This is a genomic window from Maridesulfovibrio sp. (assembly GCF_963678865.1).
In the GTDB taxonomy this organism is placed as follows: Bacteria; Desulfobacterota; Desulfovibrionia; order Desulfovibrionales; family Desulfovibrionaceae; genus Maridesulfovibrio.
In genome coordinates, this window is sequence record NZ_OY787459.1 from 556,200 (window position 1) to 786,885 (window position 230,686).

Consider the following 230,686-nt stretch of genomic DNA (forward strand, 5'->3'; position numbering starts at 1 on the left):
CCTCCTCCAACCATACCACCAATGCCTATGGCTATTGCGCCGTAAAGCCCTATAGAGCCATTTTGATTATCTTTCATATTCATATTTATTAATTACAGGATAAGAAAAAGCAATGTTAGACCATAACTAGAGACGTTTGTTTAATTATAAAAATAATCAGCCAAAGCGTAGGACTGATGAAAACGAAGTCAAAGCTTGTACTATTTTTACAAAAAGAAGTATAAACAGACATTATCTGCTCAACATATGATTATCCCGGAGAGACCCACTTATCCCTGACCTAGCAATTATATAATATACAAGACAAAAGCTCCCCAACTCAGAATTAAGTTGGGGAGCTTTTTTATCAGCAGATTCAGTTGAATATTATGCCGTCTGCTCAATAGGCTTTTTGGCTACGAAGAGAGCCCCGGCAGTAACTATTGTTCCGACGATGATAGCTATAGTGTACGGAATCAGACCGGTAACTGCGTTAGGGATAGGTAGAACGAAAATCCCGCCATGAGGAACCATAAGGGTGCACTTCATGGTCATGGATATGGCTCCTGTCACAGCAGAACCGAGCATGATGCATGGGATTACCCGGAATGGGTCACGCGCAGCAAATGGGATCGCGCCTTCAGTAATGAAAGAGATACCCAGAACGAAAGCAGCCTTACTCGCTTCATGCTCATCTTCGGTAAAGCGATTTTTGAACAGGCTTGCTGCCAAGGCCAAACCCAGCGGGGGAGTCATACCCGCAGCCATCACTGCAGCCATGGGGCCGTAAATCTTTGCGGAAAGCAGACCTACTGCAAAAGTGTATGCAGCCTTGTTTACCGGGCCACCCATATCGAAGGCCATCATTGCTCCAAGCAGCAACCCGAGGGCCAAAGCACTCGTTCCCTGCATGGACTGCAACCACTCGGACAAAGATGTTAAAGCGATCTTTACCGGCGGACCAATTACATAAATCATGAGCAAGCCGACTACAAGGGTAGATAAAAATGGCAGAATCAATACAGGCTTGAGTCCTTGCAGATTTTGGGGGAGCTTGATCTTATCGTTCAGAAACTTGGTAAGATACCCGGCAATGAACCCGGCAACGATACCGCCAAGGAATCCGGCACCTACATTGGTGGCAAGCAGCCCGCCGACCAGACCGGGAGTGATACCGGGTCTCTGGGCTATGGAATACGCAATATATGCACCGAGCACAGGAACAAACAGGGAAAACGCCCCTGCTCCACCGATCTGCATAAGAGCCCAGCCGAGGGTTCCTTGCTTGTCTCCAGCGTAAATACCACCGAAGGCAAAGGCCAGCGCAATAAGCAGCCCCCCGGCAACAACGACCGGAAGCATGTAGGAAACACCTGTCATAAGATGGCGATATGGCCCGGTCCGGGCTGCGGATCGCTCTTTCTTCAAGTCCTCAACCTGTCCGGCAAGATCCTGATGAACTACAGGAACAGCGGCTAACGCTGACTTGATGACCTGCTCACCTTCCCTGAGAGCAGCCTTGGTTCCGGTCTCATAAAGCGGCTTACCGGCAAAACGCTTGGGATCAACAAATGCATCAGCTGCAATTACAACTGCATCGGCGCGGGCGATATCTTCTTCCGTGAGAACATTTTTGGCACCCACTGAACCCTGAGTTTCAATCTTGACTTCATAACCGAGACCCTCGGCAGCCTTACGCAATGCTTCTGCAGCCATAAAAGTATGGGCAATGCCAGTCGGGCAGGAAGTAACTCCGACAATGTATTTACTTCCACCATCGGAAGCAGAAGACACTTCCTGTGCGCTGAATTCCTCAGCCTCTTTCAAGGCATTTTCAATAATTGCCTTTGTCTTGCGAATAGCATCACTGGTAGAGACCGCATGCATGGGCTTACCCTGAAATCTGGCCGGGTCCACATGGATATCTGCGGCAATGATAACCACATCGGCCTCGTCAATGGCCTGCTGACTGAGGACATCCTTTGCGCCTTCTGCCCCTTGAGTTTCCACTTCCACACTATGTCCCATGCTGGCACCGACTTTCTTCAGGGCTTCGGCAGCCATAATGGTATGGGCCACGCCGGTAGGACACGCTGTTACAGCAACGATCTTTGACATAAAAGTTCTCCCTTACAAGTTTATCGCTTCAACAATTACCTGTTTTTCCAGTTCCTTAGCATCATCAAGCCTTTCCAGACTGGGACCTGCCTGAGCCACAGTAGCGGCAGACATGGATGTTGCAAGGCGCACCCGTTCCTTTAATGAAAGCCCGAACGCAACTCCCGCTACCAGACCGCCTATCATGGCATCACCTGCTCCCACAGTACTGACAGGCTCTATTTTCGGAGGCTTAGCTAAAAGTTCCTCTTCCCCGTCTGTGAACAAGGCTCCCCGCGCTCCAAGGGAAACAGCCACGTTGGTAATTCCGGCCCTGTTCATGCGTCGCATTTCATCAAGAATGTCCCGGCTATCCTTAAGCGGACGCCCGACCAACTCTGACAACTCATCATCATTAGGCTTGATCAACCAAGGACCGGCCTTGATCGCACTGACCAAGGCAGAACCGCTGGTATCAACAACGGCTTTTGCTCCTTTGCTCTTGATGATAGCGACCAGCCGCCCAACAACATCTGGAGAAACACCGGATGGAAGACTTCCGCCGATTACAACTATCAATGCTTCCTCTGCCAACTCTCCGACCTTACGCATCAATTCCTCAACATGCTCCTCATCCGGAGACAGGCCGGGAAAATTGATGTCCGTGGTTGATTCAGTACTTGGATCAAGGACTTTAATACCGATACGCGTTTCACCCGGAACACGGATAAAATCATCAACAAGCCCTTTTTCCGTGAATAACTTTTCAAATATACCGGCATTATCCTGCCCCAGAAATCCAGTCACAATTACCGGCAGATCAAACTTGCGCAGCAAAACGGCTATGTTTACGCCTTTGCCTGCCGCATCAGTCTGATACTGCGTGACCCTGTTAACCTTTCCGGCCGTGAAATCCGGAATCTTGCAGGCCAGATCAATGGCCGGATTCATAGTCACGGTAACAATATTTGTCTTTGTAGACATGTACTTCTCCACGTTAAGGCAGACTTAAAGCCCGCACTTCCTTACCGTTGCGGCAGGCTAATGCTTTCTGCGCCAGTTTACGGGCCGAATCCATGCTTATGGCTCGCATATGGGCCTTTACTGCGGCAATACTCGGTACAACCATGCTAAGTTCCTTAACGCCTAGACCAGCCAGAATGGCTGCTCCGAGCGGCTCCCCGGCCAATCCTCCGCATACGCCGGTCCATATTCCGGCCTCGTCTGAAGCTTTGACTACCTGCTCGATAAGACGCAGCACTGCCGGATGCAGGCTGTCCGCCTTGGCGGCCAGAGTCGGGTGAACACGGTCGATAGCCATGGTATACTGAGTAAGGTCGTTGGTACCGACAGAGAAAAAATCCACTTCTCTGGCGAATTCACGGGCCATAGCGGCAACAGACGGAACTTCGACCATAATTCCAATCTCCACAGGCTCGGCACCGACCTCAATACGGGCCTTCTCAGCAAGGCGTTTTGCCGCATCAAGATCTTCAAGTGTTGCGATCATGGGAAACATAATCCTGATTGGGCCGTACTTGGAAGCGCGATAGATAGCGCGAAGCTGGGTCAGGAACATTTCAGGTCTATTCAGGCAAAGACGGATTCCGCGTTCACCGAGAAACGGGTTGTCTTCCGGCGGCAGATCCAGATATGAAACAGCCTTGTCCCCACCGATATCAAGGGTACGGATAATGATAGGTAAGCCGTTGAGAGCTTCAACCATTGCCCTATAATTCTGATACTGTTCTTCCTCATCCGGGGGAGTATCCCGTTCCAGAAAAAGAAATTCGGTACGCATGAGACCTACACCCTCTCCGCCGGCATTAACGGCCTTCTCCGCCTCGCTGACCTTGCCGATGTTGGCAACAACCTCAACTCGTTCACCGTCCGTGGTTAAAGCAGGTTCGAACCGGGTCCGATATTCTTCATTACGCAATTCTTCCAGCCGGAGCTTCGTCTCGTTTGCAGTCTTGATATCCTCTTCACAAGGTTCAAGATAAAGGTTGCCGGAATCTCCATCTAGAATCGCGAGAGTGTCATTAGAGATTTCAAGCAGTCTGGGACCGGCTCCCACAATAGCCGGAATTCCGAGAGATCGGGCAATAATGGCAGAATGAGATGTCGGTCCGCCACTGGCTGTGCAGAAACCAAGTATGAAGGCAGGATTCAGTTGAGCGGTATCAGATGGAGTCAAATCTTCAGCGATGAGTATCACCGGGGATTCTGGAGTAAAAGGTTCATCCTGAACTATTCCGGCTAAATGCTTGAGCACCCGCCGTCCAACATCACGCAGATCCATTGCCCTTGCTGCAAGCAACTCATCGGAATGCTGCTCCATTACATGGACACGGTCTTCAATAACCTGACGCCATGCGTAGCCTGCGCTTTTACCCTTGCGGATCAGATCATGGGTTTCGGCCAACATTTCAGGATCATCGAGGAAAGCTTCATGTGCCTTGAAAATCGCCGCACGCGGTTCACCGGATTTGGCACGTACTTCTTCATAAAGATGATGCAGATTCTGTCGTGCAGCATTAATTGCGTGAGTCAATTCGTCTGATTCATGCTGCGGATCTTTTGCCAAAGCTTCAACCACAATACGCCGCTGAGTCAGCTGATGTACCGGCCCCGAAGCAAGACCTGGAGATGCAGTACATCCGGGAATTGTTTTCTTTACATTCACAGGAACCCAGCCATGCACGATTTGCTTATCTACAGCTTCCTCAGCCTCTTCACCGAGACCGGCATCCACTGCATCCTTCAACGCAGCCAAGGCAATTCCGGAATCAAAACCCTTAGCATGAATACGAATAGTCTTTCCGCCGGAAACACCGAGTTTGAGCAGGGAGGCAAGGCTTTTACCGTTGCCGGACCGACCATCAAACTCAACCTGAATTTCTGCATTGAACTGTTTGGCAATATCCACAAAAAAGGTTGCTGGACGCGCGTGCAAACCATGTTCGCCCATAATTGTTACATCAATAGATGAATCGAAATCAGTTACATCAAGAGTCGGAGCCGGCCGGGATTCAGTTTTGCATTCACCGCTAAGCACACTCACGATATCTGCAGCATCTCTGGTCACAACAAGACGGGCTACAGTCTCTTCATCATCAAGTACATGAGTCAGGTTGGTCAGAATCTCAATATGTTCGTCAGATTTGGCAGCAATGCCTATGACCAAATTTACAACTTCTCCGGGATTCCAGGCTACGCCTTCCGGGACCTGCAAAACAGCCACACCGGTCCTGATAATTTTATCCCTGTTTTCGGGCAGTCCATGCGGTATGGATATGCCGTTTCCAAGAAAAGTATTTGCAACGCCTTCCCTGCGTTTCATACTCTCAATATACTCAGGCTCAATATACCCCTGCCGCACCAAAATTTTGCCTACTTTTTCAATCGCTTCAATTTTACCTGAAGCTGTTGCTCCCAACTCAATGCTCGTCTGGTCAAAGCTGATCATGCCTGCCTCCTGTATCGATTCATACTTTTGAAATTTTTTTGTAATCGATTACAATCTGTTTCAAAAAAACTTGATCATTCCCGTTCTACCCAGCGGGTAAATATTTTGGTTTTATTATACATACAATTTTAATCTTGTAAATAGGTGGTGTTTTACAACGCCAAAACTCAAAAAGTATTTTTTAAATAGCCTGTTAGAAGGAAAATACTGTCTCTCGCCATTAAAAAAGTTGTAATTTTTTATGAAATCGATTACATTTTTATGTAACAAAAGAGGTAACACATGAGAATTAAAGACATTGCTGAAGCTGCAGGAGTTTCTACCGCTACTGTTTCGCGAGTTCTGGGAGGCAAACCCAATGTTCGGCAGGAAGTCCGAGAGAAAGTATTGAATATTGTAGCCAAAACCAATTACAGACCGGACAAGGCGGCTCAAAGGTTGCGCTCAAAAAAGTCCACTTACATTGGACTCATCGTTGCCGATATTCAAAGTCCTTTTTTTGCTTCGGTAGCAAGAGCTGTTGAGGATGTAGCTCAAAAGAACAATTACAGTGTTATCTTCTGCAACACGGATGAAAATCACGAAAAAGAACGTATGTACCTTGAAATGATGCAGAGTGAAAACGCTGCAGGAATTATCCTGGCCCCTACCTTGCGACTTTCCGACAACTTTGAACTGACGAGATATAACACCTCGCCCATAGTTGTTATCGACCGACAGGTTAATGGATATGCAGCAGACATGGTTCTTATAGATAACCATCAGGCTGCTGTGGAATTAACAAGGCATATGCTTGCGCACGGATACAAACACATTGCGGCTCTTTTCGGCGAAAACAGTGCCACAGGACAGCAGCGTAAGTCCGGATTCGAAGAGGCTGTACGGGAAGCGGGACTTGCAAAAGAAAACGTAATAACCAAGACCCTTCCGCCCACAGATCAGGCCGCCCATAAAGCTGTCACCGAATTATTGAATCTTGAGACTCCTCCTCAAGCTATCATCACCAGTAACGGCAGACTTGGAGCTGGAGCTTTCAGAGCCATAAGAGATAAAGAATTGCCGGTTCCTGAATCCGTGGCTTTTGCAAGCTTCGATGAATCAATCTGGACTTCCATGACCCGTCCCGCCATCACCGTAGTTGCGCAACCGACTTACGCCATTGGGCAGACCGCCTGTGAATTACTCCTTAAACGCATTGACGATCCTAAACGACCTACACGAAGAGTGGTTCTTGAAAGCAGACTGGTCGTAAGGCAATCCTGTGGCGGAAAAATATAAAGACAGCATTAAAAATACATTCCTACCGTTTATCCAGACGTCAGCAATGGGGACCGTACATATTCAGGACTAAGGAAATCCCCTTCTATAACTGATGAATGAACTATATCATTGGTCAGAATCTTCAGGTCCGCCTTACTTCTCAGATCATTCCCCTGCCACCTTTTTCCTCAATTCAGCGACTTCATAAGGCGAAAGAGCGTGATCAATCACAACTTTCCTGTTGTCATTGGTGTAGTAAAAAGCTCCCGGCCAAGGCGCAGCCAAGGCGCGTATCAGAAGGCTAATTTCTTCATCGCTCTGCGACCAGTTAATAAGTCCGTCATCAGGAGTGCGACTAGGCCACACGTGAGCTTTAGATTCATCCTGAGGGTATGAGGGAACTTTTCCTTGAAGAAGACTGGGGAGCCAAATATCCAAAAGATAAACTGAAGCATTCAGAATTTTGCCGAGTACGGAGAGCATGGTATCATTTGTTTCGATTACAACTTCGGCGGCATCAATGACCGGTCCCGTATCCACGCCTTTATCCACAAAATGCAGCGTCGCAGCAGTGCTCTTTTCACCGTTAATTATGGCCCATTGCAGGGTATTGGCACCCCGGTATTCCGGCAGCTTTCCGCCATGAAGATTCACCACTCCCATGGGAAAAAAATCAATCAATTCTTTCCATAATATTCGGCTATAGGAGCAAATAATCCCCAGTTGTGGGGACCCCAATTGTTCGAGAAATATCTGCCGTTCATTTTTGGGAGGATGAGGGATTGCATGGACGCCCGTAACGTGAAGCCACGGTTGGTTTTCATAACGTCTCGGGTCATACACGATAGTGTAGTTCTGAGGCCGGTGGCGAGTGTTTTCAATAACCCGTGCGCCAACTTCATCAACGAAAAATACGATCGACATCTAAAGACCTTCCATGTCCGTTGTAATCCGCATAATATCTTCTGAGCAGGAATCAACGCGTCGGCATTTGTATAAATAATTCAACAGCCTAATACTTACACTACAATATTACGAATCCGCTCTGGGGATCTTGATTATGAACCGAGTCCATTCACCTTCTTCAGACTGAACTTCCATACTGCCTTTATACAAATCAGTAACTATAAAGTAGGAAACAGACAGGCCAAGTCCAGTCCCCTGACCAACGGGCTTGGTGGTGAAGAAAGGTTCCAGTATTCGACGACGGATATGCTCCGGCATTCCGGGGCCATTATCTTCTATTTCGGTTACAACATAGTTTTCTTTTAAATATGCCCGAAGAATAAATTTCGGAACCTGATCCCCATAATCCTTCTCGGTCATGGCTTCAGCTCCATTTTTCAACAAATTGAGAAAGACCTGCTGCATCTCGTTACCATCACATTTAATATCAGGAAGGTTCGTTGAATATTGACGTGACACTTTAACTCTGCGGAAATCAAACTGACGCTGCATATCATAAAAATTAGTGGCTAGCCCGACAGCCTCATCCAGCAGGCATGTTACCTTGAACAGCCCTGCCCCTGAGGGTTCGCTCTTCCTACTGAATGTAAGCATATTACCGACAATATTGGCCGCTCTCTCGCTTCCATCTGTCATATTGTTGAGCATCCTCAAGATTCCACGCTTATCCAGATATTCATTTATAACTTCGATGGTTGTGCCGCATTCTTCAGCTAAGATTCGGTTTGTATCAAGATCTTTGGAAATCCGGTTGCTGATGTTTTGGGCTGACCCCATAACAACAGCCAACGGATTATTAATTTCGTGGGCCATACCAGCTGCCAGTCCGCCAATGGACATCATTTTTTCCGATTGGACCATCATTTGTTCCATCTGCACGCTTCTGGATTCATTATCTATGCGAACAATGACTTCTTTGGATATGTCTGGGTCCAACGGAAACGCTGTAATAGTTTCGTACCGGGCTTTCCCTGCTTGATGACGAAGAACCCTGCAAGCGCGTCGGGGAACCTGCTCATTACTGCTTTCCTTGATCATATCCACAAAAGGATCCAGCCAAGGGAATAACTCAGTCAAAATTTTACCCTGCGCATCATCCAGGGATGCGCCTGAGCATTCTTTACCGGTACTATTCAGCATGGTTACACGCACATCCTGATCCACACCCACCAGAATCGAAGGCATGGAATCAAGAACATTGGCTAGATATTTTCGCATACGGTTCAGCTCTGCTTCAGCTTTTTTACGCTCAGTAATGTCAACAACCGATCCTTCTATGACGGACTTCCCGTCATGATCAACTACTTGCCGGGCATTAACATTTAGCCATAATTTATGCCCATCTTTATGGTATATACGGACTTCACCTGAAACTTTACCGTCTTGCCAGATTATGCTGAGAAGCCTTTTTCGTTCATCAGGGTCAATGTAAATATTATTTGTAGTTCCCTTTAAAGCGGTTGTTAATTCATCTATTGAATCATAACCGAATAACGCCGCACAAGCCGGATTAGCGGTTAAAATCTCGCCATCAAAGGTTGTTTGGAAGATTCCTTCGATAGCATTATCAAAAATGGATCTGTATTTACGTTCCGAATAACTTAACTCCTCTCTGGTACGGCGCAATTTAATAAATGCGACGAAAAGCATGAACACCAACAAGGAAAGCAACGAAATTATAGCAACAGATATCCATATAAAAGACTGATATTTTCTATAAAAATAATGAGGTTGATTAATAATTACACTATCTTTGGGGATGTCTTCGCGAGAAACACCGTATTTTTCCATACCAAGCCAATTGAAGATGTAAGTATTGTTCACAGATTTTACTACCGGAATATTTTTAGGGCTTTCTCCACCTAAAACACGCCGCGCCAACTCCCCGATTACGCGACCATGTTTTCGACCGGAATCAAGAATCTTGCCTCCGATAACGTTATCCCAGAGATACCTGCGGGCAAGGCAGTAAACAGGCATGGATGAGTTTTCAGTAAGCCAGTTCCCTATTTTTTCAGATGCTAAATACTGACCATTCCGATCTGTGTAGTATGCTCCGAAAAGCACTACGGTTCCGGGTTTAAGAGAATTGATTTTGCCTTTCAATTCTTCCATGGAAAGATTCTCGTTGTGTACGAAACGGGCTTTATCTTCAAAAGGTTTTTGAGCACGCAAAATACTTTCGGCCCAGGCCCGTCCCGAAGGAAGATAGTCATTAATCACGAAGATTTCTTTCGTATCCGGAAAATGTTTAAATATTATTTCAATAGTTTCACGCAAGGACACTATTTCGGCAACACCAGTGAAATCATCTCTGTTTTCAATACTCTTGTCGGAAAAATTATTAACCCCGCCAAAAACAACCGGCACATTTTTAAATAGATCGTTTTTATGCTTCAAAAGCAGATCAAAGGCATTGTTATCTGTCGCTATAACCAAATTCAGATTTATATTGCGGTATTTCTCCTTATAGATATGCAATAACTTGTCATAATATTTTTGGCTTTGATGACGTTTAGTATCCATATATTCGGTATGGATAATTGTATCATCATAAGGAGGCCGCAGTAATTCTTCACGAATCCCCTTATCCAAGTTATCTACCCAAGCCATGCCGGGGTGATAGGAATGAAGGATCAGCACATGCTTGAAACCTTCGCTCTGTGCTGCAGCAGACAAAACCATGCACATCAGCAAAATAAATGTTAAACAAATATATAAACATAGAGATCTCATAGAGACTACTCTCTCCTGTATTTATTATAAAAACATCACCAATCGTCTCCATATAAACCTACTCACTTGTAGCTTACGTGCTTTTAGTATCTAAAGCAATTATAGCTTCTTATGGATAAGGTTCGTTACGCATATTTGCTAGTCCGGAAAACACCTTCAGGATCCACAACTACACCATACAGAAAACGCACTACAAAAGACGTTGTCAGCAACTTAACTACAAAAACCTCATAAAAAATCTTTTTGACATCAATCCGATTGTCTGATTTTATACAAAAAGAGAAAATCTCTTTCAAAACCAACTGCTATAAGATAATATAATGTCTTTTTTGCAAACAAGCCTTTGCCCTGCCTAAGGATCGAATTATGGAAAACTCGCTAGTTGATGTGTTGTGGATTTTGATTTGCGCAGCACTTGTTTTTTTGATGCAACCAGGCTTCATGTGCCTTGAATCCGGACTGACAAGATCCAAAAATTCCATCAACGTGGCTGCTAAAAATCTGGCGGACTTTGTTTTTTCCGCCTTAAGTTTCTGGGCAGTTGGTTATGGATTGATGTTTGGAGCTGAATATGCGGGTATAATAGGTACCGATTCTTTCATCCCTTCCATTGATTCTTCGGCTTACCTCACATCATTCTTCATTTTTCAGACCATGTTCTGCGGTACGGCTACAACCATTTTTTCCGGAGCAATAGCCGAGCGTATGTCTTTCGGGGCTTATCTTATTGTTGCAGAGATACTTTCAGTCCTGGTCTACCCGCTTTTCGGCAACTGGGCATGGAACGGCCTTGAAAACGGGGAGTTGCTGGGATGGCTGGGTTCCCGTGGCTTCATCGATTTTGCAGGTTCCACCGTTGTCCATTCCGTAGGCGGCTGGGTAGCTTTGGCCGCACTGTTGGTCGTAGGTCCACGCAGCGGAAGATTCACAGAGGACGGCAAGGTTAGGGAAATGAATCCTTCAAACCTGCCCATGTCCGTTCTCGGAACCCTGCTGCTCTGGTTTGGCTGGTTCGGTTTCAATGGCGGATCCACTTTGACTCTGGATGCATCGGTTCCACTGATCATCGCAAACACAACTCTGGCAGGAGTAGCCGGGGGCGCAACATGCACCCTTCTAGGCTGGTTTGACACCCGGATTCCCAAGGTCAACAATCTTATAAACGGTTCACTTGGCGGTCTGGTTGCCATTACCGCCAACTGCCATGTTGTTTCTGCTGCTGATGCTGTGGTCATAGGCGGACTGGCCGGCCCTCTCTGCATATGGCTGGAAAAGATGCTTGAAAAAGCAAAAATCGATGACGCAGTTGGAGCGGTCCCGGTACACCTAGGCTGTGGAATATGGGGAACACTGGCGGTCGCTTTCTTTGGCGATCCCAAGCTCATCGGGACAGGGCTGGGAATGTATGACCAGTTTATCATCCAGTTAACCGGAGTCTTCGCCGCTTTCGCCGTAGCCTTTCTACTTCCGTACATATTACTGACTATAATCAACCGTTTCCTACCGCTACGGGTCACTCCCGAGGAAGAGGAAGTCGGGCTTAACATTTCCGAACACGGTGCGCATACAGACCTGCTGGACCTTTTCCAGACCATGGAACAGCAGGCCCTGACCAAAGACCTATCCCTGAGAATTCCGGTAGAACCTTTCACCGAAGTCGGTAGGATCGCCACCTGTTACAATCAGGTCATGTCCGCACTTGAAGAAAACGTATCCAAAACCGAAGCAATAATTAATTCCGCCACAGACGGCATCCTGACTTTTTCCCGAGATTCGTTGAAACTGCTTCAAGCCAACCCGCGGGCAAGAGAGATGTTTGCGCTTCCCGGGGGCGGTGTACTTGAGGGATTACAATTCACTGACCTCGTAAATGCTGAAGGAATTCCTACGGAGACTTTGTTTTGTTCCCGATCGGTTGAACTGAGCGGCAACAGTGTTGGGGGTAACAAATTCCCGGTTGAAGCTGTTATAACGCCTGCTAAAGGCATGCCTTTCTATATTGCTATCATAAGAGATATCAGCGAGCGCAAGGATGCTGAGTACAAAATACGCACACAGCAGGCCTACTTTCAACAGCTATTCGAAAGCTCGCCGCAGGCAATTGTGCAGGTGAATACAAAAGGTATTATTCAGAATGTAAATAAAGGATTCGAGCAACTCTTCGGATTTGCCCGTGAAGAAGTCCTCGGAGCTTACAACCGAAGTGTCGTCGTCCCGGAGAACCTGCAGGCTGAAGCCAAGCAGTTCAGTGAATCAGTCATGACCGGACGCCTTGTTGACAGGGAGACAGTACGTCGACACAAGGACGGCAGACTGATTCCCATATCAGTCATCGGCTACCCCATCCATGTTGAGGATGAACTCAGCGGGATATATTATATTTACACAGACATTACCCAACGCAAAGCCTTTGAAGACCAGTTAGCTCATCAGGCATTCCACGACTCCCTGACCGGACTGCCGAACAGGGTCCTTTTTGCCGAACGCCTCTCAAGGGCATTGAAGCGCTCAAAGCGCCGCAAGCAATATCGTTTCGCAGCAATGATGCTCGATATGGACAGGTTCAAATGGATTAATGATACTCTGGGGCACCATGCAGGGGACGAATTTCTGATTGCCATCGCGGACCGTATCAGTTCATGCATACGGGAAGTGGATACAGTCGCGCGTCTCGGTGGTGATGAATTCGGGATAGTAATCGAAGAATTCTCCTCTTACCAGGAAGTTATCAAGATCGCCAAAAGGATTCAGCACTCACTGCAGCTTCCTCTTGAGTTGGCCGAAGGCAAAGTTACCTCCAGCGCAAGTATCGGTATTGTGCTTAAAAATGAAGACTATGATAATTCCGATGCGGTTATGCGCGACGCTGATATTGCCATGTACAGAGCCAAAGAAATGGGTCGTTCCAGATTCAAGGTATTCAACCAGAGAATGCATTCAAGACTTCTTGCTGAAGTTGAATTGGAAAAAGACCTGCGTCAAGCCATCCAAAATGAAGATCTTTCCCTTTACTATCAGCCCATTATGAACACATCAAACGGCCAGTTACGGGGATTTGAAGCCCTGCTGCGCTGGGATAGCCCAGAACGGGGAATGGTTTCTCCAGCAGAAATTATTCCGCTTGCAGAAGAGACGGGATTGATAGTGCCTCTTGGGCAGTGGATATTACGCGATGCATGTAAAAGCATGAAAAAATGGTTGCAAACCACCGGACTTGAAGATCTGACGGTCAACGTCAACCTGTCATTCAAACAATTCGGGCAGCCCAATTTCACTCAATTTGTCAAAAGCACTCTGGAACAGACAGGCCTTCCACCGGCCAATCTCAAGCTGGAATTGACTGAAAGCTGCCTGATGCAGAACCCTTCCGAAACCATGTCCAAGCTGACAACTCTGCGTGAGATGGGAGTTCAACTGGTCATAGATGATTTCGGAACAGGCTACTCATCATTAAGCTACCTGCAGCGTTTCCCCATTAACGGACTCAAAATAGACCGCTCGTTCATCTCCGGCGAGAATCAGGACCCGTCAAACAAGGAAATAGTCAGAACAATTATAGCCATGGCCAAAAGCCTCGGACTGGATGTTGTTGCAGAAGGCGTTGAAGAATCAAGTCAATTGAACATGCTTCAGGATATGTCTTGCGACGCAGTACAGGGATTCATGTTTTCACGTCCCGTAGAAGGATCAAAAGTGGAAAACTTTATCAACACGCATCGCTCCGACAAGTCTTGAATGAAAAACTACTTAGGGCTATAGTTCCGGTAATCATCAAAAATTTGAAATACTGCAAAGGAGACCGGATGCCCCTGTTCAACTGCAAGAAAAAAATTAAAATCTCGATAATATTTCTATTATTATCAGCCGTTCTGTGTATTTCATATCCGGCAAACGCAGCGAATACACCTAATTCTGAAACACTGTCCATCGCAGTTATTCCGGAAAGGGGCGATCTGGATTTCTGGCATCTGCTGAAAAAAGGAGCGATAAAGGCTGCCACTGATGATGGGAAAATCAAGATTCTCTGGGTTAATCCTGCAGGATACGGAAGCTTCAAAGAACAAAAGAAAAAACTTAAATGGTGCATGCAGCATCAGGTCGATGCGATTGTGATATCCCCTGTGCATGTCCTGAGGATGGCGGAACCATTAGAAGAGGTGATAGACTCAGGCATACCCGTCATCCAGATGGTCTCAAAGATATCCCGCAGCATCAAGACCGGATACGTGCATTCCGACAATTTCAAGGGAGGTGCGCTTGCTGCAGAATATCTGCAAAAGAAATTGAATAATTCAGGTTCAGTGGTGCTTGGATTATTCACTCAAGGCAACCTTCCTGTAAACGACCGGGTTAAAGGATTTAAGGATCAACTGGATAAAACTGATTCAAAATTGAAAATTGCTAAATCTATCTACGTCGGCAAGTCCTATGAAAAGGGAGCTTCAAAGATCCGCGTAGCCATGTATGGTAGTTCCGGCCCGAGAAAAAAACAAAAAATAAATGCCGTAGTGGGATTTAATGAAAGCAGCAGTGAGGTTCTGATTGAAACCCTCCAAAAGCTTGATAAGCTTAAAGGGTTGAATTTTGTTGCCTTCAATCCTGATCCGAATATGATCACTCAAATCGAGAATGATACTATTTCCGCAGGTGTCGCGCAGGACCCTTTTGAAATCGGAAGAATTGCTGTCACTCAGGCTGCAATGGCTGCCCGAGGTCAAAAAATACCCGCAAACACCAAAACTGGCGTCTACCTGATAACTAAAGACAATTTATCACAGCCGAAGATTCAGGAAATTCTCGGGTTAAAAAAACGTACCTACTAATTTCACCGGAGTCTCCCCATGAATGACCATCGCCATACTACCCCGGATGACATAACCGAAATCATCCGCCAGCTTGTAGCTCATTATGGACTCTGGCTGGCCGAGAGTGTCCACCAACTGGGTCTTGAGGCAGCACTGGATGCCGAAAAAGAAGCCGGGGATCGATTTTTTACTATCCTTTCCGGTAAATTGGGACGGGCACTGGGCATCCGTCCGCAAGATCTGCTTAAGAAAACGGATCAGGAAACCATGGACAAACTGGGTATGGCTCTGCGCTCGGCATGGCTGGCTGCTGATGGGGTCTGGTTTCAGGCCATCGAAGGTCAGGCCGACATAAATACAGCAAAACGGGTAAACGATACCTGCTGGTCCCGTTTTTCACCTCTTGAGGCCCGCCGGGCCAAAGCCGTTCTGGAACTGCCTGAACTCGGTGGCATATCGGCCTTGAAAGCAGCTTTAAAGGTACGCATGTATGCCCATCTCAACCGCTGGGAATTCATAGAAGAAACCGATAATTCAATAATTTTCTGGATGACTGATTGCAGGGTCCAGTCGGCCCGTAAACGTAAGGGGCTGCAGGATTACCCCTGCAAATCCGGCGGAATAACCGAATATACCGGATTCGCCCGGGAAATTGACCCCAGACTGCATTGTGAGTGCATCGGATGCCCCCCTGACGAACACCCGGAAGAGTGGGTATGTGCTTGGAAATTTACTATCAAAGAAGACTAGGTATACAAATTGAGTGCCTCCTGAACGAAAAATAGATCAGGAGGCATTTAATTATTTCATGGCTCGTTTTGATGCCTTAAGCGGGTTGATCATCTTGGATTTACCTGCGGTTACAGTTTTGATCCGATGTTTATTTTCTTCAAAAATATCAACTGTTGCAAAACCGTTTTCCTCAAGCAAATCCCATATCCCCTGTCGATCCACGCCATAACGGTTAACATCCGCCTGTTTTTTATCCACTCTGCTTTGCTCAGTGAGGTATAAGCCCTTACTGTCAATTGCGAGAAGTTTCTTCTCTCCATTGAGATCCACTTCCTGAATTACCATATCCGATGTGGTTCCGAACCTGTTTACTCCGTCAAGCATATGTTTCTCCAATTTGGAACAGCTAAAAATTTACTGAAAATGATTATCATGTTCATATAGTTCAAATGTGGTCCGAATGTCAATCTCCCCCTGATGACTACCGGACATAGCTGCCATAAATTGTTTAAACCCGGTCTTACTGCCAAGCACAGCACGTTTACCCTTTAAATATCCGGGTTTACTTCCGGTCAGAGGACATCCTTCAGTATCGTCCACAGTATTACCGATATGGATACGAACATATAATCTCCCCGGAACATCCTTGATTGTCCACAAATTACGCCCCTTGGATGGTGAGTACTCTAATTCCAACGGATAAAGACCTGCAGGAATACATGAAACTTTCATCATGTTATTTCTCCATGGTTCCTCAAGAGTCCAGCAAACAGCCTTACCATCTACAAGTAGCACGCCCAATGTAGCCTCCTCCCCATTTTCGACACGAACTAATTGTACTTTTTTCATACGCTACTTCCTTAAAATAATTTAAATTTTTAAAGACATAAGCCACGCAAACTATGCTCTAATGTATGAAAAAGTCGGACTTCAAAAAGATTGACAAGGTCCGAGGACAGAAACTCCGGAAAAAAACTCCCGGGATAAGTGCAGATGAAGCTTGCCTTGGATCAAAAAACAACAATCTAACCAATGAAAAACCGTCCTTCAATTCAGGACGGCTTTTCATTTTGACCCAATCTGCTGTCATTATGCCCACCAAAATATCGCAAGCCGTGCGAAGTTTTGCTGCCAATATGTAATAGGCTACTGCGTAAAGTATAAGAGGGAGTGGCAATCAACCAGGATGGTCCGGGCGAGTACCATCGGCATAGTAAAGTTTCGGAGACATGACTCCAGTCGAGTATATCCAAACACTTTCACCACAAGAAAATTCTACTTTTGGAAGGCACTAACTTGGGGGGGGGCAGCACTTCATACTGGATATCCAGCTCCATTTGTGTGCTCCCCTCGAAATATACATTTATAAAATTCAATTCAGGTGAATAACTACAAAGCAACACAAAAAATAAATTATCCCACTTGACACACAGAAACAGTTATAGCATTTATAGTTGTAATCACTTTTTTACGCTTAAGTTAGCACCAATCTATCGAAGGAGAGAGCCTTAATGCAAAAAAAACAGAGTATTTATTTATCACCACATTTAGCGGCACACATTCTAATTATTTTTATTCTAGTTTTCTCGTTTTCAAATTTATCACATGCAGCAGAGAAAGATACTACTGCAAAAAGCAACAGTTCAATTACGGAGCCTTGCCCTAAAAACCAGAAATGTGCACAAATATTTGTTGCACCTGCCTATAATTGCCAATGCACAATACCGTCGATGAATAAAACATTTACTGACAACATGCGAACAGCATTCAACAAAGTTGAAAATGGCACTTACGGACCCCAATATACTGTCACAGCACCAAAAACAGAATATGTATACTTACCTGCGGGTACGACTTGGAGAGTAAACACAGTTGATCTCTCTTTTAAAGATGAACCCTTTCCATGCATGATTAAAATTAAAGAAGACGGCAGCGGCTGGGAGTACGCGCAGGGCTGCTCTTCAACTTCCACCTCGGCAAACTGCACTGGATGCAAATACCTAACCACCCCCTCTCAAACAAACAGCGATGGCTATTCCATGCTCAACTCAGGCTGCCCTTGTGGTGGCAACACGGGAGTTGCAGGCTATGGACATGCCTACCTTCTGGATTACAAAAATTATAATTTCCTCTTCCGGGGTCCCAGACCTGTATTGCAAAAGAACGGCAAATGGGTATTTGACCAAAAAGGACTGCTGGCGACCCTGCAATCAAGGGCCAAATCCCAGCTGAACAGATCACTGCCGGACAAGTTCATTCTTGTGGACATCAGCCTGATCGACGACACAGGGGAAGGCCCACAGCTTAACGCGGAATATGCACCTTTTAAAGGGAACAGCACCGCTCTTGCAAAACATCAGTATTTTCCTTCCAATACTACCTTTGCCAAACTTTCCGGCAACGACATAAAAGGCCGTTTCATCTGGTGGCAGATGTTGACCAAACAAGCCGGGGGCGCATCAAAGAGTAATTTAGATGGACTGATAACCCAAATCAGCTCCATCATGAACAAAAAACATAGAATTCCTTATGTGCTATATTTCCACTGCAGTGCAGGAGAAGACAGAACCGGCGAAGTCGCTATTTCCTACCTGCTCAAACAAAGGATGTCGGATACCCCCGAAGCGGCCTATATATATGGAACAACCATTTACACTGATCCTGATAACAAAACCAAAGGACGCACAACACCGACAAATCCCATCCCAACTTATCTGGCTGGAGCCAATTGGTACTGCCAGCAGGACCCCAAAAGAGTTTGCAGCTTCACTGACCAGACCACAGTACCCGGCAAAAACTCGAACACCTGTGAATATCCATGGAGCAATAACAATTCCACAAAGCCTTGCATTTTTGCAGGCCAGAACTAACAAAGAAACCAGTCATTTAAAAAGTTGCCCCCTGAAGCCGTTGATGCGGCTTCAGGGGGCAACTTGCTGAGTCATTACATATTGATGAGACAAACAAAACAGCCCGGCATTTCATTATGAAATACCGGGCTTCCTAACTTCGTTTGACCTTAGCAGATTATTCCCACTCAACCCGCCTTACACGAGCGCTACCGCGTTCTACAGTGCGCGGGTACTTAACTGCAGGAGTGCCGAAAAGCATGGCATACCCCAGATCGTGACCTTCAGGAATGCCCAGCTTTGCTTTCATATCCGGGAAGATGGACTCTACCACCCGTTTAAGCAGGCCATTCCAGAGAGTACCGATTTTCATGGAGTGGGCCATCAGCTCAAAATAGGAAAGAAAAATCGTCATATCCCCTATCCGGCTGGGTACACTTTGCGGGGCGGAGACTATAATCAAATGGGGCGCATCGCGAAACAGTATATCCACCCCTTCCTCTTTCATCCTTTTACTAATCATTTTAAAGAGATCAACAAGATACGGAAAGTCAGAGACGCCTTTATCAATAGCAGAATCAAGACGGGAATGAACTTCTTTACTGAATTTTTTAATGGACTCAGGATCATCCATAAGGGTGATATGTACGCATCGCGAATTAACACCGGTAGGCGCATGCCACGCGACATCAAGCAGTTTCTGAATTCTTTCCGGCTCCAGCGGTTCCGGGTCATAAGACCGCACAGAACGGCGTCCCTTTATAAGAGTCGCGACCTCATCTTCGCCCGGCATATTGCCCTTAAGAGGTGTGCAGTCTTCAGGACTGTTGCCGAGAATGGAAATGGCCCCGGCAGGACAGACCGCCAGACAATGCTGACATTCAAAACACTTCTGCTCATCTTTAATTCTTGGATAGGTATCAAGTTCAATAAGGCCGAAAAAACAATCCTGAGCGCATAAACCGCACTGTACGCATAAGTCTTTATCTACAATAAAATTCTTCATATCCACTCCACATTTTTACAGATAATATTTATATGGCAGCATGAACGGCATCCGTAGATTTCATCGCTGAGAAAAGAATTGTCCGCGTATCAACCACAGCTATGCCCATGTCATTTTTAAAACAGACACCTTTCACCCAGCAACCTGTTATCTCAGCCATTACGAAAAATGTATAAAAAGATTAAACACTTAATCATCAATTACTTCATAAATTTCTTACCGACTTTAAATCCCTGCCCTACAGTCTTACCCATTCCTACATACTCACGGGTGGCCGGGGTAAAAACAAATGGATTCACCTTATCCATTACAGGCATACCTTTTTCATTGAGAACACTCTCATCCGCCTTGATGCCAAGGATCTCACCCACAAACTGCGTATGCAGTCCCAGCTCAAATGTTTCGACAACCTTGCATTCAAATACAAGCGGAAATTCTTCAACATAAGGAGCATCAACAACATCGGAGCGTACCGGGGTCAATCCGGTGACCGCAAATTTATCGGAATTTTTACCCGTGGCAATGCCAAAAAAGTCGGCCTCGGTAACATATTCGGCGGAAGGTATTGAAACGGTATAAGCTCCCCGTTCCATAATGGAGCCATAAGTATAAGTAGCTTTGCGCAGGGAAACGGTAATCATGGGGGGGACAGAACAGCAGATGCCTCCCCATGCAATAGTCATAACATTAGGTTTGTCATCTTTATCGTAACTGCCGACGCACCAGACCGGAGTAGGCATGGCAAGTGTGTTGGGTTTAATGGATTTCTTCATTTTTTATACTCCTGTTTTTTCAAGCATTGTCCAAAATTTAACTTCCGGTAAACTTTCGACTAATCCGACGATATCATCGTAAGTTTTACGAAGCAGTTCACTATCCATATGCATACGATAAGATGCCTCGGATGAAAAATGACCGTAAACCATGAACAAAGCAGGATCGTCCTTATCCTGGTGAAGATAGTATATAAGCAACCCTTCCTGTCCCGCACATCCGCCCACACTCTTTTCAAGTCTGGCCCGTAATTCATCCACGCAACCGGATTTAGCCTTGATACGCGCGGTCATAATAAAATTATCCTTACAAAACATCGTATTAACCTTTCTTATTCTCAAATATAATAAATGGACAAAAAAAGCAGCACAGAGCTCTCTCATGTCCATTTGTAAATATATAAATTCTTCCCCCAGAACACCTCCGCAGGAAAGATGAATATGAATCGGTAAAAGGTACTACATTTGTCGTAGGAAAAGGATAAAGAAAGCAGACCGGAATATATTCATTGCGCTAAAGCGATGCGATTCCCTCGCGCAAGGCATAAAGTGTTGCCTCTACGCGATTGGCCAGATGCAGCTTGGAAAGGATACTGGTCATATGGGTTCGCACAGTTGCTTCGCTGACAAACATTTCCTCGGCAATAAGTTTATTACTCTTACCTTTTGCGACCAGCTTGAGCGTGTCCAGTTCACGTGGTGTCAGAGGGTCCGGAGTGGGAGTGGCGGCATCTTCACCGGGCAGGGAAAGTTCAGAAAGAACCTTGCGTGCAATATCCGGGGCAAGGGAAGGTTCACCGCGAAACACCCGGCGGATGGCTTCCAGCAATTCATCCGGAGTGGAGTCCTTGAGCAGATACCCCATGGCTCCGGCCTTGATTGCCGGAAAAAGTTTGTCGTCAGTAGCAAAGCTGGTCAAGGCAATAATCCGCCCGGAAAGCTTGCGGTCACGTATCTCACGGATGGCCTGAATACCGTCCATTACCGGCATCAACATGTCCATAAGGATAACATCCGGTGAAAGCTCAGCGGCCTTTTCCACTGCTTCCTGACCGTTGGAGGCCTCGCCGACCACCTTTATATCATCAAAACTGCCCAGAAAACTACGCACGCCGATACGTACGATATCATGGTCGTCAACCAACAAAACCCTGATCAAATCACTCATCTCCGCCTCCGATTTCTTCTACGACTTTCACTGTCAGCACAGTACCTTTTCCGGGTTCACTGTTTATTTTGAGATCAGCATTGATACGCTCTGACCGTTCACGTATTCCGCGTAACCCCATACCGCCCGTAGGCAAAGCTGCCGGATCAAAACCTTGACCGTCATCAATAATCTGTAGAATTGTCTCGCCTTCGGCAAAATCAACCTGAACAGTAACGGATTCCGCCTTGGAGTGCTTGGTAGAATTATTCAAGGCCTCAATGGCGATACGGAAAAGCTCTTCCTCTACCCGCAAAGGCAGACGTCTTTCATCTCCTTCCACAAAAAGATCCGCTTCTAGGCCGGAACGGATTTCAACAGAATTCAAACGAGCCTGAATAGCCCCCACAAGACCTTCACTCTCCATCTCCGGAGGGTGCAGGTCGAAAATAAGGGAACGCATGTCGCGCATACCCTGCTGAGCCATGCCCTGCAAAGCTTTGAGCTGTTCGATTGCGGCCTTATCTTTGCCGGATTCAAGGGAACGCACGGCAGCATCGGAACAAAAAGTAATCGCATAAAGAGCCTGTGTAACAGAATCATGCAGCTCACGAGCCAGCCTCTGGCGCTCACCCTGTACAACCAGCTTTTCACTCTGCTCAAACATACGGCTGTTACGCAGGGCAAGAACCGCCTGCGCTGCGAACATTTCCATAATACGCTTGTCCGCGCGATCAAACCCGCCGCTCTTATTGGAAACCATGAGCAGCCCAAGCTTCTTATGACCTTCCAGCAAAGGAACAATTATGAGGGTGCGTATTTCATTGCTGCGCTCTGCTTCAGGTATTTCGCTTTGGGCATCACGTACGATTGTGGTTTCAGCTCTTTTAAAAACATTACCGTAAAAACTATTATCCACCGGATAGAAATCCATGGGACATCTGGGCGAACCGGAATAACAGACACAATGGAGTGAATCTCCCTCCAGAAGCATAAGAGCACTTCCCATCCCGTTTACAATCGTCCGGGCTTCATCGGCAATTAGACCGAGAACACTGCCGTTCTTGCCTTCAGGACTCTCAAGAAGGACATTCGCGACCCGGCGCAGACTTTCACTCTCCATAAGCTGGCGTTTGGTCTGACGTGCAGCAGCCGCACTCTCGATAGCTACAGCTACGGTATTCAGTATACCGCCTATAAGCTCAGTAGTAGCATCATCAAAAGTGAATCCGGGCTGATCGGAAGAAACGAGCGCCACGCCGACCATGCGTCCGCTATTGGTAATATGAAAAAGAGAGGCACTGCCGGAACGCACAGCAGCAGGAAGGATATCCGCAAAAGACCGGCTGGCTTTGTTCGAAGAACAGAACCCGTAACTCTTGCCGTCAACTCCGCTGAGGCTGTTGCCGGAGGGACAAAGGCGTAAGCCCTGCAAAGCACTTTGGCACTCCTTAGATCCATAGCCGAATCCGGCACAGGGAGCGAGACCGCCAGTCTCAGGATCAACCAGAAAAATAGTACAACACCCCTCACCTACAGTTCCGGCCAGAACCTCGGCCAGTCGGCTTAAAACCTCATCCGGGTCAAGGGCGCTGGTTACAGTTCGCGAAGCTTCCAGCAGCAACTTGTTGCGAACATGTTCGGCATTCAATCGGGACAGGAGCATACTGGAATAACGGTCCGTGGTAAGGCTGAGAACTTTACGGTAAAAAATCTCCAGCTCTTCCAGATACTCAAAATACTCAGCCTGATCTGTATAGAAATTCTGACCGGCAATAATACAAGCCTGCTTGCCGAGCATGGTTCCTTCAACCACGTCACGGATACCCACGCCCCGATCAAGCTTGATCGAAGCACAGCTTTTAAAATAATTTTCCAATGGAACAAGATCACCACGGGTAAAGCATTCAAAAATCATGGACGCTCCCCCCCCGGCTATGCGTTTACGCTCTTCAGAATTTATCGCTCCGTACCAGCGCGGCTGATACTCAAGCAGTAAAGCGGCATACATCCCTGAGACTGCATTTATATTTTCCAGCAGGTATGTGCCGATTTCTTTTAATTTTTCATTTTTCATATTATTATCCGAACCATTCAATAAAAAGTAAACTCACACTTGAATCTAATAAATTTTTTTAGCACACCCGAGACTGGATACGAATCAGACAAAAAGATGAACCCATTAATTGCAATTTCTTTTAAAATTAAATAATTACCTAAAACCTAAAGTAACACTTTAAAAAAGAAACCCTTCATGAAAAATAAAACTGTCCTGATAACCGGAGGCAATAAAGGAATCGGCCTTGAACTGACAGAGATGTTCATCGCGGACGGCGCAGATGTAATCGTTGCAGCCCGCGACTTCTCAAGCTTTAAGTTCAATGATCACCCGCAGGTACGCACAGAAGTCTTCGACTTTGCTAACGTGGCGGACATCCCGGATTTCATCAGCAGTCTGCCTGCAATAGATGTGTTGATCAACAATGCCGGGGTGATGTTCGCGACTCCGTATGATGAATACACAGCTGAGAGCGTGGATCAAATCCTCAAAATCAATATTGAGGCTCCGGTGACATTGATCACCGCAGTATCCAAATCCATGAAAGACCGAAAGTACGGACGTATTGTAAACAACGCATCTATAGCCGGTCAAATAGGACATCCCGACATCTGGTACGGGATAACCAAAGCCGGGGTCATCAACATGACCAAAAGCTTTGCCAAGCTCCTCGGACCGCATGGAATCGTAATCAATGCCGTTGCCCCCGGACCTATAGCAACAGACATGCTGCACACCATCCCCCAAGCCAGAAAGGATGCAATCAAGGCCGCCGTCTATACAGGTCGCTTCGGTAATCCGGAAGAAGTAGCCGCAGCCATGCACTGGCTGGCAACAGACTGCCCGGAATACATTAATGGAACCTGCATTGATATAAATAACGGCTCCTTTCCAAGATAAGCAAAAAAACGGGGAGATTTTTTAATCTCCCCGCATTGCTCCACCTAAATTCTGACCTTCATCAGCACCACTTCCGGTCTGGATGTTGTTCTGAGCGGCGGTCCCCAGGTGCCGACGCCGCAACTAATATAGTACTGGGTTTCTCCTTTTTGATACGTCCCGTACTCTTGCTCATAAAGCTTCTTCACAACCAGATTGAACGGAAAAAGCTGCCCGTTATGGGTATGTCCTGAGACCTGCAAAGCTACATTGTTCTGCTCAGCCTCATCAAGTCGATGCGGAGTATGGTCCATTAGAATAATAGGCAGGCTGTTTCCCTCAGGGATCACATTCTTCAGCGCAAACCGGGGGCCACCACTGCGCAGATTGGCAAAATCATTTCTCCCGACCAGCAAAAACTTATCATCCACAATGGAAGAACTGTCCCCCAAGACCTTAACACCCTGCTTTTCCAGCATACGCCGGGACCAACTGTTACCAAGGTAATATTCGTGATTTCCCAGCACCGCAAATTTGCCCAGTGGAGCCTTGATAAGTGCCAGCTCATCAGCAGCACCGCTCAATTCACTGTCATGGTCATCCAGAATATCCCCTACCATCAGCACAAGATCGGGATTCAGGGAATTGACCATGTTAACAATTGCCCCCACACGGTCACGGGTCATAAGCTTTCCGGCATGCAGGTCGGAAAACATGACAACCCGGAACTCTTTGGCTCCCTTAGCTCCTTTGGAAAGATCAAAAGCAACTTCCTTCACGACCGGAGAGGTTGCATTGATATACCCGCCAACAGTCATCGCAATGGATATCAGGCAAAGCACAGCAAAAATTTTCAGTCTCGGAACCCTGATCCCGTCACCGAGCAATTTTATGCCCCAGCGGATGGGTTCAAAGCACAGCCCTACCGGAACCATACAAGCAATGATAGCCGCCCAACTATAGCCAGCCCCCTGCATAAGAATCTTTACCAGATAGGGCAAAGATTCAGGGAAAAAAATAGTTACAGGAAGCACTAGGGTCATAACATCCGTTGAAAGCAGCACCCCGCGCTTGATCTTGGGATTATCAACCAGCAATCTACATATCCAAAGCCGGATATACAGGTAAAAAACAATATAAGTGATTGTTGCTCTTGTATAAAATGACATATTCAACCTGACCGGTTTGGTCTTTTAATATTAGACTGGCTGTACTTTATACTAAGGGCCGACGCCTGTAAAAACATCAGACCAAACTCGTAATAATCGCAATAAAAAAGGCTGCACCGGAATGATGCAGCCTTTGAAGATCAGCTATTCTCAAAAAAACTAGAATACGTCAGCCATATTATAAAGCTTACCGGGCTTCTGGTCTTTGAGCCAACGTGCTGCACGGAGAGCACCTTGTGCAAAGGTCTCACGGGAATGAGCGCGGTGGGTTACTTCAATACGTTCACCGGGTCCGAGAAAATAAGCAGTATGATCACCTACAACATCACCGCCGCGCACAGCCATTACACCAAGCTCATCCTTTGTTCTTGCGCCGACAATTCCGTCACGGGAATGCTTTTTAACTTCATCATAAACAAGACCGCGTGCTTCAGCCATGCATGCAGCGAGCTTAAGCGCGGTACCGCTGGGGGAATCCACCTTTTTATTATGATGGATTTCAGTCATTTCCATATCATAAGCAGGGCCGAGCATGCGCACCAGTTCAGGCAGAATCTTAAGCAAAACATTAACACCGACACTCATGTTCGGGGCAAGAAAGACAGGCACCTTCTTGGCGAATTCTTCCACCTGTGCCAGTTCTTCATTAGTCATGCCAGTAGTGCCTATAACGACCGGGTTGCCGGTTACAGCAGCTGTTTCCAGAAGTTTCAGGGTTGCTGCCGGGGAAGTAAAATCCACCACGACCGCACCGGGAACCTTAGTCAGCACTTCTGCGGCATCGGTGCCGCAAACACAGCCAAGAGAATCAAGACCTTCTTCGCAGCCGGAACGCTCCATGACTGCTGCAAGTTTAAGATCATCACTCTGCTGTACACAGCGAACCAGTGTGTCACCCATGCGGCCTTTCGCACCGATAATTACTACATCTGTCATATTAGCTCCTTGAAATTTGATGCGCTTCGCGCTTTTTATGTACGGATTATGTCTCCGGCGGTTGTGGAAGGGAAAACTCTTGCAAGAGTTTTCCCCTCCACAGACCCCATCCCCTTCAGAACCTTTTAGTTTGCTTCGCATATAGCACACTAAAATAATCTTCAATATATGAAAGGCAAAAACTTAAATAAAGAATTTAAGCCACCGGAGACATTAAATTTTGCGTTACTCAGCGTTCACTATATCCATAAACTCGACTTCAGTCATGATCTCAACGCCCTTTGCCTGAGCAGATTCAATCTTTTTGGATCCGACTTTACTGCCACAGACGAGAAAATCAGTCTTCCCGGAAACTGAAGTCTGGACTTTTGCGCCCAGACGTCTGGCCATGGCCTGCATGTCTTCACGGCTGCCCTGCTCCATCTTTCCGGTAAAAACTATACCCTTTCCGCTAATGGGACTTTCCAAACTTTCCGTATCGGCAACTAATGGAGTCCTGCGCAGGTTGAAGTCGAACTCCAGCATGTGCAGGATAGTTTCCTTGATCGCCGCGATTCCTTCGGTCACCGAATGACTGGTAATATCGCCAAAGCCGTGCAGCTCAATGAGTTGCTCTTGTTTAACGTTAACCACGTCCTCCAGTTTGAAATACCCGAGCAGCTTGCGGCTGTCCGCTTTACCCAGATCAGGGATACCGAATGCAGCCAGAAAACGCCAATCATCAGTTTCCTTGGTCTTACTGATATAAATGGCCTCCGCAAGATTCGCGGACTGAACCGGACCGAACCCCAACTTCTGAAAATCATCTTCCGCCATAGTGTAAACCGATTCAAGGGAATTATACCCGGCCTTGACCAGTTTGGAGATGGTTTTCTTGCCAAACCAGTCTGCATTGCCCAATGTCTTGAACCAGTACTCAAGCCGCTGTTCTACACGGGCCGGACAGCTGAAATCAGGACATTTCAGAAAATCATTCTGCCAGAAAAGTTCCGCGCCGCAGGAAGGACATTCAGCAGGCAACTCCACATCCTGTGCGGGCTTGATAACTTCTTCAAGCTTGGGAATAACTTCGCCGCTGCGGATAATCCGGATAGTAGCACCGATGCCGATGGACTGGTCACGCAACATCCCGGCATTATGGGCAGTAACATTACGGATAGTCGCGCCGGATACAGACACGGGCTTAACCTCCATAACCGGGGTTACCGCACCCATACGGCCAACCTGCCAACGAATTCCCTCAACTTCTGTTACCGCCGATTCGCCTTTCTTTTTAATTGCAATCTGCCAGCGGTAATGGTGGGCAGTGGCTCCAAGACGTTCCTGAAGCGCAGTGTCTGTCACCTCGGCAACCATGCCGTCCAAGGGATAATCAGTAGCCGCCCAGAGTTCGTCCGTAATTTCCCAGACCCGGCTGACCAATTCTGCTCCGTCCACCATTTTCTTCGGTAAAGTACTGTAAGGAACGAAACGCACAGCCTCATCCTGCAAAGCCTGCTTGGCAGCTTCATTCACCTTATCCGAAGTAATGATACCGACAACCATGTTGCGCGGATGCTCAAAGGAATCAGCAAGATGTTCAGTAAAATATTCCTGACTGCAGACAATTTCGCCCACACCCTGTGCCCGTCCGCCAACAGCGACCACACCCTTGGCAAAGGCACTGGAAATTTCATAGCCTACTTCACCGTTACCGCGGGTGGCAAAAACCTTACCGTCATCACGGGCAGCCAGACCATCCAGCTTCGGCGTAATCCGGTAGCTCACATTTTTGATGCCCATAGCTTTCGCTTCCTTTTCCACACGGGAAACAAACCGCTCAAGCTCTTCAGTGGTGTAAGCTTTCTCGGTAGATAGCATAGGCCTTGGGTGGCGCACCTCAACCTTTTCGCTGAAACTTTCAGGCTCTACATTGCTCAAAAACCGGTTTTCAGGATCAAGGTCACGCAGCTGCTCAGTCAACTCATCATAGCGGGCATCACTGATGGTAGGCATACCGCGACGGTAAGCTTCATTATGCTTCTCAAGAAGCGCAACTAACTCTTTAATTTCTTTGTTTTTACTTTTCACAGTTACTTATTATTTTGATGCGCTACGCGCTTTTATTGGTGAAGATGCCTCCGGCGGCTCTCCGAGAGCTTAACCACTTTTTGTAAAAAGGAGTTAAGAATCCCAAAAACTTTTGCTGAGACTTCGCCGTTTTTTATTCGAAGATCGTCATAGTAAGCCACTTGCAAAGCATACTAAATGGTTTTGAAGGGATGAGGTCTGGGGAAGGCATCCCTACAAAATTTTACTGATAGCGGAAAGGTCGGAAATTTTGCCTACGGTAAGCAGGGTATCCCCCGCTTCGATGACTTCTTTCGGTCCGGGATTAAAGACCATTTCACCGCTTCCTTTGCGGATGGCGATGATAATCAGATTGAAACGGGGACGAATCTTGGATTCAATCAGGTCCATGCCGACCAGCTCGGAAGAATCGGTAACGAAAAGCTCTTCCATCTGCAAGTCGATTTTACCGCGCATGGCAATATCCAAAAAGTTTGTGACTGTAGGCCGCAATACGGACTGGGCCATGCGTATTCCGCCGATTGTATGAGGCAACACAACCCGGTTTGCCCCGGCAAACTCAAGCCGGGAAATGCTGGTTGTGTCATTACCACGGGCAATAATATTCAAATTTACATTGGACTGACGGGCAATCAGAGTCACATATACATTGGCCGCTTCATCTGAAAGAGCGGCAATAAGAGTCTTGGCACTATCAATACCGGCCAGCTTTAGGGTTTCATCGCTGGTGGCATCGCCTTCGACACAGGCAATTCCGGCAATTTCCATCTGGGTGATAAGATCAGGATTGTTTTCAATAACAACCACATCCAATCCTTCATCCATGACTTCCCCGGTAACGATGGCACCGATACGCCCATAACCGCAGACAATAATATGATTCTTGAGTTTTCCGATTGTTTTCTGCATCCTGCGTCTCCCTAGAATTGTCTGCAACCGCCCTTCCACCAGCAACTGGGAAAAGGCACCGATCAAATATGCAAAACCACCCACACCGCCGAGGATCAGGAAGGACGTAAACAGCCTGCCGTCATCCGACAAAGGCAGAACTTCCATAAACCCCACAGTGGAAAGGGTGATCACAACCATGTAGAAGCTGTTTAAAAAATTCCAGCCCTCAAGCCACATGTAGCCGATAATGCCGCCGAAAAAAACAAGCGTCATGTAAATGAAACCGGCGATGAGTCCCCAGAACATTCCGAATTCCCGCCTCAAGCGGAGCAGCCTAACAAACAGGGATTTGGATTTCATTCCTGACAGTCCAAGTTGATAGTTAACCGGCAGAGATTATCCAAGACTGAGAATCTTCTCCCGCAAATTTTGAATCCGGTCACGCAACTCGGCAGCTTTTTCAAACTCAAGTTCTGCTGCATATTTACGCATATCCTTTTCAAGTTTGCGTACTTCTTTTTCCATTTTTGCAGGATCAAGTCCATACTCGGCCACGTCTTCAGCCGCGATTTTGACTTCGCTGCCCGACCAGTTGTCAGAATACAATGTTCCCAGCATATTATCCAGTGATTTAGCGATAGTCTGGGGCACGATGCCGTGCTCCTCGTTATGCTCAATCTGCTTGGCCCGGCGGCGGTAGGTCTCGTCAATAGCCGTGCGCATGGATTTGGTAACATTGTCCGCATAAAGGATAACCCTTCCTTCAGAGTTTCGGGCCGCACGCCCGAAGGTCTGAATCAATGAACGGGTGGAGCGCAGAAAGCCTTCCTTATCCGCATCAAGGATAGCAACAAGGGAAACTTCCGGGATATCAAGACCTTCACGCAAAAGGTTAATACCCACGAGGGCCACAAATTCCCCGGCGCGCAAAGACTGAATAATCGCCATGCGTTCCATGGTATCAATATCCGAGTGCAGATATTTGGCCTCCACACCCATCTGATTAAAATAATCGGTCAGGTCTTCAGCCATACGCTTGGTCAAAGTGGTGATCAATACCCGCTCACCACGCTTCTCACGTTCCTTGCATTCGGCCAGCAGATCGTCCATTTGCCCCTTGACCGGGCGAACTTCAATCTCGGGATCAAGCAATCCGGTGGGCCGAATAATCTGTTCGACCACCAGGCCTTGCGCCCGTTCCATTTCCCATGGCCCGGGAGTCGCGGAAACATAGACGGCCTGCCCTATTTTATCAAGAAATTCTTCAAAAGATAACGGCCTGTTATCCAGCGCAGAAGGCAGCCTGAAACCGAAGTTGACCAGCGTTGTTTTACGCGAACGGTCGCCATTATACATAGCACCCACCTGCGGAACGGCAATATGCGATTCATCCATAAACAGCAGAAAATCATCAGGAAAATAATGGATAAGAGTTGCCGGAGGCTCACCTTCCTTACGTCCATCCAAATGGCGGGAATAATTTTCAATTCCGTTGCAGTAACCGATTTCTTCGATCATCTCCAGATCATACATGGTGCGCTGCTCAATTCGCTGCGCCTCTATCAGCTTGTTATCTTTTTTGTACGCGGTCAAAGTTTCAGTCAGCTCATTGCGGATGTCCTCACGCGCACGCTCAAGGTTATCCTGATCCGATACAAAGTGACTGGCCGGATAAATTACCGTCTTGCGTCTTCGTCCTGTGACTTCACCGGTCAGGGGATCGGTCTCAAGGATGGAATCAATTTCATCACCGAAGAATTCAATACGCAGGGCCTGCTCTCGGCTGTAAGCAGGAATAATCTCAATTACATCGCCTCGCACCCGAAAAGTTCCGCGGTGAAAATCGTAATCGTTACGCTCGTACTGCACTTCCACCAGCCGGTCCATAAGCTTTTCCATGGACATTTCCTGTCCCTCTTCTACCGGGATGATCATCTTAGCGTAGAATTCAGGAGAGCCGAGACCGTAAATGCAGGAAACAGAAGCCACGATAATAACATCCCTGCGGGTCAGCAAAGCATGGGTGGCCGAATGCCGGAGTTTATCAATATCATCGTTAATGGATGAATCTTTTTCAATATAAGTATCTGAATGCGGCAGATAGGCTTCCGGCTGGTAGTAATCGTAATAGCTGACAAAATATTCAACCGCATTATGGGGGAACAACGCCTTGAATTCATTAAAAAGCTGGGCGGCCAGAGTTTTGTTGGGCGCCATCACCAATGTGGGGCGGTTCAACTCTTTAATCACGTTGGCCATGGCAAAAGTCTTACCCGTACCTGTTGCCCCGAGCAGGATCTGATCCCGCACACCGTGCCTGATATTTTCAACCAGTTGTTTCACCGCTTCAGGCTGGTCGCCTTTAAGCGTATAATCACTGACAAGCTCAAAATTGTTCGCCATTATACAGGGTTCCCGACTTGTGCTGTTAAATTAAAATAGTTATGTAAAAAAGATAAACAAGCTGACAAGCTAATTAAAACATTCATTTTGCGAGGTAGCAATGATTCCTATAATCCAGGTTGAAAATAGAGAAATCCCCAGTCCACGAGGATACGCTGTATCCATGGTAATCAAGAGTTTTAAAGGTCGTCGTGACGTTGAAGTGCATCTTTTCCGCCCCGAATGGGATGAAGCGGACGAAGCAGAAATTAAGTGGGATAATCTTTTCGGCAGCCCTGCCACCCTTGATGCCATTCCCAATGAAAAAAATGACCGCAAGATCATTCTTGAATCCTTCACTCTGGAAGAACGCGATCAGGTTGTTGAATATCTTAAGGAGCATTACTCTTCAAGGCTGGAATCCATCTTTTCCACCCCCATGGAATTTCCTGTTCCGGCCGGCCTGCCCCCGCTTTCATCCATAACCGAAGGCAAAGACATAGGACTGATCAAGTTTGAAAAGGTTCCACATTTCAACCTGTCTTTCGCCCTGCGCGGACTCTACAATCTTGGCGCTCATCGTCCGTTGGTTGAAACACGCGAGAATGATGACAACTAGCCTTGCTTCCAACTATATTTTTAATCAAACCGGTTGAAAAAGGGCAGCCCAATATGCTGCCGGGTTTGCCGACAAATATAAATATCAACACACCGTTGAGAAAGCGATTGATGCAAGGTACCCACAAAACCGCTGGAACGAGAGTAGTCAACCATACACAAGTGCCAGCGGTTTTCACAACAACGCCGCAAATGTGCTCCGGAGCTACCCGAACTGATTACTGATTTAGTTCTTCCGGCGCAACCTTTGCTTCCGGGCCAAAAACTTCACCTTGTTTCAACTGATATATTCTCAGGCATAAAGAAATATTTTCTCCGGGTGTGATGAATCACGTTTTGAATAAAATTTTCAAAGTAGATAAAATGAAAAAGCTGACAAATCTTGCAATAATCATATGCAGCCTGCTGGTGGGCTTTCTTCTCATAGATATTTTCTTCTTCAAATCCTTAATTTCGTTATTGCCATTAAACAGGATTGTTTACCTGGAAAGACCTATGCGGGTTTTAGCCTCCAGTTCCAAGGACAATCTGATCCCCAAAACTCCATACATGGCAATTGTCGGGGATTCCTACGCAAAAGGAAATGGGGATTGGTTTCTGGAAGTTGATAAGTCGGAACTTCCCCCGCCACCGTATCAGGCAGCCCACCTTCTGCATGAAATATTCAACGTAGATGTATTACCCATCGGAAGAGCCGGCGGTGATTTTTTACGGACCTACACATCTGATCTGCCCAACCAAATTGATTATATAAATAGTATGTGGCTCTACAGTATGCCTGAGCCGGATATGATATTATTTTATTATTATGCTGGGAATGACTTCGAAGACATTATACACAGAATGGGAAGAAATGCCTACGGAAGTTATGATAAAGACAAGCTGTATGATGAAAAATATTTTCAAGGCTGGATTGATAAATTTTCAGAGAATGATAGAACCTACTTCCCGTTGGTGAACTTTACTTCTGTTGCATACATCGGCAAAGTTACAGCAGACTACCTTGATAAGGCTAAAGATTCTGTTGTAGCTAACTTCGGGGACACAACGGCAGTACCGGATAAAGTAGACTGGTCAAAAGTAAATGTTGTTGAATTTAATGGTCACCCCACTCAGGTAGGGAAACCCATGCAAAATTTTTCATTAGGATTGACTGATGAGGAATTTAAATTCGGTTTCTACATGCTTGACCAGTCATTAGCCTATGTCTGTAAAAAATACCCTCACGCCAAGAAAGCCCTGGTATATATTCCTTCTATGATGGATTGTTATACCTTTGTCTCGCCGCTGGTAATGTCCGAAAAAACGGTTACTGCTGCCGAATGCCGTGAAAACGAGCTTTATATGGAAAAAGAAGTCGGCAACATCGCTGAAAAACATGGACTTCTCTATATAGACACCTCTCCCGGACTCCGCAAAGAAGCTAAAAAAGGGTTTCTGCATGGGCCCATGGATTTTGCTCACTTAAATAAGAAGGGCTACCATATCTTCGCTGACATTATTGCCCACAAACTTCTGCAGGCCGGATGGTTTACCAAGATGAACAAGGTGTCCTATCTGGACGAAAACAAATAAAATCAATTTCCGTAAGATTTAAAGAAGTTAGAACAAAAAAGCGGAGGATTTATGATGAATCCTCCGCTTTAATACATCCTAGCTTAAAATTTTTGTTATCATCTCATACTCCCCTTCCATAAACTCCCATCGACCTCGCAGGGCCGGAAATTCCAAGGACTCATCCAGTCTTTCCAGAAAGTATTCCCGGCTGACTTCTTCAGCACCAAGAGATTTGAGATGATCAGTGGGTTGCTGGCAATCCACAAAATGGAATTCGCGATTTTTCAACCATTGGACGATGTAAGAAAATCCTACCTTCGAGGCATCAGGCTCAAGAAAAAACATGGATTCACCGGAAAAAAACTTACCTAGCGAGACGCCATACAGGCCACCTGCAAGACGTCCCTCCCGGTTCCATACTTCCACGCTATGTGCAAAACCGAGTTTGTGCAGTTTAACATAAGCCTCAATCATTTCAGGCAAAATCCATGTCCCGGCCTGACCTGGACGAAATTTACGAGCACAGTTGGAAATTACATTTTCAAAAGCGCGATCAAAGGTAACCGTATATTCTTTTTTCCTGATCTTACGTCTGACCCGGCGGGAAATATGCAACTTATCAAATTTAAGTATCAAACGAGGATCAAGCGACCACCACAAAATTGGCGAACGTTCATCGTACCACGGAAAAATCCCCGAAGCATAAGCTGAAAGCAACCGCTCTGGACTTAAATCTCCACCAACCGCAAGCAGACCATCCGGCTCCGCTTCATCGGGGTGGGGAAAAATGGGGTCTTCTATCAGTCTGTAAACAACCATAATAATCCTTTGGTATTCGGGCTATCCTCTATAATAAACGATTATTATAATTTGGCAATAGAGTTTGACTTATTATATTGTGCCGCATTTTTATAATCTTCAAAAAAAGAAAAGGAGAAGCCCGAGATGCTTCTCCCTTTAAATTTAACTTATCAATTCAGCTAAGTAATTTTAATTCTTTCCAACCGGCTTAAACTTAAAGCTGAGTTCTTCCTCTTCGCCCTTGCCCTTGGTGCTAACCGTAACTGTTCCGCCCTTAACCAGTCTGCCGAAAAGAATTTCATCAGCAATTTCATCCTTGATGGAAGTCTGGATCAGACGGGCCATGGGTCGTGCTCCGTAAGCAGGATCGTGCCCCTTTTCTGCCAACCAGTGGCGTGCCTTCTTATCAACTTCGATGGAGACCCTGTTTTCCAGAAGCTGGTCATTAAGCTCCTTAATAAACTTAACGACAATGGTTTCCATGACATCAATTTCAAGATGGTTGAAGGGCACAATAGCGTCCAGCCTGTTACGGAATTCAGGACTGAAGATCTTTTCCACGGCCTTGAGGGCACGATCTTTGTCCACTCCGCCCACGCTGGCAGAGCCGAAACCGATTCCGCCTCTGGTCATCTCACGGGCCCCGGCGTTGGAAGTCATAAGCAGCAGAACATGTCTGAAATCTGCCTTACGGCCGTTATTATCGGTAAGGGTTGCATAATCCATTACCTGTAAAAGAATGTTGAAGACATCCTCGTGAGCCTTTTCAATTTCATCAAAAAGAATAACGCAATGAGGATTCTTGCGAACACCTTCGGTAAGCAGACCGCCCTGATCAAAACCGACATACCCCGGAGGCGCACCTATAAGACGGGCCACCGCGTGTTTCTCCATGTATTCACTCATGTCAAAACGCATGAAATGAACGCCCATGGTAGAAGCCAGCTGTCTGGCCAGTTCAGTCTTACCTACCCCGGTGGGACCGGTAAGCAGAAAAGAACCGGTAGGTCTGCCGACCTGCTTCATACCCGCACGGGAACGCAGAATAGCCCGGGTAATGATATCCACAGCCTCGTCCTGTCCGAACACAACAGACTTGAGATTAATATCCAGTTCCTGCAAACGGGAACGGTCGGACATTGTAATCTGTCGAGTGGGAATACGGGCCATCTTGGAGATAACCTTTTCCACATCGGAAACAACAATACGGTTATCCTTACGCTTACGCTGGCTGAGATTGTAAAAAGCCCCGGCTTCATCAATGACATCAATGGCCTTATCAGGCAGAAAACGTTCGTTTATATGCCTTGCAGAAAGCTCCGCAGCAGCCTTGATAGCCGAAGGAGCATAAAACACATTGTGATGTTCTTCGTAATAAGGCTTAAGCCCCTTGAGGATTTCTATGGTTTCCTCAACTGTTGGTTCACTTATGTCAATTTTCTGAAACCTGCGGGAAAGAGCACGGTCCTTTTCAAAATGATTCTTGTATTCTTCATAAGTGGTGGCACCAATACAACGGACTTCGCCGGAAGCTAGAAACGGTTTCAAAATATTGGATGCATCCATGGAACCGCCGCTTACCGCCCCGGCCCCAACGATGGTATGGATTTCATCGACAAAAAGGATTGCCCCTTCCTTGTGCTTAAGCTGGGCCAGCACTCCCTTGAGCCGGGATTCAAAATCACCGCGATACTTGGTTCCGGCCAACAGCGCTCCCATATCAAGAGCAAAGACATCAGTATTCTTAAAAGATGCCGGGACATTTTCTTTGGCAATGGCAAGGGCAAGCCCCTCGGCCATAGCAGTCTTGCCGACACCGGGATCACCGACAAAAATAGGGTTGTTCTTGCGTCTGCGGGAAAGGACCTGCAGAGTACGCTCAACCTCAAGATCACGTCCGATGAGCGGATCAATCTTACCGTCCCGCGCACGCTGTGTAAGGTTGGAAGTGAATTCTTCCAGCGGGGACTTCTTATCGTCCTTGCCGCCGGAGGGCTTACCTTCAGGGGAAGAGCTGCCAGCTCCGTGCCGGGGATTGGGGCTGATGTCCAATCCATCGGCCCATCCGCTTTCGCTCATGGAATGTGAAATATATTCAAGAATATCAAGGCGCGAAATATCATGGGTCTTGAGGAAATAGACCGCATAGGAATCCTCCTCCTCAAACATGGCAGCAATCACATCACCGACCTCGACCACATCCTTTCCGGCGGCTTTCTTCTGCCAGATAGCCCTTTGCAGAACGCGTCTTACGCCCAGAGTCTGAATGACTTCAGTGTCAACACCCGAGGGCAGGGGTTCAAGATTTTCATCAAAAAAACGTTCCAGCTGACTGCGGAGCCTGGAGAGCTCTGCCCCGCACCCGGCAAGGATGTCCGCTCCCATCTCCTCCTGAAGGACCGCATAAAGCAGATGTTCAAGAGTAAGGAATTCGTGATTTCTGAGCCTGACTTCGTTAACCGCAGAAGTCAATGCCTGTTCTAATGCCTTGCTGAGCATACTAGACCTCTTCGATTGTGCATTTCAGCGGGTAGCCTGCCTGCTGCGCAAGCTGCTTGACCATCTCAACGCGTGTTTCAGCAACTTCTGCCGTATAAACTCCACACACCCCGACTCCGTCATTATGGACCCTGAGCATTATCTGCGTGGATTCCTCTTCTGTTTTCCTGAAAACCTGCATAAGCACGGCTACAACGAATTCCATGGAAGTATAATCATCATTGTGCAGCAGCACCCTGAACTTCCTGGGTTCTTTAAGCTCGTCCTCAAGCAGTACATCCGACTCAAAATTTTCTTTATATTCAGCCATATTTCTTAGTTTTTAAATATTTTTATGTTTGACTATACTTAACAATAAGAACAATTTCCCCACCTGTCGAGGAAGAATTAATAATTTTTAAGCTGGGAAAACATTTAATCTCTATAAAACTGTCAGGTTAAAGCAATTTCTTAACTTCATCAGCACTGAAGACAAAATTTTCATCCTGCTCAAGTCCGGCTTCATTTCTGTAGTCTCGATTCAACTCATGGTATGTTTTTTTACTTGCATCTTCGGAGTTTAGTCCAAGCAGATCGGCACAAGCCAGAATTTTGTCTTCCATTCCCTCAATTTCAATAAACGGGCCAAAAGGAAGAAGATCAAGACAAATGTGGCAGTCCGCAAACTTCCACTCTTCCCTTATTTTTTCATAACAGAAGACCGGCTCATACCCCAAAACCTGTAAAGCCGCCACAGTCTCATCAAAATTCGAAACCTCGGTTTCATGCTCAATATAGACCTTGGCCTTGCCCGACACAGGATCAGCAGGAATACGCTTGACGGTCATAGTCACATTTTCCGCCTGCCGTACCCGTAACAATGCCGATCTTTTAAAAAGAGTACGTCCCGGATCATCAAGCACAATGTTACGTTCATAATGTCTGGTCAGGTGTTTACCACCCAACTTTTCCATAATCCTCCGTGCCTTGCCGTGATCAGCATTCAGGTATTTCAATTCTATTTCAAGGGCCATTTTACTTTTCTCTCTCAGCTTGAAGTGCTACAAACAAAAAATAAACAAACGTTACAGAAGGATATCATGCATAAATATTTATATATCGCTGCAGGCGGAGCTGCCGGAAGCCTCTGCCGTTATCTGGCCTCAGGTGTGGTTCAAAAAATGGTCGACTCATCCTTTCCGGCAGGGACATTTGCAGTCAACATGATCGGATGCCTTTTATTCGGGCTGGTAAACGGTATATTTGAGGATCGCCTCGGCTTTCCACCTGAGATGCGACTCCTGATCCTGACCGGATTCATGGGAGCCTTTACCACTTTTTCCACCTACATGTTCGAATCAGCCAGTCTGGTCAAATCCGGACAATGGGCCATGACAGCAATGAATATAGGCGGCCAAAGCATTCTTGGTTTTTTCTGCATTATAGGCGGACTGGCACTGGGCAGACTGATCGTTTCCTGATTTTTAAAAATTCTATTACACGGAGAAGCTGATATGACTTTAACCGAAAAGGCTGTAAGACTCAAAATTTTCACCGGTGAGGAAAATCGGCTCAAACACCGCCCCCTCTATGAAGTAATTGTTGAAGAAGCCCGCAAACAGGGACTCGTCGGAGCATCTGTCTACAGGGGGGTTATGGGTTACGGAGCAAACAGTCAGGTTCGCACCACTTCGATTCTAAGGCTTTCAGAAGACCTGCCATTAATCATCGAAATCATTGATAAACCAGAAAAAGTAGAAAAAATGATTGAGTTCCTGGCTGAAAACATGACAGAAGGACTGGTCACCTCCGAAGAGGTGAACGTAGTCATTCATAAACATAATGAAGGTGAAAAACAGTAAGAATCAGTCTCAGCGGTTGCAAAGACTGACAACCGCCCCCGGGATGTTCTTAAGTGGCATAACCTTATCCACCCCGCCAAGCTTGATTGCCTCCTGCGGCATGCCGAAGACTACGCAGGAGGCTTCATCCTGCGCTATGCAATGAGTTCCTACATCGTGCATTTCTTTCATGCCCTTTGCTCCGTCATCACCCATTCCGGTCATGATAACCGCAACTGCATTCTTTCCGGCACTTGCAGCACCGGACCGAAAAAGCACATCGACAGATGGCCTATGGCGGCTGACCAGCGGACCGTCTTTAATCTCCACATAATAGCGGGCTCCGGAACGCTTGAGGAGCATGTGTTTATTACCCGGTGCGATCAAAGCCTGCCCTCTTAACATACTGTCTCCGTCCTGTGCCTCTTTTACTGTTATCCGGCAAATTGTATTCAGTCTTGAAGCAAATGCAGCCGTAAATTTCTCCGGCATATGCTGAACAATAGCTATCCCCGGACAATCAAGGGGCATACTTTGCAGAAAACTCTGAATAGCCTCGGTCCCACCGGTGGAGGCACCCACAAGAACCACCTTTTCAGTGGTCTGCAAAGTAGTAGTTCTGGGACGGGACTTCGGCAGAACCGCATCCGCGGTAAGCTTGGGCTGAACTGTCATGGGCCGTGCTGAAAGTTTGCTCGGCTTGGTCATGGCCGCAGCCTTGACTACATCGCAAACCCTGATGCTTGATTCATCAAAAAACTTCTTGGTACCGATTTTCGGTTTGGTAATCACATCAATGGCCCCGTATTCAATCGCCTTCATATACGCGTCGGACCCCTGCTCAGTAAGGGTGGAACAGATAACCACCGGAATGGGGTGCTGCGTCATCAATTTGCGCAAAAAGGTCAACCCGTCCATTTTGGGCATTTCAATATCGAGAGTAATCACATCAGGGACAATCCGTTTCATGATTTCCGCAGCAGCGAAAGGATCACCGGCACTGCCAATAACTTCTATGGAAGAATCAGTAGAAAAAAGCTGCTGCAATGCCTGACGAACCAATGCAGAATCGTCTACAATCAAAACCTTTGTCTTCTTCATTACCTAAACCTTTTGATAAACAGTGGGAGCAATCTGCCTGACAGGAAGTTCCATCCCGGAAATGCTTTCGGAATGTCCGATGAACAGGTAACCGCCTTTGGACAATGTAGAACAAAATTTTTGAAACAACTTATATTGAGTCGCCCTATCAAAATATATGACAACATTACGACAAAAAATTATATCTTTTTGATCCTTGAAAGGAAAAGGCTCCATAAAATTAAGCCGTCTGAAATCAACTTTTTTACGTAATTCTGGAACCACACGGACAAGCGGCTTGTTCTTATCCTTGCTTTTGAGCAAATACTTTCTTTTCATGACCATAGGAACCACATCCACCTTACTCATGGGATATACGGCATTCATGGCCTTACGCAATATATCAGTGGAAATGTCTGTAGCCATCAACGAATATTTAAAATTTCGATTATTCTCCGTAAATTCCTCTAAAACCATACACAAAGTGTAAGGTTCTTCCCCGCTGGAACATCCGGCGGACCAGAGTTTTAACGGTCTTTTGTTACGCTGGCACAAATCAGGCAGGACAGTGCGGAGCAGGAGTTCAAAATGTTTCGGCTCCCGAAAAAAATCCGTGGTATTTGTGGTTACCACATCAATCAGCTGAGTCAGTTCCCTTTCAAATCCACCGGGGCTGAAAAGAAAATCACAATATTGCGAATGCTCAGACAAACCAAGAGCACGCAATCTTTTCTGGAGACGGGCTTCCAGCATGGTTTTCTTGGAAGGAGGCATCTTGATCCCGAATTCTTCTTTAATAAGCTTACTGAATTTCGCAAAATCAGCATCGCTCATTTTAGGAGTCAATCCGACCAAATTACTATCGGTCCCCTTTTTATTGTTTTTCAAAACCATCAGCCAGCCGCCTTTACTTCTGCCAATACAGTCCGGAAAAGTTTCGGAATATCAAGAATCAAGGCAAGGGTTCCATCTCCCTTGATGGTCGCGCCTGAAATACCCTCCACATCCCTGTAAACACGCCCGAGACTTTTAATTACGGTCTGATGCTCACCAATAACGGTATCCACCACAACCCCGATCCTGCTGCCGTCCAGTCCGGTAATAACTATCTGTTCAATAGGCGGAGAATCACCTTCCACCTCAAACCATTCACGGATTCTGATATACGGAACAATCTCCCCGCGCAGGTTCACAAACTGCTGACCGTTAGCCTCTTCTACATCCTTATTGGTTAACTCCACGCACTCTTCAACGAGAGAAAGCGGAATAACAAAATAATCATCACCCACCCTCACCTGCAGCCCGTCGATAATAGCAAGCGTCAAGGGCAGCCTGATGGTAATTACCGTACCTCTGCCCTCTTTACTGTTAATGTCAATGCTGCCGCGCAGGGTATCAATAGCACGCTTGACTACATCCATTCCTACCCCGCGCCCGGAAACATTAGTCACGCTTTTAGCCGTTGAAAATCCGGGCTCGAAAATAAGATTGAAAATTTCCTTATCAGAAAGATCCTGATCAGCAGATATAAGACCTTTCTCAACCGCTTTGCTCCTGATGGCCTCCTTGGACATGCCTTTGCCGTCGTCCTCAATAAGAATCATGACATCACCGCCGGAATGTTCAGCAGAAAGGGTAATGCTGCCCCTACGGGACTTGCCCTTTGCGCTGCGTGTCTCCGGATCTTCGATCCCATGGTCAATAGAATTGCGGAGCAGATGCACAAGAGGATCACCGAGCCTCTCAATCACAGTTTTATCCAGTTCGGTTTCAGCACCATTGGTATGCAGATCGATTTCTTTTCCCAGATCTTCTGACAGGTCACGCACCAACCTTCTGAACTTGCTGAAAGTAGTACCTATGGGCAGCATGCGTATTCCAAGGGTGCTGTCTCTTAGTTCATCAGAAAGACGCTCCAATTCCTCGGAAAGCGCAGTCAGGGAAGGGTCAGCTTTGGAACTGACTACCTGACTGATCTGGGCCTGAACAATAACCAACTCACCGACAAGATCCACAAGATAGTCCAATTTTTCGGCAGAAACCCTGATTGAAGACGCGGCATCAACCTTATTACGGGTCTTTCTGGAAGCGGTCTTAAATTCCTTGGCAGCATTCTGCTCGGCAAGGGCACTGTTAATCTTCTCTTTGCTGACCACACCTTTTTCGGCAAGCAATTCACCAAGCGGTTTCTGGTCTGCAAGCACGGCATCAATTGTTTCTGAAGGCACATCGCCCCTTTCCACAAGAATTTCGCCGAGCTTTTTCACGGGACACGCCTCGCCCGTCTTTATCATTTCATCAAGATCATCAGCATCATCAACAGCCCCAAAAAGATCTGCAAAATCCTCACGAGCCACTTCCCGGACATTCACTGAAACCGGGATATCAGTAAAAAAGAATATTTCCTCAACAGACATGGAATCGGCGTCACTCTCAAATACAATATCCCACCATGTCTCTTTCTCTTTATGAAGATTCTTGGAGCGAATATCCCCCAAACGTTCGAGTTCCTGCAATAATGAATCAAGACTCTCCTCTTCAACATCATTTCCCGCAGAAACCTTAATTATTATCTGGTACAGGCTCCTCAAAGGCAAATCTTCCGACTTGCCATCTTCCGGTGCATCTGCAGCTGGATCCAGCTCAGCTTCGGCGGTTGAAACATCGTCTTCGGCCTCCTCTTCACCAAGAGCACCTGCAGCAACATCCCTCAACCCATCCAATATTCCATTGCCAACACTTGAATCACCTTCCCCGGATGCAGATTCCAGCATGGAATAAATATGATCACGAGCAGAAAGGGACAAGGTAAGCAAAGGTTTAGATATGGGTAGTTCCCCGTTCCTGACCATATCAAATACGGTTTCCACCTCATGTGTAAATTCCGCAATGGCCTCAAAACCGAACATGGAACCGGACCCTTTGATTGTATGCAATGCCCTGAAAACACGATTTATTATATCCATATCATCAGGAACATCCTCAAGCTCAAGCAAGGAAGTCTCCAATTCACCCAGCAATTCGTACGCTTCTTCTTTGAATACTTGAGTTGTCATATCATCAGACATAAAAAAATCTCCAAGTCATTTGAATGAGCTGATAAACACTACTATTTTTAAACATTTAATCAATTTCAATCAAGAAGTATAATTATCAAACAGGTAAAAAAACAAAAAAAGACTCTTTGATATCAAAGAGCCTTGTATATTTTATATTTATAATCAAAAAAAGCTATCCGTAAATTGATTAAAGCTACAACTTCCTGCGCCGGGCAAGCATCCTAAGAGTCTTGCGTCTACGGTAACGGCGAATAAAGTAAAGTGCAATGAAATATGAAATTACAGCCAAGGGTAAGCCAAGCACAAATCCACCGAAGATAAGGATCGTCACACCCTGCCAGCCTATATCCATGAAATCTGAAACCTGCCACGCTGCCGGATCAAAAGCAATATCGATAGGCAGAAAGAAAGTCCCGATCTTGAATTGCACGTAGTAAAAAAGCAGCCAGTTGAAGGGATTTGATATCCAAGTGGCAATTGCAGCGGCAATCTTGCTGCTGCGGGTGATAAAAGCCATTACCACTGCGATAACTGTCTGCAGCGGCAATCCCGGGATAACCGGGAAACATCCCCCGAACACCCCGCAGGCGATCCCCATGGCAATAGTATGGGGCGAAGCATTAATTCGCATCACCTTGAGATAATACAATTTGAAAAGCCGTTTGAGCTTATCCGTCCTGCTGTGATTTCTCTGCATCAACTTCCCTTTGCTGATTATTTTTCACTTGTTCCCATCTCTGTACCGGATCAATCCAGAACATCGAAGCTATGGAATTTCATGGCAAAACCGGCTCTGCCCTGAGTAGCCGACCTGAGCTCGGTGGAAAACCCGAACATATTTCGCAGAGGCGACAAAGCCTGCACTATCTTCTGGCTGTTGCGGTCCAGCATATTTTCAATGCGTGCTCCTTTGGCACCCAGCAAACCGATAACATCGCCTACAAATTCTTCGGGAACAGAAACTTCCACGTCCATTATCGGTTCCATAAGCTTAGGCGATGAGGCAGCCAGAGCGGCCTTGAGAGCCCGACCCGCAGCCATATGGTAGCCGGGAACGCTGGAGTCACCGTCCCGTCGGCGCAATTCCAGAATGCGCACTTTCACATCCTGAACCGGAAAACCCTTTATCACTCCACTTTGCAGACCGTCATCAATCCCCTCTGCGACAGCATCCAGCCAATCAGAAGGCCACTCTTGCGAATCGATTTCGAAAACAATATCCCGGCCGGAACCACGCTCCTTAGGTTCAACCGCCAGGCGGACATATCCATAATGCTTATCCTCACCGAGAATTTTATCAAATTCTTCTTCAGCTTCAGCATTCCTGCCCGGAACTTCCTGATAAACAACCTGAGGTTTACCAGATCTGGGATCGAGTTTGTACTCCCGTCTCATACGGTCCAGAACAACTTCAAGATGAAGTTCTCCCATACCAGAAAGGAGAATCTGCCCGGTATCTTCATCCGTATTGAGAGCTAGAGTCGGGTCTTCCTGAAGATACTTATCAAGCACTTCTTCAAGTTTATCGGATTCATCCACATTACGCGGCTCAATGGCCATTGATATAACCGGCTTGTACATCTCGATCTGTTCCAGCACCAGCGGAGTTTCCGCAGTGGATAGAGTGTCTCCGGTGCGGGTATCCTTCAGGCCTGCAGCTCCGACAATATCACCGACCCCGGCCACATCAAGACGTTCCTTACGTCCGGCATGCATTTTAAAAAGACGGGCAACTCGCTCATCTTTTCCCTGCGTGAAGTTCTTTACCGTATCTCCGGCCTCGATTTTGCCGGAATAAATACGCATCAGTACCATTTTACGCCCTGAATCCATGACGACCTTGAAAGCAAGAGCCTGAAAAGGACCGCCTGCAACAGGTTCAACAACCTGCTCAACCCCGGTTTTAGGATTTATCCCACTAACTTTCGAAGCTTCCAGCGGGCTGGGTAAAAATTTTCCGACCCCGTCCATCAAAGGCTGTACACCCACATTTTTCAGCGCCGATCCTGCAAAAACCGGAACAAGCTTTAACCCAAGGGTTGCCTTGCGGATTATTTCATCAATGTATGACGGATCAATATCATCTTCCAGATAGCGTTCCATGAACTCGTCATCAACTTCTGAAAGCGTATCGCACATACGTTCCCGCCAAGGAGCGATAAATTCTTCATCCCGTTCATCCAGATCAAGCACATCAAATTCTTCACCATTGCTGTCCGGGTCAAAGACAAGCTTTTTCATGCGGATCACATCATAAACAGCACCGAATTCATCCCCGGAACCGTCAGGTATCTGCACGGGCAGGCTTTTTATCCCGAGTTTTGCGGACATGGCCTCAAGCACCGCTTCGAAATCTGCGCCAAGACGGTCCATTTTGTTGATGAATACCAGCTTGGGAACAGAGTAAGCCTCGCTCTGGCGCCAGACAGTTTCTGACTGCGGTTCAACTCCGCCGACAGCACAGAAGACTCCTACGGCCCCATCCAGTACACGTAGCGAGCGCTCCACTTCAATAGTGAAATCCACATGTCCGGGAGTATCGATAATGTTAATCGTTTTATCACCCCAGTAGCAGGTGGTCACTGCTGAAGTAATAGTGATGCCGCGCTCCTGCTCTTCAGGCATGTAATCCATGGTGGCCGTACCTTCGTGGACTTCTCCCAATCTGTGGATACGGCCTGAAAAATAAAGCATGCGCTCAGTCACCGTAGTTTTACCGGCATCAATATGAGCAATAATTCCAATATTTCGTATTTTTCCAATACCTTTTGCAGAAAAATCAGGCTTAACGTTCACGGACCACCTTCCCTTTCTAAAACTTATTCAGCAACAGCAAGAGCAACACATTCACGCTTGAAAAAAGAACTGTTAAAACCGTTCCACAACCAGCAGCCTTCCTGACCATGGGCCAAAACGATGTTAAAAGTCATCAGTGCTTCTCCAACAAGCTCGGCAGGAACTACAGCTGCATCAGCTTCACCTTCATCAAGAGAATCCTCATCCACTTCAACAAATTCGACATCAGGATGCACAAAAGCAAGCACATCCATATCCGGGAAATCCTCATTCTTGCAGACTGATATACTGGAAATTTCCGGTACACGCCAGTAACGCACACATGGTCCATTGAGCACGAAATCAGGATCTCCACGCAGGTCGAGAACTGCGCCATACGCACCGCCGTTCAGCAAAAAGCCCAGAAATTCTTCGATTTTATCCATGGGCAATTGAACCACGTCTTCCTGTCCTGCAAGTTCAAATCCGGCTAGCACAGGCTTTGAAATCTCCCCCTCACCGCAAAAAGCCACCAGCACCTGCTTTACCCCGGCAGTAAGAGCCGGGACAAGTGCGGCCAGAATGCGTACCGGGGAAACCGACCTTGCGTCTAGAAGGAGCACCGTCCATTCAAGCGGAGCTGTCGCGACTTCGGTTTCAAAGCCTCCGTTCCAAGTATTTACGTTCCATGTCTTTTGCGGTGTTTCCGGCGAATTCACGCTGTAAACCTGTGCGATGGTCTTTTTCAACCACGCACGCCGGGAAGGCGAGGTCGCTTCATATGCATCAGCAAAAACTTCATCTTCTATCTGATAAGTTTGCAACCATTCTGGAAATTCAAACATAGTCGATGCCTCCGGCAGCCAAAGAAACTTTCCCTAATAATCATTCGGACTATTAATAAATTTCTTCCATGGCGTCATTGTTAAGCATTAATCAACACACCAAAACAACTAAATAAAAGCCCGGCAGACATACGTCTGTCGGGCAGATTTTGCAATATTAAAAGACAAGCCTAGAGCCAGTCAACCAGTTCTTTCCAACTTCCCTGTAACTTTTCGCGTTCTTCCTGCGAAAGAGTCTTCTGGTACTCGTAATAAGACATTTCAGCCTGTTTCATGGCATATTTCTGAACTTCTGGCAGATCTTTAAAATTCCTGACCACATAGGCATAACGTTTCCATGCAGAACCGAATTTTTCAGAGCGCCAAAAAAAGTCCGCAATATACAATTCATGATCAGCCAAAGCCCGGCGGCATTTTACTATATATCCCTTCGATGCTTTGGCATACTCACTTTCAGAATAAGCTTCTTCAACCCTGTAAAAATATTCAAGGGCTTCCGTGATATTCGTTTGCGGTCTGTCAATTGAACTGAACAAATTAAAATTGCTCAACCCGATTTGAAACAGGACATACGGAATTTCTTCACTACCGGGATGCAATGCTGAAAATTCCTTATATGCTTCAGAGGCATCAAAATATTTTTTATCAAGAAAATAGGCGTCACCAAGACTTATCTCTGCTTTCAGAGTGTATGGGCTGAAAGGATAACGGTCTTTAAGCTTTGAAAAATACTCGGTTGCATCATAGTAATCCTTCTCTTTCATGGCTTCCACACCGGCCTCATAAAGTTCCTGTGCGGTATCCTCAGGTTTGGGAAGGAAGTAATAGTCAATAAGTCCACAACCTGAAAGGCTGATAAGAAGCAAAGAAGCTAAAACAAAAGAAAAAAATTTATTTCGCATTATTTATGTTCCAGATATGCATACGCGGCAGTAGCGGCCGTTGCGCCATCTCCCACTGCAGTGACAACCTGCCTGCATCTTTTTGAGCGGATGTCACCTGCTGCATATATTCCGGGAATACTTGATTCCATTTCGCAGGTTGTTTTTATAAATCCAAACTGGTCAAGTGCCAGCTCTTTCGGAAAAAAGCTACACACTGCGTCAAAACCGACAAAAATAAATACACCGTCCACGTCGAGAACAGAATACTCGCCGGAAACAACATTTTTGATCTCAACACCGACCACTTCCGTATCGCCGACAAACTTTGAAACAACTGAATTCATCACCGGTTCAATTACCGGGTTGGCCAGACATTTTTCCTGATAAACCATGTCCGCCCTGAATTCTTCCCTGCGATGCACAAGGTAAAGCTTCTTTACGAGTTTCGAAAGATAAACAGACTCCTCAAGCGCGGAATTTCCGCCACCGACAACAGCTACTACTTTGTCACGATAGAAATGCCCATCGCACAAAGCGCAGTAAGATATCCCGCGGCCAAGCAGTTTTTCCTCGTTGGGAACTTTTAATTTTCTGAAAGTCACACCGGATGTTATAATAACCACCTGGCATCTGACATGATCACCGCTGGCAACCACGACTTCATGATACTCTTCTCCCGGAAAAATCTGCAGGACTTCGTCATACACATGGTCATACTTGTAATGCTTTACATGCCTGTCCATCCTGTCTGCCAGCTCATACCCCTTGATTCCATCAGGAAATCCGGGGAAATTTTCCAATTCATCCGTCAAGAGCATCTGTCCACCATGGGACATCTTTTCGACAGCAAGAAAATTAACTCCTGCCCTCGCAAGATAAAGGGCGGCCGCCATTCCGGCAGGGCCGCCCCCGATTACAACGGCGTCATAAGACTTCATTCTTTACAAAGCCTTGCTGCTGATCATTTCCTTTATGCTGCTTTTGGAAACTGCACCTGTGGTCTGATCCACAACCTCGCCATCCTTAAAGAGAATGAGGGTCGGGATGGCACGGATACCGTACTTTCCTGGAGATGCGGGATTGTCATCAACATTCATCTTGCAAATTTTCACCTGACTGGAGAATTCTTCAGCAAGTTCATCAATCACGGGGCCCATTGCACGGCAGGGTCCACACCATGGAGCCCAGAAATCAACCAGAACAGGCTTATCACTATTAAGAACTTCTTCTTGAAAATTGGAATCGGTTACCTGCAAAGCCATGATTTTCTCCTTGTTACAGTATTCTAGTAGCTGTGCCATCCGGTAAAAACGACACATCAAATTGTCTTCTTCCGAGACACTCTCTTGAGAGTGTCATTCAATTTCAGAAATCTAATTACCGTTGCCTCAAGTGTCAAGACGAACAAACATCAGAGGGCGGCATTTACTTTTAGACAATACCCACCCTTAGCGGCAAAGGCAACACCCTGATCTCAAATTTAACCTTCACATATCCAATCGGACGGGACCACCCTTCCGCGCGCTATAGCTTCAAGATCCAGATCGTGCCTGCATCCGGCCTCTGCCATAAGATATCCGGCATAGGCAATCATAGCCCCATTGTCAGTGCAAAGATGCATGGAAGGCAGCACCAGCGGAATTGAAAACCCGGCAGCAACATCCGCCATAACAGAACGAACAACTGAATTGGCAGCAACTCCCCCGGCAACAATCAAGGACTTCACGCCCCTATTGCGCTCAAGAGCTCTTTTCACCTTCACTTCAAGTGTTCTACCGACAGTATAATTGAACGAAGCCAACATATTTTTTCGTTCATCCGCAAGGTCGGAATCCTCTTCACCGTCTTCCGGCACACCCATTACCTCAAGACGCAGATCGGAATGGTTATTGACATAGGTAGCCACAGCCGTCTTTAAACCGCTAAAACTGAAATCAAGATTGTCATTATTTACATATGGGACAGGAAAAAGTTTTTTATCAACAACGCCCTGCCTGCCAAGATCATCAACCAGCTTGCCTCCGGGATAGGGAAGATTCAAAGATTTTGCGGTCTTATCAAATGCTTCCCCTGCAGCGTCGTCAAGGGTCCTGCCTAGCAGAGTAAACTTCGTGGGACTTTCAATAAGATAAATATGGGTATGACCGCCGGAAACCAGCAATCCCAAGGAAGGGAATTGCAGTTCCTGTTCCAGACCTGCAGCAGTCAAATGTGCCCAGAGATGGTTCACACCGATGAGCTTGGCCCGGCTGGAAAGAACCAGTCCCTTGGCAAAGCTTATCCCCATGAGCAGACAGCCTTGCAATCCTGGCCCTCTGGCTACTGAGACGACATCAATATCATCGACAGTCAGATTCTGTTCTTTGAGCAGTTCACGAAAAAGAACTGGAAGCACACGTAAATGTTCACGAGACGCAATCTCAGGAACGACACCGCCAAAAACAGCATGCACGTCAACCTGTGAGGCAAGCTTCTCTGCGATCAGTTTGCCGTCGAGTACAAGGGCGAGTCCTGTTTCATCACATGAACTCTCAATACCGAGACAGAGCATTATCCGTCATGCTCCTCGTATATGGCACTTATTGTTTCCACTTCGTGACGTGAACCGATAAACAGCGGAACGCGCTGATGAAGATCATCCGGGACAATATCGAGTATCCGCTGAGTCCCATCGGTGGCCCGGCCACCGGCCTGCTCAATAAGCATGGCCATGGGCGAAGCTTCACACAGAAGCCTCAGCTTTCCTCGCGGTTTGGATGGATCACGATGATCCGCAGGATACATGAATACGCCGCCGTAGATAAGATTTCGGTGAAAATCAGCCACTAGAGAACCTATGTAGCGCAAACTGTATGGTTTACCATGAATGTTGTCTTTGGACTTGAAATGTCCGACAACCTTCTTTGTGGCTTCAGACCAGAAAGGCCAGTACCCTTCATTGACCGAATAGATTTTACCGCAGTCGGGAATTTTAATGTTCGGATGGGACAAAAGAAATTCACCAACGCCGGGGTCAAGAGTAAAGCCGTGCACACCATCCCCGGTAGTAAAAACCAGCATGGTGGACGAACCGTAAAGTATATACCCGGCGGCAACCTGCTCACAGCCTGCCTGCAGTACATCCGTGGATTGTACAGGAGTACCTAGCTTGCTCTTACGCCGGAAAATAGAAAAAATTGTCCCGATATTGACATTCACATCAATATTGGAAGAGCCATCCAGCGGATCAAAAATAATGATATAATTACCCTGAGGCAATCCATGAGGAATCTCAATAATATCAGCATTTTCTTCGGAAGCCATGGCACAAAGCACACCGGACCGGGCCATGCGGTGAATCAGAATACGGTTTGCGTATTCATCAAGCTTCTTTACTTCCTCGCCCTGAACATTAATCTCACCTGTAAAACCAAGAACATCAACCAGCCCGGCTTTGTTCACTTCCCTGGAAATAATTTTGGCGGAAAGAACCAGTTCATTAAACAGATGTGTAAACTGACCGGTGGCTCCGGGGATTTGTTTCTGGTGCAATAACAGGTGTTCTGTAACAGTGATCTGCTGGGTCATTTATCCTCCTTCGGAATGTCCCTGCTGCGCGATTTTCAGAAAGTAATAAGCTTTATACCAGATTTTTCAACTAAGACCTACATTTTTAAAAAAAGAGTATGCCATCGTCTTCATCCGCAGTGCTGACAGCTTTTGTCATGTAGACGATCTGAGTATCGCCCACGTAACGGGCAAGCCATACATAACGGGTACCATCGACGTTCACAACACCGTGTACATTATTATCAAGCAACTCGTCCCAGTCTATTTTAAGGAGAGCTTCCTTATTCAGCTCTTCGGCTCCGGTCCAAACGCCTCCCCCATCCGGCTGCATAATAATCAATTTTTTAGGATCAGGACAAAAATTGAGCAAAATACGGGGATCAAAATGAACAACGACAAGCCCCTTGAATTCAGCATCCTTGAAAAAGGGAGTTGCAAGATACATTTCAGGGCCGAACTCGGAATAACTTACAAACGACTTAAGATTAATTTCATTCCAATCTCCTTCATACTCGATAAGGGGACCGGGTTTAAAAGGCTTGATCTCTGCCTCGGGGAGCTTCACCAGAATACTGGCCTCATCATCTACAGTCAGAACCCCGCTGATCCAAGGGAAACGCATGAAAAGGAGTTTAAACCAATTTTCATCAGGATGTGAATCCACAGTGGAAAGAATTTCACAAAGAGACAGAATCTTTGCATCCACAGGGGTAAAAAGAAGAGCCAGCTTATTGTCGTCAGGATTCTGGATCCCGCCATGTTTAAGATTGATTTCCGGGTTGGGGTCAACAGTCTGCTGGGCATCATGCCAGACTTTACTGCCGTACTCACATCCGCTGACACAAAGCAGCAGCATTGAAAAAACAAAAAGCGCGACGGATCGCACCGAATTTTTAAATTCCATATTCATACCCGGCTCCGTGCTTAACCAGCACGAATCCTCATGTATATTATTAAGTTATAGCTATAAATAATAACCGAAAACAGAGATTTATTATCGGGAAGCCCGCGCTTCAAGACGTTCAGCAAGCAGTTCAAGAGTACCCATCAACTTGCTTTTGGCATGCCGAAAATAGGGATCCTTGCTTGCGTCATCACCGGCGACTTCATCTAATGGAGCATTGCTTATTTTGCTGGAAATATCAGCCATAAAAGACATCAGTTCATCTTTTTCTTCATCCGAAGCCTTGCAAAGCAAGTCGCGGTATATTTCAAGCGCACCTTCAAGATCACCTTGGGACGCCAGTACTTCAGCCATGGTCTTGGTTTTCAGGCTATCCATGACAACGGGACTTGTCAGATCCTCACCTGTGTCTCCATCAAAATCAACAAGAGCTGCAGCCTCAGTAATTTCATCGGCAAGCAAATCACTGCTTTCAGGCTCGGGACGGGAGAAAACACCTGTAGACTCGGCGGATTCAACTTTTTTCGCAGAAGAAACCCTATCAACAGCTCCTTCCGTCGAAATACCGGTCAACTGCTTGATTCCTTCGGCCATGACATCAGACCAGGAAACGGGAGAACCGTGCAACGCGGAGAATAAAAAGGCCATTGCCCCTGCAACATCGCTGTTGCCTTCTGAAACGGAAGCACCCCACATTTTCCAGAATGAAGGGTACGAAGAAAAGAGTCTTGTCAAAGGAGCAACCGCAGCTTTTGCTTCGGAATCCCTGTCGAGCTTGGCAAGGGTTTCCACCAGAAGCAGGCGTGCTTCAAGATAGTCAGGGTGGCGGTCAAGTCCCATCCGAAGAGTGGTCACAGCCTTTTCAAGACTGCCCATTTCCACATAAAGGCGGGCCAGAGGAAAAAATACTTTAGAGCTGGGCTCCAGAGCCAGAACTTCCTGATACCACTCAATCTTGCTTTGCATCTGCACCTGCTCCCTGAGTCTTTGTTTCCCCTGAGTCAGGGAAAATGTATAACACTTCGTTTTCCTTAACGTAATTCATCCTGCTGCGAATGATCTTCTCCTGATACGCACGATCTGTTTTCAATCTACGTATTTCCCTGCTGAGTTCAAGCGTGCGGTTATCTGCAGCATCAATCTTCATTTCCAGTTTTTTAACCTTCTCATCAAGGTCAAGATACCCAAAAAAACCTTGCTCACTTAATCCCAGACGAATCAACAATACAAGGTTGATAACAACCAGAACTCCCAGCAAAACTCTACGCCGCAGCATAAAAAAAGCCCCTACTGAAGCCTGGAAAACATTTTTCTGGAAGACTCAACCTGCCCCAGCGGGACCCTGAGTTCATGCAGAAAATTATCAGTGGCAGTCTCAATCCGCTCTACTTCGGCTTCACTTACCCTGATTTTTTCCATTTTACTCATAAAACCTTTAAGAACCTCAAGTTCTTCAATGAACTTGCGATTCAAATCAAGATTTTCAAGCTCCTGCTCCATTTCAATAATGGTCTCAAGACAATTATTTAGACGAAGCACAAGATTTTGTCGGTCATTGCCGTTCATTGATAGTCCTGTCAGTAAACTTTTTCTAATAAATTTTTATTATTCGCTAGTTAACCAGACTTTATGCAAATTGTACATATAATTAGCACCGGAAAATACGGTCAGGAACACTGCCACATAGAGAATCCACATCCCCAGCTGGTGCATATCTATTCCAAAATAGGGAAAATGCAGCAGCAAAGGTCCAAGAGCGAAACTCTGTACAACTGTCTTGAGTTTTCCGAATTTGTCCGCGGCAAGAACCAGTCCCATATCAACGGCAATGGCTCTCAGCCCGGTTACAGCCAATTCCCTGCAGACAATAACTACAGTAATCCATCCACTTACATACCCCATATAACTGAGCATGATCAGAGTTGAACAGATAAGCAGCTTATCCGCCAGCGGATCAAGAAATTTACCGAGATTGGTTACCTGATTGCTCCGCCGGGCAATGTACCCGTCAAAAAAGTCAGTCAGCGATGCCAGAAAAAAGACAAAGGCCGCCAGAAACATGGTCAGTTTATTCGGGTAGTAAAGAAGAGCAACGATTAACGGTACAGCCAGAATGCGTCCAAGAGTCAGGGAGTTGGCAAGATTGAACATAAAGAGTCCCGGGTCGAGAAATTCATTTAGTCAGAGCGGCAGCCCTGAAGCCTGATTAGCCTTTGCGAAATGCGGGGACCGTATAAGGCCCCCGCAGGAACTGTATGATTCTGTGCCGATGAAGACCGTATGTCAACCCGGCATTTGATTTACGCCTGAAAAAAGGCGATTTTTCCTTAAGTATGAGTACTGGAAGCAACTTCAAAGCTGCTTTCAGCTGCTTCAGCGATCTTGTCAGCAACTTTGCGGAAAGCAATTTTAGCAGGAGAATCTTCCTCAAGAAGAACCACCGGTTTGCCAAGGTCGCCGGCAACAACGGTTGTGGGATCGAGGGGAACTGCGCCGAGGAAAGGCAGGCTGTACTTGGCTGCAAGTTCTTCACCGCCACCTTTCTTGAAGAGATCGATACTCTCATGGCAATGGGGACAAATAAGTCCGCTCATATTTTCAACCACACCCATGATGTTAGCCTTGGCATACTGCAGAAAGTTAATTGCTTTCCTTACATCAGCAAGGGAAATTTCCTGCGGAGTAGTAACAACTACAGCAAGAGATTCGGGAATGGTTTTGAGCACGGTCATGGGCTCATCACCGGTCCCCGGAGGGGAATCGATCACGAGAAAATCAAGTTCGCCCCACTGAACATCAGAAATAAACTGTCTGATGGCGGAAGTTTTCATGGGACCGCGCCAGAGAACAGCCTGATCCGGGTCCTTGAGCAGGGATTCCATGGAAACCACGTGCAGGTTGTCGTTTACTTTCTTGGGAACCACAAGGTTACCGCGCTCAACATCAAGCTGCCCGGTAATTCCAAGCAGGTGGGGAACACTGGGGCCATGGATGTCCACATCAAGGATACCTACTTTGAACCCCTTATCAGCAAGGGCTGCAGCGATATTGACCGCCACAGAACTTTTACCTACGCCGCCCTTACCACTCATTACAAAAATCTTGTATTTGATCTTCTGCAGAGTTGAGGAAATCAACTCATTCTGCAACGCCTGGGCAGCACTAGTCTTTTTGTCACCGCCCTTCTGCGGAGCAGAAGAACAGGAACTGCATGATGAACTCATATCATTGCCTTTGTTGTATATTAAAAATACAGGGAACCGCTCCCCTGTCAACTTCAGCTGTCCTTGGCTGAAGATACCCATTCCAAGATAATCACTGCTGCGAATCCGGCAACCATCAGAAGCACGGCACCCGCAAATTCACCGTTGAAGGCAGGAGGAAGCACATTGGCCTCACTCAGCACGTGAACCTTTCCCCGTATCACTACGGAATCAAGAACCTCCTTCCAAGGCCATATTTTCCGCATGGCTCCAGCCATAAACCCGGTCAGCAGACTGACGGTTATTGCATGATGTTTTTCCAGCAGAAAATGAAGTACCCGTGAAAACAAAGAAATCCCGAAAGCGCAACCGCAGACAAAAGCTAAAAGGATGGCGCCGTTTTCAAGATTTGTAGGATTGCGGATAGCCCCGGTGATAAATTCATATTTACCAAGCAGCAAAAGGATAAATGCCCCGCTTATCCCCGGAAGAATCATTGCACAGATGGAAATCGAAGCGCAGATAAAAACAAACCAGAGGGTGTCCGGAGTGGTTACGGGAATCAGTCCCACAAGAAAAAAACTGAATACAGCACCGACAATCCCGAAAAAAAGATTTCTGAACGAAAAATCACCGACCCTTCTGCCGACTACCAGAATGGAAGCGGCAATCAGGCCGAAAAACAAGGACCAAACCTGCACCGGATGGGTTCCCAGCAGTGAATGGATAACCCGCGCCATCGAAACCATGGCCACAACAATACCCAGCAGCAGGGGGAGCAGGAACTTGAGATGAGCTTCGGCCACTGCCCCGTAAAAATTCAAACGCAGCAGGCTCTTGATGAATTTTCCGTTAAAAGAACGGATGGAATCAATAAGGTTGTCATAAATTCCGGTGATAAAAGCCATTGTTCCACCGGAAACACCGGGAATGATGTCAGCAACCCCCATACAGATACCCTTAAGTATAAGTACAAGGTAGTCACGGGTTGATTCGGGTCCCGGACCTTTTTTCCAAGCTTGCATAAAATTCATGATTACCTACCAGCCCTGCTTGCCAACCAGATCCACAAAGGCACACCCGCCCATGTCGGTGGTTTCAATTTTCCCATCTGTTTTGGTGACCAGCATAAGCCGCTGTACCCGTCTTTGTCCGCCCACCGGAATTACCATTATGCCCGGATCTGCAAGTTGATCGATGAGGTATTGCGGAATTTCCGGCCCCCCGGCAGTTACAATTATGCGATCATAAGGAGCATTCTCGGGCCATCCCATGGTGCCGTCATCCAGCTTGAGCTGAATGTTAAAATACCTCATATCGAAAAGTAATTTGCGGACAGTGATAAAAAGCTTGCGAATCCGCTCAATGGAAAAAACATCGGCCCCCATCTCAGCCAGAACTGCGGCCTGATATCCTGAACCGGTGCCGATCTCAAGCACCTTATGTCCCGGCTTAATCTTGAGCAATTCAGACATGGCGGCAACAATGTACGGTTGGGAAATAGTCTGGCCTTCACCAATCGGCAGAGCGCTGTCGGAATATGCGCGTGAAGCAAGGGCGTCCTGCACGAACAGGTGGCGCGGAACTTTACGCATGGCATCAAGAACATTTTTATCGACCACTCCCCGGGCCGCAATCTGTTCATCCACCATCTTCAATCTGGAACGCTTAGGATCTATACGCACTTATCCCCCATCAGGCATTCAACATGAAATACCTGAAAATAAATTTTGAACGATGAACATCTCCGGGCCGATCACCACCGCAGATTAATTCATTGTTTGCAGTTGAAAATCAGATTTTAGCGGTCAAGTCAACCTGAATGGCCCAAATTAAGCTTTAAACCTGTTTTTTCCACATACATCTTGACACTAAAGCAACATAAAGAGAGATTAAAGTAAGGACAAAAGGAGGACCACATGCTGAAAGTTGACGATCTTATGACTACGGAACTTTTCACCCTAAGCCAATCAGATAATTTAAAAATGGCAAGGTCACTCATGGACCTGCAGCGCATCAGACACATACCCATTGTGAATGATAAACGGGAATTTATCGGACTTGTTACCCACAGGGATATTCTGCGGGCCACTATTTCACAATTAGCGGACATTGATCCGGCAACTCAGGGCGAAATAGATTCCGGCATTCCTGTAGGGGAAATAATGCGTACTGACATCAAAACAGTATTAGCCGACACTTCCCTGAAAGAAGCAGCACTAATGTTGCTGGACCATAAATACGGTTGCTTTCCGGTGGTCAATGAAAATAATGGGTTAATCGGCATCCTGACTGAGGCTGACTTTCTAAAACTGACCATAAGTCTGATGGATGCATTGGAGCGAAACGACGATTAAAAAAAACCTCCTCCTGAAAGATACTCAGGCATGATGCCTTCAATATCTTTCGTGTAGTCAAAAAAAAAGGACTTGAGTTTTACGCTCAATTCCTTTTTTTTGAATGCTACCCTTAAAATTCCCGGTCCAGCAAAAGATGTGAAAAGTACCCGGTCACAAAAGCAACATAATAGGGCATCAATGTCGAAAGCGGCTGCCCGTAAACATAATATGGCAGAGCAAGCATAGGCATGGGCACCAGCAACATCGCCCACCATGTGTGGGTCCAGCCGCGATGTGCACTGACACCGGGTAGCATGGCAAGAACTCCAAGATAAGCAGCCCATTTAAATTTATCCAGATAGATCAAAGATAAGGACATTATAAGCATTGCAGAATAAAATATTCTTTTACCCTTTGAATCAGTATCGATATCCGGGAAAAGAGCACCTAACGCACAAATAACAAACAGCGAAACAACCTGCTCAGGATCAATGACATATAGCCCGATATTAACCAATCCCAAAAGCACCACTGTTCCGGCAACAACGGAACCACTGACATGAACCTTATATCCCGGCATTCTATAACTACTTATTTTTAATTGAAATAAACTTAAAGTAAAACATAAACTTTCTGTCCATGCATATATTTGAATACCGCCTCGCTGTCCATAATTTAGACCGCCTTGAATTACGGGGACGGATAATGACCAAACTATACGGACTTAATGAACTCTTTTAGGAGCAGCAAGCTGGATATATAAATAAAAAAAGCGCCATCCCTGTCCGGAATGGCGCTTAATTGTGATAAATGCAGAATCTCTACATGGATTCGTTTGCATCAAGCTCTTCGATCTGTTTGTCGATTTCCTTCTGCAATTTTTCGGGCAGGCCCATGATATCCACGTTGAGGAAGCCGCGTACAATGGTTGAGGTTGCTTCATCCTCATCCATACCGCGAGCCATGAGATATTCAATTTCTTCCTGTGCAATCTTGCCGACTGCGGCCTCGTGGGAAAGTTCCACGCCTTCCACTGTGCCTTCCAGTTCGGGAACAGCATGAATGCGTCCGCCGCCGAGAATGAGTCCCTGACACTCAATGTGGCCGCGTGCAGGAACAAAGTTACCCTGAATATGACCACGGGCAATGATAGTCCCACCGGTGGTGATGGTCCGGGAAATGGTTTCCGCCTTGGTGTTGGGTGCGTTCTGGATAATGCGGGTCCCGGTGTCGACATGAGAGCCTTCGGGAGCGACCAGAACAGAGTTGAAACGTGCAACCGCACCTTCGCCGTTCAGAAAAATAGTCGGGTAAGACTGGAGGTCTTTAACTTTTTTCATCAGCACATAGTTGTTGATGAGCGTTCCACCCTCTTCAACAACACCAACGGTGCGAGGACGCACGACAGTATTTTCACCCCAGTTATGAACCATGGTGAAGGTGAGCTTACCGCCCTTTTTAACATAAAATTCGGAAAGACCGAAATGTCCGCCTGAGAATTTATCATGGGCAGCAGCACAACCGGTAATAATGTGCAGCTCGGAATCTTCCTCAACAACCACGATATTATGGATGTTCTGCCCGGAGTTTTCAGCTTTGAGAAACAGACAGGACTGCACAGGCTTTTCAATCTTTGCGCCTTTTTTGGTACGCACAAAGTATCCGCCGTGCAGATTGTCTGCAGCGTTGCGGGTAAACTCGTCCTTGTCTTTGTCAATGAGATTGAAGTAGTAGTCCGGCAGGCCGTCATATTTATCAAGGGCCTTTTTAATGTCCATGACTTCAACATCTTTATCATTGCTACCGCAGTGTACGTTGGAGTGATCAACCTGCATAAAGGTGGCGCTGACATCCTTGGCGTCAACATCAACGCCTGCCATGATCAGCTGCTCTTTTTCTTCAGCTCCAATTGAAGAAAGATCTTCAATTACTGCGTGCTCCAGCCCTTCAAATTTAAAATCGTTCAGATCAATTTTTTTCATGATATTACTCCGTGGATTTACACTGCTAGTTCAGGCATTTCACGCATTCTTTGTATCCGTACTTGCGGATGTGCTCCAGAATGTCACGAGGTCTGGCTTCACAGCAGAGGTGTCCGTTAAAAAGGACCTGTCCACGGTCAGCGTTGATGTAATCCAGAATGTGCCCGGTATGAGTGATAATCAGGCCGCAGGTTTTTGTGCCCTGCTTCATCTTCTGCTCTTTCATGCTCAAATCAAGCTGGGGTTTGATTTCACCATCGAGCAGGGTACGGACCATTTTACCGATGAGATGCATATTTTCCAGGTCAACACCGGATTCCGGCTCATCGAAAAGCAGCAGGCCAGGATTCTGGGCCATAAGCTGGAGCAGTTCAGACCGCTTGATTTCACCGCCGGAAAAACCGGAGTTGATATCACGGTCAAGAAAATTGGTCATATTAACCCGCTGGGCCAGCATCTCAACATCCACGTCAGAGCCGTTGCCGCACATCTTAACCAGATGACGGGTTTTCAAACCGTGGATGGTCGGAGGACGCTGAAAGGACATACCGATGCCGAGTCTGGCACGCTCGTAGATGGGGGCATAGGTAATATCTTCATCTTTAAAAGTAATTTTACCCTGAGTAACTTCATAATTTGTGAAACCCATGAGAGTCATGAGCAGAGAAGTTTTACCGGAACCGTTAGGCCCGAACAGAATGAAGGTTTCCCCTTCCTTTATATGCAGGTTGAGGCCTTTGATAACCTCTTTATCGCCGATATTGACGTGCAAGTCTTCTATCTTAAGCATTGAAATTCCTCACTTTATAAGCAAAAAGCCAAAAATGGAGTTATTTAGTCGAATTAAGTACGCCTTGAAGAGCTAATAAAATTCACATTTCAAGTCCAGAATAAATAATGATTAATTTCACAATATCCCAAGCGTGCCAGACAAAACGTGCTATGAAAAATGGTAACTACTCAGCAAAAGTCAAGATGCAAAAAATAAAAACTCAAATTTCCTGACTACAACGATTTACTTCAAAGCTGATTATGACTAACTTGATAGCTCATTTTTTCAGGAGATATTTTTATGGCTAAAAAGAAAATGAATTCCCTTTCCGATCTGAAAGGGTTAAAATTCAAAGAAGATAAAAAAGAAGAACACGTTCCTAAAGCAGTGCGTAAGGCACTGGAAGCGGTCAAAAAAAAGCCCGCTCCAGTTAAATCACAGGAAAAGCAAGTTGAAGTTGATGATGATCAGGCTTTCATGGACGCCATGATCGGGGTGGAGCGAATCGACAAATCTACAGTAGCGCTCAAGAAGCCAAAACCAGCACCGGCTCCAAAACAATCCGAAGATGATGAAGGAAAAGAATATTTAAGCAGTCTGATTTCCGGTAAAATTGAATTTGAGCTGGAATATACCGACGAATTCATGTTCGGCTTTGTACGCGGTACGGATACCAAGGTTTTCCAGAAACTTAAGATGGGTGCTTTCAGCTACGAATCACATATCGACCTGCACGGTATGAATTCCGAACAGGCATTCGACAACCTGCTCTTTTTCATCCGTGAATCTTTCCTGCAGGGCAAGCGCTGTGTACTGGCCGTAACCGGACGCGGCAAAAACTCCCCCGGCGGACATTCGGTGCTCAAACGTGAAATCCAAGAATGGCTGACCCGCGACCCGTTCCGTCGAGTGGTACTGGCATTCTGCACTGCTCAGCCCAAGGACGGCGGAGCCGGAGCTGTCTACATCCTGCTGCGCAAACAGAAGAAAGTTCAGGGCAAAGTCAAATGGGATAAAGGCATTAACTGGGGCAAAGAATTTTAATTTCGAAAAATAGCCGAAGTCCTGTTAGGCTGAATTAAGGATTAAGGCTAGTTTTCAAAAAATGATTTTAAATCCCAAGAACTTAGATGCAGTTTCACCGGGTAATATTCTGAACAGGTGATTAAAAAGGGCTGTCTGTGGAAATTTATGATAATCCGGATAGAATTAAGCTGGCCTTTGGAATTCCATTTTTCAATATAGATTTCAATGAGCTGATGCATGCTGTTGGGGAAAAAGCCGGGGCCAAAGAAAAAACCATGATCTTTGCGCCCTCTTTCCCGTGGCTGCTGGATTATGCAAAAGCACCGCACCTCTGCCCTGATTATGCTGATTTTATTCTTGCAACAGATTCAGAATTAGTAAACCTCGCGAAAAAATCTGATATCAAGCTGAAAATGCCCTTGGAGTACTTTGAACTCCCGGAACAGATCGCCCGAATCTGCGCCCACTACGGCTACAGCCTGCTCCACATATCCGAAACAGCCCTGAAAACCGATATCCTTGTCAGGGATGGATTCGTGCCCCTTTCATGGGATTTATTCACCCATTTCAAGACTACAGGTGAACTGGATGACATCGATGTGCAATCAATCATCGGAAGTGCCAACAACCTGCGCCCGGACATCGTACTTATCTCGGCCCGACCGGATTCAATCTGCTGCTGTCTACCGAAAATCTATGAACATATGCATGACTGCGTTCTAATCTGCATCCCGCAGGACGTCGATAAAAACCGTATCGCAGATAAAGTTGACAACATAATCACCCCGTTAATGCTCCTGCGTGAAGAGATAGATTTACTGGATGAAATCAAACAGACCGCATCGCTCGCCCTGCAATCTTCAATCAGAACTGACGAAACCTGCATCCCGGCAAAAATTGAAATTTCTGGAACACTGGATGCAGGACTAATCCCGGACCTGCTCCGTACCGGAACCCGCATGCTGGATCGAAACTTCTCACCCGCTCTTGATTTATCCAATACTCACGCGGCATCCGTCAAAGGAATGGAAGCCCTTTGTTTCTTGGGCCGCAAATTCCATGAAGCCGGGAAGAAAATAACAATCAGCAAAATCTCACCGGCGCTGAGCAATAATATGCACCGCTCAGGTGCTATGTATTTCTTTGCTGATGTTCCGGGTATCCAGAGCAGATTCTAAACTGATAATTCCTACGAACGCAAAGTATCAACTACAGCATATTCACCGGATCAAGGTCCATTGTAATACGGATCTGTTTTTTATCTGGATTGCGGCGCAATATTTCTGCATAAAGTTCACGCGTTTTCAGCCAATCATCAGACTTGAGCAGACAATTGAACCGCTTGCGGCCGCGCAACTGAGCCAGAGGTGCAGGAACCGGCCCCATAGCCATAATACCTGCCTCCTTTGCTGCCTCACGGATATGGCTAAAAAACGGTGGGCAGAGATGCTCCCCTTCCCAACCCATGGGATGGCTGATACGAATCAAGGTTAATTTGGTAAATGGAGGATAGCGGAACCTGCGCCGTTTTTCGATTTCCTTCTCAAAAAAAGTTTTGTAATCAGCTGAAGTGACTGCTCCCCAGATAGGATTCTGGGGGTTACGGGTTTGAATGATGACCTCACCCGGCTTATCTCCCCGCCCTGCGCGTCCTGAGACCTGCACCAGCAACTGAAAAGTACGCTCTGCGGAACGATAGTCCGGCAGATTCAAACCGAGATCGCCCTCGGAAACAACTACCAGCGTCACGCCGGGGAAATTATGTCCCTTAGAGAGCATCTGAGTGCCTACCAGCACCTGTGCATCACCACGGGCAAAACTCTTCAGGATTTCATCCAGTCTTTCCTGTCTTCGTGTGGAATCGCGGTCCATGCGTAAAATTTTGGTTTCCGGTGGCAGAGCCTTGGCAACCTGCTCCTCAAGACGCTCAGTTCCTCCTCCCAGAGGCATGAGATTGCTGCCGCCGCAAGTGGCACAAGGCAAAGGGAAATGGTAGGCATTGCCGCAATAATGACATATGACCCGTTCCCGAGCCTTATGGTAGGTCATACTGACATTGCAATGCGGACACTTAAACGGTTCCTCACAATCAGTGCAATAAATAAGAGGTGAAAAACCGCGGCGGTTAAGCATGACTACCGCCTGTTCCCCTTTTTCCACTACTTCTTTCAAACGGGCTTCTGTTTCCGGTGCAAAGGGTTGTTCCGGATTTTTAATGTTACTGGTATCGACCACTTTTACCATCGGCAGAACTGATTTACCTACCCGTTTTTCCATGGAGATAACATCAAATGCACCCTGCTGTGCAGCATGGAAGGTCTTGATATCCGGAGTGGCCGAACCGAGCACTAAAAGGCTTCCGGTCATATGAGCCAGAACATAAGCAACCTCTTTGGCCTGATACGGCAGCCGCTCCTCCTGCTTATAAGATTCGTCGTGCTCCTCATCCACAATAATAAGACCGGGATTACGCACGGGAAGAAATAAAGCCGAGCGGGTCCCCACTATCAGTGCCGGACTTTCATCCTCGGCCAAGGCTCGAAAAATAGCTTCTTTACGTACCGGGGTCTGGTAGCCATGATAGAGGTATTTACGCGTTTCAGGAAACAACGGGCAGAGACCGTTCCACAAAGCATAAGCAAGTGCAATCTCCGGAACCAGTACTATAACAGACTTGCCCTGCTCCATGCATTTACGGGCTGCGGTCATGTAGACAAGGGTCTTGCCGCTTCCGGTTATGCCATGCAGCAATTTGACAACGCCCTTCGGTTCTTCGAGAGCGCAAAGCAATTCATTAATAGCCCCCTGCTGCTGCTCTGAAGGCACAAAATCCCATTTAGGTCCGGTAGCCACACATTTTTCAGCCGGATTGCGTTCTTCCTCAGGAGGAGGGCCTATTTTGACCAGTGAATCAGAATGAAGTTTCTTGATCACTCCGGTAGTCCAATCGCCCATGATATTTTTCAGAAAACCTTTCTCACGGGGACCGTTTTCAAAAAGAAACTCCAGAATCTGTAGCTGGCGGGCAGCATTAGGACGCACCGGCCACGGAGGATCGGAAGTAAGGCTGACGTATTCCTCTTTTTCAATGGAAGAAGGCAGGCTGACATTCATCCGCCTTTCGTTATAAATATGAACCAACTCCATTCTGCGCTCGGAAGACAGGCGGGCGATATCAAGGGCTTTCAGCCGGGCAGGAAAAGAACGGTCAGAGACCTTGAAAGATACTTTGGCGCTACGGAACCGTTTGGGAACAACATTTTCCAGCACCTTACCCAGAGGCTGCATCTGACGGGCACCGATATTGCGGTAAAGCTTGAAATGGTTTGAATTTAAAAGCGGTTCCCGCTCCAGAGGCCAGATTATGGATTTGAGTTCCACATTTTCCGGCGGAATTTCCACTGTTTCAATAAGAAAAGCCACCCGCACTGAACGTCCCAAAGGAACAAGCACCCGCTGCCCTTCCATCAATTCAGGAAGGTCGGCGGGTGCTTCGTATGTGTAAATTGAATATGGCGGGCTGGCGAGGCATGCCTGCCAGAGTCTAGTCATTACTATTCTTTACCCGGTTTGAGACATTTTTTCAGAAATTCATAAACCCTGCCACCGGGGATCCCGCATCCTTTGGCCTTTTTAATGGCTGCAGGAGCAAATTCCGCCGGGGAAAACTTCTTGCGAATACTCTTCCACTGTACCCTGAAATCAATTTTCTCATCGCCTAGCTTAATGATTCCGGTATGCGGAAGCATAAAACCGGCAAACTTTGAATAAGTGCCGAAAGTAATTTCGCATTGCGGACCTAAGACTATCTTAAGTGGTGCAAAATCTTCATTATTAAACCAGATCTGCGGAGAAGAATCATCTCCCTGCTCCGCACCGAACACGAAAGCCGGGGTATCTTCATAAAATCCGTAACTTCTTGTGGAGTTGGAAACACCTATAGACTTCCAGTCTGCAACAGGATCATCCGGGGTCCAGAACTGCAATACTGAAACCGGCATTTCCGCCCCGGAAGGACACTGGGCGATAGTCTTGAAATATTGTCCCACGGACTTGGCCTCTACAGTGGCATTGCCCCCGGACTCAATAAAAGTCTGCTGCCAGTGATCGTGCCCGCGTTTGATTATAAGACGGGTTCCCGGTTCCGAAGGAAAGGTCAATTCCGCTTCAAATGAAGTCAGTGAGCCATAGTTACGGTACATGGCATCATTAATTACCTCATCAGACGGAAAAAAAGCCCTTGCCGGACTGCTGAAAAACAGGCTCACGGCAAGGACTGAAAGTACTACATAACTATTTAAATTCTTTACGAACAAGACAAAAGCTCCCGCAATCTGGATACAATATCATCACGAAGCCCCTCATCCTGAAGGGCAAAATAAATATTTGCAGTAAGATAATCCACCCAATCCCCGGCGTCAAACCTTTGTCCACGAAGTTTAACCGCCAGAAGCTTATTATCCTGAGCAAGTCCCTGCAGAGCATCAGTGAGCTGAATTTCTCCACCCACGCCCGGCTCCAGACTTTCCAGATGATCAAAAATCTCAGGCAGAAGAACGTAACGCCCTACTATCGCCAACCGCGAAGGGGCCTGACCGATAGCAGGTTTTTCAACCAGTGAACGGACCCGGTACATACCCGGAGCAAATTCTTCACCTTGGATAATACCATAGCGGTTGACCTTATTTTCAGGAACTTCAATAACGCCGACAACAGCCATATTCTCAGTACGGGCAGCATCAATAAGCTGCTTGATGCCAGGCTCAAGCCCGAACATCAGGTCATCACCGACCATAACGGCAAAAGGATCATTCTTGCATACTTCTTTAGCGCAAAGCACTGCATGCCCGAGGCCGAGCTGTTTTTTCTGACGTACGGAAATAATATTTACCATTTCCGCAACTTTCCTGACTTCCGCTAGGGCCTCTGTCTTACCGCCGCGCTTCAACACGTCTTCAAGGGAAAGGTTGTAATCAAAGTGGTCTTCAATGATCTTCTTGTTCTGGTTATTAATAAAAATAACATCAGTCAGTCCGCTGGACATGGCCTCTTCCACCACATGCTGCACAACGGGTTTCTTGAAAATGGGCAGCATTTCCTTGGGAATGTTCTTGGTGGCAGGCAATGATCTTGTACCCCATCCAGCAACCGGAACAATAACTTTCTTGATGACCATTGATCATATCTCCTTGAAATATTGGGTGCTTCTGCAGCTATTAAACTAATTGTCAGCGCAAATGTTCTTCCAGAACTTTTGCAAGCTCGGAAGTATAAGAATCAACCTTGGAACTGTCTTCTGCTTCAACCATCACTCTGGCAACAGATTCAGTTCCTGAATAACGCAGTAGAACTCGCCCTTTTCCGGCCAATTCATGCTCAACCTGCTTAAGGGCTTCCTGCACAGCGGGAACCTCTTCAAAGGGCCTTTTCCGCTTAACGTGAACATTCTGTAATTTTTGCGGATAAAGTTCAAGCAATCCGGAAAGCTCGGAAAGCGGTCTGTTCTTCACACACAGTATACGCAATAACTGCAAGGCTGCAAGCAGCCCATCGCCTGTGGTGCTGAATTCTTTAAAAATAAGATGGCCGGACTGCTCTCCGCCCAGAATAGCTCCTTCACGGCGCATGGCTTCCACCACATAACGATCCCCGACCGGAGTACGCAACAGGGAACCGCCCTTTTCCTTCATAAAATTTTCAAGAGCCATGTTACTCATGACCGTGGCCACAAGCATGTTGCGGCTAAGCTTTTCCCGCTCCATAAGATCAGCGGCACACATGGCCATGATGACGTCTCCGTCAAGGACCTGCCCCTTCTCATCAACAACGATCAACCGGTCAGCATCACCATCAAGGGCCAGCCCGATGTCGGCATGCTCTTCCACTACCCTTTGCCCCAGAATTTCAGGATACAGGGATCCGCATTTGTCATTGATGTTCAGACCGTCGGGCTTGTTACCTATACGGACAACCTCCGCCCCGAGTTCCTCGAACATATGACCGAGGCTGTAGGCAGCTCCGTTGGCACAATCAAGAACAAGCCTGACTCCGTTCAAAGTCATATTCTGTGGAAAGCTGTATTTAAGATAAACGATGTAACGTCCGCGAGCGTCATCAATCTTGAATGCACGGCCCACTTTCTCTGCCTGCGGATAATCCCACTGAGTGTCCTGAGACATAACCATTTCTGCAATTTTATCTTCAACCTCATCAGGAAGCTTGTAGCCGCTGGCATCAAAAAACTTGATACCGTTATCCATGAACGGGTTGTGGGAAGCGGAAATAACAATGCCGAGATCTGCACGCATGTTACGTGTCAGAAAAGATACGGCCGGAGTCGGCATAGGCCCGACCTGAAAAACATCCATACCCATGGCACAAAGCCCGGAAGTAAGCGCAGACTCAAACACATATCCTGAAAGGCGGGTATCTTTACCGATAATCACTTTATGGCGCTGATTTCCGTTCCTGAAATATGAACCGGCTGCAAGGCCCATACGCAGGGCAACTTCAGCTGTCATTGGAAATATATTTACCTGACCGCGCAAGCCGTCAGTGCCGAACAAACGTTTATTCATCCATCTCTCCGAAAATATACAGACCGTTCATCAATGCGCATCCGGCGCCGGTCTTGATATAGTTACAGTTATTGCTTCAGGCTTTCTCTTTTGCACAGCACAACCTTTGGGCAGGCTAACTTCGTAAGGAACGACATTATCACCTTCTGGAATTGTCGTGCTCAAATCGATTGAAGCAGTAATCTCATCTCTGAATCCATTTTTCCTGAAAAAAGGCTTAGGTCCTTCTACAAGCAGCCTGACGTAATTCTGACTGGCGGTAAAGTCAATATCATCCGACCCCAAAATATAAAGAGGAACCTTGACCCACATCTTGCCGGAACGAACCGCAAAATCGAGATTAACACTAACCAGACCGGGGGTAGATTCCACAGTCTCCGGTAATTGCAGGGGAACTTCCCCACGCCAGAAACCGGGAGAATCAGTATCCAGCATAATCGGCTGGGTTTTGACCTGCGTAATCTTTTTCAGCACAGAAGCAGGACCGCGCAGGTCAACCTCTTCAGGTTCGGCAAATTTCTTCTTCAGGGTATAGTCACGGTGCAGGTCTCCTTCCCATACCGGGATAACACTGACCCTCTTTGTAACAAACATATCCATGACCAGATTAATATGTGAAGGGTTAATCTCAACAACCTCAAGCGCACTTCCCAGACCTAAATTTTCCGGAACAATGTTGACAGGGTTATTACCCACGACAAGATGTCCTGTATCCAGCGAATAAGCTATTTTTTTGGTATCAAGATTACGGATAAGACCTTTAGGACCGCGCAGACGCACGGAAACCTTACTGATCATCCCTTCGCGGATAATCATACCCTGCGGGGGATTGACTATCTCCAGCGGAAATTCCACCCATGTCTCAACAAGATCACGCCCGGTAACCAAATACCAGGTCAAAAGAGCCATCATGAGGGCCATTGCGGCTATTTTCCAGTGCTGTGTTTTCATACCATTAAGTCAATACGTTTTTGAGGACTCTTTTAAGCCTGACCATATCAAGGCTTGTAGTCAATTTACCACCGATTGCAGCAGAAATAGTACCGCGCTCCTCGGAAACAACAAGGGCAATGGCATCAGTCTCCTCGCTGATCCCAAGGGCTGCCCTGTGCCGGGTGCCGATGGAACTCTGGCGGGTAGGGACCTGTGCCAGCGGCAGAATACAGGAAGCAGCTACAATCTTGTTGGATTGAATAACCACCGCCCCGTCATGCAACGGAGTGTCCGGCCAGAAAATATTAACCAGCAGTTGCTTGCTGACCCGGCCATTTATTTCGATCCCTTTTTCAAGAATATCACCAAGGGGTACGTTCTTCTGAATAACCAGCAAGGCCCCGATTTTCTGACGGGCCATGGAATCCATGGCGGAGCAGATTTCATCGATCACCGCAATCTCGAAATCCTGTTTACGCCAGAAACGCCCTGCTCCCATCTGGGCCAGTCCTTTACGTATATCCCTCTGAAAAAGAACGATAATTACAAGGAAGATAGAACTTAAAAAATTCGTCAGCAACCAGTTCAGTGTATAGAGGCCGAAAACATCAGAAAGGTAGTAGACAAGCAGAACCAGCAAAAGTCCCCAGATTACCGCAGCAGCACGGGTTCCGCGCACCAGCAGGATGATGTAAAAATAGACAATAGCCACCAGACCTATGTCCAGCAGCTCTTTCCAGGAGATTTGAAAGCCCAGAAATTCAAACATCAATAATCCCCGCAGATCTCCTTTACTATCTTCAAAGTCTGGCTGGTCAGCCCAACCTCATGCACCCTATGGATGGGAACCCCGCGAGCTGCTAAAACAGCAGTGGCAGCCTGAGTCGCATTCTGCCGCTCATCCGATTCCAATCCCAACAATTTACCCCAAAGTGACTTGTTTGAAAGCCCCATATAAACCGGGAAACCCAATTCCATAAACCGATCAATTCGGCGCAGAATAGCCAGATTATGCTCTAGGGTTTTCCCAAAACCAATACCGGGATCAATCACTATATGACTTTCGGGTAAGCCTGACTTTATGAGTTTTTCAAGACTTTTTTCAAAAAAACTCAAAATATCTTCTATTACATTATCATAAGTCGGCGACAATTGCATCTGCTCCGGGCTACCCTGACTGTGCATGAGCACATAACCCGGCTTGAGGTCGGCTACTACCTCCAGCAAGGTTGGGTCCTGGGAAAATGCCGAGACATCATTCACAATTGCGGCCCCGGCCTCTATGGAAGCACGGGCCACCCCGCTTTTAACCGTATCAACAGAAACCACATAATCACGGCTCAATTCCTTGATTACCGGGATTACACGAGCCAGCTCGTCTTCCAAAGAAACGGGATCGGCAAATGGCCGTGTGCTCTCACCACCCACATCAAGAATATCCGCCCCCTGTTCAGCAAGCAGGCGGCCATGCTCAATAGCCTGCCGCGGATCATAGTTCTTTCCCCCGTCATAAAAGGAATCAGGGGTAACATTAACAATACCGGCAATAAAAAAAGGGGCAGGGCCTAACACCCTGCCCCCATTTATGGTCCAAGAATAATTACGGGACATAAATCCTGAATCCTTATTCGGAACTTTTTTTATCTTCAGAAGCTTCAGGCTCTTCAGCTTTGTCTTCTTTATCAGTCTCTGCAGGTTTATCTGAGAGCTTGAATTCATCTTCAGTATTTTCTGCCTGATCTGGAGTCTGCTCTTCAAAAGCAAACTCACCCTTTTCAGCCTCTTCGTCCTGCTCAGACTCGACAACAGGAGTGTAGCCGGGTTTGGAAGTTGAGCCGTACGCCCTCGAGGCAGAAGCAGGTTTTGAGGGAGTTACGGTTTCAAGAGGAGGAAGCTCGCCGCCGGTCATGAGTATATCGAGATCGTTGCCGTCGATAGTCTCACGCTCAAGCAGGGCTGCGGAAACAGCATGCAGAGACTTTTCATTATCGGAAAGGAGTCTGTTAGCGGTTTCGTAAGCGGTATCAATAATCCGTCTGACCTCGGAATCAATGAGGCGTGAAGTATCTTCACTGAAGTCCTTGTGCTGAACAAGTTCTTTGCCGAGGAAAACCTGATCCTGACTTTCACCGAAGGTCATGGGACCGAGTTTTTCGCTCATACCCCATTGGCAGACCATGGAACGGGCCATCTTGGTGGCGCGCTCAATATCATTGCTGGCCCCGGTGGTAACCTGATTGAGAATCAGTTCCTCAGCCACTCGCCCGCCGAGCAGCATAACCAGAGTATCTTCAAGATATGCTTTATTGTAATTATGGCGGTCATCCACGGGCAGCTGCTGGGTCACACCCAGAGCACGGCCACGGGGAATAATGGTAACCTTGTGAACAGGGTCGCAGTTCTCAAGCAGTTTAGCGATGAGAGCATGACCGGCTTCATGATAAGCAGTGGTCTTTTTATCCTCATCGGTAAGAATCAGGCTGCGGCGTTCGCGGCCCATGAGGACTTTATCTTTGGCTTCTTCGAAATCAGCCATTTTGACATAGTCCTGATTATTCTTAGCTGCATACAGAGCTGCCTCGTTAACGAGGTTTTCAAGGTCCGCACCGGAGAATCCGGGAGTACCGCGGGCTATGACATCAAGGTCAATTTCACCGGCAAGAGGAGTTTTACGGGTATGAACCTTGAGGATATGTGCACGGCCCTGAACATCCGGAGTAGGCACGACAACCTGTCTGTCAAAACGACCGGGACGCAGGAGCGCGGGATCGAGTACATCAGGTCTGTTGGTTGCCGCAATGAGGATTACCCCTTCGTTGGACTCAAAACCGTCCATTTCAACCAGCAACTGGTTCAAGGTCTGTTCACGCTCATCATGTCCGCCACCGAGACCAGCGCCACGCTGGCGCCCGACAGCATCAATTTCATCAATAAAGATAAGGCAGGGTGCATTTTTTTTACCCTGTGCGAAAAGGTCACGCACACGGGAAGCACCGACACCTACAAACATTTCAACAAAATCGGAACCGGAAATGGAAAAGAAAGGAACACCTGCTTCACCGGCAACTGCACGGGCAAGCAAAGTTTTACCGGTACCGGGGGGGCCCACCAGCAGCACACCTTTAGGGATTCGTCCGCCAAGACGGGTGAATTTTTTAGGCTCGCTAAGGAACTGAACAACCTCGGAAAGTTCATCCTTGGCTTCGTCAACTCCGGCAACATCATCAAAAGTTACGCGAGCTGTTTCTTCATTTATCATCCGCGCACGGGAACGCCCGAAAGACATGGCACCGCCACGGCCTCCACCGCCTCCCTGCATCTGACGCATGAAGAAAATCCATACCCCGACCAGAAGCAGCATGGGAAACCATGATATGAACAGGGTCATATACCATGGAGCCTCTTCTTCAGGCTCGGCCACAACTTCAATTTTGTTTTTGAGCAGATGTTGTACAAGGGCCGGATCATCGGGGTTATAAGTGACGAAACGTTTGTCACCAACCATTACCCCACTCATCTTCTGCCCCTGAATCTTTACTTGAAGGACTTCTCCTTCATCGACCCTGCTTAAAAAGTCGGTGTAGGAAAGTTTGAGCTGGGAAGTCTGCGGCTGATTGAACAAATTGAATAAAACAATCATTACCAGCATAATGGTTACCCAGACCAAGAGATTCTTGGCAAAACTATTCAAAGTCAATCTCCTTAGATATGCGTCCGGTCTGCCAGAGCCTGTCAATATGCGGCAAGCACCGGACTGTATTTACATTTTTTCTACAGTTTCAATCAGGTATTAATAAGACTAATTCGGGAAAAGGCAAGTCATATTCAAAAATATTATTATGCTTGCCCTTTGCCATCAAAATTGTTAGCCCTTTTTTCTTCAAAGCGGAAGTGTATCGTAACCGGTGTTGCGCCTGGACTTCAAATCCAGTGGACGGGTTAACCCTCGTCGGTAGGTTCGACTCCTATACACTTCCGCCATTTTATTTCAGCCTAAATCTATTTTTTTCTCAGCTCTCCGCCCAGAGAGACCTTTCGCAACAGAATCCAAATTTATTAAACTGTTATTTATTTTAGAAATGTCCGCCATCTATCAGTGGACGATAAAGATTTTCCTGCGATTCCATCCACAAAGAATAACCTTGGTCGGACTCTTCTACTTTATAAAAAAAATCTTCGAAATCGGCACCATTAGGCAGGTCAAACGAGATTGTACTGGTCATCATCGAATTTTTCCACTCCTTGGACTCCTCATCGTATTCACGACCCCAATTGATAATGTTACTCATGGTAACTTGAGTGGAATCTTTTACCTTTTCCATTTTATTAAAAACCAGAGGCCTCTTTTTATACAAAACGACATTTTCTTTGCTTTCAAATGCCTTGGGCAGCATTTCTTCATATATGCAATACAATTCCGGATCTTTGCTCATTTTTTGCGTCCCTTAAATATGTTACGACTACTATCCTCTCATTAATCCATCATCGCCTTCCCAGCAACCCCCATGACTGACAATAAAAAAACCGGAATCCGACAGTAAAACTATCAGATCCCGGCTTTTTAATTTTTTTTGCAGACTGAATCTAACTATCCAGCCAAGCCTTGAGTTCGCTGATCTGCGCGTCAACAGATTCCGGTCCGGTGCTACCGGGGGAAACCCTGCGTTTAACAGCCGCTTCGTAAGAAAGAACCTCATATACATCTTCTTCAATCTTATCAGAAAACTCTTTGAGTTCTTCAAGGCTCATATCTTCAAGGCCCCTGCTCAGCGCTTCTGCTCCGGCAACAGCTGAACCGGTGATATGATGCGCTTCGCGGAAAGGAATACCTTTACCCACGAGGTAATCAGCCAGTTCGGTCGCATTGAGGAAACCCTTTTTCAATGCAGCTTCCATGTTATCAGGATTGAAACCCATGGCATCCATCATATCAGCCATGATCACCACGGAAGCATGCACGGTCTTATCACAGTCAAAGAAAGGCTCTTTGTCTTCCTGCATATCACGGTTATAGGCAAGCGGGAGACCTTTACAAGTGGTCATCAGTGAGAAAAGATCTCCGTAGACGCGTCCGGTCTTGCCACGCATGAGTTCGCAGACATCGGGATTCTTTTTCTGGGGCATGATTGATGAGCCGGTGGAAAATTCATCCGGAAGCTTGATGAAACCGAAACAGGGGTTGGCCCAGATGATCATTTCCTCGCAGATGCGGCTCAGGTGGATCATGATCAAACTTCCGGCAAACATGGCTTCCATTACAAAGTCACGATCGGAAACAGCATCAAGGCTGTTGCGGAAAGTTCCTTCCATACCAAGATATTTAGCGGAGGCAGCAGGATTAAGCGGGTAGGTGGTTCCTGCCAGAGCGGCCGCACCAAGCGGGGAGACATTTGCTCTCCTGATGCAGTCGACGACCCTGCTGTGGTCGCGCTTGAACATCCATGCGTAAGCCAGCATGTGGTGTGCAAGGCTAACAGGCTGTGCAGGCTGCAAATGAGTATAACCGGGGAGCAGCACATCCCTGTTTGCATCAGCCTTGGCTGTGAAAGATGCGATCAGCTTTTCAAGGGCTGTTTTCCATGCATCCAAAGAGCGGAGCACGTGCAGACGGAAGTCAGTAGCGACCTGATCGTTACGGCTGCGCCCGGTATGCAGCTTACCGCCCACAGGTCCGACAATCTCGGTCAGCCTGCTTTCGATATTCATATGGAGATCTTCCATCTCCTTTTTCCATTCAAATTTACCGGATTCAATCTCTTCCAGCACCTGATCAAGGCCTTTGACCAGAGTTTCGGCTTCTTCGGCGGTCAATACGCCCTGCTCTGCCAGCATCTTGGCATGAGCCTGAGAGCCGGAAATATCTTCGCGATACAGGTTCTGGTCGTAGCTTACGGATTCAGTGTAATCTTCAACAGACTGCGCGGTCTTGGCTGCAAATCTGCCGCCCCATAATTTATTATCTGCCATTATGAGCCTCTTTCGCCTCCGGCGGCTGGGGAAGGGAAACTTTTGCAAAAGTTTCCCTTCCCCAGACCCCATCCCTTCAAAACCTTTTGATAGGGCTTCGCCACCGGGGTCATAAATTTATGTGGAGAAGTAAAATTCTTATACCCACGTTCAAGCAGTATTACTTTTATCAAAGAAAAAGCCTGTCGTCAGCGGTTGTGCCGGGAACAGGCTCAATATTTAAAACCCGGACGAACTCACGTCCGTCCGGGCAATTCAGAACGTTACTAATCTACGTCTTCGACGTCGCCTTCCTTGATCCATTCGGAGCCGGAAGAAGTTTTGCCTTTGAGACGCAGGCCCACCAGCTTGATAAAGCCTTCAGCATCTTTCTGGTTGTATACTTCGTCTTCTTCGAAGGTAGCGAGATCTTCACGATACAGGGAGTAAGGAGACTTACGGCCTTCGGGAATCGCGTTACCCTTGTAGAGTTTCAGTCTTACGGTACCGGTTATAGTCTTCTGGGTTTCGTCGATCATGGCCTGAAGTGCAACACGTTCAGGAGCGAACCAGAAACCGTTGTATATCATTTCAGCATACTTGGGGATCAGACTGTCACGCAGGTGCATGACTTCACGGTCCATGCAAAGGCCCTCGAGGTCACGATGAGCTATGTGCATGATAGTTCCACCGGGAGTTTCGTAAACGCCACGGGATTTCATACCCACGAAACGGTTTTCAACCATATCCACACGGCCGATACCGTGCTTGCCGCCCAGTTCGTTGAGTTTTTCAACCAAAGCTGCAGGAGAATACTTGGTGCCGTTAATTGCAACAGGATCACCCTTTTCGAAATCAATAGTGATGATTTCAGCTTCATCCGGTGCCTGCTCAACGGGACGGCAGTAACGATAAGACTCGGGGGAAGGAGCATTCCAGGGATCTTCCAGCTCTGCACCTTCAAAGCTTACGTGCAGCATGTTGGCATCCATGGACCAAGGCTTCTTGCGGGTGTTGGGAATTTCAATGTCGTTAGCTTCTGCGAACTTCATGAGGTCGGTACGGGACTTGAGATTCCATTCACGCCATGGAGCGATATGTTTAAGCTTGGGATTCATGCCCATGCCGCCGAGTTCAAAACGAACCTGATCGTTACCTTTACCGGTTGCACCGTGAGCAAGGGCCTGAGCACCTTCCATTTCGGCAATTTCAACCATTCTTTTAGCGATCAGGGGACGGGCAATGGAAGTTCCGAGGAGGTAGCGTCCTTCATAGATAGCTCCAGCGCGGAACGCAGGAAAAATAAAATCACGGGCGAATTCTTCACGAAGATCTTCAACAAAAGCTTTTGTCGCACCGGTCCTGAGGGCTTTTTCCTCAATACCGTCAAGTTCTTCGCCCTGACCGAGGTCAGCGGTAAGGGTGATAACTTCGCAGTTGTACTCCTGTTTAATCCATTTAAGGATAATAGAAGTATCCAGACCGCCGGAATATGCCAGTACTACTTTTTCAATTTTGCTCATTTTTATAAATCCTTCAAAAAATTATATTACTCAATAGTATGCATGTGCGGCACAGCCTGCACAGGTCCGAGCAGTTTTTCAACTGCATCGTAATCCACTTCAATACCGTTAACAGCCCATTCAAGAATGGCTTTCTGCATATGCAGTCTGTTTTCAGCCTGATCAAAAATAATTGATCTGGGTCCGTCCAGCACTTCAGCGGTTACTTCCTCGCCGCGGTGTGCAGGCAGGCAGTGCATAATCTTGCAATCAGGATCAGCATGCTCGAGAAGTTTTTCATTTACCTGATAATCTGCAAACGCAAGTTCGCGTTTCTTCTGCTCTTCTTCCTGTCCCATGGAAGCGAATACGTCGGTATTGACGTAATGCGCGCCCTTGACGGCTTCCGCCGGATCATAACTCAAATTGATCTTGGCGCCCATGGAAAGAGCACGGGAAAGAATGTCATGGTCAGGCTCATAACCTTTGGGGAATGCCATAGTCAGGTAGAACGGAAAATAAATGGCAGCATTGATCCATGAATGAGCCATATTGTTTCCGTCACCGACCCATGCAACATGCACGTTTTTAAGATCGGGAGTCCTTTCGTAGATAGTCAGCATGTCGCTCAGCACCTGACAGGGATGATAACGGTCTGTAAGGGCATTGATGACCGGAACTGAACCGCAATCAGCAAGAGTGCGCACTTTATCCTGACCGAAAGTACGAACAACAAGAGCATCCGCATACCGTGAAAGGACCTGCGCGGTATCTTCCAAAGGTTCGCTTCTGCCGAGCTGGGATTCTGCCGGGGTCATGAAAACGGAATGACCGCCGAGCTGCTCAATGGCAATATCAAACGAAACACGTGTACGGGTGGAAGCTTTCTCAAAAATCATGATAACGGTTTTCCCTTCAAGGGCGTTATTCCTGATTTTATTATCTTTGAGCTCTTTGGCGCGCAGCAGAAGCTGGCCCAGTTCTGAACGGGGAACATCATTGATTTTAAGAAGATGTCTGATCATCGTAAAACTCCAAATATATTTAAGGTGAGCCTTAACTGACAATGAAAAAAAGCAATCGGGAATTATTGCCTGTAAGACCCGCCATTGTAAACCATAAAGAATCATCATGGCCTAAAAAAAGGACCAAAAACGGGATTTACTCATGCGCAGCATATGGACAGCCCCGGACAGGACTATGCTGCAAAGAAACGGGCTGGCTTTAAATTATTGCCAACCCAAAGTTCGCTGTCGGAAAACAGGAGCCACGGATTCAACAGCTGTATCGGTAAGGGAATACATTTCCGGACCGTGATCATACCCCGCAAGGTGCAACATTGCATGCGCAAGAAGCCTTACAGTATGCTCTTCCGGCTGTTGACCGTAGAGCCTGGTTTCACGGACAAGTGTATCCACAGACAAAACTATCTCTCCTAAAAAATTATTTTTTTCCAGATCAGGAGCATCCGAAAAAGGAAAGCTGAGCACATTGGTCGGCCCCACGCACCCCAGAAATTCTTCGTTTACTTCTGCAATAGCGGCATCATTGACTATTTTAAGATCAAAGTCAAAACCTTCCACGCCAAGCACCTCAAGCAACATATCCGCCATATGCAGCAGTTCCCTCTTTGCAAGAGGGAAGTTAGCATCCGGGATACATTCAATGCTCAGATTTACGCCCATTATTTAGCGCCCTTGCACTCGTACGAGTCGTAGGCTTTTACAATCCGGGCAACCAGAGGATGACGGATAACATCAGATTCTTCAAACTTGATAAAACTGATCCCACGCACGTCATGCAGAATATTGATCGCATCAACCAGTCCGGAAGGATCACGGTTGGGCAGGTCAATCTGGGTTATATCCCCGGTAACCACAGCCTTCGAACCGAAACCGAGGCGGGTAATAAACATCTTCATCTGTTCCGGGGTAGTATTCTGGGCCTCATCAAGAATGACGAAAGCATTGGAAAGAGTCCGTCCGCGCATAAAAGCCAGCGGCGCAATTTCAATTATATTTTCCTCAATCATGTCCTGCACTTTCCCCATATCAAGCATATCGTACAGCGCATCATAGAGCGGGCGCATGTAGGGATTGACCTTATCAACAAGGTCACCGGGCAGAAAACCGAGTTTTTCCCCGGCCTCAACGGCAGGACGAGTCAGGATGATCCTGTTGACTTCCTTGCGCTGCAGGGCATAGACAGCCATAGCCACAGCAAGATAGGTTTTACCTGTCCCGGCAGGACCAACGGAAAAAACCATATCATTTTCACGTATTGCGGAAAAATAAGCCCGTTGGGTCAGAGTTCGCGGAGTCAAAGTCTTTTTCGGTGAAACCGCAAAGAGTTCGTCTCGGAAAATTTTAATCAGGTCGGCCTGTGGATCACGGCAGAGTATACGGTAGGCGGCCTCCACATCCTGCGGAAACACTTCCTTTCCGGACTTAAGCAATCTGTAAAGCTGGGTGAAAGACTTTGCCACCGGATCGATGAGCTCTTCGTTTTCAGCGATCAGCTGCAGGGAATTACCCCTACTCTCTATACGCACCCCGGACTGCCGTGAGATGAGATCAAGGTTGGAATTCTGGGCGCCGAACAGCACACTGGCCAGCCCAACATCATCAAACTCAAGTTTAACCCGAAACTTTTCTTTATCTGCCATTAATCATTTCCTGTTAATTTTTGGAGCATGGATACGGCAGGATTCAAGAATATGCAACTAATTAAGAGGTGACGCAAATCAGATACCTAAAAGATCGTCCACTGCGGCCAGAATAGCTTTGGCGTTAAACGGCTTGGTAAAAGTATATTTTACACCGAACATTTTTATCCAATCAAGAGAATCATAATTTGCGGAAGAGCTCCCGCCGGACACAGCGATAATCTTAACGTCCGGATTTTCCTTCATCAACTCGCGTACAGTCTGCACGCCTTCCTTTTCCGGCATAAAAATATCCGTGATAACCAGATCAATCAAATTGCTGTCATAGCCCTGTACAGCCTTAACTCCGTCTTCGGCTTCAGTAACAAGGTGCCCTTCTTTCTCCAGCATGGCTTTGAGGACCTGACGTGAAATGGGATCATCATCAACGACGAGAATCCGGGGCATATAAACTCTCCTTAACTTCCCAAAAAATTAATCAGACAATCTAAGACAGCAAACGCAAAAATTACAACGCAGCTGTCACGCTAGGATTTAACTGTTAAAAAAAAGATTTTCAAGACATTAAAGAAAAAAACTTAGTAACGTGCTTTGCGGCTTCCCTTAAAAATTTCATATTCCAAAAGACGGCATTCGATTTTGGCATTATAAAAAACCAGCCTTCTCGAGGCCTTCAAACCGATAAACTTCGCCAACTCAAGATTACCGGTAAAAATAAACCCCTTATACCCCTGACACTTAGCTTTAAAAAAGTCACCGATCGCAGTATATATTTTTTCAAGCTTGGTCCTGTTTCCAAGACGTTCACCGTACTCAGGGTTCATAATGATAACACCGCCACCGTCAGGGACTTCTGTGTCACGAAAATCGCAGACATCAAACTGGATATGGTGCTCCACACCAGCTGCACGGGCATTCTTTTTCGCCGCTTCAACAGCCTCCGGATCAAGGTCTGTAGCGATAATCTTACCCTCTATGGAATCACGCTCACGGTCCTCGGCATCAATACAAAGGTTATCCCAGTATTCCTGATTGTAACCGGGAATACGCATGAAAGCGTAATTATCACGCATCAATCCGGGAGCACCGTTCAAGGCTACAAGCGCAGCCTCAATAGCCAAAGTGCCGCTGCCGCACATGGGAGAAACAAAATTGCCACGACCGTACCATTTTGCAGCCCTGATCAGGGTTGCGGCCAGAGTCTCCTGCAAAGGTGCCTTATGCGGAAATTTACGGTAGCCCCGGCGGGAAAGAGGAACACCTGAAGTATCTAGATAAACAGTACATTCATCATCTTTCCAATGCAGAAAAACTACAATTCCGGACATATCAGGCCCGGAGGAAGGACGCCGGCCGCTCTTCTCGCGGATGCGGTCCACAATTGCATCCTTGACCTTGACGTTGGCAAAACGGGAATCATTTACGGTTTCAGTGCGCACAGACGAAGTCACTGTAAGATAACCGTCCGGTGAAATAATTTTTTCCCAGACCATATCCTTGACCTGATTGTACATCTGATCCGGGGTATCCGCTTTAAATTTTTTAAGCTGATACATTACACGGTGCCCGCAACGCACCCAGAGGTTAAGCCGCATACAGTCGTTCAGGGAAGCCTTGGTTTCCACCCCGGCAGGAAGCTCAGCCCGGATTTTAAAGCCGAGGCGTTCCATCTCTTCGGCAAGATAAGGACTGAAATTTTTAGGACAGGTAACCAGCACAATACTTTTACGTTCAAAATCCAGCATATAAACCTCACCGGGCAATTAAATTCCCTGAAATATATTTAATACGGGTAGTAGATCAAATTCATGCATACACCCTTTAACTCAATAAAAAAAGGCTCCACCAGTACGGCAGAGCCTTATAAACATAACCAGGCTAAACAACAAGCTCTTATTTTTTTAAAGACACCTGCATCTTTTCAAAATCAGCGAGTATCTGCTCATCCTTCTGAGGCGCAAACATGTTTACAAGCATAATGGTCAATAAGTTTGCAACAAAACCCGGCACAATTTCATACATGGTAGCGCCCAGCCCGGAATCCTTCCAGAAAACAAGAACCAGCGTTCCGACCACCATGCCGGAAAGCGCAGAAATCCAAGTTGTTTTTCTGCTGAACAGCGAAAAAAGAACTACAGGACCGAAAGCGGCACCGAATCCGCCCCAGGCATAAGAAACCAGCCCAAGGACAGTGTTGCCCGGAGTCAAAGCCATGCTCATGGCAATGATGGAAATAACCAGAACACATAGACGGCCCACGAGCATGAGTTCTTTTTCCGATGCGTCACGGCGCAGGATTTTCTTATAAAAATCCTCAGTCAGTGCAGAAGAAGAAACCAGCAACTGAGAATCGATAGTGGACATGATGGCAGAGAGAATCGCCGCCAGCAGGACACCGCCCACCCAAGGATTGAAGAGCTTGGAAATCATATAAATAAAGACTTTTTCCTGCTCCCCGCCATGAAGACCGTCAAACATCGGAATTGCAACCATACCGACAACAACCGCTCCGGCAAGAGAAATTACAACCCAGATAAGTGCTACTGCTGTAGCTTTGGGCAATTCTTTAATTGAACTGATGCCCATAAAACGGGTCAGGATATGAGGCTGTCCGAAATAGCCAAGACCCCAGGCCATGGTGGAAATGACCGCAATGATAGAGATAGGCGTTCCCGCACCGTTATGGAAAAGGCTGGTGGAAATATTCTTGGCCGCCATTTCAGCTTCAATGACAGAAATGCCACCATTATCAATTGTTCCAAGCAATGGGACAAGAACTATAGCAAAAAACATCAAACCGCCCTGAAAGAAATCTGTCCAGCAGACAGCCATGAATCCGCCCAGAAAAGTATAGGAAACAATTACTACCGCACCTGTGATAACGGCCACGGAGTAATCAATGTTGAACATGGACTCAAAAAGCTTACCTGCAGCCACCAGACCGGATGAGGAATAGATAGTAAAAAAGATCAAGATGATGACCGCAGAACCTACCCGCAAAAGGCTGGTAGGATCATTGAAACGCTTTTCAAAAAAGGATGAAATTGTAAGAGTATCGGTCAACTGGGTGTAAACACGCAGACGGGCGGAAACAAAAATCCAGTTCAAGGCAGTTCCCACAAAAAGACCGATTGCGATCCATGCTTCAGTCATACCGCCAAGATATATGGCTCCGGGCAATCCCATGAGCAGCCATCCCGACATATCACTGGCCTGTGCCGAAAGAGCCGTAACCCAGCCACCAAGACCTCGCCCGCCGAGGATATAGCCTTCAATATCAGAAGTTCGCTTGTAAAAATACCACCCCACAGCCAGCAGGAAAACCAAATAAACGCCAAAAGTAAGCAAAGTCTCAGTCTGAATCACAATAAATCCTTTTTTGATCAAGTAATAAAACAAAAACAACCTAAAACGTAAAAAGGGGCTACTATTTAACCATTCAGACTATTGTGTACAAGTTATTTTTTTTTAGCGCAGATTGTACGGTAACTTGAGCATAACGGATTAAATTATTCAGTTTTTGAATCAAAAAGATCATTATTTTCATTTGAAGTAATTCCATTTACGAAAAAAAGGCTAACGTACAGTACTATTAATTTGCAGCATGTAATTTTCATTGAAAACAACGCACGATATGGTCAAAGGATTCTAGTCAAATCAACTTGACAGCAATGGTCGGTTGCAAAGAAGATAAGCAACAGGAAATGCATAAATGCAAACTTTAAAACAAGGGGAAGACCTTGCTGCCACTAATACTTGCAGGCATAACCCTGCTGACGATAATCGGGATTTCAATCTATGCGAAAAAGAAAGGGCAAAGCGGATTCGGGGTCTTCTTCCTGCTCTACAGTATAATTTCCATACTCGTATACATTGTTACCCTGCCGGAAGGAAAACCATTCATGCCGGTGGATATTCTTGGGCAGATCGGGGTCATCGTCACTTCTATCGGCGTAATCGTTGCCCATGCCAAAGGTGCCAGAAAATTTATTTACGCCTTGCCCGGTTTAATAATACTTGGAATATCACTCTCCATCCACATGAGCAAAGTACCACCGCCACCGCAAAACGGGACCGCAGCAAACGGTACGGTAATCATGAAGTCAAACCAGACCCAAAAATAATGAAAAGCCCCTGCCTTGAACTTTCAAAGCAGGGGCTCCAAATTTTTTGCGTAATTCAACCATGGCCCTACTGAATCACCCTTCTTTCCGGATTCATCTTTTCAATCACATCATAAATCATTTCCGCAAACTTGCGCAGCCTTTGCGCGTATTGCTCATTGCCAACCTGCCCGGCATCCTGCTCAGCAAGAGTAGCTACAGCCTGTAACTGTACCGCTCCTTGCGCCAAAGTCATCTGCCCGGATTTCATTTCGTCTGAAATATATTTAACCTGATCCGCATATTTTTTTAAATGATTCATGCAGGCTATGGATACACAAGACCAAGCAAAATTCAAGATCTGTATTGCAAGGCGAAATAGGGGCCAAAAACACAAAAACACCCCCTTACAACATCTATGCGGATGATGTTGTAAGGGGGTGTTTTTATTACGGTTGGTGCGAAAGGAGAGACTCGAACTCTCACGGATTAACCGCTGGATCCTAAATCCAAAAATAACTACATACAACAAGAGACCTACATAGACTTGACCGCAATTAATCCAGTAATTAAAAGAGATCAGCAAAACCTGCACAAACCCATGCGCAACTCTTAATGAGGAAAATAAGGGACAATTTACACTTGTAGGGGCAAATAGGGGACAAAAAAAATGGCCGATATTATTAAGGTAAAAAACATGACCGGTGTGTTCTATTATGAACACTCCACTAAGCGCTTTCGGGGAAAACCGGACCGCACCTTTTACATTTCCTACAAGATAAGCGGCAAGCGCAAAAAGGAAAAAATTGGCCTTCTGTCCGAAGGATTTTCTGCTGCATTCGCTTCCCAAGTACGCGCAGAACGCCTGCGACAACTCCGCAATCAGACTCTGCCGACCGCACTGCAGGGCAAAGACATCACTCTGGACCAAGCATGGGAACGTTTCCGGGATACCCATCTCACGCTCAGTAAAAACTCTGAAACCGTGCAGATTGAAGACCAACGCTACTGTAAGCACATCCAACCAAGATTCGGCCATATGCAACTCTCCAGAATCGCGCCATTTGATCTGGAAGAATTTAAATCCGATCTTCTGCAAAAATATGCACCCCAATCTACCAGCCACATCATTGGACTGATCCGCCGCACATATGCAAAACACATTGAATGGAAACTCTGGACCGGCACTCCGCCCACCGTAGATATTAAAATCTCCAAATCGGATAATGGCCGTTATCGATATCTGACCGTACAGGAAGCCAAAGAGTTGCTGGAAGAACTTAAACCGTCCAAAACTCCGCAAAGCCGAAAAGGAAGTATTACTACATATAATATGACTCTGCTGGCCCTGCATACAGGAATGCGCTTCATTGAAATCGCAAACCTGCGCGGGGAACATATTAACCTTAAGAACGGAACCCTGCGCATCGTTGAAAGCAAAAACTATAAAGGCCGCACCCTGTACCTCACCAGCCAGGTTTCTAACATGCTTTCTTCTCTGCCACTTAATACCGGCGCTCTTGTTTTCCCCTCTCAAAATGGAACTGTGATGAAACGCATCAGCAAAGGCTTCGGTAATGCTGTTGACAGACTTGGCATTAACGAAGGGGTTATAGATGACCGGGATAAAATTGTATTCCATTCCCTGCGCCATACCTTTGCAAGCTGGATGGCCATTGAGGGAGTCTCGCTTTACAGCATAGCCGACATGCTCGGCCACTCCAGCCTTGAAATGGTTAAACGTTACGCTCATCTCTGCCCCGATGTATACAAACAGGCAACCGTGACCTTTGAAGATTATTTTAACAGGCAATAGTCTTTCTACCATTTGCTTCCAACCACTTGCGGAGTTTAGACACCTCATAAACAACCTTAGTTCCGATCTTTGAATATTCTGGTCCACGCTTCTGTACCCTCCAGTTGCGGAGAGTATTGGGTGATACGCCAACCAGCTTAGCCGCCTCTGTTTCATCCACAGATAAACGCTGGTTCAACAAAGCTAGTTCAGCAACAGGAGCCATAATTTCACGCATAGCTGCCCGAAGCTCCTTGCGTGCTTCTTCGCTAGTAAACAGATTCCCCATCACTCACTCCAAATTATATCAGTTAAAGCTTCCCCCACTGCCGTACCCAGTAGTGGTTCCGTATCCTCAACACTCCCGACTTCATACAGCTCCTGTTCCATGGGGCCGGCCAAGGCTCTGATCAACTTCATTGACGATTGATCCATGTAACGCCACGGAGCTCTGTTCCCGGTCTGCACCTTCTCCAGATTAAGAGCAGTATCCAACTGCATATTTACCGCCAGCCAGAAATGCATCCATTCCTCAGTTCCGAACTCATGATCTGGAAACATCTCCTCAATTACCCTATGAATTTCAGCAAACGTCAGATCCTTTGCTTTCACTGCCCGATGGCTGCTCAATGGTTCAAGTTTGGCAAGTGCAGTTTCGCTCCAGCGACCGATCGTTTCCAGCGCAGAATCAATTCTCTTGTCCGCTTTGACCGGATTATTGGAAAGCAGGTCTATGCCCGAATCAATCACCGAAAGCACAATGTGAAGCTGTCTATTTGCAATTCCCTGCCTTCTCCGGCGGGAATTAATGTTCTTTGTCATTTCCTGTTCCGCCTCCTTAAAGCTGCCTCAAGCCCACTACCTTCCGGCTCCGCCAGACAGATCCGCAAGGACTCTTCCACCAGCATGGACTTACTCACCTTACCGACCTTCTTCTTCAGCTTGACCACGGCCATATCCGCTTCATCATTCAAATCCGAATGTATATATGAAGTAAGCTTAAATGGCTTCTCGTTAATTTCTAACGGTATGACGTCATGACGCTTTACCGCCTGACCGTCAGCCTTGTTATCTCCGGAAGTATTCCCACCAAGAACACTTCCAAGAATATCCGGAGTCGACTTCCTATTTCCGGACATAGCTTTCTACCAGATCAGTCAGATCATTGTATGCATATGCACCAGGACAATCAGGAGCATATTCATAGATTGTCTGCCCCTGCCCGAACGACTCACCCAGACGGACATTCTTGGGAATAGGCATTGTCACAGAACTTTTAAAATGATTCTGCAAGATCTCCAGCACTTCCCCACATTGATTCTCGCGGCGATCTAAAAAAGTGGGAACAACGTAATCCATCTTTAAATCAGCACGATACTGTTGAACCTGCCCCAAATGCCCGATAAACTCTTTCAATCCATCCATAGACATAGCTTCTAATTTTACCGGACATAGGAGCTCTTCCACATAAAACAGAAGATTTACGTTTAGCGCATTCCAACCCGGTGCAGTGTCTAGAATCACAAAATCAAATTTCATATCCTCGAGCGGCTGCAGAAATTCGGAAAGCACCATTTCCCGCTTCATAGTTCGAGTGGAAATCCATTCCTCCAGCTCGGCCAGCTCCGGCCCTCCAGTCATGAGATGCAAATTATCCCGAACCTCCAGCAAGCAATCTGCAAGCGGGACACCTTTCACCAGAGCAGCCAGGGTTCCTCTCTGCTCCACACCAAAAAAACCTTTTACCTGCCCCTGAGTATCCAGATCTATCAACGCCACTTTATGACCACGCCTGGCCAAACCATGTGCGACGTTTGCTGCAGAGGTGGTCTTAGCAGTACCGCCTTTTGAAATGGCAATCCCTATTTTACGCATTATGATCCTCCTGCTGCTCTACAACTATTTGACTGGCCTCAAGGTATCTCTCTGTGAAACTTTTACTTCTGGGATAATCAATCCTCAAATTTGCTCCATCCGGAAGGCGACTATTCAACTCCTCAAGAAGCTCTTCAAAGGACAACGGACGCTGATACTCCTCTGCAACCTTCTTTCTAACCTCAGTCACAGTAAGAGCCCCTTCTCCATCATCAGAAAGCACCCGATATTTCGGTTCTTCTCCGGTAACAATCCAGTTCGGATCCACGCCGCCAAACTCAAGAGCCTTGAGCAACCATTCCGCCGGCACGGGATAACGCTTATCCCTGCCGCAACGATTCTTGGCATCAGAAATAGATGACTGCCTTATCTCTAAGGCCTCAGCCAGCTTGACCTGAGTTAGCTTTCCATCAATACAAAACGCCTCTCCCAAACGGGATAAAATTTCCTCGAATTGCGTACTTCCCTTCATAAGCATGGAAACCTCCATTAAGTTTTCGCTTTATTCCTCGCCTGAAAGCAGACTCCATTCCGCCTTCAAGCCAAAAACAAAACTTAACAAGTTCACAACCCCAACCATTTGTAATGATGGAAGTATGACTTGCTTAATCAACATTGCCTTTACTCCTCATCCAGAATATCAACTAAACTAGGCCTAGCTTTAAGCGTTGGAAGCGCAAGACGCAGTGAAGCACGGACGTACTTCGATTGTTGATTTCCAGAAGCTCGTACCAACTCATCTTTGAGATCGGTGGATATGGCTACAGATATGGATTCTTCAAATGGAGCACGTTTCTTGCGCCGGGAAAAGGATGGGACTTCGCATACAGCTTTAACACGCGCAGGGTCCCTGCGGTTACGGAAGTAAAAGATCACTCCGACAATCAGGGTGGCGAATATGATTATGTATAGGAGGTTTTCCATTTAGGCCTCCTTGCTTTTAGGACCGGATTTTTTACCTACATATGGACGAGGTACTAATTCGACAGGAATAGAAACTCCATCTTCCCCAAAGCTCATGGCAAGCAAAGATTCATAAACATCACTACTGGTATAATCTCCCTTAAGAATCTGGGAAAACCTTTGAGGCGAAACATCAAGCCTGTCAGCCACTTCCTTTTTCTTAATGCCGTGCGTCATGAACCAAACATCAAGCTCCAAACGCTTGTTGTTTTGACTTGAATTCACCTTTAGTGCTAAAGACAAACCAACCCCCTTGACTGTTAATTCATTGGGTTACTGAGAAATAATTTGACTGAACAACTTAAACTAAATTTAGCCCTAAATTATTTCTCTACATTTTGTCAATAAAACTTACAAAACGTTGAGAAGAAGTGGCAACAAAACAAATCAAACCCGAACTTGAAGAGTACACCTTACGAATAAAGGCATTCGTCAAGGAACTTGAACTACGCCAACAAGATCTTGCAAATTCAGCAGACGTAAAAAGACCTACGATTGCAGCCTATCTTGGTCAGGAAAGCCAGCCATCGATGTCAACTTTATCTAAATGGTGTAGAGATTTTAGACTAAATGGACACTGGCTACTCACAGGCGAAGGGGAAATGCTTTTATCTAATAAACAAGGACCCTCGGTAGACGATACTGAGGAGGATCCCATTGTTAAAAGAATGAGAGAGGCTCAGAGAATACTTGCGGATGCCCCTCCTGAAGTCCTCTATGATGTAATTAAAAACATCACCCAAGGAGACACGGGAAAGGCAGAGCCTCACCAGAGCCAGAAAAAGGCGAGTTAAGGAAAATGACATATCCCGTCTGGTTCCATGGTTTATATGGACCGGACGGGAAAATTTTTTGACTATTTATATCGATAAGTGGATTGTAATATGAGAAATGATCGTATATTGCGTTTATATTGCCATAACAATTCCATAAAAATATTAATAATACTTTTCTGCCTATGTTTCAGCGGATGCACAAAATATTACTACAACCCTGCTTTCCCGGACAACCTGCAGCAACAAATGCTGAACCGCGACATGGCTTTCTGCAACGCTTTGGCCTCCGGAGCGATCCCGCAGCAACAATTAGTAGTCAACTCAGTCCCAAGCTCTACGACTTATGGGAATTTCAACGCCTACGACAATAGCAACCAGTATTCCGGCACTTACAGCTCATACACGACCTACGACAATTCAGCAGCGCAGGTGGCAGACATGGCCAACTCTATGTCGGTTATAGCCGCAAGTATTAATCGAGAAAATATATACAACCAATGCTTGGCCGGTAAGGGATGGGTAAAAATTAAAGACAAGGAACTTAGTGAGGATGAAAAAGGACAATTCAATCTTTTGCCTAGCAAGGAACAAGCAGAAGAAGCCAAGAAAGAACATTTCAAAAAAATTAAACAAATTCACCCGGATTTAGACCAGATAGTTTACAATCCCTTATTTGTGGCATGGAAGAACAAACAATCGGATGAGGTGCAGCGAATATCCAAATCCGGCAACGCTTACGAAGTCATTGCCGTAATCACAAAATTCAAGCAAAGCCCTATAGCACAAAGAGCGAAACTCAAATGCCCGGATTGGAAAGAATTTCCTAAAAATGCATATTTTGAAGAATGGCTAAAACAGGCTACATACGATGATATGTATAAATGGGCCATTACAAACTCAAATCAAGAAACCCTACTTGATATATATATGGCCTTTCAGGACATACTCAACAAATCAACTCAACTTAAATAAAAAAGTAAAAATAAAATGGACACATTTATAAGCTCGGCATGGTGGGGACCAATAGGATTTTTAGTTTCAATAATTTTTGGATTTTTTGGAGTAGTCCAAATATTTAAATCATGGTCACCTGGGCAAATCACTTTTGTTAATTTACAAACTATTGAGCTATTTAATTCAATAGCGAAGTCTTTAGACGGTTTAGATGTCACATACAACGGTAAAATAGTAGATGAAAAACTAATCTTACTAGTTGGGGCATTCATTAATACAGGCAAAAAAGATATCACATTAAATATGGTAGAAGAACCAATCAATTTGACACTGCCAACAGATTTTAAATGTCTTTCAGCAGAAATATTATCCACTACAATATCCAAAAAAGAAATAAAATCAAAAATTGATATTATAGACGAACACAAACTAGAAATAAAAACAGGTTTGTTTAAAATCAATGAAGTTGTGAGATTTAGCTCTTTAATACAAATTCCGCAGAATAAAAGCTATGCAAACATTGTAAACTATTTAAATTCAAAAACCAAATATAGACACCGCATAAGTGACACAAGAGAGATAAAAGTAAAACCAATTGATGAAAGACTAAGTTTTTTTAAATTCTTATGTGTAATGGTTGCTATGCAGATTTCTGTAGCAACATTTTTTATTCATGAAACAGATGACATAAACAAACTAATATACAAAGAAAAATCTGTTGTAAACTATCACCATTCCAACGGAACATCTGGGCAAATTAGCTATAAATTTTATGGAGATGACAACGTTATAATTTCAGTCCCCAACACTGACTACGAACAAATAATCTCGGATAGTATTTTTTTTAAAAACAAGCTCAGCGACACAAAAAAAATTCAAACTAACGAAATTAACTACAAAACTTTACTTATACTTGTATCATCAGCTATTTTGCTCTTTGCTGCATTGATAATTTTCATACGTCATATCAGCGCGGCCATTAATTATGAGAAAATAGTAAGACGTCTCACGCAGCACTGAGCAACTAAGTAAAACAATTTAATATACTCAACTATGACGAACTTGTTAATATGATAAGCAACACAATCTGCCCATACTGTGGAATAAAAATGAGCTCCATAAACAATGCCCCAGAGCAGAAGACCAAGGAGCATTTGATCCCCAGAACTCTTTACCATTCAAAGAAAGCCATTCCTCCTGACTTTTATGCTTGCAAACAATGCAATAACGAAAAAAAGGGAAAGAGTGACTATATTATTGGATGGGTCTCGAAAGTATGCTCACAAAATGATGAAGTAGCATACGCTGCCTTTCTCGATGCAATTACAAACAAGGAACACAACAATTCTAGAGCAGTCAAAGCACTTAATTCCGCAATTCTGAGAGATGATGGGATGGTTGAGATGACTATTCCCCTCAGCGGTTTAGAGCTTATTGACTACGGCTTATTCTTAACAAAAGGACAATATTTCGCTGACACCCAAAAACTCTTCAACCCCAAAAAACAACTGATTCAGGTAAGTGTATACAATCCCAATGCATGGATGGAATTTGAAAATCAATACACGGGACAGCATAACTCAGACTACTATGACGACTTAGCCCAAAATCCTCATTCATACAGCACAAGAGATAGCGAAACGGTAGTATGGAGAAAAGGAAATCAGTATATGTTCATATTCCACAAATTCTTAGCAATTGCTGCAGAGGTAAGACCTAACTCTTGTAAAAGTAGATCAAAAGTTGGTAAAGCTCACCGTAAACTATGCAAACAATTTAGCATCCTCTAATAAGTAACTCAGTATGTTCGGAATAAAAAACACCCCACTCACTCCCACTCCGGCAGATCCCTTCAAAGGCGACAAGCTCAAACGAGACGAAGATATTAAGCGCCTGACTGAATATACTGACTTAATCCGTAAGCCATTCGTTCTAACCCTCAACTCACCATGGGGATCTGGAAAGACTTCATACGTGCGTATGTGGCAGGCATACCTACAAAGTGACCAGATCGTAGGCGGCCCCAGAGCAAGCGTCTTCTTCAATTCATGGAAACATGATTTTTCGGGAGTACCTATTGTATCACTCATGGCTGAAATACAGGCAGAAGTAGATCGGTACGCCAAGACCCTGAAGGCAGCAGAAAAGAAAACCATTCTTGAGCGTCTCAAAGCATTCAAAGAAAAAACAACACACTTTCTCTCCAAACACAAAAGAACACTTACGAAACTAGGGTTGTACGGATCAGCCGTTGCCTCCGAAATAGCCTGCCCCGGAACAGGAGGAGCGATTGTTTCAGCTGAAACAGCTATAACATCTGCGGTAGACTCCCACGGCCAAAACAAATCTGAACTAGACTTCCTTCGTGATGATCTAAAAAAACTAGTCGAGAGCGTTAGAGGTGGAGAGAATGAGCCGCCTTTGTATATCTTCATAGATGAATTGGACCGCTGCAGACCTACTTATGCAATCGAATTTTTGGAAACAGCTAAGCATCTTTTTGATGTAGAAGGAGTCCTTTTTGTCTTATCTACCGACAGAACTCAACTTGGTAACACAGTAAAATCACTATATGGAAACATTGATGAAGATGGATACCTTAGAAGATTCATCGATCTTGAGTACAATCTACCTGAACCTAGCAAAAAAGATTATATAACTTTTTTATCTGAAGAAATTTTTAATATCAAATCTGTATTTATAGGCCCAAGCTATACAACTGGCATAGACGACTACAATGAATGGACCGCCACATATACATACATTTCTGAATGGCTAAATATGAGCCTGCGAGACATCGAAAAAACGTTCATAGCAGGATCGAATCTATTTAGACATATGTATAAAGACCATAATAACTATTGGCCAGAGCCTTTTATATTGTACGCCGCTATCAAAATTATGGACAATGAATTATACCTAAAAATAAAAATGGATATGCCTGAAATTTTTAACTATTCAGACTCACCTCCAACTCTGAATACAAAAATTAAACTTCGTTATTCCAAGCACTATAATTATTATTCATCATGGATATCTAAATGTATCGACAACAAAAAAGGGGGAGATGTAATATTCCCCAAAACAGAAGATCCACACGACAGCAAAGCATTATTTTTTCGCCGTTTTACCAAATACTATAAGTCAACAGTACATAATTATATCATAAAAAGCTTAGACTTTACTGACAATTTTAACCTCACACTACTTTCAGAATAATGCCCAAAACAAACACAATAGAAAAAGCGGCATGGGCTACAGTCATCATCGGAGCAGGCTGCATGGCTGGCACCCTTATTTCTCCATGGTTTGCTCAAAAGCTAAACGTATTTTCACAAGTCGGAGACTTTGCCGGTGGAATTGTCGGCCCCATCTGGTCTCTTGCTGCTGTATTGTTTTTTATTGCAGCGCTTAAAGTACAAAAGGAACAGCTAGAGGCTCAAAACAAGGACCTTGAATTACAACGGGAAGAACTGGCAGCCACAAGAGAAGTATTTGAACAACAAAAATTTGAAACAACTTTTTTTAATTTGCTCGAAAATCACAGGTCAATCATCAAAGAACTCATTTTATATGAAGACAGATACACAACTGGTGAAGTAAAAGAATACAAAGGAAAAATTGCAACATCGCTTTTTTTTACAATATTTCAAAACCAAACACTTACCTTAAGAAGCAAAAATTATAGTCCAGCAAGAGATATTGAATTAGGACCATATTATAATGACTACATAAAAAATGAATCCAAAAAAGGCCACGAACATATTAAAAATAAATACTACGCAAATAGAAATGAATTTCACAATTTTTTAATATCATTTCTTAAAGAGAGTACATTTTATTTTGATCAATATTTAAAGAGTGCACTATCAATCTTAATTTGCATTTACGAATTTGAAATTTCAAACACACCAACAAATGAAAAAACAGCAATATCATTCTCAAGGACATTTTCACGCATGCTTTCTCAACAAGAACTTTTAATTCTTTTCTACTACAGCTCAGAACACGATCAACTCAAAAAAATGAGTCTTCGATATAACTTCTTCAACGAATTACACGAAGACATGCTACTTCATGATTCTCATAAGGAATTATTAGGAAAAAATTCTGTTTTATTTAATACCGATGAATATTCTCCATTTTAGTCCCCCATCACCTTCCGAACAACCCCATTCCGCTTCTCCAGAAGCGCATCAATCCGTTCCCGCTTCTGAGCCGGGGTAAGGATTCTAGAGAGGTGAACCTGCCGAATCCCCGTCTCAATCTCCCCGATCGCACGGCGGAGCTGGTTCAGCCCTCCGCGCTTGCCAAGCAGCTTGCGGTTATCTTCATCCTGCAGGAGCTGCATAGCCTTTTCTGAACTTCCGGACTGAGCGTAGGCCTTCACGGTAGAATACAGCTCATCCGCTTCATGTATCATGTCATACAGCTCCGTGAGATAACGGCTGTGCTTTGCCGGCTTATCGCGATAGAAGCTTTTGATTAGCGGCATGTCGTCAAGACGTCTTGACGGCATTTCCGGTGCATCCACCATTCTGCGGGTAATTATGTCAGACATGGAAAGCGCATAAACTCCCAGAGTTCCGAAATAACCATTCACCAAATGTTCGATGCGCTTGGGACTAGTTCCCGTCTTCTCACCCAGCAGCGCGGCTGTCTCGCTGGTGCGGTGATCGCGCTGCGCTTCCGGCCGGAGCCTCTTCAATCTCATGGGTACGATGGAACGCCCGGTAAAAAAGGACTTGTCCGCCCACTGCTCAAGGACCGGGGTTATTATCTGGGGAGTGCCTACGCTGAAGGTCTGGGTCAGCATGAACTGCAGACGGTCGGCAAGCAGATCCCCGTCCTGACCATCTACTGCGTATTCGGTCAGACGCTCTGGAAGAGTTCCGAATATAGCCCCGATTTCAAAGGGCTTGGGCATGCGGAAATGCTGATCACCTACAAAGAAATGATAGTAGTTATCCCGATCCCAGTGTTCGAGCTCCTTGAACTCGTCCCGATCCCGGTTGTTCAGATAAAGCAGCACCGAAGCCATGGCCACCATTGCGCCCTTGGCAAGGAACGATTGCGGATTCTCATATGCTCCCCGGCCAAGTCGGTGCAGACCGACCATACGCGCTCCGAAGAACGGCACAGTCTCGCACAAGAAACGAATTGCCGGCCAATCACCACCCATGGAATAATCCATGATATCCTTGGCCTCGTATGCAGCTTCAAGATGAGAACCGCCCTTTTCTTTCACTCCCTCGTACAGCCGCGCCCGGGTAGCATTCTCAAATGCGCTTCCAAATTCCTGCCAACGGTCCCATCCGAATTTCATGAACTTGGCCATTTTTTTGGGAGTATCGATGATTGTGGACTCATCGATGTCATGCTTCTTGACCAGCTTCTCCACCACCAGCTTGCCGGCTCCCGGATCATGTCCATAAGAGTAGCCACCATGAAAAGCAGCTCCTGCAGCCATCATTTTCACGGTATCCGAATCCTTACGCAGGCTCTTGATTGCTCCCCTGAAGGAGCCGATTACCGGCACGAAATGCCCGGTACGGTCCACGCCCCAGGCATGCACGGTATCGCGCACAAGGTTCCGGAGCATGAAGTCAGGTGTGGAAGTAACGCCCGTGGTCAGCAAGCGCTTGAAGAAACGCGCGGCCTTCATGCCCATATTGTTCCAGCTCTGGAGATTCACCGCGGTCAGCGATCGCAGAAGGAGCGGATCACCCACATGGTAGTAAACAGGCTTACCGTCCCGCAGAACATGAACAATGTCCTTGGCGTCCGGAGCAACCATCCTGAAGACGGTCTGCAGAGAATCGCGCTGTGCGGCGGAAAGCTGCCCCACGGCCTTGTCATCACCAAGGGTTTTGACCAACGCGCTGCGCAGGGCCCCACCTTTCAGCTTCAGAGCCTGCCATTTAAAATCTGCCGGAACAGCCTCGCCAATCTTCTCGGCATTGGTCATGGCCTGTTCCATGGCCCGGTTCTTCACGCTGGCATCAATAAGGTGCGAATAGTTACGGATAATATTCTCAAAAGGATCTCCAAGATTAGCAGTGCCACCCTGCAACCGACGAATACCGGAATACTGGCTGGCGATACCTTTCTTACCCTTTGGAGCTTTTACATCCGCTTCATCATTGATGCGGTAAAAAGGAATATATTCATCATGCTCCCAGACTAATCTACCTGAACCGGAAACAACACCTGCAGCCTCGGCAAAGTCGAGCACCTTGGTCTTGAACTGGATGTAGTTCTGGCGCACGTCCTCATATTTGGTTTCACGCCCATTGTTCAGTGCGCAAAGTTCGTCAATCTCATCTTTGCTGAAAAGGTTCTCGCGCCCTTCATCCATCAATTTACGCGCACGTAGACCAACCAGCCACGCAGTATAGCGGTCCAGCTCCCCGGCAACTGGTTCGAAAACCTTGGCAAGGCCTTCGCCTTCCACATCCATGGCACCATCACGCCAGACGGGATGACCATGCTCGATTACGGCCGCAATCTGGTCTGCATGAGAGGTGGACATTCTTGCGGCCACGTAAGCTGAGTCTTCAAAATTATCCACACCCGCAGCACTGTCCAGATCCTTCAGCGAAGCAAAACGGTCGAACATACCCTGATTCAATTCAGTACGCAGGAACTCCCGTACCTGGTTAATCTTCTCCGCGACTGGGCTTTTGATTTCACCCTTGGAGCCGATCTTGGACATTGCCGACTTCAGATTCGGATTGGAACGAGAATAGGAAGGAGCTGCTTCACCGGACTTGATGTCCGCTGCACTTTCGCCGTGAACAGTCCAAAACACAACATCGGAAACAAGCCGATTCAGTTCCGCACGAGTAAGAGAGCCGGGCAACTTGACGCGGATCCGCGCTAACCAATTTAGAACAGCATCGACAACCTTGCGCCAAATTGACTTCTCTTTCGGGCTCAAGACCTCATCAAGCCGGACCTTCTCGGCAAGCCTGGCAAGATATTCATGAGCCGCCAGATACCGGTCACCACGTTCAGACAAATTAAGGTCATAATCTGCAATTACTTCTTTGTAGCCGGCTTCACGCCTGGCGGCACGATGCACCTTACCCAGAAGGGATACGTAATCCTTGTCACCCATCAGGCCGCGCAAGCCGTGGTGCGCTCCCTGCTCATGCATCCAAAGCTCCACCGCACGCTTGCGGGAAGCAATGTTCTCGGCCACCATCCAGACCTTTCCGGTCTTAGGATCATTGCAGGCCTCGCAATAACCACCGCCCTGCGCTTTGAAAGCCTTGCGGATATGTTCCGGAAGCTCCTCGAATACGGAAACCACTTCCAGCGGCAGCGCGTTCTCTGCCTTGGCCTGTAAGCCCTGCACAGCTCCGCGCACGTTCCTTGTGGAAGTGTGATTGCGAGGATTGGATGTTTTAGAAAAATGAATACCGTCATTACGCTTTGACGTTTTGACGTCTTGACGGCTTGACGGTTTAGCGTTTTGCTGTCTGGAGTATTCAGCAAGCACGGAAACCAGCCCTTTGCGGACTAACTCAATATCATGGAAGTAACGATTGGCAGTACCTTCCTGCTTAAACACCGAAAGGACTCGGTCTAAAAGCTGCTTTACCTTTTCACCGAATTTTTGGAATAAGCTTGGCTCTTCCTCGGCCATATCCTCCCAGAAGGAAGGCTCAAGAAACTGCTCACCAGAAACATCTGCAAGGAATTCTTCATCTGCATGCTCACGGGTTAGACCTTTTTCTCTACCCGATTCACGTTCAAGACGCTCACGCCACTTATGGTGCTTTTCCCAAATCCCTTCATTTATCTGGTTATCAGCTAAATCGTAAAATTTGTTGTAAAGAGCAGGAGCTTCAGACTTCATTAAATGGACAATTTCATGTCCAAGCAAAAATAAATGAGGATGATTTGAATCAGGCCTCATGAAGACAATATTCTGCTTCAGATCGGCATGGGCTTCAGCTGGCAGAATCGGCAGATCAGAAGCAACATAAACAAGCTTTTTACCGAACAGACCCGCAATTCTGTCCAGAGTCTCTAGTCCCTCCCGAGAGGAGGACAATGTCTGGGAGTAAACACCTTCCCGTCCGACTTCCTGATGAATCGGATCTGAAACATTTCCGTCAGCTCTTCGAACTCTTCCTGGCTTAACTGCGAAGACTGATCCGTCCGGAAAGTCGAGTCCATATTCTTTTCTAAGCTGCTCTTCGTAGAGTCGGGTTTCTTTTGTTGTTCGCTTTGATCTTTCGTCATAGGTGCTCCGGTCAACTGGTTCCAAAACAGTACCACCGAGTGAGGCCGGAAGTCTATCCAGTTGTTCGGCAATGTCCTGCAGCGGACTTTCTTCCTGATAAAAAGCCCAGCCCTTCTCCGCTCGGTTCCAGCGAGCTCCGGCCTCCTTTAAGGCCTGCTTATTCTGGTAAGTCTCGCCGGTGACGACCCAGAAATCTCCCTTGGAGTTGGAAGCTTGTTTGAGCTCAAGGCCTGCTTCTTTTAATGATGCTTCAGTATCTGCTTTCTTAACCACCCGCTCCGGAGCGGTAACACTCTCGATACGTTCAAAGAGTTCTTCGACCGTATCGGCACTGAAGTCAGTACGCCCTCTGGACTGAACACCTTCAGCTCCCTTGCCCAGCTTATCAATAACCACAATACGGGTCTTAACTTTCGTTCCGGCACGACCGAATGTTGCAGACGGCAAACCGAACTCGGCAACCTTGTGCGCGTGTTCGGCTTCCTTAGACTCATACCATTTATCAAACTTACGGTCGGCAGCAGGCCCTTCAGGAAGGATACAAACTACACGCCCACCTTCACGCAGGTGATTGAAGGCCTTACCCAGATGATCGACCGCTGTTCTCCCTCCGGATCCGAAAGGAGGATTCATGGCAATGCCGTCATATTTATTGACTGCAGCTAGATTCTCAAATCGCTCATTGATCTTGCGGCCGTCACATATGACCGACATTTTGGAAAACAACTCGTCTGAAGGCTCTACAGTTGTTATGTCCGCAGATTCTGGAAAGTACCGGGCAATAGCACCATGCCCGGCAGAAGGTTCAAGAACGGATTCTCCCGGCTTCAGATCCAACCATTCAACCATCTTGAATCCAAGAGGCTCCGGAGTGGCAAAGTAATCGGATCCTTCCCGAGCTTTATTGCGGGAAGTCCTTTTCTGCTGGGAATAGTAATGGGTCTTAGCCTGGTCGAAAGGAGAAGCCTGCTCGACAAAAGAATCAGCCTCCTTGCCTCCGCGCCCCTGCTCCAAGCTGGGAGCTCTTGAGGTCGAATCAAGGTAACCTTCACGAAAGGCTGTACGCAGATCCCGGGCAAGTTCACCCATGGCCAGGTTCTCTGCAGCCCCGGCACGTTCAGATATTTTCTGGCCGAATGCGCGGGATTCAAAGGACAACCCTGTTTTCAAATACTCGATAACCGCATCAGACATCAAACCAAGACGATAGATACGTCCTTCGGTCTGAATAGCATCCGTGGGCTTGGTAGGCAGGTACAAAGAAACAAGGGCCCTTTGCTTTTCCCCGATCTTATCATGCAGGGAAATCCCTTCCTTGCCTGCATCCTTCTGTACAACAATGACATCAACGCCGCTGGAATCATCATTAAATTCATTAACGGCCTTAACTCTTTCTTTCTTGGATTCCTTACCAGAGAAAAAGGCCACCTTATCCCCGAAAGCCTCTCCCATTTCATCACGGACATTCTGTAACCCCCGGATATCCATTCGAGCATAGGCCGGATTATCTGCCACCCATTTCTTGAATTGAGCCATGGCCTTCGTGTCATAACCACATGCTTTATCAAAACGAGCAAAACTAAAAGGATGCCCCGGCATACCCTTATTGCGGGAATGAAAGACAACAACCTTACGGCCAAGGTCAAGATGCTCCTGAACACGGTTAACAGCACTACGCGCCTTCAGCGCCTCAAGCAAACTGGTGGTATAGTGGTAGTCAAAAGCCTTATGAACAATTCCGGCCAGATCCGGATACTTCTCCCGGTCGGACATGGACTCGATTCCTTTCTGGATCTTCTCGCCCAGCTGCGCCGGCACGTCCACGAACTGACGGGAATAGTCCTGATTGAGCTGCAGACTACGCCCGGAAAGAGCACCCTTCTTTTTCAGCCACTCGTTGAACTGCCGTTCCATGAGCGCGGACTCAACACCTGATTCGGGAACAGTCAGCTTGTTGTAGCGCATCCGGTAACCGAACTTGCTCATCATAAACTGATCCCAATTGGAACCGGTGTTGTAGGATCTGAATCCATCCTCTTTCATCCCGTGATCGCTATCAAACAGAAAACCATCCGCATAACGGACAGTCTTGTCATAAGCAAAGGGAGAAGCGGAAAGGAAAACAACCTTGGTTTCAAGGAGCCGTTCTGCCTTGCCCTCGATGCGCTGCATCAAATCTTTGGGGATGAATTTTTCGTTGATAGTCCAAGGAGACTTTTCAGCGCTCTCGCTCAGCTCAAAACCTTTATGCTTTTTAGCTGCCTTCAGGATCTCATCTGAAAAAGCCATCTTCGCACTCTGCTGCGGCATAAACGGACCAGCCAGCCTGTTCATCATTTGCCAGGCATGGGTTTCACCACCCTGCGCATTTTCGCAAAGCTTATGGGATTCATCGAAAACAAGAAGGTCGAAATCGCGTTTGGCGAGGGCTTCATTCTGCCCGAAGTTGGCATAGGTGGTAACAACAACATCCCGGCCACCGTCATTGATTCCGCTAAGCTGGGTAATATCAAGATGCAGGTTACGCCCGTCCTCAATCCAGTCACGGGCCTTCTTGTCGGTAGGAACTACAATAGCAATATTGGATTTGCCCTGACGCACAAAACGCTTGATAACGCCAAGCCCGGTATAAGTTTTCCCGGTCCCGGTGCCATTGGTAAAAAGCATACCTCGGCTTGTATCGTCTTCGGTGTTGGCAAAACGCTGTTCGGCTTTATAGACATCGTCCTGCTGTTCGGGAAACAGGACAGGAAGGGTTTCACGGATGTTCTCAAGGTTTCCGGGAACAACCTTAATGGATGAGTCCGCCTCTTTCTGCTGACGAACTTTTTCTTCTATTGAAAGTAATCGATCTGGAGATGCTTTTCGATTGCCGCTCCCCAGTAATGAGACAGATCCGCCGGATCGTTCGGATCCAGTTTCCGTAGTTCTTCCTGCTGTTCCGGAGTCAGTCTGTTCTCCAGAGTCATCAGTTCTACTGCTTCGTCCAAATCCAAAATCTCCGGAAGTGCGTTGCGCAGTTCCATCCTGCCGCTCTGCTCCAGAAACGCTGTTATCGCCTCTCTCTCTACCAAAAGAGGTACTACCTGAACGTAAGAGGTTATCGCTTTGCTGGAGTATCCCAGCTTGTCCAGATTGTTCTCCACGTCCTGAATCACCAGATCCATCACTTCCGGACTGACCTGAAACATGTGGCTCGCCCACTTGGTTTTCAGTTCCTGACTCTGAGCTATCTGGTTCCAAATTGCTTGCGGTATCTGGTACATTTTTATCTTTCTCCTCTCTTTTATTTATACCCCCAATAAAAGCCTTGTCAAAACTTTCAGCAGGTTCAGGGACAGATAAGCCAGGAAGAAGACTTTGCCCTTCAGCAGACATACCGGATAGTTTTGCATACTGCTCACAAGAGGTCTTGAAAGACTTCAATCCTGAACCTTCGCCGGGCTTAGTGCCAAATGCTTCAGCAAGGATCCGCGCTCTTTTATCGTTAAGCCCCGGAACAGTTTCAACCAACTGGCCCTGATTCAAAAACTGTTTAACCGGAATGGATTCACTTCTGGCTTTGCCAACAATGCGCAAGGCATCCCGCACAGGGAAATTCAAACTCCAATCCGGCCCCCGGTTATTAGCCTGAATCAATGCAGGAAGAGCCTTATCAAGCTTTGCCAGAGCAGAAGGAGGAGCCATATCCAGAACGTCATGGCTATCCACCACTACGCCACGTAGAACTGATTCAATAAAATTCTTACCATCACTATTGAGCAGCCCGGTTTCCTTATTGATGAACCTGACCAGTTGGGTTTCTTCAAGAACTCCATCCCTTTTAAGCCCAGCCATGAAATCAGAAGACCTTGAGGAATCAAGGAACTGTCTCAGGGTTTCATGATTCTCCATCTCTGCGCCAAGATGAGCACGAGATTCATCGGACAGCATCCGGCCTCTGGACACAGCTTCCGCTTTAGGATCGAGTCCCTGAGTGAAATCCTGATTGTAAATTCTGGAAGCCCTGGACAAATCCTTCACTTCGTCCTGCAGCACTCGAACAAGAACCGGCTTTTTCATGTCCTTCAGGTCCTCAGACTTCAGGCCAAACTGCTTAGCCTTCCGCCTCAGAACATTCTTGTAACGCTGTGCTTGGTCGCTATGCTGGTCATAGGCCAAAGCCAAAGACATAATCCGGGAGTTACCGCCAAGGGTAATTCCGTCCGAAGTAACGATCGGCGGTCCACTGGCAGCGGTCGGGTTGTCGTTCACAAAATGCTGCGGCTTGAGCGGAGAAGCATGACCTTTAACTTTCTGCTGTTCACCGGGATCCGAATGGTAAGGACGCTCCTGAGCTTCCTGAGGATAGGATGGATGTTTGATAAAATTCTTCAGCGCATCGTGGGAAGGAACAACTTCATCCAGCTCACGAAATTCATAACGAACCTTGTCCTGACCGTCAGTATGCTCAAGGGTTGTTTCGTTACCTTTGCCCTTTTCAGACTGCCCTTCTTCCTCCAGCTCAAGCATGGCCACATCAAACAGATCCTCTTGCAGCTCATTTTGACGGCTTGACGTCATGACGTCTTGACGCTGTGGCAGATCAACTGCACTATCTTGAAGAAGATCTGTGTTTACGCTGTCCAGTCCACCCGTAAGTCCATATGAAGGGAATTCTATCTCAGGCTGATTAGACAGCTCAACCTCCGGCACTCGCACGACCGGATCACTCCCTTTACCTTCCTTTTCCAACTCTTCGACAGCTTTAAACCAGGCTTGTTCGAGATTCTGATCCCAGTTTCTATTAAACTCTGCAGCTTCAGCTGCTTTCTGATCAAAATCAGGATGAGCGACAACTTCGGGAGCCGCCACATCATACATCCCGGAAGCATCACGAAACATATTCTCCCGGTACTGATCCCCGAAACCGCTCATTCCACCTTTAAACTCAGGAACAATCTGCGGCTTTTCCTGTAGCAGAAGGTCCACCGGTTCAAATGAAGACAGAACTTGAGGTTCCCCTGACGGTGATAAAGACGATTCATTTTCAAACTCTGCAGGTCGCCAGCCATCCCTCATGGCCATTTCATGATTAATACGCTGCTCAAGGTCCTGATCAGGACGGAATCTGTATCGCTCCTGGATGTCTGCTTTAAGATCGCTCATCCCTGCCGGCGACTCATACTGAGAATCAATGACCCCCTGAAGGCCGAATCCAGATTCACGCTCCTGACCAAGATCCTTTTCCTGCTGGGAATAGAAATCCCTCATCTTCACCAATGGAGAACGAAGATCCGCCGGTTTCCTTTCCGCTTCTGTTTGACGGCTTGACATCATACCGTCATGACGCTCTGACGTTTCAGCGTCACCTTCCAGCAGATCCACGGTAGCACCAGCTTTGATCTGCTCAATCTGTTCGATGAAATTCTGATTGGAACTGTCTTCCTCTCCAGACAAACCTGCAGGACCAGACATTACAGAACCGCCTACACCGGTAATAGCTGCAGGCCCAATGACGTTCACGCCCTCCTTGGCGGCTTGTTTGACACGCTTCCAGACACCAGGCTTCATTTCCCCGGTCTCAATATAATGTGCCAGATCCTTGGAAATAGATTCTGCAGGTTCTTCAGCCCATTCGCTGATCCCTTCTACAAGACCAGAGCCGAGGTGTTTTGTTGTCTTGGCCACAACACCCTGCCCGGCCTTAGAGAACATCTTACCAAATGAAACAGCATTCAACCCGGCACTGGCCAAAGCCATCATTTCGCCGGCACGAGCTGCTTCCTTTTCTGAACCACCAGCCTCCAAAACTTCCCGGTATGTGCTTGTCCCCTCAAGCGCACCGCCTCCGGCACCAGCGCCCAGAGCCTGGCCGATACGCGCTGCGCGTTCAAGGAGTTGTGGAGTAAGCTGCAGGGCCTTTCCTCCAACCTGAACAAACTTACCTACAGCAGCCCCGGGAATCATGGCCGCTCCCAATGAGGGACCAAGATTACCAACCTGATAAGTCCACCAGTCACCGCGAGCCATCAGTTCAGGATTATCCATAACATTCCCCTGCAATTCCTTGGCAGGAGCATGGGATTCCCGCAGCGGCTTGTAGTAGTCCGCAATGGCTTCACCTGCATCAGCAACCGTATCGCTATCCATCCGATTACCCAGCCACTGCAGCCCGGCACCGAATGATTCACCAAGTCCGGCGGATCCGGCAGCAAGTCCGTGGTACATACCCACAGTGGAATCAATTGCTGAATCTACGAAAGGCATACCAAAACCTTGCTGTTCCGGCACGGACGTATCGACCGGCACTTGCGGCACAGACGAAAAAACCGGGCTCCCCTTATCAGGAGAACCCGGTGCATTCTGCGTTTTCTGTTCGTAGTCCAGTTCCCTGACAGCCTGATCAAACAAGGCGTTCATATCCATAATTACCCCCCATACCCGCTTTCGTTAACTCCGGGTCTGGTCGGCGCTGTCCGGATATCATTTCGTTTATTCAAAATTCGTTTGGCTCCAGCAGGGCCATATTGCTTAATGAGAATCTTGATCTCATCCACTTGTTTACGCTGCTCCGGATCCTCGGCAGGAACGTGAGTCGAACCTTGCTGCAAAATCTGCTGATAAATACCGACTGCCTGCCCTGCGGCCTGCAACCTGATTTTATCCGCTTCATTTTCAGGCTTCCATTGACCGGAACGAAAACTCTGAACCAGACTCGCAGCATCATTGAAAGCATTATTCCCTTCATTGGTGAGCTCATAAGTGTCAGGATCCAATAATGTTTTACCTTTCTGGTGGAACGGCTTGAGCGCATCACCAAGGGACTTGCGCATCTGAGTCAGCTTTTCAGCGGCCTGCTTATCCGGAAGACCTGCTGTTTCAGCTTGAATCTGATCTGTCTCAGCCTGAGTTTTGATAGTGGAAGCACGAGTCTTATCAGTATCAGCGTAGACCTTTCCGGTCTGTGCTTTTGTATGGGCGATATCTGCCTTGCCCTTTGCAAGTCCCTGCTTCTTCTCACGTAGGTCCATAGTAGTGCGCACGTAACCTGAAAGACGATCCAAGGAATCAACCATTATTGTCTGGCCGTTATCTTCATCCAGCACCATAAAATGGGTTCCCTGTGAATAATCAAGACTGTTCTGAGGAACGGCCTGAATCATATGGCCAGCTTTGTTAACCATCGTGATCCACTTAGAAGGGTCCTTAAGGTTCTCAGCATTCCCCCGGCGGGTAGCTTCCATATAACGGTCGGCAGCTCCGGCAAAAACAGGATTGTAGGTCTTACCGCCCTGCATGGTCTTTTCTCCAGCCAGAAACTGCTTGATGACATTCCCGGTCTGCTCAATGGTCAGCCTGCGTCCGGTCTGAGCCCAGCCACCTTCTTTGTCAGAACGAAACTCAATTCCATAGGTTTTGGAGCGGGGATCAAAGTCTGTAAGTCTATATGGCATAGGGGCAAGCTCAGAAGCCCGCTTCATATCAATGACTGCGGCATCAAAATTACCATTAGCCATTTCATTCAATGCGCTTCCGCCGACCTTACGAAATTCCTGATACGTCTGATCTATCTTATGCTGTCTTCGCTGCTTCAGTGCTTCCTTTCCGGCTTCAAATTTTGTGGCTAAATCTGCAGCGTGACCAAAAGCGGAAATACCAACCAATGTTTTAGGGGGCTCAATTGCATCGAAATCCCAAGAATTCTTTTGTAACTCTCCAACCAGCCGTTCAGTTTCTTTACGGACCGCACTATTGAATTGGGCTTGCTCACCCTGCTGAAGCTGGTTGTATCTTGAATACGCCGCATGCTCATTGCGGGAACGAATTCCATTCGGCATACCATTCCCAGCAGCCAGACTTGCATAAGCCCTATCAACCTGCTGACTATCTGCATATGCGTTCATAATATCGGACAACCCACCCATGGCTCCGACAATCTGTCCTGCTGCTTCATCTCCAAATAAACCAAAGCCCATATCAGCCCCCTATGACATTAGATAAATCCCAAGACCAACAGCAGCACCAACAGCGGCACCAATTGGACCTGCCGAAGATCCGGCAGCAGCACCAGTCGCAGCACCTCCGGCGGCAGTAGCTCCTCCGGCTGCAGCTCCACCGGCAGCAGCCCCACCAGCGGCAGCTCCTCCTGCGGCAACACCACCGGCAGCAGCACTTCCTGCGGCAGCACCACCGGCTGCAGCTCCACCTGCGGCAACACCACCGGCTGCAGCTCCGCCTGCGGCAGCACCACCGGCAGCAACTCCGCCTGCGGCCATTCCTCCTACTGCAGCTCCACCGGCAGTTCCACTCGCAGCAGCAGTACTGCCGATAATGCCGGCCTCAGTCATGGCTGTCGTAGCAGACAACCCCATCATGCCACCTTGAAAACCAGAAACAGCGGCACCTGTGGCAGACTTTTCCGGCTTTTTCTGACCTGGTTGTTTTCGACTCATCATCGAAGCGGTATTGGAAGCAGCAGCCATACCGGACAGAGCTTTATCGCCGGGACTATCAACTTCAAACATTCCGAAATTCATATATCCCCCTATGCCATACCTATTGTAGCGGCAGTACCAAGGCGCTTAAAATTCTCATCTTCTGCATCACGCCTGGCTTTAGTTTTAGCCCCAGCAACACTTTGCGCTTCAGAAAGAGCCAAATCATTCTGCATTGCTGCAAATCGACCTGAATTCTGATTCAAGCCGGCACGAGAAAAATTCCGTTGTGCCTTGGAGGTAGCCATACCGTAGCCATGCTTTACATCAGCTTCAGCTTGCGAAACGCGCCGATCAACATTGACTCCCTTGCTGGCCTGATCCATGAATTGCTGACGAACTCCAAGCTGCTTTTTGCTTGTTTCTGTCTGCAACGGCAAAAGTTCCTGTGATGATTTCAGCTGTTCCTTGGCAACTTCTGTCTGAAGCGGAATCAATTCACGGTTTGCGGCAATCTGCTCACGTTCCATGGGCTGATAATCAGATTTCCAGAAATCAAAATAATCTTCCGCCATTTCCTGCTGGGCCTCATAGATTGTCGCCATCCGCGCATTGTATTCTTCATCAACAGCGTCACTACCGCCACCTCCACCCTTACATTGAGCAATTGGGCCGTCATATTCATAAAACTCAGCCTCTTCGACTTCAGCAGTCGCAATATCAAAGACAACTTTCGTATAAATTTTCATGACAACATCTCCCTTGTAATAGCCAAGACAGCCACAGGAACACTCCTCCGCTCATCAGCCATCCATGCACCGTTAGGCAATTCCCCGATCAATGAGCCACCGCATTTCAAAACATATTTGACTGCAACACGATTCCTGACAGGGACATGACCAAGCAACATATCAAAACAGAACAGCCCTGATTTTTCCTTGAGGGCAAGAAGACTTCGGTAAGTGAAACGTCCCAGGTCAATCAACTTACGACGAGGACAATCATTAAAAACAATAAAATGCATACGAGCGAAACGCCCTTCATGGCGATTAAGCCATACAATAGCTACGGCAACATCGTTCCACGCAATCACCCAGCAGACAGACTTTTTAAGAGCTGCTAAAAAGTCATCAGCATTACGCACAGTCCCTTCATAGAACACCGTCTGCGCATGTCCTTCATCAACGCACTGTTCATAAAGGCCGCTCATATATTTGTCCGGAAACGTACGAACCCCATCCCACTCAACATAGGGAATCATTTCGAAACTCATCGTTTCTCCGCCTGCTTTCTGGCCTTGTCTTCCGGGACAAGACCAAGTTCAACCAGATCTTTGAATGTAGGACATCTATGTATGGGATCTGGAATGCCATACACCCTGCTCCGGAGTACCGTGCGCAGCTGGCGCAAGAAATGGAGATAATTGGATTCGCGCACTTCCGGCAGCATGGGCTGTTTCATAAGAGATCTCCCACAGCCGGAGCCACGGCCAGTTTGGAAATAGGAATGTCCGAAATAACTCCGGCTTGAAACCGGGTAGCCAGATAACCGGCAGGGAGAATAAACGGATCAGATGAACGCACCCTGCAGGTATAAACATCCTGCCCGTCAGCCTTGAGCGTGAAATGGACTTCCCCCTTCCGCTGCACCTGGTAGAAGCTACGGTTATCCCCGCCAAGGCAAACCGCTCCGGGCATTTCCGCCCCCACACAATAAAGTTCACGTTCTACTTTAAGAATTGAGTCATCTGGAGCCTGCGCATAATCAGCAACGACCATTGCAGCTTCCATATTCAAAGGTTCACTGGTGCGCATTTCTCCAGACATCCACTCACACCTGAGAGTAAAATCCGATGCATCCCAGCGACAGATTACGGACTCATTTCCTAATGGATAAGCAGCATGCAGCACTCGCCCTTCCGGTTCTACAACCAAAGCCGTGCAATGAAATCCAAGCCGGGAAAGAACCTTTGAAGAAGGATCAAAAACAAAGCCGACTCCCGGTTCATGGAAACAGATGTACTGCCCGGCATGCCAGACGGCATTAAAAGATTCGGGACGCAGCTCCCGCCACTCTTTTTCCGTGAAGATCCCGGCAGTAATATTCTGCGGAGCCGTTCCGGGAGAAACGAGATAAAGCCCGTCCAGACTGGGAAAAATAACCCCAAAGGGCGAGGCAACCACACCAGTAGCAGATGCACATGGCAAATATCCGTCCAATCTGGACGGAACAGCAAGGGATGGATCATCAACAGTAATGGTGTGGACGTTGGCCCCGGTCAGGACAACCAGAGTATTCCCGGTGGATTCCATAGCCACAATCTTATGCGGCACAGACATAGAATACCCATCAGGCCATGCATGAGGGAAGCCCGGTTCTGAAACATAGATTTCATTGCCCTTGAATCCGGCAAACATATTGCCCGGCAGGGAAGTCAAACCGGAAAGGCCTTCAGGAGCAGGAACCCAGTACCGGGAAGGCATGACCTCACCTGCATCAGAATCAGAGACAGTATCGGTAAAAGTAGTTTCGGGAACTTCAATTTCTGCCACAAATTGAAATTCTGCGGACTCAGTTCCGGTCACCGTGCGGTAGATCCTGATCAACTTCACGGGCCTGAAGCCCTCCGCTTCAGCTCTGAGGGATGAAACCGCAACACTCTGCCCTTTCTTCACATCCACAAAAGCAGAAGGCGGGGAAGGTGGGCCTTCTTCGCCCAGATCAGAGACATAAGTATAAATATAGACCCGTGAGACAATTTCTGCTTCATCTTCTCCGACACCTGACACAGCCACCAACGGAGCAGCTTCAGGTGCCGACATACCGAGTCTGTAACGACTTACAAAACTATTCCTGTCCAGTTCATCATCTGAGCAGAAAATGAAAGCGCCTTTATCATCTGTACCGTAAACACGTTCCTTATAATCGCCGGCGATAGGCCCGGTACGCAAAGTGACACGATTCTCCCAAGACAACCATTGCCCCCGGTAACGGTAGATAGTTCCAGTCCGGCCCTGGACTGCAGCAACCTTAAGAAGGCCTCCCAGAGGACGAAGCTCTCCGGAATCAAGCAGACAGTTTACCGCTGAAACAGCCTGCCCTACCTCCAGCAAATGTACAGCCAGTGCCGGCTTCATGCCGGAAAAGACATTGACCTCAAACATGACTACTCAGCAGGTCCAAGAATACATTCAGCAGCTTCACGGCCCCACTGCACAGTCAGGTAGGCACGCTTGAACTCATCAACGGTGGAAGCATTACGTAATGCAGCCTTGGATTCTTCGCTTATTTGATTGAGATCAAACTCCTCAGGAGGTCGGACGACAACTTCTTCCCAAATAGCGGAACCGCCCGGCTGGTCATCGACTTTACGTTGTCTCATTTACGCACCCTCCTCAGTGTAGATTTTAGCGGCTTTCACGCGCAGAGATGGATCCCCGGAAAAACTCAGGGACAGGCGCTTGATATCAGGGTCAGTAAAAGGAACCTTTGCACAGGTATATTTGAGGGCATCCCCTGAAAGGATGCAGGTATCAATGGTGAGAGGTGTTGTGAAATCAGACTCAACAAATGACTGGCCGATTGCCCCAGCCGCAACTTTCAGTTGCACATCCTGCTTTTTCACTGCTTTGGCGGGTACGCCGGGGAGCGGAGGATCAACAGTTATAGAACTAGTAAAAACCGCATAAGGCGTCTTTCCATATTCAATATGACGAACATCCCCTTTGACATAATACTGGCCTGAACTGAAATCACCAATCATAGCGGCTCGCATTATAGGCGCAGTCAGTGGTGTGGCTGCAAATGTGACACTCCCAGCCAGATCAGCAATAGAATCAGGTCTGTTGTCCTTATCTCCATATTTGTATCCGAAACTGACTTGACCCTTGTCTACTGAGTATACGAGCCATATCTCCTTAGTTCTATCAATATCAGGAACTTCAAGGAAATTGCCGTAATCTGCACCATAGCAAGCAGCGAACCCCGTTTTCCCGCCAAACTCCGGCGCAGCTTTTGAGAAGAAAAAACCTATGGTCTGCTGCCCAGAACCACCCCCATAAGTATCGAAGTGTAACAGGTAAGCAAATGGATTGTTTATAGTAACTACATCCCAATTGCGTATATGATAGAGGTAGTACATACCATCGGTATTAACAAAGTCATTAGCGAGTGCTGTAACGTCTGCACCAGTATTAAGTGCCGTTGAATACATACGCAATTGATCTGCCCAACCATCAGCACCTACAGTGGCAGGGGTTACAGGAGCCTCGCCCAGCATACTGACTGTAGTCTTGGGCACCATCGTTGTGCTGGCTCTAATCGAGCCGATGGTTGTGAAGTTAACTACAACCACCTCGCCCTGATCCGTGAGAATCACATCCCCGGCGGCAACCGCTAGCGCCAGCTTGAGGACGGATTCGGTAGTACCGTCCTTCAACTGAATTAATCCCCCGAAGATAAAATACTCTACAATTCCACTAACAAAGGCTTTCCCCGTTGGGTTATCCAGCCCGGCGGTGGTTGCGGGGAGCTGCGCACCATCCGCATTTACATCAGCACCGGGATAACCGGCCTCGGTATCAGCAAAGGCAAGGGTAACTCCAGCTTTGACCCCCACATAGCGTACAGCAAGACTAACAGCATTTGATGGATCAGACAGAATTAACGAAAGCTGGGCAGCACGACAGGTGATAGGCCCGATCGTCTTAGGAGACTCCAGCTCAGTTACAACCGGCATGCGCATCTGGAAAGACTGCCCGGTAATGGAAAAATCCGTAATTTCATCAGGTAGATTGAAATGGAATTCAGTTGAATCAGGGTAGGTCTTACCGGCTTCAGGATGCTTGATTGTCCCGGAGACAAGAGTACCGCAATCAACCTCAAGAGCCTCCATTTCCAGAATAGGAACCGGAGTCATATAGCCAAGAAGCTCTTCATTGGAGAGACTGCGTTTGGCAAGTGCATCCGGATCCAAGCCTGCTTCAACATGTGTAAGGTCAGCCGGGACGGTCATTTCAATAACCTTTACGGTGGTAAGCCCATCTACAAAAACAGCTGACTCAACAAAGCCGACAGACTTGTTGGGATAAGTCTTCACCGCCCTATTCACCGAAAAGAAGGAAGTAAAATCACCGGTAAGACTGAAGCTGTCTGCATTCTCATACTGGGGCAGGACAAAATCACCAGATGTATCCTTGGGACGGAGCCAACATTCAGCAGCCATCTCTTCCCAGGTCTTAGCAGTCATGCGTATGTGAATACGGCTTTCCACCGGAAAGGCCAACGGAGCGGAACCTTCCTCGCCTCTGGAAACGGTCAGCACATTATTGGCGCGTGCGGTGACGTTGATGAACTCCACAGCTTCAGTAGCCGGATTGACCAAGGCGCAGCGGAAATTATCCCCTTCCAGCAGATTCGGAAACTTACCGGAATGATCAGCCGGAATAGTAATCTGGGTTGCGGAAGCATCAATGGCGGAAGTAATAAAGCTTTCCGCCAGATTTTTAAGAACAATCATAAATCATCTCCATTGAAAGTAATAACCGGACCTATCCCCTGCCGCTTGACCAGCGCAGTGCAGGACATGCTGCTTTCGGAAGCAACATCCCCCACTTTGATCATAGTATGGACGGTCTGAATCGATACAGCGGAGCAGCTTGTGCACTCACCGCGATCCCAGAGATCAAGATTCCCTCTCAGTTCAGTGTCAGAACAGCTTCTGGCTTCAGCACCCGCGTCAACTTCAAAGTGGCAGTAGCCGCCGCCCAACGGGAATTCAGCAACAGAACAACCACCTATACATGCAGAGCGAATCACTTAACCGTCCTCAATGGCGAGGGTTTCAAGACGAACGTGAAATGTGTCACCCATGTAAACCATCCGGGCCAACTCAAGCGGTCCGAAGTAAAGAACGTTGCCGGCAATCTGCGCGTCCATGACTGCCCAGTGAGTGACCAGACCGACATCAGCGGTAAACTGCGGGAAACGGATTTCGTCAGTGTTCAGCAGACGTCCGTTGACAGGATCCGCTCCGAAGTTGGCCTGCTGACGCAGATAATTGGAATCCGCCGGAAGTTCAGTCGATAAATCCCCGATACGCAATGCGGCCAGAACCGCACCGTTCTTCTGAACTCTGAGATCCACAGAATCGGTTTCAATGATCCCGGCACGAAACAACGCCAACCAGACCTTTTCCGAAGGCTGGTACGGAACATTTTTGAGTACATGGGAAGCCAGTTTATTTTTGAGATATTGAGACTTGCAGGTATCCATGAAATTTCTCCTTAAAAGAAAGTAGGACTATTGATTTCCTGCTGGCAGTTGGTTCCGCCACGCAATTCCCGAATCCGGATCTCAGCCACACCGTCATCAAACTTTTTCTGCTCAACCTGTGACCGGGCAGGATCAGACCACGGCTTATCAGGAACCAGCATGAGCATGGCCTTTGCTCCGGAAGCAATGACTTCACCATGGAAATCCAGCAGGAACTTGGGGCAGGACTTGGCGGTTACATACGGAGCAAGAACGTTCACAGTCTGCAGCACAGCTTCCTCATCCTCACTAGGACAGGGAACAAGGCGCACAACACCCGGCTCTTCAACCTGAAAAGAATTGGGAATGCCCGGTTCATCACGAACAACACGGTCATCAAGAGGGATCAGGATCTCATCCCGGAAAGCAACCTCACGGGTACTGACCACTGTTGCTTCAGCTGGAGGCTCGAACACATAACGGCACTCATCCTTGTAAACGTCCATAAGATCGGAACGATGCCGCCAGACACGGGAATCCTTGCAGAAACGAATTGCAGCTCTACGCAATTCCGGCATGATCTGCGGAACCGGACAACGCGGGAGTGAGGATTGCAGCAGCGGAAGGAAATCACGCCAGCCGACCATGAGCAACTTAGCCATTGTTCACCTTCCCGCTATTAGGACTGATCAGCAGCCGGGCCTTGGCTTCCTCACCAAGGGAAACGTACATCTGACGCAAAGCATCCATGCCCTTCTGCCAACTGCTGGGAGAAGAATTGCTCCGAGCCCAGCAACGATAAAGCACGTAATCTTCCAGAGGATCGGAAAAGATGTCGGGGACAATGAGTTCCTGCTCCACCGACTCAAGCTTCGGAGGCCTGCGCGAATACTCCAGCTCCACACGCACACCTGCAGCCGGAGCCGGAGAAACCCAGAACACGGTAGGAACCTCTTCCTCAAAGGCGTAATTATCCACCACTGAAGAAGGAGGTTCCCCGTGCCATGCAAGATTGGCCTCATCAAGAGAATTCCGGTCTACCGGAGTAATGGCCATTCCGGGAGTGCCATCACCGTTGACGTTCCTGACCAGACCGATAAAACGGCCCTGATCAGGAACATCCTGCCGGGTAGAACCTGTTTCCAGTGTTACCCGCTCCACTACGGAACTGGCATCCGGCCGAAGCATGACCAGATGACGCTGCGCCCTGGTGATAAGATCAAGAAGATCTTCGTCGTTCCAACGCACACCGTCAGGGTCATGCAGGGCTTTGCGCAGTCCGGTCATGAGTTCCGAGGCGAGCATTAGTCAGCGACCCTGATATTGTAACGAGGAACCTGACGTTCTCGATATGTCACACCGTTTCCATCACCTTCATCATGGACTTCACGCATAGTATAAGAAGCATCCCTGAGAACCTTGTAAATGGACATGGGGACAGGCACATCAACACCACGCTTGATCTGGTAGGGAACGGCATTAACAGAAGCAAAGACATCATCTTTGCCGTCAGCGCCTTCGCCTTCAGCAATATTAATGGTAATCTTCTCTTCATTCTGCAGCCGCTTAAGCTCAGACTTTTCGACCAGCGCAGCATGCTTATCCAGCTTGCGGTTTTCAGCCTCAAGCTTTTCACGGGCAGATTTTTCAAATGATAGCTCTGTTGAAAGCAAAGCTCTTGCGCCTTCAGACTGCTGCAGAGCTTCTTCTTTTTCTGCAAGCTGTCTACGAAGCTCAGCCACTTCTTCCGGACTCAACGCTTCAACCTTTGCTTCTGTTTCATTGACCGAAGTTTCCGGCGTTTTTTTATCTTCGGCTTTCTCATTCTTACTCATTTCAGATCACTCCTTATGCTTCCGGAGGAATTTCAGTTACAGCCACTTCAAGGCGGACCATCCAGGCATCATTCAGAATGGAGCCGGTGTAGTAAGTGATCCAGCCGACACTGCCCCGCTGTCCGAGCTTGTCACTCTTACTGGGGGTGTCAGGATTCACTACCTTGGGAACAACAGCTTCCTTGCCTTTAAGAGCTACATCCCCATAAGCATCGGCTCCGATAATGTAGATGGGATAAACATCGGCATTGGTGCCGGATTCAGAAAGCATTTCCGTTCCGGAAGCGGCCTTCGCACCACCGGCATCAACAAGGGGCTCAATGGAAGTGGAAACCACGTAACGGACATCCTCAACCTTACCGATTTCATTCTCGTAAGGAGTAAGCTGACCGTATTCTTCAACCGGCACAAAACCGGGCATTTCGCGGATATCGGATTCGCAATCGGAATGAGTGATACCGATGAAAGAAGCCGCTACAGCCTTGGTTCCATACTTCACACTGGAAGACATGACCTTGGTGACCTTGCGAGCTTTCTGCCGCTTGAGAGCACGGGTAGCCAGACGCTGCACACTCTTGGTGATGGGCTTGGTAACGGTTCCTCGGGAAGTTCCGCCGGAATAAATCACGTTGGTACCGGCACGGACAATACCTTCCAGAACCATATCAAGGGTCTGTCCGGCCTGTTCGCCAAGAATGTCCATGGACTCCTGAAGCACAGGATCTTCGTGGGTATCCTGAATCACATCGGTCAGCTCAATGTAGTCACCGTACTGTTTCAAAGTTGCGGTAACGTCAGTCTTGGTGAGCTTCTTGCCGGCAGGGGTTACACCCTCAACGAGCGGTGTAGTTGCCGGTTCCAGAGCATTATACCTGCGCCACTTGATAAGCTGCCCTTTATTCTTGGGCATCTTTAATGACTGACCGAATTTACCGAAGATATTGTAATTTGCAGCCCTTTTGAGAAAACCGGGCACTGAGTAACCGGCTGTTCTGGGGCTGATATCGCCATAAATGGTAGTTGCCATTTCAACTCCTAATCTTCAGCCGCTGCGGCATCGAACCCGCCGTCAAAATCATCTTCATCGGGTCCTCTTTTGCCACTCACAGCCTTGCGTTTACCGGGAACCGCAAGAATATCCTTGGCCGCTTTCTTATCGACCTTGTCTTCTTTGGTCCCGGAGGTTGCTTCCTTGTATCTGGTCAACAAATCGGACACTTCTGAAGCGCTGCCGGATTTCTGTACACGCTTGGCTTCAACAGCTTCTTTGTAGGGAAGCCCTTCAATCCAGCCGTCAAACCCGGCATTGAATTTGCCGAGCTTTTCAGGATCAGCGATCAGCTGTGCATAATCCGGATGCGCTTTGCCGATCTCAGCAAAATGAGTTCTGCGCGCTTCCTGTTCATGACGGCTGATCACAGCCTCCACACGAGGATTGACCTGCCGGAGCTGATGAACGGATTCCAGCATGCCGACCACTGCCTCAGGACCGTATTCCAACAGATTGGACCGGTAACGCTGGCCCTGCTCGGAATCTTCCAGCAGAATGTCCTTGTACTGCGGGTTAAGCTTAAGGATCGATTCAGTCTCGGCCTTGATGTCTTCAGGGACATCCACCAGCGCGGGAGAATCCCCTGCAGCCTGATCCGGCTGTTCCTGTTTACCGAAGTACTGCTCCAGAATATTCCGGCCTTCAGCCAGCGGATCCGCGTCTTCGCTTCCGTGCGATTCTTCGTCTTCAGTGTCCGATGAATCCGGATATTCCCCGGATTCATCCTCATCAGGTAAAATCTGGTCTGAAGCGGCCCCTTCATCTTCAAGGCCTTCATCTTCGGACTGGGGGTCACCCTCGCCCCCGTCTTCGGCTTTTAGCTCTGAATCATCAGAATCTTCCTGCGGATCCTCATTCAAGAATTCGTCAGCAAGCTCGTCAGCTGATTCAGCAGCATCAAAAGCATTTTCGAAATCTTCCCGTTCCTGCTTCTGTTCATCAGTATGGAGTGTGTCTTCAGCCATCATTTCCTCCTTAGTATGGATTCTTGCTTTCTTTAGTTTCCTTGAGCGGAGTCAGATCCTGCAAAAAATCCCGATAAGCCTTGATCCTGCCCTGCAACTGCGGGACGGCCTCAACACGGGCATTGACCAGATTTTCCGTTTCTTCCTGAATCCGCAGCTTTAGAAATTCACGCACTTTGTTTACGGCTGAACCACCGCACTCAAGGAGTTCTTTTATTTTCATCTGGCTAGTCATCATCTTCATCAGCTCCGGCGTTGAATCCATCCTCAAAGCTTCCGGCGGTATCGATACCCATCGCCACCAACTGCAGCTCAATATTTTTGTCCTTGCCGCCCGGTTGCGCCCTGGCACCGCAGACATAAGCCCTTGCTTCCAGCTTCACGGTGGAACCGACCTTCATATCTTTGGGCTTCAAACCCAGCTTAGAAATAACCTTGTCATCTAAATGAAGCCGCAAACCCCACGGGAATTCTTCATGCTCCGCCACAACTTCAACCTTAGAAGTCTTCTTTTTCTTTTCCGGTTTAAGCCGCAGCTCTACCAGCTTCATGCTGACCTCCTTCCGGCATTAAAGCACCGGCCTGCTGTTGCAGCATGGAAAGCAATTCATGCTGCACATCCACGCCTTTATTTTCCAATTCTTCAACCAATGCTTGAACATTTGCCCTTGCAGATTCCACAAGCCTTTCACGCTCATAGCTTTCCTTTTCCCGTGCAGAACGCAGAACGCCTTCCGGCAATTCAAGGTTCTTGCTGATTTCCTTGAGCAGCTTTTCATCATCCACCCAGCCCTCAAAACGAGGATTGTCTGTGATGGCCAGAACGGTCTGCATACGTTCAAGCTGCACCTCCTTGGCCATGAGCACAGAGGTCCCGGTGGCAATAATTTCGAAATCGCCTTTGATATCCTTTCGGGAGTTAAACTGCATGTTCCAGAAGTACATTTTCTTGAAAAACGGACGGGTAATGTTCTCATCATGGGACTTAACCAGATCCTTTAGAATCTGGTGCGCAGCCCCGATAAGCATGGACAGACCACGGGCTGTCTTACCAGCTCCACGCATCTGGGAGCCGTCACCGCCCATGAAGCGCGGCACGGACATATCGTCCACCATGTCGTTGAAAACCCGAACCAGTGCCATGAGCTCGTTGGTATAGGAAGGGACAGAGAAAAATTTAAGAGCCTTATTCATGTCCTCCACGGATCTGAAAGGCCAGAACTTGAAAGCATAGATGTCACGCGGATCCTCATCCTGAGTGAAGGCGCTCATATTGGCGGCAACCTGAGGACCGCAGGAAACAGCGGCATTATCCAGCAGCATGCGCATGGACGAGTTCAAGGCCTTCTGCGGATGACGCAGCAGTGTGGGCAGACCGTCACCCCAGATTGAATCCTCATCTTCCACGAAGTAATCAAACTGGTAAGGGATGGTTGCGCCCTCGAGCGGATTGATGACCGCCTTGATGACCTTATCGCCCAGCATCCAGACGTTAGCCGGGAAGATCTCAGCAAGATCCTCTTCCGGAATTTTGATACCTACAGAAGCAAGCTGATCCCCGGTAAGAGTTCCCCAGAACTCATAAACACGGTAACGCTTATCCATCTTGCGGGTTTCACCGCTGCCGATCTTCTGCTGCAGCTTCAGCGCCTTGTAAGAATCAAGGTCACCGTCTTTGTTGTCGCGTAGGTAATCGGTGATGGTCTGTTTATTGAATCCGGGATAAGTCAGCAGATCCAGAACCTGCCTGCGGTTATAAATGTGGTCCTGAAAGATATGCTCACAATCCTCAAGACGGGTGGCATTAGCATCCGGATACGCATTCCAGACAGAAACATCTTCATAATATGGACGCAGCTCAGTTACCTGCGACTTCTGCAGCTGCCAGCTTCCGTCTTCAGCAATGGCGTATCCTTCGCGGAATTCCTCACGCACCAGCGGTCCTTTCAGGATTCCGGTACCGTACTTAAGCTTCTGCTCTGCCACAGACTTGCAAACCGCACGATAAGACTTGCGACCGGAACCGCCCACCAGTTGGTCAGCAATTTCCTCACACATGGCCTCGCAGGAAGCTTTAGCCTTTTTATCCACCAGCTTTTCAAGCTCATCCTGTGAAAGTTCCTGCCCCTGCGCTGCGGCCTGCTGCTGGTAGTGAGTAATAACCGAAGGATGCAGTTCCGGTCTGGGGGAAGGTTTAAGATCCCAATTGTGCTCTTCAGATGCAGGAAACAGAAAATCCATTACCTGCGTAAGCACGGTATTCAGCTTTACCCGCGTAGCCGGCACATACATCTTGGAACGCTTGATCTTATTCAGCTCGTCAGGTTCATATTCGCTTTTCGTCTGCAAATAGTCCTTCATCCATACTTCTTCCTTGGAAGCACGGGCTGACTCCGCTTCGCTGAAAAGCGTCTTTATGAATACACCGAGATCCTGACTCATACAGCTGCCTTACCCTTATTGGTCGGCCTTGAAGAGAACCACCAGCCCACAGCAGAACTGGACATAAAGACAGTATTGGTCACGATATAGCGGACCATTTCATTAGCGGTATCAGGACTGACCAGCACATTGTTAGTAGAAAGATATCCGGTAAAATGCTGATAGGTGGACCATGTGATCCAGCACAGAAACACGGTCATGGTCGGCCGGGTAATGCCGCGCACAAAGTCGGCAACAACCAGCAGAAAATCCGCCCAGCTATTGTCTTTGCCCCGCGAATAAGTAGCGGCGTCATGAATGAGTGAAGCCTGATAGTTCTGACCATCAATGATGGTTTCGGTCATAGCCCGGTCCTCACGAGCCTGCTGGACCTTCACATCACCTTCAGCGCGGAGACGTTCAATCTCCTTATCGGTCATCTCCATTTCCTGCCGGTGCTGCAGCTCAAGCGTCTTGCGCTTCTGCCATTCACCAATCCAGGTTGAGATACCGCCAAAGATATTCTGAAAAATAGTAGCCACGCTCCCGGTACCGATACCGAGCAACGAGGAGCCGACCAGATCAAATAAAGCAGCATCAGCCATGATGAGCCTCCCTGATTTCGAGCAGCAGATCCCGGCCCAAGGTAGCCTTGAGGAATCTGCGAAAAGTTGGTTTGGAATTACCCACGGCCAGCTGCCCCCAGATCTGGCAGACCACGGAGCCAAGCAGCACACAGCCTAGGGAATGAGATTTGTAGCCAAGGGATTTATCGCCGGCCACATTGCCGGTATGGGACTGGATTGCAATGCGCTGCGGCACATTCCGAAACTGATAAACAAAGCTGTGCCAATGGTTAGACCAGCGGCGATAAAGGGAATAGTCGCCGACCGGGATACAGGAGATCCCTGTGCCGTTTTCACGCCAAGGAAGCTCAATAGTGAAGCATTGGAAGTCTGCCTCAGGAATGGTCAGCACGCCGATAGTTCCCTGATCGGTAAAGGGACGGCGCAGGATAAATGCATCAAGCGGTGGAAGTTTTCTCATCACTTGACCACCTTGTTGAAATGTTCCCAGATGGCGATCCCGACAAAACCGATTCCGCCAGTAGCCAGCATCTTGAAAACCATGCACCAGAAAGCCCTGCGGCCTTCGAGCATCACGCCCACGGCCTTATGATGGTCACGCATCTTCTCGATGCCCTTGGAATGTTCGCCATCACCAAGATCTTTCACCATGCCCATCAAATGGCCGACTTGCTCAACGGCTTCCGGCTTCAGCTTGCAGCTACCATTACCGGTATTCTGCAAACCGATAGCTATGCCTTCAGCAACAGCAGCAGTAATTTCTTTCCGAAGTTCCGGATCAAGAACTGATGAACCCACAACAGACTCCCAGAGGGGGTGTTCGTACCAACCGACCGGCACGAACACCCAACGAGGTTATAAAGGCGAAAACAAAGCCTCCATACTTACGGGAATCTGTAACACGGGGTTTTAAAGTGAGGACGTGAGAGATCGTCCCAGATCGTCAGAGATCAGTGGGGAGGGGGTTGACAGGGGTGTGGGGATTAGAGAGAGGAATGGAATTATTTATATTTTAGGAGAATCACAATGAATTTAAAGAAGTTGATCCATAAATTCAAATTAAACAAAACGTCCACTAAGGGAAGGCACTCTTACCCACTCAATCGCCTAACGATAGATGCCAATGATTTAATGGCTTTCATTGTATTCAACACAACAATTTTCTATATAAATCTATACATATGCAAAAAAAGCATACTTGAATATATCAATAAAATACTTGCACTTAACTCAAACAGCATCAAACCACTGATTAAAATCGATGACGTATACCAGATGTCATGTGAAACAATCACTATATGCATTTTTCTTTCACTAGTTGTGGCTATCCTTGTTACCTTAATAACAGAATCAGCAATAGATATATTCAAGAATCTTGATTCGTATATCTCAAAATTCTTTACCAAACTTGAATATAAAATAAGTAAAAAACTAGAAAAAAACAAAAAAATTAAAGATCACAAAAAAATATCTCGAATAATTATAGTTGTAGTTCTATTATTTTTCATTTTAATATTTTTTAATAAACTTAAAACTAGCCCAATACTTTATTTTATATTGCTCTTAGGTTTTGTATTAACAGTGACAATCATGATGTCAAACAGAGCAATCACTGTATTCACATGCACTACAGCAATACTACTCACATTATTTACCTGGACATTTGCATTGGAATACAAAACAACAAGAATAGAGAAGCCAAAAAGTCATGAAGACTATCTTAAACACTTTAGCGACAACTCATGTTCAATAAGGACGTCAGAGACAACAAAAAAATATCTTATATATCTTAAACTTGAAAACGGCCTTCTTGTCAAAGATGAAAATCAAAAATACACATTATTATTTACTAACGACATTAAAGAAATACAATTTTAAAACCCTACTCTCCCCATTGACATTACACGCTATTTAGAATCTTATATCTAAAATCATTTCATATTCTGCTTATATGGAGGTAAAATGAGAGGAACAAAGCAAGCCCAAAAAATACTACTACAAGGTGTCAATACATGGAATAAATGGCGCACAGAAAATAATGAAACTCAAAACTCACATACGAAAATCACCCCTCATTCGCTCAAAAAAGCAAGGCTCCAAAGGGCTGAGCTAGACAATGCAAACCTAAAAAAAGCAAATCTCTCAGAAGCGAAACTACATGAAGCGAAATTAAGAAAAGCAACTCTAAGATGGGCAGATCTTTCCAAAGCAGACCTTAGAGGAGCTACCCTTAACGGCGCAGACCTTAGGAAAGCAAATCTATCATATGCCAACTTAAGGGGTGCTAACCTTCAAAACGCTGATCTTCGTGGAGCGAACCTTGAAAACACAAACCTAGAAAGATCAGACTTACGAGGAACAAAACTTAATTATGCCTCTATGAAAGAGTCCATCGTGCATGGAGTAAAATTCGACAACACTATGCAATGCAGAGGAGTCAACATACAAAACGGTAAAGGAAGCCAACGTTTTGTCCGCCACGTCTTAGACTTAGACTACATCGAAGAAACCAAAGAAAAACACCCTAAATTTTACTGGTGGTGGAAAATCACCTCAGACTGCGGCCGCTCTTTTGAACGCTGGGCATTATGGTCTATCGGTTTTGCTTTAAGCTTTGGAATTGCCTTTGCAAATTACCCTGTCTGGTCTTGGTTACCGGATTGGATGAAAACCTTCCTTACTTATATCTCCCCTGCCTTCAGCTACAGCAACCCCGGAATACAAGACGGCTGGTTTACCCCCTACTATTTCAGCATAGTCACTTTCACCACCCTTGGATTTGGAGATGTCACGCCTACAAATACGGCAGGACAGCTCTGGCTCACTGCTGAAGTCACGCTTGGCTATATCATGCTTGGTGGTTTGATAACATTATTTGCTAATAAAATGGTACGGCAAAGTGGTTAGCCATAACAAATAACTATTATCCCCCTACAATAGCTTCAAAAAAAAGTTACAAAAATAAAACCGTCATGAATTTAAAAAAAATCATAACCATATACAAAACAATACGCGACACCCCTGAAGAAAAAATATACCAACTTCTAGCAAACTACTTAGGAGTCCGAGCTATATGGGAAAAATTACATCCTCCAACTACGAAAAGAGATCAAAACAAACCAAAACCAAGCACCTTCATTCTTTGGGCTGCAAGTGTCTACATCGCATTGTTTTCTGTAGCATCTTCAAGATATGACAGAGCTGTAAATTCTCTAGCAATGCAAATATCAGCATTTCAAACACAAATGACAACTAACCAAAAAGCTCAAGTCTGTAATCAAATAAGATTAATTCAACAAAATGAAGTACCATATAAGCCAGACTTTAAAAATCCGCTAACAGTTTTCTACAGCTTTTATAAATACCAAAAATACGAAGAAGGCTTTCAGAACATAATTCAAACTATCAACTCTTATAAAAAAGACCTTCTAAATGCACAGTTAAATGGAGCAGACTTATCAAACATTGAGTTGATAGACAGCAACATACAAAATGCGACATTACTTGATGCCAATTTAAGCAACGCTATACTATGGAATGCTAATCTTAAAAATGCTAATCTATGGCGTTCAAACTTGGAAGGATGTGAATTTTGTGGTGCAAATTTGCAAAACGTAGATTTAACAGACTCAAATATTACAGATACAGACTTCTTTAATGCAGACTTAACAAATGCAAAATTAATAAATGTAGATGCTCAAAATGCACAATTTAAAAATGCTATCCTTATAGGAACACAATTACAAAAAACTTACACAAAAAATGAGCTAGACTACTTCATAAGAATAGATAAAAGAAGAGGCACAAGTGTTTCAGTAAACCACAAGGAATATAACAACACAGAATTTAAAAAACATTTCTTCATGGACCATAATTACAATATAACATATAAAAAAATTAGCAACTATACAGAAAGTCAATACTACAAAAAACAAGTTGCAGACAAACTCACTAGAAAAATATACAAACAAATATACATTATGAATCCAGGGTTCGGTTCTTTCGGTTCTTTAACTTCCGAGGGGAGAAATTCTCAAGAATTCAAAAAGAAAATAGACATTTCTGTTGCACAATTAGCAGAAGCCAAAACTCTCTATAAAGCTAAACTCCCCCCAAAAATAGAAAAAAAACTCAAACAAACACATCCCCACCTATTCGAAAAACCAGATTGGTACAACAAAGAAGAACAAACAAACTAGGCCACCACCATGGAAGCATACATAACCTACCACATAGGAATCATAATCCTGATCCTGATCAGGAACTCCTCCAGACCACTCTACAACCTGTATCACTACTCAGGAGTGCGACTTGTTGTTGAGAAGATATTCCCACCCAGCAATGCTGTGCTGAATGCTGATGAGTATGTGAAGCCTAGTAGTTTTGTGCCGTGGGCAGTGAGTATCTATGTGGCGTTGTTTAGTATTGCTTCTGCACGGTACGATCGGGCTGTAAATTCCTACGAGATGCAAATTGCCGCTTGGCAGACACAGATGACGACTGAATTTAGACCTCAAGTTTGTGCCAATCTCAGTAATCTACAAGAAATCAAAGTCCCTAAGAAACCGGATATTCTTAAACCTTCCAGTACTATTAAATCCTTTTACACAAATGAAAAATATGAGGATGGGCAAGCAACTCTTTTGCACACAATAGAAGCGTATAAACAAAGTCTATGTTATGTTTCATTAAATAATTCAAACCTCCGGGGAGCAAATCTTGGGGGTGCAGATCTCCAGGGAGCAGCCCTCTACCATTCAGATCTCAGGGAAGCAATCCTCTCGGGGGCAGACCTCAGGGGAGCAGCCCTCTTCGCGTCAGACTTCAGGGGAGCATACTTTGAAAATACAGACCTCAGGGGGGCAGACCTCAGCTGGGCAAATTTAAGGGATGCATACTTCGCTTTGGCAGACCTCAGGGGGGCAGATCTCGAAAAAGTTGATTTCACAAAAGTAAAATCTCTATACAAAACCAAACTTCCACCAAAACTCGAAAAAGAACTTAGAAAGACGCACCCCCGTCTATTCGACGACCCATCAGAAGAAATAATGAGGTCTTTTCTTAAAAACTAACCCCCAATCTCCCCACCAGCATGCTCCTTAATCCACTCCCAAAGTTCTGCCTTCTCCGTCGTGTACTTCCCCTCCACACGGCGGATAGGGCAACCTTCCTTCTGTGCCCAAGCGCGGACGGTATTGCGCCCTACTCCGAAAATTTTCCCGATACTCTCTAACCCGGTAACAATCTCAACAGGCCGTACAACCATATCAGTACCCCCCTGCTGAATGAGTCATTCCGGACTGACGGACGTCATTCACCGGATGCTGCCCGACACATTCCAGATCCAGCCCGGCCAACGCGTAGAGCATAGACGCCACCACCGGGAATTCCTCCAGCTTGCGGCCCAGATCTTCACGACCGAGAATGTTGTACTCCAGCACAGCCTGCGATTCCCCGAAATAGAGAGTCTTGATATTCCGGGTCCGCCTATCCACCAGACGGTCATAATCGCGAAAAGTGCGGCTCCCATTCATAGCCGGAGGTGAAGCGAGATCGAGAGCAGGAACACGCAACCTGCGCCGCCGATCGTTAAACATATGCACCAGCCGGGTAGAAGCATGAGTCAGCGGAGTTCGCCAGATCTCCACCTTAAGCGCGTCCTGCAGTGCCGCCATTTCGCGGCAGAGAGCTTCAGTATCCTCATCCATGAATTCCACCACCACATCTACCCGCCGCTGATCCGTGCCGTGAATGAGATCCCTATGCTCGGCAAGAACAGTCACCGCCCCCGGCCTGACATCATAAGGCCATGCCACACCACCTGAAACCCTACGGTACGCATTGCCGGTCACCGGGTCCTTCAGGCTGCGCTGCCCGGTCATGGGCGATGTCACAACTTTCAAATTCTCAATAAGTCTCATAATCCACCCCTAAGACATGTCGCGGCCTTCGGTCAGACCACCACGACGTAAGAAATATTCCAAGGCCTGCGTCATCACATCCACCTGATCCTTGTATTTGGAACCGGGGAAGTGCTCCACCTCATCCAGAAAAACATCAAGCCACTCAGCTGATTCCGGCAACCATACATTGCCGCCCTCGACAGTATCAGCCACAGCGTTGGCTCTGTTTTCCTTATCCCCGCCGGTCACTGCCCATGCCACCACCGGAAGCTTCGTTTCATCCTGCAGATCCTGAATAACGCTAATCCCGCTGGACTTGTCCTCAATAACAATTGCCGAGGGACGATGGATCACATAACGGTTTTTGATCGTCCGCTTAAGCTCCGGGTACTCCATCTTCTTGCGAATAAGATCCAGCAGGTAGTAGCCGTTGTAGGCCTCGCCCCAGAGCTGCCCCACGGAATACGCGCTGGTCTTGTTCTTCTTCTGGGCCGTGTCCCAGTGCTCGACAATACGGTTGAACTTGGGAAGCTTGGTATACCGTTTAAACCAATCCAGCTGAAAGATTGACCCACCCTTGGGAACCGGACGCTGCTGGAGCTGCCCTGCGGCCTCAGTGGGAGACGAGAAGGATTCCTCGATATGAGTCAGGGTTTCTTCATCAAACCGTTCAGGCCAGAGCAGTTCTCCTTCCTCTTCACGGGGATCCTCGAACCCCAGAACAGTATGAAACTTGTTCCCCTCGTACCGTGCAGGCAGGCAGAGATGGGTATACCCGCCCTTTTCCAGAATATGGCCGCTCAGATCCTGCTGATGGCCACGCTGCATTACGACCACGAAAGCTCCGGTCTTGGGATCATTGAGACGGGTCTGCATGGTGTTATCCCACCAATCCAGAACTTCCCTACGCTTGGCATCGGAATTGACCTCGGACATGTTGTGCGGGTCATCAGCGACAATGCGGTCACCACCTTCACCTGTTGCCCTACCGCCTACTGAGGATGAAAAACGGAAGCCGCCAGCCATGTTCTCAAACTTGTCCTTGGCGTTCTGGTCCTTCTTAAGCTGCACATGAGGCCATGCTTCCCGGTACCAGGGAGAAGTGACAATCTCACGGGTCTTCATGTTGTCTCGCGTTGAAAGCATGGCTGAATAGGAGCTGAAGAAAAATTGAATCCACGGATTGAAGGTCCATTCCCATGCCGGCCAGCAGACGGACACGGAAAGCGACTTCATGTGACGAGGCGGCATGTTAATCAGCAACTTCTGGATCTGCCCGGTACTGACCGCCTCCAGATGCTCCACAATTGCCCCGATATGCCAGCCGTCCACAAAGGTCCGCCCCGGCTCGATAACGTGCCATGCATTGCGAATGAACTCCTTCAGCGACATATCCGGCTTCCCGGTACCGATGTATTCAGACTCGACCTGTGGGACCTGCTCTTTCAAATTCATGAGCAGGTTCCCCATCAGCCCGTTTGCTTTCAACGATTTACTCATAGCTCGTTCATGTAGACGTCCCTGATTTCCTCAGGCTGAATGCAGAGGTATTCAAGGGTCTGTTTTTGAGTGGCGTGATTAAAAATTTCCATCAAGGTCGGAATATCCACACCGAAAGCCACCCGCTGGTGATAACCGAAAGTCTTACGCAACGTATGAGAACCGTAATTGCCCTTCAGATTGATTTTCTCGCACCACTTCTTGACCAGCTTATTCACGTAATTAGCAGCCATGTGCTTGCCGTTTCTGCCGACAAAAAGGTACTTCTGCTCATTGTCCCGACATTGGAGGGCCCAGGGCCGAACCGCTTTAAGTACACTTCCGTTCAGCGTGATCCTGCGGCCTTTAGAAGTCTTCTGCTCTTTCAGCACCAGCTCGTCACCGACTTTGGCATGAATGAACTGCTCTGCTTCAATCTGGACCAGATCAATGGCCCGGAGGTTGGTGTTGATCCCCAGTACGAACAAAGCCAGATCCCGGGGATTGTCCTCGAGGAGCTTTTTCAGGTTCGCAATGTCCTTCAGCGAAGTGATCGGATCCACTTTGATCTGACTGCCCTTTTCGGGATGATTCGGATTCTTCTTTTCCATTTTCGGCCTCTTTGTTTAAAGTCTAAGTTTTAATCATATTTCCACAAAACTTAATCTTAAACAAGAGTCTTTTCTAACTTAATTTATCGAAAAATCTCATAAACCTTTTATTTGCAAGACTTAATCGCCGTTTTCACCAATCTAACTTATATTTAAAAGTTAGACTTTTCGAGTTCAGAAAAAATTAAAAGTTAGACTTGTCGCTGCCACCGATTCCGAAATCGAGAGCCGAGCGAGCTGCGTTGATTTCGGTCAGTCTGGAGACAATCCGCTGCTGAACTTCCGGAGCTGCGTTTTGAATTTCCTCCAAAACGATGGACTGGAACTCTTCGACCTTTTTCAGCGAGTATATTTCGCTTTGCATCTTGAAAACAAACTCGAGCTGCTTGCGGAGCTCAGCCTGCAGCTGGATCAAAAAACCGCCAAGATCACGTTTCTGTCCGGCAAGCCGCCGCAATTTTGCCTGCGAATCGCGATATTCCTGCGAGTTCTGATCGCCATGAAGGACAACGTTAACCATTTCGAGAAGCTCGCGGCATTGTTTCCCCAGAGCTTCCAGCTGATCGGCCAGTGAAAGCTTGGCATCAATCATCTTCGGAGCCGAAAACAATGCAACATCCTTGGACACAGCAAGATCAATACGTTTTTTAGCCTTTGAGACTGCAGCTTGAGACACAGCAAAAAAATCAGCAGATGTACTTTGCTTCCATCCAAGCTCAACTAACTGCTTAATTAACATTTCTTGATCTATCTTTCCACTCTTATACGAAGGATGTTTCTTTAATTTATCAAGCATAACAATAAACTCACACTGTTATATTTTAGCACTGCATTAACTTTATAACTTCACAACTTTACTTTTGTGCAGTTAAAATTAACCTCTGCTTAACCATCACCAACGGCAAGTTTTCTCGCATATTCCTCTTCACTCATTCCTTGTCCGGAACTGGAAGTGAACTCGTTAACTTCCATCTGTTCTCTGCTCTGAAACCCACCACCCAAGACTTTGGCCATGTTCCCCGGTTCAACCAACCACGGGATACTGGCTTTCCATCCCGATTCCCCTTCACCCAGCAAACGGGGATACTCCTTCACCAGGGAAAAATACCAACGCCACCATTCTATCCCTTTCTCCGGAGGCCCACCTTCACATTTGCATTTCCGGATCTTCCTTCTCAGCGGATCAGTGAGAACTTCCGGCTTCGGCAAGTCGGGCAGAAGTTCGCAAAAAGCCTCCACCACCTCTTCCCCCTCTGGGGGACTATAGGGGGTATTTACGTAGAGAGTAGGAGTAGGAGAAGGGGCATTGCCCGAATCGGCTTCGGGCATATTTTCAGTATTGCCAGATTCATGCTCGGGCATTGCTTGAGCATCCGGTTTTATTTCAGGCTGTTCAGATGGAACTTTTTTCTTCTTATCCCTCTGTTTTTCTACTTTTTTCCAGCGTGCAGCGGCAGCTTTCTTAGCCTTTTCGGATCGCGCCCGAGCTTCAGCGGCCCAAGGCTGCATTTCATCCCATTCGCAAATATAAAAACGATCCTTATCTTTCCCTATAATTTCAAGATCTAACAGCATCTGAACATAGTCAGTACGGTCCAGTTGAACCTTACAGGCAAACAACAGATCTTCCTCATCAAAGTTCATAGGGAAATAGCCGGAATCACTGGGATAATGCTTGGCGCAATAGCACATCAGAAAAATCAACCCCAATGCTCCCTCGGCTCCGAACTTCCTCATGATTTTCTGAGTCCGGAAATCCTCTGCAAACTCAACATCAAGCCGGATGTCAGTCACATTTTTAACTCGACCTGCCACACCGCACTCCTTAAAAATTTTTCAGCTTTGCGGATTTATTGCATGGGCAATGCTCAAGCATTACTCAAGCAAATTTTCATTCATAACATTTTGTAAAGGTTCAAAAAAAACAGGGCGTACCCTGAAAAAATTTCGGCGGCGCCCCGGAATTCACTAAAACTCCGGCCCTGCCAGTTTTATGCACTAGCTATGCTTGGGCATTGCTAGTGCATTCCATCGTTAATTCTTGACAATTTGCTTCCTCCTATAGAACAACCTCATAATTATTATTTTTCAAATTTGAGGTTGGCTATGAATAAAGAAGAAATGATTGAGCTCCTTAAGACTGACGTTGAAGGTTGGAATAAATACATTTCACAGACAACCCCCCCGATAGATCTTGAGAACAGCGATTTAAGCAACATCAAACTAACGGGAATTTTACTTTCAAACACAGTGCTTTGGCATTCCTCCTTTGAAAATTCAAAAATGGAAAACGCTAATTTCAAAAAAGCCAAACTACTAAATGTCAACTTCAAACACACCACCCTTACTTCTTCTAGCTTTGCAGAAGCAAACTTACAGGGCGCAACATTTAGAGGAGCAAATCTTTCAAATGTAGACTTCACCAATGCTCAATTTTACAAAACGTTCTTCACATCAAGATCACAACTCAACGAACTAGAAAACCCACTAACCCCCGCTCAGTTGGCTCACTGCATTTTTATCGAAGAACAACAATTTTATCAGGAAGAATTTAGGCCCATATATACACCACAATTCAAACAAGAAACGGTAACACCAACTAACGCTCTGGGAATCAAATACACTGATCATTCACCTTGGACACCAAGAGACATGTCTATTTTCATGATGAGTATACAGTCTGCCTACTCCAACCTGCTGTATTTATATACAACGGATGAACATGACTTATCTAAAATAGAATCAAATCTTTCAAGAAACTCAGTATACCCTCCTCTTGAGCATGAAATATGTATCTCCTCAATCCATAGTGGATCATTAGAAACAATCATCACACAACTAGTTACGCCAGAAGTGCAGACAACAGCGTTAGCCGTATCTACACCTTACATCTTAAAAAAAATGGGCGAAATCATATCTGTATTATCTCAGGCAGCTCAAGATTTCAGTAACCTTAAATATTCAGCACAAAGAGAAGAATCTAAAATCAAAAATCAAGAGGCTGATACTAGACTAAAAAATGCACAAGCTCATGAAAAAGAGATCAACAACCAACTTGCATTAGTCAATAACCTTTCTATAAGCATTGAAGAAGCCCATGACTTCACAGACAGACTTTCCAGCAACCATGAATTTAATCAATTGGTTGACCAAATTAGTGACGACATCCCAAAATTATCCAAATCAAAAAGACTCATAACTACAGCTGTTACCCCACTTCAAATAAAGGCACTAACATTAGCCAAGTCAGGAAAATCGACACCAAAAATTACTTTACCTATAATCGAAGGTGAACCAGCTAAGAAATAAAAAACACCGGTAGATTTCAACCAACACTCCTCACACCCGATCAATCCGAATCTCCTGATCATGCTCCACGTCCTTAGGACAAACACAGAGATGATCACACATAGGACAACACACCCGTTCCCCGATCTGACGCACTCTTACGAGCTGACCTTTTCGGGGACATTTCTTCACGCCCTCAACCTTAAAGCGCCATGGCGAAAACTTGGACTGCTCGTTAGTGGCATGACGCAAAAAAGGCTTAGCTTCCATACTCATGACCTCACCTCCCCAGCAGAACTAGGACTCCCCAAAGGCCCACGACTGGACCAGACTGGAGACTTATCCAGGACAACCAGCAATTCACCGTCTGAGTCAAAATCACAATGAAGGGTGGAAGCTTTTTCAATCGCCCGGATAGTTGCTTCCTCCTGACAAACTCCAAGACAAGGATCCGTCACCAGATCAACATCAGCCACAAACTCACCACGATGCCTAAATCTCAACACTGCTATATGATAACGTAGACTCACTTCCTGTCCTCCTTCACAACCTTCAGATCGCCTTCGGCAATCCGCTTTACAGATTCAACTCCCGCTTCGATGCCAGCCAGACACTCATCGACTGTGCAAGAGGCCCCGCTGATGAGTGCCAGCAAAAAATTACGGGTAACGGATTCAACAGTCACACTTGCCTTTACTAATTCAGCCATTCTGATCTCCTTAAGCCGGCAGAAAATCCAACCAGCTCCAGTCTTGTTCGTTCTCATTGAGGAACTGCAGCCGCCTGCGCCTGTACACAGTGTCCAAGCTGCCAGTGTTGGAGTTCCTGCTCTTAGCTACATCCAGAGTTACATTCACAAGATCGTCAGTGGTCTTGGGATTCCAAGGCCGAATAAAAAGAACCTGGTCAGCATCCTGCTCGATCGCTCCGGACTCACGCAGATCCGAAAGAAGCGGAACCTTACTTCTACGATTCTCAACCTCGCGATTAAGCTGAGCCAGCACGAGAAGAGTTATTCCGCTCTCCATGGCTGCTTCCTTCATGAGCCGGGAGATCTCAGCCACTTCCCTCTCGCGGGATCCGCCACGGGAATCCGGCCGCACTAACTGGATGTAGTCCACCACGGCAAAGCGCAAACCAAACTCTCGCTTCCAACGTCGGCACTGGGCACGGAGTTCTGAAGCAGAGAGTGAAGGCCTGTCCCAGATCCGCAACCATGGATCTGTACCTTGGAAATATTGGGCAAAGTCATAGATATTCTGCCAGTCCTGCTGGGAGAATTTACCGTCACGAAAACGCATGGAGTTGATGCCGTGAGTGGATGCAAGAAAGCGGTTCACGAGCAGATAACGCATCATTTCAAGAGAAAAGATTCCCACCGGAACCTTACGGGCCATGGAGTGCAGAGCGAAATTAAGCGCAAGAGCGGTTTTACCGTTGGAAGGACGTCCGGCAAGGATAACGATCTCTCCCGGAAGAAATCCGCCAGTGATACTGTTCAACTTGTAAAGATGAGTTTTAATCCCGTCCCCACCGCGCTGCTCAAGACCTTCCAGATACTTCACATATTCCTTGATAATTTCTGACGGCTTCTGAGAGGCAACATCAACCCGATCCTCAAGAACAGAATCAACTACTCCCTGCGCTGCAGCAGCAAACTCGGAAGGATCAGCTTCAGCAGTGTAGGCATGTTCTATTAGCTGCTGCCCTAACCGGGCCATAGCTCTGCGCCGGGCATAGCCCTGCAGGTCCATAGCCCAGCTTCTGGCATGACGAATCGGCTGAACCTCATTAGCCAGTTCAGCAAGGAAGACAGCACCGCCACAGGCCTCGGAACGACCGTTTTGCATAAGTCGGTCATTGAGTGTGACAATATCAATGGGGACCTGTTCCCGATGCAGAGCCAGGACTGTCTGCCAAATATTCTGGTGAACAGGAGAATAAAAATGATCCGGAGTCTTGAGAATGGGAAGCAGATCATCAACGTTGCGACCGTTATCTCGAATCACAGCACTGAGAACAGCTCTTTCAAGCTCCATATTATTGGGAGGTACGGACATGTTCATGACCACCTTCCACGACTAGCGGGGGCAAATAGGGGCCAAAAACACAAAAACACCCCCTTACAACATCTATGCGGATGATGTTGTAAGGGGGTGTTTTTATTACGGTTGGTGCGAAAGGAGAGACTCGAACTCTCACGGATTAACCGCTGGATCCTAAATCCAGTGCGTCTACCAATTCCGCCACTCTCGCAACCAAATATTATGGGCTAATTATTAAAAACGATCCTTGAAAGACCGAATTCTACCGGGGGTATCCCCGTGCAGCCGTTGCGTTAATATAAGCAGTGCTAAAGCTTGTCAATAAAAATCGCTCAAAATTCTATGGAAACGGTCTGTTCCAGCTAAACAGGCATGGCTGCCAGCAGCTTCCTGAGCTTAACTTCCAGATCATCAAAATCCTTAGCCAGCAACCGCAGACAAGGCTCTACCCCTTTAGCTCCGGAATCGCAGACAACATCAACCATTTCCGGTTCCGGATGTTCTGACATTGCCTTACAGGTTCCCCACTCAAGAGTACTTTCCTCTGAACCCAAGACTTCACCCGGTTCATCGGCCCTGTCAAACCATGCTTCTACATATCCGCACTCAGCTACCGAATCCATAATCCTCTCATCAAGCCGCAATCCGGCAGCACAGCCGATTTCAGGATTGGATTTACGGGCACAAAGCAAAACCTTAGCAATGTGGGTTGAGGCTCCGAATTCAGGATGCCCGCAAACCATAACTTCACCTTTGCGAGAGCAGGAGACTCTTCCGCTGAAAGCAGCCACATCTTTAATCCCTCCTGCACACGGCAGAGCAGCTGCCACATTCATACGCACTTCCGGAATCAATTCATTCAGACCGTCCATACACTTCAGGCGCAGGCCGAATTCATGAAGATCAGAAAGCAGGCCCTGCTTCATCTTCTCGATCAGCATAGGGGCAAGATGGTTAGGCGGTCCGCTGCCTTCGCCGAGATCAAACCCGGCCCGGAGTGCTAGATTGAGATACTCCTGTGCTTTCCGCACGGCAGTAATCATATCATAACCTTTTGCCAAACCGGAAGCTATCGTGGCAGAAAGAGTGCAACCGGTACCATGACTGTTCCGGGTCTTCACCCGCTGCTGCATGAGCGGTATAGGCTGCCGGTCTTTTATGCCCAGCCAGTCCGTGGCTGCAACGGAATCAAAATGCCCACCTTTAATGAGCACCGCCTTGGGCCCCATTTCAAGTAAAATATCAATAGCCCTGAATACATCTTCACGGCTCTTAATTTCCATACCGGTAAAAAGCTCCGCTTCCGGCACATTAGGAGTAAGTAAGTCTGCCAGTGGAAAAATATCCTTCATGGCCTCAACAGCATCATCCTTAAGCAGCTTGGATCCGCTGGTTGCCACACAAACCGGGTCGATTACCAATGGAAAATCTTTATCTCTTAATGATTCACCCACCGCACGGATAATAGGAGCGGAAAAGAGCATTCCTGTTTTCGCGGCACGAACTTTAATATCATTGCAAACCGTTTCAATCTGGAGAGACACAAACTCAGGGGAGACAGCCTCAATCCCAGTAACTCCGGTTGTGTTCTGGGCGGTAAGCGCGGTAATTGCACTGGCTCCGTAACACCCGGCCATGGAAATGGATTTCAGGTCGGCCTGAATCCCGGCTCCTCCCCCGGAATCGGAACCTGCAATGGTCAAAACGCATGGAAGCGGTTTCATTATGCCTCCTTGGGCAGTTATATTTAAGTATCAATTCAAGAACTTTACCCATCGTTCCGCACATGGTCAACACATGCAGCAGAGTAACTTATACAACAGAGAAATCTGGACAGAAACTCTCCCCTATGATTTATTATAATTGCTAAGAAAAACAGTTAAAAATAATTTAAACCCTTTAAAACTCTTCAAAGGCAGCTATGGGCATATCAACTATGAAAGACAGTTCTTCCGACACAGTAAATAAACTCTCCGGTCTCCTGTTAAAAGACCTCGTAGAGATTGATGAACTGCAGAACATGCTTGATGTCAGCTATTCAGCCACGGGAATGCCCTCCGGCATTATCGACGCAAGCACCGGAGAAGTCTACGCCAAAGCCGGATGGCAAAGAATATGTATCGATTTCCATCGAGTACATCCTGAGACATGCGCCAAGTGTATTGCCAACGACACAGCTATTAAAAACAAAATTCAAAAAGGAACCCACTACGGTTATAAATGTTCGAACGGCATATGGGACATAGGCGTACCCATCATGTGCATGGAAAGACACGTAGCAACTTTTTTTCTCGGCCAATTCTTCTATGAAAATGAAAAACCTGACCGAACTTTTTTCATCAAACAGGCCGAACAATACGGTTTTGACAAGAACGATTACCTTGCAGCTCTTGATGAAGTGCCACGTTTTAAAAAAGAACGTGTAGATCAAATCCTGAAATACAACATCACCCTTGCTGCTTTCCTGTCTGACTCGGCTACAAAAAGCATGCGAAATTTCATTGAAATTGAACAACGCAAAGCGGCAGAAGAGGAAATAAAAAACCTGCGCAACTATCTTGCCAACATAATCAACTCAATGCCTTCCATTCTCATAGGAGTTGATCCTGACGGACAGATAACCCAATGGAACAAAGAAGCTGAATCCGTATCAGGCATAGCTCAGGACAAAGCTCTGGGAACCAGACTTGATGAAACAATGCCGACGCTTGCTTCAGAAATGAACCGCATCCGGAAAGCGATAAACACCCGGCGCAAGCAGACATATCTAAACAGACCCGGCCCTGACGATAATAACGCAACATGTGAAGACATCACCATCTACCCCCTTATTGCAAACGGAGTGAGCGGTGCGGTAATCCGTATCGACGATGTTACTGAGAGGGTCAATATTGAACGCATGATGCTTCAATCTGAAAAAATGATGTCAGTGGGAGGACTTGCCGCAGGCATGGCCCACGAGATCAACAACCCGCTTTCAGGCATCTTGGGGCATGCCAGTAACATAAAAAAGCGCATTTATGAGGATCTGGACAAAAATATTTCCGCAGCAGAAGAATGCGGAGTTTCCCTAGAAAAAGTACGTAACTACTTGGATAAAAGAGAAATTCCACGCATGCTGAACGGAATAAATGAAGCTGGCATACGTGCTGCCACCATAGTCCGCAATATGCTCGCTTTCAGCCGTAAAAGTGAACAGAATTTTACCCTGCAAAACATACCGGATCTGCTGGATAATACGATAGCCCTGGCTTCCAGTGATTATGATTTGAAAAAAGAATACGATTTTAAACAAATTAAAATCGTAAGGGACTACAGCAAAAATATGAGGCCGGTACTCTGCGAAGGCAATGAAATCCAGCAGGTCTTTTTGAATATCCTGAAAAATGGAGCTGAGGCTATGGTTGCCTCGCAAAGGGATTCTTGCTTCACCTGCAGAATTTATGAAGAGAGAAACTGGGCCGTGGTGGAAATATCAGACAACGGTCCCGGCATGCCGGAACAAGTCCGAAGACGCATATTCGAACCGTTCTTTACAACAAAAGACGTAGGCAAAGGGACCGGGCTGGGACTGTCTGTTTCCTATTTTATAGTTAATGATCAACATGGCGGCATTATGGATGTACAGTCCGCCCCCGGTGAGTGGACTAAATTTATCATCAAACTGCCCCTTAAATAACGCATTTACTTCCTTGCCAGACCAAGGGTTCGGCTATATGTATGCCCCATGACAAAAAGCATCATTGCCAAGAAGCGTACCCAGCCGGAATTTCTGCCCATGACCCGGAAAGAAATGGACAGGCTGGGCTGGGACAGACCGGACATTCTACTTGTTTCCGGAGACAGCTATATAGACCATCCCAGCTTCGGCATCCCTCTGCTGGGCCGGGTTCTTTCCGCCCATGGATTCAAGGTGGCCCTGATCTGCCAGCCGGACTGGAATGATCCCAAAGCCCTTGAGGGACTGGGCCGCCCCCGCCTCTACGCCGGAGTTTCCGCCGGGGCTCTGGATTCAATGGTCGCCCACTACACTTCTTTCCGCAAAAAAAGAAGCGATGATGCTTACACTCCAGGTGGAAAAGCCGGAGCTCGTCCCAACCGGGCATGTATAATCTACACCAACCTGATCAAAAAAGCGTTCAAGGGTCTTCCGGTAATTGTGGGTGGGATTGAGGCTTCTCTGCGCCGCATTTCCCATTACGACTTCTGGACAGATAAAGTCCGCAAGCCGATCTTAATGGACAGCAAAGCAGACCTGCTGATCTACGGAATGGGAGAACGGGCCATGCTGGAAGCGGCCTTCCGCCTTGCAGCCGCAGAAGAACCTTCTGCTGATGAGCTGAAAGGAATCCCCGGAACAGCTTTCATGGGTTCACCGGATGATATTGAAAACGATGCGGAGATAATCGAACTTCCCTCCCATCAAGACATTCTGGATAATCCTCAACAGTTGATGAAAGCGACCCTCGCTCTGGAAGAACAGGTCCACTTCGGCGATTCGTGGGCAATCCAGCCGGTTGATAAGCGCCATGTAGTTATCACTCCTCCCTCCGACTACCTTTCCACCGAAGAACTGGACTGGCTGTACAGCCTTCCGTATGCCCGTCTGCCCCATCCTATCTACAAAAATCAGGGGAGAATTCCGGCGGCGGACATGATCGAATTCAGCATTACCTCTCACCGTGGATGCGGCGGGGGATGTTCTTTCTGCTCCATTGCCATGCACCAGGGACGCCATATCCGCTCCCGAAGCAGAAAATCCATAATGAATGAGCTGACACGGATGCAGGAACACCCGGATTTCCGCGGCTCGGTTTCCGATATAGGAGGCCCCAGCGCTAACATGTGGAATGCACACTGTTCGCTGGAAAGGGGCAAATGCAAACGCAAAAGCTGCCTCGTACCCAAGCTCTGTCCCAATTTTAAATACGACCAGCAGGCCAATCTCAAGCTATACCGAGATGCCCGCAACATGGACGGCATCAAACATGTGCGCGTAGCCAGCGGCGTGCGTTTTGATCTCGGTCAGCAACACAAACCCAGTTTGAAAGAAATATTTAAAGAATTCGTAGGCGGACAACTCAAAGTTGCCCCGGAACACATTACGCCTTCCGTGCTCAAGCATATGCGTAAACCGGATCTGCCCGTTTTCGAAAGTTTTCTGGAGATGTTTGCAGCGGAATCAAAAAAAGCGGGCAAGGAACAATATGTCATTCCTTACCTGATGAGCGCCTTTCCCGGTTGCACGGATAAGGATATGCGCCAGTTGAGTTCATGGCTGACTGCAAGAGGTTGGAAACCACGGCAGGTGCAATGCTTCATCCCCACGCCGGGAACAGTTGCCACAGCCATGTTTTATTGTGAAACAGATCCCGCAGGTAATAAAATATACGTTGCCAGAACCGATGCCCAAAGGTTGAAACAGCATCGCATACTGATCCCTGATCCGGGACGTGATCCTCGGGCCGGAAAACAGGGAGGAAAGCCGGACAGAAAAAAACTTTCTGAAGACAAACAGAATAATCGTGTGCCTAAGGGCAAAAAAAGGACCGGAAAAGGCAAAAAATCCGATCAAAGCGATCCCGAGACCCAAAATACCGGAAGCGGAAAATATTTTAAGCGTAATAATAGTGGAAAAGGCTTCACAAAGAAGAAAAAAATGAAGTAATTACTGTTGGAAACAGAAGGCAATTAATATAATATAAGCCTTTACCTGAACTTCAACAGCGGATTACTAAATGAGTTCTGAATCCTTTGCCAACCTGTGCATATTTCATATAATGGACGGACTGCGTGACGGGCTTTCCCATTTTTCTTCCAACAGCCGGACAGCCCTGATATACGCGGTAACACCAAACGATCCGTTGCGCATTTACGATCCTCAGGACCTACTGCGCGAGCACCAGCCCAAACTGAAAGAATACTTTGCGGAGTCACAGGAATGGCGCAAAGGCAGCAATCATGATGACAATACCCGGCTCATAGAAGTAATCCGCTCCAAAGATCTGGCTCTGGCAGGGTTGATTACCTGCAGCGCACGCTCCAGCAGCATCTTCTACCAATGCTGGTTTACCGAACAGCACCCTGATATGTGTTCCATAGGCCCCACTGAAAGCTGGATGGAATATGCCGCCCTGCTGCTCTCGCAGGATTTCGCCACCCAGAATATCCTTCGCATTGACAGTTCCGGCCACCTGCTCCGTGAGTATTCCACCCACGCTGTACGCGACTACATTATTGACCAACGCAACCGAATTATGGGCTGGGATACACAATTGCGCGTATACCCTATTCTGGATGCTGTTCTGGGCATTTCAAGAACCAGAGAAGAAGGTGCTTGGGCACGCGGTGAACTTATCTTTATCGAACCATCTGAACTTGATGCCATCAAATACATGGCTAAATTTCCGGAAACAGAAAGACCCTCCTTAAAGAACCACAAACACGTTCGCAAACTGCTGCAGTCCGTAGAAAATTCCAGCCGTAAACTTGTTTCCGACGGCAAAAGCGTAGTCGGTATTGCAGCCTTGCCCCCGACCAATAACTCCATCTCAGCGGCCTTTAAAGGAGATTGGGGTTTAATCTATCTTGGCAGCGAAGTTATCTGCAGCTTCGCAGATGCTAAATTTTCCTCCACCAATTATAAACCGAACCTTGTACATCTGGAAGAGTATCTGCTGGAACTAGATCTCAGTGCCGATACCAGACACAGCCTTTTTCAGTTGGCCACTCAAATGATTTCCACTGCAAACCACCGTAGCCACGGTTGCACGCTGGTGCTTGATTTCAATGATGAACCGGTAGCCATTGCCGGGCAGCCCCTTGAAAAACCGCTTGACCTGCATGAACCTGAAATACGTGGACTGGCCCGTTCCCTGACCAAACTGGACGGAGCCGTTCACATATGCAAGGATATGAAATTGCATGGATTTGCATGCCTTCTGGACGGTAAATCAGTTTCAGGCGAAAACCGGGCCAGAGGCGCACGCTTCAATTCCGCCCTGCGTTTCACAGCCAAGCATGACAACTTGATCGTTATTGTTGTTTCCGCAGACAAACCTGTTTCAATAATTCAGCGCGGTGTTGAGCTTACCGCTGTCTGTGAATGGAAACAGCTTTTTTCCTGCGTCAGCACTCCACCACCTTTTGAAAAATGGATTGAGGAATAATTTTATGAAAAAAGCAATATTACTTTGTTCAATCATTACTTGCGCCCTTTTATGCATTACTTCGGCTTCGGCTGATTCAACCACACTCAAGACCTACACCTTCAATAAGAAAAAAGCCTCCGGGGACTGGTCTCCCCGCAAGACATTCATAATCGGTGAAAACCGCAGGCTTGGCATTTTTAATGACCGGAACAAACGCTATCCTTCTATTGCCAAGTTAAGTTTAAAGGACCTTCCGGCAGATACGGATCTTGAGCTTGGATTCGACATGATATTCGTAGGCAGTTGGGACAATGCCGGAAAGCTGGCTGATAAATTTGTCGTATCAATTGATGACGGCCCTCAACTTTTAACTATGACCGAATTCCCCTGTACACTCATCGACAATGACGACTCAAAACCTGTGGGTAACGACGGAGTTGTGCGGGTCGGCCCCAAAAACCGCGCCTACTGGATAAAACCGATCAGTATTACAATTCCCTCTACATCAATTAAAGCCGGAGCTGTTGAGATAAAATTCAAAGGTTTTCTGACCGGGCGCAAAACAGAGTTCTGGGCTCTGGACAATGTAAAACTTCTCAAGCGCTAGGATAAGCTTACCCAATGCTCCCCCTTTAATCATATCAAAAATGACATAATTTTTTCATCATCTAACCTATAGTTTTTATTGATTATATTAATATGCCTTTTAGCTCTCTTGCATTTAACACTTGATTACTGAAAACATTTGGTGCAAAACCAATACTAGTTGAATTATATCATTGTTAAACACTCTTGAAAAAATGCTCATTAACAAAACTCGAAAAACATTTAATAATATTTTTTAATGACCTCACGACATTCAAAATTTTTCTTTTTAGCTGTTTTTTTTCTATCAACATTCTTTTCAATTCCGGCAACAGCTGCTGAAAAGATGGTCATTTCAATTACCTGTACACAAAACGCCTTAGATAAATACAACAGCCTCCCGGATTCCGCCAAAAAAGTCCCATTGCCAGTCAATAAAATTCCGCCAGAAATACGCACACGCTGCACTGCCAGCATAATGCTCCTGAAAAACGCCTTCAAATTAGGAGGTATAGATGCACAGCTTAATTTTTCAGCAACTCCTAATACCCGACGGGAAGAAAATGAACTGGTTAAAGGATATGCAGCCATAGGCGCACACCTGTTCACCAAAAGCACCTTCGAACAGCCCGAATATAAAGATAAGATTTTTATCAGTGATCCAGTAATTGAAGACGGCCAGTTTGAAAAAGGTATTTTCTGTTTGCCCGGCAATCATAAGGTACTGAACGTACGCAACATTGAGGATTTAAAAAAGGCAGGTAAACCTTTGGTCGGAATACATTGGGTCAATGAGTGCCGGACCTTAAAAGATCTTGGCATCAATGAAGACGAAATTGAAAAAGCTCCAACCCTGGACTGCATTTTCAAGATGATCAAAGTAGGCCGGGCCGACTGGGTTCCGCTGGGATTTCATAACGCTGCTAAAGATCTAAGTGTCAGTAACAATGGCATTACCCTTGTCCCGGTCAAAGGCATCAAAATCCCCCTCAAAGAAAGCAGACACTTCATCGTATCCAAAACACACCCGGATGGAGAAAAAGTCTTTCAAGCCTTGCAGAAAGGAATTAAAATAATGCGGAAAAATGGACTGTCCGCAAAACTGCTCACCCAGGGCGGATTCTATTGCCCTGCAACCCAAAATTGGAAAACACTCTATTCCAAAACAACAATAGTTTCTAACTAATAACGGGGCCGGACCACAAATCCAACCCCGTTTCCATTAAAGATTACTGAACACTTCAGTCAGCGGACTATTTTCAACCTGCCTTACTGCCAACACATCGTACAACTTATCAAGCTGCAACAGAATCTGTTCGAGTTTGCTGTCATCTGCGACAGTAAGAATCATACGACTTTCCCTGCCATCTCCCACAGGACCGCAAATAATACCCTCAAGGTTAAAATTTCTACGTGAGAAAAGGCCGGTAATCTGGCTCATAACCCCGGCATGGTTACGTACCCGCAGATCAATAACGAAATTATGCTTACACATGGCTAACCTCCTATCATTTCCCGGTTAGCACACTCCGGCGGAACCATGGGAAAAACCTTGTTTTCAAAGTTAATGGGAATATTTATTACACATGGTCCATCCTGCCCAAGCACCTTACGCAGAAACAGCTCCGGATTTTCCTGCTCGCCCAAATCAAATGCCGGAATACCAAACCCTCTGGCAATGGAAGCAAAATCGGGATTACTTTCAAAACTTGATGCAAAATAGCGTTCTTCAAAAAAGAGTTCCTGCTGCTGGCGAACCAATCCCAGACGGTGGTTGTTCATGATAAGAACCTTTACGTTCAAGCGCTGCTCGGCCAAAGTTGCAAGCTCTTGAATATTCATCAAAAAAGAACCGTCTCCGCTTACGCACACAACCTTGTTCTCAGGCTTTGCCAAGGCCGCCCCGATGGCATTGGGCAATCCGAAACCCATTGTTCCCAGCCCTCCGGAAGTAAGCAGGGTCCTAGGCTTGCGAAAAGGATATCCCTGTGCCACCCACATCTGATGCTGGCCTACGTCAGTGGTGATGATAGCTTCTTCCGGCAGGGTTTCACCCATTACCCGGATCAGGTTAAGGGGATGAAAGGTATCCTGTTCGTCAGGACGCTGATCAGGATACATCATGCGAATGGATGCAAGACGGGCGCTCCAGCTGATCCTGATGGATATTTCAACTTTCTCAACCAGCTCGCGCAGAACATGTCCGACATCTCCAACTATGGAGAGATTGGAAGACTTGATCTTGCCTATCTCGGACCTGTCGATATCAACATGCAAAATATCTGCGTGCTTGCAGAACTCACAGGCCTTACCGACGGCACGATCATCAAAACGTACTCCCAACGCGATTATCAGGTCAGCTTCCTCCATAATCATATTCGTTGAACGGGAACCATGCATCCCAAGCATGCCCAGATAATTGGAATCATCGGCCGGAAAAGCACCGAGTCCCATGAGTGTGGTAACAACAGGTATGGAATTTTTGCGTGCAAATTTAATCAGATCTGTAGAAGCGTCCGCAGCAACAACCCCGCCCCCGGCGTAGATGATAGGACGGCGGGCCATATTAATCATGGAAACAGCCTGACTGATCTGATCAGAATCGCATCCCAAGGAGGATACGGTCTGCTCAAAAACAGGAAGTTCCGAAATTTCAATTATCTCTTTCTGAACATCTTTCGGGATATCCACGACAACCGGTCCCGGCCTGCCGGATTCCGCCAACCTGAACGCTTCGGGAATTACTTCCAGCAGATCGGCTGCGGACTGAACCAGAAAATTATGTTTGGTAATAGGAATAGTCAGACCATAGGTATCAACTTCTTGAAACGCATCAGTACCAATGAGGGAGCTGGTTACCTGCCCGGTAATAGCAACCACAGGTATGGAATCGAGCCTTGCGTCGGCTATGGCAGTAAGCAGATTAGTTACACCGGGACCGGATGTACCCATACATACTGCAGCCTTGCCGGTTGTCCGGGCCATGCCCTGAGCCATAAATCCGGCCCCCTGCTCATGGCGGGCAAGGATGTGCCTGATGTGGCTGTCCCGCAAAGCATCATAAATGGGAAGATTGGAACCTCCGGGAATACCGCATATTGTATCTATCCCTTGTTGTTCCAACAGTTTAATAACCAATTTAGCACCGCTGATTTCCATTTTCGCACCCTCTCATTTTCCAGATGAAAATAAAAAACCCCCGCCGGCTGGGCCGGCGGGGGTTACAACTAGACTTTGTGAATGTAAACTGCTGCTTACAACCTTCCCTCCGGCTCAATGAAGCCTCGCACGACCACGACAGAAACCACGACCATCACCACGTTAGTGACGGTTGCGACGACTGCATTCATGTGATCGAGGGTAGATAGTAGCATTTCAGTTCTTCTCTAAAAAATTCGTAAAAATTTAAATCGTTCTGAAATCAATAGTCCAATGGAGCACCATGCGCAAGCTCTTTTTCAACAAAAAAGAATTACACATGCATTTTATATAGTCCGACCCATCCACTCTTGTAGCCTACCATAAAAGAACTGACCTTAAACAGTGCGGCACTTATCATATTAAATAAAAGCATAGGTAGATCATTCTTTTTTAAAAGAAGATTACGATTGTTCTTGACCCGGAAAGGACTTCTGCGAAAACGGATATCTTTCAACTTCAATCTGTACTTGGACGTAAACCCGACCTGTTCATCCGCTCCGCTGTAAAAATTTTTAATACCCTGCGGATAATACGGTTTCTGATGATCTAAATCGAGCCAGAAATGGGGATGCAGCATGGGGGTGGCTATGAGTAACAACCCACCCGGCTTCAAGTGATCAAGATAGCCGTCAACAAATTTCACCAACTCTTCAAATTCAAAATGCTCAATAATGTGCGAAAGTACTATAAAATCAAACTTATCATCTGCATGCTCTTGCACAAAAACATCAAGTGTAACCACATCCAGCCCGCGCTTGCAGCATTCGCGGACCTGAAATTCATTTTTCTCGACACCCAGAATATTTTTAAAACCCTGTGCATACAGAAAATCAGTCTTTGCACCACGTCCGCAACCAACTTCAAGAATACTCATGGTGCGATCAAGGGGAGAGAGAATTTTCTCCCACTGCTTCATTTCATGACGGGATAATTTTTTGGTCAATCCTCTTAATTTCTTTCTTAAATCAGAACCGGCAGTCAACATCACTAACTCCTGCCAAAGCGGCAAGATAACGGGCTGCTTCGGCAGCACCATCTAATTTTATGGAAAATTCGCTAGCCTCGGCATCAATACAATTACGAAGCGAATCCCGTAACTCTTCTACTGTCACATCCAAATCTGAAAAAACATTCTGAACAGCGGCAGACTTACGCTCCAGAATAGCCGCATGCTCCTCCTGCTCACCATCCTTCATGCCCCGTAACAACACGACAGAAGGAACTTTGCAAACCATGACATCTGTCAGACTGTTATACCCGCCGTAAATTATGGCACTGCGCGCGTTACTAAGATCATGAAGGAATTGCGGCCCTACCTGCGCAAAAGCAACATGCTCAAGGCTGCTGAAATTATGAACAACTTCTTCAGCATCTGGCTTACTAAGGTCCATATAAATTTTCCAATTACCAAGACTCTTATCAACTCCGCCTAGAGCCTGTGCAAGTTTAGGCATAAGCACTGCCGTACCTTCACCGGACCACGGTATTGAAATAACACCTGCCAGAGACTTTTCTGCTGAACTTCGACCACCTGAATACCCCAGCTCGGACAGGCGGGAGACATATCCGGCTTCATGGGGAACTACACCGTAATGTGCAGCCAGATGTTCCAATTCTGCCGAACCGGCCACAGAAGAATCACCGTACCAGAGGATATTTGAATAAGTGCCGGAAAAAACATCGGCAGAGAACTCCGACCAGACCTTGCCGACATCCCCTACAACTGCCCGTATTCCAAGAACCCGAACAGTTTCCGGAGAAACCTCATGGGAAAGCAGCAGCTCCTTATGTTTGCCCTGCGGGGTGTGATCTGCAAGAAACACCTTCGGCCTGTAAGCATCAACAATATCACGAATGTTACGTGCCCGAAGTTCCCCAAGCAGCTTATCATCAATATTGGAATTGCCCATTACCCCGGAAGACTTACCTGCAATAACATTTGTCCTGTATGAAGGCAGCTTGATCCAATCCAAAGCTCCGCCCCCGATCAGTTCCGCTGTATTGGCGCAACCACTGACCAGAAGCACAGACAAACGGGGATACAACCGACGTAAGGCTAGACCTATCCCGACACTGCGGCTCACATGTCCAAGCCCCCTGCCGTCATGAGCATAAATCAAAACATCTAAGCTGGATTTCATCAAAGGACCTGCATCACACTAAAAGCAACAATTTCAACAAAATAAAAACTATTTTTCATATCAACAAAAAAAAAGAAAAGGGATTGCTTACAGTTTAAAAAAATAATAGAAATCAATACGTACGCTTTCGCCACGAATAAGGATTTACATAAATTACCCTTTACGCTAGGTATGCCAACGGTTGCGGAGACGCAACAATATTCCGCAAAGGCGAAATTGGTTTAACCCCTGAGAATCGGTACGATAAATGGACAAGACTTACAACATATTAATGTACTCCCACGACACCTACGGTCTTGGGCATATCCGTCGTACAATGGCTATCGCATCACAGCTGAGATGCAAAGGGGTAAACATACTTATCCTCACCGGATCCCCCATTGTAGGACGTTTTGAATTTCCCGAACAGATAGACTTTGTACGCGTACCCGGAATGATCAAAAAATCAAACGATTTGTACGTTCCGCACTCCATCAAGATCGAGCCTGTTCATGCCATGTCCATCCGTCAGTCCATCATTGACGCTACAGCTAAAAGCTTTCGCCCGGACCTGTTTATTGTGGACAAAGCCCCGAAAGGCATGAAGCATGAGATCATGCCCACCCTCGAATGGATGAAGCAGATAGGCCAGACCCGGACCATCCTCGGCCTGCGCGATATCATGGATGATTCCGAAAGCACCATTCAGGACTGGACCGACAAAGGCATCTACGACGTACTGGAAAACCTGTATTCCGAAATATGGGTCTACGGACATCAGGAGTATTACGATCCCATCAAGGAATACGCCATCCCTGAATCCATCAGTAAAAAAATGGTTTTTACCGGATACATTCCCCGGAAAACCCACAGCCGTTCCTGCCCGGAAAAAAGGAAAAACGGCAAAAAACTGGTAGTTATCACAGCCGGAGGCGGCGGTGACGGCTACCCCATGATGGATGCATATTTAAAAGCTCTTGAAAAATACAATCCTCAGCATTTCAGAACCGTAATGGTTACGGGGCCGTTCATGTCCAAGGAACAACGCCTGGATCTTTCCCGCAGGGCTAAAAATCTTTCGGTGACTTTCTACCATTTTTACAGAAGAATGGAGAAGCTGTTCAGCAATGCGGACCTTGTGGTAAGCATGGGCGGTTACAATACAATTTGCGAAATTCTTTCACACAAGCAGGTCAGCCTGATCATTCCGCGCGAAACTCCGCGCCTTGAACAGACCATACGGGCCAACGTTCTGAAAGATCAGAATCTTGCCGACTTTCTGCCATGGCACGACCTCGGTCCAGATACAATCATGGGAAAAGTCAATCACCTGCTCGACAATTCCCATTCCATCCGGGAAGCAGTCAAAAACTTCAACTTCACTGGCCTCGAGGTCATGCATGACCGCGTGGGCTACTTTAAAGACAATTGCTAATGACAAATTCCACCCAACCTGTCCTTGCGATGATTCTCAAGGGCTATCCGCGTATTTCCGAGACTTTTATTTCCAATGAAATCAGACTCCTTGAACAGAGAGGCGTCAAGATTCACATCATATCAATGCGTAAACCGCGTGAGAATTTCACTCACAAATCCATATCTGAAATAAAAGCCGAAGTTTCATACCTTCCCTCTACTGTTGAAGGGTGTCTTGAAGAGCTTTTCGGATCAACTGATATGGATGCAGGGCTCAAAGACCAGCGTTACGGAAACGATGCAGAATTCACCGCACGCATCGATAAAATCTGGAATGTATACCGAGAAACCGGAAGCGAAGCTTCATTCAAGCACATGCTGCAGGGAGAATACATTGTAGAAAAGATCCTGCCAGGATCAGATATTTTCCACTTCCATGCCCATTTCGCACACTCCCCATGCTCGGTAGCAAGAAACGCCAGCCGACTTTCGGGACTGCCCTTCAGCTTCACTGCCCATGCCAAGGATATTTACACCCAGAAGCCGGAAAAGATCACTGCTAAAATTTCCGAAGCAAAGTTCGCGGTAACCTGCACCGGATACAATTGCGACTACCTGCAATCAATTGCCCCGGAAGGCAAGCCGGTCCACAAAGTCTACCACGGTATCGATCTTGACCTGTTCAGTTCCGATAAGGAATTCACTTGCTCCGGTCCTTATGAAATTTTCACCGTAGCCCGTTTCACCACCAAAAAAGGACTGCCCACGGTCTTCAAGGCTCTCAAGAAGCTTGAAGAAAAAGGAATCGACTTCAACTACAATATCATCGGTGACGGCGATGAACGTGAAGAGACCTTGAAACTGCTGGACGAACTGAACCTGAATAGCAGATGCAACTGGCTGGGGACCAAACCCCATGAAGAAGTACTTGAGCAATACCGCAAGGCCGATCTTTTTGCTCTCGGCTGCGAAATAGCTCCCAATGGTGACCGCGACGGAATTCCCAACGTACTTGCTGAAAGCATGGCCATGTCTGTTCCTGTCGTAGCCACCACTGTTTCAGGTATCCCGGAACTGATCGAAAACGGCAAAACAGGACTTCTGGTTGAACCGGGAGACCATGAATCCATGGCTGACGCAATGGAACGCATGCTCACTGATCAGGAACTGCGCAAGACACTTATTCCGGCAGCAAAAGAAAGGGTTCACGAAATTTTTGACAACCGCTACTGGATCAACAAGCTGGCGGATGTGTACGAGCAATACGGAATCAAGGCATAGAAATGCCTCCGGCGGCTGGGGAAGGAAAATTTTTGCAAAAGTTTTCCTTCCCCAGACCCCATCCTTTCAAAACCTTTTAGTTTGCTTCGCCCATAGCTCGTCATGACGAATTCATAATTAAACTCAGCGAAGCTCAACAAAAGGTTTTGGGATTCTTAAACCCTTTTGCAAAAGGTTTTAAGGCCTCCGGCAGGACCGCCAGAGGCGAAAAATTCAGGGAGCCATGCAGATGCGGATTGCTTTTTTCGCACCCCACAAGCCTATTGATCACCCGCAACCATCCGGGGACCTGATCATAGGACGGACCCTGCATGATTTCCTCAAAAATCAAGGCCATGAGCTGCTTGTTGCCAGCGATTCAAGGCTGCGCCACATCACCTGCAAGCCTGCCAAATGGCCCGGATTGTATCTTGAGTTCCGCCGCACATTAAAACGGGTTCAGGAGTTCAAACCAGACCTCTGGCTGACCTACCACAGCTACTACAAATCCCCCGACCTTTTGGGCCCGCACATTGCTGCAAAACTAGGCATTCCCTACGTAATATATCAGGGAGTATTCGCCACCAAATACCGCCGGAATTTCAAAACATGGGCCGGCTACATCACCAACAAACATGCCCTTCTTCATGCTGATCATGTTTTCGCCAACAAAAACAGGGACTTTCGCAATCTTTCCCGGATCATCATCCCGGAAAAACTTTCGCGAACCTATGTTGGAATTGAACCGGATAAATTCCAATATTGTGCGGTGAGCGCAGAAGAAATACGCAATAAACACGGACTGAACGGTGAGAAAATTATCCTGAGCACAGCCATGCTCCGTGAAGATGTAAAAGCCCAAAGCATCAGCGACCTGATAAGAGCTTTTACACCGGTAACAAAAGAAATTACCCAAACCTCACTGCTCATTGCCGGAGATGGAAAAGCACGGCCCCGACTGGAACAACTTGCCGCAAAGCAAGCCGGAGGGAAAATTTTATTTCTAGGCCGGGTCGAGCGTGATGAACTGTATAAATATTACAGCGCAGCGGATATTTTCGCCTATCCGGGTATTAATGAAGCACTGGGCATGGTTTATCTCGAAGCCCAATGTGCAGGACTTCCGGTGGTGGCCTACTCCACACCGGGCCCGAAGGAAGCTGTCGATCAGGGTGTAACAGGATTACTCTCACCTGAAGGTGATATCGCAGCCATGACAACCAACCTGATTAAGCTGCTCTCCAATCCCTCCCTGTGTGAAAAAATGGGGAATGCCGCAACTGAACGCATAAAAACACATTTTAATCTCACAACAAACCTGAAAAAAGTTGAAAACAGGCTTAACAAAGTCAGCCTGTGGAGATATTCATGAAATCGGTAAAAATCGCATTTATCCGTCACTCGGTAACTGAGTGGAACGAAGCAGGACGTATACAGGGACATTTCGATTCTCCGCTTACCGAATATGGGCGGGAACTGGCTACCGGATGGAAAAAGATACTTGAACCGGAAACTTTCGATGCAGTACTGACCAGCGATCTAGGCCGGACAATCGAGACGGCAAACATTATCACCGAAGGCCTGAAAATACCCATGCTGCACCTGCCCGGCCTGCGGGAACAGGATTGGGGAGAATGGTCCGGCCTGACCACGGCTGAACTTCATGAAAATTTCCCCGGCAAACTTGATAAGGAAGTAGCCAAAGGCTGGCACTTCACCCCTAATTCAGGTGAAAACCGTATTGACTGTGCGGCACGGGGCATCAAAGCCCTAGAGGATGGGATCAGCGAAATACTTCGTACCGTTAACAAAGACGAAATCAAAATCCTTGCTGTTTCCCATGAAGGAACTATGAAATCAGTCATTTATAAACTTCTGGATCATGATTTCATGCCCGAAAAAAAGAAACTGATCAAAAAACGCAGGTTGCATTGGCTAAATTGGGACGGGAAACTCCGCGTAGAAAGGTTGAATGACAAGCTATGAAAATAATTCACTATTGTCAGCACATACTAGGTATGGGCCATTTTTTCCGCAGCCTCGAGATTGCAAAAGGACTGGACCGGGAACAGGTCATTTTTGTTGCCGGAGGAGAACGCCCGGATCAGCCTCTGCCACCCAATGTGGAGTACCGGCAACTGCCCGGATTATGCATGGATGAAAATTTCGGCGGACTCATGCCTACTGATGAGGGCCGCGAACTTGAAGAGGTAAAAGAAGAACGCAAAGCAGCTTTATCCAGAATATTTAAAGACGAGAAGCCGGATGTATTTCTCATTGAACTATTTCCTTTCGGCCGTAAAGCCTTCCGCTTTGAACTGCTCCCGGTCCTTGATGCGATCAAGGCTGGTAAATTCGGGAATGTTAAAGTTGTCTGTTCTCTGCGGGATATCCTTGTTGAGCGCAATGATGGCGGCAAACATGAAGCACGCTGCGTTAAATACCTGAACAAATATTTTGACCTGCTGCTGATTCATTCCGACCCCAAAATAGCTTCACTGGATGAAACCTTTCAAGCTTTTGATCAAATTGAGATTCCCTGTGAATATACAGGATTCGCCGCCCGCAAACCTGTAGAAAATTTGCGGGATAAAATCCGGGCGGACTTGGGTATAAGCGAAAATGAGAAACTGCTCATCGCCAGCGCAGGGGGCGGGAAGGTCGGCGGTCCCTTAATGGAATCCGTGCTTGAGTCGTATATTGAAATGAATACACCGGACAACAGGCTGCTCATGCTGACCGGTCCCTTTTTGGATGATAAAAAATATGAAACTCTGTGTTCCATTGCAAAAAAACATGCAGAAATCACAGTCCAACGATTTGCTGCTGACTTCACAGACCTGCTCACTGCCGGAGACGCCATGGTCTCCATGGCAGGATACAACACCTGTATGGACATCCTGACCTCAGGCATTCCTGCGGCAGTAATCCCTTTTGCCCAGAATCATGAGCAACGCATGCGTGCTGAAAAAATTGCAAATTATATTGAGTTGGAAATTCTTGATTCAACTTCCTGTATGAAAACAGCCATTAAAACTATTCTTAACCGAGACCGCACAACAGATAAACACGGAATAAATCTCAATGGCGCAAACAATTCTGCAGAATCAATCAGAAAACTAAGGACGAATTAATGCCCGGCAGACCAGTATCAGCAATCTGGAAAAACAACATATCCACCCTCACTGAAAATTTCGACCTCTGGTGGAGTAATCTAGAAAAGCACATTCCGCAGGAAGGTTGCGATGTTTTCTTCAGAGCTGATGACATCGGTTATCCGGGCAAACAGTTTTCAGCCATGATCTCAGCTTTCAAAAAAAACCGCACCCCGCTGGCTCTGGCTGTGGTTCCGGCATGGTTTAATGAAAATCACAGGGACTTGCTATTTAAGGAGCTGGGACCGGATCTTGATTTATGGAGCCTGCACCAGCACGGCTACCGGCACATGAACCATGAAAAACAGGGCAAAAAATTTGAATTCGGACCGTCGCGGGAGGCACACGTCATCCACGGAGAACTAGAACGTGGCAAAACAAAACTGAACCGCCTGCTTGGGAAACACTTCTGCCCTTTATTTACGCCGCCATGGAACCGCTGCTCTGCTGAAACCATGAAATGCCTTGTTGAACTCGGTTTCAATGCCATTTCGCGCAGCACCAATGTTTCACCCCAACCGCCTGAGAATCTGCCGGACATTCCGGTCAATATCGACCTGCATACCATTAAGGAATCCTCCCCGCAGAAGGGCATGAAAACTCTGCAGAAACTGATCATTGAAGCTGTTGAATCAGGTCATGCCGGATTCATGCTTCACCATCAACGGATGAATAAAACCTCACAACTTTTCCTCCATTACCTGCTCGGTAAAATCAACAACACCCCCGGACTACGCATTAAAGATATCCGCAACATGCTTTAATTAAGTTTACTTAATAACTAAACTTTCGGAGTTACTCAAAGTAGGCCGAGGTTGCGTGGATCATCATTGCGCCTTGCGCCAACAAAGGGAGTACCATTCTTCAAGATCTGGGAGGTGGATGTCCTTTTATTCGGCATAACTCCTCATAGCTATAACAACTCAATGCAGCCCTGAATCCGTCAAATATAATCAGGACCGGGCTGCATTGGGGAGAGGGACCAAAAAGCCCCCTATATTAAAATAGTGTATGAATTGAGTATCGCCAAAGAAACGGGACTCGACTACAGAGACGGTTGAAAGGATTTTGGCGGAAATTAAAGGTACTGCCAGACTTTGTTGACTGTTGTTTCCATAACGGCAACGGCGCAATAACCGCTGAAGGCGATTTCAACAACCTCGGCACGAAGGTTCCCCTCCCCCTGCTTTTTGTTGAAGTCATCCATAACTTCAATGGCGTCACTATGGGAGAGTGATCGTGGAGAGCTGCCATCATTCGACCGGGGGTGGTAGCCTATGTAAATGAGCTTGAGATCTTCATGTTCCCTTTTCATTTCCTGTCCTCGTTGGTTTGTAGTTGTTCTGTGTTCAATCTTGGGGTCGGAGCCCGCGAACCGACCTGAAGTATAGGTTTTCAGTGAATTTCCTTCGCCTACGCTTATTTGCGTTTAATATGAGTCCGGGGCTATATTTGCAAGCCTATTCGCTGAAATGCTACACTAAAAACGAACAGTTCGTTTTTTGCGTAGCATTTCAAATAGGGATTGAGTTTACAAGATTTTTTTTAACCCTCCTACACAAAAAAACTGTACTATAAGTGTACACAACACCCGTAAACGAAAAAATGGCTTAGAACACAACCACCTAAAACGCTCAATGTTCAACAGCATGCTTCAACCATTTAAGGCTAAAGAAAATACTTTCAGCCGCGTTTTTTTGTTTGAGGATAGTCTCGGTTACGCACCGGCAATTTCAGCCAACAACTGCTCGGCACTCATAATTGATACTCCCATATTTTTCATATTTTAGAGGAGTTAACTCCGAAAAAATTTCCGCTCCATAAGAACCTTCAGTAAAAAACGCTGCACATCGCTGCCGTTTAAAATTCGTAACGGTAGAGTTGTAGCTTCTTTAGCTTTTTCACTTTGCATTTCACGGCATTTCAGTTATTTAATTACTGTTTAACCGTAATTTAATAGTCCATGGGTCACGGGGTAGCCCTCTGGATTGCATAGACTGGCAGACGGCTGTTTATGCCGCCACTTAATTCAACGGTCCGGCAACAGTTCCGGTCCCGGCCCCAGTACATTAACCGAGCCAGACATGTTGAAAAAGAAAATTCCATTTCAGAATCAGGACACTGAACCGGATATTGCGGCTCAGGTGGTCCTACCCTTTAAAAAATCTTTTGAGATCAGCCTTAAAAGCCTGAAATCTCGATTCCTGCGCAACATGGTTACAGTCACCAGTCTCATTCTGGCAGTATCATTTCTGGCCTATGTACTGATCGGTTCGGATATTTCCAGCGGCCTGTACAATTCAGGAGATTCTGGGCTGATCAAAATCCTTGAAAAAACCGGGTACGAACCGGGGGGCAGTGCCAAGGAACGCTGGATAGTAATTCTCTCCCTGCTGGTCTGCACCGTAGGAATCATCAATGCCCAGCTAATGGCTGTGACTGAACGCTTCCGCGAAATCGGAACCATGAAATGCCTAGGGGCACTGGACAGTTTTGTGCTGCGCCTTTTCCTGCTTGAGGCATCCATGCAGGGAACAGCCGGAGCATTGCTGGGAGCCATCTTCGGAGCGATAATCGCACTCTTGATCGGCATACTCCGTTTTGGGCTCAACGCCGTAATTTTGCTTCCCCTAGATGAAGTCGGCATGTCTCTTCTCTATTCAATAGGGGTAGGATTCGGCCTGAGTCTTCTGGGAGTACTTTACCCGGCATTCATTGCTGCACGCATGCGCCCCATCGAAGCAATGCGCGTGGAAGAATAAATAAAATAAACAGCAACCCAAATAAGATAAAAGGCGAAAGATATGGCCGACCAGCACACCATTGTCCGGGTAACCGGAGTCAAGCGTAATTTCAAACTCGGCAACACTGACGTTCAAGCGCTGAAAGGCGTGGACCTTGAAATCTATGCCGGTGAATACCTCTCCATCATGGGTCCTTCCGGGTCCGGTAAATCCACCCTGTTCAACATGATCGGCGGACTGGATAAACCATCTGAAGGCAAGGTCTACATCGACGAGGTGGATATTGCCCAGTTGGACGCCTTTGAACTGGCATGGCTGCGTAACCGCAAAATCGGCTACATTTTCCAGACCTTCAACCTTATTCAGGTTATGACCGCACTGGAAAATATCACCCTGCCCATGATTTTCGCCGGAGTGCATAACGACGCCGCTGTTGCAAAAGGCATTGAACTGCTCGATCTGGTTGGGCTGAACAAACGATACAACCACAAGCCGCAGGAACTTTCCGGCGGACAGCAGCAGCGTGTGGCTATAGCAAGATCGCTGGCCAACGACCCGGCCATCATCCTTGCTGACGAACCTACCGGGAACCTTGACCTCTCCACCGGGGAAGAAATCATCAAACTCATGAACGAACTGAGCAAGGAACGCGGAGTGACCATCATTACCGCAACCCACGACTACAAAATGCTCAGCGCCTCGGACCGGGTTGTCTGGATCGAAGACGGACTGATCAAGAAAATAGAACACCGCGACCAGCTCAACATTGATGTGGGCTGCATCCGCATGGCCTGATCACCGGAGGCTTCCCTTAATGTCCACACTGACATCACAGAATAAAGCTCCGCATTCACGCGGCACGACTGCAATCTTTCTGCTGACCGCGTTAATTATGCTGAGCTGCGGTGCACCCGGTACAGCATACAGCTCTGCCGACTCAATCAGGCGGACTATTTCCGAACTGTCATCTTTTGGAGACCGTTCCTTCGGTTCCAAAGGAGCAAAACGGGCTGCAGATTACATTGAAATGAAATTTGAAGAACTCGGTGATTTCAAAACCGGAAAACACCTCTTCCTTGCTCCGGCGATGACAGCATCGGAAACCGTTTTCAGTACAGCAGACGGCAGACAAATCAGCATCAAGCCGGCTAAATTAAACGCGGTATCCCCTCCGGCAACCCCGGTAAAAGGCTTAAGCGGCCCGGTAATCTATGTCGGGCATGGATCTCTTAATGATTTCAACGGTCTTCCAGTCAAAGATGCAATTGTGCTCATGGACATGGAGTCCGGAAAGAACTGGCTCAATGCAGCCAGCCTCGGGGCTGCGGCCTTAATCTATGTTGACAACGGTCCGACCCTGAAGGGATTTTTCGAGGAAAAGCTGGAACTCTCCCCGCTTGACTTTCCCCGTTATTACATGTCGGCAGCCGACGCGCACCGCATGCTGGGCCTGAACGCGGATGGAAGATCAAAGACCGTTACCAATTCCGGAAGCCTTAAATCCTCCAGCAAATGGGAGAGGATAGAAGCGGAGAACGTTTACTGCCTAATTGAGGGCAGCGATCCTGAAATGGCAGAAGAGCTGATCGTAATTGAAGCTTTTTACGACAGCTCCGTTTACATAATGGGAGACTCTCCCGGAGCGGATGAAGCCCTTTCCATTGCCTCGCTTCTTGAAATAGGCAAAAAGATGGCCGCCAATCCTCCTAAACGTTCAGTGCTGCTGCTGGCAACCACCGGACACGGACAATCCCTGCGCGGGATGCGTGAATACGCCACCGCAGTTTCAGGAAAAAGCAAAACCCTAAAAAAAATCAAGGTGGAATTGCGTAATAAAAAGAATGACGCATCCAAGATCCTTGACGGCCTGAAGCTTGATAATCCGCTGGCAGCAGATCTGGCTGTGAAGAATCCGAAACTTTTTACCCTGCTTTATGAAACCTTGAAAAACCAGATCAAGGACGAAGTGGATATCATCAGTAAAAAACTCATGCAGCTGAGGTTGCAGGAGGATGCTGATCAAAACATCATTACCGAACTAGACAACAGACGGAAGCTGTTGCGCCGAATTTCATGGAAAAGTGATTACTCCATACTCCCTCCTGAAGAAGCAAAAGCAGTAAAAAACCTTTTTCCGCACGTAAAAGACAAAGTTTTCAAGATCAAACAGGACATCAAACAACAACTCTCCGCCATCAAAAGCGCTCGGGAACTTCGCAAAATTGTGCGCTCCAAGGAAATGGTCTGCGGCATATCCCTGCATCTTTCCAGTCATGGTGAAGGTGTCGGGGCTTTCGGTCAGGGCTGGTTTTATGAACTCAGACAAAGAGTAAACCTTTCACGTACCTTTTCGCGCATCAATGACATCCTAGGTAATGCTGTCCCGGAAGTGGAAAGAAACACCGGAACCGAAGGCATGTATAAGGATACCCTGCGCCCGGACCGTACCCGCCCGTGGCAGACATGGCTGCTTGACCAGCCTCAATTCAGCAGCGAAGTGGGCATCATGTCCGGCAAGCTGAGCTTTACCTTTGCCACTGTCAATGACGGCCGCGAATACTGGGGCACTCCCTTTGACACCATTGAAAATATTAATTGGAACAAAATAGGTAAACAGGCAGAACTGACAGAAGGATTGATCAGGAAAATTTCCGACAGCGAAGGCCCGCTGACCACCAAACTGCCCCGTAAGGGATTCGCCATGGTTAACGGAAAAGCCCGCTTCATCCGTCAGGGAGAACTTTTTGCAGATCAGCCCGCTCCCGGAGCCATTTTCATGGCTTTTCAAGGCAAAACCAGATTCTACGCCCTTTCCGATTCCGAAGGAGACTTCAAGTATAAAGGCGTGGCTTCTAACAAGCTGGTCCAATCCAAACTGATCCTTGAGGGATATAAATACAATGAGGATGGAAGGATTGTCTGGGCCATCGACAAGGAACAGACCGGAAAAAGCGCATACAGACTGAAAATGCGCAGGCTGGATATGGAAACAAAACTGGTCATGTTCGCCTGCCGCCAGACGACACTCTTTGACCTGTTGACCCCGCGCACTTTCCGTTACATGACCAAGGTAGAGGTAATGGACGGCACCCGCGATGCAACGCCGATGCATTACTGGTACAGCCGTATTGATACACGGTCATCAACCATTGCCAGTATCTTTCTCGAACCTGATGTTCCATTGAAAATGACCCTCTCGGACTCGGTGCTGAACCGGAAAATGATCCTCATCCAATCCGAACCGACCGATCCGGCAGGAAAAGGTTACAACCTCAAGAAGTGGCCTATTATCCCGGCAACAGACTTTCGCGCAGCACAAGATATGTGGCTCCTGCTTGACCCGCGCATCAAAAACCTTGAATCGCATGGAATTGTAAACCAGCAGATCAGAACCCTTGAACAGAAAGGGAAACAAGCATTAAGCAATGCTGAAACGGCATGGAAAGAACGCCGCTATGATGATTTCATGAGCGAAGCCCGCCATGCATGGGCGCTGGCTTCAAAAGTATACCTGGACGTTGACCAGACCCAAAAAGACGTACTGGTCGGGGTTCTGTTTTATATTGCCCTTTTCATTCCCTTTGCATACTGCATGGAACGGCTGATTTTCTCTTTTGCAGATATCCATAAGAGAATTATAGGTTTTCTGGCCATCCTTTCTGCGGTGATTGCGGTCATATATTCCGTACATCCCGCTTTTCAACTGACCTACAGTCCCATGGTTGTAATTCTGGCCTTCTTCATCCTCGGCCTTTCAGTCATGGTTTCGCTGATCATTTTCTTCCGCTTTGAAAAGGAAATGATCCTGCTCCAGCAGCGGGCACACAGGACCCAGACTTCTGAAATAAGCAAATGGAAAGCGTTCACTTCAGCATTTGTAATCGGGGTCAGCAACCTGCGCCGCAGAAAACTCAGGACATTCCTGACCTGCCTGACCCTGACCATCCTGACTTTCACCATCATGAGCTTTACCGCGGTAAAATCACTGCGCCAGCATACCTACGTCAAATTCAATGATGCCAAGCCATACCACGGCCTATTCATGAAGAATCTGGGCTGGCACGATCTGCCCCGTGAAACTCTTGGCATTGTAAGCAACGACTTTGACGAAAACGGCATCGTCGCCCCGCGCGGCTGGATGGAGCTGAAAGACAAGACGACCTCGGCAGTCACCCCGGTAAGTTTTGGTGATAAACAGGAAGAAGTTAAAGGACTTGTGGGCCTGAACCCCACTGAACCGAAAGTCAGCGGAATTGAAAAAATTCTTGTGGCCGGCAAATGGCTTGTCCCTGACAAAAACAGGCAAATCCTGCTTTCACGGAAAATGGCAGCACGTCTAGGTGCTTCCGCCGGAGATGAAGTAAATGTCTGGGGTAGCAAATTCCTACTTGTAGGTATTTTTGACGGGAAAAAATTCAGTGAACACACCGACCTCGACGGTGAACCCATGACGCCGGTAATATTCCCCTCTGCAGCAGCGCAGGAACTCAGTGAAGTTGAAGCCGAAGCCATTGAGTCCGGTGAAGATATTGACACCTTTCAGGGGCGTTATACCCACATTCCCGGTGAAGTTACCGCCATCATTCCTTACGAAACACTGATGGCGATGGGGGGGAACCTTAAAGCTGTGGCCATTGCACCTCTTTCAGGTGAATTTTCCAAAAAAACAGTAAACAGCCTGATCGACCGCTACGGCCTGCCCATCTTCAGCTGCGACAATAGCGGCACATATATCTGCCAGGCTTCGGACACCATGAATTATTCAGGTGTCCCGAATATCATCATCCCGCTGATCATTTCAGCTCTTATCGTCTTAAACACCATGATAACAAGTGTTTATGAACGCAAAAAAGAAATAGCGGTTTATACCTCAATAGGGATGGCCCCGACTCACGTATCATTCCTGTTCATTGCAGAGGCCATTGCCTTCGCGGTAATCAGCGTGGTGGTGGGTTATCTTATCGCCCAAACAGCATCAGGACTTTTGGCCGGAACCCCTCTATGGGCTGGTATGACTGCAAACTACTCATCTATGGCAGGTGTAGCAGCAATGCTGCTTGTTATTGCAGTCACGCTGATTTCGGTCATTTATCCGTCAAAAGTAGCTGCAAATATCGCTATCCCGGATGTAAACCGCTCCTGGAAAATGCCTGATACCGAAACCAATACAATTGAAGCCCCCCTGCCCTTCCTGCTCAAGCACGCCGAGCAGCAGGATGCAGGCGGTTTTCTCCTGGAATATCTGGAGTCTCATACAGAAGTATCCCATGGTTTATTCTCAACTTCAGAGATTGAGGTAAACTTCAATCAGGAAACTCTACCTGAGTCGGTTTGCGATCTGCTGGAAGGATGCCCGAACCACATTACCTGTTTCCGTTTCAATGTACGGGTCTGGCTCGCTCCCTTCGATTTCGGAGTAAAACAGATGGTCGAACTGCGCTTCAGGCCGTCTGAAGCTCATCCGCAATTCCTTGAAGCAGTATTGTTCATCACCCGAGAGTCAGGTGAAATCGGGGCTTGGAAACGTTTAAATAAAGATTTTATCAACGCCATCAGGAAACAGTTCCTTATCTGGCGTTCTCTTGATCCGGAAAAACAAAAAAGTTTCCGTGAGAAAGTTCCGGAAATGATGGCCTTCGGCTTTACCGGACTGAATACAAGCAAAAAACTTGCTGACCTTTAAATATAAGGATTCCACAGATGCATGGTAAAATAAGGAAAAGAGCGATTTTGCTGGGAACCCTTTTCGGGCTGCTCATCTGCGCTTTCACACCTTTCAATAACACCTACTTGAACGCCACTCCACTGGCCGGGGGACATTTTCCGCTGGCCCCGTTCTTCATACTGGCATGGCTGACTGCTATTTGCGGTCTGCATCGCAAGCTATTGCATTCGCACCCGTTGCTGACCGGTCTGGACCTGATGACCATGTGGATTCTGATGGTAATTGTGTCCGGCATTTCCTATACCGGGCTGGCAAGGACCTTCTTTATAAATCTGACCGCACCTTTTCATTTTGCCACTATAGGCAACAGGTGGAAAGAAGTACTGCAACCACTGTTGCCGGATGCCCTGCATCCCACGGACCCCAAAGCCGTGGAACTGCTTTACAACGGAATCAAGGGCGGTCCGTTTATGGACAACGTTGAAATATTCAAATCCATCCCATGGGCATCATGGATTACACCGCTCATGTGGTGGGGTATTTTTATCCTGCTCTGCTATTTCATGATGCTCTGCCTGACGAATATTTTCAGCAGGCAATGGGTCGAAAATGAACGCATAAACTTCCCGCTTCTGCAGTTGCCCCGTTTCATGGAAGAATCCATGGATCAAGGCTTGTACGGCTCTTTTCTCGGGAACAGATTCTTCCTGACCGGCCTGATTTTCTGCGTCTGCCTGCACCTGATGAACGGTTTACATTTCTACATACCCTCGGTGCCGGAGATGCCTACTTTAATTCTGGCCGGAAAATATTTTTCCAAGACCGGACTTTTCTCCGGTTTTTATAAGCTGAAAATTTATTTTTATCCCGCTTTTGTGGGTTTTGCCTTTCTGGCTTCGAGGCAGATTTCTTTCAGTTTCTGGTTTTTCTTTCTGCTCGGCGGTCTATTCTACGGAATACTGAGCGTTGCCGGTTTGAATATTCCGGCCTCCGCACTGGGCGTAACTTTCGGCCCAACTCTGACAAGACCCGAAGAAACCCAGATGATCGGAGCTTATCTGGTCTTTTTTATTTTCATAGTCTGGCTGGCCCGCCAGCACCTCAAACAAGTAATCAAAGAAGCCTTCGGCGCAGAATCAACACGCGGCGAGGCCGAATGGATGTCACTTCGTTTTTCATTCTGGGGACTGGCTGTATCCGGACTGATGCTGACCTCATGGTGTGTATATTTCGGTATTCCCCTGCTGGTGGCTGTTGTTGTTCTACTGGCCTTCTTCATATTCACACTGGTTGCCTCCAAGGCTATCTGTCAGGGAGGTATCGCTTACTTCACCCTCACAGCCGCACCTCTTGACAGCGTAACCACAATCTTCGGCTCCAAATTCTTCGGCTCTGTCGGCATAGCCGTCACCGCCGTCTGCCAGAAAATACTTTTTGTTGACCTGCGTGAATCGCTCATGCCTTCGCTGGTACACGGTTCTAAAGTCAATGAGTGGCTTGAAAACAAACGCCTGTTCCTGCTGGGTATAACCATAATCCTGCTGCTGGGTGTTATCGTTTCTTTCGGGGCCATGCTCATGGTCTGCTATAAATACGGCATCCGCGAACTGCAGCTGGACTGGGCGACCAGAACATCCATAAACGTCTACGACAATGTTGTCCGAGTTATTCAGGAGCCTGCGGCTGCTTCGCACTGGGTAACCACCTTTGCCACTCTGGGGGCGATCATCATGTTCGCGCTGGTGCTGGCCTATAACAGGTTGCCATGGTGGCCGCTGCATCCGATCGGATACCTGACCGCATACAGCTCAGCCATGAAAATTCTCTGGTTCAGCTTCTTCCTAGGATGGATCTGCAACCAGCTGACCCTGCGCTACGGCGGAGTGGGTCTATTTAAACGTGTCCGTTATCTGTTCTTCGGCCTGATTATGGGTGATTTCCTAATGGGCGGATTCTGGGCTCTTTACGGGTTGTACGCAGGACAAAGTTATCAGGTTCTGCCGGGATAGCCTCCGGCGGCGCTTTCAGCGGGACCAAAGAAACTTTTTGGAAAAAGTTTCTCTGGACTCTTCAAAAACTTTTAATAAGCTTAGCTGATTTATTCGACAAGCTACTCTAAAAAAGCAATACCCATCTGTAATACTGAACATGGGTATACAAGTTTTAAAATAAACTTAAATATTCAGCCCCCGGCGGCGAAGCCCCTTTAAAAGGTTTTGAAAAGGGGAGTCCAGAGGGGAAAAACTTTTGCAAAAGTTTTTCCCCTCTGGCCGCCGGAGGCATACCATGGACTGGCAATATGTACGACGATAAAGAGTTACAAGAGTATCGGGACTTACTGAAGACACCGACCAAGTTTGAAGAAGGCTTTGACTGGAAGACAGTAGTCGGTGCCATATTCATAGGCTTCTTGATGATGCCGGGCAGTATGTACCTGCAGCTGGTCATAGGCCAGGGCATCGGCCCTGCCGCACGCTGGGTGACCATTATCCTTTTCGCAGAGATAGCTAAAAGGTCGTACACGGAGCTTAAGCAACAGGAAATTTTCCTGCTCTACTACATGGCCGGGGCAGCACTGGCCTCACCTTTTTCGGGATTATTATGGCAGCAATATCTGGTGCAATCGGACGCAGCACGCATGCTGGGACTTACGGAATTTATTCCTGCATGGGTAGCCCCGCAACCGGGTTCGGAATCACTTATTGAGCGAACTTTCTTTCACCGCGACTGGCTCATACCCATCCTGCTGCTGGTCGGTGCACAGATTGTCCAGCGAATAGACCATTTCGGGCTGGGCTATGCCCTTTACCGCATCACTTCCGATGTGGAAAAATTGCCCTTTCCCATGGCACCGGTAGGCGCATTGGGTACAATGGCTCTGGCAGAATCCACGGAAGAAAAACAGGCCAGCTGGAAATGGCGGGTCTTCTCGGTTGGTGGAGTTATAGGGCTGGCCTTCGGAGCTGTTTATGTTTTACTGCCTGCGGTTTCGGGATTGCTTTTCACCGAACCGATCAGGCTAATACCTATTCCGTGGGTTGAACTTACGCCTTATACGGAAAAGGTTCTGCCCGCAGTTGCCACCGGTATCCAGTTTGACCTCGGCCTGTTTTTTATCGGAATGGTGTTGCCCTTCTGGGCCGTCATCGGCGGATTGATCGGGATCATCATTACTTTTGCCGCCAACCCTGTACTTTATGAGCACGGCATCCTGCATCGCTGGCATCCGGGCATGGAAACCGTTGAAACAGTTTTTGCAAACAACTTTGACTTTTACATGAGCTTTTCTATCGGGCTGGGGCTGGCCATCGGTATCATCGGTATCTATTACGTGATCAAATCATTCAGGGGTGAACACGCCAAGAGCCGGGAATCATGGAGCAAACTTTTCGAACCGCCGGAAGGACGCGGCGATATCAACTTCTGGGTCTCCATTGCCATTTACGTGTTCTCGACTCTTGCCTACGTGGGTATGAGTCTGCTGCTGGTGCCCAATTTCCCATGGATATTCTTCCTGCTTTACGGTTTTATTTATACACCGATCATATCTTACATTACCGCGCGCATGGAAGGTATTGCCGGACAGTTTGTAAGTCTGCCGCTGGTCCGGGAAGCCAGCTTCATTGCAGGAGCTAAATTCTTCGGCTATCAGGGGATCGAAATCTGGTACGCACCCATTCCCATCCACAATTACGGGGAAGCGACAGTCCATTTCCGTGAAATTGAACTGACCGGAACATCAATCCGGGGTATCATCAAAGCTGAATTAGTTGTTTTTCCGGTAGTCATGATTGCCAGTCTGCTTTTTTCACAATTTATCTGGCAACTTGCACCCATCCCATCTTCTAACTACCCTTATGCGCAGGAACTCTGGCATCTGCAGGCGCTGAACACCCTGCTGATGCAGACATCAACCCTTGAAGGAAACTCCCTATTCTTTCAGGCTCTGAGCGGCCCGGTAGTCATGGGCGGAATCAGCCTCGGACTCGTACTGTATGCCATTCTTAATGCATTGGGACTACCGGTCCTGCTGGTCTACGGTGTTGTCAGGGGACTGGGACAGAGCACTCCTCACGGTTTTATCCTTGAAGTTACCGGCGCCCTCATCGGTCGCTATTTTTTCCAAAAAAAATATGGAGCCATGTGGCGGCAGTATGCTCCGGTTCTGCTGGCGGGATTCTCCTGCGGAATGGGATTGACCGGTATGTTTGCCATGGGCTGTACCCTTATCTTGAAATCACTGGGAAAAATGGCATACTGATCACAATCCCGAAACAACGTTCACAAGTGACGAACTGAAATTAATGCTTTGCGGACTGCCGGAAAATGTTTTAGTTAACCATCCTTCGGCTTGACGATGCTCATTGCATTTGCACCAATTTGATTATTCGGCTTACCCTGCCAATCAGTGGAAGAGCTTTTTCCATAAGGAACAGATAATGGATTTTAAGAATATAGCATGGGATGGCATCAGCTTTGATGTTCCGTCCAATTTCGAGGTCAGCGGAATCGACAAACGGTTCCTGCAACTCGATAACGGAGAATACCCCTGTATTGAACTCCGCTGGTACGATGCCGGCAAGACATACAAGGAAAAGACATATTTCAGGCAACTAGCCAAAAAAATTGAATCTTCTTCGGGGCTTAAGATTGAATCAACTGTACTTCCGTCCTCTTGGAAAAAACCTCTAAAAGCATATGACACCACAGCATTCTACTGGCAGTCCGATCTGGCTACAGGGCGTGGAGTTATGTTTTACTGTAGAAAGGCCCTCAAGGTCATGCTGGTTCAATTCATAGGCAAATGCGACGAACAGATTGATGATGCCGCAGTCATGCTCTTCAACAGTCTCATATTCAATGATCCGAAAGAAGAACAGCCATGGTGCATCTATGATATGAAACTATCAATGCCTGCTTCCATGGCTCTGGAATCATTTGAATTCAAACCAGGCAGATTCAATATTAGTCTTGCCGACCAGACCGAAACAATAGATTTTTACAGATTCAGCCCTGCGGACATAATCCTGAAAGACTGTTCACTGGGTGATTTCTCACGTGAGCTGTTCAAAGATGAAATAAATAAACAAAAACTTTCCATTGCTGAACTTGAATACGGCAAAGGTGCCACCTGCATGTTCGGACAGGAAAAAGGCCCATCTGCTGCAAAAATAGCCCTTGCCAAACTAAATCCGAAACTCAGACCTTTCGGGCAGATTGAAATCCGTTATACCGCAGAAAGCAACCGCATTCTGGCTGTCATGGTAAAATCACGGCAGTACATTCCGGAAGACAGGGCTAAAAATATTTTTAAAAAATATGAAATTATTCAGTAAAAAAAAGACAACAATCCCGGAAATGACCAGAGGTGAGGCAATGGCCTGCAAGCCTGTAAAAAACCGGGATGTATCTGAAAAGCGCATGGAAAATGGACTGTTAAGACTATCTTACCCGTTGCGTTTGAAACCTCTTTTTGCAGATGTGGCAAAGAGATTCGGTATGTGGAAAGACGGAAACCAGCCTATAAAAAGACTGGAACTTGATGAAATGGGAACGCTGGTCTGGGATATGATAGACGGAAAAAACAGTGTTCGAAAAATAGCGTCGGGATTTGCAAAAAAATATCAGGTCCTGCCCCGCGAAGCAGAAGTTGCCACCGCCTCATTTCTTAGAGATTTAGGAAAAAGAGGCCTTATTGCTTTCAGTTCTCCAAAAAGCAAACCCAATTAGAACATACAACAATTAATCCAAAAAAAATCTTAACCGCAAGTCAGCTTTATATACTCTTCAAAACTGACTCCGTTCCACACCTTACTCACCCAGTATGCAGAGGCCCAGATCATGAGAGCAGAAGACTGGACATCTGAAAGCCGTTTCAACTTGGCTTCAAGGTTCGACCAGCTTACCCCATGATTGTTATGAACATTCTCCGCCTCACACGCCTCTTCCACCTGTAAAAACAGATAAGCTCCCTTGCATTGGTTCGGCAGGATTTTTACACCCTGATATGATTCCAATACAGTCTTGAGCTCAGCCACATTCAATTCCTGTGCAACAGAACGCATGGACTTGAAAAACATATCCACAGCCCACGGCAAAATAAATTCGGCCCCGGCGCTTTTGGTTTTAAAGTAATTTTTGAGCCATTGCTCGTGATCATGAGTAATTCTGGCTGCAACCTGCGGCATATCTCCCTCCTGAGATTACTCCTCTACTGATAGCTCTCAATTAATAACCGCATTATCAAAACACATCAAGACTTTTTCTAGAAAAATAACAGAATATACTAACGATCAAAGCTTTCGCGTATCTGTCTAAAAAGACTAAACAAAAGAGCACCCGGAACAGCCTTGCCATTAATTTCCATACTATCAATGCGAACAACAGTATTATTGTTAGGAGTTACATTCTCTTCAGTAACAAGAACAATTTTCTTCTGTGAGCCGACACTGCTTTCACTGGCATCAATAACCAGAATCCACTGCCCATCACTTTGTCTCCACTCAAGATCAACACTTCTATGTGATGTTACACTATTCTCAAGAAGTTTAACAAAATCCTCCAATGAAAAATGCTTCCGCCCTTTTCCGGCAACTCCGAGATATTCCCCCTCAGAATTACGAATAACCAGAGGCTGCTCAAGATACCCTGCTGCAGGAAAAGAAGACTCATCAGGACCGGTCCCACCGGCGCGCAACAATCGGAACAGCTCTGCACGATCCCGTTTCAGACGACCAATCTCCATAGCCATGTCCAGAATCTGCTCATTTGTCTCTGCTGAAAGCTTGCGCTTTTCACTTCGCAATATTGACACCTCTTCCCGCAAATCACGCAATTCTGTTTGAAAAAGAGCCTGATTCGAAAGCAGATCCGAAACCTTGCCAAGAACAGAGGACAATCCCTTGATGACAGTTTGCATATCCGAACTGGATTCCAACCCTGCGTCATTGATCAACTGTTGATCATCATTAATACTACTTACTAACATACCGAATTTAAGACTTAATTCATTTTCAATTTGTTCAGTTGTCCAATTCAATCCATACATTTCACGAATCCTCCTGAAAATTTCCAAAGCTTCAACCGAATACCTTTGCCTACGCCCACTACCAGCAATCGACGGTAAAAATTTTGAATATTTATCTTTATAGTATACAACCGTTGACGGAGGAATACCCAACCTCCTGCCAACCTCTCTCAAACTTAAGTACTGACTAGACATGACCCCTGCTCATTTGTTGTTCATTTATTACTATGAATACACATTAAACCCTACAAAACAGAAGATCAACCTTTTTTGAACAAATACACAATCAATTGATCAAATCAGATTGAACAATCAACACAATGAGACACAGCCACCAAAACAGGCGCCGTGCTGGACAGTTCCAAAACAGTGATTATATTTTAATCAGATGGGAGAAACATCGACGGAGGGTATGTAGAAATAGAATCAAGGCAAGAAAAAGAATGCGAATTGAGTCGCCTGCTAAAAACATTTGAGTGCGTAAAGTGACGGAGTAACATCCCACAGCCGCGTAGCGTGGCACACGCACTTTTTTCTTGCCCTACGCCCTTCTTCAAGGTTAATTTCAATTAAACCCATCAAGGCACTGTAAAATTCTGGAAAACGAATAAATATCACATAATGTTAGAAAAAATAAAAACTACCAATCTTCAAGAAGGGATGTACGTTGTTTGCTCGGCCAGCGGCTTCATCAGTCTCCCGCCGGAACTTTCCAACAAAACAATCTCTTCAAAAACGGATATATCATCCATACTCAGTCTCAACATCGGTGAAGTTCTGATTGATTCTGAAAAAAGTTCCATACAGGAAAGCTTTCCCCAGGTTACTTACTCTGAAGAAATTCTATTCGCGCGGGAAGCATACAACAATGCTCTGCATTGTATGCAGAAAATATACAAAACAATAGAAACTCAAGGTGAGCTTGAACTAACTGAATACAAAAAAGATATTTCCCCGCTTATTGATTCAATCGACAGGAACAACAGTGCTGCCGCAAGTCTCACTGTGCTGGCCCGCACAGACAGATACCTGCTCACCCACAGCCTCAATACCGCAATATTGAGTGCAATTCTTGGCCGGTATATGGGACTTTCACGCGAAGTAATCGAAGAAATTTCAATTGCGGCAATGCTGATGAACGTTGGACAGCTCTGGATATCTCCGAATCTGCTCCAAAAAAAAGGAAAACTTTCAAAGGAAGAATTTCACGAGATAGCAATGCATCCCCGTAAAGGAAGCAAATACCTTCTCAGCCAGCACATACCGGATTCAATTGTTAAGTCAGTTCAGTCACACCATGAGAAGTATGATGGATCAGGATATCCTGAAGGTCTTTCCGGTAACGATATCCCAAAATTCTCACGTATCATTTCAATATGTGACTCATATGATGCAATGACATCTGAACGCCCTTACAGAGAGGCTCTGACCCCGAATGCAGCGATCAAGCACTTGTATGCCATGGCTAATTCTGCATTTCATCCCAGATACTTGGAAAGCTTTATTAAATGTGTGGGAATTTATCCGGTAGGATGTTTTGTAAAACTCTCGGACGGTCGTTATGGTGTAGTGACAAACAACACCCCAAAAGCGCCTTTGCTTCCGCAGGTGAAAATTGTATTCAACAGCAGATTCAGGGCCATACACCCTGAATTCATAGATCTATCTAAACAAGCAGAACAAGCTCATAAAGATAATCTGGAAATTGTGGAATGCATTCATCCGAAGACTTTCAAACTGGAACTGAACAGATTCCTTTGGTAGAGCTAAGAATATGCTGATTCACACGAATTCTACTTCCACACGCTCTACATAATCCTTAAGAGTTTCAAGTTCAGCATGAACTTTTACCACGTTCTTAAGAGCGGCATTAGACTCAATTCTGCGGCCTATATTGCCAAGATGAAGGAATCCGTAATTTAATGCCGATCCTTTCAAATTATGACCTATGCGGGCTGCAGTTTTCATATCCCCGCCCCGGAGAGCCTCTCCCAGCTCCTCTATTTCTCTCTCGGTTATTACCATAAATCCGGGAATCAACCCTTCTAAATCTTTTTGAATTTTCTCTACAATTCGTCCTGCCATAGGATTTCTCCACCGTTATAGCGCCTGCAGCTCCGGGCCTTATAACAAAAAGGGCACCGCCATTGACGGTACCCTATCTATTATCAATTTGTTGGTTCGCAAGCAAAACAATTTGCCATAAACCGACTATACTTAAAAATTAATCTTCGAGCTGCTGAATTCCATCCAGCTTCCACATTCCATCAGAACCGATGGGCTTTATGAAATGCCAGACTTCACGCACCTGCGAAGGCTGAGACTGAGATGGATCCTCACGCAACAGGACATCGTAAAAGACAGTGGCATTTGTCATGCCGCCTTCTTCTTTTGCTTCCAGAAGTCTTGCATTAACCATCAAAACATCCGTCTGGGACGGACCGGGGTCTTCTTTGGCCTGCTGCTTGATCTCATTTACGACATCGGCAGTTGCAAACTGTTCAATATCCGCCATGTCACGGCTATCCCATGACTTTTGAAGACGGGTATATACAGCTTTAGCTCCTTCTAAAAATTCCTCTTCATCGAAACCGGCAGGAGTGTTCACAACCGGTCCTTCCTGCGGAGCCGCAGAACCTGCTGCAGACCTGGAAGAAAGATGCTCCCATGCATTCTGAGCATTCTGCTCTCTTCGAGCGTAGGGATCATTATTTATATTCTGATTAGACTGAGACCTGTCCGGACCACGCTGATAATTGCCCTGCTGATACATGTTATCTGCTCCACGACTGCGGGACCTAAAAAATTTAAATCCAAGATAAACAAGCAGACCGATGATCAGCAAATTGAAAAAACCGCCACCCATGCCGCCGAAACCGCCGAACATGGAACCGAGAAAAGTTCCTGCCAGCAGTCCGCCGAGCAGCCCCATACCGGGACGGGCGAAACCGCCCTGCTGCTTATTCGTACCGGTTGTCTGCGTACGAGAAGCAGTTGTCGATGTAGGTTTCTTGTATGTGTTTGAAAAAGATGGCTTGCTGCCGAATGATCTTCCGCCACCAAATCTTTTCGCATCCGCATTTCCGACCGACAGGGCCAGCACGCAGACAACAGTAAGGGGAAGAACCAAATACCCGAGTAGTTTCATCTAATACCTCATTTACTTAGGTTATAAAAAAACTGCGACCGAAGCCGCTGTTCCTTAGATAATTACGCTAATGCCCTCTGTCCAGTAATATCGGTACTATTCATTTTTTTTCTGCCCCCAGCCGCAGCATACCCTCACATATTTTTCTACTTTGGACATTAAACGGTTCGATAAAATGCGCTGCGACTCCCTGTTTATACATAACTACATATAAATATTACACTTCCGGTTTATCTTGCGGAGAGTTAAAATGAAAGGTATTCATTCACAAAAACAAAACAGGAAGTATTCATGATAGAGACAATTTCATCCATTTTTTCATTTATATCCGGTAAATATGAAAGTAACCCCCACTGGGACCACTGGCCATTCGGACCCGGCTATGGTGATTTCTGGGCTTCTGTGACCAAGATGCTTTTTGTAGCAGTCATACTGGGCGTAATTATGATTTTCCTGCGCGTGCTCTACGGACCGAACGGGAAATTCCGAGACCCGGACCTCGACCGTGAAGCTGCCGAAATGCGTGAACAAGCTCTTGCCAAGCTTGAAGAAGACCTTAAATCCGGTAAAATATCCGAGGTTGACTACAAGTTTAAGAAAAAAAGAATCATGCTCTAATCCATGGAACATAATATTAAAATATTCACTGATTTTGCCACTCCGTACCTGCAAAAAGCGGGTGAAAACGAAAAAGCGGATATGCAACTTAAATTCGACCATTCTTTGGATGTATTCGAAAACAGCTGCAATATATGCAGATCATTATCGCTTCCTGCAGAACTGGACGAGACTGCCCGCATAGCAGCCCTTTTTCATGATACAGGAAGATTTCCACAATACCTGAAATACAAGACTTTCAGGGATGTCGATTCCTGCAATCATGGAACTCTCGGGGCCAGAACCATTCTGAAACACAAACTTCTTAGCCACCTGCCTCGCAAACAGCGTAACACCGTCCTAGGCGCAATAGCTTTGCACAACCGCAACACCCTGCCCGAATTTATTTCCGACGATCTCCGAATATGTACCGAAATTGTCCGGGATTCCGATAAAATCGACATAATCAAAGTACTAATCCCGCACATGCAAAATGTCAGACCTGAAAACAAAGCGACACTCATGGGACTGCCTGAGAGAACCGGACAGGTAACCGAATCCGTGCTGCAGGAAATTCAACAAAAAAAACAGGTCTCATATCTAAACATGAGCTGCCTCAATGATTTTCGCCTGCTCCTCTTAAGTTGGGCCTACGCCCTTAATTATAAGTGGTCACGCAGGGAAATGCTTAAACGCGGATACGTGGAAAAGCTGATGGCCCAGCTTCCTCACACAAGTCAAATACAATCTCTTCACGCAGCGATAATGGAACAGCTTAACTCTTGATAGATTTTGTGGAATAATAGACCTCACCCTTTCTTGTCATTTGTAGATTAAATCTTACTTTTCGAAGTAGACCTTTAAACATAACTATTCACTAACGGACAGCTGCCAATGACCGAAACCAATTACGACATCATCATTCTGGGAGCAGGCCCTGCAGGATTGCAAGCTGCTATTCATTCAGCGAGAAAAGGACTTAAAGTTCTCATCCTCGGCAAAAATGACAAGAGCAGTCTCTGGTGGGCGCATATTGAGAACTTCTGCTGCACACTTGAAATTTCCGGAGAACAGATCCTGAAAACAGGACAGCAACAAGCTGAAAACTTCGGAGCTGTGTTTTTTAATGAAGACGTCCTGAAAATCAGGACGCCGGACCTTATGGACCTTGGTGGAGGCGGATTCACTGTGACCACAGAGACCAAGGAGTTCAAAACTAAAGCCATCATTATCTGCACCGGGACAACCCGTAACAAACTCGGTGTTCCCGGAGAGAAGGACCTTTTTGGAAAAGGTGTAAGCTATTGCGTTGAATGCGACGGCAACTTTTTCAGGGGCGAGGATGTTGCCATTGTCGGTGGAGAAAGTGCTGCTGCCGGCGGTGCTCTCCATCTGGCCCATCTCGCTTCCAAAGTGCATCTGGTTTCCAAGGAATTCAATTTCGCCCCAGAACTGATGGAAAAGCTCAAAGCCGAAAACATCATAATACATGAAGGCGTTGAGGTAGACCAAATCACCGGGGGAAGCGGAGTCGACGGACTCATTTTCAAAGATGGGGAAAAACTAGATGTAACCGGTGTGTTCATCGAGCTGGGCGCAAAGGGTGTTATGTCCCTTGCTGCAGAGCTTGGCATCCAGTTGGATGAATCCATGAAATTTATTGAAACAGACAAACAGCAGCGCACAAACGTACCCGGAATATTTGCCGCCGGAGATATCTGCGGTCCGCCGCTCCAGATGGCTAAAGCTGTAGGAGAAGGTTGTGTGGCAGGATTAAGCGCCGCCAAATATGTCCGTAAAACATAAAGCATAAAACCGGGCTGTCCTTTTGGTCAGCCCGGTTTTTTTCTAGCGACTTGAATAAATATAGTTGGGATATAAGACCGCTTTCCCGGTAAATTCACCTGAAACATCTTCCGGCAAAACCCCGATAGTGGCGATAATGTTATAGCCGGTCCTCTGCAATCCTTTACGTACTTCTTCGCTGAAATTTGAATTTTCAGGATAGGTCGAAGGCCTCATAAATATTTTCTGCCATCCGGAAAAACCTGCTTTGGATAGATTTTCCATAACCGGAATCCTGAATCCCTCTGACCGGTATGAAACCAAAAAGACAGGCACATTGCGTTGCAGCAAGAAGTCGAACAAGGCAAGTGACGGTTTAACGGCCGGAAGAGAACTTAATATGACATGGGATTCCAGATTACTTGCAGCGGCCTGATTTTCCGAGAACCCTTGCTCTCTACGCGCTTCATAAGTGGAGAGCAGCACATCTTCCACCACCATAACAACTGCAGGATACTTAACATGGTCTTTAACAGCCTTATCCACAACATCAGAAACGGATTCAGCCTGCAGAGAAACATCCCTGTCGAATTTTCCGCCCTCATGGTAGGCAACAATCCGTTCACGAGCCTCAGGCAGTGAAACCATCGCATCAGGTATTTTCATACTCCGATCCTTGGATGCAACACATCCACTGCAACAGAGCAAAACCAGGAACAAACAAATCAACCGTAATTTCAACAAAAATTCCTCCGCCAGAAAATTAAGGTTACGGCATTTTAGCACACCGTAACCTTATCCGGCAAGTGTATCATACTGAACTAGTTGTTTTTCCTGATAAAAACAAATGCCCCAGCCAAAGCGGTAAAAGGAGCCACAGTAACCAGCCCGAAACTGCCTACCAATGTCTTTAAAATTTCAGCTGATACGTAAACAAAATTAAAAGTATTCATTAGTGGAACACCCTGCGCCATAAAGGCCATGAGCAAAGTGATAAAACCTCCTGAATAAGCGAGCAGCAACGTGGTGGTCATGGTGCCCACAACCGCCCTGCCGACCCGGATTCCCGAACCAAGAGCCTGCATATGGGTTATCTCCGGGTTGGCCCGCACAACCTCATCCATGCTGGCAGCTACATCCATGGCAAGGTCCATAACCGCCCCAGAGCAGGCCAGAAATACAGCGGCAATATAGATACGGGTCAGGTCCAGATGACCGAAGCCGGAATAGAGCAAGGTCTCGGCAAAAGGCATTACCGCACCATGCAGGTGCAGCTTTCCGGTAAAATAAATCGCAAGCAAACAGCTTGTAAGTACTCCCAGAAAGGCCCCTGAAAAGGCCACCACACCCTTCCTATTCAATCCGGCAACCATAAAAATGATTACAGCACACAACCCGGCCACTACGGCCATGGTGATCCAGACAGGATCGACTCCCTCAAGCAATGCCGGAACAAGCAACTTCCAAAGAACCAACGCAGTAAACACAAATGAAAAAAGAGCCTTGGCCCCGGTCCAGCCCCCGAAAACAATCAATAAAAAAGAAAAGAGCCCCAGTATTGTCAGCTCAAGATCAATGCGGTAGTGATCCTGCGGTACGGCAAACATGGGCTTCCCTTGCTCATCATAGGTGATCACGGCAAGCGCCTCATCGCCGGAAACGAAAAGCTTGTCCTTATCCATCTGACCAAGAAGCTCATTGGTCCCTGTGAATATCTTGCCTTTAAATTTTCCATCCAGCACTTTCATGGTTACAGACTGCGGGCCTGTTTTTACTATACCGAACTGATCAATATCTGAATTATCGACTGAAAGGACCTCGGCCCGGCAGCGTTCGGCATTATCGGCAACACGCTGATCAAATTCAGTGGGAATGAAATACAATATAGCGGTCAGCACGGCAAAGACAGCGACAAGAATAAACTCTCTGTTTTTAAGTAGTCCGGACATATTCTCTGGGGTTAAAATTTATCAGATAAGTAAAGGCGGGGTTCCGAAAGAAACCCCGCCCGAAACAGTTAAAGTACGCTTAATATGCTATTTTGCAGCAAATGCGGCGTTATTAATACTTGCGTGAACTTTAGGGGTCATACCCATGATGGACATGATTTTGTATGCGATATCAACGTTATCGTAGTAACCGTTGAAGGAGGAAGAACCGACACCCATTGCGGAAGTAGCAACGGGAACACCGGTGTGTTTATAGGAAGTCCAACCGAGACCGGCATTGTTGTTCAGCACATGGGTAATGGTCACAGTCAAAGGATCATAACCGCCGTAAAGGTTGTAAAGTTCAGGACTCTTGAACTCGTTCTCGCCCTTCATGGTACGATCATAAGCATCCTTGAGCATGGCAAGCTGATACCCCTTTACAACAAGAGGATTCTTCTTGGCGTCACCTTCGAATTCAAGACCGAAGTAATGGGTAATGGTGGGTTCGAAATCTTCGAAGCTTGCTTTGCCTTTGTGCTCTTCCTTCCAGAGTTTAACAATCTGGTCAGAGAACTGCTGAAATGAGATGGTCTGGGGTTTCAGCGCATCGTAGTAGGAGCCGTACTTGGTTCCGGCAAAACCGAGGGTCAGACCGCCGCACTCGTGGTCACCGGTAACAACAATTAAGGTTTCCTTGGGATGTTTTTTTGCGAAATCAACAGCCTTGGCAATAGAGTCATCAAAAGCTATTGTGTTCTTGATAAAAGCAGCCGCATCGTTGGCATGGCAGGCCCAGTCAATCTTGCCGCCTTCAACCATGAGAAAAAAACCCTCAGGGTTGTCGAGCATTTCAATAGCCTTAGCGGTGAATTCAGGGAGGGTGATATCCTGAGGGCGCATATCCATGGCGTAAGGCATGGCTTTGGCATCCTGCAACCATGAGTTCCAGGAAATGACTTTGCCGTCAGCAGGTTTGAGAGCCATGAATTCTTCTTTGTCAGTAACTACTTTGTAGCCGGCTTTCTTGATCAGATCGAGAGCATTACCCTTGTAATTCTGAGAATTCTTTTTCTTGTTGGCAACATCCTTGAGACCTCCGCCTCCGAAGAAATCGAAATTGCTTTCGGAGAGAGCCACGTCAATGTCGTAGTACTGGCCACGGGTGGGAACGTGTGCGTAAAATGCGGCGGGAGTGGCGTGATCAATAGATACGCTGGAAACGATACCTACTTTTTTTCCGTCAGCTTTAGCCATTTCAGCAACAGACTTTACATGCTTCTGGTTAGGAGCCATGCCAAGCATGCCGATGTTGGTTTTCTGTCCGCTGGCAAGGGCAGTAGCGGAAGCTGCTGAACCGGTAATGAATCTGTCGGCAGCGTAAGTGGTGGTCATTCCCTGTGCGGGGAAGGTGTTCATGAGGAGCTGTTCACCGGTAAAAGCTTCGGTTGCGCCTTTCTGCGGCATTCCCATACCGTCACCAATGAAGAGGAAAACGTACTTGGCTGGCTGGCCTTTGTATACGCGGACCTTTTTGGCCTTGGCATAAGCAGGCACTGCTGCCATAATTACGGCACAGACCATAAGGGCAGTCAATACTTTGAATTTGTTGGAAAATCTCATCACTTTCTCCTGATTTTTTTATTTACAAAACGGGAATAACGTTCCCATTTCAGATGGGATTATTATCAGGGCAATGTGTCTACCATGTCACAAAAGGAAGAAATTTATGAAAACCCAACCACTGGGAAAATTTCAGTGAAATATTAATTTTAAATTATTTTCAAGCTTCACTAATTCATTAAAAACTTATTTTTCGTTGATACATCTGCTATCATATTAACGAAATACAACATAACCACTTTAGACACGCATACTTTAAAGCTGGACAAATACCTCCGGCTTGGGTATACAATAGACAGTTAATATTGTTTAATAAAACAAGGACTCATCCGGTGCGTAAAAATTTTTTCCCCATTACTTTAATACTTGCCATTCTTTTCGGGCTGTCTGTTGCCGGATATATATCACCGGAGAAAAAAGAAAAAATACCGGTCAGAATTTTATTTAAAAACAGCGGCGGCAAAGTAATTTTCACCCACATACGTCACCACCGGGATTATGAAATACCCTGTGACAGGTGCCACCACGAACGTGAAACCAGCGATCAGGATCCGTTGCCCTGCAGTTCCTGCCACCCTGAATCCTTTAACAAAGACTATGTACGCGAACATATCCGCTCGTTCCCGGACACAAGTTATTGTAATAAATGCCACCATGCAGAATTGGGCAAGCTCAATTTCGATCACAAAGCCCACGAAGAATATGCGGATGAAGATTGTCAGACCTGTCACCATGACACTAATATTGAGGACAAACCTCAAAAGTGCGGCAACTGTCACACCAATGCAGGAACCTCAAAAATTCCCAGTGTTCGGAATGCAGCCCATGACCGCTGCATTAACTGTCACGATGAAATGTTCGATGAAGGGCTCAAAGGATGTACTCCATGTCACAAAATGCAGAACATGAAGAATTATTCCGGCGATTACACGGCCTGCGGTCAATGCCATCAGGAAAACGATAAAGACCTGGTACTGAACCGGGCCAGCGCCTTCCATGATCAATGCATGGACTGCCACAAGGAAATGAAACGCGGCCCCTACAAAGACAATGAATGCAGCAGATGCCACTTAAAATAAAATGGGAAGCCCGAATATGAATTCTCTTTTTTCACTAACTCCTTCCGAACGCGGCCCCATAATAAACACATGGGAACAAAAACTAGGCACCCCGCTGGAAGTATGCCTTGAAATCAGCGGCCTTGCCCCGCTTGTTCAGATTAACGACCAAATCTCCAAAGCCCAGCCCGTAGCCTCTGATCCGGCAGGCATAAAACCGGATAAGCACAGTTCGGTATCCGGGACAGTGATTGATGTAAAAAAGGATTTCATTACCATCAGAGAAGAAGGGACCAGAGTAGCCCCTCCTGCAGATTTTTCCGCAACCGATCCTGCTTCCATGCTGGAATCACTCCGCCGAAACGGCATAGACATCAGAGGATTCAAACATGGTTTTACCCTGATAATAAATGCCGTTCCCCATGAAAAAGGCATGGACGGACACCGCTTCCTGATTGAAGAATTTCCCGAAATTATGGTTACGGGACTTAACTACCTGAAAAAAGCCCTTTCACCCAAAGCCTGTGCTCTGGCAGTTCCTGAAGGGATGAATTGGAGCATTCCCGGCTGTACCGTACATGAAATCATTCCCGTATACCCGAACAGTCTCCCCGAACTGATAACCAAAGCGGTAACCGGACAGGAAATACCTCCGGAAGTCTGCGTAATTGACGCCACAACCCTGTATCGCATCGGACGCACCGTACATGGATGCCAGCCGGTAACTCTGGCAATAGTTAAAATAGGCAGCACACTTTTTCTCACTCCGGTAGGGATTCAGGTGGGAACTCTTTTGAAATTGGCCGGGTTCCGTCCTGCTGAACATGACCGGATAATTCTGGGTGGACCGCTGACCGGAAAAGCCGTCTACAGCCTTAAACACGGAATATCTCCGAAGACACAAGCCATAACAATTCTCAGGGCAAAAAACGAACCAACAGTCAAAGACAACCCCTGCGTGGGATGCGGTGAGTGTGTGATACACTGTCCGGCAAGGCTGATGCCGAACATGATCTCCCGGCATGCAGAATTCGGTCTTTATGAAAACACTCAAACCTACAACATTGCATCATGCTTCGAATGCGGACTGTGCGGGTACTGGTGTAAAGCCCAGCGTCCCATTCTGCAGTATATCCGCCTTGCAAAAACGGAACTGGCCGCCAAGCCGATAATTAAAGATCTAAGGGAGCAGCAATGAAACCACTGTCCGGGTCACCCGTGCTGACCGTATCCTTTTCTCCCCACGCCAATTGCGGACGAACTTTCAAACATGACGCGCAGGAAACAATTTTAGCCCTGCTTCCGGCTGCGGCTTTTGCAGTGTATCATTATCATATGCTGGCAGTGCGGGTGCTGGCGCTATCATCCTTCACAGCAGTCATCACTGAAACCGTATGCCTGTATTTAATGAAAAGGGAAATTGAGGCTGACAACTACACTGCGCTGCTTTACGGATTGCTACTCGGCCTGCTTCTGCCTCCGGCGGCACCGTGGTGGATGGTTGCAACAGGCAGCTTTATTTCAATTTTCCTGGGCCGTATGATTTTCGGAGGATTGGGTGCAAACCCGCTCTGTGTTCCGCTTGTAGGTTGGGCCATACTAACCGTATCGTGGCCTGACCTGATGAATTTTGACATAATCATGCTTGCTTCAGAACTGACATACCCCTTAAGTCAGCTGAAGGGTTTCGGTCCGGAGATGCTTGACGAGCACACCATAAGATCATTGCTGCTCGGCTTCCAGCTCGGTGGAACCGGAGCGGCACAGACCGGAGCTGTCCTGCTGGGCGGAATCTACATTCTGGCCCGCAGAATCGTAAGGCCCGACATTCCACTGGCCTTTATCGGCGGAGTGGCTGTGACTGCCGCAATCTTCTTTTTCATTGATCCGTTGGAATATGCTTCCCCGGAATACCACCTGCTCTGCGGTTCAACATTATTCGGAGCTTTTTTTCTGGCTACAGACGGGCCTTCTTCACCGGCCGGTCATATTCCTATGCTCATATACGGATTCATCACAGGGGTACTGGTCGTCATAATCCGGGTCTACGGAATGTATCCGGACGGTGTGCCATTTGCCATTCTCCTTGCCAACCTTATGACTCCGCTCATCGACAAAATACGCCCCGCACCATTCGGCGGCATAACCAACATCCATTTGCGGAGGCGGTCATGAAAGAAGGAGTGAAAATGATCGCCGTACTGACCCTGATATGCGGCATGTTCAGCGTAACCCTTGCCAGCCTGAGACAGGCTACGGAAGCCCGCATTGAAGAACAGGTGCTGACCTATGTGCAGGGACCGGCAATTGAACACGTCCTCAGCGGTTATGACAATTCTCCGGTAAAAGACCGTAAGAAATTTACCCTTCACGGCACGGAAAAACAGGTTATAATTTTCCCTGCAATGAAAAACGGTAAGATATTTGGTGTAGCCCTTGAAACTTTTGCTAAAGGTTACGGCGGAGATGTAGGTGTTATGGTAGGCTTTGATATGGACGGAGATAAGCTGTCCGGCATCGGCATAACCACCATGAAAGAAACTCCCGGTGTCGGCTCGAAAGTTGCCGGGCACGGTTTTACCACCCAATTCAAAGGGCATCCGGCCTCTGTGGAATTAAATTCCAAGGGTGGTGATATCGATGGGGTTGCCGGAGCCACAATTTCCTCCACAGCCTCGGTTGAAGCAGTGAAGCAGGCTATTGCCATCTATAAAAAACTAAGGCCGCAGATTGCACAGGCATGGAGCAACGGTTCATAACAGGGGGCATCACATGAATAGACTATGGAAAGAATTTTCGAAAGGACTATGGAAAGACCTGCCCCCTTTCAAGGTTGTGCTCGGACTCTGCCCGGTGCTGGCTGTTACCAAGACAGCTGATAACGGATTAGGAATGGGCATGGCGGTTATCTTTGTGCTGACCATGTCCAACATTCTTGTTTCCATTTTCCGTAAGATTATTCCGTCCAAAGTCAGGATTGCCTGTTTCATCGTCATTGCTGCTTCACTGGTCGTAGCGGTAGAATTGCTCATGCAGGCTTTTGCATACCCCCTCTACCAGCAGTTAGGCATCTTTGTTCCGCTCATTGTGGTTAACTGCATAATCCTCGGCAGAGCAGAGGCTTTCGCATCCAAAAACCCTATTCTGCTTGCAGCGGCAGACGGACTGGGCATGGGTATGGGATTCACGATGTCCCTGACTTTGCTCGGCGGACTGAGAGAAATTCTAGGCTATGGGACTCTTTTCGGCAGTCAGGTCATGGCCGCAAGTTACAAGCCGTTCGCCTTCATGGTTGAAGCTCCGGGAGCGTTTGTCTGCCTTGGCCTGCTGCTCTCGGCAATGAATATCTTCACCAGTTGGCATGCCAGACGCAAAGGACAGGCCGTGCTTGACAACCCCGCTCACGAATGCAGGACCTGCGGCATTTGCAGCCGCTAACCGGAATAAGCCATGAAAGAATATTTTCTGCTCTTCATCTCTGCCATATTCGTCAACAACATCGTGCTGGCCCAGTATCTGGGCAACTGTCCGTTCATCGGCACTTCCAAAAAAACATCCGTGGCTATAGGTATGGGCAGTGCGGTGGTATTTGTCGCAACCATGGCCGCTTCCATTACATGGACTGTACAGGAATATCTGCTTGATCCTCTGGACTTACAATATTTACAGACCCTGACCTTTATCCTCGTCATCGCCTCGCTGGTTCAGTTTGTGGAAATGTTCCTTAAAAAGGTAGTCCCTCCTCTTTACAAATCGCTGGGCATATTTCTGCCGCTGATTACCACCAACTGTGCAGTCATGGGTATCGCCATTATCTGCCAGCGGGAAGAATTCACTTTCATCAAGACCGTAGCATTTTCTTTTGCCTCCGGTCTGGGCTTCATGCTTGCGCTGGTTGTGCTCTCAGCCATCCGCGAACGGATTGAAGTTTCACGGACACCGAAGTCAATGAAAGGTACGCCCATTGCTCTGGTCATGGCGGGTTTGATGTCACTGGCATTTTTTGCATTTAAGGGCATGATATGATGTGCTTTGCGCTTTTTGATTAAAAGCTATCGCCCCCGGCGGCTTAACCTCTTTTACAAAAGGGTTTAAGAATCCCAAAACCTTTTAATTGTTTCAACTTGTAAACATTTAACAGGCAGATCATATGATTATTAATTCACTTCTCGTACTCATGGGTTTGGGTTTTACCGCCGCCACAATTCTCGCAGTGGCTTCAAGAATCCTGCACGTCAAAGAAGACCCGAGAATCGCACAGGTCGAGGAGGTTTTGCCCGGAGTGAACTGCGGAGGTTGCGGATATGCAGGTTGCAACGGCGCTGCAAATGCAGTTGTGGATGGTAAATCCGGGGCAAATGTCTGTGTTATTGGAGGCATAGGTACTGCTAAGGCGGTTGGAGCAGTAATGGGGCTTGAAGTGCTGGACATGGAGACGGAACTGGCCTTCCGGGATTGCACCGGAGGAGAACGGGCTGAAGAACTTTTCAATTATGAAGGTGCGAACAACTGCCGGGCACAGGCCCTGCTCTACGATGGAGCAAAGACCTGCCCTGAAGGCTGCCTCGGCCTCGGAACCTGTGTTGCCGTCTGCCCCTTTGATGCCATCCATATGGGACCGGAAGATTTGCCCGTCGTGGACCCGCTGGCCTGCCGGGCCTGCCGCAAATGTGTTGAAGCCTGCCCACGCGGTGTACTTTCCATTGTATCCATGGGCGCTAAGCTGCTCCATCTGGAAGAAACCAGCGACTGCCTCGCACCTTGCCAGCAAAAATGCCCGGCAAACATCAATATTCCCCGCTACATTGAAGCCGCCAACAAGGGTGATTACGCTTCTGCAGTCAATATTATACGTGAACGAAATCCCTTACTGCTGGTCTGCGGCAGGGTCTGTCCCCGTCCCTGCGAGACCGTCTGCCGCCGCACCCATGTGGACGAAGCGGTAGGTATCAACATGATAAAACGCTTTGTGGCTGACTGGGAAATGAAAAACAACCAGCGCCTCCCTATCCCCTGTGCCAAAGACACAGGACACAGAGTTGCAATTATCGGCGGCGGACCATCGGGCCTTTCCTGTGCCTACTACCTGCGCCGTCTCGGGCACAGCCCGACAATTATCGAAGCCATGCCGGAACTTGGCGGCCAGCTTCACTACGGAATTCCTGAATACAGGCTGCCTAAAAAAGACCTCGCATGGGAAATTCAAGGGATTCTCAATCTCGGTGTGGAAGTACGCACTGGGCAGAAGATGGGTGCGAACCTCACCGTAAACGACCTTGAAGAAGAAGGTTTCGAAGCGTTTTTTATGGGTATTGGAGCATGGGCCAGCGGAACGTTACGTATTGACGGAGAAGATGCACAGGAAGTCCTTTCCGGTACGGAATTCCTTACCGCCGTAGGACTAGGACAGACTCCGGCAGTAGGTCCGAAAGTGATTGTTGTCGGCGGTGGAAACACTGCCATTGATGCGTCCCGGACCTGCGTCCGTCTGGGCTGCGATGTAACCATGCTCTATAGACGCACACGTAATGAAATGCCTGCCAACAGCGAAGAAATTGAAGCTGCTGAGGATGAAGGTGTAAAATTCGTTTTTCTGGCAGCCCCTACCAAGGTCATTATTGACGATCAGGGAAAGGCTACTCATCTGGAATGCATAAAAATGGAGCTCGGCGAAGCAGACGACTCAGGACGCCGCCGCCCTGTTCCCGTGGAAGGCTCCGAAACCCGCTATCCTGTAGATACGGTTATTTCAGCCATCGGACAGAAACCACAGCTTTCCTGCTTCTATACCGACGGCGAAGAACAATGCAATCTTGATTTTACGCGCTGGAGGACAATTGACGCCCAGCCGAAAACACTGCAGACCTCCATTCCCAATGTCTTTGCCGGAGGGGATGCCGTATCGGGACCGGACCTTGTTATTTCTGCTGTGGGCGCCGGGCGAATTGCAGCTCGGTCAATCCACTATCTGCTTACAACAGGTGAAATTCCGCTTTCGGACAACCTGCTGCGCGAACCTATTCCATATACCTTGTTCAAAGATGTGGACGGATGCAAGAACAAGGAACGCTCAAAAATGCCCCTCCTGTGTTCCGAAAAAGACCGAACCAGTACCTTCAAAGAAGTTGAAGGATGCCTTTGTGAAGAAGAACTTCGCTACGAAACATCACGTTGCCTGCGGTGCGGACTTACCTGCTACGACCGAGACATTCAACTGGATAAGGTGTTCACCTCACGGGTCGGAGAAAAGGTTGAATAATAAATTCCAGTACAGTCCGAAAATCACAATTTTCTTGGTATTGCCAGACCTTTACAACCTTTGGGTATTTGCATACTAATCATGAACAATATGCTTTAAAGAACATTGTAATTGTATTTTGCGGATGTTGAACAACTCAAGGTTATAATTTTCCGGTACGGCACATAAAATGAGTAATGAAAAAACTTCTCTTATTGAACGTCTTCGCAATGACAAGTCCAAAAACAAATATGATCCTACTTGCTATGATTTCATAGTCAGGCAGACCATGCAAAGGCTTGGTGCACCTCTTGTCAGATTTAAACCTCACGTGCCTTACTTGATAAACGATCCTCTTTTCGTATTTCGAGGTGATCCCCGTTACATATTCCATGATCCCTTAGGATACAAAAACGATGCTCTTAAACAAAGGCCTCAGATAATAGTTCTGGGAAATTCCCAGGTACATTCACTCTCCTGTCCGCCAAATCAAACATGGCCAGGCCTGTTGCAAAATTCATCTGGGATCGGGACATATAATGCAGCTATGGGCAGCTTCAGTATAGTACAGAATTTTTTATCAGCAAGAGAGCTGGCTTCCCTTAAGCCGGATTTAATGATTTGTGTTTTCTACACTTCCAACAATGTTATCAATTCGTTACCGACTCTTCGCAAATCAACGTCTGCTTTAAAAAAAATGTTTAATTCTTATGATGATACTGTTTCCATGTCCTTCCAAAACCCGGACGTTGACCCTTTCGCCTCCGTCTCTCCCAAAGATAAGATCATGGAATTCATGAAACTGGCCAAGTATGAAAAAGAACACTATGTAACTGCTACAATTGATAAATTAATACATTTTTCAGTACCTGCCATAAGATCCAATTCTCAAAACTTAAAAGATCCATATGTAGAAGTAGGTTTTAACCTCGCCAAAGAAGCTCTTTTAAAAATCAAAAAAATAGCCGATAAACATACAAAATACGGTCTGTTTTTAATGATTATGCCTACCAAAGAATTTGTGTTATATAACAGACTATTATCTTATGGAGATGTTAAATTTTCATCTGATAGGGAAATGTCCATCCTGTATGAAAACGAATCCGAAGTGATTACATCACTGAAAAAACATTGCGATAAAGAGGGTATGCACATACTTGATCCCTTAAGTTATCTAATTAATACTATGCATTTGCCTATTTACAATCCGCTTAATGTGGACGGGCACCCTTCCCTTGAAGGAAGGACTGTATTGGCAAAGTATGTCTACGATTTTCTGGGGAAATATCAGGTTCAATAAAACCAACACAATAATTCTTTTCCTCTATGAAATCGCATCAGACAGCATTGGCAAACTTCCGGTAATTTAAATACATGCTGAAAATACCATCCATCAAGGGACGCACTCCGCGCATCCTGCTGATCACTCAGAACTACTTCATAATACCTGAACTGCTACGGGCATTGAAAAAAAGCAATGTCGATTTCTGTACAGTAAATTTTGAACAGAATGCACAATTCCTGCAAAAATTGTTCAAAAAAATAGCCGCATTCTCCCCTCATTTCATACTAAGCATCAACCACGCAGGGCTGGATGGAGATGGACAGGTACTGGCGTTGTTGAAACAATGTGGAATTCCGTTTGCCAGTTGGTTTGTGGACCGTCCTGAAATGTTCATGCAAAGTGATGTCGCTTCAGATTCGCTTTTGTCAGTATTTTGCTGGGACCCGCAATCAATCCCTTTTTTCAAGGCAAAAAATGTTCAGGAAGCTCATTACCTTCCTCTTGGTACAGACACAGAAATTTTCCATCCTTCACCGGCAGAATTGCCTGTAAAGCATAAGGTTTCCTTTGTCGGATCCTCGTGGACCACAAAAATTGCCGAACTGCTCCAAGCAGCAAAACTCCCGGCCCCCCTGCTCAGAACATACCGTAACCTTGCTCGAATGTATGCTGAAAATCCGGAAACAGGCATACAGACACTCCTGCAGCAAATGCCTTCCGGCGCACAGGCTGTTTATTCAAACATCCCCCCACACAAGCAAAAAATGTTTCAACGCCTTATCCAGCTTGCTGGGACAAGACAACAACGGGTTGCGTCGATTGCTGAACTCTTGGACTTTAATCCTGTTATTGTCGGGGATGCATACTGGAAAAAAGCGCTTTCCGGCTTCAAAAAAGAATTCACATGGTGGAGCCGTATTAATTACGAACAGGAATTACCAATTTTCTATCAGCAGTCCTCCATTAATTTCAACGTCACCAGCCTGCAATCTCTAGCAGCCATGAACCAGCGAATTTTTGACGTCCCTGCTTGCGGGGCATTTTTGCTGACTGAATATTCTCCTGAACTCGAAAAACTCTTTGAACCAGGAAAGGAAGTCATCTGCTACCGTGGAATAAGCGAAATAAAAGAATATTTAACTGAGTGGGCAGGTAATCCACAGAAACGTAAAAGAATTGCTGCAGCCGGATTAAAACGAGCCCGTGCTGAACATACATATGAACACAGGCTTTCTAAAATAATCTCACATATGCGAGTGTTTTTCTAAAAAACTTGCCCTGATATCTTAAGTTACAGCAGAGACAAGACACAAAAAAGGCGCATTGGGAAATCCCGATGCGCCCGAACTTTGATAACTCAAAGCTATTATTTCTGGAGGCCGGACTGTACGTCCTTGAGGAGCTCCTGAACCTTGGCAAGTTTTGCCTGCTCTTCTTCACCGAGCTGGGCACCAACGTATTCTGCTTTCTGGTTCATTTCTTCAATAATGCCGTCCATGATAATATGTCTGGTTTTAGTGGGGAGCTTTTCAAGTTCAACCAGTCTGCCGTCTACAACGGTCATCTGGGTGTTCAGGGCTTCCACGTCACCGCGTACGGACTGCAGATCTTTAACTTCAGCGGTCAAGCTGGTCAGGTTCTGATTCAGGCCGTAGAAAAATACTACGAGAAGAACTACTGCCATAAAGGAAATGATAATTGCTACCTTACCCATGTCCTTCTGAGCAGTTTCACCGACACCTGCTGCGATGTCTGCACCCAGCACTTCGTCATTCTGCTGGTAATCTTCAATCTGATGCACTTTTTCAGTTGCTGCGCTCATTTTTTTCCTCCTAAATGATCGTGTTTATAACGAAAAAGGACTATACTGCAAGGAAGGTTTCAAATCAAGAATTTAAACATTTTTTAAAAATTTTAAAAATCATGGTCCAACCTCCCTGCAAACACTCCGTGCTTCTCACAAAAATTCCGGCAGTGCAACCTTGTCCGAATCAGAAGACTGATCTTTGATACTAGCCCTGATGATAAATTATCTTTAGACATTCAAAAAACTGCCTTGATCACACGAATCATCTATAGGCATGGAATTTGCTTTCTTAAAGAAAACTAAATTTTTCGGAAAAGATTTCCTAACAATATTTATTTCTTCAGGAGCACTACCATGTTCACCAGCTCAATTCTAAGTGGATCAAGCACTGCAGGAAGCTACTTCTCCAATATTGCCAACAACACCCAGAGTGCCAGAACACCCAATATTTCCAGCAGCCTCAGTCCGAACCAAATCCGCAGGCAACTGCAGATGCAGTTCGCCACCATGAGTTTTGGACTCTCTTCCGATGAACAGCAGCAGGTTAATGGATATTTCTCCCAGATTAATAATATTTACGGTGTCAACGATTCGTCTATTCGGGAAGAACAGGAAAAAAAATTCAAAGAACTGAAAAAAGAACTGGACGGACTTTACGGACTTGACGCCGAACCCAAAAAGCTCACTTCCGAAGAGCAGAAAAAAGTGGATGATCTCCAGGAGCAACTGGACAACCTTTATGAAATAGTACCGACCAAGGACCCGCAGGGTGCAGACAGACAAAGGGCTGAAACCCTTAAGTGGGAACTGAAAAAAATGTATTACCCTGAAGGCAAAGTCCTGACTGCTGCAGAAAAGAAAAAAGAAGCATCCATACAGAAAGAGTTAAAAACACTCTTCGGCATAAACGGTCCAAAGATACTTGATAAGGATGAGCAGGCAAAAGCGGATGAACTCAACAAACAGATTGACGAGATCAGAGGGACAACCAAAAAAGAACTGACCGAAACGGAAAAAAAACGCGCTGAAGAAATTCTTGCAGAAATGGAACAAATCGCAGGCAGTCTGGTAACCCACGGTCTCAGCAAAGCGGAAAAAAATCTCTACTACAAGCTGGATGAACAGGCCGAGGCTCTGAAAGCAAAAGCCAAGGAGTCGTCTCTGTCCGATGCTGAGCAGGATAAACTTGCGAAGATAACCAAAAATATCAACACCCTGCTGGATAAAGCAGCTTCCATCCAGGAACAGCAGGATCAGCAGGCAGGACAGGTACACGGCCAGTTGAACGGTTTTTTCTCGCAGTTGGGCATGATGGGTGGCGGTACACTGCTCTCAACTACAATATAAATTTCACTTGAAAAGCTCGTAATTTTCTCTTAACCCTGACTTCAGTTAAAGCAATTAACGGAGCCATGCTCCCATTAGATATTACAAGGAGTCAGCAAGATGCCTATTTATGAATTCAAATGTCCCAAATGCGGTAAAGAATTTGACGAACTGGTAATGCCCGGTAAAGATGCCAAGGCAGACTGCCCGGAATGCGGACAAAAAGAATGTGAAAAAATGCTCTCCATGGGCAATGTCCGCCCCAACGGCATCCCCAAAGGAATGGGTGGATACAAAGAACCCTGCAAAGGCTGCAGTGGCTGTAGCTAAAAAGACGGCAATAATGGAATCGTAACCCCGGCGGACAATCTTCCGGGGTTCTTTTACCTGCTGTTACATTCTGATTTCATAGGTTTTTGCATCACCGGTTCGGCGATAAGCAAAACACTCCCTATTCTCCATCACCAGCATCTTGTGAACCCTTTCCAACCACTGGGTACGTCCTAAGGCATGAGTCGGGACGAAGACCTGCGGATTGACCTCGCGTACCAGTTGAGGACCTCCGGCCAGACTCTCAAGTCGCCTGTCAACGTTTGAAAACGCAACATGGACACCGTAAGCCTTAACCCTTTGCACCGCCTCCTGAAAAAAAGAACGGGTAAAATCCAATTCATTCCGGGAAGCAGTTTCCCAATCCCAGCAGGCCAGATCTCCGCCATTGTAAACCCTCAATCCTTCAGGTGTGCTGAAAAGAAAAGCCACCCCCAGATCATTGGACATCATAGTCTCTATTGAAATACCGCTAAATTCATAAGTTTCATCCGGCTCAACAATCAGGCATTCCCTAAAATCCAAATCAGGATACATTTCTTCGATGTCGTCAGAAAGCACAGCCTGCAATGATTTTGCCCCGGCACACACTTCCCGGTAATCAGGTGCAAAATGATCCAGATGGCTATGAGAAAAGAAAGCTATAACTTTACGGCCGGATAAAACCTCCTGTAAAGCTTCAAAACTTTTTCTGCTCCTGAACCTTTCTGCCGGAATATCAAAAACGAAACTCACGTCTCCTGATTCAAGAACAAAACAATTATGGAAAATATGAATTAAACGGACCTGCATACTTTATTCTATTTTACGGCTTCCATCTCTTCAACTAAAGCCCGGCTTACAGGAAGATACACATGAGACCAGGAAGTCAGATGTCCTGCAAGATATTCAGCCTCGGGACCGGAACCGCAAAACAAATCAACCCGTGTTCCCTTAATAGCGCCGCCACGATCCTGAGCCATTACAATTCGGGTGAAAGGGGTCTTACCATTCTCCCCCTGCTGCGGAAGCCGGGTTGTCAAAAGGGCAAGGGAGCCGAGAGGAAGCACTCTGCTATCCACAGCAACACTGGTCATGGGAATAAGCGGAGCACCCATGGAACCGAATGGACCTTCATCATCAAGCCTGAAAAAAACGTAACTCGGGTTGGTTGTCAGCAATTCTTCCACCAACTCAGGGTTGGCATCAAGAAAAGCTTTAATCTTCTGCATGCTCATCCCCTCTTTGGGCAACAGTCCACGCTCAATAAGAACTTTCCCAAGCGAAACATACTTCAGTCCGTTTTTACCGGCGTAAAGAACATGCCTAACGCTTCCATCAGGAAGGACAAGACGTCCCGAGCCCTGAATCTGTAAAATGAAAACATCCACCAGATCCTTCACCCATGCAATTTCAAGCTTTTTGCCCTGCAAAGCTCCCTTAAAATCTATATCCTCGCGATCATAATAAGGAACCACCTCATCCGCTTCCTGACGGTAAATCAGATGCTGTCCTTTCCAACGGTGATGAAATTTACCCAGATCGAGAGTTTTAAGGTCGGTGGGTATGCTATACAACGGGTATGGATAATCCGGATTCGGGGTAAGTGATGCTTCAAGATACGGTTCGTAATATCCGGTCAGCAAAGTCCGCGGCACCATGGAATACCAGATGAATCTTTCATTCAAAAGTTCCGGTTCATTTTCAAGACGGGGCAGGAGCTCCAGCATTTCCTCATTGGTCCGCTTAAGCATGCCCCACGTAACCTTCATACGCCCATATTTTACGGCCGCCTTGTCTTTTGGTCTACGAGATAAATAATTGATATTACGCTCAATACCCGGTTTCATATCAAACCATGAAAATCCTTCACCTCTTTGATTCTGCAACCGGTTTATGAGACCTGAGACTTGAACACTGTCAACCTTGTAATAACCTTTGGAGATTGTTTCAGTTGGTACACTACGGGTAGAGCAGCCGCAAAAAACAAAAAGAGATATCATTCCCAGCGGAAACAACAAAAATAATCTCCTAAAACTGAATAAATGCACCGGGCCCTGCCTTATTGAAGAAATATTAAACGGTAATACTGGATTAATAACAGAAACTGGCCTACGTTAGGGGTATATTCAAAATACACATTACTACTCACAGCTTACACCCAAAGACCATGGAATCAGTTATGCGTTTACTTGCAATCGCAGCAGTCTTTTTAGCCATCACAACTCTCACTTCCCCCGCCCAAGCAAACCGCTGGGACCTGATTATTTTGACTACATCAGGGCTTAACGGGCAACTGCTCCCTGCAGAAGAAAAAAATGATCAAAACGCTAACGCCATGGTACGTACTTTCGGAGGATTTGCAAGAATTCAGTCGATATTTGAATCATATAGAAGAAAATATCCCGGCTCTACAATTACAGTGGCCACCGGAGACGACCTTATGGGTGAAGCACTGACAAATGCAAAAGGAAAAACAGTATTCAATGCCATGAACATGATGGGATTCGATATCTCAACCCTTGGCAACCACGAATTTAACAGAGGATCAAAATTACTGGTCAACTGTCTGAAAAACAAAAAATTTCCCACCGTAGTCAGCAACCTGAAAATCTCCGCGGGCAACCCTCTCAGAAAATATATAAAAAAGACTGAAATCATTGAAAAAAATTTCGTTAAAGTCGGATTTATGGGCATGATACTGCCTGAACTTAAACTGATCTCAAATCCAGGCTCAGGGATTTCCGTACCGGCGGACATAATCAAATCCGCCCGCCAGACAGCCCGCAAACTAAAAGAAAAAGCGGATCTTATCGTTCTTTTAAGCCATCTGACCCTTGAAGAGCAAAAAACACTGCTGCAGAAAGTCCCGGAAATAGATGTCATATGCGGAGGGCAAAGCTATAAGGATATTTTGCCCGGACAGGAAAAAATAGCTCGAGACGCTCTCACCCCCGGATTAATGGTCCAGTGCGGAAGTCAGGGACGCTATGTGGGAGTTTTAAAAATAAGCATGGATGATAAATCCATCCGCAATCACGAATGGACCATCATCCCCGTAACCGACAACACAATCGAAGATAGCCGCATCAAATCATTTCTTTCAGCAGATGCTGAAAAAAGCTACACCGAACCGGTTCCACTGGCTGTAACCTCTACTCCTCTTGACACCCGTGCTAAAGTAATCAGAACTGTGGACACTCTGGCCGGAAACATTGTCAGCTCCATCTTCCTTGAAAAATTCAAGACAGACATAGCCTTTCAGAACGGAGGCGGAATCAGGGGGGATAAAATTATTCCCGCAGGACCAATCACAGACAAGGATATCAGCACCATGTTTCCATTCGGGAACAAAGTGACTATAATAAAGGTCACCGGAAAGACCCTGAAACAGATTCTTGAGCGCTCGGTACACAGTCTTCCCGCGCCTTCCGGTGCATTCCTTCAAATTTCAGGTCTGCAATTCACTCTTGACCTCAAGGGCAATCCACAGGAACTGGAACTTGATGAACGCGGCAAACCCGTAAAAATAAAGACACCGGGATCTCGAGTATCTGACATCAAAATTCTCGACACATCCGGGAAGTACAAATTGATAAACGAGAACCGCAAATATTCGATTGCTACTAATTCATACCTTGCCCGAGGTGGCGACGGCTACATAATGCTTGAAAAAATTCCGGGAAAAGTTGAAACATTTGTCAAAATTATTGATGTTGTAAAATCCGGGATGCTCAAAATGAAAAAGCTCAAAACAGAATTCCGCCCGGTTATATACAGCCCGGACGGAACTCAACATAATCAAAAAGATTAAATTTACCCGTCTGCATCAACGGCCTGACAAATCTTTCATAGACGGTAAAATTTTAACTTTTATGAGTAAGTACATCCTGAAACTCCACACCGTAAATATGGAGCATTACCATCAGGAACGAAAGTATTAGCGGACCGTAAAGAATTCCCAATGGACCGAAAGCATTGATTCCACCAAGAATGGCAAGGAAGACATAGATAGTAGAGACCCTCGACGCTTCACGGACAATAAGCGGACGCAGCACAGTGTCTATTCCGGTTACGAGTATCCCGCACCAAAGCAACAAAAATATCGCAACCTTAAGTTTTCCTATAATTAACAGATAAATTGTTGCCGGCATCCATATCAATCCGGTTCCCAGTACCGGAATCAAAGAAGCGAAACTCATCATTGTACCCCAGAAAAGAGCCGGGATACCGGCAATAGCCAGTCCAATCCCTCCGACAACACCTTGCAATACAGCAATAAAAAGACTTCCGAAAAGAACTGACTTGGATACTTTTCTCAAGCTTTCAATAATAAAATCTTCCTGCTCTAAACGTAATGGGGAAAGATACCTGAGCCGGTCAATAAAGCGGTCACCATCTTTAAGAAAGGAAAAAACGAGAAAAATCATTATCAAAAAATGAGCAACAAGACTTGCCATGTTCCCAGCCAGCCAAGTGCCTGAAGTCAGCATTGCCTGCCCGAAACTTCTTGAAATTTCGAGTATTCTGGCCTGAATATCGCTCGAACTGATCTCTAAAAAAGGAAATTTCTGTTCTATCCAGTGCAGATAGGTATTGTAATGTTCTGAATTGAAAAACTTTGAAAAATCAGTTGTACGCAACCATTCGTTGATGGCAGAGACGGAATCCACCCCCTGCCCGATCAAACCGAAGAAGAAAACCACTGCCGGGATAATAATTGCAAAAACAATAATGAGTACGGTCAAGAAGGCCCCGACTCCGGGTCTCCCCCCAACACGTAGGCAAATTTTTCTGCTCAAAGGATAAAAGATCCCGCTCAGAACAACCGATATGACTATCGTGTTAATAAAAGGTTTAATGACGGAGTAGCCCAGCGCAATTGCAGAAATCAAAAGCAGAATAAGAAAGAAGGTATAAATCGCCGGAGATTTTATTATTTTGTCGTCGGGGGCAGCCATGCTCAAATCCTTAAATATAACGGGTTAAGTTGAGAGACGCCCATACTTCCAGATATAAAAAACAAGCACAATTAAAATCAGGAAGATTTGAAAATATAATCAGCCATTTCCGCAAGAACGTTATCGGCTTCACCCTTCATCTTAGAAATCAACCCATGTGTTGTAACCAGATTTCCATGTTGCAGATATTTTTCTATTTCCCGGGAAAGTATAGACAATTTATGGGCTCCGACATCCAAAGACAGACCACGTAAAAGCGCAACCTCACTCCTGACCTTTTCCACGTCAGTATTATCCACGGCTTCATTAAGTTTGGTAATATGCGCAGGCACCAACGTCAAAAAGTGGCGGTAAATTTCACGGACAAGTTCATCGTTACCATCAAGGCGGGCAATGGTGCCCTTTAAATCAAGGCTGGTAAGTTTTTTTAAATTCTCTTGAGATTGAATACGAATAGGACTCTTGCCCTCGCCTCTTTCCACAACTGAAAGCATAGCTTCCATCAATCCGGCAGAATTAAAAGGCTTGGACAGATAACCGTCCATGCCGACCTCAAGACAGCGCTCCCGGTCCCCTTTCATGGCATGTGCCGTAAGTGCCAAAATAGGAATCTGCGGGTCTACATTCTCAATATAACCTGCACGGATAAGCCGCGTGGCTTCCAATCCGTCCATGATAGGCATCTGGATGTCCATAATAACAAGATCAAACGGCTTACCGGCCAGAAGGCTGATAGCTTCCCGGCCATTCTCAACCATTTCCAGCTCACAATTGAGATTTTCAAGAAATGCGGAAACAACCCTGCGGGTTATAATATTATCATCGGCAAGCATGACCCGCTTGAAATTGGAAAAATCATAAATTTTCTGTTCCTGCGGCAACTCTTCCTCATGACAATCATGCACGCTTTTGAATACAGCGGTAAAATAAAAACTACTGCCCTGATCAGGCTCGGTGTCCAGCCAGATTGCCCCCTGCAACATGTTCACCAGATTGTGGGTAATAGCCAGCCCAAGCCCGATCCCGCCATGCTTGCGGGTCATGTAGTCTTCCAGCTGAGTAAAGCTCTCAAAAATAGTATCCGCTTCATTACGGGATATCCCGACACCGGTATCAGAAACAACAAAAAGAAGCCGGATACACCCGGCAGGATAAGGCTCGACATCACACTCATCGGGCATCACTTCAATTGAAATGCCGCCCATATCGGTATATTTGATCGCATTGCTGACCAGATTATTCAAAATCTGGGTAAGCCTGCCGGAATCACCCTGTAATTCTCCGGACACATCAGGATGGACAAAACACTCCATCCGAAGCTTCTTATTTTCGGCATTCGGCTGATGGGAGTTCATAACCAGCGCCAGAATCTGGCGCACAGCAAAAACGCCTTCCCTTAATTCCAGAATACGGCGCTCGATCTTTGAGTAGTCGAGCATATCATTAAGCACCCGCAGCAGGGATGAAGCAGAACCTTTGATCAGCTCGACGTACTCCTGTTGTTCGTGGCTCATACCGGTACTGAGTAGAATTTCACTCAATCCCAGAATCCCGTTCATGGGAGTTCTTAATTCATGGCTGATGGTGGCAAGGAAAGAACTTTTAGCCTCATTTGCAGCTTCAGCATCGGCAACAGCCTGTCTGTACTCCTGCTCCATACCGTGTTTATAAAGTGCAATCTCAATGGAAGAACGGAGTTCTCGCTCTTCAAAAGGCTTGAGAAGATAACCGAAGGGGCCGGATAATTTGGCCCGACTGAGGGTCTTTTCATCAGAAAAAGCGGTAAGAAAAACAACGGGGATGTCGTATGTCTTTATAATGATATTTGCTGCTTCAATGCCGTCCATCTCGCCCTGAAGCTTGATATCCATAAGCACAAGATCAGGGTTGGTTGCAGCCGCTTTATCAACAGCATCCCTGCCAGTTACAGCGTCACCTGCAATTACATATCCCAAGCGTTTTAAAGTAGCCTGAATATCAAGATTGACTATTTTTTCATCATCAACAACCAGAATCCGCTTACCTGACATCAACTCTACCCCGCCAACATTAATTTAAAAATCAATTTCATCCTCCGTATAATAAATAATTACACAATTGAAAACATTTTCAGCTTATTAATTTACGCAATTACATATAAAGCCGGCCCTGAAATTTCAGAACCGGCTTCACAAAGTTGGTATGAACACCTGAATTACAGGATCTGATCCAGAAACTGTTTCAAGCGCGGATGTTCAGCACTGTTGAAGAAATCTTCTGGAGGAGCGCAGGCGAGAATCCTGCCGTTTTCCATGAATACAATTCTGTCCGCGACTTCACGGGCAAAGCCCATCTCATGGGTAACCACAACCATGGTCATACCTTCTCTGGCCAGATTTTTCATTACATCCAGAACCTCACCGATCATTTCCGGATCAAGGGCGGAAGTTGGCTCGTCAAAAAGCATAATCTTGGGGTTCATGGCCAGCGCGCGGGCGATTGCCACCCTCTGCTGCTGTCCACCGGAAAGCTTGGAAGGATAAACATTGGCTTTCTCGTGGATGCCGACCTTTTTGAGCAGATCAACAGCGATAGCCCTTGCCTCCTCCTTCTCCACACCCTTGAGGCGCACAGGGGCCATGGTCAGGTTTTCAAGAACAGTCTTATGCGGGAAAAGGTTGAATGACTGAAAAACCATACCAAGTTCCTGACGGATAGAGTTGATATCATTTTCCTTGTCATGCACGTCCAGTCCGTCAACAAGGATCGACCCTCTATTAATCTCTTCAAGACGGTTGATGGAACGCAGCAATGTACTTTTACCGGAACCGGAAGGACCGATAATGACAACCTTCTCTCCCTGCTTGATATCAAGGGAAACATCACTCAAGGCTGCAAGGTCGCCGAAGAATTTGTAGACATTCTTGATTTCAATAATGGGACTAGCGGTCATAATGATTCAACCTCTCTTCCATATGGCTTACTGCTCTTGAAAGGAGCAAAGTAATCACGAGATAAACAAGCGCGATCATGGTATACGTTTCAAAATACTGAAAACTCTCAGCTGCAAACTCACGTCCTCGCCTGAGGATATCCGCAACCGCCAGAATCGAAACAAGTGAAGAATCTTTGAGCAAGGCAATAAATTCATTTCCTACCGGAGGCAGAATAGTCCGCCATGCCTGCGGCAGAATGACCAGGAACATGGTCTCCTTCCTGTTAAAACCAAGCGATCTTGCGGCCTCTGTCTGGCCGTCATCAATAGACTCGATCCCGGCACGGAAGACCTCGCCCATATACGCACCATAGCATACACTCATGGCTATGATGGCTGAAAGCATATCCGGAACCTGAAGCACACGGCCCATGGCATAATAAATGTAAAAAAGCTGTACCAGCAGCGGAATACCTCTGACAATTTCCACATAGGTAGATGCAATCAGATTAATTACTCTATTTCTGGAAATCCTGCCCAGTCCGGTAAAAAGGCCGAGAACCAGCGCCCCGAAAATAGAACAGATGGTCACTTCAAAAGTAACCACTATACCATCAGGTATAAAAAGGAGAATTTCCCTGTATGGTTCTGGTTTAGTTATAATCAGATACGCAATAACCCCGACCGCGCCGATAAAGGAAACCCACCACGCATTCAGCAGGCCTTTATCGCTGCTGTCCGGAATACTGGCCCCATCCGTAACCTCAATCTTAACTTTTTTTTCTTTCATAATATATTTCACCCGGGCTGCATGAAAATGCCGGGACCGGTCTTTTTACATCCGATCCCGGCTCTTCATATTCAACTCAAGCCTGCTGTTCTGCGCAATTAATTGCTACCGAACCACTTGGCTTTAATTTTATCATAGGTACCGTCAGCCCTTACAGCGGCAAGACCTTTATTGATCAGATCAAGAACTTCTTTGTTGCCTTTTTTAACAGCAACACCAAGATACTCGGCTTTATCACTTTTGATTACAAAAGCGATTTTAAGTTTCTTGGAATACTCTTCCTGCTGCAGTGCAAAGTCTGCAGCAATGGGATCATCACATACAACAGCAGCAAGACGACCATTGTAAAGGTCTTCCATAGCCAGACCGATTTCATCATAAGATTTGGGGATTACGCTTTCTTCACCCTTAATGGCAAAATATCCGGTTGTACCGATCTGGGCACCGACGTTTTTGCCCTTGAAAGCGGCAAGACTGTCAGCGTCAACATCTTTGGCGGTAACAACAGACTGCTGAACTTCAAAATATGGTTCTGCGAAATCCATTACTTTCTTACGTTTTTCGTTAATGGAGACAGAAGAACAGATAGCATCATATTTTCCGGCTGCAAGACCGGCAAAAATACCGTCCCAGGCAACGTTCTTGATTTTTACTTCGTAACCAGCCGCCTTAGCACAGGCTTTCATCAGGTCAACAGAAAAACCGACAATCTGTTTATCTTTGTTGACAAACTCCATGGGCGGCCAAGTGCAATCAGAGGCAATGGTGATCACCTTTTTTCCGGCAAGAGCAGGTGTTGCGGCAAGAACAGCCAAGAGCAGGGCAACTATAATCTTCTTCATAAATATTCCTCCAAATAAGTTAAAATACCCTTAAAATCACAAGCATGAAAATTATACAAAAAAACAAACGTGTCAATAAAGGTTTCCATAGACAATATTGTTTTCAATGAATTATAAGGTAGGCAAAAAAATGTTCTCTTGAACTTTATTCAAAAAAAAGTTAATTTTGCTGATTATTTTTTCAAAGGGGCATTACTCATGAAAAACAAAGTCAAAGCAGAAAGGCAGGAGGCCGTTGAGGTTATCTGCCCCAAATGCCGGGAAACCCGAATTGTATATTTCCCAAAAGAATCAATGCCGATCTGCCCGGTCTGCAAGATCGAAATGATTGTGAAGGAAGTACTGACTGAGGGCAAATACGGTTGATCGGTATTTGCTCAGAGTATTTTGACGTAATTGCAGACAAGGACATTAAAGGAGAACGCAATGAAAAAAATTTGCATGATGCTGATCATAGTGCTGGCGCTGGGTTTTGCTGCCACTGCCAATGCAGCCGACATCGATCTGGCCAAAAAATCAACCCTTAACTCCATCCTGAAAAACGGGGAACTCCGCTGCGGCATCGCTTCCGGCTACATTCCCTTTCAGATGACTGATAAAAAAGGCCGTATCGTCGGTTTCGAAATAGACCTCGCCCGTGAAATGGCAAAAGCCATGGGTGTTAAATTTGTTCCGGTCAACATGGAATTCGACGGCATCATCCCCGCTCTCCTGACTGACAAAATCGACATCATCACCGCCGGTATGACCGTTAACCAGGAACGCAACCTGCAGATCAACTTTGCAGAGCCTTTCATGGTTGTAGGACAGACCGCTTTGGTTAACAAAAAACTTGAAGGCAAAATCAAGTCCTACAAAGACCTTAACAAGCCTGAATACACCATCGTTTCCAAGCTCGGCACCACCGGTGAACAAGCTGCAAAACGTTTCCTGCCCAAGGCAAAATACAAATCTTTCGACCTTGAGACCGACGCAGCCCTTGAAGTTCTCAACGGCAAAGCAGACGCTTTGATCTACGACCTGCCCTTCAACGCCATCTTCATGGCTGAGCAGGGCAACGGAAAAATCTTTTTCCTCGACAAACCCTTCACCTTCGAGCCCCTGGGCTGGGGTATCCGCAAGGGTGATCCCGACTTCTTGAACTTCCTCGGAAACTTCCTGCATCAGATCAAGAACGACGGACGTTATGACAGGCTCTACCACAAATGGTTCGAGAGCACTGCATGGCGTAAAAACATCCAGTAATAAGACTGATACGCAAAAGGGGGGTGGACCTACACCGTCCTCCCCCATTCATTCAGATTGCAGAAAAGGTTCGACACTGCGCCGTTTCATCGGTCCTTTTCCGGCAATCTGAATTTTTTAATTTTGAGAATATAAATTATTAAAATCGGCTAGACTAATTATGAGTGGAACATCAATGAGAGCTCCCGGCAGAGGCCGGAACTACGAAATTTTCTGGAAGACTGTTTTTTTTATCGGCCTGTTTACCACCATGTTCGGACTTTACTGGGCAACACAGCAGGTTGATTATGTATGGCGATGGGAGCGCATTCCAAACTACTTCTATTACGAAGACGAAATTAATACTACTGCAACTATTGAAGGAAGTGTAACTTCCATAAAGCAACAGGGTGAAAATGCTATAGTTACAGTTACCGGCGAAAACCACGAATCGAAACAGTATGAAGTTCCTGCTTCCGGCTTGAATGTGTACGAAGACGACACTGTTTTTGTCGGCGACACCATCGGTGTACAAAAAGAATGGAAGCCCGGTGTAATCCTTGACGGTTTGTTCGTCACGCTTAAAGTCAGTGCCATTTCCATTGTCTTCGGCATCCTGCTGGGACTATTCACCGGACTGGCCCGAATATCACAGAACCCGGCCCTGAAGCTTTCCGCCATAACATATATCGAACTTATCCGCGGAACACCGCTGCTGGTCCAGATGTTCATCTGGTATTTTGTACTGGGAACACTAGTCAATAACATGCTTGCAAAGTATGATATTTCCCAGATTCCACCACTATGGTTCGGTATCGCTTCCCTTGCAATTTTCGCTGGAGCCTATGTTGCGGAAATTGTCCGCGCTGGAATCCAGTCGGTACATCGGGGACAGATGGAGGCGGCCCGTTCTCTGGGTATGTCTAAATACTACGCCATGAAACATATTATCCTGCCGCAGGCTTTCCGCAGAATCCTGCCTCCACTGGCAGGGCAGTTCATCAGTATGATCAAGGATTCATCCCTGCTGGGCGTAATTGCCATCAGGGAATTGACCAAAGGCACAAGGGAAGCGGTTTCAACAAGTCTGCAGCCGTTTGAGCTGTGGTTCCTTTGCGCCCTGCTCTACCTGATGCTGACTTTTGCATTCTCAATGTTTGTCCAGTATCTTGAAAAGAAAATGGTGCAGAGATAATGATAGAAGTACAGAATATATACAAAACATTTTATGTTCCCCATGAAGTTCAGGCTCTTTCCAATGTTTCTCACACAGTGAACAAAGGTCAGGTTGTGGTCGTTATCGGACCTTCCGGTTCCGGCAAATCAACCTTCCTGCGCTGCCTGAACAGACTTGAATATGCTGATTCAGGCCACATATTCATAGACGGTGTGGACATTCTCTCTCCCAATACGAATATCAACAAGATTCGCGAAGAGGTGGGCATGGTCTTCCAGTCCTTTAACCTTTTTCCGCACAAGACCGTACTGGAGAACCTTACTATCGCTCAGACTGTAGTTCGTAAAAGATCTAAAAAAGAGGCCGGGGAAATAGCTATGGAATTGCTGAAAAAAGTAGGCATCCACGATAAAGCGGGCGTATATCCCACCCAGCTTTCCGGCGGCCAGCAGCAGCGCGTAGCCATTGCCCGGTCACTGGCAATGGAACCCAAAGTTCTGCTTTTTGATGAACCCACCTCTGCCCTTGACCCGGAAATGGTCGGAGAAGTTCTGGACGTAATGAAGACCGTTGCAAAAGAAGGGATGACTATGGTTGTGGTTACCCATGAAATGGGTTTTGCCCGTGAAGTTGCGGACGAAGTTGTTTTCATGGACCAGGGGATGCTCATTGAAAAAGGCGATCCCGAACACTTTTTCACCAACCCTGAATCCGACAGAACTAGAGCTTTTCTGAATCAGATTCTGTAAAAACACAGCAGATAACGACATTAGAACAAATCAAAAGGCCGTCCTGCTTTCGCAGGACGGCCTTTTGATCTTTAAATATATGAAATAAACTAATCCTTGGAGTCCCTTTTATCCCGGACATTCTTCATGGTAAATCCGGCAACACAACCGACCAGCATACCCAACAATAGGGCACGCTGAAGATCCATGAAAAACCACCCCGCAATAGCTCCGATCGATCCGCCCACAAGAATTCCGCGCGCCATACATTCCAGCAGCCGTTCGAAATTCTTATCTTCTTTCAACTCACCCACGTTACACCTTCTTAGCCTGAATTATTGCTTCAATCTGATCACCTTGTTCATCGGATAAAGACAAGAAATTAACTCCTATCCCCGGCATCTGAAGCTTTGTACCCCAAGGTACCGTCCAGTGCACTTCAGCTTTTATCGGAGCTTTGTCGTCCAATTCCATTATGGCAATCCATAAGGTATCCCCTTTCTTCCACCTTGAAACGGAATACAAAAAACACCCCTCAGGGGAAAAATTAAGTGCTACGCTCTTTTCCATCTGGCTGTGCGCAGAATTAATGTCTCTGTTCAGCAGGACGTTCAACACCTTGTTTGCTCTTTTGGTGCCACGTAAAGACCTTGCTGTAAAGTTAAGACAGCTGTCCTTGAAAAATTCGTCCAGAGTACTGCCATGCCCGGAATATTTACCGGTCGGAATACAACGAATCCCTTCACCGGCTTTATGGCTCAAACGCATAACAGGAAAATTATCGCTTAGTAGATTGGCTTCAGATTTATCAGAAGCTGAAGATCTTAAAAGCGTCGGTATATCAATAAGAAATCCGCTATACTTGACCTTGCTATGACTGAGAGCAATTTCATGGAGAGATTCGGTAACATCGAACTGAATATCAAACTCCTTCAAGGCATTGATGTATACCCCTCTATTGTCACCTGGAGCAGCGACCAGTAAGATTCTTATTTTCTCCACCCTTAACCAACCTCCAAAATCGAAATCTCTGCTTGGCTATTAGCCGTTATCAATATATACTCACAAAATAAAAAAAATACACAGTTATAACGGTTTTCAAGCACTAATATAGCTTAAGCTGAATGTTCAAACAACCACAGCTGCCTTGTTTTTGATGACCGGGCAGCAGATTTAACTCACGACCAATTTTATATCGGAAATAAATCATGGATGAAATTCCAAAAATCCTGACCATTGATGATGACGAAAGTGTCAGGCTTTCAATTGCCCACTACCTTGAGGACAGCGGGTATCAGGTTTTGCAGGCAGATAACGGTCATGAAGGACTTAAAATATTCAGGGAACAGGAACCTGATGTAATACTGCTGGACCTGAGAATGCCGGAAATGGATGGTCTCTCTGTTCTCAGACAACTAGGTCAGGAATCCCCCCAGACACCCGTTATTGTTGTTTCAGGCACAGGTTCATTCGAAGACGTCATCGCCACGGTCAGACTGGGATCCTGGGATTACATTCCCAAACCGATCACCGATCTTACTGATCTTGAAAATGCCATAAACCGTACCCGTGAAAGGGCGCGGCTGATGGTTGAAAATGAAAGGTACAAAGAAGAACTGGAACGTAAAATCCGTGAAAGGACCGAAGAACTGCAACTTATGAACAAAGTCCTTTCCGAAGAAATTTCCGCCCGCAAAAAATCCGAGGCAATTGTTCGGGCATCTCTATCAGAAAAAGAGGTAATGCTCAAAGAGATTCACCACCGGGTGAAAAACAACCTACAGGTAATTTCCAGCCTGCTCAGCCTGCAAAGCGGATATACGGAAGACCTTGAAGCAACAACCCTTCTGCGGGAATGCCAGCACAGGGTGCGTTCCATGTCCATGTTACACGAAAAGTTGTATCGGTCGGCCGACCTTTCCCGCATCGATATGAGTGAATACGCTGTGACCCTGATAAGCTTTCTGCTCCGCTCCTATTCAGCGGACGGCAAAGTCAGGCCGACTTATAATATTAAAGACATACATATGGGCATTGATTCCGCGATTCCCTGCGGCCTGATAATCAACGAACTTGTTTCGAACGCACTTACGCATGCTTACACGCGAGAGACTGGTGGCGAACTAAAAGTTTCCATGCACCGGGAGGATGGCCGCATCAAACTGGAGGTTTCTGATAACGGAATAGGACTTCCTGAAAATTTTACAATCAGCGAATCAAGAACACTGGGGATGACCCTTGTGGAAACACTTGCCCAGCAACTAAATGGGGAAGTAATTTTCTTTAATAACAAAGGGGCAACGTTTCAAATCAATTTTCCTGGATAAACTCAGACTTGATTGAATTGAAAAGGCGGTGTAGCCTGCAACACGTGATCCTTGTACAGAACCACAGAATAAGGAAAAAAGAATGGAAATCAGCTTTAAACAGATAGATGAAATAACTATTGTCAAAATTGAATCTACAGAACTGAACCACGTTGTCAGTCATGAGTTCCAGCGCCAGATCAATCCGATCTTTGAAGAAAAAAAATTCAATATAGCACTGGACATGGAAAGCGTTGATTTTATGGACAGCATGGGTATCGGCACTCTGATTACCCTGCGTAACAAGCTGATGAAAGAAAAAGGCAACATAGCCATGTTCAACATCAGTGACCGGGTTAAAAAAATTATTGATATCGCAGCACTGCATAAAGTTTTTGCACTTTACGGCACCGAAGAGGAAGCTGTGGAAGGCTTAAAAGAAAAAATGCTGGCCTAACCGAACCTTACCTTTTTGGGCCGGGCAGACAACAGTCTGCCCGGCTTTATTTTTTCCCATCCGCAACATCCGCAGCCATTATGAAATTCCTGAAAACTATCATCAGCACCACACTCGCTACAGTAAAAGATGCGGCCCGCATCAGCCTTAGTCTGTTCAAAATCATGATTCCGGTGGTAATTGCCGTTAAAGTTCTACAAGAGTTAAACCTTATAGGATACCTTGCAACACCGCTGGCTCCGATCATGAAACTGGTTGGGCTCCCCGGAGAGATGGGCCTTGTCTGGGCAACAGCTCTTATAAACAATATTTACAGTGGCTTAATAGTATTTTTAAGTCTTGCGCAAGACCAGCCGCTAACTGCCGCACAGGCTACTGTTCTCGGCACCATGCTCCTTGTGGCCCACGCCATGCCCGTTGAACTGCGGGTTGTCCAAAGTTCCGGCCCTAAGCTCGGTTTCCAACTGCTTATCCGCATGGGTGGAGCTTTCCTAATGGGGCTGATCCTGCACCTGATCTACCAGAATTTTGATCTGCTTCAAGGCCCGGCCAACATTCTGCTCACCCCGGAGAATTCAGCAATTGACAAGACTCTCCTGCAATGGGCCATAGGTGAAATACGCAACCTCATTTCCATCTTCGGTATCATATTCTGCCTGCTTTCGATAATGAAGATACTGACCAAAATCCGTGTCATCGCGGCCATGGATTTCCTGCTCCGCCCCTTTCTGACGATGATGGGGATCGGCTCCAAGGCCTCGGCATTGACTGTTGTCGGCCTTACTATGGGCCTTTCATACGGCGGTGGAATGATTATCCACGAGACCAGATCAGGACGCATAGACAAAAAAGACGTATTCTATTCCCTGACGCTGATGAGCCTTTGCCACAGCCTTATCGAAGACACCCTGCTTTTGATGATGATCGGCGGACACGTATCCGGTCTATTCTGGGGACGCTTGATAATGTCCTGTTTGATTGTTGCTACACTGGTACAGGTGACCAGATTCATCCCGGAAAAGTTTTCCGACAAATATTTATGGGGACTTCCCAAACAATCTTAAACAAAAGGATCAACCATGACCGTTACAACTGTTAATACCGAAAATGCGCCTGCCGCAATCGGTCCTTATTCACAAGCCACCATCTACAATTCACAGGCGTTTGTCAGCGGACAGCTCGGCCTTTCGCCTGAGACCGGCGAATTTGTTTCCGAGGAGGTAGAAGGACAGGCCCGCCAAGCTCTGAAAAACATCAAGTCCATTCTGGAAGCATGTGGCAGTTCCATGACCAAAGTAATCTGTGTTGACGTTTTCCTCACCGATATGAACGACTTTGCCAAGGTGAACAGCGTATACTCCGAGTTCTTTGCCTGCCACAAACCCGCACGGGCCGCTGTGGAAGTAAACGCACTCCCCAAAGGCGGACTCGTTGAAATTAAGTGTATCGCGGCTGTTTAAATTATTCAGTTTCCGACTGCACCAAACTCTCAATAATCTGTAAAACTTGGAGCAAAGCTTCCCGTTAACTATTGAGAGACCATCCGGAAGCCTTAAATAATTTTAATCAGGCTTCGCCGCCCAGCCTGCATATGATGCTGAATCTCGAGAAGGGGGCTACAAGCCCCTTTATCTACAAATTTGTAGTTCATACTTTCCAAATTCAGCAAATGAGTCGCCCAAAAACGTCCTATTTTCCGACACTAACCACGATCAATATTACTGCCTCTTTCTACAATTTCAAAAAAAATACAGAATACAAAGCAGTTACTAATCGACGTGAGATTTTGGCACGTAAGATGCTTATAAAGAATCAAGACGGACAAAAAGAACAGACTAAACAAAATAAAAATACAGGCGAAAGCCATTATAATTAAGAGTCGTTCTTAACCCCATCTGTAAAAAATGCTCTGGACTGATAGGCGAGTGCAGGAAACGGTAGAAACGAACAGCTTAAAAATTAAATTATACACAAAAGCGATTCTGCCTCCCTCCCGCGATTGATCCGGACATTTTTTTATGCCCTATTTTACACCTCTCAGGGGATTGCTCTCAGCACAATCTCCTGTTATCGATTCCAGCCATGACACAGGAAAAATTCACGAATCCTTTCAGTATAGTTCTATTTGAACCGGAAATTCCACCCAACACCGGAAATATCGCCCGACTCTGCGCCGGAACAGATACTCCGCTGCACCTCATTGAACCATTGGGCTTTTCCATTTCTGACAAACACCTCAAGCGTGCCGGGCTGGATTACTGGCCCAAGGTGAAGCTTTCGGTCTGGAAAGACTGGCAGGAATACAAAGATAATGTCAAACCACGACGGCTGGTAACTACCAGCGCAAAGCGCGGTACCCATCTTTTCAAATTTCAATTCCTACCCGGAGACCATCTGGTACTCGGCCCGGAAACACGGGGACTACCGGAATGGATGTTTGCCGAATTCAAACATGCGGTAAACATTCCCACCACGGACAACGTGCGCAGCCTGAATCTTTCCACATCTGCGGGAATCATTCTTTATCAGGCCCTATCCTGTCTGGACGGTGAAGTTTCTTTCAAATAGCAGGAATAGCACGAATCCTGCACACAATTTTGCACCTGCACTTTCTTGCATAACACAGAGGCAACAGGTATGTTCGCCCTCATAGTTTTTTAATCAGTGGAGAACTTATGCGACTTCTCATTACCGGTGGATGCGGTTTTATCGGAACAAATTTTATTTACCTCATGAAAGAAAGGCATCCGGACTGGACTCTTTTCAACCTTGATAAACTAACTTATGCCGGAAACCGCAAAAACCTGCTCCAACTGGAACAGGATGCCGATTCCGGGTACACGTTCATTCACGGAGACATCTGCGATAAAGATTTTGTTACTTCCGTGCTGCACGATTATAAAATAGATGCAGTAGTCAACTTTGCAGCTGAATCCCATGTTGACCGTTCCATCAATGATCCCGCACCTTTTCTGACCACGAACACCCTCGGTGCCCAGAATATGATGGAATGTGCGCGCAATGCCGGAATTGAAAAATTCGTTCACGTATCCACTGACGAAGTATATGGCACTCTCGGCCCTGATAATCCGGCTTTCAGTGAAAAGAATCCCCTTGAACCGAACAGCCCATACTCCGCTTCCAAGGCCGGTGCGGACCTCATGGCCCGTGCCTACTTTGAGACTTACAAATTTCCCGTTTCCATCACCCGTTGCTCTAACAACTACGGTCCTTACCAGTTTCCGGAAAAACTCATCCCGCTCATGTTCATCAAAGCCAATGCGGATGAAAGCCTGCCCATCTACGGCGACGGCTCCAATATACGGGACTGGATTTACGTTGACGACCACTGCACAGGCGTTGAATTGACCTTGCTCAAAGGTCAGCCCGGCAAAGCTTACAACTTCGGCGGAGCTGCGGAAAAAACCAACCTTGAGCTGGTTAAAGAACTCCTGAAAATTCTCGGCAAAGACGAATCACTCATAACTTATGTCAAAGACAGACCCGGTCATGACATGCGCTATGCCATGGATTACTCGCTGGCAGAGAAAGAACTGGGATTTACTCCGGCAGTTGCCTTTGACGAAGGAATCCGCAAAACCGTCGAGTGGTACAAGGAAAACAGCGACTGGCTAGAAGAAGTCCGCAGCGGAGCATACCGCGAATTCATGGACCAATGGTACGGAGAGCGAAAATGATTGAATTAGCAGGCAAAAAGGCCGTAATCCTCGGCGGAAAAACCGGCCTTCTAGGGCAAAGCCTAGCTGAAAAATTGCAGGCTCAAAAAATCGTTACCATCCCCCTGTCCCGTTCTGACTTCGATCCCCTGAGCGAAGAAGCCCTGACAGCATTGCTGGAAAGAGAAGAACCGGACTTCATTTTCAACACCGTGGCTTACACGATGGTTGATCAGGCCGAAGACGAAGAAAATAAAGCCCACCTGCTGAACACAACTCTGCCTGCAACTCTGGGCAGACTATGCAAACAGTTTAATGTAAAACTGATCCACTACAGTACAGATTTCGTCTTTGATGGCAAAAAGGACTCGCCCTACACCGAAGAAGACCCGACCAACCCCCAGTCCGTATACGGAGAGACTAAACTGGCAGGTGAAAAGCGGCTTTCGGAGTTGGGCTACAACGAGATTCTGATTATTCGTACGGCGTGGTTGTTCGGCCCGCACAAAACAAATTTCGTACAGAAGATTCTGAATTTCGCCAAAGAACGTGAGAGCCTTACAGTTGTCCATGACCAAAACGGTTCACCGACCTATACCCCTGATTTAGCTGAATATACCATTGAACTACTTAAAAACGACGCTTACGGAATTTTCAATGTAGTCAACTCCGGCAAGGCAAGCTGGTGCGAACTGGCCACCGAGGCAATCGATAGCTGCGCCATCAACTGCCGGGTCGACCCGGTCCCGACATCCGCCTACCCCACAAAAGCAAAGAGACCGCCCTACTCTGTTCTCGATACTGCCAAATTCACGGAAGTAACCGGGATCACTCCACGCCCATGGGTACAGGCTCTGCGGGACTACGTATACAACGACCTGAAAGATAATCAGGAAGACTAATCTTCCCGACAAAGGAAAAATGATAAAAATATCCCCAAAACTAGTGCGGGATTCTATCCAGTTTGCAATGACACTGTTCTGCATCTGGGTGGGATACCGCTTTTATCTTTTCTACCAATGGATGATCGGTAATTCAGACATTGCCGTAAGCAAACCCGGTGCTGTTGAAGGATTCCTGCCCATCAGCGCCCTGCTTTCCCTGAAACAGCTTTTCAGCAAAGGCGTATTCGATGAAATCCACCCTGCCGGACTGACCATCTTCATCGCAGTCTTGGTCATGAGCCTGATCGTACGCAAAGGTTTCTGCGGCTATCTGTGTCCGGTAGGCTTCATTCACAACCTGCTAAACAAGATTGGGAAAAAAATCGGTAAAACCGTAACCATCAAAGGCAAGCTTGAATTCGGGCTGCTTATCCCAAAATACATATTGCTGGCCTTTTTCCTGAATAGTGTTTTCTTCAAAATGGGCGGACGGGAACTGGATGCCTTTATTCACTCTCCGTACAACTTCACCGCCGAAGCACGTATGATGAACTTTTTTACTGACATGAGCGTAACGGCTGCTTTGATCATAGGTGCAATTCTGATACTTGGTATTTTCATACCCTACTTCTGGTGCCGTTTCCTCTGTCCATATGGGGCCTTGCTGGGAATTCTTGCCAAAATATCTCCGGTGGCAATCAAAAGAGACCCAGAAAAATGCATCAGTTGCGGCAAATGCAATAAGGCTTGTCCCGGCGGAATTGAAGTTGATCTTAAGCAGACTGTTAATTCTGCAGAATGCATCGGTTGCACCCAATGCATTGATGCATGTCCGGTAGAGGACTGCTTAAATGTCACCGACAGATTGAGCCGGATCAAACTGCCATGGTATATAATCGCTGCAGGCTCATTGGTCATTCTGCTGGTTTATTACTCCGCTGCCCGGTTCACCAACCACTGGGATTCTCCATATCCGCTGGAAATGCTGCGCAAATATTATATGATGATGTAAAAAATTAAGCCCGGTCGAGAATTTCTCAACCGGGCTTAACTCATTTTATCTTAAGCAGCTTTAGACTTTTGCAGCCTGAAGTTCTTCAACAGTGTATTCCCATACAGTGTTGTGAGGCTCAAGCTTTTCTTCGCAGAAGAAACGGGGCAGCTGGTCATCATTCTTGGTGAAACCGGCCTTGCGGTTGAAATCAAGTTCATCCTTAAGGGTATTTACACCGAGTGCAATGAAGTCATCAGCGGTAAACTCAATTCCGTGGGTAGCAGCGACGAGGTCGCACATGCACTGAACGGCATCTTCGGTATCCAGAACCGCGAAGGCTACAAACAGACAGAGGCCGAGGCCGTCAATAGTTGCGGTAGCAATCTGGAGGTTCTTGGAAAGTTCGATCTGTCCTTCCTTGGAAAGAGGATCAACATCACCACCGACCTTGAGGATGTTGGTAGCTACAGCATAACCGGCAGTATGGTCACCGCCCATGGGAGTGGTAGCGTAGGTAACGCCGACACCCTTTACGGAACGGGGATCGTATGCGGGAAGTCCCTGACCTTTTACGGTAGGGATGCGATCTACGCCGAAAGCCTGACCCGCGAAATCTGCACCGTTACCGATGATGCGGCCCATAGCATCGGAAGAACCGACTTTCTTGAGCAGTTCGATACCAGCCTTGCTGTCGCCCCAGTTAAGAACCCCACCGTCCATTGCAACTGCCATGGTACAACCCATTTCAATGGTGTCGATACCTTTTTCGTCACATATGCGGTCCATGGTGGCAATATCGTCAATATCATTGATCAGGCAGTTTGCACCGAAACCCCAAACGGTTTCGTACTCAAAACCGGAGGTCAGGTAGTTGCCGTCTTTGTCATTATAGCGCTGAGAGCACTGGATAACACAACCGGTATGGCAACCTTCTTTGGTCTTACCACCACGGGATTCAATGACTTCAGCAATTTTTTCACCGGAAATGTCGGCAACATCATCAAAACGACCATAGCGGAAGTTCTTGGTGGGCAGAGCGCCGGCTTCGTTAATGATATTAACGAGAATAGCGGTACCGAACGCAGGCAGACCTTCACTGGTTACGGGATGGCCCATGAGGATTTCAAGCCAACGTTTACGGGCAACTTTGAATGCTTCTTCATTAACAGGCTTGACACGGCCCTTTGCTGCAGAATCAAGAACAACTGCCTTGATCTTTTTGGAACCCATAACTGCGCCCATGCCGCCACGGCCAGCGGAACGTGCGGGATTCAGGTGAGGGTCGGAAAACTGGATAGTGGAAGCAGCCAGGCACTGCTCACCGGCAGGTCCTGCCAGAGCGGTAACAACTTTGTCGCCGTACATTTTTTTAAGTTCTTCGTGTGCGGGGTAGTTGTCCATGCCCACAATAGGAGAAGCATCTTTAAACTCTACACGGTCAGCATAAATTTCAACAATGGAAAACGGGGCGTCAGTTTCAGGCTTGTCTTCAAAGATAATAGCCTGAATGTCGAGACGGGGCAGAACCTGTGCAAACTGTCCACCGGAGTTACTTTCCTTGATACCACCGGTCAGAGGAGACTTTGCACCGCAAGAAAGCCTGCCGGAGTTGGCAGCGCCTGAACCGGCGAGGATACCGGCAGCCCAAACGAGCTTGTTTTCGGCGGAAAGAGGATGACAATTACCGGGAACTTCGGTGTTTACGACTCTTGAAGTCAAAGCGCGTCCGCCAAGACCTGCGTAATCACCGAGTTCTTCGAATTTGAACTCCTTGGTACGGGTATTAATTCTAAGGATTCTGGGCATAACAACCCCCTATAAAATTTAAAAATTAGTAAAATCCAACCTTCGTTTTAAATAAAGCATTTCCGTTAATAAGTGTTAAGATTATATACCTACAGTCATTATTGTCAAAGAATTTAAATTATATCCATGAAAGCACATAAGTTTTTATTATATCTTTTTTGACATATTACCGTTTTGGTTTGTATTTTATTAAAAGATAATCACATACAACATAAAAAACAACCCCAATACGCTTCAAAATAGATCATTTTTTCATCTCAATACAAAAAGTACATATGTATACATTCCAATTTGAACATTTTACAACTTGAATAACATTATAAAGCGCCTACTCATCGACAACATTTATTCCAAGCCAATAAAAAAAACGCAAAAAAAAGAGTACGCCCATAGGCGCACCCTACCCAAAATTCATACCGAATAAATATACAATTATTACAGAAACAATTACTTACCTAAAATAAAATCTGCATCTTCATCTTCATTTTTCTGCATAAGAAGATCTGCTATCCGCTGATAACGCTCATTCATCTTCTTAAAAAAATTCAACTCCTGCTTAAAATCGGTTCCCAAATCACTAACACGCTGTTCAAAGAGACGGCATGCAAAATCATAAAGTTCAATATCCGACTGGTTATACTCTTTCACAACAGCAACTTCGTCGTCAGTAATCTCACTTTTTTTACGCCTGACATTACGCTTTTCGTACAACACGTTTTCAAGATTCATCATTCTTTTCAGCATCAACAGACTCTCATCAAATCGCTCGGTAATTCCAAAAAGATGCATTTTTTGCAGATTTTTCTTTGCTCTTTCAAGCATAGAGCCACCAGTTCCCTCAGCACCGCAAAGCGACCGAGTCATCAAGTCCTTTCCCCGATAAATAAGCTCAGGACGTTGACTACTGACGTACTCGGTTAAAGTAATCTTCTCAGTGTTTAAATAATGGTACAGATGGTGTCCGGGCCAGGTGCGCAGAAAATTATACTCTGAGACAACTCGTGAAACTGGATCTCGCAAAAAAGTGAACGCGTATTTGCCTAGAAAACCGGAAAAAAAATCATCAAAATTATGAACAAAGATATGGCCTTGAACTAGCTGGATATGTTCCATATCTTTAGCGGTAATGCCTTTAAAGTAATCAATCTCTTCTTTTGTATATACGGAACAGATGGTTTCTTCAGGAAATTTGGCAGCAAAAATATGATTTAAAGTTGTCCCTGCGGTTTTGGGAATATGCAAAAAAAAGAAAGGGTAATGCACAACGACTCCTTACGCCGACAGGAACGGCTGAAACTTATCTATTTGAATATCCCGTTAATTATACATTCATTTTTATCAAAATATTAACTCTAAATCAATTGAACTTAAAATGAAGAAAAGCGATCTATAGATTCTATCAAAAGCCACACAATGCATAAAAAAAGCGGGAACAGCATAAACTGTCCCCGCTTTGAATAAACCTTGAAAGGGTACTGAAACTAAGCTGCTTCAGCTTCACCTTTGTCGTCTTCAATTGCGCCGGGACCGAATCCGAGAAGGATGGGGCTGGCAACGAAGATCGAGGAATAGGTACCAACACCTACACCGATGAGCAGAGCGAGGGCGAAATCATGGATTACACCGCCGCCCAGAGCAAACAGGGCCGCAACAACCAGCAGGGTGGTGCCGGAAGTAAGGATGGTTCTGCTCAGAGTCTGGTTGATACTGATATTGATGGTCTCTGCAAGTGACTTACTGACCTTGCCAAGCAGGTTCTCACGGATACGGTCAAAAACGATGATAGTATCGTTCAGGGAGTAACCGATGATTGTCAGCAACGCCGCGATAATGGTCAGATCAAACTCCTTGCCGAGCAGGGAGAAGATACCGACAGTGATCACGACGTCATGAATGAGCGCCACAATTGCACCCAGTGCGTAATTCAACTTCAAGTACCAGCAGAGTCCCACAGTAATGAACAGCGCACCGAAAATAAGCACTGTGGTGGACATTCCCAGCAGCTGCAATGCACTGATTCCGGCAAAAAGACCACCGGCCATGATTGCCGCTGCAAACCAACGCTGCTCAAAACGACCGGAAATATAAATCGCGATCAGGAGCACAGCAAAGTAAAGGGCCTCGATAGCCTTGGTGCGCAGGTCGGCACCGACTTTGGGGCCAACCATTTCCAGACGCTGGATTTCAAATCCGGTTCCTTTCAGACCGGACTCCAGCCCGGCTGAAATATTGTTCCGAACCTCGGAAGAACTGATATCGGAAGATGAAGTCCTAAGCAGGATTTCATTATCATCATCATGACCGAAGCTCTGGACAACCAGTCCGGGAAGCTTGGCTGCCTTCAAGGCGCTTTTAACGGTTTTTACTTCAACTTTCTTATCAAACTTAACCTGAACCACGATACCGCCGGCAAAGTCAATGCCGTACTTTGGGCCGCCGTTCATAATAAGCGAACCGAGCCCGAGCAGGATCAGCAAAGCGGATATCATGAACGCTTTGTTCTTTGCTCCGATAAAATCAATCTTGGTATCGGGTTTAATTATCTGCAATCCCATTTATTCACTCTCCTTAAATGTTCAGCGGTGCATCGGCGGCACGCTTGGAGGTGTAAAGATCAAACAAGATGCGGGTCACGAAGATAGCAGTAAACATGGAGGTAATAATACCCAGAGTAAGTGTTACCGCGAAACCGCGCACCGGCCCGGTACCGAACTGGTAAAGAATAACCGCAGCAATCACAGTGGTGATGTTTGCGTCCAGAATGGTCAGGGTCGCCCTGCTGTAGCCTTCAACAATAGCGGCTTTAGCGGTAAGTCCCCGTCTGAGTTCTTCACGAATTCGCTCGAAAATAATTACGTTAGCATCAACGGCCATACCGATAGTCAGAATGATACCTGCAATACCGGGAAGAGTCAGGGTTGCACCGAAAGCTGCAAGACCTGAAAGGATCAGTATCACGTTAAGCACCAGCACAACGTCAGCCACGAATCCGGCAAAGCCGTAGTAGGCAAACATAAATACAAGTACCAGCGCACTACCGACGATAGCGGCAGAGATACCCTTGTCAATGGATTCCTGTCCAAGGGAAGGACCGACAGTTCTCTGCTCAAGGATTTTAACCGGAGCAGGAAGAGAACCGGCACGCAGAACAATAGCGAGGTCGTGGGCTTCATCAGTTGAGTAGCTTCCGGTAATGGAAGCACGGCCACCGGCAATCTTATCCTGAATGGTAGGCGCGGAATAAACTTTGCCGTCCAGAACGATAGCCATCTGCTTTTTGATGTTTTCACCGGTAACCCGTTCAAAAATTCTTGCGCCCCTGCTGTTAAAGTTCAGGGTGACGTAAGGTTTGTTGAACTGGTCGAAACGGGTCTGGGCATCAGTGATATATTCACCGGTCAGCATAGCGTCTTTTTTCAGGACGATGGGCTTTTCAATATAAGAACCGTCAGGGAGTCTGTGTCTGATCACAGTAACTTCACGCCCCGGAGCCACAATGCCCTGTTCAGCTTTTTTAAGATCAGCGTTTTCATCGACCAACTTAAATTCAAGGTGGGCGGTTTTACCGATAATTTTAATTGCCCTTTCAGGATCCTGCATACCGGGCAACTGCACCTGAATGCGATTACCCTGCTGCTTGCGGATATCCGGTTCGGCAACACCAAACTGGTCAATTCGGTTGCGGATGGTCTTAATTGCCTGATCCATGGTCAGCTTGGTCAGGTACTTTTTGTATTCCGGGGTGGGAGCAAAAACGTAAGTGACTTTGCCGTCAGGCTTCACTGCAGTGCTGAGGATAGTCAGGTTTCCGAAGCTCTCCTTGACAATCTTTTCCAGCTCTTCCTTCTGGGATTCTTTAAGAAGAACCGCTTCGATTCTCTCGCCTTTAAGCACTTTAGGCTTCAATACAATTACACCTTCCTCGCGAGCAACGACCTTCAGGTCATCCCCCATACGGGCAAGGTTGTTATCCATGGCTTTATCCATATCCACACCAAGTGTAAGATGGATACCGCCCTTGAGGTCAAGTCCCAAACTGATTTTGTCATCAGGCAGGAAGCGAGCCATTCCCGAATTCTGAACCGCAGGCAGTGAAGGAAGGAGGTAAGCAACTCCAAACACGACAACAAGCAGGGTCAGGACTATTTTCCAACGAAGACTCCCGTTCATCTCCTCTCCCTTTATAAATTCAACTAGGATAGGTTACAAAAACACTAAAAAGGCAAGCACTTCCGGGCTACCCCGAAAAGCAACTTGCCTTGATAGGCTTAACTACACAAAAAAATTATTTACCTTTCTTTTCTTCTTTCTTCGCGGGGTTTGCGAGATTGGAAACAAAAGATCTTTCTACTTTGACCTGAAGGCCTTCTGCCAGCTCAACGGTCAGTTCATCGCCATCAACAGCGGTTACGCGGCCATAGATACCGCCTGCGGTTAGAACACGGTCACCCCTCTGGATAGCATCCAGCATTGCTTTGTGCTCTTTGGCTTTTTTCTGCTGCGGTCTGATGAGCAGAAAATAGAAAATTGCAAACATGAGGATGAGAGGGAGAAAAGAACCGAGTGCGCCCATGGGCCCGCCCTGGGCCTGCTGTCCGGCTGCACCCATCGCGTGTGCGATATCTGCAAAAAACATTACGTCCTCCTGAAAAGACTGTGTACGAATAAAACAATCCGCCTATTACACGGGAACATACATATCCCCGTACGGACGGTGTGAGCGGGGCAGAAGCTTCATAAAATCAGAAGCCATTATCGAATCCGCATCAACACCGATTTCCTCTGAATAATCCCGGACAATCTCAGCTATAGCTTCAAGATCGCCCTTATCTGCGGGTTCAGCCATGATTTCATGGCCGAGCAGCCCATCGGGAACCTTTCCACGCACGTAGATAACTCCTCCGTGCATCCCGGTACCCAAGGCCATTCCCGCAATGGGAGCATCTGGTTTACCAGAAAACATGCCAAGAAGTAAAATCACTCCTCCGGCCATATATTCGCCCAGAAAATCACCGGCTTTACCGCCGATGACAATTACCGGCTGTTGATCCATATAAGACTTCATATGGATTCCTACCCGATACCCGACATCGCCGTGAACGTAAATAGTCCCGCCGCGCATTGAGTAACCAAGAACATCCCCGGCCATTCCCCTGATGACAATACATCCGTCATCCATGGTATTTCCGGTACCGTCCTGAACATTGCCGTTTACAACTATTTTCGGCCCCTTCATAAAAGAAGCCATGTCCTGACCGGGCGTGCCGTTGACCGTAAAAGTCAAATTACCCTTAAGGGCTGTAGCTATGTACCTTTGTCCGACAACATTGTCGAGAACGAATTCACTCACGCCGTTATGAACATTTTCCCGCACAATCTCATTGAGCCTGCGGTAATCCATATCCGTGGCATCTATTCTGAATGATCCGGTCATGGTTTCACCCGTCCGCCTGAACTATGACCGGCTCCCCGGCCTTGGGCATCCAGACTTCATCCAGATCGGGACAGACCTTACGAATGGCACTTTCCTCACTGGACATGTAGACCCGGTCATCTTTGCTGGCAACAACAAGCGGGCGCAGCTTGATACGGTCATTGAGCCCCCACAGGCTGTCGGAATCCGCCACTAAAATGGCGAACGGACCGTTCAGCATGGCACTTGCGTATGTGGTTCTAAGTACGCTGTAAAGCTTTTTCTGCTCTTCATCCATTTTTTCAATCTCCTCCCAGAAAGGAGGAGCAAAAACAGAGGAAGCCAGTTTTCGGCTCAAACCGTGTTTACGTACCAGCAAATCAATTAAATATGCAACAACTTCCGTATCGGTATTCATGGTGCATTCATACCCATGGGTACAAAGATACCGACGATTGATACCGTATGATGATATCTCACCGTTATGAACAATGGACCAGTCCAGAATAGTAAACGGATGCGCCCCGCCCCACCAGCCCGGCGTATTGGTCGGGAACCGGTTATGCCCGGTCCAGAGATAAGCCGTATATTCATCCAGCCGATAAAATTCCGCAATATCTTCCGGGTATCCCACCCCTTTAAAGGCACCCATATTTTTCCCGCTGGAAAGCACAAAAGCTCCCGGAACTTCCTTATTGATCTTCATAACCACGCCGACGATATAATCAGCTTCATCTCCGCCGCTAAAATCGGATTGGGGCCTCAATTCTTTGGGATAAACAAAAAAGCGCCAGACCACAGGCGGATTCGTAATGCTGAGCACCTTCCGGGTCCGTATGGGTTCGGACTCATTAATATCAAAAAATCTTTTGATTATGACCTCAGCCTTATCAAGAGCCTGTTGGTCATCGCAAAGCAATTGCAGGCAGTATTTATCCGCCAGTTCCGGGTAAATGCCATAGGCGGCAAAACCGCCGCCCAGTCCGTTGCCCCGGTCATGCATACAGGCCATGGCCCGGATGGGAATATCGCCCGGAATACACTCCCGGCGTTTGCTGATTACACCGAACACCCCGCAACCCGAGATATCCTTCTCAAAATCATGATAATTATCAGGTGCTTTCATGTCTGAGACCTCCGGCGGCCTATTTGCTTTCAGGGTTCCATGCCTTGTTGAAAAAATCGTCCGGCCACATGAGGACATCCGGCTCTCCTTCACTGAGCCGTTTACGGGTTTGAGCATCTACTTTGAATTTAAATTTGATAAACGATGTATACATGCCTGCGAAATCAATATCCCCTACCAGAACATAACCGACCAGCTGATCTTTTTTAAAAACCAGCCTGCGATAACTCTGCTTCGGTTCATCAAAAAAAGTATAAATCTCATAATCAGGATCAGCAGAATCTGGATTGACCTCGCCTACAGAAATAGTAGGAAGGCCGAAAAAACTTATCGAACTCATGGACATGGTTCCGGGATAGGCGGATTTATTTCCAGCCATATTTCGCCCGGCGTAGTAACCTTGAGTGTAAGCATTAGACCAGATCGGGACAACCTTGTCTTTGTCAAAGACAACATCACGGGCCTGAGCTACGTCTCCGGCTGCATAAATATTGTCTACTCCGGTAAACATATTGTCATCGACAAGAATCCCCTTATCCACAGAGAGTCCCGCTTCCTCTGCAAGCCGAACATTCGAGACCACACCGATAGCGAGAACAATGGCGTCCGCTTCAAGAAAACTTTTGTCGTCCAACAGGATTCCGCGCAGCTTACCTGTTTTGTCGCGCACAATCTCCCTGCCGTTTACCCCGCAGCGAACCATCATTCCGGCTTCTCCCACCCGACGGGAAATCAACCCGGCTGCTTTGTCATCATAAGCAAGGGACAAAATGCGATCCCTCTCTTCTACAACAGTAACCTCCACACCTCGATTGTATAAAGACTCAGCAGCCTTCATCCCGATTAATCCGCCGCCGATAACAACCGCCCGCTTCAAACTCTTAACCGATTCAATCAATTTATAAGCATCTTTAGCGGCGGTAAAATTATAAACATCATCCCCTTCAACACCCTTGATCTCCGGCACAAATGGTTTGCCCCCGGTAGCAATGAGCAATTTTTCATATGGAATTTTGGTGCCATCAGAGGTCAGCAGTTCCCGTGTTTCAAGGTCAATTTTCTCAATATAGGTTGCAAGTTTGAGGGTTACATCCTTACCCGTGTAGTAATCCCCCGAACGCATGGAGAACCGTTCGGGATTGATGCGTCCTGCCAGCAGGTAAGAAGTAAGCGGCTTACCGTAAGCAGCAGTATTCTCCGCCCCGATCACTATAATGGGGGTATCACGGTCATATTTCCTGATGCCGTCGATGGCGCCCAGTGATGCAATGCCATTTCCGATAATAACATATGCCATGGCTTACCTCTCTTCGTACTTCAAAGCACGGTTGGGACAGGCTTCCACGCAGGCCGGACCTTTTACCCTGTCGGCACAAAGGTCGCATTTGATAATTTTATTATTATACTTATCGCGCTGAATGGCTCCATACGGGCAAGCCATGAGACAAGTCCAGCAGCCTACGCACTTATCAGCATCATACACCGTAATTCCGGTTTCCTCATCCTTAATCAGCGCACCGGAAATACAGACAGGTACGCATTCCGGTTCTTCGCAATGACGGCAGCTGATGGCGACATAAACATCACAATTCTCAATTACCCGTTTACGGGAAATCAGCCCCTCGGCCCGTTCCTTCCTGAACGCAAGGATAAGGTCATTATCTTTGGAATGAGACGCAAGACAGGCCATCTCACAAAGACAGCAACCTATGCAAAAATTTTTATCTGGATAAATTCTTTTCATCTATGTCTCCGGAGGCCTTACAGGGCCTTAAATCCTCTCCAAAAATGATAAAGCTCAACCGTTTTATTCACAAAATTTATATTTGCATTACCTGCCGGCATGCTTCACGCCCAGAATATGCATTTCGGACTCCGTTAACCCTACGGCCCTTAATTTATCTCTGTTTCCACGCAAACTCTCAATAGAATTCAACCCCATGCCCCCGAGCATTTCTTTGATCTCATGAGACCAGCTGCGTACAAGATTAACCAGTCGTTCGGCGGCTATTTCCGGATTCTGACGTTTGGCAAGTTTACGGTCATTAGTGGCAATGCCCCACGGACACTTTCCTGTATAACAACGTCCGCAGAGGGTACACCCCACCGCTATCAATGCCGCAGTTCCGATGTTGACCGCATCGGCACCAAGAGCGATGGCTTTGATAACATCAGCGCTACAACGGAATCCCCCCCCGGCAATAATTGAAGCTTTTGAACGAATCCCCTCATCCCGCAACCGCTGATCCACACTTGCGAGGGCCAGTTCAATCGGAATGCCCACATTATCACGGGTCATAGCCGGAGCCGCCCCGGTTCCGCCCTTCATGCCGTCAATGTTCAGGATGTCCGCCCCGGCGCGTACAACACCGGATGCAATTGCCGCGACATTATGTACAGCCGCAATCTTAACAGCTACCGGAACCCGGTATTCTGTTGCTTCCTTAAGCGCAAAAATTAATTGCAGCAGGTCTTCAATGGAATAGATATCATGATGCGGAGCAGGTGAAATAGCATCTGAGCCCGGCGGGATCATACGCGTTTCGGAAATCATACTATTAATCTTTTCACCCGGCAGATGCCCTCCAATACCCGGCTTGGCACCCTGCCCGACCTTGATTTCAATACCCACCCCGGCATTCAGGTAATCGCCGTGAACACCGAACCGTCCAGAAGCTACCTGCACAATGGTCCATTGTCCGTACTTATACAACGATTTATGCAAACCGCCTTCCCCGGTATTGTAAACCGTATTCAATTCTTTGGCCGCCATAGCCATTGCAGCGTGCAGATTGTAGTTGATTGCACCCAAAGACATACCTGCGAAAGTTATCGGGGTAGCCAATTCTATCTGGGGGGGCAGTTCGGTTTTGAGTTTCGGATTACCTTCAGCATCAAATGCGACCTCAACCCGGTCCGGCTTAGCACCGAGGAAAGTCTTCAATTCCATTGGTTCACGCAGAGGATCAATAGACGGATTGGTGACCTGACTGGCATCCAGCAACAGACGGTCCCAATACACAGGAATATCCACCGGACTGCCCATCCCAGCCAGCAGCACTCCGCCACTCTCTGCCTGATTATAAATGTTGCGTATAAAATTGGGTCGCCATGTGGCATTTGGACGGAAATCCGACTCATTCAACCTGATCGTCAATGCTGCAGTGGGACACATGGCCGCGCAACGGTGGCACCCAACACATCGCCGGTTGTCATGAGCCACTTTTCCACGGGCATCATCCCAGAAATGTGCTTCGTAAGAGCACTGTTTTATACAGACTTTACAGTCTATACACAGATCAGGGTTACGCACTATACGGAATTCATGAAATGTGCTGGCAAATTTTCTGAAAAGCAATGATGCCTCCGGCAACAGGAAAAGAAGACCTTAGCAGAACCTTCCTTTCCCAGACCCCATCCATTCGAAACATTTCACCAAGCTTCGCTCCGGGGTATTTTAAAATTTTGCAGTAAACTACGTCACTGCCTCCATCTCTATTTTACTAAAGGCCATAAATTCAAATGCCTTGCTGGTGAATATCCATCGTAAAAAGCTTCACCCAGACTGGAAAAATTTACTCTATTTCTCCAACTGATCTTTTTAGCATATTTATCTCCGGGTAGAAAACAGCGACGGCTATTCTTATTGCCAACCCACGGCATATTAAATTTCTTCAATTTACTGACCACAGGCCAAAAGCCCTTCTTTCCTTTATAAGCCTTTCGCTGGGCCTGGAGAAGCAGTTTCTGCCTGCCGCTGTCATTACCTTCATGAAAATAAAAAAAAGCCGCGCCCTTGCTGATCATGTATTTATTCACGAATACATCATCCACATAGACCCAACCGACTATGCGTTTATAACGATCAATCCCTTTTCCCGCAAAATCAATACGTACCCGTTTACCGAGAATCAACTTAGAAAGCAGGTCCTTGGCCTCTTGGGCATAATATTGGTCAGCTTTGCCTTTCCGGCCTATTTCCGGAGTATCTATTCCGGCAATGCGTACTCGTTTGCTGTTATCAAGAATGAAGGTATCACCATCTATTACATAACGGACTTCAGCCTCAAACGCTGATGCTGAAGCCGCACTGAATAACAGACAACATACAATAAAAAATAAAACGGGGCCCTTAAGGACCCCGCTTCGTAAATTGTTTTTTTCAATTTCTAATTTCGGCATTCAATTCCTTCTACTGCGCCCAATGGATCAAACCGAGGGAATGGGGATCAAGCAGCAGTTCATGATTAGGCAGGATGCGTACGGTATAACCGAATCTTCCTGCCTCATGGGGCATAACCTCGCCTTGATAGACGTGCCAGCCTCCGCCCATGTCTTCTTCCTGAGTCATGACGACGGTGCGTCGGCGGGCAAAATTACCATCCTGCCCAACAGGCCCGGCATAAATTTCCACCTGCACATTATCCGGGGTCAAACCGTTGAGGAAAACTTCTGCAGAGATGATGATAGGTTCCTCAACATAAATATCGGTATGCACTTCCGAAGTTATGTTACGGACTTTCAAGCTGGACCACTTGGTCATCACTTCCATTCTCCATGCAGCCAGTTCCTTGGCCCCCTGGAAATCATTCTTGTGCATGGTTTTGTAATTGTTGAATGCTGGCTGGTAAGCTTTTTCAGTGTAATCTTCCACCATGCGGTTTGCGTTGAACTCAGGTCCCAGAATTCGAAGCGCTTTCTTGACCTTGACAATCCAGTTACGGGGAAGACTGCCGTGACCACGGTCATAGAATTCTGGGATTATGTCATTTTCCAGCACTTTGTAAAGAGTCTGGCTTTCCACAAAATCCTGATATTCATGATCGTTGTAATCTTCTCCCCGACCGATAGCCCAGCCGAGGCTGTTGTCGGGCAGATAGGCTTCATCCCACCAGCCGTCAGGGGTACTGAACTGGAGCACACCGTTTGCCATGGCCTTCATGCCGCTCGTTCCGCAGGCCTCAAGAGGACGTCTCGGCGTATTCAACCAGACATCGCAGCCCTGAACCATGTAATTTGCAATCTTCATGTCATAGTCTTCAAGGAAAACCAGACTCATGCGGCATTCTTCACGACGGCAAAACTGGATGAGGTCTTGAATGAGCTTCTTGCCTCCATTGTCCTGAGGATGCGCTTTACCTGCAAAAATAAACTGCACGGGCTGCTTGGAGTCGGAAATGATCTTCAGCAGACGTTCCTTGTCCTTGAAGAGCAACCCTGCACGCTTATATGTTGCAAACCTGCGTGCAAAACCTATGGTCAATGCACGGGGATCGAGCACTTCATCAGCAAGCTCGATTTCCTTGCGTCTGGCACCGACATTCATAAGCTGACGACGCAGACGTTTACGCACGAAATCCACCAGCCGCTCACGAAGGCGTTCATGGGTTCGCCAGAGTTCAGCATCAGGGATGTTGTCAGTCTGTTTCCAGACACGGCCGCAATCCGGGTCCTCACGCCAGTTAGGACCAAGATAACGATCAAAAAGCAACGAAAAATCCGTAGCGACCCATGTAGGCATATGCACGCCATTGGTAATTGCTCCGATAGGCACATCCTCTACCGGATACTGCGGCCATACCCTCTGCCACATATTCCTCGAAACATGTCCGTGCAGCTTGGACACACCGTTATTGAAACGAGAAAGTTTCAGGGCAAGCACAGTCATGCAGAACTGCTCGGCATCATCATGCGGATCTTCCCTGCCAAGGGAAAGAAAAACTTTGTAAGCAAGTCCCATGGTCTGGGCATAAGGCTCAAAATAAGGACGCATCAGGTCTGCCGGAAAACGGTCATTACCGGCCGGAACCGGTGTATGGGTAGTAAAAATACTTGAAGAAGCGACCATTTCCATGGCTGCTTCAAAAGAAAGGCCGTGCTCAGTCATGAAAACACGGATGCGCTCCAGCCCGGCAAAAGCTGAATGACCTTCATTCATATGGATAACACTGGGTTCAAGCCCAAGAACCGCAAGAGCCTTGATTCCGCCAATTCCAAGCAGGATTTCCTGCCAGAGTCGCATTTCAAGATCTCCGCCGTAAAGACGTGCTGTAATATTGCGGAAATAGATCGGATTTTCAGAAATATTGGTGTCGAGCAGATACAGGGTGACACGCCCGACCTCAACATACCAGACTTTGACTTTAAGATCCTCACCCTTAATCTTCAAGGTGAATTTAACATCATTACCGCTCTTGTCCTTAGCGGCTTTGATGGACATTTCCTCAAAATCATGACTGGGATAACGTTCCTGCTGCCAGCCGTCCTGAGTCATATACTGGCGAAAATAACCGTGCTGATAGCAAAGTCCTATTCCCACCAGCGGAATATTCAGGTCACTTGCCGATTTCAGATGGTCTCCGGCCAGCATACCAAGACCGCCGGAATAAATAGGCAGGCTGAGACCGATGCCGTATTCAAAACTGAAATACGCTACAACTGGCTCTCCTTTTTCAGCCCCATCAAATTTGTAGGAACAACCCTCACGGGCAAGATAATTTCTCTGAACTCTGACTGCTTCCCTGAGACGCTGAATAAAAAAATCATCATTGGCGAGTTCTTCAAGCTTCTGCTGAGGCAGACTATTCAGGAACTTTACCGGATTCTGTTGGCAATCCCGCCAGAGCACCTGATCGATTGAAGAAAAGATACTGGCAATGTCGCTGTTCCAGACAAAAAGAAAGTTATATGCCAAGTCCCAAAGCTCTTTCAGTTGACTGGGCAGACGTGGAACGACGCTATAAACGCGAAGCGGCTGCATAGTTATCTCCTTGAATATTGATTCAAAACGGGGTGGTGGACCGAACATATCAGAAACCCCGAACCTTTTACACTCATTTTTATTATTTGCCTTATTCAGGTTAACATTTCAAGACGGTTTAGCAATTATCTGGATAGAAAGTTGACACATTCGACTTACAAGAGCATTCTGCCCCTTCAAAATATCACTTGTTCAAGGATAGAAAAAGAATGAATCCTACCCAATCCAATCCTGTTGAAGTAAAAGTAAAATTCCTCAACGAAACCGCCCGCGAAGGAGGGCTGGACTACGCCACTCCCAATTCTGCCGGAGTGGACCTGCGTGCCTGCATTGAAGATGATTTCGTGGAAATAGAACCGGGCGGAAGGTTCGCCTTCCCCGCAGGAATCGCCATTGAAATCACTGCACCGGGTATTGCCGGATTTGTCTACTCCCGTAGCGGACTGGGTACCAAGGACGGCCTGACCGTCAGTCAGGGAGTCGGAGTTATCGACCCTGACTACCGCGGAGAAATAAAAGTTTCCCTGCTCAACACCTCGGGTGAAAAACGACGAATTGAGCGTGGACAGCGCATTGCACAGCTCGTTTTCATGCCCTACTGTCATGCCCTGCTGACTCCCAGCGAAGAACTTTCCGACACAACCAGAGGTGCCGGGGGATTCGGGCATACAGGCAAGAATTGATCATCCACTGAAATAGAATAATATCATGAACAAACACGATACACTTGTAGCCGCCGAACAAAAATCCATCTGCAACACTTACGGCAGATACCCCGTTAATGTAAACAAAGCCAAAGGCTCCAGAATATGGGATCTTGACGGCAAAGAATACATCGACCTTCTCTCCGGCATTTCCGTGGTCAACATCGGCCACTGCCGCGACGACCTCGCCGATGTAATGGCTGAGCAGGCCCGCAAGCTGGTACAGGTCAGCAACCTTTTTTATCAGGAAGAACAGGTTGAACTGGCGGAAAAGCTTCTCGGCACATGCGGTGCGGACAGAGTTTTCTTTGCCAACTCCGGTGCCGAAGCCAATGAGGCTGCCATCAAGCTGGCAAGACGTTACATGCGCACTGTAAAAGAAAGGGATGCTTACGAAATAATCACCCTTGAAGGATCTTTTCATGGCCGGACGCTCGCAACCCTGACCGCAACCGGACAGACAGGCCCCATTAAAGACGGATTCTCCCCCCTGCCGGAAGGCTTCAAGTATGTTCCTGCCGGAGATGTGGAAAAACTTAAGTCCGCCATCACAGACAAAACTGCAGCGGTCATGCTTGAGATGGTGCAGGGCGAAGGCGGCATCAAGCCTTTGCCGGAAGATTACGTTAAAGCAGTAACCGAACTTGTAAAAGAAAACGACATCCTGCTTATTGTGGATGAAGTTCAGTCCGGCCTGTGCAGAACCGGAAAATGGTGGGCACACCAGCACTATGGAGTAACGCCGCACATTTTCACCTCCGCCAAGGCTCTTGCCAACGGTCTGCCCATGGGAGCCATGCTGGCAACCGAAGAAGTTGCCAAAGGCTTCACCCCCGGCAGCCATGCCACCACCTTCGGCGGCGGTGCGCTTGTTTCAAAAGTTGCATCCAAAGTCATCGACATCATGACCGAGGATAAACTGGATCAACGCGCAGCCGAACTTGGTGATTTCTTCAAAACTGAAGCTGGAAAACTGCAGGATAAATTCCCCGGCAAAATCAAGTCCGTGCGCGGACTCGGCCTGATGCTCGGCGTGGAGCTCAATTTTGACGGCAGCGAGATTTTCGCAGCGTTGCGCGACAAGGGATTCATACTCAACCTGACCAAAGGAACAATTTTAAGATTGCTCCCCGCTCTCACTATTGAAAAGGAAGACCTCGTTGCCTTCCTGAATGCTCTGGAAGAGTTGCTGGCTGATCAGGCATAGCTTGACCAATGAGGAATGAGGGATTAACTTTAGATTATGACTGAAGTTGCACTTGCCGCCTCTATAGATAGCGGTGTCCGGGATACCGCTCTTGAGCCTAGGCTGCCCACGGAAAAACCCGATGTGCTGCCAGACGCGATTGATGCGCCCACCATGCACCAGCATGAGGCGGAACAGCAAAGAGTTACGGATCAGGCAATACACAGCCTGACGGGCAAGGGAAATCTCATTGACCGCATTGTTTAGACAGCCACGGCCCTGCTTTACGGGGATTAAATAAATAAACCTGAAATGCTCAGATACTCGGTAGAGTATCTGAGCATTTTCATGTACTGCTATTTCAAAAACAATAAACAAGAATCAAACAATCAAAATTGATCAAAATATAAGGAACACAAATGTCCAAACTGCTCAGAATCCAGTTTACCCTTTCCGAACTCGAGAGCGATGAATGTCAGGTTTACCTCGGCACACGCGTAGCCCATGGCTGGGAAGAAAAGCCGCTTGATGACGATTCAATCTTCTACACCATCCATCTGGAAGACCATCCTCTCGGCATGGAAATCGTGGAAGAGATCAAATCCAGCTGGCCACATGCCGGATGCGTGGCCGAAGAAATAGAAGACGAAAACTGGGGCCTTGCATGGAAAGATTATTTCGAACCCGTAACCTGCGGAAAATTTGAAATCCTGCCCCCGTGGTTGCTGGAAAAAAAGACCGCTGGCAAAGAACACATTATCATCGAACCTAAAATGGCTTTCGGCACAGGCAGCCATCCCACCACCGCCCTCTGTCTTGAATTGATCAGCAGGCTTGCCGATGAAGGTAAACTCAATGCGGACATGGACTTTTTCGATCTCGGTACCGGCTCCGCAATCCTCGCCATTGCCCTTGCCAAGCTTGGACTCAAAGGTGTCGGTGTAGACATCGACCCGCAGTCCATTGTCTGTGCACAGGAGAATCTCAACAATAACAATGTCGAAGGCATCATCCTTTCCGTCGGCAGCGCTGATTCCATTGACCCGACTTTAAAATACGAACTGGTCGTTGCAAACATCCTTTCCGGCCCGCTCATCGAACTCTGCCCGGAAGTGACCGCACGCTTGAAGGAAAATTCCATCCTCATACTGTCCGGCATCCTCGTGGAACAGGCCGAAAAAGTAGCTGCGGAGTACATCAAAGCAGGACTGCCAGCCCCGGAAATCTTCACCATGGGCGAATGGGCAGGTCTCCTCTGGCGCGACGTTAGTGCGGATTAATTTGAATGCCTCCGGCGGCAGACATGAATAGAGAAGACCTATTACTAAAATATTACGAAGCCCTTTCAGAAAGACTGGGGCCTTCCCATTGGTGGCCGGGTAAAAGTCCTTTCGAAATTGCCGTGGGTGCAATACTGGTCCAGAATACCAACTGGGTAAATGTAGAAAAAGCCATTGATAACCTAAGGGCTAATGACGGATTGACTCCGAAAGGTTTGCGTAAATTCTCCACGGAAGAGTTGCAGGAACTTATCAGACCTTCCGGTTTCTTTCGGATGAAGGCAATAAGGCTCAATAAATTCCTTGATTTCCTTGACGAAAATTCTGCAAAGTGTATCACGGACCTGGCGGAAGCAGATACATTTGAACTCCGGGAAAAACTGTTGGCAGTCAAAGGAATCGGCCCGGAAACGGCGGACTCTATTTTGCTTTATGCACTTGATAAACCCGTATTTGTAGTCGATGCCTATACGCGCAGGATTTTCAACCGCCACATGCTGGTTCATGAAGACATCGATTACCATGAATTACAGGAATATTTCATGGACGTTCTTGATCCTGACATAAACTTGTACAATGAATATCATGCGTTGATTGTGCGGACGGCTAAAGAATGGTGTAAAAAATCAAACCCTGACTGCGCTAACTGCCCGCTGGGTAAATTTCTGGAAAATTGATTTCAGCCTATGTCCCGAATGTGCTCTAAAACTTATCTGCTCACTATGGCTTTCGCAGTGCTGATGCTTTGCGGTGTTAATGCAGCTTGGGCTGATTCCACGGTGGAGCGTCTGAAAGATGAGATTCAGGATACCAGACAGACTGTTAAGCAACAGAAGCAGGAACTGCTTAAGCTGACCCGGGAAGAACGGTCCATGTTCGGGGAACTGGCCTCCATTGAAGACCGCATAACCAGTGTTGAACGGGATTTATTCCGGCAGGAAGATGACCTCTCTGGCATTATGGAAGATGAACAGGCCGCTAAAGCGGACCAACGTGTTCTTGAAGCTGAACTGGCAGAAATTGTTGATAAACTGAAAGATATGCTGTCCAGACTCTGGCCGGTTCATTCCCGCAAACTTGAAAACAGGTTCGGCTCTCTTGATGACTGGGCAAAAGCTGACCGCAATTTCGTATGGCTCGCCTCGCTTTACAAAGAGACCAGAGTCGAACTGGATAAAGCGCAAAAAAAAGCTGACGAAATCACCGCCAACCTCGGAACTCAAAAAGATTTACGTATGAAGGCGGAGTCCAAACTCGCTGAAATCAACAGCACAAAGGATAGCCTGCTGGAGGACAAATTGAGCCTTCTGGCCGGGATCAAATCCATCCGCGCACTGAAAATCAACAGAGAACAGGAACTGAAAGGTCTTCTTGAAACAATCAATAAACTGAATTACAGACTGAAAAGCCTGACCAGCAAAAAAATTGCCAATTTTAAAGGGTCCTTACCTCGCCCATGCGAAGGGGACACCAAAGTCCGGTTCAAACCTTCCGCCAAACCGCCAGTGCGGGGGATCGGAATACAGACAACCGGAAATGTCGATGTAAAATCAATCTTCTGGGGCAAGGTCGTGCATAACGATACCCTCAGGGGATTCGGGCGGGTTGTGATTATTTATCACGGCTACAACTACTACTCCCTTTACGCTTATCTGGCCGAAAGTTTCGTAAAAACCGGTCAGGAGGTAGAAAAGGATGAAATTATCGGTAAAACAGGGTATTACCCTAACTTGAAAGAAACGGGTCTCTATTTTGAATTACGTTTTCATCAGAATCCCGTTAACCCTCAAAAATGGCTTGCCCGAAATTAATGTATAATTACTTGAGCAAGATACAGCACTCACCACGCTGGAGGAACACATGAGAAAAACATTGTGGATGATAGCGATCGTCTCCCTTTTCGCAATCTCCGTTGCACCGGAAACCACACAAGCCGTTAATGAAGATCGCTTTGAACCCCTACGGAGATTTTCGCAGGTTCTTGATCTGGTTGAACACAATTACGTTAAAGACATCTCCCGCAAAGAACTTGTTGATGACGCTGTAAAGGGCATGCTCGAGCAGCTTGACCCGCACTCTACTTTTCTTTCCACTGATGATTTCAAGGAAATGCAGGAATCAACCAGCGGAGAATTCAGCGGTATCGGTATTGAAATCAGCATGGAAAAGGGACGGTTGACCGTAATTTCCCCCATTGAGGACACCCCGGCCTACAAAGCAGGTCTTAAGGCCGGCGACATCATCCTTGAAATCAACGGTGAATCCACCCAGTCCATTTCGCTTATGGAAGCTGTCGGTAAAATCAGGGGCAAACGCGGTACGGATGTAATCCTGACCATCCTGCACAAAGATGCCAACAAGCCTGAAAAGGTAACAATTACCCGTGATACCATCCCCATCATCAGTGCAAAAAGTCAGGAACTGGAAGACGGAATTCTTTACCTGCGACTGACAAGATTTAACGAAAACACAACTCGTGAAATGCATAAGGCCCTGCGCGAATACAAGAAGAAGCACACTCTCAAAGGAGTGGTTCTCGACCTGCGCAACAACCCCGGAGGACTGCTGACACAGGCCGTATCTGTAGCAGACACCTTCCTCAACGACGGACTGATCGTCTACATTGAAGGCCGCAGCAAAGCCAGCCGCAAGGATTTCATGGCTGCCGAGCAGGCCACAGACGTAAACGTACCCATCGTAACCTTGATCAACGCAGGCTCTGCATCCGCTTCCGAAATCGTAGCCGGAGCACTCAAAGATCATGACCGGGCACTGTTGCTCGGGGAACGCACCTTCGGTAAAGGCTCTGTACAAACCATCATTCCCATGGCTGACGGTTCCGGCATCAAGCTGACCACCGCCCTGTACTATACCCCAAGCGGCCGTTCAATTCAGGCTGAAGGAATTGATCCG

Annotated in this window: 216 protein-coding genes and 2 tRNA genes (2 of these 218 only partly in view); 80 read left to right on the top strand and 138 right to left on the bottom strand. The window is 46.8% G+C overall.

The features are described from left to right. From ACKU41_RS02450 to ptsP, 4 genes are all read right to left on the bottom strand, one after another. Positions 1 to 83 carry the 5' end (the start) of an APC family permease gene (locus ACKU41_RS02450; RefSeq protein ID WP_321403917.1) on the bottom strand. 1,228 nt of this gene lie to the left of the window's left edge, so 83 of the gene's 1,311 nt are visible here — the first part of the coding sequence; the start codon lies at positions 81 to 83; its stop codon lies off the left edge, out of view. A gap of 283 nt (positions 84 to 366) precedes the next feature. Further along, the gene (locus tag ACKU41_RS02455) at positions 367 to 2,097 is read right to left on the bottom strand and encodes a PTS fructose-like transporter subunit IIB (RefSeq protein ID WP_321403918.1); all 1,731 of its coding nucleotides are present in this window, start codon (positions 2,095 to 2,097) and stop codon (positions 367 to 369) included. A 12-nt stretch (positions 2,098 to 2,109) separates the two neighbouring features. Next, positions 2,110 to 3,060, bottom strand: a complete 951-nt coding sequence (pfkB, locus tag ACKU41_RS02460; RefSeq protein ID WP_321403919.1) for a 1-phosphofructokinase — start codon at positions 3,058 to 3,060, stop codon at positions 2,110 to 2,112. 13 nt (positions 3,061 to 3,073) lie between these two features. Continuing rightward, positions 3,074 to 5,545, bottom strand: a complete 2,472-nt coding sequence (gene ptsP, locus ACKU41_RS02465; RefSeq protein ID WP_321403921.1) for a phosphoenolpyruvate--protein phosphotransferase — start codon at positions 5,543 to 5,545, stop codon at positions 3,074 to 3,076. Between the two features lie 282 nt (positions 5,546 to 5,827). Here ptsP and ACKU41_RS02470 point away from each other — a divergent pair, with 282 nt between their 5' ends. Continuing rightward, a complete protein-coding gene (locus tag ACKU41_RS02470) occupies positions 5,828 to 6,823 on the top strand; it encodes a LacI family DNA-binding transcriptional regulator (RefSeq protein WP_319779622.1) in 996 nt (331 codons plus the stop codon). 29 nt (positions 6,824 to 6,852) lie between these two features. On the opposite strand, the gene ACKU41_RS02475 is transcribed toward ACKU41_RS02470, so the two are convergent. The 3 genes from ACKU41_RS02475 to ACKU41_RS02485 form a co-directional block, all read right to left on the bottom strand. After that, positions 6,853 to 6,969, bottom strand: coding sequence for a DUF4172 domain-containing protein (locus ACKU41_RS02475; protein WP_407944427.1), 117 nt, complete (start codon positions 6,967 to 6,969; stop codon positions 6,853 to 6,855). Position 6,970: 1 nt separating this feature from the next. Next, complete coding sequence (locus ACKU41_RS02480; RefSeq protein WP_321403923.1) at positions 6,971 to 7,729, bottom strand: formyltransferase family protein; 759 nt, start codon at positions 7,727 to 7,729, stop codon at positions 6,971 to 6,973. A gap of 108 nt (positions 7,730 to 7,837) precedes the next feature. Further along, a complete protein-coding gene (locus ACKU41_RS02485; protein WP_321403925.1) occupies positions 7,838 to 10,507 on the bottom strand; it encodes an ABC transporter substrate binding protein in 2,670 nt (889 codons plus the stop codon). Positions 10,508 to 10,873: 366 nt separating this feature from the next. Between ACKU41_RS02485 and amt the strand changes: the two genes are divergently transcribed. From amt to ACKU41_RS02500, 3 genes are all read left to right on the top strand, one after another. Continuing rightward, positions 10,874 to 14,242 carry an ammonium transporter gene (amt, locus tag ACKU41_RS02490; RefSeq protein ID WP_321403927.1) on the top strand — a complete coding sequence of 1,123 codons (3,369 nt, stop codon included), beginning with the start codon at positions 10,874 to 10,876 and terminating at the stop codon, positions 14,240 to 14,242. A 68-nt stretch (positions 14,243 to 14,310) separates the two neighbouring features. Continuing rightward, the gene (locus tag ACKU41_RS02495) at positions 14,311 to 15,330 is read left to right on the top strand and encodes a substrate-binding domain-containing protein (RefSeq protein WP_321403928.1); all 1,020 of its coding nucleotides are present in this window, start codon (positions 14,311 to 14,313) and stop codon (positions 15,328 to 15,330) included. An 18-nt stretch (positions 15,331 to 15,348) separates the two neighbouring features. Beyond that, on the top strand, positions 15,349 to 16,062 hold the full coding sequence (locus ACKU41_RS02500) for a DUF6125 family protein (protein WP_321403929.1): 714 nt from the start codon (positions 15,349 to 15,351) through the stop codon (positions 16,060 to 16,062). A gap of 51 nt (positions 16,063 to 16,113) precedes the next feature. On the opposite strand, the gene ACKU41_RS02505 is transcribed toward ACKU41_RS02500, so the two are convergent. Both ACKU41_RS02505 and ACKU41_RS02510 read right to left on the bottom strand, forming a co-directional pair. Next, a complete protein-coding gene (locus ACKU41_RS02505) occupies positions 16,114 to 16,428 on the bottom strand; it encodes a hypothetical protein (RefSeq protein WP_319779628.1) in 315 nt (104 codons plus the stop codon). A gap of 30 nt (positions 16,429 to 16,458) precedes the next feature. Next, positions 16,459 to 16,893 (bottom strand): DUF5675 family protein, encoded by a 435-nt coding sequence (locus ACKU41_RS02510; RefSeq protein ID WP_321403931.1) that lies wholly within the window; start codon positions 16,891 to 16,893, stop codon positions 16,459 to 16,461. Between the two features lie 1,058 nt (positions 16,894 to 17,951). Between ACKU41_RS02510 and ACKU41_RS02515 the strand changes: the two genes are divergently transcribed. Further along, positions 17,952 to 18,914 carry a hypothetical protein gene (locus ACKU41_RS02515; RefSeq protein WP_321403933.1) on the top strand — a complete coding sequence of 321 codons (963 nt, stop codon included), beginning with the start codon at positions 17,952 to 17,954 and terminating at the stop codon, positions 18,912 to 18,914. Between the two features lie 157 nt (positions 18,915 to 19,071). On the opposite strand, the gene ACKU41_RS02520 is transcribed toward ACKU41_RS02515, so the two are convergent. The 5 genes from ACKU41_RS02520 to ACKU41_RS02540 all read right to left on the bottom strand — a co-directional run bounded on the left by ACKU41_RS02520 (position 19,072) and on the right by ACKU41_RS02540 (position 23,896). Beyond that, positions 19,072 to 19,899 carry a nitroreductase family protein gene (locus ACKU41_RS02520; protein ID WP_321403934.1) on the bottom strand — a complete coding sequence of 276 codons (828 nt, stop codon included), beginning with the start codon at positions 19,897 to 19,899 and terminating at the stop codon, positions 19,072 to 19,074. A gap of 200 nt (positions 19,900 to 20,099) precedes the next feature. After that, positions 20,100 to 20,672, bottom strand: coding sequence for a flavin reductase family protein (locus tag ACKU41_RS02525; RefSeq protein ID WP_319779632.1), 573 nt, complete (start codon positions 20,670 to 20,672; stop codon positions 20,100 to 20,102). A gap of 3 nt (positions 20,673 to 20,675) precedes the next feature. Then, complete coding sequence (locus ACKU41_RS02530) at positions 20,676 to 20,966, bottom strand: antibiotic biosynthesis monooxygenase (protein ID WP_319779633.1); 291 nt, start codon at positions 20,964 to 20,966, stop codon at positions 20,676 to 20,678. A 220-nt stretch (positions 20,967 to 21,186) separates the two neighbouring features. Then, complete coding sequence (locus ACKU41_RS02535) at positions 21,187 to 21,840, bottom strand: response regulator transcription factor (RefSeq protein WP_321403937.1); 654 nt, start codon at positions 21,838 to 21,840, stop codon at positions 21,187 to 21,189. Next, positions 21,833 to 23,896, bottom strand: a complete 2,064-nt coding sequence (locus ACKU41_RS02540) for a GAF domain-containing sensor histidine kinase (protein WP_321403938.1) — start codon at positions 23,894 to 23,896, stop codon at positions 21,833 to 21,835. The genes ACKU41_RS02535 and ACKU41_RS02540 overlap by 8 nt, the downstream gene beginning before the upstream one ends. 177 nt (positions 23,897 to 24,073) lie before the next feature. On the opposite strand from ACKU41_RS02540, the gene ACKU41_RS02545 reads away from it, so the two are divergent. Then, positions 24,074 to 24,778 carry an SDR family oxidoreductase gene (locus ACKU41_RS02545; RefSeq protein WP_321403940.1) on the top strand — a complete coding sequence of 235 codons (705 nt, stop codon included), beginning with the start codon at positions 24,074 to 24,076 and terminating at the stop codon, positions 24,776 to 24,778. A gap of 44 nt (positions 24,779 to 24,822) precedes the next feature. Here ACKU41_RS02545 and ACKU41_RS02550 read toward each other — a convergent pair whose 3' ends face one another. The 5 genes from ACKU41_RS02550 to uvrB all read right to left on the bottom strand — a co-directional run bounded on the left by ACKU41_RS02550 (position 24,823) and on the right by uvrB (position 32,226). Next, positions 24,823 to 25,854, bottom strand: coding sequence for a metallophosphoesterase (locus tag ACKU41_RS02550; protein ID WP_321403942.1), 1,032 nt, complete (start codon positions 25,852 to 25,854; stop codon positions 24,823 to 24,825). 231 nt (positions 25,855 to 26,085) lie between these two features. Next, positions 26,086 to 26,862 carry a 4-hydroxy-tetrahydrodipicolinate reductase gene (gene dapB, locus ACKU41_RS02555; protein ID WP_321403943.1) on the bottom strand — a complete coding sequence of 259 codons (777 nt, stop codon included), beginning with the start codon at positions 26,860 to 26,862 and terminating at the stop codon, positions 26,086 to 26,088. Between the two features lie 225 nt (positions 26,863 to 27,087). Further along, entirely contained in the window at positions 27,088 to 28,932 is a 1,845-nt protein-coding gene (locus ACKU41_RS02560) for a BRCT domain-containing protein (RefSeq protein ID WP_321403945.1), read from the bottom strand. 213 nt (positions 28,933 to 29,145) lie between these two features. After that, positions 29,146 to 30,183 (bottom strand): potassium channel protein, encoded by a 1,038-nt coding sequence (locus tag ACKU41_RS02565; protein ID WP_319779642.1) that lies wholly within the window; start codon positions 30,181 to 30,183, stop codon positions 29,146 to 29,148. A 36-nt stretch (positions 30,184 to 30,219) separates the two neighbouring features. Next, positions 30,220 to 32,226 carry an excinuclease ABC subunit UvrB gene (uvrB, locus tag ACKU41_RS02570; protein ID WP_321403947.1) on the bottom strand — a complete coding sequence of 669 codons (2,007 nt, stop codon included), beginning with the start codon at positions 32,224 to 32,226 and terminating at the stop codon, positions 30,220 to 30,222. 100 nt (positions 32,227 to 32,326) lie between these two features. Here uvrB and ACKU41_RS02575 point away from each other — a divergent pair, with 100 nt between their 5' ends. Together ACKU41_RS02575 and ACKU41_RS02580 are read left to right on the top strand one after the other, a co-directional pair. Continuing rightward, entirely contained in the window at positions 32,327 to 32,824 is a 498-nt protein-coding gene (locus ACKU41_RS02575; protein ID WP_321403949.1) for a hypothetical protein, read from the top strand. Positions 32,825 to 33,318: 494 nt separating this feature from the next. Beyond that, complete coding sequence (locus ACKU41_RS02580) at positions 33,319 to 34,398, top strand: hypothetical protein (protein WP_321403950.1); 1,080 nt, start codon at positions 33,319 to 33,321, stop codon at positions 34,396 to 34,398. Positions 34,399 to 34,476: 78 nt separating this feature from the next. Here ACKU41_RS02580 and aat read toward each other — a convergent pair whose 3' ends face one another. From aat to ACKU41_RS02600, 4 genes are all read right to left on the bottom strand, one after another. Next, positions 34,477 to 35,199, bottom strand: a complete 723-nt coding sequence (gene aat, locus ACKU41_RS02585; protein ID WP_321403951.1) for a leucyl/phenylalanyl-tRNA--protein transferase — start codon at positions 35,197 to 35,199, stop codon at positions 34,477 to 34,479. Positions 35,200 to 35,370: 171 nt separating this feature from the next. After that, the gene (gene clpA, locus ACKU41_RS02590; RefSeq protein WP_321403953.1) at positions 35,371 to 37,680 is read right to left on the bottom strand and encodes an ATP-dependent Clp protease ATP-binding subunit ClpA; all 2,310 of its coding nucleotides are present in this window, start codon (positions 37,678 to 37,680) and stop codon (positions 35,371 to 35,373) included. 1 nt (position 37,681) lies between these two features. After that, positions 37,682 to 37,990, bottom strand: coding sequence for an ATP-dependent Clp protease adapter ClpS (clpS, locus tag ACKU41_RS02595; protein ID WP_319779648.1), 309 nt, complete (start codon positions 37,988 to 37,990; stop codon positions 37,682 to 37,684). A 127-nt stretch (positions 37,991 to 38,117) separates the two neighbouring features. Beyond that, positions 38,118 to 38,693: a class IV adenylate cyclase gene (locus ACKU41_RS02600; RefSeq protein ID WP_321403955.1), complete on the bottom strand. Its 576-nt coding sequence runs from the start codon at positions 38,691 to 38,693 to the stop codon at positions 38,118 to 38,120. A 66-nt stretch (positions 38,694 to 38,759) separates the two neighbouring features. On the opposite strand from ACKU41_RS02600, the gene crcB reads away from it, so the two are divergent. Next, positions 38,760 to 39,140, top strand: coding sequence for a fluoride efflux transporter CrcB (crcB, locus tag ACKU41_RS02605; RefSeq protein WP_321403957.1), 381 nt, complete (start codon positions 38,760 to 38,762; stop codon positions 39,138 to 39,140). A gap of 33 nt (positions 39,141 to 39,173) precedes the next feature. Further along, the gene (locus tag ACKU41_RS02610) at positions 39,174 to 39,521 is read left to right on the top strand and encodes a DUF190 domain-containing protein (protein ID WP_319779652.1); all 348 of its coding nucleotides are present in this window, start codon (positions 39,174 to 39,176) and stop codon (positions 39,519 to 39,521) included. A 9-nt stretch (positions 39,522 to 39,530) separates the two neighbouring features. Here the strand turns inward: ACKU41_RS02610 and ACKU41_RS02615 are convergent, their stop codons facing one another. The 19 genes from ACKU41_RS02615 to ACKU41_RS02705 form a co-directional block, all read right to left on the bottom strand. Continuing rightward, positions 39,531 to 40,601 (bottom strand): chemotaxis response regulator protein-glutamate methylesterase, encoded by a 1,071-nt coding sequence (locus tag ACKU41_RS02615; RefSeq protein WP_319779654.1) that lies wholly within the window; start codon positions 40,599 to 40,601, stop codon positions 39,531 to 39,533. A 3-nt stretch (positions 40,602 to 40,604) separates the two neighbouring features. Further along, complete coding sequence (locus ACKU41_RS02620; RefSeq protein ID WP_319779655.1) at positions 40,605 to 41,474, bottom strand: protein-glutamate O-methyltransferase; 870 nt, start codon at positions 41,472 to 41,474, stop codon at positions 40,605 to 40,607. After that, positions 41,474 to 43,648, bottom strand: a complete 2,175-nt coding sequence (locus tag ACKU41_RS02625) for a chemotaxis protein CheA (protein ID WP_321403961.1) — start codon at positions 43,646 to 43,648, stop codon at positions 41,474 to 41,476. The genes ACKU41_RS02620 and ACKU41_RS02625 overlap by 1 nt, the downstream gene beginning before the upstream one ends. Before the next feature lie 184 nt (positions 43,649 to 43,832). Further along, positions 43,833 to 44,336 carry a DUF2062 domain-containing protein gene (locus tag ACKU41_RS02630; RefSeq protein ID WP_319779657.1) on the bottom strand — a complete coding sequence of 168 codons (504 nt, stop codon included), beginning with the start codon at positions 44,334 to 44,336 and terminating at the stop codon, positions 43,833 to 43,835. Positions 44,337 to 44,386: 50 nt separating this feature from the next. Continuing rightward, a complete protein-coding gene (fusA, locus tag ACKU41_RS02635) occupies positions 44,387 to 46,435 on the bottom strand; it encodes an elongation factor G (RefSeq protein WP_321403963.1) in 2,049 nt (682 codons plus the stop codon). 23 nt (positions 46,436 to 46,458) lie between these two features. Continuing rightward, a complete protein-coding gene (locus ACKU41_RS02640) occupies positions 46,459 to 47,259 on the bottom strand; it encodes a histidinol dehydrogenase (protein WP_319779659.1) in 801 nt (266 codons plus the stop codon). Positions 47,260 to 47,429: 170 nt separating this feature from the next. Next, positions 47,430 to 48,161: an outer membrane protein assembly factor BamD gene (locus ACKU41_RS02645; RefSeq protein ID WP_319779661.1), complete on the bottom strand. Its 732-nt coding sequence runs from the start codon at positions 48,159 to 48,161 to the stop codon at positions 47,430 to 47,432. Further along, positions 48,161 to 49,081, bottom strand: coding sequence for a thioredoxin-disulfide reductase (trxB, locus tag ACKU41_RS02650; RefSeq protein WP_319779662.1), 921 nt, complete (start codon positions 49,079 to 49,081; stop codon positions 48,161 to 48,163). The genes ACKU41_RS02645 and trxB overlap by 1 nt, the downstream gene beginning before the upstream one ends. Positions 49,082 to 49,084: 3 nt before the next feature. Then, complete coding sequence (gene trxA / locus ACKU41_RS02655) at positions 49,085 to 49,405, bottom strand: thioredoxin (RefSeq protein WP_319779663.1); 321 nt, start codon at positions 49,403 to 49,405, stop codon at positions 49,085 to 49,087. 218 nt (positions 49,406 to 49,623) lie between these two features. Next, positions 49,624 to 50,694, bottom strand: a complete 1,071-nt coding sequence (gene tsaD, locus ACKU41_RS02660) for a tRNA (adenosine(37)-N6)-threonylcarbamoyltransferase complex transferase subunit TsaD (protein ID WP_321403965.1) — start codon at positions 50,692 to 50,694, stop codon at positions 49,624 to 49,626. Beyond that, the gene (gene fbp, locus ACKU41_RS02665) at positions 50,694 to 51,710 is read right to left on the bottom strand and encodes a class 1 fructose-bisphosphatase (protein ID WP_321403966.1); all 1,017 of its coding nucleotides are present in this window, start codon (positions 51,708 to 51,710) and stop codon (positions 50,694 to 50,696) included. Before fbp ends, tsaD begins: the two co-directional genes overlap by 1 nt. 85 nt (positions 51,711 to 51,795) lie before the next feature. Beyond that, on the bottom strand, positions 51,796 to 52,602 hold the full coding sequence (locus tag ACKU41_RS02670) for a hypothetical protein (protein WP_319779668.1): 807 nt from the start codon (positions 52,600 to 52,602) through the stop codon (positions 51,796 to 51,798). Positions 52,603 to 52,686: 84 nt separating this feature from the next. Then, complete coding sequence (locus tag ACKU41_RS02675; protein WP_321403968.1) at positions 52,687 to 53,562, bottom strand: tetratricopeptide repeat protein; 876 nt, start codon at positions 53,560 to 53,562, stop codon at positions 52,687 to 52,689. Beyond that, positions 53,546 to 53,872, bottom strand: coding sequence for a septum formation initiator family protein (locus tag ACKU41_RS02680; RefSeq protein WP_319779671.1), 327 nt, complete (start codon positions 53,870 to 53,872; stop codon positions 53,546 to 53,548). Before ACKU41_RS02680 ends, ACKU41_RS02675 begins: the two co-directional genes overlap by 17 nt. 11 nt (positions 53,873 to 53,883) lie before the next feature. After that, positions 53,884 to 54,162 carry a hypothetical protein gene (locus tag ACKU41_RS02685; protein ID WP_321403971.1) on the bottom strand — a complete coding sequence of 93 codons (279 nt, stop codon included), beginning with the start codon at positions 54,160 to 54,162 and terminating at the stop codon, positions 53,884 to 53,886. A gap of 39 nt (positions 54,163 to 54,201) precedes the next feature. Then, entirely contained in the window at positions 54,202 to 54,747 is a 546-nt protein-coding gene (pgsA, locus tag ACKU41_RS02690) for a CDP-diacylglycerol--glycerol-3-phosphate 3-phosphatidyltransferase (RefSeq protein ID WP_319779674.1), read from the bottom strand. 176 nt (positions 54,748 to 54,923) lie between these two features. Then, positions 54,924 to 55,820: an Mrp/NBP35 family ATP-binding protein gene (locus tag ACKU41_RS02695; RefSeq protein ID WP_321403972.1), complete on the bottom strand. Its 897-nt coding sequence runs from the start codon at positions 55,818 to 55,820 to the stop codon at positions 54,924 to 54,926. A gap of 53 nt (positions 55,821 to 55,873) precedes the next feature. Then, positions 55,874 to 56,833: a DUF368 domain-containing protein gene (locus ACKU41_RS02700; protein ID WP_319779676.1), complete on the bottom strand. Its 960-nt coding sequence runs from the start codon at positions 56,831 to 56,833 to the stop codon at positions 55,874 to 55,876. Between the two features lie 6 nt (positions 56,834 to 56,839). After that, positions 56,840 to 57,484, bottom strand: a complete 645-nt coding sequence (locus ACKU41_RS02705) for a protein-L-isoaspartate(D-aspartate) O-methyltransferase (RefSeq protein ID WP_319779678.1) — start codon at positions 57,482 to 57,484, stop codon at positions 56,840 to 56,842. Between the two features lie 234 nt (positions 57,485 to 57,718). On the opposite strand from ACKU41_RS02705, the gene ACKU41_RS02710 reads away from it, so the two are divergent. Further along, complete coding sequence (locus ACKU41_RS02710; RefSeq protein ID WP_319779679.1) at positions 57,719 to 58,156, top strand: CBS domain-containing protein; 438 nt, start codon at positions 57,719 to 57,721, stop codon at positions 58,154 to 58,156. Positions 58,157 to 58,268: 112 nt separating this feature from the next. Here the strand turns inward: ACKU41_RS02710 and ACKU41_RS02715 are convergent, their stop codons facing one another. From ACKU41_RS02715 to ACKU41_RS02725, 3 genes are all read right to left on the bottom strand, one after another. Then, entirely contained in the window at positions 58,269 to 58,718 is a 450-nt protein-coding gene (locus tag ACKU41_RS02715; protein WP_319779680.1) for a metal-dependent hydrolase, read from the bottom strand. A 241-nt stretch (positions 58,719 to 58,959) separates the two neighbouring features. Further along, a complete protein-coding gene (locus ACKU41_RS02720; protein ID WP_319779681.1) occupies positions 58,960 to 60,120 on the bottom strand; it encodes a SufD family Fe-S cluster assembly protein in 1,161 nt (386 codons plus the stop codon). A gap of 25 nt (positions 60,121 to 60,145) precedes the next feature. Then, positions 60,146 to 60,910: an ABC transporter ATP-binding protein gene (locus ACKU41_RS02725; RefSeq protein WP_319779682.1), complete on the bottom strand. Its 765-nt coding sequence runs from the start codon at positions 60,908 to 60,910 to the stop codon at positions 60,146 to 60,148. A gap of 282 nt (positions 60,911 to 61,192) precedes the next feature. On the opposite strand from ACKU41_RS02725, the gene ACKU41_RS02730 reads away from it, so the two are divergent. Next, the gene (locus ACKU41_RS02730) at positions 61,193 to 61,936 is read left to right on the top strand and encodes a Smr/MutS family protein (protein WP_321403976.1); all 744 of its coding nucleotides are present in this window, start codon (positions 61,193 to 61,195) and stop codon (positions 61,934 to 61,936) included. Positions 61,937 to 62,073: 137 nt separating this feature from the next. Then, positions 62,074 to 63,096 (top strand): STAS domain-containing protein, encoded by a 1,023-nt coding sequence (locus ACKU41_RS02735; protein ID WP_321403978.1) that lies wholly within the window; start codon positions 62,074 to 62,076, stop codon positions 63,094 to 63,096. Between the two features lie 31 nt (positions 63,097 to 63,127). On the opposite strand, the gene priA is transcribed toward ACKU41_RS02735, so the two are convergent. Genes priA through ftsH form a run of 8 tightly spaced genes read right to left on the bottom strand, consistent with a single transcriptional unit; the run spans position 63,128 to position 73,120 of the window. Beyond that, a complete protein-coding gene (gene priA / locus ACKU41_RS02740) occupies positions 63,128 to 65,470 on the bottom strand; it encodes a primosomal protein N' (RefSeq protein ID WP_321403979.1) in 2,343 nt (780 codons plus the stop codon). A gap of 2 nt (positions 65,471 to 65,472) precedes the next feature. Then, positions 65,473 to 66,234 (bottom strand): hypothetical protein, encoded by a 762-nt coding sequence (locus ACKU41_RS02745; RefSeq protein ID WP_321403981.1) that lies wholly within the window; start codon positions 66,232 to 66,234, stop codon positions 65,473 to 65,475. Beyond that, a complete protein-coding gene (gene galU / locus ACKU41_RS02750) occupies positions 66,225 to 67,094 on the bottom strand; it encodes a UTP--glucose-1-phosphate uridylyltransferase GalU (RefSeq protein ID WP_319779687.1) in 870 nt (289 codons plus the stop codon). Before galU ends, ACKU41_RS02745 begins: the two co-directional genes overlap by 10 nt. A 52-nt stretch (positions 67,095 to 67,146) precedes the next feature. Continuing rightward, complete coding sequence (glmM, locus tag ACKU41_RS02755; RefSeq protein ID WP_319779689.1) at positions 67,147 to 68,496, bottom strand: phosphoglucosamine mutase; 1,350 nt, start codon at positions 68,494 to 68,496, stop codon at positions 67,147 to 67,149. Positions 68,497 to 68,526: 30 nt separating this feature from the next. Next, positions 68,527 to 69,447 carry a CdaR family protein gene (locus tag ACKU41_RS02760; protein WP_321403984.1) on the bottom strand — a complete coding sequence of 307 codons (921 nt, stop codon included), beginning with the start codon at positions 69,445 to 69,447 and terminating at the stop codon, positions 68,527 to 68,529. A 4-nt stretch (positions 69,448 to 69,451) separates the two neighbouring features. Next, entirely contained in the window at positions 69,452 to 70,198 is a 747-nt protein-coding gene (gene cdaA / locus ACKU41_RS02765) for a diadenylate cyclase CdaA (RefSeq protein ID WP_319779691.1), read from the bottom strand. After that, positions 70,198 to 71,040, bottom strand: coding sequence for a dihydropteroate synthase (gene folP, locus ACKU41_RS02770; RefSeq protein WP_321403985.1), 843 nt, complete (start codon positions 71,038 to 71,040; stop codon positions 70,198 to 70,200). The genes cdaA and folP overlap by 1 nt, the downstream gene beginning before the upstream one ends. Before the next feature lie 13 nt (positions 71,041 to 71,053). Then, complete coding sequence (ftsH, locus tag ACKU41_RS02775; RefSeq protein ID WP_319779693.1) at positions 71,054 to 73,120, bottom strand: ATP-dependent zinc metalloprotease FtsH; 2,067 nt, start codon at positions 73,118 to 73,120, stop codon at positions 71,054 to 71,056. Positions 73,121 to 73,316: 196 nt separating this feature from the next. On the opposite strand from ftsH, the gene ACKU41_RS02780 reads away from it, so the two are divergent. Next, positions 73,317 to 73,410: transfer RNA gene (locus ACKU41_RS02780), tRNA-Sec, on the top strand. 92 nt (positions 73,411 to 73,502) lie between these two features. On the opposite strand, the gene ACKU41_RS02785 is transcribed toward ACKU41_RS02780, so the two are convergent. From ACKU41_RS02785 to putP, 9 genes are all read right to left on the bottom strand, one after another. Further along, positions 73,503 to 73,862: a hypothetical protein gene (locus tag ACKU41_RS02785; protein WP_319779694.1), complete on the bottom strand. Its 360-nt coding sequence runs from the start codon at positions 73,860 to 73,862 to the stop codon at positions 73,503 to 73,505. A 151-nt stretch (positions 73,863 to 74,013) separates the two neighbouring features. Beyond that, entirely contained in the window at positions 74,014 to 75,396 is a 1,383-nt protein-coding gene (gene argH / locus ACKU41_RS02790) for an argininosuccinate lyase (RefSeq protein ID WP_319779695.1), read from the bottom strand. 266 nt (positions 75,397 to 75,662) lie between these two features. Then, complete coding sequence (locus tag ACKU41_RS02795) at positions 75,663 to 76,898, bottom strand: argininosuccinate synthase (RefSeq protein ID WP_319779696.1); 1,236 nt, start codon at positions 76,896 to 76,898, stop codon at positions 75,663 to 75,665. 26 nt (positions 76,899 to 76,924) lie between these two features. Beyond that, positions 76,925 to 77,902, bottom strand: coding sequence for an ornithine carbamoyltransferase (gene argF / locus ACKU41_RS02800; protein WP_319779697.1), 978 nt, complete (start codon positions 77,900 to 77,902; stop codon positions 76,925 to 76,927). 204 nt (positions 77,903 to 78,106) lie between these two features. Then, entirely contained in the window at positions 78,107 to 78,562 is a 456-nt protein-coding gene (ybeY, locus tag ACKU41_RS02805) for an rRNA maturation RNase YbeY (RefSeq protein WP_319779698.1), read from the bottom strand. Further along, a complete protein-coding gene (locus tag ACKU41_RS02810; protein WP_321403990.1) occupies positions 78,562 to 79,542 on the bottom strand; it encodes a PhoH family protein in 981 nt (326 codons plus the stop codon). The genes ybeY and ACKU41_RS02810 overlap by 1 nt, the downstream gene beginning before the upstream one ends. Before the next feature lie 78 nt (positions 79,543 to 79,620). Further along, positions 79,621 to 79,989 (bottom strand): response regulator, encoded by a 369-nt coding sequence (locus tag ACKU41_RS02815; RefSeq protein ID WP_319779699.1) that lies wholly within the window; start codon positions 79,987 to 79,989, stop codon positions 79,621 to 79,623. Between the two features lie 131 nt (positions 79,990 to 80,120). Continuing rightward, entirely contained in the window at positions 80,121 to 81,287 is a 1,167-nt protein-coding gene (locus ACKU41_RS02820) for a THUMP domain-containing protein (protein WP_321403991.1), read from the bottom strand. Positions 81,288 to 81,435: 148 nt separating this feature from the next. Then, complete coding sequence (gene putP, locus ACKU41_RS02825; RefSeq protein ID WP_319779701.1) at positions 81,436 to 82,908, bottom strand: sodium/proline symporter PutP; 1,473 nt, start codon at positions 82,906 to 82,908, stop codon at positions 81,436 to 81,438. A 374-nt stretch (positions 82,909 to 83,282) separates the two neighbouring features. On the opposite strand from putP, the gene ACKU41_RS02830 reads away from it, so the two are divergent. Next, positions 83,283 to 83,666 (top strand): hypothetical protein, encoded by a 384-nt coding sequence (locus ACKU41_RS02830; RefSeq protein ID WP_321403993.1) that lies wholly within the window; start codon positions 83,283 to 83,285, stop codon positions 83,664 to 83,666. Between the two features lie 67 nt (positions 83,667 to 83,733). Here ACKU41_RS02830 and ACKU41_RS02835 read toward each other — a convergent pair whose 3' ends face one another. Continuing rightward, positions 83,734 to 83,967, bottom strand: a complete 234-nt coding sequence (locus ACKU41_RS02835; RefSeq protein ID WP_321403995.1) for a hypothetical protein — start codon at positions 83,965 to 83,967, stop codon at positions 83,734 to 83,736. 348 nt (positions 83,968 to 84,315) lie between these two features. Between ACKU41_RS02835 and ACKU41_RS02840 the strand changes: the two genes are divergently transcribed. Beyond that, the gene (locus tag ACKU41_RS02840) at positions 84,316 to 85,461 is read left to right on the top strand and encodes a site-specific integrase (protein WP_321403997.1); all 1,146 of its coding nucleotides are present in this window, start codon (positions 84,316 to 84,318) and stop codon (positions 85,459 to 85,461) included. Here the strand turns inward: ACKU41_RS02840 and ACKU41_RS02845 are convergent. The 7 genes from ACKU41_RS02845 to ACKU41_RS02875 all read right to left on the bottom strand — a co-directional run bounded on the left by ACKU41_RS02845 (position 85,448) and on the right by ACKU41_RS02875 (position 88,521). Beyond that, positions 85,448 to 85,729: a helix-turn-helix domain-containing protein gene (locus tag ACKU41_RS02845; protein WP_321403998.1), complete on the bottom strand. Its 282-nt coding sequence runs from the start codon at positions 85,727 to 85,729 to the stop codon at positions 85,448 to 85,450. The genes ACKU41_RS02840 and ACKU41_RS02845 overlap by 14 nt on opposite strands. After that, on the bottom strand, positions 85,729 to 86,262 hold the full coding sequence (locus ACKU41_RS02850) for a hypothetical protein (protein WP_321404000.1): 534 nt from the start codon (positions 86,260 to 86,262) through the stop codon (positions 85,729 to 85,731). The genes ACKU41_RS02845 and ACKU41_RS02850 overlap by 1 nt, the downstream gene beginning before the upstream one ends. Then, complete coding sequence (locus ACKU41_RS02855) at positions 86,259 to 86,579, bottom strand: hypothetical protein (protein ID WP_319779986.1); 321 nt, start codon at positions 86,577 to 86,579, stop codon at positions 86,259 to 86,261. Before ACKU41_RS02855 ends, ACKU41_RS02850 begins: the two co-directional genes overlap by 4 nt. Beyond that, the gene (locus ACKU41_RS02860) at positions 86,566 to 87,315 is read right to left on the bottom strand and encodes a ParA family protein (protein ID WP_321404003.1); all 750 of its coding nucleotides are present in this window, start codon (positions 87,313 to 87,315) and stop codon (positions 86,566 to 86,568) included. The genes ACKU41_RS02855 and ACKU41_RS02860 overlap by 14 nt, the downstream gene beginning before the upstream one ends. Beyond that, positions 87,308 to 87,793, bottom strand: coding sequence for a helix-turn-helix domain-containing protein (locus ACKU41_RS02865; RefSeq protein WP_321404004.1), 486 nt, complete (start codon positions 87,791 to 87,793; stop codon positions 87,308 to 87,310). Before ACKU41_RS02865 ends, ACKU41_RS02860 begins: the two co-directional genes overlap by 8 nt. 143 nt (positions 87,794 to 87,936) lie before the next feature. Next, positions 87,937 to 88,239, bottom strand: a complete 303-nt coding sequence (locus ACKU41_RS02870; RefSeq protein WP_319779989.1) for a hypothetical protein — start codon at positions 88,237 to 88,239, stop codon at positions 87,937 to 87,939. Continuing rightward, complete coding sequence (locus ACKU41_RS02875) at positions 88,240 to 88,521, bottom strand: hypothetical protein (protein WP_319779990.1); 282 nt, start codon at positions 88,519 to 88,521, stop codon at positions 88,240 to 88,242. A gap of 128 nt (positions 88,522 to 88,649) precedes the next feature. Here ACKU41_RS02875 and ACKU41_RS02880 point away from each other — a divergent pair, with 128 nt between their 5' ends. The 6 genes from ACKU41_RS02880 (at position 88,650) to ACKU41_RS02905 (ending at position 94,156) form a co-directional block, all read left to right on the top strand. Further along, positions 88,650 to 89,072: a helix-turn-helix transcriptional regulator gene (locus ACKU41_RS02880; protein ID WP_319779991.1), complete on the top strand. Its 423-nt coding sequence runs from the start codon at positions 88,650 to 88,652 to the stop codon at positions 89,070 to 89,072. 90 nt (positions 89,073 to 89,162) lie between these two features. Continuing rightward, positions 89,163 to 90,026 carry a hypothetical protein gene (locus ACKU41_RS02885; RefSeq protein WP_321404006.1) on the top strand — a complete coding sequence of 288 codons (864 nt, stop codon included), beginning with the start codon at positions 89,163 to 89,165 and terminating at the stop codon, positions 90,024 to 90,026. A 15-nt stretch (positions 90,027 to 90,041) separates the two neighbouring features. Then, positions 90,042 to 91,028, top strand: coding sequence for a hypothetical protein (locus ACKU41_RS02890; protein WP_321404007.1), 987 nt, complete (start codon positions 90,042 to 90,044; stop codon positions 91,026 to 91,028). Positions 91,029 to 91,117: 89 nt separating this feature from the next. Continuing rightward, a complete protein-coding gene (locus ACKU41_RS02895; protein WP_321404008.1) occupies positions 91,118 to 91,798 on the top strand; it encodes a hypothetical protein in 681 nt (226 codons plus the stop codon). Positions 91,799 to 91,811: 13 nt separating this feature from the next. After that, positions 91,812 to 93,227 (top strand): P-loop NTPase fold protein, encoded by a 1,416-nt coding sequence (locus tag ACKU41_RS02900; protein WP_321404010.1) that lies wholly within the window; start codon positions 91,812 to 91,814, stop codon positions 93,225 to 93,227. Further along, entirely contained in the window at positions 93,227 to 94,156 is a 930-nt protein-coding gene (locus ACKU41_RS02905; RefSeq protein ID WP_321404011.1) for a hypothetical protein, read from the top strand. Before ACKU41_RS02900 ends, ACKU41_RS02905 begins: the two co-directional genes overlap by 1 nt. Here ACKU41_RS02905 and ACKU41_RS02910 read toward each other — a convergent pair. From ACKU41_RS02910 to ACKU41_RS03015, 22 genes are read right to left on the bottom strand one after another with little or no spacing between them, the layout of a single operon-like run. After that, complete coding sequence (locus ACKU41_RS02910; RefSeq protein WP_321404013.1) at positions 94,153 to 104,670, bottom strand: LPD38 domain-containing protein; 10,518 nt, start codon at positions 104,668 to 104,670, stop codon at positions 94,153 to 94,155. The genes ACKU41_RS02905 and ACKU41_RS02910 overlap by 4 nt on opposite strands. 2 nt (positions 104,671 to 104,672) lie before the next feature. After that, a complete protein-coding gene (locus ACKU41_RS02915; protein WP_321404015.1) occupies positions 104,673 to 106,220 on the bottom strand; it encodes a hypothetical protein in 1,548 nt (515 codons plus the stop codon). Between the two features lie 9 nt (positions 106,221 to 106,229). Beyond that, positions 106,230 to 106,781 carry a hypothetical protein gene (locus tag ACKU41_RS02920; protein ID WP_321404017.1) on the bottom strand — a complete coding sequence of 184 codons (552 nt, stop codon included), beginning with the start codon at positions 106,779 to 106,781 and terminating at the stop codon, positions 106,230 to 106,232. 8 nt (positions 106,782 to 106,789) lie between these two features. Beyond that, positions 106,790 to 107,428, bottom strand: a complete 639-nt coding sequence (locus ACKU41_RS02925) for a hypothetical protein (protein WP_321404020.1) — start codon at positions 107,426 to 107,428, stop codon at positions 106,790 to 106,792. Continuing rightward, on the bottom strand, positions 107,425 to 107,952 hold the full coding sequence (locus ACKU41_RS02930) for a hypothetical protein (RefSeq protein ID WP_321404022.1): 528 nt from the start codon (positions 107,950 to 107,952) through the stop codon (positions 107,425 to 107,427). Before ACKU41_RS02930 ends, ACKU41_RS02925 begins: the two co-directional genes overlap by 4 nt. Continuing rightward, positions 107,949 to 108,140, bottom strand: coding sequence for a hypothetical protein (locus tag ACKU41_RS02935; RefSeq protein WP_321404024.1), 192 nt, complete (start codon positions 108,138 to 108,140; stop codon positions 107,949 to 107,951). The genes ACKU41_RS02930 and ACKU41_RS02935 overlap by 4 nt, the downstream gene beginning before the upstream one ends. Beyond that, positions 108,137 to 109,843, bottom strand: coding sequence for a hypothetical protein (locus tag ACKU41_RS02940; RefSeq protein WP_319780002.1), 1,707 nt, complete (start codon positions 109,841 to 109,843; stop codon positions 108,137 to 108,139). The genes ACKU41_RS02935 and ACKU41_RS02940 overlap by 4 nt, the downstream gene beginning before the upstream one ends. Before the next feature lie 2 nt (positions 109,844 to 109,845). Beyond that, entirely contained in the window at positions 109,846 to 110,061 is a 216-nt protein-coding gene (locus ACKU41_RS02945) for a hypothetical protein (RefSeq protein WP_319780003.1), read from the bottom strand. Continuing rightward, a complete protein-coding gene (locus tag ACKU41_RS02950; RefSeq protein WP_321404026.1) occupies positions 110,062 to 112,197 on the bottom strand; it encodes a hypothetical protein in 2,136 nt (711 codons plus the stop codon). Continuing rightward, on the bottom strand, positions 112,194 to 112,496 hold the full coding sequence (locus ACKU41_RS02955; protein WP_321404027.1) for a hypothetical protein: 303 nt from the start codon (positions 112,494 to 112,496) through the stop codon (positions 112,194 to 112,196). Before ACKU41_RS02955 ends, ACKU41_RS02950 begins: the two co-directional genes overlap by 4 nt. Beyond that, positions 112,497 to 112,952, bottom strand: a complete 456-nt coding sequence (locus ACKU41_RS02960) for a hypothetical protein (RefSeq protein WP_319780006.1) — start codon at positions 112,950 to 112,952, stop codon at positions 112,497 to 112,499. It lies immediately after the preceding gene. An 11-nt stretch (positions 112,953 to 112,963) separates the two neighbouring features. Continuing rightward, the gene (locus ACKU41_RS02965; RefSeq protein ID WP_321404028.1) at positions 112,964 to 113,593 is read right to left on the bottom strand and encodes a hypothetical protein; all 630 of its coding nucleotides are present in this window, start codon (positions 113,591 to 113,593) and stop codon (positions 112,964 to 112,966) included. Beyond that, entirely contained in the window at positions 113,586 to 114,236 is a 651-nt protein-coding gene (locus ACKU41_RS02970) for a DUF6682 family protein (RefSeq protein ID WP_321404030.1), read from the bottom strand. The genes ACKU41_RS02965 and ACKU41_RS02970 overlap by 8 nt, the downstream gene beginning before the upstream one ends. Then, a complete protein-coding gene (locus ACKU41_RS02975; protein ID WP_321404031.1) occupies positions 114,236 to 114,766 on the bottom strand; it encodes a hypothetical protein in 531 nt (176 codons plus the stop codon). The genes ACKU41_RS02970 and ACKU41_RS02975 overlap by 1 nt, the downstream gene beginning before the upstream one ends. A gap of 13 nt (positions 114,767 to 114,779) precedes the next feature. Next, positions 114,780 to 115,793 (bottom strand): N4-gp56 family major capsid protein, encoded by a 1,014-nt coding sequence (locus ACKU41_RS02980; protein WP_321404032.1) that lies wholly within the window; start codon positions 115,791 to 115,793, stop codon positions 114,780 to 114,782. 8 nt (positions 115,794 to 115,801) lie between these two features. Next, complete coding sequence (locus ACKU41_RS02985) at positions 115,802 to 116,782, bottom strand: hypothetical protein (RefSeq protein ID WP_321404033.1); 981 nt, start codon at positions 116,780 to 116,782, stop codon at positions 115,802 to 115,804. A gap of 10 nt (positions 116,783 to 116,792) precedes the next feature. Beyond that, positions 116,793 to 117,020, bottom strand: coding sequence for a hypothetical protein (locus ACKU41_RS02990; RefSeq protein WP_321404034.1), 228 nt, complete (start codon positions 117,018 to 117,020; stop codon positions 116,793 to 116,795). Next, positions 117,010 to 117,333 (bottom strand): capsid staple protein, encoded by a 324-nt coding sequence (gene gp10, locus ACKU41_RS02995; RefSeq protein WP_321404035.1) that lies wholly within the window; start codon positions 117,331 to 117,333, stop codon positions 117,010 to 117,012. The genes ACKU41_RS02990 and gp10 overlap by 11 nt, the downstream gene beginning before the upstream one ends. Then, the gene (locus ACKU41_RS03000; protein ID WP_321404037.1) at positions 117,308 to 119,224 is read right to left on the bottom strand and encodes a hypothetical protein; all 1,917 of its coding nucleotides are present in this window, start codon (positions 119,222 to 119,224) and stop codon (positions 117,308 to 117,310) included. The genes gp10 and ACKU41_RS03000 overlap by 26 nt, the downstream gene beginning before the upstream one ends. Next, on the bottom strand, positions 119,221 to 119,808 hold the full coding sequence (locus ACKU41_RS03005) for a hypothetical protein (protein WP_321404038.1): 588 nt from the start codon (positions 119,806 to 119,808) through the stop codon (positions 119,221 to 119,223). The genes ACKU41_RS03000 and ACKU41_RS03005 overlap by 4 nt, the downstream gene beginning before the upstream one ends. Then, positions 119,801 to 120,250: a DUF5675 family protein gene (locus ACKU41_RS03010; protein WP_321404040.1), complete on the bottom strand. Its 450-nt coding sequence runs from the start codon at positions 120,248 to 120,250 to the stop codon at positions 119,801 to 119,803. Before ACKU41_RS03010 ends, ACKU41_RS03005 begins: the two co-directional genes overlap by 8 nt. Next, a complete protein-coding gene (locus ACKU41_RS03015; RefSeq protein WP_321404042.1) occupies positions 120,250 to 120,588 on the bottom strand; it encodes a hypothetical protein in 339 nt (112 codons plus the stop codon). Before ACKU41_RS03015 ends, ACKU41_RS03010 begins: the two co-directional genes overlap by 1 nt. Positions 120,589 to 120,816: 228 nt before the next feature. Here ACKU41_RS03015 and ACKU41_RS03020 point away from each other — a divergent pair, with 228 nt between their 5' ends. The 4 genes from ACKU41_RS03020 (at position 120,817) to ACKU41_RS03035 (ending at position 124,862) form a co-directional block, all read left to right on the top strand. Further along, positions 120,817 to 121,668, top strand: coding sequence for a hypothetical protein (locus tag ACKU41_RS03020; protein ID WP_321404043.1), 852 nt, complete (start codon positions 120,817 to 120,819; stop codon positions 121,666 to 121,668). 84 nt (positions 121,669 to 121,752) lie between these two features. Next, positions 121,753 to 122,697, top strand: coding sequence for a pentapeptide repeat-containing protein (locus ACKU41_RS03025; protein ID WP_321404044.1), 945 nt, complete (start codon positions 121,753 to 121,755; stop codon positions 122,695 to 122,697). Between the two features lie 65 nt (positions 122,698 to 122,762). Beyond that, the gene (locus ACKU41_RS03030; protein ID WP_321404046.1) at positions 122,763 to 123,989 is read left to right on the top strand and encodes a pentapeptide repeat-containing protein; all 1,227 of its coding nucleotides are present in this window, start codon (positions 122,763 to 122,765) and stop codon (positions 123,987 to 123,989) included. Between the two features lie 9 nt (positions 123,990 to 123,998). Then, a complete protein-coding gene (locus ACKU41_RS03035; RefSeq protein ID WP_321404048.1) occupies positions 123,999 to 124,862 on the top strand; it encodes a pentapeptide repeat-containing protein in 864 nt (287 codons plus the stop codon). On the opposite strand, the gene ACKU41_RS03040 is transcribed toward ACKU41_RS03035, so the two are convergent. The 6 genes from ACKU41_RS03040 to ACKU41_RS03065 all read right to left on the bottom strand — a co-directional run bounded on the left by ACKU41_RS03040 (position 124,859) and on the right by ACKU41_RS03065 (position 129,598). Continuing rightward, the gene (locus ACKU41_RS03040; RefSeq protein ID WP_321404050.1) at positions 124,859 to 125,056 is read right to left on the bottom strand and encodes a hypothetical protein; all 198 of its coding nucleotides are present in this window, start codon (positions 125,054 to 125,056) and stop codon (positions 124,859 to 124,861) included. The genes ACKU41_RS03035 and ACKU41_RS03040 overlap by 4 nt on opposite strands. Before the next feature lies 1 nt (position 125,057). Further along, positions 125,058 to 125,711, bottom strand: coding sequence for a hypothetical protein (locus tag ACKU41_RS03045; protein ID WP_321404051.1), 654 nt, complete (start codon positions 125,709 to 125,711; stop codon positions 125,058 to 125,060). 9 nt (positions 125,712 to 125,720) lie between these two features. Continuing rightward, on the bottom strand, positions 125,721 to 127,193 hold the full coding sequence (gene terL / locus ACKU41_RS03050; protein ID WP_321404052.1) for a phage terminase large subunit: 1,473 nt from the start codon (positions 127,191 to 127,193) through the stop codon (positions 125,721 to 125,723). Then, positions 127,190 to 127,783, bottom strand: coding sequence for a tyrosine-type recombinase/integrase (locus ACKU41_RS03055; RefSeq protein ID WP_321404053.1), 594 nt, complete (start codon positions 127,781 to 127,783; stop codon positions 127,190 to 127,192). Before ACKU41_RS03055 ends, terL begins: the two co-directional genes overlap by 4 nt. 184 nt (positions 127,784 to 127,967) lie before the next feature. Further along, the gene (locus ACKU41_RS03060; protein ID WP_321404055.1) at positions 127,968 to 128,579 is read right to left on the bottom strand and encodes a hypothetical protein; all 612 of its coding nucleotides are present in this window, start codon (positions 128,577 to 128,579) and stop codon (positions 127,968 to 127,970) included. An 89-nt stretch (positions 128,580 to 128,668) separates the two neighbouring features. Next, positions 128,669 to 129,598, bottom strand: coding sequence for a hypothetical protein (locus ACKU41_RS03065; protein WP_321404058.1), 930 nt, complete (start codon positions 129,596 to 129,598; stop codon positions 128,669 to 128,671). A 291-nt stretch (positions 129,599 to 129,889) separates the two neighbouring features. Between ACKU41_RS03065 and ACKU41_RS03070 the strand changes: the two genes are divergently transcribed. Next, positions 129,890 to 131,092 carry a pentapeptide repeat-containing protein gene (locus ACKU41_RS03070; RefSeq protein ID WP_321404060.1) on the top strand — a complete coding sequence of 401 codons (1,203 nt, stop codon included), beginning with the start codon at positions 129,890 to 129,892 and terminating at the stop codon, positions 131,090 to 131,092. A 30-nt stretch (positions 131,093 to 131,122) separates the two neighbouring features. Here ACKU41_RS03070 and ACKU41_RS03075 read toward each other — a convergent pair whose 3' ends face one another. The 5 genes from ACKU41_RS03075 to thiD all read right to left on the bottom strand — a co-directional run bounded on the left by ACKU41_RS03075 (position 131,123) and on the right by thiD (position 134,840). After that, positions 131,123 to 131,347 (bottom strand): hypothetical protein, encoded by a 225-nt coding sequence (locus tag ACKU41_RS03075; RefSeq protein ID WP_321404063.1) that lies wholly within the window; start codon positions 131,345 to 131,347, stop codon positions 131,123 to 131,125. A 250-nt stretch (positions 131,348 to 131,597) separates the two neighbouring features. Then, a complete protein-coding gene (locus ACKU41_RS03080; RefSeq protein ID WP_321404065.1) occupies positions 131,598 to 131,780 on the bottom strand; it encodes a hypothetical protein in 183 nt (60 codons plus the stop codon). Between the two features lie 10 nt (positions 131,781 to 131,790). Further along, positions 131,791 to 133,131, bottom strand: a complete 1,341-nt coding sequence (locus tag ACKU41_RS03085) for a replicative DNA helicase (protein WP_321404067.1) — start codon at positions 133,129 to 133,131, stop codon at positions 131,791 to 131,793. 112 nt (positions 133,132 to 133,243) lie between these two features. Further along, positions 133,244 to 133,327, bottom strand: a tRNA-Leu gene (locus ACKU41_RS03090). 151 nt (positions 133,328 to 133,478) lie between these two features. Continuing rightward, positions 133,479 to 134,840, bottom strand: coding sequence for a bifunctional hydroxymethylpyrimidine kinase/phosphomethylpyrimidine kinase (thiD, locus tag ACKU41_RS03095; protein ID WP_321404070.1), 1,362 nt, complete (start codon positions 134,838 to 134,840; stop codon positions 133,479 to 133,481). Between the two features lie 197 nt (positions 134,841 to 135,037). On the opposite strand from thiD, the gene ACKU41_RS03100 reads away from it, so the two are divergent. The 4 genes from ACKU41_RS03100 (at position 135,038) to ACKU41_RS03115 (ending at position 140,874) form a co-directional block, all read left to right on the top strand. Then, complete coding sequence (locus ACKU41_RS03100) at positions 135,038 to 136,795, top strand: PocR ligand-binding domain-containing protein (protein WP_321404072.1); 1,758 nt, start codon at positions 135,038 to 135,040, stop codon at positions 136,793 to 136,795. Positions 136,796 to 136,843: 48 nt separating this feature from the next. Then, positions 136,844 to 138,784: a YgiQ family radical SAM protein gene (locus ACKU41_RS03105; protein ID WP_321404073.1), complete on the top strand. Its 1,941-nt coding sequence runs from the start codon at positions 136,844 to 136,846 to the stop codon at positions 138,782 to 138,784. Positions 138,785 to 138,854: 70 nt separating this feature from the next. Then, positions 138,855 to 140,285 carry a DNA integrity scanning protein DisA nucleotide-binding domain protein gene (locus ACKU41_RS03110; protein ID WP_321404074.1) on the top strand — a complete coding sequence of 477 codons (1,431 nt, stop codon included), beginning with the start codon at positions 138,855 to 138,857 and terminating at the stop codon, positions 140,283 to 140,285. A gap of 4 nt (positions 140,286 to 140,289) precedes the next feature. Next, a complete protein-coding gene (locus ACKU41_RS03115) occupies positions 140,290 to 140,874 on the top strand; it encodes a hypothetical protein (protein WP_321404075.1) in 585 nt (194 codons plus the stop codon). A gap of 221 nt (positions 140,875 to 141,095) precedes the next feature. On the opposite strand, the gene ACKU41_RS03120 is transcribed toward ACKU41_RS03115, so the two are convergent. Continuing rightward, positions 141,096 to 141,329 carry a hypothetical protein gene (locus ACKU41_RS03120; RefSeq protein WP_319779710.1) on the bottom strand — a complete coding sequence of 78 codons (234 nt, stop codon included), beginning with the start codon at positions 141,327 to 141,329 and terminating at the stop codon, positions 141,096 to 141,098. Between the two features lies 1 nt (position 141,330). Between ACKU41_RS03120 and ACKU41_RS03125 the strand changes: the two genes are divergently transcribed. Then, a complete protein-coding gene (locus ACKU41_RS03125; protein ID WP_321404076.1) occupies positions 141,331 to 142,038 on the top strand; it encodes a hypothetical protein in 708 nt (235 codons plus the stop codon). Between the two features lie 36 nt (positions 142,039 to 142,074). On the opposite strand, the gene ilvN is transcribed toward ACKU41_RS03125, so the two are convergent. The 4 genes from ilvN to ACKU41_RS03145 all read right to left on the bottom strand — a co-directional run bounded on the left by ilvN (position 142,075) and on the right by ACKU41_RS03145 (position 146,194). Then, positions 142,075 to 142,347 (bottom strand): acetolactate synthase small subunit, encoded by a 273-nt coding sequence (gene ilvN / locus ACKU41_RS03130; protein ID WP_319779712.1) that lies wholly within the window; start codon positions 142,345 to 142,347, stop codon positions 142,075 to 142,077. Positions 142,348 to 142,349: 2 nt separating this feature from the next. Then, positions 142,350 to 144,011: a biosynthetic-type acetolactate synthase large subunit gene (gene ilvB / locus ACKU41_RS03135; RefSeq protein ID WP_321404078.1), complete on the bottom strand. Its 1,662-nt coding sequence runs from the start codon at positions 144,009 to 144,011 to the stop codon at positions 142,350 to 142,352. 313 nt (positions 144,012 to 144,324) lie between these two features. Then, on the bottom strand, positions 144,325 to 145,038 hold the full coding sequence (locus ACKU41_RS03140) for a class I SAM-dependent methyltransferase (RefSeq protein WP_321404080.1): 714 nt from the start codon (positions 145,036 to 145,038) through the stop codon (positions 144,325 to 144,327). Then, positions 145,019 to 146,194, bottom strand: coding sequence for a hypothetical protein (locus ACKU41_RS03145; RefSeq protein ID WP_321404081.1), 1,176 nt, complete (start codon positions 146,192 to 146,194; stop codon positions 145,019 to 145,021). The genes ACKU41_RS03140 and ACKU41_RS03145 overlap by 20 nt, the downstream gene beginning before the upstream one ends. Positions 146,195 to 146,441: 247 nt before the next feature. Between ACKU41_RS03145 and ACKU41_RS03150 the strand changes: the two genes are divergently transcribed. From ACKU41_RS03150 to ACKU41_RS03175, 6 genes are all read left to right on the top strand, one after another. Further along, the gene (locus tag ACKU41_RS03150; RefSeq protein WP_319779716.1) at positions 146,442 to 147,608 is read left to right on the top strand and encodes a glycosyltransferase; all 1,167 of its coding nucleotides are present in this window, start codon (positions 146,442 to 146,444) and stop codon (positions 147,606 to 147,608) included. Further along, positions 147,608 to 148,870, top strand: coding sequence for a glycosyltransferase family 4 protein (locus ACKU41_RS03155; RefSeq protein ID WP_321404084.1), 1,263 nt, complete (start codon positions 147,608 to 147,610; stop codon positions 148,868 to 148,870). Before ACKU41_RS03150 ends, ACKU41_RS03155 begins: the two co-directional genes overlap by 1 nt. 229 nt (positions 148,871 to 149,099) lie before the next feature. After that, the gene (locus tag ACKU41_RS03160) at positions 149,100 to 150,221 is read left to right on the top strand and encodes a glycosyltransferase (protein ID WP_321404085.1); all 1,122 of its coding nucleotides are present in this window, start codon (positions 149,100 to 149,102) and stop codon (positions 150,219 to 150,221) included. Next, entirely contained in the window at positions 150,218 to 150,835 is a 618-nt protein-coding gene (locus ACKU41_RS03165) for a histidine phosphatase family protein (RefSeq protein WP_319779719.1), read from the top strand. Before ACKU41_RS03160 ends, ACKU41_RS03165 begins: the two co-directional genes overlap by 4 nt. Continuing rightward, positions 150,832 to 151,983: a glycosyltransferase gene (locus ACKU41_RS03170; RefSeq protein WP_321404089.1), complete on the top strand. Its 1,152-nt coding sequence runs from the start codon at positions 150,832 to 150,834 to the stop codon at positions 151,981 to 151,983. The genes ACKU41_RS03165 and ACKU41_RS03170 overlap by 4 nt, the downstream gene beginning before the upstream one ends. Beyond that, complete coding sequence (locus ACKU41_RS03175; protein WP_321404090.1) at positions 151,983 to 152,768, top strand: polysaccharide deacetylase family protein; 786 nt, start codon at positions 151,983 to 151,985, stop codon at positions 152,766 to 152,768. The genes ACKU41_RS03170 and ACKU41_RS03175 overlap by 1 nt, the downstream gene beginning before the upstream one ends. Before the next feature lie 314 nt (positions 152,769 to 153,082). Here ACKU41_RS03175 and ACKU41_RS03180 read toward each other — a convergent pair whose 3' ends face one another. Next, entirely contained in the window at positions 153,083 to 153,319 is a 237-nt protein-coding gene (locus tag ACKU41_RS03180; RefSeq protein ID WP_319779722.1) for a hypothetical protein, read from the bottom strand. A 769-nt stretch (positions 153,320 to 154,088) separates the two neighbouring features. On the opposite strand from ACKU41_RS03180, the gene ACKU41_RS03185 reads away from it, so the two are divergent. From ACKU41_RS03185 to ACKU41_RS03215, 7 genes are all read left to right on the top strand, one after another. Continuing rightward, complete coding sequence (locus ACKU41_RS03185; protein ID WP_321404094.1) at positions 154,089 to 154,766, top strand: FtsX-like permease family protein; 678 nt, start codon at positions 154,089 to 154,091, stop codon at positions 154,764 to 154,766. A gap of 42 nt (positions 154,767 to 154,808) precedes the next feature. Beyond that, positions 154,809 to 155,543, top strand: a complete 735-nt coding sequence (locus tag ACKU41_RS03190; protein ID WP_319779724.1) for an ABC transporter ATP-binding protein — start codon at positions 154,809 to 154,811, stop codon at positions 155,541 to 155,543. Between the two features lie 19 nt (positions 155,544 to 155,562). Further along, the gene (locus ACKU41_RS03195; RefSeq protein WP_321404096.1) at positions 155,563 to 160,431 is read left to right on the top strand and encodes an FtsX-like permease family protein; all 4,869 of its coding nucleotides are present in this window, start codon (positions 155,563 to 155,565) and stop codon (positions 160,429 to 160,431) included. A 17-nt stretch (positions 160,432 to 160,448) separates the two neighbouring features. Next, positions 160,449 to 162,422 carry a DUF6785 family protein gene (locus ACKU41_RS03200; RefSeq protein ID WP_321404098.1) on the top strand — a complete coding sequence of 658 codons (1,974 nt, stop codon included), beginning with the start codon at positions 160,449 to 160,451 and terminating at the stop codon, positions 162,420 to 162,422. 290 nt (positions 162,423 to 162,712) lie between these two features. Continuing rightward, positions 162,713 to 164,674 carry a peptide transporter gene (locus tag ACKU41_RS03205; protein ID WP_319779728.1) on the top strand — a complete coding sequence of 654 codons (1,962 nt, stop codon included), beginning with the start codon at positions 162,713 to 162,715 and terminating at the stop codon, positions 164,672 to 164,674. Positions 164,675 to 164,852: 178 nt separating this feature from the next. Beyond that, positions 164,853 to 165,749 carry a hypothetical protein gene (locus tag ACKU41_RS03210; protein ID WP_321404100.1) on the top strand — a complete coding sequence of 299 codons (897 nt, stop codon included), beginning with the start codon at positions 164,853 to 164,855 and terminating at the stop codon, positions 165,747 to 165,749. A 40-nt stretch (positions 165,750 to 165,789) separates the two neighbouring features. Then, the gene (locus tag ACKU41_RS03215; protein ID WP_321404102.1) at positions 165,790 to 166,143 is read left to right on the top strand and encodes a PqqD family protein; all 354 of its coding nucleotides are present in this window, start codon (positions 165,790 to 165,792) and stop codon (positions 166,141 to 166,143) included. A 29-nt stretch (positions 166,144 to 166,172) separates the two neighbouring features. Here the strand turns inward: ACKU41_RS03215 and ACKU41_RS03220 are convergent, their stop codons facing one another. Both ACKU41_RS03220 and ACKU41_RS03225 read right to left on the bottom strand, forming a co-directional pair. Continuing rightward, entirely contained in the window at positions 166,173 to 166,601 is a 429-nt protein-coding gene (locus ACKU41_RS03220) for a hypothetical protein (protein ID WP_319779732.1), read from the bottom strand. Between the two features lie 98 nt (positions 166,602 to 166,699). Then, complete coding sequence (locus ACKU41_RS03225) at positions 166,700 to 167,635, bottom strand: MerR family transcriptional regulator (RefSeq protein WP_319779733.1); 936 nt, start codon at positions 167,633 to 167,635, stop codon at positions 166,700 to 166,702. Between the two features lie 426 nt (positions 167,636 to 168,061). Here ACKU41_RS03225 and ACKU41_RS03230 point away from each other — a divergent pair, with 426 nt between their 5' ends. Next, a complete protein-coding gene (locus ACKU41_RS03230) occupies positions 168,062 to 169,204 on the top strand; it encodes an HD-GYP domain-containing protein (RefSeq protein WP_319779734.1) in 1,143 nt (380 codons plus the stop codon). Between the two features lie 18 nt (positions 169,205 to 169,222). Here the strand turns inward: ACKU41_RS03230 and ACKU41_RS03235 are convergent, their stop codons facing one another. Further along, positions 169,223 to 169,525, bottom strand: a complete 303-nt coding sequence (locus tag ACKU41_RS03235; RefSeq protein WP_321404106.1) for an Hpt domain-containing protein — start codon at positions 169,523 to 169,525, stop codon at positions 169,223 to 169,225. A 139-nt stretch (positions 169,526 to 169,664) separates the two neighbouring features. Further along, positions 169,665 to 170,588, bottom strand: a complete 924-nt coding sequence (locus tag ACKU41_RS03240) for a TIM44-like domain-containing protein (RefSeq protein ID WP_321404107.1) — start codon at positions 170,586 to 170,588, stop codon at positions 169,665 to 169,667. Positions 170,589 to 170,879: 291 nt separating this feature from the next. Between ACKU41_RS03240 and ACKU41_RS03245 the strand changes: the two genes are divergently transcribed. The 3 genes from ACKU41_RS03245 to ACKU41_RS03255 all read left to right on the top strand — a co-directional run bounded on the left by ACKU41_RS03245 (position 170,880) and on the right by ACKU41_RS03255 (position 172,991). Continuing rightward, the gene (locus tag ACKU41_RS03245) at positions 170,880 to 171,206 is read left to right on the top strand and encodes an SHOCT domain-containing protein (RefSeq protein WP_321404108.1); all 327 of its coding nucleotides are present in this window, start codon (positions 170,880 to 170,882) and stop codon (positions 171,204 to 171,206) included. 3 nt (positions 171,207 to 171,209) lie between these two features. Further along, positions 171,210 to 171,971, top strand: coding sequence for an HD domain-containing protein (locus ACKU41_RS03250; RefSeq protein ID WP_321404109.1), 762 nt, complete (start codon positions 171,210 to 171,212; stop codon positions 171,969 to 171,971). 108 nt (positions 171,972 to 172,079) lie between these two features. Then, the gene (locus ACKU41_RS03255; protein WP_321404110.1) at positions 172,080 to 172,991 is read left to right on the top strand and encodes an NAD(P)/FAD-dependent oxidoreductase; all 912 of its coding nucleotides are present in this window, start codon (positions 172,080 to 172,082) and stop codon (positions 172,989 to 172,991) included. Between the two features lie 42 nt (positions 172,992 to 173,033). Here ACKU41_RS03255 and ACKU41_RS03260 read toward each other — a convergent pair whose 3' ends face one another. The 3 genes from ACKU41_RS03260 to ACKU41_RS03270 all read right to left on the bottom strand — a co-directional run bounded on the left by ACKU41_RS03260 (position 173,034) and on the right by ACKU41_RS03270 (position 176,521). After that, positions 173,034 to 173,636 carry an HAD family acid phosphatase gene (locus ACKU41_RS03260; protein WP_319779741.1) on the bottom strand — a complete coding sequence of 201 codons (603 nt, stop codon included), beginning with the start codon at positions 173,634 to 173,636 and terminating at the stop codon, positions 173,034 to 173,036. Between the two features lie 155 nt (positions 173,637 to 173,791). Beyond that, positions 173,792 to 174,919, bottom strand: coding sequence for a YibE/F family protein (locus ACKU41_RS03265; RefSeq protein WP_321404111.1), 1,128 nt, complete (start codon positions 174,917 to 174,919; stop codon positions 173,792 to 173,794). 87 nt (positions 174,920 to 175,006) lie between these two features. Then, the gene (locus tag ACKU41_RS03270) at positions 175,007 to 176,521 is read right to left on the bottom strand and encodes an alkaline phosphatase (protein ID WP_321404112.1); all 1,515 of its coding nucleotides are present in this window, start codon (positions 176,519 to 176,521) and stop codon (positions 175,007 to 175,009) included. 332 nt (positions 176,522 to 176,853) lie between these two features. On the opposite strand from ACKU41_RS03270, the gene ACKU41_RS03275 reads away from it, so the two are divergent. From ACKU41_RS03275 to ACKU41_RS03315, 9 genes are all read left to right on the top strand, one after another. Continuing rightward, on the top strand, positions 176,854 to 177,600 hold the full coding sequence (locus ACKU41_RS03275) for a cytochrome c3 family protein (RefSeq protein WP_321404114.1): 747 nt from the start codon (positions 176,854 to 176,856) through the stop codon (positions 177,598 to 177,600). 16 nt (positions 177,601 to 177,616) lie between these two features. Beyond that, positions 177,617 to 178,777, top strand: coding sequence for a 4Fe-4S dicluster domain-containing protein (locus tag ACKU41_RS03280; protein WP_321404116.1), 1,161 nt, complete (start codon positions 177,617 to 177,619; stop codon positions 178,775 to 178,777). Then, positions 178,774 to 179,754, top strand: coding sequence for an RnfABCDGE type electron transport complex subunit D (locus ACKU41_RS03285; protein WP_321404118.1), 981 nt, complete (start codon positions 178,774 to 178,776; stop codon positions 179,752 to 179,754). Before ACKU41_RS03280 ends, ACKU41_RS03285 begins: the two co-directional genes overlap by 4 nt. Next, positions 179,751 to 180,338 carry an RnfABCDGE type electron transport complex subunit G gene (gene rnfG, locus ACKU41_RS03290; RefSeq protein WP_321404120.1) on the top strand — a complete coding sequence of 196 codons (588 nt, stop codon included), beginning with the start codon at positions 179,751 to 179,753 and terminating at the stop codon, positions 180,336 to 180,338. Before ACKU41_RS03285 ends, rnfG begins: the two co-directional genes overlap by 4 nt. Before the next feature lie 13 nt (positions 180,339 to 180,351). Next, a complete protein-coding gene (locus ACKU41_RS03295) occupies positions 180,352 to 181,017 on the top strand; it encodes an electron transport complex subunit E (RefSeq protein WP_321404122.1) in 666 nt (221 codons plus the stop codon). Between the two features lie 12 nt (positions 181,018 to 181,029). Continuing rightward, positions 181,030 to 181,605, top strand: coding sequence for an electron transport complex protein RnfA (locus tag ACKU41_RS03300; RefSeq protein WP_321404123.1), 576 nt, complete (start codon positions 181,030 to 181,032; stop codon positions 181,603 to 181,605). A 124-nt stretch (positions 181,606 to 181,729) separates the two neighbouring features. Further along, positions 181,730 to 183,838, top strand: a complete 2,109-nt coding sequence (locus tag ACKU41_RS03305) for an FAD-dependent oxidoreductase (protein WP_321404125.1) — start codon at positions 181,730 to 181,732, stop codon at positions 183,836 to 183,838. 169 nt (positions 183,839 to 184,007) lie between these two features. Continuing rightward, on the top strand, positions 184,008 to 185,117 hold the full coding sequence (locus ACKU41_RS03310) for a hypothetical protein (protein WP_319779752.1): 1,110 nt from the start codon (positions 184,008 to 184,010) through the stop codon (positions 185,115 to 185,117). A 74-nt stretch (positions 185,118 to 185,191) separates the two neighbouring features. Then, the gene (locus ACKU41_RS03315; RefSeq protein WP_321404127.1) at positions 185,192 to 186,370 is read left to right on the top strand and encodes a glycosyltransferase; all 1,179 of its coding nucleotides are present in this window, start codon (positions 185,192 to 185,194) and stop codon (positions 186,368 to 186,370) included. Between the two features lie 98 nt (positions 186,371 to 186,468). Here the strand turns inward: ACKU41_RS03315 and ACKU41_RS03320 are convergent, their stop codons facing one another. Continuing rightward, complete coding sequence (locus ACKU41_RS03320) at positions 186,469 to 186,924, bottom strand: hypothetical protein (protein WP_321404128.1); 456 nt, start codon at positions 186,922 to 186,924, stop codon at positions 186,469 to 186,471. A gap of 339 nt (positions 186,925 to 187,263) precedes the next feature. Here ACKU41_RS03320 and ACKU41_RS03325 point away from each other — a divergent pair, with 339 nt between their 5' ends. After that, positions 187,264 to 188,256 (top strand): hypothetical protein, encoded by a 993-nt coding sequence (locus tag ACKU41_RS03325; protein ID WP_319779755.1) that lies wholly within the window; start codon positions 187,264 to 187,266, stop codon positions 188,254 to 188,256. Between the two features lie 99 nt (positions 188,257 to 188,355). Further along, positions 188,356 to 188,565 carry a zinc ribbon domain-containing protein gene (locus ACKU41_RS03330; protein WP_319779756.1) on the top strand — a complete coding sequence of 70 codons (210 nt, stop codon included), beginning with the start codon at positions 188,356 to 188,358 and terminating at the stop codon, positions 188,563 to 188,565. Between the two features lie 63 nt (positions 188,566 to 188,628). On the opposite strand, the gene ACKU41_RS03335 is transcribed toward ACKU41_RS03330, so the two are convergent. Both ACKU41_RS03335 and ACKU41_RS03340 read right to left on the bottom strand, forming a co-directional pair. Continuing rightward, positions 188,629 to 189,300, bottom strand: coding sequence for a hypothetical protein (locus tag ACKU41_RS03335; protein WP_321404130.1), 672 nt, complete (start codon positions 189,298 to 189,300; stop codon positions 188,629 to 188,631). 65 nt (positions 189,301 to 189,365) lie between these two features. After that, a complete protein-coding gene (locus tag ACKU41_RS03340) occupies positions 189,366 to 190,394 on the bottom strand; it encodes an MltA domain-containing protein (protein WP_321404132.1) in 1,029 nt (342 codons plus the stop codon). A 332-nt stretch (positions 190,395 to 190,726) separates the two neighbouring features. Between ACKU41_RS03340 and ACKU41_RS03345 the strand changes: the two genes are divergently transcribed. Further along, positions 190,727 to 192,358, top strand: a complete 1,632-nt coding sequence (locus ACKU41_RS03345; RefSeq protein ID WP_321404134.1) for a bifunctional UDP-sugar hydrolase/5'-nucleotidase — start codon at positions 190,727 to 190,729, stop codon at positions 192,356 to 192,358. Between the two features lie 52 nt (positions 192,359 to 192,410). Here the strand turns inward: ACKU41_RS03345 and ACKU41_RS03350 are convergent, their stop codons facing one another. The 5 genes from ACKU41_RS03350 to ACKU41_RS03370 form a co-directional block, all read right to left on the bottom strand. Beyond that, complete coding sequence (locus ACKU41_RS03350; protein ID WP_321404136.1) at positions 192,411 to 193,505, bottom strand: AI-2E family transporter; 1,095 nt, start codon at positions 193,503 to 193,505, stop codon at positions 192,411 to 192,413. Between the two features lie 77 nt (positions 193,506 to 193,582). Further along, positions 193,583 to 195,535 (bottom strand): response regulator, encoded by a 1,953-nt coding sequence (locus ACKU41_RS03355; RefSeq protein WP_321404137.1) that lies wholly within the window; start codon positions 195,533 to 195,535, stop codon positions 193,583 to 193,585. A gap of 164 nt (positions 195,536 to 195,699) precedes the next feature. After that, on the bottom strand, positions 195,700 to 196,437 hold the full coding sequence (locus tag ACKU41_RS03360) for an amino acid ABC transporter ATP-binding protein (protein WP_319779762.1): 738 nt from the start codon (positions 196,435 to 196,437) through the stop codon (positions 195,700 to 195,702). After that, on the bottom strand, positions 196,427 to 197,209 hold the full coding sequence (locus tag ACKU41_RS03365; protein ID WP_319779763.1) for an amino acid ABC transporter permease: 783 nt from the start codon (positions 197,207 to 197,209) through the stop codon (positions 196,427 to 196,429). The genes ACKU41_RS03360 and ACKU41_RS03365 overlap by 11 nt, the downstream gene beginning before the upstream one ends. A gap of 98 nt (positions 197,210 to 197,307) precedes the next feature. Further along, positions 197,308 to 198,051: a basic amino acid ABC transporter substrate-binding protein gene (locus tag ACKU41_RS03370; protein WP_319779764.1), complete on the bottom strand. Its 744-nt coding sequence runs from the start codon at positions 198,049 to 198,051 to the stop codon at positions 197,308 to 197,310. Positions 198,052 to 198,249: 198 nt separating this feature from the next. Between ACKU41_RS03370 and ACKU41_RS03375 the strand changes: the two genes are divergently transcribed. From ACKU41_RS03375 to ACKU41_RS03390, 4 genes are all read left to right on the top strand, one after another. Beyond that, entirely contained in the window at positions 198,250 to 198,417 is a 168-nt protein-coding gene (locus ACKU41_RS03375) for a hypothetical protein (RefSeq protein WP_319779765.1), read from the top strand. 60 nt (positions 198,418 to 198,477) lie between these two features. Continuing rightward, positions 198,478 to 199,296: a transporter substrate-binding domain-containing protein gene (locus ACKU41_RS03380; protein WP_321404141.1), complete on the top strand. Its 819-nt coding sequence runs from the start codon at positions 198,478 to 198,480 to the stop codon at positions 199,294 to 199,296. A 160-nt stretch (positions 199,297 to 199,456) separates the two neighbouring features. Further along, positions 199,457 to 200,470 carry an amino acid ABC transporter permease gene (locus tag ACKU41_RS03385; protein WP_321404143.1) on the top strand — a complete coding sequence of 338 codons (1,014 nt, stop codon included), beginning with the start codon at positions 199,457 to 199,459 and terminating at the stop codon, positions 200,468 to 200,470. Next, positions 200,470 to 201,201 (top strand): amino acid ABC transporter ATP-binding protein, encoded by a 732-nt coding sequence (locus tag ACKU41_RS03390; protein WP_319779768.1) that lies wholly within the window; start codon positions 200,470 to 200,472, stop codon positions 201,199 to 201,201. The genes ACKU41_RS03385 and ACKU41_RS03390 overlap by 1 nt, the downstream gene beginning before the upstream one ends. An 89-nt stretch (positions 201,202 to 201,290) precedes the next feature. On the opposite strand, the gene ACKU41_RS03395 is transcribed toward ACKU41_RS03390, so the two are convergent. Together ACKU41_RS03395 and ACKU41_RS03400 are read right to left on the bottom strand one after the other, a co-directional pair. Then, positions 201,291 to 201,494, bottom strand: coding sequence for a hypothetical protein (locus ACKU41_RS03395; RefSeq protein ID WP_319779769.1), 204 nt, complete (start codon positions 201,492 to 201,494; stop codon positions 201,291 to 201,293). 1 nt (position 201,495) lies between these two features. Next, positions 201,496 to 202,182: a PilZ domain-containing protein gene (locus tag ACKU41_RS03400; protein ID WP_319779770.1), complete on the bottom strand. Its 687-nt coding sequence runs from the start codon at positions 202,180 to 202,182 to the stop codon at positions 201,496 to 201,498. A 206-nt stretch (positions 202,183 to 202,388) separates the two neighbouring features. Here ACKU41_RS03400 and ACKU41_RS03405 point away from each other — a divergent pair, with 206 nt between their 5' ends. From ACKU41_RS03405 to ACKU41_RS03440, 8 genes are all read left to right on the top strand, one after another. Next, positions 202,389 to 203,507, top strand: coding sequence for a response regulator (locus ACKU41_RS03405; RefSeq protein ID WP_319779771.1), 1,119 nt, complete (start codon positions 202,389 to 202,391; stop codon positions 203,505 to 203,507). A gap of 82 nt (positions 203,508 to 203,589) precedes the next feature. Beyond that, entirely contained in the window at positions 203,590 to 203,943 is a 354-nt protein-coding gene (locus ACKU41_RS03410) for an STAS domain-containing protein (protein WP_321404147.1), read from the top strand. Between the two features lie 80 nt (positions 203,944 to 204,023). Next, entirely contained in the window at positions 204,024 to 205,007 is a 984-nt protein-coding gene (locus tag ACKU41_RS03415) for a nucleoside recognition domain-containing protein (RefSeq protein WP_321404149.1), read from the top strand. A 15-nt stretch (positions 205,008 to 205,022) separates the two neighbouring features. Then, positions 205,023 to 205,403, top strand: coding sequence for a RidA family protein (locus ACKU41_RS03420; protein ID WP_321404151.1), 381 nt, complete (start codon positions 205,023 to 205,025; stop codon positions 205,401 to 205,403). Positions 205,404 to 206,025: 622 nt separating this feature from the next. Next, positions 206,026 to 206,511, top strand: coding sequence for a tRNA (cytidine(34)-2'-O)-methyltransferase (locus tag ACKU41_RS03425; protein WP_319779776.1), 486 nt, complete (start codon positions 206,026 to 206,028; stop codon positions 206,509 to 206,511). A gap of 107 nt (positions 206,512 to 206,618) precedes the next feature. Beyond that, positions 206,619 to 207,641 carry a dTDP-glucose 4,6-dehydratase gene (rfbB, locus tag ACKU41_RS03430; protein WP_321404153.1) on the top strand — a complete coding sequence of 341 codons (1,023 nt, stop codon included), beginning with the start codon at positions 206,619 to 206,621 and terminating at the stop codon, positions 207,639 to 207,641. Next, positions 207,638 to 208,522 carry a dTDP-4-dehydrorhamnose reductase gene (gene rfbD / locus ACKU41_RS03435; RefSeq protein ID WP_321404154.1) on the top strand — a complete coding sequence of 295 codons (885 nt, stop codon included), beginning with the start codon at positions 207,638 to 207,640 and terminating at the stop codon, positions 208,520 to 208,522. Before rfbB ends, rfbD begins: the two co-directional genes overlap by 4 nt. A 19-nt stretch (positions 208,523 to 208,541) precedes the next feature. Then, positions 208,542 to 209,516 carry a 4Fe-4S binding protein gene (locus ACKU41_RS03440; RefSeq protein ID WP_321404156.1) on the top strand — a complete coding sequence of 325 codons (975 nt, stop codon included), beginning with the start codon at positions 208,542 to 208,544 and terminating at the stop codon, positions 209,514 to 209,516. 60 nt (positions 209,517 to 209,576) lie between these two features. Here ACKU41_RS03440 and ACKU41_RS03445 read toward each other — a convergent pair whose 3' ends face one another. The 12 genes from ACKU41_RS03445 to glgP all read right to left on the bottom strand — a co-directional run bounded on the left by ACKU41_RS03445 (position 209,577) and on the right by glgP (position 224,603). Next, the gene (locus ACKU41_RS03445) at positions 209,577 to 211,304 is read right to left on the bottom strand and encodes an aldehyde ferredoxin oxidoreductase C-terminal domain-containing protein (protein WP_321404158.1); all 1,728 of its coding nucleotides are present in this window, start codon (positions 211,302 to 211,304) and stop codon (positions 209,577 to 209,579) included. A gap of 447 nt (positions 211,305 to 211,751) precedes the next feature. Beyond that, positions 211,752 to 212,567 carry a sulfotransferase family 2 domain-containing protein gene (locus ACKU41_RS03450; RefSeq protein WP_319779781.1) on the bottom strand — a complete coding sequence of 272 codons (816 nt, stop codon included), beginning with the start codon at positions 212,565 to 212,567 and terminating at the stop codon, positions 211,752 to 211,754. Positions 212,568 to 212,785: 218 nt separating this feature from the next. After that, positions 212,786 to 213,859: a protein translocase subunit SecF gene (gene secF / locus ACKU41_RS03455; RefSeq protein ID WP_321404165.1), complete on the bottom strand. Its 1,074-nt coding sequence runs from the start codon at positions 213,857 to 213,859 to the stop codon at positions 212,786 to 212,788. A gap of 13 nt (positions 213,860 to 213,872) precedes the next feature. Continuing rightward, entirely contained in the window at positions 213,873 to 215,474 is a 1,602-nt protein-coding gene (gene secD / locus ACKU41_RS03460) for a protein translocase subunit SecD (protein WP_321404167.1), read from the bottom strand. Between the two features lie 115 nt (positions 215,475 to 215,589). Further along, on the bottom strand, positions 215,590 to 215,940 hold the full coding sequence (gene yajC / locus ACKU41_RS03465) for a preprotein translocase subunit YajC (RefSeq protein WP_319779784.1): 351 nt from the start codon (positions 215,938 to 215,940) through the stop codon (positions 215,590 to 215,592). A 45-nt stretch (positions 215,941 to 215,985) separates the two neighbouring features. Further along, positions 215,986 to 216,738 carry a hypothetical protein gene (locus ACKU41_RS03470; protein ID WP_321404169.1) on the bottom strand — a complete coding sequence of 251 codons (753 nt, stop codon included), beginning with the start codon at positions 216,736 to 216,738 and terminating at the stop codon, positions 215,986 to 215,988. A gap of 4 nt (positions 216,739 to 216,742) precedes the next feature. Further along, entirely contained in the window at positions 216,743 to 217,843 is a 1,101-nt protein-coding gene (locus ACKU41_RS03475; protein ID WP_319779786.1) for a glutamine amidotransferase family protein, read from the bottom strand. A gap of 19 nt (positions 217,844 to 217,862) precedes the next feature. Continuing rightward, on the bottom strand, positions 217,863 to 219,140 hold the full coding sequence (locus tag ACKU41_RS03480) for an FAD-dependent oxidoreductase (protein WP_321404171.1): 1,278 nt from the start codon (positions 219,138 to 219,140) through the stop codon (positions 217,863 to 217,865). Positions 219,141 to 219,143: 3 nt separating this feature from the next. After that, complete coding sequence (locus ACKU41_RS03485; RefSeq protein WP_319779789.1) at positions 219,144 to 219,587, bottom strand: 4Fe-4S dicluster domain-containing protein; 444 nt, start codon at positions 219,585 to 219,587, stop codon at positions 219,144 to 219,146. A gap of 87 nt (positions 219,588 to 219,674) precedes the next feature. Continuing rightward, the gene (locus ACKU41_RS03490) at positions 219,675 to 221,201 is read right to left on the bottom strand and encodes a glutamate synthase-related protein (RefSeq protein WP_321404174.1); all 1,527 of its coding nucleotides are present in this window, start codon (positions 221,199 to 221,201) and stop codon (positions 219,675 to 219,677) included. A gap of 137 nt (positions 221,202 to 221,338) precedes the next feature. Further along, on the bottom strand, positions 221,339 to 222,025 hold the full coding sequence (locus tag ACKU41_RS03495) for a thermonuclease family protein (RefSeq protein ID WP_321404176.1): 687 nt from the start codon (positions 222,023 to 222,025) through the stop codon (positions 221,339 to 221,341). Positions 222,026 to 222,035: 10 nt separating this feature from the next. After that, positions 222,036 to 224,603 carry an alpha-glucan family phosphorylase gene (gene glgP, locus ACKU41_RS03500; protein ID WP_321404178.1) on the bottom strand — a complete coding sequence of 856 codons (2,568 nt, stop codon included), beginning with the start codon at positions 224,601 to 224,603 and terminating at the stop codon, positions 222,036 to 222,038. A gap of 209 nt (positions 224,604 to 224,812) precedes the next feature. Between glgP and dut the strand changes: the two genes are divergently transcribed. From dut to ACKU41_RS03535, 7 genes are all read left to right on the top strand, one after another. Further along, positions 224,813 to 225,286 carry a dUTP diphosphatase gene (gene dut / locus ACKU41_RS03505; protein ID WP_319779793.1) on the top strand — a complete coding sequence of 158 codons (474 nt, stop codon included), beginning with the start codon at positions 224,813 to 224,815 and terminating at the stop codon, positions 225,284 to 225,286. Positions 225,287 to 225,311: 25 nt separating this feature from the next. After that, entirely contained in the window at positions 225,312 to 226,514 is a 1,203-nt protein-coding gene (locus ACKU41_RS03510) for an aspartate aminotransferase family protein (RefSeq protein ID WP_321404180.1), read from the top strand. Between the two features lie 36 nt (positions 226,515 to 226,550). After that, positions 226,551 to 226,760, top strand: coding sequence for a hypothetical protein (locus ACKU41_RS03515; protein ID WP_321404182.1), 210 nt, complete (start codon positions 226,551 to 226,553; stop codon positions 226,758 to 226,760). A gap of 152 nt (positions 226,761 to 226,912) precedes the next feature. Beyond that, positions 226,913 to 227,773, top strand: a complete 861-nt coding sequence (locus ACKU41_RS03520; RefSeq protein ID WP_319779797.1) for a 50S ribosomal protein L11 methyltransferase — start codon at positions 226,913 to 226,915, stop codon at positions 227,771 to 227,773. A 23-nt stretch (positions 227,774 to 227,796) separates the two neighbouring features. After that, positions 227,797 to 228,450 (top strand): endonuclease III domain-containing protein, encoded by a 654-nt coding sequence (locus tag ACKU41_RS03525; RefSeq protein ID WP_321404184.1) that lies wholly within the window; start codon positions 227,797 to 227,799, stop codon positions 228,448 to 228,450. Positions 228,451 to 228,468: 18 nt separating this feature from the next. Next, positions 228,469 to 229,584: a peptidoglycan DD-metalloendopeptidase family protein gene (locus tag ACKU41_RS03530; RefSeq protein WP_321404186.1), complete on the top strand. Its 1,116-nt coding sequence runs from the start codon at positions 228,469 to 228,471 to the stop codon at positions 229,582 to 229,584. A gap of 49 nt (positions 229,585 to 229,633) precedes the next feature. Further along, positions 229,634 to 230,686 carry the 5' portion of a S41 family peptidase gene (locus ACKU41_RS03535; protein WP_319779800.1) on the top strand. Its footprint extends 225 nt past the window's final position, so the window shows 1,053 of its 1,278 coding nt (coding positions 1-1,053); its start codon is at positions 229,634 to 229,636; its stop codon lies beyond the right edge, outside the window.

What these genes read in the sequence shown, in the direction of transcription:
- ACKU41_RS02455 (WP_321403918.1), bottom strand. Translation starts at nt 2,097, where the DNA reads ATGTCAAAGATCGTTGCTGTAACAGCGTGTCCTACCGGCGTGGCCCAT.
- pfkB (WP_321403919.1), bottom strand. Translation starts at nt 3,060, where the DNA reads ATGTCTACAAAGACAAATATTGTTACCGTGACTATGAATCCGGCCATT.
- ptsP (WP_321403921.1), bottom strand. Translation starts at nt 5,545, where the DNA reads ATGATCAGCTTTGACCAGACGAGCATTGAGTTGGGAGCAACAGCTTCA.
- ACKU41_RS02470 (WP_319779622.1), top strand. Translation starts at nt 5,828, where the DNA reads ATGAGAATTAAAGACATTGCTGAAGCTGCAGGAGTTTCTACCGCTACT.
- ACKU41_RS02480 (WP_321403923.1), bottom strand. Translation starts at nt 7,729, where the DNA reads ATGTCGATCGTATTTTTCGTTGATGAAGTTGGCGCACGGGTTATTGAA.
- ACKU41_RS02485 (WP_321403925.1), bottom strand. Translation starts at nt 10,507, where the DNA reads ATGAGATCTCTATGTTTATATATTTGTTTAACATTTATTTTGCTGATG.
- amt (WP_321403927.1), top strand. Translation starts at nt 10,874, where the DNA reads ATGGAAAACTCGCTAGTTGATGTGTTGTGGATTTTGATTTGCGCAGCA.
- ACKU41_RS02495 (WP_321403928.1), top strand. Translation starts at nt 14,311, where the DNA reads ATGCCCCTGTTCAACTGCAAGAAAAAAATTAAAATCTCGATAATATTT.
- ACKU41_RS02500 (WP_321403929.1), top strand. Translation starts at nt 15,349, where the DNA reads ATGAATGACCATCGCCATACTACCCCGGATGACATAACCGAAATCATC.
- ACKU41_RS02505 (WP_319779628.1), bottom strand. Translation starts at nt 16,428, where the DNA reads ATGCTTGACGGAGTAAACAGGTTCGGAACCACATCGGATATGGTAATT.
- ACKU41_RS02510 (WP_321403931.1), bottom strand. Translation starts at nt 16,893, where the DNA reads ATGAAAAAAGTACAATTAGTTCGTGTCGAAAATGGGGAGGAGGCTACA.
- ACKU41_RS02515 (WP_321403933.1), top strand. Translation starts at nt 17,952, where the DNA reads ATGATTAAAATTAAAGAAGACGGCAGCGGCTGGGAGTACGCGCAGGGC.
- ACKU41_RS02520 (WP_321403934.1), bottom strand. Translation starts at nt 19,899, where the DNA reads ATGAAGAATTTTATTGTAGATAAAGACTTATGCGTACAGTGCGGTTTA.
- ACKU41_RS02525 (WP_319779632.1), bottom strand. Translation starts at nt 20,672, where the DNA reads ATGAAGAAATCCATTAAACCCAACACACTTGCCATGCCTACTCCGGTC.
- ACKU41_RS02530 (WP_319779633.1), bottom strand. Translation starts at nt 20,966, where the DNA reads ATGACCGCGCGTATCAAGGCTAAATCCGGTTGCGTGGATGAATTACGG.
- ACKU41_RS02535 (WP_321403937.1), bottom strand. Translation starts at nt 21,840, where the DNA reads ATGAGTGATTTGATCAGGGTTTTGTTGGTTGACGACCATGATATCGTA.
- ACKU41_RS02540 (WP_321403938.1), bottom strand. Translation starts at nt 23,896, where the DNA reads ATGAAAAATGAAAAATTAAAAGAAATCGGCACATACCTGCTGGAAAAT.
- ACKU41_RS02545 (WP_321403940.1), top strand. Translation starts at nt 24,074, where the DNA reads ATGAAAAATAAAACTGTCCTGATAACCGGAGGCAATAAAGGAATCGGC.
- dapB (WP_321403943.1), bottom strand. Translation starts at nt 26,862, where the DNA reads ATGACAGATGTAGTAATTATCGGTGCGAAAGGCCGCATGGGTGACACA.
- ACKU41_RS02565 (WP_319779642.1), bottom strand. Translation starts at nt 30,183, where the DNA reads ATGAAATCCAAATCCCTGTTTGTTAGGCTGCTCCGCTTGAGGCGGGAA.
- uvrB (WP_321403947.1), bottom strand. Translation starts at nt 32,226, where the DNA reads ATGGCGAACAATTTTGAGCTTGTCAGTGATTATACGCTTAAAGGCGAC.
- ACKU41_RS02575 (WP_321403949.1), top strand. Translation starts at nt 32,327, where the DNA reads ATGATTCCTATAATCCAGGTTGAAAATAGAGAAATCCCCAGTCCACGA.
- ACKU41_RS02580 (WP_321403950.1), top strand. Translation starts at nt 33,319, where the DNA reads ATGCGGGTTTTAGCCTCCAGTTCCAAGGACAATCTGATCCCCAAAACT.
- aat (WP_321403951.1), bottom strand. Translation starts at nt 35,199, where the DNA reads ATGGTTGTTTACAGACTGATAGAAGACCCCATTTTTCCCCACCCCGAT.
- clpA (WP_321403953.1), bottom strand. Translation starts at nt 37,680, where the DNA reads ATGCTCAGCAAGGCATTAGAACAGGCATTGACTTCTGCGGTTAACGAA.
- clpS (WP_319779648.1), bottom strand. Translation starts at nt 37,990, where the DNA reads ATGGCTGAATATAAAGAAAATTTTGAGTCGGATGTACTGCTTGAGGAC.
- ACKU41_RS02600 (WP_321403955.1), bottom strand. Translation starts at nt 38,693, where the DNA reads ATGGCCCTTGAAATAGAATTGAAATACCTGAATGCTGATCACGGCAAG.
- crcB (WP_321403957.1), top strand. Translation starts at nt 38,760, where the DNA reads ATGCATAAATATTTATATATCGCTGCAGGCGGAGCTGCCGGAAGCCTC.
- ACKU41_RS02610 (WP_319779652.1), top strand. Translation starts at nt 39,174, where the DNA reads ATGACTTTAACCGAAAAGGCTGTAAGACTCAAAATTTTCACCGGTGAG.
- ACKU41_RS02615 (WP_319779654.1), bottom strand. Translation starts at nt 40,601, where the DNA reads ATGAAGAAGACAAAGGTTTTGATTGTAGACGATTCTGCATTGGTTCGT.
- ACKU41_RS02620 (WP_319779655.1), bottom strand. Translation starts at nt 41,474, where the DNA reads ATGGTTTTGAAAAACAATAAAAAGGGGACCGATAGTAATTTGGTCGGA.
- ACKU41_RS02625 (WP_321403961.1), bottom strand. Translation starts at nt 43,648, where the DNA reads ATGTCTGATGATATGACAACTCAAGTATTCAAAGAAGAAGCGTACGAA.
- ACKU41_RS02630 (WP_319779657.1), bottom strand. Translation starts at nt 44,336, where the DNA reads ATGCAGAGAAATCACAGCAGGACGGATAAGCTCAAACGGCTTTTCAAA.
- ACKU41_RS02640 (WP_319779659.1), bottom strand. Translation starts at nt 47,259, where the DNA reads ATGTTTGAATTTCCAGAATGGTTGCAAACTTATCAGATAGAAGATGAA.
- ACKU41_RS02645 (WP_319779661.1), bottom strand. Translation starts at nt 48,161, where the DNA reads ATGCGAAATAAATTTTTTTCTTTTGTTTTAGCTTCTTTGCTTCTTATC.
- trxB (WP_319779662.1), bottom strand. Translation starts at nt 49,081, where the DNA reads ATGAAGTCTTATGACGCCGTTGTAATCGGGGGCGGCCCTGCCGGAATG.
- trxA (WP_319779663.1), bottom strand. Translation starts at nt 49,405, where the DNA reads ATGGCTTTGCAGGTAACCGATTCCAATTTTCAAGAAGAAGTTCTTAAT.
- tsaD (WP_321403965.1), bottom strand. Translation starts at nt 50,694, where the DNA reads ATGCTCTGTCTCGGTATTGAGAGTTCATGTGATGAAACAGGACTCGCC.
- fbp (WP_321403966.1), bottom strand. Translation starts at nt 51,710, where the DNA reads ATGACCCAGCAGATCACTGTTACAGAACACCTGTTATTGCACCAGAAA.
- ACKU41_RS02670 (WP_319779668.1), bottom strand. Translation starts at nt 52,602, where the DNA reads ATGAATATGGAATTTAAAAATTCGGTGCGATCCGTCGCGCTTTTTGTT.
- ACKU41_RS02675 (WP_321403968.1), bottom strand. Translation starts at nt 53,562, where the DNA reads ATGCAAAGCAAGATTGAGTGGTATCAGGAAGTTCTGGCTCTGGAGCCC.
- ACKU41_RS02680 (WP_319779671.1), bottom strand. Translation starts at nt 53,872, where the DNA reads ATGCTGCGGCGTAGAGTTTTGCTGGGAGTTCTGGTTGTTATCAACCTT.
- ACKU41_RS02685 (WP_321403971.1), bottom strand. Translation starts at nt 54,162, where the DNA reads ATGAACGGCAATGACCGACAAAATCTTGTGCTTCGTCTAAATAATTGT.
- pgsA (WP_319779674.1), bottom strand. Translation starts at nt 54,747, where the DNA reads ATGTTCAATCTTGCCAACTCCCTGACTCTTGGACGCATTCTGGCTGTA.
- ACKU41_RS02695 (WP_321403972.1), bottom strand. Translation starts at nt 55,820, where the DNA reads ATGAGTTCATCATGCAGTTCCTGTTCTTCTGCTCCGCAGAAGGGCGGT.
- ACKU41_RS02700 (WP_319779676.1), bottom strand. Translation starts at nt 56,833, where the DNA reads ATGAATTTTATGCAAGCTTGGAAAAAAGGTCCGGGACCCGAATCAACC.
- ACKU41_RS02710 (WP_319779679.1), top strand. Translation starts at nt 57,719, where the DNA reads ATGCTGAAAGTTGACGATCTTATGACTACGGAACTTTTCACCCTAAGC.
- ACKU41_RS02715 (WP_319779680.1), bottom strand. Translation starts at nt 58,718, where the DNA reads ATGCCGGGATATAAGGTTCATGTCAGTGGTTCCGTTGTTGCCGGAACA.
- ACKU41_RS02720 (WP_319779681.1), bottom strand. Translation starts at nt 60,120, where the DNA reads ATGAAAAAAATTGATCTGAACGATTTTAAATTTGAAGGGCTGGAGCAC.
- ACKU41_RS02725 (WP_319779682.1), bottom strand. Translation starts at nt 60,910, where the DNA reads ATGCTTAAGATAGAAGACTTGCACGTCAATATCGGCGATAAAGAGGTT.
- ACKU41_RS02730 (WP_321403976.1), top strand. Translation starts at nt 61,193, where the DNA reads ATGGCTAAAAAGAAAATGAATTCCCTTTCCGATCTGAAAGGGTTAAAA.
- priA (WP_321403979.1), bottom strand. Translation starts at nt 65,470, where the DNA reads ATGACTAGACTCTGGCAGGCATGCCTCGCCAGCCCGCCATATTCAATT.
- galU (WP_319779687.1), bottom strand. Translation starts at nt 67,094, where the DNA reads ATGGTCATCAAGAAAGTTATTGTTCCGGTTGCTGGATGGGGTACAAGA.
- glmM (WP_319779689.1), bottom strand. Translation starts at nt 68,496, where the DNA reads ATGAATAAACGTTTGTTCGGCACTGACGGCTTGCGCGGTCAGGTAAAT.
- ACKU41_RS02760 (WP_321403984.1), bottom strand. Translation starts at nt 69,447, where the DNA reads ATGAAAACACAGCACTGGAAAATAGCCGCAATGGCCCTCATGATGGCT.
- cdaA (WP_319779691.1), bottom strand. Translation starts at nt 70,198, where the DNA reads ATGTTTGAATTTCTGGGCTTTCAAATCTCCTGGAAAGAGCTGCTGGAC.
- folP (WP_321403985.1), bottom strand. Translation starts at nt 71,040, where the DNA reads ATGTCCCGTAATTATTCTTGGACCATAAATGGGGGCAGGGTGTTAGGC.
- ACKU41_RS02785 (WP_319779694.1), bottom strand. Translation starts at nt 73,862, where the DNA reads ATGAGCAAAGATCCGGAATTGTATTGCATATATGAAGAAATGCTGCCC.
- argH (WP_319779695.1), bottom strand. Translation starts at nt 75,396, where the DNA reads ATGGCAGATAATAAATTATGGGGCGGCAGATTTGCAGCCAAGACCGCG.
- ACKU41_RS02795 (WP_319779696.1), bottom strand. Translation starts at nt 76,898, where the DNA reads ATGAGCAAAATTGAAAAAGTAGTACTGGCATATTCCGGCGGTCTGGAT.
- argF (WP_319779697.1), bottom strand. Translation starts at nt 77,902, where the DNA reads ATGATCAGACATCTTCTTAAAATCAATGATGTTCCCCGTTCAGAACTG.
- ybeY (WP_319779698.1), bottom strand. Translation starts at nt 78,562, where the DNA reads ATGGGCGTAAATCTGAGCATTGAATGTATCCCGGATGCTAACTTCCCT.
- ACKU41_RS02810 (WP_321403990.1), bottom strand. Translation starts at nt 79,542, where the DNA reads ATGGCAGATAAAGAAAAGTTTCGGGTTAAACTTGAGTTTGATGATGTT.
- ACKU41_RS02815 (WP_319779699.1), bottom strand. Translation starts at nt 79,989, where the DNA reads ATGCCCCGGATTCTCGTCGTTGATGATGATCCCATTTCACGTCAGGTC.
- ACKU41_RS02820 (WP_321403991.1), bottom strand. Translation starts at nt 81,287, where the DNA reads ATGCTGGATTTTGAACGTAAAAGTATTGTGCTGGTTACCTGTCCTAAA.
- ACKU41_RS02835 (WP_321403995.1), bottom strand. Translation starts at nt 83,967, where the DNA reads ATGAATCATTTAAAAAAATATGCGGATCAGGTTAAATATATTTCAGAC.
- ACKU41_RS02840 (WP_321403997.1), top strand. Translation starts at nt 84,316, where the DNA reads ATGGCCGATATTATTAAGGTAAAAAACATGACCGGTGTGTTCTATTAT.
- ACKU41_RS02845 (WP_321403998.1), bottom strand. Translation starts at nt 85,729, where the DNA reads ATGGGGAATCTGTTTACTAGCGAAGAAGCACGCAAGGAGCTTCGGGCA.
- ACKU41_RS02850 (WP_321404000.1), bottom strand. Translation starts at nt 86,262, where the DNA reads ATGACAAAGAACATTAATTCCCGCCGGAGAAGGCAGGGAATTGCAAAT.
- ACKU41_RS02855 (WP_319779986.1), bottom strand. Translation starts at nt 86,579, where the DNA reads ATGTCCGGAAATAGGAAGTCGACTCCGGATATTCTTGGAAGTGTTCTT.
- ACKU41_RS02860 (WP_321404003.1), bottom strand. Translation starts at nt 87,315, where the DNA reads ATGCGTAAAATAGGGATTGCCATTTCAAAAGGCGGTACTGCTAAGACC.
- ACKU41_RS02865 (WP_321404004.1), bottom strand. Translation starts at nt 87,793, where the DNA reads ATGCTTATGAAGGGAAGTACGCAATTCGAGGAAATTTTATCCCGTTTG.
- ACKU41_RS02870 (WP_319779989.1), bottom strand. Translation starts at nt 88,239, where the DNA reads ATGGAAAACCTCCTATACATAATCATATTCGCCACCCTGATTGTCGGA.
- ACKU41_RS02885 (WP_321404006.1), top strand. Translation starts at nt 89,163, where the DNA reads ATGAGAAATGATCGTATATTGCGTTTATATTGCCATAACAATTCCATA.
- ACKU41_RS02890 (WP_321404007.1), top strand. Translation starts at nt 90,042, where the DNA reads ATGGACACATTTATAAGCTCGGCATGGTGGGGACCAATAGGATTTTTA.
- ACKU41_RS02895 (WP_321404008.1), top strand. Translation starts at nt 91,118, where the DNA reads ATGAGCTCCATAAACAATGCCCCAGAGCAGAAGACCAAGGAGCATTTG.
- ACKU41_RS02900 (WP_321404010.1), top strand. Translation starts at nt 91,812, where the DNA reads ATGTTCGGAATAAAAAACACCCCACTCACTCCCACTCCGGCAGATCCC.
- ACKU41_RS02905 (WP_321404011.1), top strand. Translation starts at nt 93,227, where the DNA reads ATGCCCAAAACAAACACAATAGAAAAAGCGGCATGGGCTACAGTCATC.
- ACKU41_RS02910 (WP_321404013.1), bottom strand. Translation starts at nt 104,670, where the DNA reads ATGGATATGAACGCCTTGTTTGATCAGGCTGTCAGGGAACTGGACTAC.
- ACKU41_RS02915 (WP_321404015.1), bottom strand. Translation starts at nt 106,220, where the DNA reads ATGGGCTTTGGTTTATTTGGAGATGAAGCAGCAGGACAGATTGTCGGA.
- ACKU41_RS02920 (WP_321404017.1), bottom strand. Translation starts at nt 106,781, where the DNA reads ATGAATTTCGGAATGTTTGAAGTTGATAGTCCCGGCGATAAAGCTCTG.
- ACKU41_RS02925 (WP_321404020.1), bottom strand. Translation starts at nt 107,428, where the DNA reads ATGAAAATTTATACGAAAGTTGTCTTTGATATTGCGACTGCTGAAGTC.
- ACKU41_RS02930 (WP_321404022.1), bottom strand. Translation starts at nt 107,952, where the DNA reads ATGAGTTTCGAAATGATTCCCTATGTTGAGTGGGATGGGGTTCGTACG.
- ACKU41_RS02935 (WP_321404024.1), bottom strand. Translation starts at nt 108,140, where the DNA reads ATGAAACAGCCCATGCTGCCGGAAGTGCGCGAATCCAATTATCTCCAT.
- ACKU41_RS02940 (WP_319780002.1), bottom strand. Translation starts at nt 109,843, where the DNA reads ATGTTTGAGGTCAATGTCTTTTCCGGCATGAAGCCGGCACTGGCTGTA.
- ACKU41_RS02945 (WP_319780003.1), bottom strand. Translation starts at nt 110,061, where the DNA reads ATGAGACAACGTAAAGTCGATGACCAGCCGGGCGGTTCCGCTATTTGG.
- ACKU41_RS02950 (WP_321404026.1), bottom strand. Translation starts at nt 112,197, where the DNA reads ATGATTGTTCTTAAAAATCTGGCGGAAAGCTTTATTACTTCCGCCATT.
- ACKU41_RS02960 (WP_319780006.1), bottom strand. Translation starts at nt 112,952, where the DNA reads ATGGATACCTGCAAGTCTCAATATCTCAAAAATAAACTGGCTTCCCAT.
- ACKU41_RS02965 (WP_321404028.1), bottom strand. Translation starts at nt 113,593, where the DNA reads ATGGCTAAGTTGCTCATGGTCGGCTGGCGTGATTTCCTTCCGCTGCTG.
- ACKU41_RS02970 (WP_321404030.1), bottom strand. Translation starts at nt 114,236, where the DNA reads ATGCTCGCCTCGGAACTCATGACCGGACTGCGCAAAGCCCTGCATGAC.
- ACKU41_RS02975 (WP_321404031.1), bottom strand. Translation starts at nt 114,766, where the DNA reads ATGAGTAAGAATGAGAAAGCCGAAGATAAAAAAACGCCGGAAACTTCG.
- ACKU41_RS02980 (WP_321404032.1), bottom strand. Translation starts at nt 115,793, where the DNA reads ATGGCAACTACCATTTATGGCGATATCAGCCCCAGAACAGCCGGTTAC.
- ACKU41_RS02985 (WP_321404033.1), bottom strand. Translation starts at nt 116,782, where the DNA reads ATGGCTGAAGACACACTCCATACTGATGAACAGAAGCAGGAACGGGAA.
- ACKU41_RS02990 (WP_321404034.1), bottom strand. Translation starts at nt 117,020, where the DNA reads ATGATGACTAGCCAGATGAAAATAAAAGAACTCCTTGAGTGCGGTGGT.
- gp10 (WP_321404035.1), bottom strand. Translation starts at nt 117,333, where the DNA reads ATGAAGCTGGTAGAGCTGCGGCTTAAACCGGAAAAGAAAAAGAAGACT.
- ACKU41_RS03000 (WP_321404037.1), bottom strand. Translation starts at nt 119,224, where the DNA reads ATGAGTCAGGATCTCGGTGTATTCATAAAGACGCTTTTCAGCGAAGCG.
- ACKU41_RS03005 (WP_321404038.1), bottom strand. Translation starts at nt 119,808, where the DNA reads ATGGCTGATGCTGCTTTATTTGATCTGGTCGGCTCCTCGTTGCTCGGT.
- ACKU41_RS03010 (WP_321404040.1), bottom strand. Translation starts at nt 120,250, where the DNA reads ATGAGAAAACTTCCACCGCTTGATGCATTTATCCTGCGCCGTCCCTTT.
- ACKU41_RS03020 (WP_321404043.1), top strand. Translation starts at nt 120,817, where the DNA reads ATGAATTTAAAGAAGTTGATCCATAAATTCAAATTAAACAAAACGTCC.
- ACKU41_RS03025 (WP_321404044.1), top strand. Translation starts at nt 121,753, where the DNA reads ATGAGAGGAACAAAGCAAGCCCAAAAAATACTACTACAAGGTGTCAAT.
- ACKU41_RS03030 (WP_321404046.1), top strand. Translation starts at nt 122,763, where the DNA reads ATGAATTTAAAAAAAATCATAACCATATACAAAACAATACGCGACACC.
- ACKU41_RS03035 (WP_321404048.1), top strand. Translation starts at nt 123,999, where the DNA reads ATGGAAGCATACATAACCTACCACATAGGAATCATAATCCTGATCCTG.
- ACKU41_RS03040 (WP_321404050.1), bottom strand. Translation starts at nt 125,056, where the DNA reads ATGGTTGTACGGCCTGTTGAGATTGTTACCGGGTTAGAGAGTATCGGG.
- ACKU41_RS03045 (WP_321404051.1), bottom strand. Translation starts at nt 125,711, where the DNA reads ATGAGACTTATTGAGAATTTGAAAGTTGTGACATCGCCCATGACCGGG.
- terL (WP_321404052.1), bottom strand. Translation starts at nt 127,193, where the DNA reads ATGAGTAAATCGTTGAAAGCAAACGGGCTGATGGGGAACCTGCTCATG.
- ACKU41_RS03055 (WP_321404053.1), bottom strand. Translation starts at nt 127,783, where the DNA reads ATGGAAAAGAAGAATCCGAATCATCCCGAAAAGGGCAGTCAGATCAAA.
- ACKU41_RS03060 (WP_321404055.1), bottom strand. Translation starts at nt 128,579, where the DNA reads ATGCTTGATAAATTAAAGAAACATCCTTCGTATAAGAGTGGAAAGATA.
- ACKU41_RS03070 (WP_321404060.1), top strand. Translation starts at nt 129,890, where the DNA reads ATGAATAAAGAAGAAATGATTGAGCTCCTTAAGACTGACGTTGAAGGT.
- ACKU41_RS03075 (WP_321404063.1), bottom strand. Translation starts at nt 131,347, where the DNA reads ATGAGTATGGAAGCTAAGCCTTTTTTGCGTCATGCCACTAACGAGCAG.
- ACKU41_RS03080 (WP_321404065.1), bottom strand. Translation starts at nt 131,780, where the DNA reads ATGGCTGAATTAGTAAAGGCAAGTGTGACTGTTGAATCCGTTACCCGT.
- ACKU41_RS03085 (WP_321404067.1), bottom strand. Translation starts at nt 133,131, where the DNA reads ATGTCCGTACCTCCCAATAATATGGAGCTTGAAAGAGCTGTTCTCAGT.
- thiD (WP_321404070.1), bottom strand. Translation starts at nt 134,840, where the DNA reads ATGAAACCGCTTCCATGCGTTTTGACCATTGCAGGTTCCGATTCCGGG.
- ACKU41_RS03100 (WP_321404072.1), top strand. Translation starts at nt 135,038, where the DNA reads ATGGGCATATCAACTATGAAAGACAGTTCTTCCGACACAGTAAATAAA.
- ACKU41_RS03105 (WP_321404073.1), top strand. Translation starts at nt 136,844, where the DNA reads ATGACAAAAAGCATCATTGCCAAGAAGCGTACCCAGCCGGAATTTCTG.
- ACKU41_RS03110 (WP_321404074.1), top strand. Translation starts at nt 138,855, where the DNA reads ATGAGTTCTGAATCCTTTGCCAACCTGTGCATATTTCATATAATGGAC.
- ACKU41_RS03115 (WP_321404075.1), top strand. Translation starts at nt 140,290, where the DNA reads ATGAAAAAAGCAATATTACTTTGTTCAATCATTACTTGCGCCCTTTTA.
- ACKU41_RS03120 (WP_319779710.1), bottom strand. Translation starts at nt 141,329, where the DNA reads ATGCTGGCAGTGCAGCGTGTGCGTATTTCTGGCGGAATTTTATTGACT.
- ACKU41_RS03125 (WP_321404076.1), top strand. Translation starts at nt 141,331, where the DNA reads ATGCTCCTGAAAAACGCCTTCAAATTAGGAGGTATAGATGCACAGCTT.
- ilvN (WP_319779712.1), bottom strand. Translation starts at nt 142,347, where the DNA reads ATGTGTAAGCATAATTTCGTTATTGATCTGCGGGTACGTAACCATGCC.
- ilvB (WP_321404078.1), bottom strand. Translation starts at nt 144,011, where the DNA reads ATGGAAATCAGCGGTGCTAAATTGGTTATTAAACTGTTGGAACAACAA.
- ACKU41_RS03140 (WP_321404080.1), bottom strand. Translation starts at nt 145,038, where the DNA reads ATGTTGACTGCCGGTTCTGATTTAAGAAAGAAATTAAGAGGATTGACC.
- ACKU41_RS03145 (WP_321404081.1), bottom strand. Translation starts at nt 146,194, where the DNA reads ATGAAATCCAGCTTAGATGTTTTGATTTATGCTCATGACGGCAGGGGG.
- ACKU41_RS03150 (WP_319779716.1), top strand. Translation starts at nt 146,442, where the DNA reads ATGGACAAGACTTACAACATATTAATGTACTCCCACGACACCTACGGT.
- ACKU41_RS03155 (WP_321404084.1), top strand. Translation starts at nt 147,608, where the DNA reads ATGACAAATTCCACCCAACCTGTCCTTGCGATGATTCTCAAGGGCTAT.
- ACKU41_RS03160 (WP_321404085.1), top strand. Translation starts at nt 149,100, where the DNA reads ATGCGGATTGCTTTTTTCGCACCCCACAAGCCTATTGATCACCCGCAA.
- ACKU41_RS03165 (WP_319779719.1), top strand. Translation starts at nt 150,218, where the DNA reads ATGAAATCGGTAAAAATCGCATTTATCCGTCACTCGGTAACTGAGTGG.
- ACKU41_RS03170 (WP_321404089.1), top strand. Translation starts at nt 150,832, where the DNA reads ATGAAAATAATTCACTATTGTCAGCACATACTAGGTATGGGCCATTTT.
- ACKU41_RS03175 (WP_321404090.1), top strand. Translation starts at nt 151,983, where the DNA reads ATGCCCGGCAGACCAGTATCAGCAATCTGGAAAAACAACATATCCACC.
- ACKU41_RS03180 (WP_319779722.1), bottom strand. Translation starts at nt 153,319, where the DNA reads ATGAAAAGGGAACATGAAGATCTCAAGCTCATTTACATAGGCTACCAC.
- ACKU41_RS03185 (WP_321404094.1), top strand. Translation starts at nt 154,089, where the DNA reads ATGTTGAAAAAGAAAATTCCATTTCAGAATCAGGACACTGAACCGGAT.
- ACKU41_RS03190 (WP_319779724.1), top strand. Translation starts at nt 154,809, where the DNA reads ATGGCCGACCAGCACACCATTGTCCGGGTAACCGGAGTCAAGCGTAAT.
- ACKU41_RS03195 (WP_321404096.1), top strand. Translation starts at nt 155,563, where the DNA reads ATGTCCACACTGACATCACAGAATAAAGCTCCGCATTCACGCGGCACG.
- ACKU41_RS03200 (WP_321404098.1), top strand. Translation starts at nt 160,449, where the DNA reads ATGCATGGTAAAATAAGGAAAAGAGCGATTTTGCTGGGAACCCTTTTC.
- ACKU41_RS03205 (WP_319779728.1), top strand. Translation starts at nt 162,713, where the DNA reads ATGTACGACGATAAAGAGTTACAAGAGTATCGGGACTTACTGAAGACA.
- ACKU41_RS03210 (WP_321404100.1), top strand. Translation starts at nt 164,853, where the DNA reads ATGGATTTTAAGAATATAGCATGGGATGGCATCAGCTTTGATGTTCCG.
- ACKU41_RS03215 (WP_321404102.1), top strand. Translation starts at nt 165,790, where the DNA reads ATGGCCTGCAAGCCTGTAAAAAACCGGGATGTATCTGAAAAGCGCATG.
- ACKU41_RS03220 (WP_319779732.1), bottom strand. Translation starts at nt 166,601, where the DNA reads ATGCCGCAGGTTGCAGCCAGAATTACTCATGATCACGAGCAATGGCTC.
- ACKU41_RS03225 (WP_319779733.1), bottom strand. Translation starts at nt 167,635, where the DNA reads ATGTCTAGTCAGTACTTAAGTTTGAGAGAGGTTGGCAGGAGGTTGGGT.
- ACKU41_RS03230 (WP_319779734.1), top strand. Translation starts at nt 168,062, where the DNA reads ATGTTAGAAAAAATAAAAACTACCAATCTTCAAGAAGGGATGTACGTT.
- ACKU41_RS03235 (WP_321404106.1), bottom strand. Translation starts at nt 169,525, where the DNA reads ATGGCAGGACGAATTGTAGAGAAAATTCAAAAAGATTTAGAAGGGTTG.
- ACKU41_RS03240 (WP_321404107.1), bottom strand. Translation starts at nt 170,588, where the DNA reads ATGAAACTACTCGGGTATTTGGTTCTTCCCCTTACTGTTGTCTGCGTG.
- ACKU41_RS03245 (WP_321404108.1), top strand. Translation starts at nt 170,880, where the DNA reads ATGATAGAGACAATTTCATCCATTTTTTCATTTATATCCGGTAAATAT.
- ACKU41_RS03250 (WP_321404109.1), top strand. Translation starts at nt 171,210, where the DNA reads ATGGAACATAATATTAAAATATTCACTGATTTTGCCACTCCGTACCTG.
- ACKU41_RS03255 (WP_321404110.1), top strand. Translation starts at nt 172,080, where the DNA reads ATGACCGAAACCAATTACGACATCATCATTCTGGGAGCAGGCCCTGCA.
- ACKU41_RS03260 (WP_319779741.1), bottom strand. Translation starts at nt 173,636, where the DNA reads ATGAAAATACCTGATGCGATGGTTTCACTGCCTGAGGCTCGTGAACGG.
- ACKU41_RS03265 (WP_321404111.1), bottom strand. Translation starts at nt 174,919, where the DNA reads ATGTCCGGACTACTTAAAAACAGAGAGTTTATTCTTGTCGCTGTCTTT.
- ACKU41_RS03270 (WP_321404112.1), bottom strand. Translation starts at nt 176,521, where the DNA reads ATGAGATTTTCCAACAAATTCAAAGTATTGACTGCCCTTATGGTCTGT.
- ACKU41_RS03280 (WP_321404116.1), top strand. Translation starts at nt 177,617, where the DNA reads ATGAATTCTCTTTTTTCACTAACTCCTTCCGAACGCGGCCCCATAATA.
- ACKU41_RS03285 (WP_321404118.1), top strand. Translation starts at nt 178,774, where the DNA reads ATGAAACCACTGTCCGGGTCACCCGTGCTGACCGTATCCTTTTCTCCC.
- rnfG (WP_321404120.1), top strand. Translation starts at nt 179,751, where the DNA reads ATGAAAGAAGGAGTGAAAATGATCGCCGTACTGACCCTGATATGCGGC.
- ACKU41_RS03295 (WP_321404122.1), top strand. Translation starts at nt 180,352, where the DNA reads ATGAATAGACTATGGAAAGAATTTTCGAAAGGACTATGGAAAGACCTG.
- ACKU41_RS03300 (WP_321404123.1), top strand. Translation starts at nt 181,030, where the DNA reads ATGAAAGAATATTTTCTGCTCTTCATCTCTGCCATATTCGTCAACAAC.
- ACKU41_RS03305 (WP_321404125.1), top strand. Translation starts at nt 181,730, where the DNA reads ATGATTATTAATTCACTTCTCGTACTCATGGGTTTGGGTTTTACCGCC.
- ACKU41_RS03310 (WP_319779752.1), top strand. Translation starts at nt 184,008, where the DNA reads ATGAGTAATGAAAAAACTTCTCTTATTGAACGTCTTCGCAATGACAAG.
- ACKU41_RS03315 (WP_321404127.1), top strand. Translation starts at nt 185,192, where the DNA reads ATGCTGAAAATACCATCCATCAAGGGACGCACTCCGCGCATCCTGCTG.
- ACKU41_RS03320 (WP_321404128.1), bottom strand. Translation starts at nt 186,924, where the DNA reads ATGAGCGCAGCAACTGAAAAAGTGCATCAGATTGAAGATTACCAGCAG.
- ACKU41_RS03325 (WP_319779755.1), top strand. Translation starts at nt 187,264, where the DNA reads ATGTTCACCAGCTCAATTCTAAGTGGATCAAGCACTGCAGGAAGCTAC.
- ACKU41_RS03330 (WP_319779756.1), top strand. Translation starts at nt 188,356, where the DNA reads ATGCCTATTTATGAATTCAAATGTCCCAAATGCGGTAAAGAATTTGAC.
- ACKU41_RS03340 (WP_321404132.1), bottom strand. Translation starts at nt 190,394, where the DNA reads ATGAAACCGGGTATTGAGCGTAATATCAATTATTTATCTCGTAGACCA.
- ACKU41_RS03345 (WP_321404134.1), top strand. Translation starts at nt 190,727, where the DNA reads ATGCGTTTACTTGCAATCGCAGCAGTCTTTTTAGCCATCACAACTCTC.
- ACKU41_RS03350 (WP_321404136.1), bottom strand. Translation starts at nt 193,505, where the DNA reads ATGGCTGCCCCCGACGACAAAATAATAAAATCTCCGGCGATTTATACC.
- ACKU41_RS03355 (WP_321404137.1), bottom strand. Translation starts at nt 195,535, where the DNA reads ATGTCAGGTAAGCGGATTCTGGTTGTTGATGATGAAAAAATAGTCAAT.
- ACKU41_RS03360 (WP_319779762.1), bottom strand. Translation starts at nt 196,437, where the DNA reads ATGACCGCTAGTCCCATTATTGAAATCAAGAATGTCTACAAATTCTTC.
- ACKU41_RS03365 (WP_319779763.1), bottom strand. Translation starts at nt 197,209, where the DNA reads ATGAAAGAAAAAAAAGTTAAGATTGAGGTTACGGATGGGGCCAGTATT.
- ACKU41_RS03370 (WP_319779764.1), bottom strand. Translation starts at nt 198,051, where the DNA reads ATGAAGAAGATTATAGTTGCCCTGCTCTTGGCTGTTCTTGCCGCAACA.
- ACKU41_RS03375 (WP_319779765.1), top strand. Translation starts at nt 198,250, where the DNA reads ATGAAAAACAAAGTCAAAGCAGAAAGGCAGGAGGCCGTTGAGGTTATC.
- ACKU41_RS03380 (WP_321404141.1), top strand. Translation starts at nt 198,478, where the DNA reads ATGAAAAAAATTTGCATGATGCTGATCATAGTGCTGGCGCTGGGTTTT.
- ACKU41_RS03385 (WP_321404143.1), top strand. Translation starts at nt 199,457, where the DNA reads ATGAGTGGAACATCAATGAGAGCTCCCGGCAGAGGCCGGAACTACGAA.
- ACKU41_RS03390 (WP_319779768.1), top strand. Translation starts at nt 200,470, where the DNA reads ATGATAGAAGTACAGAATATATACAAAACATTTTATGTTCCCCATGAA.
- ACKU41_RS03405 (WP_319779771.1), top strand. Translation starts at nt 202,389, where the DNA reads ATGGATGAAATTCCAAAAATCCTGACCATTGATGATGACGAAAGTGTC.
- ACKU41_RS03410 (WP_321404147.1), top strand. Translation starts at nt 203,590, where the DNA reads ATGGAAATCAGCTTTAAACAGATAGATGAAATAACTATTGTCAAAATT.
- ACKU41_RS03415 (WP_321404149.1), top strand. Translation starts at nt 204,024, where the DNA reads ATGAAATTCCTGAAAACTATCATCAGCACCACACTCGCTACAGTAAAA.
- ACKU41_RS03420 (WP_321404151.1), top strand. Translation starts at nt 205,023, where the DNA reads ATGACCGTTACAACTGTTAATACCGAAAATGCGCCTGCCGCAATCGGT.
- ACKU41_RS03425 (WP_319779776.1), top strand. Translation starts at nt 206,026, where the DNA reads ATGACACAGGAAAAATTCACGAATCCTTTCAGTATAGTTCTATTTGAA.
- rfbB (WP_321404153.1), top strand. Translation starts at nt 206,619, where the DNA reads ATGCGACTTCTCATTACCGGTGGATGCGGTTTTATCGGAACAAATTTT.
- rfbD (WP_321404154.1), top strand. Translation starts at nt 207,638, where the DNA reads ATGATTGAATTAGCAGGCAAAAAGGCCGTAATCCTCGGCGGAAAAACC.
- ACKU41_RS03440 (WP_321404156.1), top strand. Translation starts at nt 208,542, where the DNA reads ATGATAAAAATATCCCCAAAACTAGTGCGGGATTCTATCCAGTTTGCA.
- ACKU41_RS03445 (WP_321404158.1), bottom strand. Translation starts at nt 211,304, where the DNA reads ATGCCCAGAATCCTTAGAATTAATACCCGTACCAAGGAGTTCAAATTC.
- secF (WP_321404165.1), bottom strand. Translation starts at nt 213,859, where the DNA reads ATGGGATTGCAGATAATTAAACCCGATACCAAGATTGATTTTATCGGA.
- secD (WP_321404167.1), bottom strand. Translation starts at nt 215,474, where the DNA reads ATGAACGGGAGTCTTCGTTGGAAAATAGTCCTGACCCTGCTTGTTGTC.
- yajC (WP_319779784.1), bottom strand. Translation starts at nt 215,940, where the DNA reads ATGTTTTTTGCAGATATCGCACACGCGATGGGTGCAGCCGGACAGCAG.
- ACKU41_RS03470 (WP_321404169.1), bottom strand. Translation starts at nt 216,738, where the DNA reads ATGACCGGATCATTCAGAATAGATGCCACGGATATGGATTACCGCAGG.
- ACKU41_RS03475 (WP_319779786.1), bottom strand. Translation starts at nt 217,843, where the DNA reads ATGAAAGCACCTGATAATTATCATGATTTTGAGAAGGATATCTCGGGT.
- ACKU41_RS03480 (WP_321404171.1), bottom strand. Translation starts at nt 219,140, where the DNA reads ATGGCATATGTTATTATCGGAAATGGCATTGCATCACTGGGCGCCATC.
- ACKU41_RS03485 (WP_319779789.1), bottom strand. Translation starts at nt 219,587, where the DNA reads ATGAAAAGAATTTATCCAGATAAAAATTTTTGCATAGGTTGCTGTCTT.
- ACKU41_RS03495 (WP_321404176.1), bottom strand. Translation starts at nt 222,025, where the DNA reads ATGCCGAAATTAGAAATTGAAAAAAACAATTTACGAAGCGGGGTCCTT.
- glgP (WP_321404178.1), bottom strand. Translation starts at nt 224,603, where the DNA reads ATGCAGCCGCTTCGCGTTTATAGCGTCGTTCCACGTCTGCCCAGTCAA.
- dut (WP_319779793.1), top strand. Translation starts at nt 224,813, where the DNA reads ATGAATCCTACCCAATCCAATCCTGTTGAAGTAAAAGTAAAATTCCTC.
- ACKU41_RS03510 (WP_321404180.1), top strand. Translation starts at nt 225,312, where the DNA reads ATGAACAAACACGATACACTTGTAGCCGCCGAACAAAAATCCATCTGC.
- ACKU41_RS03515 (WP_321404182.1), top strand. Translation starts at nt 226,551, where the DNA reads ATGACTGAAGTTGCACTTGCCGCCTCTATAGATAGCGGTGTCCGGGAT.
- ACKU41_RS03520 (WP_319779797.1), top strand. Translation starts at nt 226,913, where the DNA reads ATGTCCAAACTGCTCAGAATCCAGTTTACCCTTTCCGAACTCGAGAGC.
- ACKU41_RS03525 (WP_321404184.1), top strand. Translation starts at nt 227,797, where the DNA reads ATGAATAGAGAAGACCTATTACTAAAATATTACGAAGCCCTTTCAGAA.
- ACKU41_RS03530 (WP_321404186.1), top strand. Translation starts at nt 228,469, where the DNA reads ATGTGCTCTAAAACTTATCTGCTCACTATGGCTTTCGCAGTGCTGATG.